Origin of the sequence: Bacillus sp. FSL K6-1145 (assembly GCF_038003425.1) — a bacterium.
GTDB lineage: Bacteria > Bacillota > Bacilli > Bacillales > Bacillaceae > Bacillus > Bacillus pumilus.
In genome coordinates this window covers 922743-1153428 of record NZ_JBBOPC010000001.1, presented here as the reverse complement: position 1 = coordinate 1153428, position 230686 = coordinate 922743, and the positions used below count along the sequence as shown (strand labels likewise).

Sequence of the window (230686 nt, the reverse complement as noted above, 5' to 3'; positions counted from 1 at the left end):
CTTTCATTAAGTTAACGACCTGTGCTTGAATCGACACATCTAATGCAGATATTGGTTCATCGGCAATAATAAAATCTGGCTCAACTGCTAATGCACGGGCAATTCCGATACGCTGCCTTTGACCACCAGAGAATTCATGCGGATATCTGTTTGCATGCCCTTTGTTCAATCCAACGGTTTCAAGCAACTGGTACACACGCTCTTTACGCGCTTGCTTTGTTTTCGCAAGGCCATGAATGTCGATGCCCTCTGCAATGATATCAAGGACTGTCATTCTAGGGTTCAGTGAGGCATATGGATCTTGGAAGATCATCTGCATTTGACGGTTGAACTCAAGCATTTTTTGTCTTGATTTCTTCCCGTGTACATTTTCTCCTTTATAAAGAACCTCGCCATCTGTCGCATCATAAAGTCTAATGATGGATCGGCCCGTAGTGGATTTACCACATCCAGACTCACCTACAAGACCTAGTGTTTCACCTTTGTAAATATCAAATGAAACGCCGTCAACTGCTTTCACCGTTCCTCTTGCTGTATGGAAATGCTGCTTTAAATTTTTGATTTCTAACAATTTTTCTGCCATGCTATTCACCCTCTTTTACTAATACAGGTTTTTCGTAGCTACCTTCTAGTTCACGCATTCTCGCCTTTACAGCAGCAGGCGGTTCAACTTTAGGTGCATTTGGATGAAGTAGCCATGATTTCACATAATGCGTATCTGATACTTTGAACATTGGCGGTTCTTGTTCAAAGTCAATTTTCATTGCATAATCGCTTCGGAGTGCAAATGCATCTCCTTTCGGCGGGTTTGTCAGATCTGGCGGTGTTCCTGGGATTGCAGTCAGCTTTCCTTCAGCTCCGCCATCTGTGTCTAGGCTTGGCATTGATGCCAATAGTCCCCATGTATACGGATGTTGTGGATTGTAGAAAATTTCATCCACAGTTCCTGTCTCAACAATCTGACCTGCATACATAACAGCTACACGATCAGCGACGTTGGCGACAACACCAAGATCATGCGTAATAAAGATAATTGACGTTTCAACCTTTTGCTGAATTTCTTTCATTAATTCTAAAATTTGCGCCTGAATTGTTACATCTAGAGCTGTTGTCGGCTCATCGGCAATCAATAGCTTTGGATCTGCTGCAAGTGCCATCGCAATGACAACCCGTTGTCTCATCCCGCCACTAAATTCGTGTGGGTATTGTTTGATTCTTTTTTCAGGCATTGCAATTCCAACAAGCTCCAGTAATTCAATGGCTCTTTTTTCAGCCGCTTCTTTTGAAATTTGTTCGTGCTTGAACAGCACTTCTGTAATTTGTTTCCCGACCTTCATCGTTGGGTTCAAGGAAGTCATCGGATCTTGGAAGATCATTGAGATGTCTTTTCCTCGAATGTTTTGCATTTGTTTTTCAGTTTTCTTGACAATATCTTGCCCATCAAACAGGATCTGTCCGCGCTTGAAATAACCCGGCGGCATCGGAATTAATCTCATGATGGCCTGTGATGTCACACTTTTACCAGAGCCAGATTCACCTACAATAGCAAGTGTCTCGCCTTTATTTAAGTGGAAGTTCACACCACGAATGGCTTGAACCTCTCCACCATATGTTTTAAATGAGATTGCAAGGTCTTTCACCTCTAGAATACGTTCACGTTCCATCCTAATCACTCCTTATTTACGCAACTTCGGATCTAAAGCGTCTCTTAGTCCGTCTCCAACCACGTTAAAACCAAACATTGTAATACAGATAAATGCGGCTGGGAACCATAATCTCCACGGGTAGTAAGTCATGGCTGGAATTCCGTCAGACGCCATTGTTCCCCAACTAGCTAATGGAGCTGGTACACCAAGCCCTAGATAGCTTAAGAATGCCTCCGTGAAAATAGCCGAAGGAATTGTTAGTGTCATCGTGACAAGAATTGGTCCCATTGAGTTTGGAATCAAGTGTTTAAATAAAAGTCTAGATGTTTTCGCACCTAATGTTTGTGCGGCAAGAACGTACTCTTGGCTCTTCAATTGTAAAACCTGTCCCCGAACAATACGTGCCATGTTAATCCAGCCTACAACTGTCATGGCGAGGATAATCGTTAATAATCCTTTTGGCAGAACAACCATCATTAAAATAACCATTAATAGTGTTGGGATTGCCCATAAAACGTCTGCGATACGCATCATCACTTCGTCCGTACGTCCACCTTTGAATGCAGCAATACTTCCCCAGATAATACCGATGATCACGTCAAGAACAGCTGCTGCAAGACCGATAAAGATCGAAATTCTTGCCCCAACCCATGTACGAACAAACATGTCTCGGCCTAAATCATCCGTACCGAACCAGTGCTCTTTTGAAGGCGGCTGATCTGCATTAAGCAAATCTGTCGTAGAGTAATCATATTTAGAAAACACCGGAACGAAGATCGCCAGCATCACAACAATGAAAATAATTGTAAGCCCAACCATTGCAAGTTTATTTGCACGGAAGCGAAGCATAGCATCCTTCCATAAAGATAGACTAGGTTTAGAAATTTTTTCAGATTCTGCTGCATCAGCCGTCGCCGGCACAAATAAGTCTTTTCTCATCTCTTCCATGTGTTAGACCCCTTTCTTCGCCTTCGTCAGTTTAATTCTAGGATCGATAATACCGTAGAGGATGTCAACGACTAAAATACTGATTAATAGAATAATACTGTAGAAGACTGTGACACCCATGATGACGGTGTAATCACGGTTTGTAATACTTGTGACAAAGTGAGAGCCTAATCCAGGAATGCCAAAAATCTTCTCCACGACAAAACTACCTGTTAAAACTGAAGCAGCCATTGGTCCCATGTAAGTAATGACAGGTAACAATGCGTTTCGAATCGCGTGTTTGATCGTAACAGCTGATTTCGTTAATCCTTTCGCTCTAGCCGTTCTAATGTAGTCACTGTTTAGCACTTCAAGCATACTTGACCGTGAAAGTCTAGCGATAAATGCCATTGGCATGAAGGAAAGTGCAATAGAAGGTAGTACGGTGCTGGCCCAAGACTCCCATCCTGCAACTGGGAAAATCGCTAAAATGCTTGCCTCAGATGCAAATACATATTGAAGTAGCGCCGCTAAAATGAAACTTGGAACTGAGATTCCAAAGATCGTTAAAATAGCAATCGTATAGTCTTGCCACTTGTTATGATAGAGCGCTGCAAGGACCCCAAACAATACACCAAATGCTAACGCGAGGAGAATTGCCTCAATTCCGAGGGTAAAGGAAACGGGGAATCCAGAACCGATTAAGTCATTTACGGTTTGTCCTTTGTATTTAAATGAGGGACCAAAATCTAATTTTGCAACTGAACCTAAGTAGCTTACATATTGAACAAATAAGGGCTTGTCCAACCCGTAGTGCTCGTTTAGGTTTGCTTCAATTTCAGCAGGAAGTTTCTTCTCCCCAGAGAATGGACCACCAGGTGCTGCCTGCATGAGAAAGAAAGTTGCAGTTACAATAACAAACAGTGTGATTAAAATATATATTAATCGCTTACCGATATATTTAAGCAACGGAATTGCACCTCCATGATTTTACAACATTTTCTCTAATCAGCAAGAAAGGTATATGGAGAGACATCCTCCATATACCTTAAGATCCTTGCCGTAGATCTCTTACACTATAATCTTACTTTTCGAAATGAGCCCATTTGTATTGAACATCACCAAGTCCAGATACGACGACACCTTTAAGTTTTGGATCTTGTACCCAAAGCTGAGTGTAGAAGTAGATTGGTGCTATAGGCATATCGTCGATGATGATTTTCTCTGCTTTTTTCAGCATTTCTTCACGCTTCGTTTTATCTGTTTCTTTCGCAGAATCATTCAACAATTGTTGATACTCTTTGTTTTCCCATCCAGTGTCGTTGTTTCCACCGTCTTTATCTTTGTAAAGCTCAAGGAAGTTCACTGGATCGTTGAAGTCACCTAACCAGCCCATACGTCCAATTTGGTAATCTCCACTGTGGATTTTGTCGATGTATACGTTCCACTCAGAGTTATCAAGTTCAACTTTCACACCTAAATCTTTTTTCCACATTTCTTGAATTGCTTGTGCAATCTTTTGGTGAGCTTCATCTGTGTTGTAAGAAAGTTTCAATGCTGGAAGATCAGAAACTGACTTATAACCTAATTCTTTCACACCTTTTTCAAGAAATTCTTTAGCAGTTGCTACATCGTGATCTTTGAAGTAGCCAGTTTTGTTATCAGTAAATCCTTCCATTGTTGGAGGAACGATTGCCATTGCTGGAACTTGTTCACCTTGCGTAATTTTGTCAACAATTGCTTGACGGTTGATTGAGTATGCAAGGGCCTTACGGATGTTTGCATTATTTAAAGGTTTTGATTCTGTGTTGAATTTGTAGTTATAAATACCAGCGATCGTTTGAATTTTAAGACCGCCATCTTTTTTCAATGTTTGTAAAGATTCTGTTGGAAGGTTTCCAGTTGGAGAACCAGCCCAATCAAGCTCACCTTTTTTGAACATGCTAAGCTCAGTGTTTGTGTCTTTGATCATAGACATGTTAATCTTTTTCAATTTCACAGTGTCTTTATCCCAGTATTCATTGTTCTTTTCAAGCGTGATAGAACCGCCATGTTTCCATTTAGAAAGAACGAATGGTCCGTTAGATACGTAGTTTTCACCAGCATTTGTGTACCAGTTTTTATTCTTTTCAGCCACTTTTTTGTTGACTGGCATATACGTATAGAATGCAGTTAGTTCAGTAAAGAACGGTGTTGGGTTCTCTAGCTCAACTACAAGCGTTTTGTCATCTTTTGCTTTAATACCAACATCAGCAACTTTCGCTTTCCCTTTGTTCGCTGCTTCAGCACCTTTAATATAGTAAAGCTGGTAAGCATATTGAGATTCATTTTTAGGATCTAATGCCCATTTCCAAGCATATTCGAAATCTTTAGCTGTGACAGGGTCACCATTAGACCATTTTGCATCACGAAGTGTGAATGTGTATGTTTTACCATCAGCACTTGTTTTGATATCAGAAGCCATTGCATTTTCTGGCTTACCTTCAGCGTTAATTCTTGTTAATCCCTCAAAAGTCTGACGGATGACACTTCCTGAAGTTGAATCATTTGCCAATCCCGGATGTAGAGAAAAAGGCTCAGTGGAGATATTCACATTTAGTGTTGTTTTAGCCTCTCCAGAACTGCTCGTGCTGTCGCCTGATTTGTTTCCGCTGAAACCACAAGCGCTTAATACAAGTGTGAAAATAAGCATTAAAGTAACAACAGACCAACGCTTTTTCAACTGTATTCCCCCTTATAATATGTTTTAGTTCAAAGGTCTCGATAGAAGATGAGATTCAGATTTAAGAAATAGCGTAAAAAAGTCCCTAAATAGCTTACTTTCTATTTCTTTTGTTTTTTCTGAATTTTCACTATGTAAAGAGCCTAGCACAAACGTGTGAACAAATTAATTATAATGAATAGAATAATTTATTGCAATATCAATTTCATATATTTTTAAAAAACGTAAATGGGGATAAAGAGGGATTTTTATAAACTAAAGTCTCAATCACTTCAACAAATTAAAGCGGAAATTGATTAAAATAATTTAACAAATTCAGCAGGAATAATGTTTTATACATATAATTAATCATCCTTTTTTAAAAAATTCTGACAGATAGTTGGTATTTTACCTAAAATTTTAAGTGTCAAACGACATGATGAGAAGGTCACATGAGGGCTTCGTGACTTTTTCATGGTCATCCTTTATAATAGATAGACATAATGTTGCGATGAAAAAGAAGAGTACATATATTCACCATTTACAGAGAGTCTGCGGCTGGTGCGAGCAGATAATGGCATGTATGGAATGGGCTTTGGAGCAGCTAACCGAACACTTTTGAAAGTAAGTAGGCTTAGACGGAGCAGTCTCCGATATCAACGTCTTGAGTGATTTCCATGTGAAATAACAAGGGTGGTACCACGGTTCATTCGTCCCTTTTCTGTTGAAAAGTGACGGGTGGGCCTTTTTATATTGAAGAAAAGAGGTTTTAGTATGACAAAGAAGACAATTTTTTCAGGCATTCAGCCGAGTGGTTCGGTCACATTGGGGAACTATATTGGAGCGATGAAGCAATTTGTCGATTTGCAGCATGATTATCACGGCTATTTTTGTGTAGTCGACCAGCATGCGATTACGGTGAGTCAGGACAGGCTAGCCCTTCGCCAAAATATTAGAAGCTTAGCAGCTCTTTATTTAGCGGTTGGACTTGATCCAGAGAAGGCGACATTGTTTATCCAATCAGAGGTACCTGCTCACGCCCAGGCAGGATGGATGCTGCAATGTGTTGCTTATATTGGGGAATTAGAAAGAATGACCCAATTTAAGGACAAATCCGCTGGTAAGGAAGCGGTTGTTTCAGGACTATTAACGTATCCCCCATTAATGGCTGGCGATATCTTATTATATGGTACTGATTTAGTCCCTGTCGGAGAAGATCAAAAGCAGCATCTTGAATTGACTAGAACGCTTGCTGAACGTTTTAACCGCAAATACAATGACATCTTCACTGTACCTGAAGTGAAGATTCCAAAAGAAGGCGCTCGGATTATGTCTTTAGCAGATCCGGTGAAAAAGATGAGCAAATCCGATCCGAACCAAAAATCGTTCATTACTTTATTAGATGAACCAAAGCAGCTTGAAAAGAAAATCAAAAGTGCTGTGACGGATTCAGAAGGCATCGTTAAGTACGACAAAGAGAACAAGCCTGGGATTGCCAACTTGCTGACGATTTACTCTGTGTTAGGTAACATATCGATTGCAGAGCTTGAGCAAAAGTATGAGGGCAAAGGGTATGGTGAGTTTAAGGGAGATCTTGCGAACGTCGTTGTTGATGCTTTAAAACCAATTCAAGATCGATACTATGAACTCATTGAGTCAGACGAGCTTGATCGCATTCTTGACGAAGGTGCTGAAAAAGCAAACCGCGCAGCAAACAAAATGCTGAAAAAAATGGAGAATGCAATGGGTCTTGGCAGAAAGCGTAAATAAAAAAAGCTTGCAGCACATCACGCTGCAAGCTTTTTCTAATTCACCTTTGATTCGTTTTCCATTTCCCAAAGCTTTTCAAAAAACGGCTGTCCCTTAATCATTTTTTCACAAAATGCTAAATGATTCTCTGACCATCCATCAATGGTTTCATTGTAAAGCATGTTCCAAATCTCTTCGAATGACATTCGTTTGATTTGATTGTACATGCGCGGATTCCATTCCGTATACCAATACGCAATCTCCGCCCTGTTTTGAAGACCTTTTAATTGATCGAGCGCCATAAACATTAGCTGCTTCAGCTGTCTTTCTTTTCTCGTTAATCCGCTGATGTGCTGCGGCGGCAAAGACAAAATGTGATACTCCTTCGCCGACTCAAGACGGTCCTGCGAGAATTCATATTCCTCAGCCTTCACATCCTTCACCATTTCATACACCAATTGCTCCTGCCTTGGGATTAAGCGGCTTTTCCTCACAGGAATGGAATACCCAATCGTATCCACAGCAATAATTCGTATGCCGTCTGTCACCACAAAGCAATATTCTAATTTACGCCGTTCATGATTTTTTCGAATATATGATTTCTCAAAAACAGATTCTAGCAGCGTCTTCGGCAGCTCTGAAAGATCATTCTCTATGTAATCATACAAAGGACTCTGCACCTTGAGTAAAGGTACTTGATCTAACAGCTCCACACTGTCCTCCTTGCGCCACTCATGAAAATGACACACATTGTAGCCATTTTCTTCCCCTTCAAACCAATTCACCCATACGTCATGAAGAAATAACATAACCAATCCCTCACTTTATAAAAACTGTTGTCCACAGTATGGGCAAGGGATAGAGAAATTATTCCAACTTTATTAAACTTCAAGCGGAGCGAATGTGGTTTGCATTTCTTTATTGCGCAGAGTCCCTTTCATCTTGTCATAAAAATGAGGCATTACTTTAACTTTTTAGGATCAAGCGCATCTCTCAGTCCATCTCCTAAGAAATTAAAGCATAAAACGGTCAGCAATATTAGTAAACCTGGGAAGAGCGGATACCACCACGCTTGCACCATAATCGAGAAGTTTTGTGCATCTTGCAGCATGTTGCCCCAGCTCGCTGTTGGCGGCTGTATGCCAAACCCTAGATAGCTCAGTGTTGATTCTGCTAAAATGACGGAACCTACTTTTAATGTAGCTGACACAATAATAGGACCGATACAGTTCGGTAAAATATGCGAAAAGATGATGACATGGTTTTTCGTTCCAATGGTTCTTGCTGCGAGTACGAATTCTCTTGTTCGCAGTGATAAAAATTCACTGCGGATCAGTCTCGCGGTTGTGGTCCATCCGGTCAAAGCAAAGATTAAAATCAATTTATCAATGCCCGGTTTGAAAATAGTAACGAGCGTGATCAAGAGAAAAATGTCAGGAATCGACAACACGACATCCACAAATCTCATTAACAAGGAATCAACAAATCCTTTGAAATACCCCGCTACCGCTCCGACCACAGTGCCAATGGTAATCGCACCGACCACCGAAACGAAACCGACTAATAAAGAGACCCTCGCGCCATAAAGCACCCTTGAGAAAATATCGCGGCCAAACTTGTCAGTTCCCATCAAATGTTCAACACTTGGCGGCTGGAGCCGTTTTAATAAATCTTGCTGCTCTGGTGCGTAAGGGGCAATCACAGGAGCGAAAATGGCTGAAAAGATAATGACCAATAAGATCACGGAGCCGGCAACCGCCAATTTATTTTTGAAAAATTTCTCGCAAAATAAACGCAGCATCGTCTCTGGCTTTGGCGGAAGACCTTCCTTTAATTTGAGATCAACAGGAGGTGTTCCCATATTAGGCTGTGCCAATTGTGCTTCAGCTCCCTTCTAATATTCAATACGCGGATCAACGATCGCATAGAGAATATCCGCAATTAAATTTCCAACCACCACGAGCACTGCGGAAATAACAGTCATCGCCATAATGACCGGATAATCTCTCGAAAAAGCAGAATCAATGAACAGCTTTCCAAGCCCTGGCCAAGTGAAAATTTGTTCCACTACGACTGCACCACCAATAAAGGATGGAATCATCAATCCGAAAATCGTAATGACAGGCATAAGACCGTTTCTTAACCCGTGCTTGAAAATGACTTTGTTTTCTCGAAAGCCTTTCGCTCTTGCGGTCCGAATGTAATCCTGCCTCATGACATCAAGCATACTCGACCTTGTGTACCGGGTGAGCCCTGCCATATCAGCGGTTGCTAAAACAAAGGCTGGTAAAATGATGTGATGAAGCCGGTCAAATACATTAAAATCGGCGTTTAAGGTAGAGACGCCGCCTGTTGGGAACCATCCTAAATTCACAGATAAAACCATTATTAGAATGAGTCCAAACCAAAAGTTCGGAATAGCCAGTCCGATAAAAGATGTAAATGTAATGCCATAGTCTAGCTTTGTATATGGACGTTTTGCCGAAAGAACACCGAATGGGATGGCGATAATCAGGGCGACTAATGTAGAAAAGATCATGAGGATGAGGGTATTTGGCAGCCGGGCAAAAATCAAATCAGCCACAGGCGTTCCCTTTTTAACAATGGAGGTGCCAAAGTCACCTTGAAGCATATTGCCAAGCCATTTCATATACTGCACATATTCAGGGTCGTTCAAGCCGTACTTATCAATAAAAGCTTCCCGGTCTGCCGCACTAATGGTTGGGTCCATCATAAGTGACATCGGATCGCCTGGTGCTGCTTTCATAATGGCGAAGGACAAAATGGTAATCCCAAATAAGATGGGAATGGAAAGCAGTGTCCTTCTAATGATATATGTAACCATATGCACAACTCCTTTTTCATCGGATCGCCATACTGTGATGAAAAAGGGCTAAAATGATCTTTCTTTTAGCCCTCTGTCTTCATTGCAATGTGATATCAGAACCCTTTCAATCTAACTGGTGCTCGGTGAATGAAATCGTGAGCACCAGCACGCCTGACTGACACCGAATGAAAGGGTATATCTTCACGCTAAAAGGAGAGAACTTTCCTCTTCTTTCACTAGCAGCCTACTGTTCAATCCACCATTTCTCGATTTTGTAATACTCATCTTTCGGGTGGTAAGAGTAGCCTTGGAGATTAGATGGCATCGCGCGATGTGAGTTGGCATAATAAAGGAACGTATATGGCTGATCTTCTGCGATCAATTCATAAATTTTTTCATATGCCTTTGAATATTCTTTTCGATCGCTTAAGTTCTTAGCATCCACTAACAGCTTATCGACCTCTTTATTTTTATACCAGATGTTATTCAAGCCTTTTTCTGACTGGCTTGAGTGGAAGATGCTGAATTGATCAGGGAATGTGGCAAGGCTCCAGCCGAGCAGCAGCGCATCATAATCCCACTTAGGCGGTGTCGTCTGCTCAATGAGTGCACTGAATTCCACAATTTGCGGCTTCGCTTCCACACCAATTTCTTTGAGCTGCTGCTGGACAACGACAGCAATGTCTTCACGGACTTTGTTTCCTTGGTTGGTCTTTATAACAAAGGAGAATTTCTTGCCATCCTTATCAAGATAGCCATCTCCATCTGTATCCTCCCAGCCCTCTTCTTTCAGCATCTTTTTCGCTTTTTCTTGATCAAATTCAAACACTGGAACACTTTCATTTTTAGGGTAGTTCCATGACAGCGGACTTTCTGGAATGTTGGCTACTTTGCCGTCTCCATCTAACACTTGATCGACAATCGTTTGGCGGTCAATGGCATGTGTCAGCGCTTGGCGGACCTTTTTACTTTTAAAGAGATCATTTTTCTGGTTCCAGCCAATGTATGAATAATTGAGCCCTAAATCAGATTCAATTTTAATGTTGCTGACTTTTTCAGCCGTTTGCAGCTCTGCTCCCGGTACAGCAAAGAAATCAATGTCACCTGCTGAAAGCTGGGCAATTGCTGCGTTCTGATCAGGAATCGTTTTAATCGTGACGGTATCAAGATATGGACGTCCATCCCAATAATCGTCAAAGGCTTCTAGTTTCACGTAGTCGCCTTCTTTCCACTCGGCAAATTTAAATGGACCTGAACCAATTGGTTTTTTTCGGTTAAATTCATTTTCACCGAGATCTTTTATAGGCACATCACCTAAAATATGCTTAGGCAAAATGCCGTAGCTTCCTAGTGTGACATTATAAAAATAGGGATCTTTTTTATTGAGCTTGAATTCGATTGAGTAATCCCCTGTCTTTTTAACTGAATCTAATACTTCAAATCCTGATCCGCGCTCCCCGTTGTAGTCCTTATTGATCGGAATGCTGTATGTAAACACAACATCATCAGCTGTCAATTCTTCTCCATCATGAAACTTTACGCCTTTTTTAATGGTCACATCAAACTGCTTCCCGTCATCAGATTCTTTAATATCTTCTGCGAGTGATAGCTGAGGGTTCAGCTTTCCGTCCGTTTGAAGTAAAAAGCTGTAGATTCTTTCTTCAATATCAGAGCTAGCCACATCTGTTGAATACAGCGAGTTAAATAATGTTGGTTCTGCAATGGAACCGATGACAAGATCTCCGCCCTGTAAAGGTTTACCGGTGGATTTCTTTTCACTGTCTCCAGAGGTTTTATTTCCACTAGAGCAAGCCGCAAGCATGAGCGTGAAGATCAGCAGTAAACTAATCAATATGGATTTTCTATTTCTACCTTTCATATACAATTCCCCCTATCCTTTTTTAGAAATGACGACAGATGCCGCTTCATCCCCCCTCTCAAAGATGAATTCATCCAAGCCGATTAAGCGTCGTAGAGGTGACAGGCAACGAAGTGGTTTGGTTTTAATTCTTGAAATGCTGGTATTTTTTCTTTACAGATTTGTTTCGCATACGGGCATCTTGTGTGAAATACGCACCCTTTTGGCGGATTTGCAGGACTTGGCAGATCGCCTTGAAGCATGATCCGTTCTCTTTTGATCTGACCTTTTTTACGGGTAACAGGGACAGAAGAAAGCAATGCCTGTGTATATGGATGGAGCGGTTCATCGTACAGGCTGTGCTTATCAGCAAGCTCCATCATTTTGCCGAGATACATCACGCCGACTCGATCACTAATGTGCCTGACCACACTTAAGTCGTGAGAGATAAATAGATAGGTCAGGTCAAATTCCTCCTGAAGTTCCTCCATCAGATTAATCACCTGCGCCTGAATGGATACATCAAGTGCTGAAACCGGCTCATCTGCGATAATCATTTCAGGATTCATGGCAAGCGCACGAGCAATGCCGATTCGCTGCCTCTGCCCGCCAGAAAATTCGTGGGGATAGCGATTTGCAAAGCTTGGATGAAGGCCCACCTTTGATAAAAGCTGTTCTACTTTTTCATTTCTTTCTTTTAAGGAATATAAGTGGTGTGTTTTGTAGGGTTCTTTGATGATGCTTCGAAGTGTTTTTCTAGGGTTGAGTGATGCAAAGGGATCTTGAAAAACCATTTGGATGTTTTTTCGTGTTGATTGTCTTAGCTTTGATTCTGATACACGGGAGATATCTTGCCCTTTAAAAAGGATTTGACCGTCAGTTGGTTCATATAAACGAATCATGGTCCGGCCTAATGTTGATTTACCGCATCCTGATTCCCCCACTATCCCTAACGTTTCACCTTTATAAATCTTCAAATCTATGCCGTCAACAGCTTTGACTGCACCGACTTTCTTCTGAAAGACGCCTGCTTTAATCGGAAAATGTTTTTTGATTTGTTTCAGTTCAAGTATGGTTTCTTTCTCTATTAGATCTGTTGCATGTGGTTGATTTTGAGCAAGGGTCATGTTTGGTCTGCCTCCTCATATAAGAAGCATCTGACGCTTCTGCCATTTTCAAAAGTCCTCAGTTTAGGCAGTTCACCTAGGCAGCGCTCCTTCACTTGCGGGCATCTAGGAGCAAATCGGCAGCCGGCTGGAAGCTGATCCGGTGCAGGGACATTCCCTTTTATTGCTGTTAGCGGCTGTATGTCTCCGTCAATGACAGGAATCGATTCAAGCAGCCCTTTTGTGTAAGGATGCAGCGGCTGATCAAATAATTCTTCGACGGTCCCATTTTCAACAACCTGTCCGCAGTACATGACAATGACTCGATCTGCCACTTCAGACACGACACCTAGATCATGAGTGATGAGGAGAATCGATGTACCAAATGTCGTGCATAAATCTTTCATCAATGTGAGCACCTGGGCTTGAATCGTAACATCTAGGGCAGTTGTCGGTTCATCTGCAATGAGGAGCTTCGGATCACAGCTTAGCGCAATGGCAATCATCACTCTTTGCCGCATGCCGCCTGATAAACGGTGCGGGTAATCTTTGATGATTTGTTCCGGTCTGGAAAAACCAACAAGCTTCAGCAGGTCAATCGCTTTTTTTGTCGCTTCTTTTTTTGAAAGTTTTTTGTGATAGATGAGGATTTCTGTTATTTGTTCCCCGATGGTTAGGACGGGATTAAGTGAGGTCATGGGTTCCTGAAAGATCATCGACACGTCATTACCACGAATGCTGCATAATTCCTTTTCACCATATGTAACGAGATCCTTGCCATCTAGCTTGATGGAACCGTCCATAATTTTTCCACCAGTGCCGTTAATCAAGCCCATAATGGATAAGGACGTAATGCTTTTACCAGATCCAGACTCACCGACTAATGCGACAGTTTCTCCTTTGTTGATACTGAAATCAACGCCATCTACAGCAGGTATCGCTTCTTTTTTTCTAAAAAAATAGGTTTTTAAGTTCTGCACTTCAAGCAGCGTGGTCATGTATTCGCCCCTTTCACCATCAATCAATAGAACAAAATCTAAAAATTTCATCTTTTTCGAATAAAAAGAATTATCAAAATTTATATTTGTATATTATTACATTGTTATGACGAAATCAAGAAGAATTTAGTAAATTTGTAATATGTCTCTTTTTATGTGAATCATTCACTTTATGAGTCTATCGCCTTTAAAAAAGTTTCGGATGGCTCTGCAATCATAGACTCCTCGCTGATTCTGTGTTCGCTGAAATACTTTTTCACGATATAAAACCCAGTGGCGTAACCAAGCATTTTGGGGTAGTTCCCTTTTCCATAAAGGAGGTTCTGTATCAGTCTTTCGTCGTCCTGCACTTTTTGATCAAGATGACTGGATACCCATTTCTGATACATACGCTGAAGCTGCGTTTCGTCATAGAGAGTGGTCCATTTGGCTGTATAGCTTTCTCCGTATCTATGATACACAGCATATTCAGCGAGCCCTTCCATCATGATTGTATCAAGGAATGTAAAATCTTTTTCTTCTTTCGTGAGAAAATGCAACCTACATACATGGTGATATTCATGAGTCAGCAATGTGCCGATACGTTCTTTCGGGGTATTTGGCGACAAAAAGAGAAAGACCTTGTCGTCAAATGCCATGCCGGATTGATAATAAAATTGCTCTCTAATTTCTTTACTGCTCTCATTGACTGGCAAAATAAAGACTGGAATGTCAGGGCCTTTCCACTGCTTTTGCAGCGCCCGGTATTCTTTCATGACGAGCTGGAAGTACCCTTTTTCTTTGAGCTTGTCGATCATGTCTTTGCATGATCGAAAAGAGCGAATCATGCCGTGATGTTGCAGGTGGGAGAGAATAGAGGACCATTCTTTTTCCTCCGCCCCTTTAAAATAAGGAACAAAGCGCGACGCAAGCTCCTGAAATGATGAAGATTGATGAATGAGATATTGTGTATTGACTAGACCCATACTGCTAAACACCTCCATTTTCATCATATGCAAAAAAGCGGCGATCTGATTATAGATCGCCGCCTTCTTAGGAAATATTACGCTTCGTATTTTTTAAAGATAATTGTCGCATTGTGTCCGCCAAAGCCAAGTGAGTTACTTAGAGCCACTTGTACTTCTTTTGAACGTGCTTCATTTGCCACATAATCAAGATCACATTCTTCATCCGGTGTTACAAGGTTAATGGTTGGAGGAATAACGCTGTCTTTAATCGCAAGCACAGAGAAAATAGCTTCTACTCCACCTGCTGCGCCAAGTAAGTGACCTGTCATCGATTTTGTCGAACTGATCGCAAGCTGATTCGCATGCTCTCCGAACACTTCTTTAATCGCCATTGTTTCAAATTTATCATTGTACGGTGTGCTTGTTCCGTGGGCATTGATATAATCAATTTCTTCCACAGACAAACCAGCATCTCGAATCGCTTCTTTCATTGCGCGTACGCCGCCTTCTCCGTTTGGAGCCGGTGCTGTAATATGATACGCATCTCCAGTTGATCCATATCCAACAATTTCTGCATAAATCGTCGCGCCACGTTTTAATGCATGCTCAAGTTCTTCAAGAACGACAATCCCTGCACCCTCACCCATCACAAATCCGTCACGGTTTTTATCAAATGGACGGCTTGCTGTCTCTGGATCAGGATTTGTCGAAAGAGCTTTGTTCGCACAGAAGCCAGCAAACGACATTTTTGTTAACGGCGCTTCTGTTCCGCCTGTGATCATCGCATCTGCATCTCCGCGCTGAATGACTTTAAATGCATCACCAATTGAGTTTGTTCCTGTTGCACATGCTGTTACAGTACAAGAGTTAACCCCTTTTGCGCCAAGTGCAATTGAAATTTGGCCTGTTGCCATATCTGGAATCATCATTGGAACGAAGAACGGGCTTACGCGTCTTGCCCCTTTATTTGAATACACTTCAAACTGCTCTTCAAATGTTTCAAGTCCGCCAATACCAGATCCAACCCATACACCAACACGCGGTGCGATTTCATCTGTGATTTCAAGACGTGAATCTTCTAGCGCCTTTTGAGCAGCAACGACTGCATATTGTGTGAAGCGTGCCATTTTTCGTGCTTCTTTTTTCTCCATGTAATCTTCAATGTTAAAATCTTTTAATTCTGCAGCCACTTTTGCTGTATATTCACTTGAGTCGACACGTGTGATTGGTCCAACTCCTGATACACCTGCTAAAGCATTTTTCCATGTTGATTCTACATCGTTGCCAAGAGGTGTCAAAGCACCCAATCCTGTAACAACTACTCGTTTTTTATCCATTAATTTGTGCACCTCACTCTTTTATCGGCCCCATCGCATAGCGATTGCGCCCCACGTTAATCCGCCACCAAAACCTACCATTACAATCACATCGCCGTCATGAATTTTTCCGGCTTCGATTTCTTCACATAGTGAAATCGGAATGGATGCTGCTGATGTGTTTCCATATTTATGGACTGTCTTCGACATTTTTTCAACTGGCAGCTCTAGGCGTTCGCGGGCTGCTTCCATAATGCGAATATTTGCTTGATGCGGGATCAAGAAGTCAACGTCTTCTTTTGATAGTCCAGCTTTTTCGATGACGTTTACGCTTGACTCGCCCATTTGTCTTACAGCAAATTTAAATACTTCTCGTCCATTCATGATTGTATGATCTTTTTCATCTAAGTACAAGTGCTTACCGCCTCTTCCATCGGCTCCAAGCTCAAATGAGAGAATTCCTTTCCCTTCGCTGACCTCTCCTAACACAGCAGCACCTGCTCCATCTCCAAACAGAACAGCAGTATTGCGGTCATCCCAGTCGGTAATGCGAGAAAGTTTTTCAACGCCAACGACGAGCACGTGCTTGAACGTACCTGATTCGATAAATTGTTTTCCAGTAACAAGCCCATACATAAAGCCAGCACACGCAGCGCTAATATCCATTGCACATGCTTTATGTGCACCGAGCTGCTCTTGAATCATACAAGCGACTGTCGGAAATGATTGATCTGGCGTGACTGTCGCCACAAGAATCATATCGATATCTTCTGCAGCTACATTTGCGTCAGCTAATGCTTTTTTTGCAGCAGCAAGCGCCATATGTGATGTATTGACATCATCAGAAGCAATTCTTCTTTCTTCTATACCTGTTCTAGTACGAATCCATTCGTCAGAAGTTTCAACCATTTTTTCTAAATCAAGATTTGTTAACACTTTTTCAGGTATATAGCGGCCAAGGCCAATAATTCCAGCATTCATTGAATAAGACTCCTTTTACTCATACGAGCATGTGATATTGTGATCTTATATTAGTATCTGGTACTAATTTTAACTTATTTTTTTCTCCTTGGCAATACAAACGTCTAACCTTTCCTCTCACTTTTTTCATAGATTATTGATATACCAATAGTAGAAAGGAGCATTTGATATGGCGCAAAAAGATATTTTTTCGGCTATGATGTTTGGACAGCCGCTTGAAAAGGAGAAAAGCAAGGAAGAAGCAAAGGAGGAACGCGTGGAGACATCTTCAAGTGAAGACTCCATTGACTACATGCATGTCATGAACCAAATTGGGAACATTATGAACTCCATCGATGAGCTGAAGCCTGTGTTTAAAGATGTTGGCCCTATGATTAGTGCCTTCAAGAAAAAATTATCATAAAAAAAAGCCACTATTCTGTGGCTTTTTCTGATTCTGCATCTGCTTTTCCAAGCTCATATGCCTCTTGCATAACAGATGTAAACAATGATAAAAGCGGCTGAAGAGCTTCGGGCTCAAGCTGAATACCTGCTTTATCTAATTCTTCTTTTGCCTGCGGAAAATACTTCATGGCAATTTGTAAAAACTCCATCGATTTTTCGTGCTGCATCATCGTATCCTCACTTTTCATTTGGCAGTTTGCCAGTTTTTTTGTAAGACGCAATATCACTTTCAATGTCTTTCAAAAAAGCACGGTCAATGGTGGAACTAAATTTCCCCATTTCGATCACTCCTTCTTTAAAGTCAAAGGAGTACTCACCTTGTGCATTTAGCTTGCCTTCATTAAATTTCTTCGCAATAATACTATACGCTTTATCCACATGCTGGACTGTGCTTGTTAAGACGGTATGGCTGCCGAGGTTGGATTGATCGGTGACATATCCGATCGCTGATAAATTATCAGCTTTGATTTGTTCAATGACAGGGATATTATAACCATCACCTGCTGGATATACAACATCTACGCCCTGTTTTTCCAATTTTCGATAGAGCTCCACGGCTTTGTCCGCATCATCCCAGTTTTCAACAAACTCGGCAAGCACTTGTACATGTTCATCTTGATATTTTGCACCTTTAATAAAGCCGTCTACTTCGCTTTGCCAATCATATGTAGCAAGAATACCAATCTTTTTTGATTTTGACATATGTGCTGCTGTCATGCCTCCGAAAAAGCCCATCGCTTCACCTTTAAACGTCACATTCGCAACATTATCCGCCTGAGGCTTGTTTCCATTTACCGTGATAAATTGTGTTTTCGGATAATCTTCACTAATGATGTTGAAAATTTCGCTGTATTCACTGCCATGGCCAATAATCAAATTGACTCCTTTTTTGTGAAACTCTTCAATGGCATCAACGATTTTCTCTTTGTCGACCATTCCTTCCTTATAATAAACATCTACACCAAATGTTGATTGAATATTTAATAAGCCTTTATAACCTTTCGTTCCCCAAACTTGATCATTAATTGTATCGGGGACGAGTAAACCCACCTTCTCAATCTGTCCTTTTAAAGGTGCCTGTGAGCAGGCAGATAATAGGAGAAGGAACGAAAAGATCATGACAAGCCGCTGATACTTCATGCCATGTTCAACTCCCTTTGCCACATGCAGGCATGAACCTGTATGTTAAATATAGGTTTATTTTATACTGAAAAAAGATAAGATGGAAGATCATTCTTGCTTTTTGTCGAAAAATGTTGAGTTTTGTCTTTTCCATTCTGCCATCATTTCTTCTGCTTGTTTGTCATCTGTTTGTCTTTCTACCTTCAATTCATGTGTTATTTCCTGTCTTTGTTCAGAGCCTGATGCCCACTTGAACAAATCCCTTGCTACATCTTCTACAAAAAATGCCTCATCACGCTTCGTTCTTTCTTTATCAAGTGTCCATGGTCCAAACATACGAGGTAGAATAACAGCCGGCACATTCTGATTGGATGATTCGTCTTCGTTTTTTTCGTAAAGAACCCGGTACATGCCATGCGCCGCTTTCAAGTCTTCGTATCTTTTATCTGGTTCTTCTGATTGAATAAAGATCAGATCATACGTGTCTTTCCCATCCTGAAGGTCAATGACACGGAAAAGATCATTTCTGCCAAGCCACATCATTCGTTCTTCTAATAACCTCTTTTGCTCTTCTGTTTGCTCATGAGGGCATGTGATATCCATTTGAATGCCCTCTTTCATCATATATTCACACAGCGCTAGGCCAAAAAATTCATCTGCCCCTATGATCAGTCCTGTCTCCATGTTCATGTCCCCTTTTTTAGCTTATCGAATAAAAAGAAGAGCCCTTTCCATGAAGGGCTGTTATCATCCTATTCATCACAATTCTCTTTCATGCGATTTATAAAACTTGTGAATGGATTGAAAGATTCTTCTCGGATGATCAAACATATGCAAGGTGAGATCGATCTGACAATGCTCTGGATTCTTCATGTGCTGATCAATAAAAGGCTTTGCATGCAGTTCATATGCATAGGGTGCACCGTTTAGTCTTTGCCATATGTGAATCGGTACATGAGCAGAATGAACAGGGCAAGCTGGGAGCGGATACGTTTCCGCTTCCTTTTCAGAGCAGCCGTAGCTTTTCGCTAATTCTTTGATTAGCTGTTTATAAAAGAATTTGTGTTCCTTTTCTCTTTCCCGTTGTGCATAGAGATGCAGACATGGATTCACCATCGCAATGGATCTTAGCACTTCTGGCATCTCTTCAGCAAGGCTCATAGCAACGAGTGCACCCATCCCCTCTGCCAGCACATGAATTTCCCGGTTTAATATTTCTTGTTTTAATGTGTGATGAACGAGCTGCTTTGTACTAAAAACAGCATCTTCGCATCCCCAGTGATTCCCATGAAGATGACTATTAAACAATGTATATCCTTCATCCTTTAAGGCAGTTAAAAGCTGGTTTCTTCCATAGTGCTGAAGCCAGAATGATGTATTTTCCTGCACAAAGTGATTTCGGTCACCGAGGATAAGAATGCCAAAGCCATTTGGTTTTTGAGGAAGGTGAATGACGTTCCACTGGGAACCAAGCTGGAAAAACCGTTCGCTTACACCCATATGGCCAGCCTCCTTTCAGTGATTCTGCTTTCTATGATATGAACAACAACTCTTGTAGGAATAAGGAAATCCCCTAATGACAGAAGAATTCTTTTTATTTTTATAGAAGAAGGTCTAAAAATGGTCACATAAAGGCTAAAACAGTCTTTTCCCCTCACTCGTATCTATGGTATGATAATCAATAGATTGTTACATAAAGGACGGTGGGATTATGCATTATATTATCACCCTCATTTGGACTTTTCTGCTGACACATATGGCTGGTTACATCGTTGCTTCGATGAATGGCGCTGCTTATGACTTTACTTTGACTTCTATTCTTGCAGTGGTGTTTACGGTTATTTTATTCATCTTTGCTGAAGTAAGTCCAATGAAAGAAACGGAAAGTTCAACAAAACACTCTTAATACGTAAGAGATGAATGCGAGAAAGAGCTAAAATGATCTTGATTTTAGCTCTTTTCTTTTTGCTTGAAAAGCGGTACGCTAAAACCCCCTGCAGCTACAGGGGGTTTTTTATTGATTACACCTCGACGGTTTCGGACTTCTGTTTGTCTTGAGTCAAATGGCTTTTCGCAAGCCCTGTAAACAGGAAGATCGCGATACCTGATAAAATTTCAAGGACCCCGCCGCCAGCAATGACAGGTCCCGCTCCAAATCTTTCTGCCAGAACGCCTGATACGACAGCTGCAAACGGGAGGAAAACATTTGATGAAGCATTGATCACCGCGTATACTTGCGGCTGATCATCTTGGTCGACAGACGTTTGAATAATGACCATTTCCGGTACATTGATCGCACTAACGGCGGCACCGAATATAAAGGAGGCTAGTAGAACGACTGGCAGCCATGTACTCATCCCTGTGATAAAGAACGCAGCTCCTTCAATCATACCAGCGACAATAAAGAACAAACCAAATCTCTTAATTTTTATCTTCGCCAGAGCAAAGCCCATCATAAACGCGCCGACTGCAGCAACACCTCTTAAAATGGAATACACCATAGAATCGCTTTGCAATGCTTCTGCTACGTATACAGCAGATAGTGCCTGCCACGGAGCTGCAGCGACATTCATTAAAATACAATACAGCGTCAGTGCAAATAAAATGTGATGATTTTTGACGACGAGAAACCCTCTTTTTAAGTTATAAAAATATGTATTCTTTGCTTGTTTTATACCTGCTGCTTTGTCTTCAGCGGTTTTCTTTAATTTAACACCGATAATAAACAGGCCGGATATGATGAATAAGGCAGTGGTGATGAGCAGGGTATCTGCAGGTCCGATTAATTTGACTAAGAGACCAGCGACCATGACTGCTGCAAGTGCGACAATTTCAAAAGAAGATTGCAGGATGGCATTTGCTTTTTGAATCAGATGCTTCGGTACAATCTGCGGTAAAATCGCCACCGAGGCTGGGTTATACGCTGCACCTGTTGCCGATTGAATAACCATTAATGAGATCAATAACCATAATGGCAATAGATGCGAAAAATGCAATAGCGGAATAATGAGTACAATGGTTGCTCGAACGACGTCTGATGCGAACATCCATTTAGACAAATGGTGCTTTTTCATAAGAGGTCCTAGTATTGGGGCTAGCAAAGATGAAGGAAGTACGGTTACTGCTAGGAGAAGTCCTGTACCGAGCGCTCCATCCCCTCTCAAAATCAATAGCCAAAGGACGGATGTAAAAGCAAAACTTTCTCCTGTGTTTTTAATGAGTCTTGATATGAATAATGAGGTGAAGCGTTTATTCCAAACACTTTCACTGAGATTCGTCTTTTCCATCACACAAATCCTTTCAACTAGTTAATCTCACTTACATATTTTACCTTAAATTCTCTTTTATTCATACTATTTATTTGAAAATTTGAACTTAATTGTTTTTTATTATAAAGAAAAAAGAGGCATGACACATGCCTCTAAAGACTTATTCCAGCCGACTCTTAGTCAATTGCTTACGGCTTTCTCTGATAGGTCCAAACACGGTTATGGTTCGAGTTATCCGGAAAGACGTCGCCTGCTTGAAGCTTAATCTTTAAAGGATCTTTCACCATACTGCCGGTTTCACCGATCTCGACATACACACCATTATTTGGTGCTTTATTCCCTGATTTAAACTGATGCTGCTGACCCATTTCCATCCTCCTTTCTCGATGATGTTATTATGTCCCGTGACTTGCCTCTCCAATCCTTTATGCAAAAAGTCCCTGCTCCTACGAGTCAGGGATGCTTTTCATTTATTTGGTTTGTTGATACATGAGCTCTTTGATTAATGCTTTTTGTACATGCAGGCGGTTTTCTGCCTGCTGAAATACTTTTGAGTGCGGTCCATCAATAATGTCTGCTGTCACTTCTTCTCCGCGGTGTGCTGGGAGACAATGAAGAAAAATATAATCTTTTGCTGCATGACGCATTAGTTCATCATTGACTTGATATTCTTTAAATTCAGCAAGGCGTTTCTCTGTTTCTGCTTCCTGCCCCATGCTTGTAAACACATCGGAATAAATGACATCTGCATTTTGGACAGCAGCGACAGGGTCTGTCGTAACGATGACTTCTGCGCCTGATTGTTTTGCAAACTCACGTGCTGTGTCTGTTACTTCTTGAAGTGGTTCATAGCCTTTTGGTGATGCAACTGCAATATCACAGCCTAGCTGCGCACAGCCAACCATCAAGGAGTGAGCCACGTTATTTCCGTCACCGATGTAGGCGACTTTGATTCCTTTTAATGTTCCTTTTGCTTCTTTTATCGTCAATAAATCAGCAAGTGCCTGGCATGGATGGGAGTAGTCAGTCAGTCCATTGATGACAGGAATGGACGCGTATTGTGCCAGCTCCTCGACCTTCTCATGTTCAAAGGTTCGAATCATAATGCCGTCTACATAGCCAGACAGCACCTGCGCTGTATCACTGATCGTTTCTCCTCTGCCGATTTGCAAATCATTTGAGCTGAGGAAGAGCGCATGTCCCCCCAGCTGCGTCATTCCCGCTTCAAACGATACACGGGTTCTAGTTGACGATTTTTCAAAGATCATCGCTAATGTTTTCCCTTTGAATAAATCTTGGTATGGGTTTTGTTTCATTTCTTCCGCTTTTTCAATTAAATAAGCAATGTCATTGATTGAGAAATCTTTTAATGATAAAAAGTCTTTTCCGTATAATGTCGGTTGCACGTCAACTTGACTCATGCCGTCACTTCCTTTTTGTATAATTCTTGGAGCGATACTGGTGATACATCTCCATTTTTTCCTTGCAGGAATGCTTGAACTGTTTCATATTCTGTTAGAACTTGGACGCCATGTGTGAGTGCTTTTACGCGTTGCTCTTTTGCCTCTTCATCCTCGCCTAAATGGATATGAAGGGATTTATCTTCGTTTTGCAGCCAAGTGTCGAAGCTGTCCGTCCAGACGTCAAAGCCTGCATGTTTTGCGTCATCTACCAATTGTTCACTGCCTTTTATAAAGAGGCTACCTTTCTGATGCCAGATCGATGCAAACACTTTTTTCAAGGCGCTTTCGGCGTTTTTGCCTACACACATTCCTTCTCCTGTCGCTTTCATTTCAGGTGTCAGCTTTAAGTCAATATCTTGAATGGCATGTGATGAGAAGACTGGGAATTTGACCGCTGTTCCCCCTTTGTTTTTCGTTACTGGGTTCAGTTCTTCAAGCGTTGCACCAGCTAGTAATTGAGTCGCAAGTGGAATCATGTCAATGCCCATCACCTTGCTGACAACTGGAACGGTCCGGCTCGCCCGCGGATTCACCTCTAGTACAAGCGCCTGATCCCCTTTGATCACAAATTGGATATTCATAATGCCCTTAAACGCTAATTTCTTCGCTATTTGTTCGGACGCAATATGCACCTGCTGTTTGATGTCCTCGCTGATGGAGACACTTGGTAAGATGGCAAAGCTGTCACCTGAATGGACGCCTGCTTTCTCAATATGCTCCACGATCGTTGGGATGAAGGTCGTTTTTCCGTCAGAAATCAGATCCACTTCAACTTCTTTTCCAGTGACATACTCATCAATTAAAATTGGATACGGCAAATGATCTGGCTGATCAAGTAGTGACGTCAAATGCGCTTCTGACTGGACAACAATCATTCCCATTCCGCCAATGACATACGATGGGCGAATTAACACAGGGTAACCGATGCTGTTAGCATGCGTGAGCGCTTCTTCTTTTGAATGAGCTGTATTTCCTTTTGCATGAGGTAGGTTCAGTTCATCAAGAAGCTGATAGAACAGATCACGATCTTCCAGCGCATCTAGCGTGTCAAAGGATGTACCTAACAACGTAATGCCCGCTTTTTCTAAGCCTTCTGCTACATTGATGGCAGTCTGTCCGCCAAATTGAACGATGACGAAATCAATTTGCTCTGCTTCCACAACGTTTAAGATGTGCTCTAATGTAATGGGCTCAAAATATAAACGATCTGCGATTTCATAATCCGTACTGACCGTCTCTGGATTGTTGTTCATCATGATCGTTTCAAAGCCAAGCTTTTGCAAGGTAAGAACGCCATGCACCGCACTATAGTCAAACTCGACTCCTTGCCCAATTCGAATTGGACCAGAGCCAATGATGAGTGCACGCTGTTTTGTTTTCTCTTGATGCTCTCCATCACTTTTTCCAAAGTATGTGGAATAGAAGTAGTTCGTTTTTGCATCAAATTCCGCGGCACATGTGTCGACAATTTTAAATGAAGCCGTAATGCCATATTCTTGACGAAGCTGTCTAATCGCCTCTTCACTATTGCCCGTTAGAAGAGCAATCGTTTCATCAAGGAAGCCCTTTTCCTTTACCTTTTTCAAGGTGTCTTTGGAGAGCGTTCCCTCATGGTTCTTCAATTCCTGTTCGAGCGTGATCATATTGCTGAACACATGTAAGAAGAATAGATCGATTTTCGTCGCTTGATGGATCGCTTCAACCGTTTCCTGTCTTGAAAGAAGCTCCATGACAGCGAAGAAACGTCGATCGTCTGGTGTTTTGACAAGCTCAAATAGTTGTTCAGTCGATTGGTCTTTCAATTCTGGCAGGTGGAAACCCTTTGTTTTGATTTCAAGAGAGGCGACCGCTTTTTGGATGGCTGACTCTAAATTACGGTCAATCGCCATGACTTCGCCAGTCGCCTTCATTTTTGTACCTAATTGACGATCTGCCTGTTTAAATTTATCAAACGGCCAGCGCGGAAATTTCACGACGACATAATCGAGTGCCGGCTCAAAACTAGCATAAGTTGTGCCTGTGAGCGGGTTTTTCAGTTCGTCTAGTGTATAGCCTACCGCAAGCTTTGCTGCCATTTTAGCAATCGGATAGCCCGTCGCTTTTGAGGCAAGAGCAGATGAACGACTAACCCGCGGATTCACCTCAATGACAAAGTATTCTTTACTGAGTGGATCAAGGGCGAATTGGATGTTGCATCCCCCGACTACATCGAGTGCTGAAATGATTTTCAGGCTCGCTGAACGAAGCATTTGATAATCCTGGTCTGTTAATGTTTGCGAAGGTGCAACGACAATTGAGTCTCCTGTATGCACACCAACTGGATCGATATTTTCCATATTACAAACCGTAATACACGTATTTTGACGGTCTCTCATGACCTCATATTCCACTTCTTTAAAGCCCGCGATGCTTTTTTCAACTAAACACTGATGAATCGGGCTCGCTAAAAGGGCTCCTTCAATAAGCGGTTTAAACGCTTCTTCTGTTAAAGCAATTCCGCCGCCCTTTCCGCCAAGTGTGTATGCTGGTCTTAGGATGACTGGGAAACCTACTTCTTTTGCAAATTGAAGGGCATCCTTTGCATTATCCACAATTTCACTATCTGGCACAGGTTCGTTCAACTGCTTCATGAGAGCACGGAATTTCTCTCGATCTTCACCGTTTTCAATTGTTTCAACTGACGTTCCGAGCAGGGTTACCCCGTGCTTTTTCAGCACACCGGCTTTTTCGAGCTCGACAGCAAGGTTTAAAGCGGTCTGTCCGCCAAGGTTGGCTAAAAGACCATCTGGTTTTTCCTTTTCGATGATTCTTTTCACTGAATCAACTGAAAGCGGTTCAAAATAGATTTCATCAGCAAATGATTCGTCTGTCATAATGGTTGCTGGGTTGTTATTCACTAAAATGACTTTGTAGCCCTCTTCTTTTAGGGCCATACATCCTTGTGTTCCTGAGTAATCAAATTCAGCTGCCTGACCAATGATGATTGGACCAGACCCGATGACTAGAATGGTTTGTATGCTTTGATCTTTAGGCATGTGCAACTTCTCTCCTTGCTTGTTTCACTTTCTCAATAAAATCATCGAATACCCATTCACTTTCAGCAGGACCTGGGTGTGCTTCTGGATGAAATTGAACTGACATAATGAGCTTCTCTTTATGAATGAATCCTTCGACAGATCCATCATTAACATGAAGGAATTTCACGTCCACTTCTTTGTCATTCATGCTTTTTTCATTCACCACATAGCTGTGATTCTGACTTGTCATGAAAACACGTTTGGATTCTGTATCTTGTACAGGGTGATTCGCCCCGCGGTGGCCAAATGGAAGCTTATACGTATCCCCGCCAAGTGCAAGAGCGATTAATTGATGACCTAAGCAGATTCCAAGTGTCGGGAAGGTCATCATGATGTCATGAATGGTTTTTAAATATGGCTTCATTGTTTTGGGATCTCCAGGTCCATTCGATAGCAGGACCGCATCTGGCTTAATCTCAAACACCTTTTCCAGCTGTTTGTACGGAATGACGGTTACTTTACAGCCGCGCGCTTCAAGCGAATCTACTATTGATTTTTTAAAGCCAAAATCAATAAGCGCTACATGTTCCTCGCCGCTGCCTTGAGTGTAGATTTCATCGTCTGTCACCTGTGCGATCACATTGTCTTGTTTCATGGCCGGCGGTGTTTCGTTTTCGTCTACACTGATCACAGCGTTCATCGTCCCATTTGCCCGGATGTTTTGCACGACTGCACGTGTATCGGTATGAGTCAGAAGCGGAATGTTCCACTTCTGTAAATAATCTTTTAAGCTAACAGCTGCAAGATGGTGAGAGAAATGATCCGCTGCTTCATACACAACGACAGCTTTCACTTGTGGTTTTTTGCTCTCAAAGTCTTCATGATTAATACCGTAATTTCCGATGAGTGGATATGTGAAAACAATGATTTGTCCCTTATAGGAAGGGTCTGTGAGCACCTCTTGGTAACCTGTCATCCCTGTAAAGAAAACCACTTCACCTGTCATGCCAGCTTCTCCTGTCAGATCTCCTTCAAAAGAGGCTCCATCTTCTAAATTTAAATAACCTTTCATGCTTGTGTCACCCCAAATTGAATAATTAGTAATATAAATGCATTTTTATGCGTTTTGGTGTAAAAAAATTTATACCGTCACTGTTTCATTTGCTAAAACATGAGTCATCGCTTCTATTGCTTGATCTATTTCTGCTTTTTCTACATTCAGCGGAGGCAATAACCGAATCACATTCGGACCAGCTGGAAGTACTAGCAACCCCTGTTCTCTCAGAGCTGTGATATAATCTCCGACTGGCTGATGACATTCAACCCCTGCCATCAATCCTTTTCCGCGTACTTCTTTTACGATATTCAGTTGTTTCAGATCTTGCAGTTTTTCTAGCAGATAAGCGCCTTTTTCTTTGACTTCTGTCAGAAACTCATCTTTGAAAATGACATCGAGTGTTGCATTCACAGCAGCCATGGCAAGCATGTTGCCACCAAAAGTTGTTCCATGTGAACCTGGTGAGAATGCGTCTCCTAAAGCCTTTTTCCCGATGACTGCACCGACTGGGAAGCCATTTCCTAATCCTTTAGCAGAAGAGATAATATCAGGATCAAGTCCCGTCTGTTCGTATGCAAATGCTGTTCCTGTACGTCCAATACCCGTTTGAATCTCATCTACGATCAGAAGTGCTTCATGCTTTTGGCAAAACGCTTGAACAGCTTCTAGAAATTCTGTTGTCGCTGGATTTACGCCACCTTCTCCTTGCACAACCTCAAGCATCACCGCTGCCACATCATCGACTTCACATGCAGCAATAGCGTCTGGGTCATTGAACGGGACATAATGAAAGCCTTCCAGCATGGGACCAAAACCCGTTTTGATTTTATCTTGACCTGTAGCAGCCATACCAGCATACGTGCGCCCATGAAAAGAGTGCAGAAATGTCACGATGTTTGTTTTCCCTGTTGCTTTACGCGCTAATTTGATTGCACCTTCATTTGCCTCAGCTCCGCTATTACAGAAAAACACGAGATCCCCTGAACTATTTGCAGCCAGTTTTTCTGCTGCTTTTTCTTGCAGTCCATTTTCAAATAGATTCGATACATGCCAGACGTGATCAAGCTGTTTCTTGATGGCTTGATTGACCTTTGGGTGATTATGACCGAGATTTGTGACCGCAATGCCTTGTATAAAGTCTAAATATTTTTTCCCATTTGTATCGAATGCCCAAGAACCTGCTGCCTCTTTAATTTCAACATTCCACCGTCCATAAGTTTGAAAGAGATGACTCACAGGACCGCCTCCTTTTCCTTCACAATTCTTGTTCCTTTAAAGGTTTCCCCTGTAAAGATACTGCCTTTGCCATTGACGATCATGACTTCATTCACATCTCCTGATAAAGCACTCAAAGCGGATTGCACTTTTGGAATCATTCCCCCGGAAATAATGCCTTCATCAATGAGCGTGAGAGCTTCTTGTTCGGTGACGACATCTAATAGCTCGCCATTTTTTAAAATGCCTTCCACATCTGTAACAAACATGAGCTTATCAGCTTTCATCGCTCCTGCTACAGCTGATGCTGCTAAATCAGCGTTTACGTTTAACGTTTGGCATTCCTCTGTCATAGACAACGGTGCAATCACAGGAATAAACTGTTTTTCCATTAATGCTTCTGCCATCTCTGGATGCACTTCTTTGATTTCACCAACGTACCCGTACACGTCTTGATTAAGAAAATCAGCGACAAGCATCTGACCATCTTTCCCAGACACGCCGACAGATGAGATATCATGCTTTGCGAGCTCTGACACAAAGTATTTATTGACCGTTCCCGAGAGGACCATTTCGGCTACCTCTAATACCGGCTTCGTTGTTTTGCGCTGCCCGTCAACAAATTCTGTTTTCACTTCTAGTTTTTGCAGCATGCTGGTGATTTCAGGGCCTCCGCCATGGACGATAGCCAGCTTAAATCCAGCAGCTTGAAGTGAGCGGACATTTTCATAAAAGGTATCTGAAAGTTCTCGAATGACACTGCCTCCACACTTGAATACGATCGTTTTATCCATGTCTATCTCCTTCATTATGTGCGATAGCTCGCGTTAATTTTCACATAATCATAGGTAAGGTCACAGCCCCATGCCGCTGCCTGACCATTCCCCTCATTCATTTGAATCAAAATCGTGATCTCATCCTGCTCTAAATACGCTTTTGCTTCCTCTTCTGAGAATGGCTGCGGTTCATTATGTTTAAACAGACATTGTCCACCTAAATACACTTCTACCTCTTGTGGTGTGACGGACGCTGCGCTATGGCCAATCGCTCCAATGATACGCCCCCAGTTGGCGTCGGTGCCGTATACGGCTGTTTTCACTAGACTTGAACCGACGATTTTCTTCGCTATGATGCCGGCTTCTAAATGATTTTTAGCGCCAGCGACTTGCGCTTCAATTAATTTCGTTGCACCTTCTCCGTCTCTTGCAATCTCTTTGGCAAGATCCTCACAAGCTAGCTTTAATCCTTCTTTGAACAATGGCCATTCTGGATGCTCTTCATTTAGCACATCATTTTCTGCCATGCCATTTGCCATCACGAGTACCATATCGTTTGTCGATGTTTCTCCGTCGACAGTAATTTGATTAAAGGTCACATCGGTAATATCACGCAGTGCATTTTGCAGAGCGTCTTGTTCGACATTTGCATCCGTTGTCACGAAGCCAAGCATTGTTGCCATATTTGGATGAATCATACCTGAGCCCTTCGCTGCACCTGAAATGAGAATCTCTTTGCCGTTTATCGTCAGGGTGTATGTTGTGTTTTTAATGACTGTATCTGTCGTTAAGATTGCCTCTTCAAAATGACCATTCCCTGCTTTTGCTTCTTTCAGCTGAGTGATGCCTTTTTTGATTTTCTCCATATCCAGACACTCTCCAATGACACCAGTAGAAGAAACAGCAATGTAATCAGGTTCTACCCCTAACATATTTGCGCAAGCTGCCTGCATTTCGTATGCGTCCTTTAAACCTTGCTCACCGGTACATGCATTGGCGATGGCACTATTGACAATGACCCCTTTTAATTGCCCTGTCTTTTTTAAGCTTTTCTGAGTGACTTGTAGAGGCGCAGCTTGAAAGTGACTTTGTGTGTATACCGCTGCACTCGCTGCCGGCACTTCACTGACGATCAGTCCGAGGTCTTTTTTTGAATAACGTAATCCAATATGAATCCCCTTTGCTTCAAAGCCTTTTGGTGATGATACGTCACCGTCTATTTTAACAATGCTTTTTTCATTCAATTCGATCATGTTTGTTGTCTCCCCTGTTCTTATGGATAGAGAGGTGTCATTGTGAGGCCCGCCTCTTCATCTAAGCCTTTGATGATGTTGAAGTTTTGAACCGCTTGGCCGGCTGCGCCCTTCATGAGATTGTCGATCACAGACACAATCGTGAGTCTGCCTGTACGTTCATCTAAATGAAAGCCAATGTCACAGAAATTACTGCCGTATACTTCCCTTGTTTGCGGATACACCCCGTGATCTCTCACTCTGACAAAATAGGAATCTTCATAAAAGCCTTTCATATGCTTCATCAATTCCTCTTTTGTGATATCTGATTTCAGCTGGGTATACATCGTCGCCATAATCCCCCTTGTCATCGGGACAAGGTGCGTTGAAAATGTGATATTCGCCGTGTGCGGATTCCATTCTCTTAATATTTGCTCTATTTCAGGTGTATGTTGATGTTCATTTACCTTATAAATTTTGAAGTTGTCGTTTAGCTCTGAAAAATGCGTTCCAAGTGAGGCAGATCGTCCTGCACCGGACACTCCTGTTTTTGCATCTATTATGATCATAGATTCATCGATTAGATTCTGTTTCATCAGCGGTGCTAAACCGAGAAGAACTGCGGTAGGGAAGCACCCTGGATTTGCAATAACTTCAGCCTGCTCAATCGTTTCACGATTCAATTCAGATAACCCGTACACAGCTTGTTGAACAGATGCTTGATCAGCTGCCCTTCGTTTATACCAAGCTTCATAGGTTGCACCGTCTTGAATGCGCAAATCACCTGATAAATCAATGATAGGCACTCCTTGGTTCATGAGCTTCGGTGTGAGTTCACTTGATACGCCTGCTGGTGTCGCTAAAAACACAGCATCTGTTTCTCGCACAATGGCAGCAGGATCAATGGCTTTTAATGTTTGATCAGTAATCGTTGTTAGATGCGGATAAGATTGACTGTATAATTGCCCATCACCACTCGATGAATACAATATACATTCATCCACGTGTGGATGTTGCTTGAAGATACGAACTAATTCCGCACCACCGTATCCCGTAGCACCTATAATACCTATTTTCAACGTCAATACACCCTCTTGATCTTTGTGAAATTATTTAACATTATAACATGTATAAAAATTAATTCAATTGTATATTTAATATTTCTTTTCATTTTTTTTCATAAAAAAATCCACATATCTACGTGAGATATGCGGATTTATCTTTCATATTTCATCAAGATGATCATGAGAGCACTGCATAAATATATGATAGAGCTTGCATAAAAAATGAAGTAAACGGTGAAGAAATCTGCAAACAGGCCGCCAAGCATAATTGCTATCGATGAAAAAAGAGCTGTCCAAAAATGATAGCGGCCGACCTCCTTCATTCTTTTATTCTCTGTTGTCAGTTCCGTAACGATGAGTTTTTCCCCGTGCTTTTGAAAGCCGCCTAGTGCACCAAGTACCAGCTGAATCATATACACTTGCGCGACTTCTGTTATATGCGGAAATAGCAGCAAAAGAAATGCCATACCGAACGAATGAATAATCAAAAAGAGCCGCCTATCGGTGGTTTCGGGCAGTTTCCCTAAAAGTAAATGAATAAACGCTCCGCTTAAACCAAACAGGCCATAGGCAAGACCAAACTGAGAGTAGCTTGATCCAACATTTTTAATAAAAAGAATGTAAAAAGGGAAAATCAAACTGCTGGCGAAAAACAGCAGACTTTGTGAGTAGACGAACCATTTCATTGCTTTTGCATTCATTGTGTATTGTACCTTTCATAAAAGTAATTGATAAACCTGCCGTCCGGATCTGCTTGCTTTTTCTTTTGGAAGAACACATCCGTTTTAGGATACGCCTGTTTCATTTGTACCTTCGTTTGATAAGGCATGTACGGTAAGTAATAGCTTCCATGGTGCCGTAGCGTGATATCTGTCATTTGCCGGATGATCCGCTCTGCTTCTGCCTTCTCTTCTTTCTTAAAACCATAATTCACTAAAAGAACAAGGGCAAACATATCTTCTTTCGCATATGAGAGATCCGCTTTTTCATTTTTTTGTACGTAGCGGATCGTGATGTTCATTAAATTCAAATCTTCCTGTTGTAAAAAGTGTCTCATTTCATCGATATACGCACGAAAGCGATCCACTGGGACGAAATATTCCTGCAGTACATCTGTGTCTGACTCATTCTCATAGTCTAAAAAAGCAGAATCTGAGCGCATCACATTATTTCTTGTGATCAGCTGATCATTTTGACTTTGGAAATACTTCTTTTGCAAATTCCATAGCAGATCTTTCCCCATATCAAACCTTCTTGAAAGACCGAGCATAAATTTGAGTGGCATAACGAGTTGATCCTCTTTCAGCTCTTGATATGATTCGATCTCTTGTTGTGAAGTGAGGGAATAATTCGTTACATACATCTCTTTCAAAAAGTTGGTTTTCGATGTTGAGATTCTGGCAAGATGCATGCGTACTTGTTTATTTTGTTTGACATGTTTTTGAAAATAATCAGTGTATTCATCGTAATTTAGAGAGGTTGTCTCCATTTTATATAATTCATCCTTTGTTAAGGAAAGTTCAACATCTAAAATGACACCGAACAAGCCGTACCCTCCAATAACGGCAGTAAATAAATCATCGCCTGGCTTCACTGTGATAATCTCACCATCTGCTTTTAACAGTCTGAAAGAACGAACGGTGTCAATGAGTGATCCGTAGCGAATGTCACGTCCATGTGCGTTTGCACTGAGGGAACCGCCTATCGTAAAGATGTTCTGTGATTGCATGACCTTCACGGCAAGACCATATGGGTTGACATATCTTTGTATATCATCCCATGTAGCGCCGCTTTGGACACGGATGGTTTTCTTTTTTTTATCAAATGCTAAAATTTGGCGGAATTCTGTCATATCGAGCACGATGCCATTTTCATAATACGTGTGGCCGCCCATGCTATGCTGTTTGCCGGCAATGGATATCGGCAGGTTTTTTGCTTTCGCTTCTTCTACTACTTCTTTTAAAGTATCTATTTCTTTACCTTGAACGACTTTCTTTATTTTAACAGGCATGAGATGACTGACATCTGTAAACGCCTCAAGATCTTGTTTTTTGTGTGCTTGCTCCTCACGAATGGTGATTGATGTAAAAAATGCAGCAGCATATCCCATCAAAAGAACAATCCATAACCATTTTCGTTTCATTATAGGTACTCCGTTCTATGAAATTACACCCATTATATCGTACTATTCTCTTCCTCCACCTTATTTTTTCATAAAAAAACCCGGCATGAGTTCAACTCATACCAGGCATTTTCATTTGTGCTTATTGAATACCGAGCGCAATTTTTGCGTATCTTGACATTTTGTCTCGTGTCCAAGGCGGATTCCATACGATGTGAACTTCTGTTTCTTTCACTTCTGGAAGATCACTTAATGCTTTTTTCACTTCATCCACGATAACTGGTGCAAGGGGACACCCCATTGATGTTAAGGTCATCGTGATATCCGCTTTTCCATTCTCATCAAGATCGACATCATAGACAAGTCCAAGGTTGACGATGTCGACATTCAGCTCAGGGTCAATCACCTGTTCTAGGGCGCCTAAAATATTTTCTTTCAATGCTTCATCCATGATATCCACTCCTTTTCCATTAGTATAACGTACTTTTTCTTTTGACTAAACGTTTGTGCTTTTCAGATGTGTCACAAACCAGTCAATCGTTTCAAACATTGCCTGTCTTGAGACCTTATGGCCAGCTTGTCCATCTGTAATAAAACGAATCAGGTGCGGATCTTCTTTATATTGGGTTGCTACTAACTCGTCATAAAGAGCTTTTGCATGCCGATAAGGGACAACTGGATCGTTTTCTGCATGCCAGAATAACAGCGGTCTTTTGTTTAATCGATCTGTTTGCAGCGTTAAATCATAAGGACGCAGCGCGTCTAATTGCTGATGAACCTCTTCGTCTGTAATTTCTTTCATCAACCCTTTGTTCCGCATGTTCATGATTTGTGCTTGTAGGAATGTCGTATATTTCGGACTGCCCATCAAGCTAACTGCCGCTTTAATCCAATCATGCTTGGCGAGTGCACCAAAGGTCGTGATGCCGCCCATGGAAGTACCTGCAACACCGATCAGATCGGCTTCAATCAATTGTTTTTCTTGAAAATATGTTTTGAGTATATCGATTTCATGTATTTCGTTCAGGACAATTTCCCAAAACCTTGACGCCAGTTCCTCTAAGCTGAGGTTTTCTGATCTTACACCATGATAAGCACAGTCAGGCAAAATCACTCTCATGCCTTTTTCCGCCAAATGAAAGGCGAAGTGTAAGTTGTGCTCGCGTGCACTTGTAAATCCGTGTATAAAAAATACAAGCGGCAGCGGTTTGTTTTTATTTTCAGCTTTTACGATATGTAAAAATGGAATATCGCGCGCAATTTGCTCATCAATGGTGATCACAGCCTATGAATCCTCCTTTATCATTCCCGTCTTTGTTTATTTTAACATGTAGACAACAAAGATGTGATAAAGATACACTATAGGTAGAGGCGCCGCAAGAACTGCCTCCTATCACTTACAGATCAAAGGAGATTTTATGGAGACTAAACCTTATCTAATCGCACTTGACCTGGATGGCACGTTATTAAAAGATGATAAAACCATCTCTACACACACACTTGACGTCATTCAAAAAGTGAAAGACAGCGGGCATCATGTCTGTATTTCAACCGGACGGCCATTTCGTTCCAGCTCTCCTTATTATCAGCAATTACAGCTTGATTCACCCATTGTGAATTTTAATGGAGCGTTTGTCCATCATCCTCTTGATGAAAAATGGGGAAGATTTCATACGTCACTTGATCTTCAAGTCGTTAAACAGCTTGTAGACATTAGTGAGGAGTATAAAGTACACAATGTGCTAGCTGAAGTGTTAGACGATTTGTATTTCCATTATCATGATGAGAAGCTCATTGATATATTTAATATGAATGCAAATAAAGTTACTGTTGGAGACCTTCGGGACAACCTTGGAGAGAATGTGACGAGCGTGTTAATTCACGCAAAAGAAGAGGACGTTGGAGCCATTCGAAGCTATTTATCAGATGTTCATGCAGAAGTGATTGATCATAGGCGATGGGCTGCTCCGTGGCACGTGATTGAGATCATTAAAACAGGCATGAACAAGGCCGTTGGACTGCAAAAGATCAGTGATTATTACGGCGTTCCACAGGAGCGGATTGTGGCATTCGGAGATGAAGACAATGATTTAGAAATGCTTGAATTTGCTGGATGCGGTGTGGCTATGGGCAACGGAATTGATGCTGTGAAACGTATTTCAAATGAAGTCACTGATACAAACGAACAAGATGGGATTGCAAAGTTTCTAACGAATTACTTCTCGCTTTAATTTTTCCATTCATACATAGCAGATGGAAGCGGGCATACTACCTTTAGACAGGTTGTCCTGTCAGCTTGTGTAAAGGGGCGAATTCCGAATGGGTAAAAGAAGCAAATCGAAACGCTTTATACAACAAGGTAAAGATTCAGTCAGTCTGCATGATGCACGTTTTCCTTATCGTTCTACGCTTGAAGAAGCTGCGGAGGACAGGGGAAACATGAAGACTGATGCTTCTGGAGGTTCATTGTGAGAAACGAACTTTTTGATCAAGCCAAATCATTTACTGAAGAAGCCCTTACTTCTTCATTTCCATCTGGGTTAGAGCGTCAACAGGCGGTCAAACGAGCCAAAAATGCCGTATCATCTGCATTTGCCAATTCGACAGATGCAGAAAGAAACCAGCTGCATACCTTCCAAGACTTGCTCGATGATCTCTAACATAAAAAAGCTGTCCACACCATTGGACAGCTTTTTCTGATTCTCATGAAGCTGAAAGCACTTATTTCACTTGGAACGTTTTCTTTTCCGTGATTTGCTTCAGCCCTTCTGCTTTTCCTTTAAATGTGACGACCGCTTCATACGTTCCCGGCTTGACACCATTTGACCACGTATCTTGAAAATCATAGGCTTCGCCTTTCTTTAGTACAAATGATTGGATGGCCTGAGTGAACATACGGTCTTTTGAGTAGCGGTATTGTTCATTTCCGTTTTCATCATACACACTGAGTTCGAATTTCTGGCTTGTGTTAAAGGTAAATTCAATATTTCGATCTGATTCATTTTTCAGTGACATGTTAAATTGAACCGAAGAACCTTTCTGGACGGGGTCTACTGTGAGTACAACCGTTTTTTCTCCCATTTGACCTGATACCTCCTTGTTTGGTTCATCCTTTTTTTGTTGTCCACAAGCGGTTAAAATCAATACAACGAGAAGAAGCACCAACCCTTTTTTCATTCGCTACCCACCTTTTAATCTCGTCTGAAAAATCCAAGAATATTAGTTGTTTGCACAATATTTGTAAAGGCTTTTGGATCGACTTCTTTAATAATTTGTTCAAGTTCATACAGCTCATACCTTGTAATGACGATCACCATCATTTCTTTTGGCTCATTGGTAAAAGCTCCCTTTGCAGGTACAGTCGTAATACCTCTGACCATTTTTCCATAAATGGCTTCCTTGATTTCATCAGCCTTCTTCGTCACAATCATCGCGGTCAGCTTCTCATGTCTTGTATGGATGGCATCAATGACCCTTGTGGTCACATACAATGTGACAAGGGTATATAATGCTTTCTCCCAACCTTGTAATAATCCTGCTGTAAAAATGATGATACCATTTAAAATGAAGAAATACGTGCCGACTGGTTTATCCTTCCACTTCGCTAAGATCATGGCTATGATGTCGAGTCCGCCTGTCGATGCCCCAAATTTGAGCGTGATCCCAATCCCTACTGCTGATATCACGCCGCCAAACACAGCATTTAGTAAAATATCATGTGAAACACTCGTTTCTGGTAAGATGCCGAGGAAAATGGTCGTCAGGGCCACACTGATGATGCTGTAAAACGTAAAGGAACGGCCCACTTTCATCCACCCTAAAATGCCGACTGGAATATTTAAAATAAATAATAGAATCCCTGTGGATACATAAAATGGCGCATATTGATCCATTAAGCTAGATAACAGCTGGGCTACCCCTGTAAACCCACTCGCGTATACATCAGCTGGAATTAAGAATAAATTTAGTCCAATCGCATTGAGCAGTGCACCAATGACGACGACAATGAGTTTTTTTGCTTCTCCGATGAACATATTGTCATTCCTCCACTTACCATTCTCTCTATGGTTTTCCCTAAAATTTAGAATTTGAACACGAAAAGTTGATTTCTGTGATATAGTTAGGCTAAAAAGTTGTAAAATATGGCTGATTTTTTTAGAAAGAAGGGATTTTGATGACTGTTCATATCATAGCAGACAGTGCTGCTGATCTGCCTCTTTCTTATTATGATGAACATAACATGACGGTTATTCCGCTCCGTGTATTGCTTGGCGAGCAGGAATTTGAAGATTTGGTCACCATTGAACCAAAACAAGTATTTGATGCGATGAGACAAGGTGCTAGCCCAAAAACGTCACAAGCTTCACCAAACCGAATCAAAGAAGCCTTTGTTTCTCTCGCACAAACCCATACATCTGCAATCTATGTTGCCTTTTCATCAGAGCTTTCTGGTACATATCAAACCGCTGTGATGATGGCAAACGAAGTGAAGGAAGAATACCCTGATTTTGATTTACGAATCATTGATTCTAAATGTGCTTCACTCGGCTATGGGCTTGCTGTCAAACACGCTCAATCACTTGCCATTGACGGAAATACAATACAAGAAATTGAAACGTCTGTAAAGCATTTTTGCGAATCTTTACAACATATTTTTACTGTAGACGATTTATCGTATTTAGCAAGAGGCGGAAGAATTAGTAAAGCGTCCGCATTTGTTGGCGGTTTATTGAGTATTAAGCCCATTTTACACGTCGAGGATGGAAAGCTCATCCCCCTTGAGAAAATCCGCGGACGTAAAAAGCTGTTGAAACGCATTATTGAACTGATGAAAGAACGTGGAACGGATTGGTCAAATCAAACTGTTGGCATTAGTCATGGTGATGATCCTGCACTTGCAGAAGACATGAGACAATTGATTGAAGCCGAATTTCATCCAAAAGAAATTGATATTCAGCTTGTCGGCGCAGCTGTTGGGTCCCATTCAGGCCCAGGTACGCTTGCCATCTTCTTTACAGGCAAACCATCATAAAAAGCACCCTTCCCTGACACATCACGGGAAGGGTGCTTTTCTTATGACTTATGAAAGTTTAAAACGGTGGACGGTTTCATTTAACCTTGCCGTCATACTCATCAGTTCTTCTACCTGTTTGTTCATTTGATGGAAAGATTGCAGCTGTTCATTGGCCGAGGCAGAAATTTCTTCACTGCCAGCTGCTGTTTCTTCTACAACCGCACTAATATTTTCAATCGAGTTGAGTACTTGTCCGCCAAGCTCTGTTGATTGAACAATTTGGTCATTTAAGACCGCCATTTCTCGTTTAATGTGCTGCGCTTTTGTTTCTATATCTTCAAAGGAGTGTGAGGTTTTGTCCATCGCATCCTGCTGTTGAAGTGAAAGCTTGACTCCTTCTTTGACAGTTTGACTAATGGATTGAATGCCTCTTTCAATATGACTGACCATATCAAAGATTTGTCTTGTAGCGTTAGATGATTCGTCGGCTAGCTTACGAATTTCATCTGCTACAACGGCAAAGCCTTTTCCAGCCTCACCTGCTCTTGCCGCTTCAATCGCTGCATTTAGCGAAAGTAAGTTTGTTTGATCCGCAATGTCAGAAACTGTTTTGGCCATAGCCGAGATCCCGCTAGCATATTGCGTGAATTCTCCTGCCGACTGCTCGATTTGCCTTGTGGCATGTGTATTTTTTTCAATCGCCGTTTTGGTTTCTGTTAACGTGTGCTTTCCACTTTCCACTGCTTCTATCGCATCCCCTGTACTTTGGATGACTGTTTGTGAACGTTCGGAATTTTTACGTCCATGCTGATCCATCTTTTCAATCAAGCTAACGCCATGCTGGAGATCCTCTGAAATGGCCTGTGACCCATTTGCCATTTCGTCTGTCGAGACAGATACTTGATTTGCAGATTCCATCAGCTTTTTGTTTTCATCATCTAACTGGATCGAGAATGTCTCTACTTGACTTGAGACATTACTGATTTCTTTAATCAAACTAATCAGTTGATCCGTCATTTGATTAAAGGATTCATTCAAGCCGCCGATTTCATCCTTACGCTGAATGTCCATTCGCTCGACAGCAAGGTTGCCTTCTGCGATCTGCTTCGCTCGGTAGGAAAGTGATTTAATCGGTGTCACGATGGATCTTGTTAATCCAATATTTAAAAAGACAGCAATGACAATCAGTGTGAGGGCTGCGACGAGTGCACTTGTGATGATCCATTGCACATTATCCGCTGTATTCTCTAGATTTTGTTTATATGCTTCTTCTGCTCTTTTATTCATTGTATGGATGTCGTTTAAAACACCATCAATTCTTGCAGCGACCCGTCTTGCATCCGATGCGTTTTTTTCACCAATGGCATTATTTGCTTCCTTGGTCCACGTGTCATATTTTGCATTTAACCTTGTTAATTCATCTTTATTTATATTTCCTGCGTGTTTGTTTAACGTTTGCAGCTGTTTTTTTGCTGTAGAAATACCGGTTTGAACAACCTCTAGCTGTTCATCAGAAAGGGTCATTGAATAATTGGTCATGGTTTGTTCGACGCTTTCAAAGCTTGCCTTCGTTTTTTGAACATTTAATAAGGCTTGAACTTCTGTTTCATTCGATGATTGGATCTTTGTCATACTGACAATGATAAAGGCGATGACGCCAACTGCTAAAAGAAGTGAGACGAGTGAGTTGAGTAAAATTTTGATGCGCAAGCTCATGATGCGTCCCCCTCATCTTTTAGCAATTGCTGCTTCAGTTCATTTACTTTTTTGGTCAATGTTTCAGCATCTTTGAGCACCCGAATTCTTGCCATATCGATTCCGTCATTGTTTAAGTCGTAGATAACATGCCCATTTTTGATTTGATTGCTCTTGACGAGCTGTTCGCTGAATTGATAGACCACTTCATCGACTTTTTTTACCATGGACGAAATCACCGCTTTTTCAGCGGTGTAGTACTGATCACTATCTACACCAATGGCATATTTGCCCTGCGCTTGCGCTTCTTTTAATACACCGACACCTGTATAGCCAGCTGCGGCATATAAAACGTCTGCTTTCTTTTTGATCATGCCTTTGGCTATTTTACTGCCTTTGTCCGCATCACTAAACGTATTAGCATAGGTGGATAAGATCTTGATGTTCGGATTCACTGATTTGGCGCCTTTTTGGAACCCTTTTTCAAAACGATGGATCAACTCCGCATCGACACCGCCAACAAATCCAATGACATCACTTTTCGTTGTCATTGCAGCAAGTGCGCCCGCTAAATAGCTGCCTTGCTCTTCTTTAAACGTCACGGAGGTCACATTTTTCAGCTCAGATACGGCATCGATGAGCAAAAAGTGCTTCTTCGGATATTTCTTTGCGACTTTTTCTAAGTCTTCTTGCATACTAAAGCCTACCCCGATGACGAGATCATTGCCAGATTTTACAAGCTCGGTCAGTCCTTTTTCATATGTATCGGTTTCTGCAATTTCTCTATAATCAAATTCAATACCTAGGTCATCACGTGCTTTTTCTAATCCTTTAAACGATGAATCGTTAAATGATTGATCACCAAGACCATCATCTGTGAGCATAACGCCAATATGCTTCGCATTTGATGCTGGTGGTTCCCCTTGTTGATTGCTGCATGCGGTGAGCACCATAAGCACGGCTACCAACAGAAGCAATGAAATTTTCACTTTCATCCAAACACACACTCCTTTTGTCATCCTTACTCCTTTCTTATCGGATTTGAGAGGCGTTGTTTCAATGATTAAGTGAAGGTTTTTCAGCTTTTTTCATGACTTTTTTCACTAAAAAAACCCATTATTTATCACAAATATAAAAAAAGGGATAAAACCATGATGATTTTATCCCTTTTTCTTCATTTCAGTGTGATATGAAAACCCATGAGGTTAGGGTTCTCTTTCACGCTGCTCATTTTTTCTCGTATGTCCAGCCCTCTTTTTGGTAGACTAGGCCGTTTTTCATCAAATGACCTAATGCTCGTTTAAAGGCTGCCTTGCTCATTTGGAATCGTTCACGGATGTCTTCTGGATCACTTTTGTCTCCATAAGGCATAGCACCATTTCTCGTTCTCATATAGGTTAAAATTTCTTCTGCATCGACAGATAACGCTTCCTGTTTTCTAGGAAGCAGAGAAACGTTCACGGTCCCATCCTCTTTCACTGCAATGACGCGTCCTGTCACGGTCGATCCTAATCTTGGTTCTTCCTTTCGTTCCGTGCGGTGGATAAACCCCCGCACGCCTGTATCTGTCAGCATAAACGAGCCTGTCGCAATTAAGCGATAAATCGTACCAGTGATTTCTTTGTTCATTAAGGTTTCGGGTGCCTCTGTAAACAATTCACTGATCACATCTTCAGTGGCTGGCTTTGCGAACATTCTGCCGTAGCTTGTGACTTTCAGCATACAGTAAAGTTTGTCTCCTTTTTTCGGCCATGCTTCCTCAAAAGGCGGTAGATGTTCTGTTGCAACAAGTGCATCCTTTGAAAGCCCAACATCCACAAATGCGCCCATGTCTTCTAGGACGTCTACGACTTCTACCCAGCCATATGTATGCGCATTGATTGTCGGTATTTTCATCGTCGCAGCTAGTCTTTCTTCATGATCTACGTATAAGTAGACCTCTACTTCATCTTGGTCACCAATATCTTCTGTCATTTCACTGCGGTGCAAGAGGACAGAATCTTCACCATCTGTCAAAAAGTAACCGTATTCCATCTCGTTCTCTATTTGCAAGGTCAGTTGCTCACCTGGTCTCATGTTCTCTTCCTTCCTATCTGCTCATAAAAGAGCGTTCGTTCATCTTTTGATTCACTTTATTCTACTATACTTCTCCTCACATGAACATCTCTAGTTCTGTTAGCTAAAGTGGTCAAACCGAACGCGATTTATACCGCTGCTGGCAGAACTCTTTGACTCATCTCTTTGATAAAGTTTCTTCTTCTCCACGTTGCATGATAAAATAGACGCAATATCTATCCATGGAGGTCATGCGTTATGGCAAAAGAAAGCTCATTTGACATTGTATCAAAGGTTGAACTGCCTGAGGTGCAAAACGCCGTTCAAGCAGCGCTGAAGGAAATTAAAAACCGTTATGATTTTAAAGGAAGTAAAAGTGATATTTCTCTTGAAAAAGAAGAGCTCGTGCTCATCTCTGATGATGACTTTAAGCTGGAGCAGCTAAAAGATGTACTTGTGTCAAAGCTGATCAAACGAAATGTTCCAACTAAAAACATCGACTACGGAAAAACCGAGCATGCCCTTGGCGGAACCGTACGCCAGCGCGCGAAGCTGATCAGCGGAATTGATCAAGACAACGCCAAAAAGATCAATGCACTCATTAAGCAATCCGGCATCAAAGTGAAGTCACAGTTTCAAGATGACCAAGTGCGTGTAACAGGAAAAAATAAAGATGATTTACAAGAGGTTATTTCTCTTATGCGCAAGGCAGATTTACCGATTGACGTTCAATTTATAAATTTTCGATAAATTTCAAATTTTCCATTGATTATTTCCGATTTTTTCGATACAGTGGATGGAAGTTCAATTTATTGACATGTTCATATCGCTTTCTTATCAAGAGAGGCAGAGGGACTGGCCCTGTGAAGCCTCAGCAACCGGTGTAGTAGAAATATATTTTCTATGACCAAGGTGCTAAATCCAGCAAGCAACTGCTTGGAAGATAAGAAGAAGAATTACGATACAGCCAAAAAGTCTTCTTCTTATCAGAAGGCTTTTTTTGTTACATAAAAATAAGGAGGAAACCAATGGGCCTATTACAAGACTTACAAAACCGCGTACTGATTGCTGACGGTGCAATGGGAACACTTTTATACTCTTACGGCATTGACCGCTGCTTTGAAGAATTAAATTTATCGAAAGAAGATGAAGTAAGGCGCGTGCACGAAGCATATGTGCAGGCTGGTGCGGACATCATTCAAACAAATACGTACGGCGCAAATTATATTAAACTATCCCGCTACGGCTTAGAGGAAGAAACAAAGCGCATCAATACAAAGGCGGTACAAATCGCAAAAGCAGCCGCCGGCTCTGCTTATGTCCTTGGAACGATCGGCGGCATTCGAACGTTTAACAAAAATGCCTATACAATTGAAGAAATTAAACGAAGCTTTAGAGAGCAGCTGTACATTCTATTAAATGAGCAGCCCGATGGATTATTGCTAGAAACGTATTATGACATGGAAGAAGCGAAGGCCGTTCTCCAAATTGCACGAAAAGAAACGACTCTCCCGATTGTCATGAACGTCTCCATGCATGAACAAGGTGTGTTGCAGGATGGAACACCGCTCAAGGATGGTTTATCTGAATTGTCCTCTCTTGGCGCAGACGTCGTTGGCATCAACTGCCGGCTTGGCCCTTATCATATGATTCAGGCACTCGAAGGCGTTCCAATTTTAGAAAATTCCCATTTATCAGTCTATCCCAACAGCAGTCTTCCCTCTCTTGAAGAAGGCAGACTCGTCTATGATACAGATAACGATTATTTTCGAAAAAGTGCACTTGAATTTAGAAATCAAGGCGCACGTATTATCGGCGGCTGCTGCGGAACAACGCCTCAGCATATTCACGCAATGGCTGAAGCGGTCAAGGATTTAGCCCCGATCACTGAAAAAGAAGTGAAAGTATTAAAAGAAGAAATCATTTCGATTCAAGATCAGCGGACTGAACCAGGTCTTGATGAGCTCGCTACGAAAAAACGGACGATTATTGTAGAGCTTGATCCGCCGAAGAAGCTGAACTTCGAAAAATTCCTCGTCGCGGCAAATGAGTTAAAGAATGCAGGCATTGATGCCTTGACATTAGCCGATAATTCTCTTGCAACCCCGCGCATTAGCAATGTGGCTTGCGGGGCATTATTGAAACAGCAGCTTGATATGCGTTCACTCGTCCATATCACGTGCCGTGATCGTAATTTGATTGGGCTTCAGTCCCATTTGATGGGTCTCGACACCCTTGGTTTAACTGATATTTTAGCCATTACAGGCGACCCTTCTAAGATTGGAGATTTTCCAGGTGCAACGTCGGTTTATGATTTAACCTCCTTTGATTTGATTCGGCTGATTAAGCAGTTTAACGAAGGTCTTTCTTTCTCAGGGAAGCCGCTTGGCAAAAAGACCAATTTTTCAGTAGCTGGCGCGTTTAATCCAAATGTTCGCCACATTGATAAAGCGGTCAAACGTCTTGAGAAAAAAATCGAATACGGTGCTGATTATTTTATTTCACAGCCTGTTTATTCTGAGGAACAGCTTGTGAAAATTCATGAGGAGAGCCGTCATTTAGATAAGCCGATTTATATTGGCGTTATGCCGTTAACAAGCAGCCGAAATGCGGAGTTTATTCATCATGAAATTCCAGGCATCAAATTATCTGATTCCATTCGTGACATTATGGCCAAGGCTGGTGAGGATAAAGAGAAGCAGCGAGCAGAAGGCTTAGCGATTGCCCGCTCTTTATTAGATACAGCCTGCGAATTGTTTAACGGCATTTATTTAATTACCCCTTTCCTTCGATCAGACTTAACAGCAGAACTAACCACCTACATTCATCAGAAAGAAAAGGAGTCAAACACCCATGTCAACTATCACTGAACAGCTTAAGAAACGCATCCTCGTCCTTGATGGTGCAATGGGGACCATGATTCAAAATGCCAATCTCACAGCAGAAGACTTTGGCGGAGAAGAGTATGAGGGCTGTAACGAGTATTTGAATGTGACAGCCCCTCACACCATCCGCGCGATTCATAGAGAATACCTTGAGGCAAGCGCCGACCTCATTGAAACAAATACGTTCGGGGCTACAAAGCTCGTCCTTGACGAATACGGGCTTGGCCACCTTGCCTATGAACTCAATATACGGGCTGCCCAGCTGGCAAAGGACGAAGCTGACCGTTTCTCCACGCCGGAGCAGCCCCGATTTGTTGTAGGTGCGATGGGTCCCACTACGAAAACATTATCTGTGACAGGCGGCACAACCTTCGATGAGCTCGTCAGAAACTATGAAGAGCAGGCCCGCGCCCTGATTGATGGCAAATGTGATGCCCTTCTTTTAGAAACAAGTCAAGACATGCTGAATGTAAAGGCTGGTTTCAAAGGCATTCAGGAAGCCTTCCAGCAGACAGGTATTGAGTTGCCTCTCATGGTATCAGGTACGATTGAACCGATGGGCACTACCCTCGCTGGTCAGGATATTGAAGCCTTTTATATCTCTCTTGAGCATATGAAACCAATGAGTGTCGGCCTGAACTGTGCGACGGGTCCTGAATTCATGACAGACCATATCCGCACGCTCTCCTCCATCGCCAAGTCAGCGGTTAGCTGCTATCCAAATGCTGGTCTACCAGATGAAGAAGGTCAATATCATGAATCCCCTGCTTCACTTGCTAAAAAAATTTCCGCCTTTGCCAAGGAAGGCTGGTTAAATATTGTTGGCGGCTGCTGCGGAACAACACCTGCACATATACAGGCATTGTCAGATGAAGTACGAACGATTCAGCCGCGTCACATTGCGCATGAATCGTCTCAGCATACCGTCTCAGGAATTGAGCCCCTGATATATGAGGAGTCAATGCGCCCTCTTTTTGTAGGAGAACGAACCAACGTGATTGGTTCACGCAAATTCAAACGACTCATTGCGGAACAAAAGTTTGAAGAAGCGTCAGAAGTTGCTCGTGCACAGGTAAAAAACGGTGCTCACGTGATTGATGTGTGTCTCGCTGATCCAGACCGCGATGAGGCGGCAGACATGGAAGGTTTTTTACAAGAGGCTATGAAAAAAGTCAAAGCCCCATTTGTCATTGATTCAACGGATAAACACGTGATCGAAAAAGCGCTCACATATTCCCAAGGGAAAGCCATCATCAATTCCATTAACCTTGAGGATGGCGAAGAACGCTTCGAAGAAATTCTTCCACTTGTGAAGCTATACGGCGGTGCACTTGTTGTCGGCACGATCGATGAAACAGGGATGGCTGTAACAGCAGAACGAAAGCTGGAGATTGCGGTACGCTCTCATGATCTATTAACGAAGAAATATGGCATTCCCGCAAGTGACATCATTTTTGATCCACTTGTCTTTCCAGTAGGCACTGGAGACGAGCAGTATATTGGCGCTGCCGAAGAAACGATCAAAGGCATCAAAATGATCAAGGAAAACCTGCCTGAGTGCTTGACGATTTTAGGCATCAGCAACGTGTCTTTTGGACTCCCACCTCTTGGGAGAGAAATCTTGAATGCCGTCTACTTGTATCACTGCGTCCAAGCAGGACTTGATTACGCCATCGTGAATACAGAAAAGCTTGAACGCTTCGCTTCCATTCCAAAGGAAGAAATTAAGCTGGCTGAAACACTGCTCTATGAAACAAATGATCAAACCCTTGCTGAATTTACCCAATTTTACCGAGGCAAAAAGAAAACGGAGAAAAAACCAAAGGTCTCCTTATCACTTGATGAAAGGCTAGCACTCTACGTCGTCGAAGGAACAAAAGAAGGACTTATCGATGATTTATCCCTGGCTCTAGAGCAATTTGAATCACCACTTCATATCATCAATGGTCCGTTAATGCAGGGAATGGCTGAGGTTGGACGTCTTTTCAATCAAAACGAACTGATTGTGGCGGAAGTGCTTCAATCAGCAGAGGTCATGAAGGCATCTGTATCGTATCTCGAGCAATATATGGAAAAGCAGCATGCAAACGGAAAAGGTAAGATTCTACTTGCCACTGTAAAAGGAGATGTCCATGATATTGGAAAAAACCTTGTCGACATCATTTTGAGTAATAACGGCTTTCAAGTGGTCGACCTTGGCATCAAGGTGACACCGCAAACATTGATCGAAGCTGTGCAAAAGGAAAAACCAGATATGATTGGGTTATCAGGATTGCTTGTGAAGTCAGCCCAGCAAATGGTACTCACCGCTCAGGATTTACAAAAGGCGAATATTTCCGTGCCCATTTTGGTCGGTGGCGCTGCACTTTCTCGGAAATTTACGAAAATGAAGATTTCGCCTCATTATGACGGACCGGTTCTTTACGCAAAAGATGCGATGGACGGCTTATCTTTAGCCAATGAGTTAAAAGCAAATCCTCTTCAGTTTCAAATTAAGCCCGACGAAGAGCCTGTGGCACCTTTCAAAAAGAAAGAAACAAAGCAGCCACAAGCTGTCATTGAATTACTAGAAAAACGTGCGGCACTCCCTGATGCACCTATTTTCACGCCAGAAAATACGGCACGTCATTATGTAAGGGACATCGACCTGCATCATATTATGCCTTATGTAAATGAACAAATGCTCATTGGCCACCACCTTGGATTAAAAGGAAAGGTGAAAAAGCTGTTGGCCGAACAGCATCCAAAAGCATTGGAATTAAAGCAGCTTGTCACAGATCTTCTAAACGAAGGCAGAGAGAAAAACTGGTTTGCGCCTGCATTTGTCTATCAATTTTATCCTGCCAGTTCAAACGGAAATGATCTGCATATTTATGATCCCAAAGCGCCTGACCGTATCATTGAAACATTCCAATTTCCAAGACAGGAGAAGCTTCCGTACCGCTCCATTTCTGATTATGTGCGGGGAAGCGGTGAAAGGGAGAAAGATTATATTGCCTTATTTGCCGTCACAGCCGGAGCGCGTATACGTGAAGTCGCGCAGCACTTTAAGCAAGAAGGAGATTATTTAAAAATGCATGCAGTTCAAGCTCTTGCGCTTGAGCTTGCAGAAGGATTAGCCGAAAGAACCCACCAAGTGATTCGTGACAAATGGGGCTTCCCTGACCCAGTCGATTTCACAATGGAAAAACGATTCCAAGCGAAATATCAAGGGCAGCGCTATTCCTTTGGTTATCCCGCTTGTCCAAATCTTGAAGACCAAGAAAAGCTGTTCAAGCTGCTTCAGCCTGAAAAAATTGGCATCCATCTAACAGAAGGATTTATGATGGAACCTGAAGCATCTGTTTCAGCGATCGTCGTTTCTCATCCTGAAGCTCGATATTTTAATGTTCATTAATGCAGAACCTCCGAAATTGGAGGCCCTTTTTTGCTGGGAAACTTAGATAAACTTCAATTTTTACACTATACCTTCTTATGGTACGATACACATAGATGAATTCAGCTAAGAAGGAGTTGCGCGTCATGACAAACGTTGTTCAACGAGCATTAACACTCGATGACATACCAGATCTTATCGCATTGTCTCAAGAGGTAGACTGGCCTGATTACAATGCGGAAGAGCTCACATCTCTTTTAACAAATGGATATTTCACAGGTTTTTCAACAGCGGATGGACAAGTCATCTCATGTGCAGGACTTTTCCAATATGATCGAATGGCGTCAATTGGTGCTGTCATTGTATCTGAGACACATCGCGGCTTAGGTCTTGCAAGGAAAATGATTGACACCCTGCTAGATCAATGTGATCAAAGCATTCCTGTCGTTTTAACCGCTACTGTCCAAGGGCGGCCAGTTTACGAAAAAATCGGGTTTCACACGGCTGGTTACATTACGACTTACAAAGCGCAAAACCCAAACCCAGAAGCGCTTCGTGTGTCAGATGACATCCACCTGTCTCCTGCCGATGAATCGCACCTTCCGTGTATTGAAGCACTAGATGAAAAAGGCGCAGGCACAAATCGATCAAGCTTTTTAAAAAGCCGGATGAACCGAGCAGCACGGCGTATCATTGCACAAAATGAACATCACGACACAACTGGCTTTGCGTTTGGCGTTGAAACACCTGCCAATTTAATGATTGGTCCGCTTGCTGCAAATGATGAACTTACAGCTCTCTCGCTGATCCGTTCGCTCATTTCGTCTTATTCGGGTCCAATTCGTTTAGATATGCAGGAGGAAACAGCTGAGCGCCTCCATGAATCACTTGTTGAAGCAGGTTTTACGAAAACAAACAAAGCGCATTTTATGATGATTCGTGGAAAAGAAAAGCTGAACGATCCCGCTCTTCTTTATTTCCTTGCCTCTCAAGCATTTTCGTAATATATAAAAAGCTGTAGACACTTGATGTCTACAGCTTTTCTATTACTTCTCACAGGCGGACGAAAGAACATGCGCGAGTGCATTTGTGACCTTTCCATGCTCTGATGCATGCGGGCGGTCATCTCCATCTCCATACCCATAATCAATCATTCGATTACGATTTAAGCACAGCTTTGTCAGCTTCGGCTGGAATAGATCAAATAGGTCAAAACGGTCCTTCAACTGCGGGAATTGCTTTTGATACTGCTGAATTTCTTCGGCAAGCAAGCGCCAAAGTGTCGCTTCATCTAATAGCTGATGGTTCTCTAACACGTTTGATACGTAACGCAGGTTGCAAATAAACAATCCTGTAAAGATAAACTGCACTAAGCCTTCCGGCGGTTCACTCCGCAGCACTTCTTTTAAATCGTCTCCTAGAGAAGCCAATTCAGGCAGCGGCTGATCACTAATATTCACATCATCGACGAAATCTTTGATCGCCAAACGGTGAGGCTGATGATCTTTTAACACAAGAATCGTATTTTGTCCGTGCGGTGAAAAGACGGTGCCGTATTGATACATAAAGTGCAATAGCGGCGGCATCACCACATGGAAAAATTTCGCCATCCACTCTTTTGCTGAGAGACCTGATTTTTCAATCAGCTGTTTCACATATGGCTCACCTTCATGATCCTCATAGGTGAGTGCCGCAAGTGTAACAGGGGTCTCTCCTTCATCTAAGTACGAGTAAATGCTTTCTCTAAAAATCACACCGAGCATTTCAAGATATTGATACGGCGCACCAGGCAGTTTGCTATAGTAAGGATGATCGACATTAATACTTGCATTCTCACCAGGTAATATCACGCGGCAGACATCAGATAAAAATGAATCTTGATCCGCGATCCCTTTAATATGCGCTGTAATGCGAGGGGCAATGACTGTCCGTTCTGACGGAAGTCCTCGGTACACGAGTGTATTTAAAATGCTCATTGGCAGTTTAATATGATGCTTGCCTTTATTTGAGATGTTCGTAAAGGTTCTGATCGACTGCTGCGGGATATATTGATCCAGTCCCTCTCCTACATACACAATCCGGCGCAACGCCAAATCTTCTGGGAAATGCTGAATAATCATATGTGTCCACTGCCATTTATGAACAGGCATCAAATAATAATCAGCTGCAATCAATCCTTCATCCTTTAGCACGCGGTGAAATTGACGGATCGTGACTTCATCTAACTCTTTGGCAATTACCTGCTCATAGTTTTCATGATCGACTGCATGGAATGTCGCAAGGTCCCGGTGAACAGCAATCCAAGACAGCTGCACACTTTCTTGCCTTTCAGGTGCATAGGCTAGGTAGTCATCATAACTGAACCCAATGCGTCCTTTGTTATACACAATCCAAGGATGGCCTGTCATTTCTCCTTCAATCCATGCATAATCAGTATCTGTCAGTTCATCCGCACGAAGTGCTTTTTTCGACAGCAAATGTACATCTGCTAACAGGGTGTGATGAAGCTCTTTTATAAGGTGTCCTGTTGTGTCAGAAGACATTGGAATGAGCGGCTGAATGTCTAGTAAAAACACAATGGCACTGACATCCTTTGACCATTTTCCGTCTTGACAGCACTCGATTGATTCAGCAATTGTATCAAAACTATCAAACAAACGAGGTTTTGCAAGATAGCGATATTTCTTATGTTCGTGAATGATTAATTCATACTGAGCAATGCCATCCTTTTGATCTAGCTGCACGGGATGAAGCATATCCTCATACATGTATTCAGACAGCATTTTTGCCACCATTCGCTGGTTTGCCTTTTTCCAAGCAGCCGGATTCACCGCTTTTTTCAATTCATCTTGTACACTCATCGCTTCATCCTCCTTAACCTTTGATTTCTTCAAATGTGTTGACGTTCTTATGTGTACCAAATGTCTGGAAGACGTGCTTTTGATAAAGTGGATACACGGTTTGACGAGCAAGTTCATTGATAATCACACTGTTTCGGTAAGCGCCAAGTCCTAAATCTGGAGCGCCAACGCCATGTGTATGAAGCTCTGCATTTTGGACAAAAATATCATTTTCACCCATTGTATTCGTTTTTAAGCGATATTCACGTTCGACTTGGAACCGTCCTTGATCGTCCCATTGAATGTGATGAGAAATTGGATTGATAAACGGGGGCAGTACCGATTGATAGCCCGTCGCCAGTACGACAATATCTGTCTCGTGGGTAAAGGTGTCCTCTTTGACCCATTGCGTGCATGAAAGGGACAAGCCGCGAGCTGTTTCCTCAATCAAGTTGACCTCCGTCATTGCTTGAAGCACTGTGTTCAACTGCTCTCCGCAGGCAGAACGTTCATAAAGCAAATGATAAATATCACGGATCATTGCAGAGCTGATGCCCTTATACAGCAAATCTTGCTGCTTTAACAACGCATCCTTTTTTGTTTGCGGAAGCTCATAAAAGAAATCAATATAATCTGGAGAGAAATATTCAAGGCCAAGGTTTGAATATTCCATTGGGAAAAATCCTTTAGAGCGTGTGAACCAGTGAATATCCTTCGCCTCATCATCTGATAAAATATCATAGAACACTTCTGCCGCACTTTGACCAGAGCCGATCACTGTCACAGATTTCCCTTTGAAACAGCCTTCTTTCTTTCGTTTTAAATAGTCAGCAGAATGAAAAACTTTCTCTCCTAAAGCTGGCTGGAGCGATGCTGGTATCGCCGGCTGTGTACCAATTCCTAAGACGAGATGCTTACTCTCAAACACCTCTACCGTTTGGTCTTTCACATGACGCACATGCACTTCATATCGCTTTTCTCCTGCTTTCTCGATCAATGAGACAGATTCGACGTTCATGCCAAATCGGCAAGAGTCTAACTGGTCTGCGACCCAGCGGCAATAATGACTATATTCCTTGCGCGGGATATGAAAATCTTCTAGAAAGTAAAATGAATACAAACGATTTTGTTCCTGTAAATAGTTAAGAAAGCTATATTTACTTTTCACATCTGCCATACTGACAAGGTCCGCTAAAAAGGGAACTTGCAGTGTCGTCCCCTCAATGAGCATCCCTGGGTGCCAATGAAAGGCTTCACTTCTTTCAAAAAACAAAGCGTCAATTTCATTTACCTCTTCAGATAATGCGGCAAGTCCTAAGTTAAACGGACCAATGCCGATCCCTATTACATCCACTACATTATTTTGCTTGTTGAACCGCGTCATGGTTATACTTCCTTTCGAATCTTTCTCGATCACAAAACATTAAAAGACCTGTTTTATCGGGTAAATTGACTGGTTTTACACGTTCAAATCCGCATTTTTCAAATACATGGATCATTTTTTCATTGCGAATATCCGGCTCAGCGACGACTTTTTCTGTTCGTTTATTCTGCTCAAATTGAAATGCTGTCATGGCCTGAAGCAGAGGGGCTGCAAAACCTTTTCCTACATAATCCGGTTCCCCTATTAATAGATGGATTCCTTGATCATGCGGAGAAGGCTGATAGTAAGATTCAATGACATCACCTTTGACGTTGTATGCCTCAAAATAACTCATTGGCGTCCCATCAATTGTGCCTAAATAAAGGGTTTGATGCGGATCATGAACCGCCTGATAAAAATGCTTTTCAAAAGCAGGGAACGGAATATTCAAATGCCAAAATGGGTGAACATACTCCTCTTGCATCCACCTGTGGACAAGCCGGACATCTCTTTCATATTCAGCGCGAATAAACTTAATACGATCCCTCATCCAATCAGAGCCTCCTTATGTAAAAAGAGCGGATTCAAGACAGCTGTGTAACGAGACTGTGTTTCCAGAGATCCTGTCAGTTCATCCATATCTTCAAACCGTGTCAGCAAATTCGCTTTTGAAGGCAGTTCTTTTGAGCGCAGAAGGCTGTTTGTCAGCTCAGATGCACCGTATGTTTCCTCATGAGCGAGCAATGTGTCTCTCACAAGGGCGAGCAAGTCTTCTTCTTTCGCCAGACCTTCTGTACCAAAGCCGTTAATGAGACCAAATAAATGATTAAAGAAGAAATAATAACGCAGTCTCTCAACAGCTACCTCATCTGCACAAATCGTTTCACTTCTCACGCTCAGGTTTTGGACAAGATTTGCGAGTTTATCCTTTTTCGATTCACTATAGTAGTAGCCTTGGTTGTCACGATAATAGAAGGTGTGCGGGTAACCACCCTTCATTTGCACAACAGCGTTTTGCTGATGGGCTTCCAGTGCAAGACCATACGTTTCAAACAGCCAGAGCATCGGTTCTAACGAAATAGTTAAATATTGCTTAAACCAATCTTGGCTCACAGCCTCCAGTGATCGGCCTTCTGCGTCTGCAAGGTCATGAATGATCCCTGCTAATCGCGATTTTCCACCATACGCATGATCCTGACATAATCCAGCAATTAAGCTTGCCCCTTTTTCACGATGTAAAAATGGATTTTGACGAATGACTACTTCAAAGCCAGATTCCGCCTCTTCTCCTTGAATGGATAAATAGGCGGGATCTTCAATGACCCGGAATCCAGAAAATTTATCGTATAAAGAAACGCCTAATTCTGTTTTTAAAATGCGCGACATCTCTACACCGCGATCCAGTTCCTTTTGTTTATTAACACGTAAGGAGTTTGTAATTTTCACAGGAACAGAGAATTTGAGCATGTAAGCAGAATCCTTTTGATAGACGGTTCTGAAGGATGAGGTCGCTGTGTATTCAGAACCGATCGGTCCTAAATAAGTGAGTTTCCCTTCCTCTATATAACGGTTCACGAACGCTTTCTCCATAACCACCTTCACTTGAAGCGGGTGAATCGGAATGAGCACATATTCTCCGTTTTCTACTAACGTATTCAGTCTCTCTTTTTCTGCTGGTACCTGGCGCAAGAGCTCCTCTAGCATGAGGCTTGCCGCAGACTGTGTAATTGACGAATCCTGAAGCACAATCGAATGATGCGCTTTAAAGTAATGAAGCTGGAAAGCCCCTTTCAGCTCAGGAGAATAGATCGCTTCCTCCTCCTCTGTCATTCCTTGTCTGCTTTTTGGGGTAGGATGCGTTAAATGACCAAGGAGAAGTGACTGCTCAGCCTCAATATACTCAAAATCGGCTTCAGAAAGAGTGGCTCGATCACTTTCTCGCTCCTTTAAGAACCGTTCAATATTTCGGCAGCTTAAAATGATGCGAAGCATGAATTCATCCTCTGCATCTGTACGGCCATATTCAATGAGAAGCTCCTTTGAACATAAAGCAACAAGTGTCGTGTAATCGACGATTGCGCCCTCTTGTTCACTGCCTTGCGGGCGAAAGCGAATCGGAAAATCAAAGAGATGGCGGCCAACAGATGAAACATATCGGATCGGAATCACAAGCTCTAGATCTTGCTTTGCTAGTTTTGCGACGAAGACAAGTGAGCCATCTGATCTCACCTCTTTTTTTGCAGATCGATCGATTCCTGTTTCGCGTAAAAAACAGTTTAAAAAGCTTTGCATGGTTGCATTTTCAGCCATTTGTTTATATTGACTCAACGTAGTACCCTCCCGGATTGAATATGAGCAATCCCGATATCAACGATGTCAGAAAGGATTTCCTCAATATGTGTGATTGTCGTTCTCGGATTTAACAAAGTGAATTTTAAGCATGTTCGGTCATTCACCACTGTTTTTGCAATGACAGCAGTTCCTTTTTTGAATAATGTCCGATGAATGATTTTATTGACGTCATCTGCTTGGTCGTCATCCTTAAATCGGAACACAACTGCATTGATTTCTGGCTCAGGATTGATCACTTCAAGGTCATCATTTCTCTCAATAAGCGCGGCCACATCCTTTGCAAAATGAATGGTATGGTCAATGATTTCTCCAAAGCCTTCTTCTCCAATTAAACGAAGAGAAAGAAGTAATTTCAGAGCATCAAACCGGCGCGTCGTTTGGACAGATTTATTGACGAGATGTAGAATACCATCGAGCTCGTCTTCCTTTGGATTAAGATAATCGGCATGATAATTGATCAAACCAAAATGTCTTTTATCCTTTAGCAAAAATGCCCCGCAGGATATCGGCTGATAAAATTGTTTGTGAAAGTCAATCGTGATTGAATCAGCAAGCTCAATACCGTCTAACTTCTTACGGTAGGTTTCGCTTAATACAAGTGCTCCGCCGTAGGCAGCATCTGCGTGAATCCAAAGACCGTATGGCTTGACGAGGTCATATACCTCTCGAACTGGGTCAATACTGCCAAAATCCGTTGTCCCGCAAGTGGCTACTACCGCAAAAGGCAGCAAGTTCTGCTCCTTCAACTCAGCCAGCTTCTTTTTCAAATCATTGAGGTCCATTCGATGATGCTCATCTGTCTCGACTAGTACGACTGCCTGCTCTCCTAAACCTAACTGGGAGGCAGATTTTTTCACAGTGAAGTGAGCATTCTTCGAGCAAAGGATTCTCATGCGGTGAGATTCACTTGGTAAGCCTTTCTGCTGAACATTCCACTGCCATGTGTTTTCACAAAAGGCATCTCTCGCTAGAAGCAGCCCCATGTAGTTAGATTGGGTTCCACCGCTTGTAAATGTCCCATCTGCTAGGCCGCCATAAGAAAACTTCGCACATAGCCAGTTGAGAATTTCTTCCTCAACCAAAGAAGCAATACCGCTTTGATCAAAGGAATCCATTGATTGGTTAAAGGAACTTACCATCACCTCTGCGGCAAGTGCAGGAATAAGCGGTGGACAATGCAGATGTGCCAAGCATTTAGGATGCGATACATCAATCAAATGCGGCAAAAGATGTTCTTTTATATCTTGAAAGACGGATTCAATGGATTCACCAGACGGTTGAAATCGGAATAGCGATTCGACACTATCCGCTAATTTCCCAGGCAATATTCCACTGTATGGTCCTGTGTCTTTTTGCCATTGATCCAGTAAGCTGTCGATAGATGTATGAAGAGCCGCTTGGAAGGACTCTCTTCCAAGCTGGCTTTGATTGATAAATAATGAATCCACTGAAGCCTTAGTTGATTGCATCGTACACGGCCTCTTTAAAAATAGCGATGATTTTTTCAAGCTGTTCTTCTGTCATAATGAGTGGTGGCAAGAATCGAATAACACTTCCGAAACGGCCTCCTGTCTCCACAATTAAGCCTTTGTCGAAGCAATTCTTTTGAATAAGACTGGCCAGCTCTGGATTCGCTGGATAGCTTCCGTCCACATCCTGTTTCTCATTTGGACCTACTACTTCAACGCCAATCATTAAGCCTCTCCCTCGAACATCACCGAGAGCAGGGACTTGTTTTTGGATGTCTTTTAGATGCGCCTGCATACGATCTCCTAACCGTTCTACATGATCAAGTAGGTTGGTTTCTTTGATAAATTTAAGCGTAGCAGTTCCAGCAGCCATCGCCATTTGATTCCCTCTAAATGTCCCGATGTGTGCACCTGGATTCCATTGATCTAAATCTTGATCATAAATCACAACTGAAAGCGGCAGGCTTCCACCAATGGCTTTTGACAGCACAATAACGTCAGGTACAATTCCTGCATGTTCAAAGGCAAACATCTTCCCTGTTCGGCCGATGCCTGATTGAACCTCATCAATAATGAGCGGAATCCCTTTTTCTTTTGTGATTCTTCTCATTTCTTTCATCCATTCAATCGATGCTGGAATGGAGCCCCCCTCGCCCTGTACTGCTTCAAAGATCATACCTGCTGGCGGAAGAATACCACTTTCAGGATCATTTAATACGCGCTCAATATACGAACTTGAAATGCGGTGCGAATTCTTCCCACCAATTCCAAATGGGCAGCGATATTCATATGGGTAAGGCATAAAATGAACATCAGGTATTAACCCTTGTACTCTTTCCTTTGGAGATAAATTCCCGCTTAATGACATCGTGGCATGTGTCGCACCGTGATACGCACCATGGAAAGATAGAATGCTTCGATTCCCTGTCGCTGTTTTGACTAATTTAATTGCTGCTTCTATGGCGTCACCACCAGTTGGTCCACAAAATTGAATTTTGGCTCTTTTTGCAAACTCTTCTGGCAAGTGAGAAAAAATTTCATTCACAAATTCTTCTTTAATTTCTGAGGTTATGTCCAGCGTATGCAACGGTCTTTTTTCATGAAGCATACGTTCAATTGCATCTATAACAACTGGATGATTGTGACCAAGTGCAAGTGTTCCTGCGCCTGCCAGGCAGTCGTAAAACTCTCTGCCATCCGCATCTGTCACGATCATACCTTCGGCTTTTTGCATGGCTAATGGGAACCGTCTCGGATAAGACCTTGCATTCGATTCTCTTTGACTTTGCTGCTCTAAAAATTGCTGATTTTTAGAAACGGTTTTGATGGACATAATAAAACACTCCTCCAATTGATAAAGATTATCATTTTCATTTACTAGCCTAGAGGATGTGAGATATGAAAGTCAATTGTATTCAAAAAGATGATTCTAAAAGCATATGAATGCTATATTCTCTATTTAACGAGTAATTTCGTGTCATTTTGACAAACCTCTACTGCTATAGGGAGAATAAACGCGTGAGACGAAATAATGTAGAAAAAAATTACAAATCATTCTTCCTGGTTCTTTTGTTCTATTCATGACAAAGCACTTATTTTATATGGGAAAGTGGATGAAAGTGATGTAGAAAAGGAAAAAAAGAAACGTCATTCTATATTGATATAAATGGTTATAATGGTATAATTTCTCTGAAACAAAAGGGAATGGAGAGGGATCTGATGATTTTAACAAAGCATGATCTCCACCACTACTTAGCTCAGGACAAGAAAGCATTAGCCATTAAGCGTAAACGACCTAAGTGGTTTGGGGATGATATATGGAAATATCAAAGGATTTTACGAAAATATGAATACTATTCTAATAGCGGTGCTGAACTTCGCAAATGGTTCTATCGCTATTTACATAAAAAGAAAGGCATGCAGCTTGGCTTTGATATTCCGATTGGTGTCTTCGGTCCCGGTCTTAGAATCAATCATACGGGTCTCTTAATTGTGAACAAACATGCAAAAATCGGGGCATTTTGTGATATTCATCAAGGGGTGAATATTGGTCAGAATCATCATGAAAAAGATGTACCAACCATTGGGGATCATGTATGGATTGGCCCAGGTGCTAAGCTGTTTGGGGATATCTATATTGCAGATCATATTTCCATCGGAGCAAATGCTGTGGTAAACCGTTCCTTTCACGAGGAGAAAATTGTTATTGCAGGTGTGCCAGCGCAAAAGGTAAAAGAAAAAAGCCCTTCATCATGAAGGACCCACCTGATAAAAAAGAATGATACCGATCAAAACAGAGATGAGCAACATGAGGTAAAACAAAATCGTTAAAATAAGAATGGTCCAGCCAAGTCCCTTCCTCTCTGTCTTGATCAAATAAATACCGAGAACGATCGTACTAAATAAGACACCTAAAATGGCCCACAGCCATTTGTCTTTATCATGCTTTGGCGCATCAAACCATAAATAAATGGCAACAGCAAGTGAAACGAATAACCCTGTAAGTCTCACGTTCAAACTCCTCCTTATGTACACGCGTGCTTTCTATTATGCGTTTGAGTATCCGATCATCAGCAATAAGAAGTAAAAGACATAGACTAGAATGAAAATAGAATAGATGATAATGGACACGATCAGAACCGTCCAGCCCAATCCTTTTCTTCCTGTTTTGATCAGGTATATTCCAAATGTAAAGAGCCCGAATAAAAGGCCTAAAATCGCCCACAGCCATTTATTCTTCCCATGTTTAGGCGCATCTACAAATAGGTAAACGGCCACTATAATCGACACAAACCATCCGGTAATCCAGCGCAACTCATTCGTCACCCTTCTTTTTTAGTTTATTCAATCATACGCTACTTTTGTACTAAAAAGAAAAGGAATTATTCAGTTGAATGTTGCAGAAGGCTTTGCCATTCCTCTCTCAGCATCCCGTAACGCATCGAATCATAATACTCTCCTTGGTAGTAACGGACCTTTCGCAGTCTTCCCTCAAGGATAAACCCGCATTTCTCTGCGCACCGCATCATCCGTTCATTTCCCGACCATGTAGTAAGACCAATTCGAGGAATATCAATGTGTGTAAATAACTTATCAGTCCATAGACTTAATGCCTTTGTCCCAACGCCACCGCTCCAAAAGCGCGAATCATAAATGAGAATGCCGCATTCAAGCCACCGTGTACGTTCATTCTCCCAATAATATGACACGGTGCCTTTGATTTCGCCGTCTATTTCAATACCATATAGCTTTGGCGGAATGGATGTATCCTGTAAGTATCGTTTTTTAAAAGCAGCAAGCGGGATTTCGTGTTCATGAAAATATGGGGCGTTCCACTCTCGATAGGACTGGTCTGGTGCTTTGAATCTTAAATGCCATACCAACTCTAAATCAGCTTCGTTTAATGGTCGTATGTTCACAAGCTTTTGTTTTTCCCTTTTCATCTGTTCACGTTCCTTTACTTTGTCGTTCTTTTTGCAAGATGACGGTACTCGATAGGCGTCATGCCTTCGTTTTGCCGAAACAGCTTAGAAAAATAAGTAGGATCATCAATGCCTACGTGATCAGCAATCGCTGCGATTTTATCATTCGTTGAGGCAAGCATGCTTTTGGCTTTTTCGACCTTGAGACGATTGATATATTGGTTTGGCGTGAGTCCATACACCGTCTGCATACACCTTGTCATGTAATCAGGGTGATAGTGCAGCTTCTCTGCAAGCTCCTCCATTTGCAGTTTCTTCATAAAGTGACGCTCAAGATAATGAACCACTTCTGAGGCGACATTCTCCTTTGCACTTGGAATATGAAATGCTTCTTTTTGTAAATGAATGAGCAGTTCTTCAAACTGAAGCTGTTTTTTCAGCGGCAGTTCAGACGCGTCATCATTTAGGGCCCGCATCTGTGCAAGGTGCTTTTCTAATACATTTCTTCCTTTCACTTTTCCTTTACGGGGCAGGCTAAATTCATATGTTGCCGGCTTTTCAAAGGTGGCTTGATTTTGTTTCATATCAAACCAGTGTTCTCTCGGCCGATTCGTCAGCTCATATGGATCAATTGAGAAATGCAGCCACTCATAGTGCGTATCTTCTTCGCATGGCAGGTGTCCGCCATGCGACAAGCCAGGTGAGAGAATGATATATTCTCCTTCTTTTACGTGATGAGCCTTACTGTCCTCTGTGATCCATAGCTGCCCTCTTGTGACATAAAGAAGATCAAACACGGTGAAGGTTCTAGAGATATGTCTTTCTCCTTGATGAAATACGCCTTTGCCTGAAGCGATATAAACCGGGAACGGCGGTACAGTAAATGTAATAAATCGATTCATATTCATCCCCTTATGAAGTCGGATTTCTCCAATAAGTTTCGGTTTCATCTCTTCTTATTATAGTCGATGCAAGGTACACTATAAATCGGATTTATACGAAAGGAGGTTGATTGATGAAACCTCAATCACTGCCAATTCAAAAGATTCAAGCTAGGAGGAAGAAAAACCACCCTTCATTATTTGCATTAACTTGGCCTATTTTTATTGAAATCTCTTTATATATGCTGATGGGAAGCGCGGATACCCTCATGCTCAGCCAATATTCCGATAATAGTGTTGCAGCAGTTGGTGTAAGCAATCAGCTCCTGAATTTATTGATTGTCATGTTCAGCTTCATTACAACTGGAACGACGATTGTGATTGCGCAGCTTTTAGGAGCGAGCCGCAAGCAGGAAGCGACTCAAGTCGCCTATGTCTCACTAGGAACCAATTTCTTGATTAGCTTTGTCATTAGCCTTCTCATGTTTGGATTAGCTGTTCCCATTTTACACCTGATGGGCCTATCAAGTGAGCTCATGCCGGATGCGACTATATTTTTACAAATTGTCGGGCTGCTTTCTTTTATTCAAGCGCTCATTATGACGTATAGTGCTATTTTAAAAAGCTACGGATATACAAGAGATACGATGTATGTCACTATCGGAATGAACTTGTTAAACGTTGCTGGTAACTATTTGGTGATTTTTGGTCCGTTTGGTTTCCCTGTATTAGGTGTCATGGGGGTCGCTTTTTCGACCTCACTCGCTCGATTGATCGGATTAATGGCCATGATCCTCATTGTACGGCGCCGAATTGGATTACGCTTTTCACTGAAGAAGATGTTTCACATCCAGCGGACATATTTAAAAAAGTTGCTGAAAATCGGCATTCCTTCTGCTGGAGAGCAGCTTTCTTATAACGGCTCTCAAATGATCATTACACTGTTTATTACATTCATGGGGACGCAGGCATTAGCTGCAAAGGTTTATACTCAAAATGTCATGATGTTCATTATGCTATTTGGTGCAGCCATTAGCCAAGGGACACAAATTTTAATTGGGCGCCATATTGGGGCGAAGGAATTCGATGCTGCCTATCACAGATGCATGAAAAGCTTATACTGGGCCATTGGCATCTCCCTTCTTTCTTCCACTGCTTTATCTTTATCATCGACGCATTTGCTTGCTTTCTTTACTAGCAACAGCGAGATCATTCAAACCGCCGCCACCCTCCTCCTTTTGACCATTATTTTAGAACCGGGCCGTTCTTTTAATATGGTCATTATTAATTCCTTGCGGGCTGCTGGCGACGCGAAGTTTCCAGTGTATATGGCGATGATTTCAATGTGGGGCATCGGGCTTCCGATCGCTTACTTGTTAGGCATTCAGCTTGAAATGGGCCTCATTGGGATTTGGATTTCTTTTATCGTGGATGAATGGGTAAGAGGCATCTTTATGTATAGGCGGTGGCGTTCAAGAGTTTGGACAGAGCATCGCTTTTCTTCCACATAAAAAGGACTGCGGGTGCAGTCCTTTTTTACGTAATATCTTCTAAAATAAGTTCTTTTTCTTGGTTCGAAATAAATGATCGCTGTGTAAACACGCGGTATTCATTTTCTCTTGTTTTATCTAAAATGGCTTTATAAAAGTGAGCAGCTGCTTTCACTGGTATACGTGAATAGAGCGGGAATTCATGAAGATGGTCAAAAAACTCCTCGTAGTATGCCTCTGCCTCAAAGGCAATGTACTCCCATACGTGCTGAAATGCTTGATTGATAATGCCTCCTTGCAATTCTTGCTCTGTATATCCGAATTGATCCATGACTTGCTTTGGCAAATAAATGCGGTCTCTTTCAGCCTTATCCTCGCCAATGTCACGAAGAATATTGGTCAGCTGCATGGCAATCCCTAATGAAATCGCTGCTTCTTTTAGCTGTTCTTTTTTACGCGGTGCAATAATAGGAAGCAGCATAAGTCCAACGGTACTAGCAACATGGTAGGAATAAATGAGCAGTTCATCTAACGTTTCATATCGGTGCTGCTCTAAATCCATCTCCTGACCTTGGAGCAAGTCACGGAACGGGGCTTCATCCATACGAAACTCTTGAAATGTATGTGCTAGCGCCACCCACATCGGATCATTCCGATCTACCTCACCTTGTAAAAATCGATCAAACGTCTCTCGAAAGGAGGCAAGCTCCTCTTTTGGCGAGGGGGACTCATCTACAATATCATCTGCTCTCCGGCAAAAGGAATACACGGCCCAGACGGCCTGTCTTTTCTTTTTAGGCAGCATGGAAAAGGCACGGTAAAACGTTTTAGAATGGGTTTGAATCGTCTCCTCACACAATTTCAATGCTGTTTGTACATCAACCACTTAGCTTCACTTCCTTTCTGTCATTCAAATCTTTTAACAGCACAGACGCCATCAGCTTCGCACTTTGCATCACGATCGGCACTCCGCCACCAGGATGGATGGAAGCACCTACCGCATAAAGATTATCGGTCTCAGCTGCCTTCACTTGCGGGCGGAACACACCTGATTGAAATAAGTTAGGCGCAAGTCCAAAGCTGCCACCTTCAAACAATCCTTCTCGCAAGGAATCATTTGGTGTTCTGATTTTTTTCCAGACAATCGACTCTCGCAATCTTGGAAAGCCTCTTTTCTCAAGACGATCGACCATTTTCTCTACAAAATCTGTCTCCTCTTCCCAGTTGATATGATCTCCTGAGGGAACGGGAATCAGCATATATAAAACACTACAGCCTTCCGGGGCAAGAGATGGATCAATGATCGATGGATTAAATGTATAAAACGACGGATCTTGAGGGATCGTCTTCGTTTGAAAAACCTCTTTCATATGCTGATCAAAGTGTTCGCCCATAAAGAATTGATGCACAGGCGCATCATGGTACATTTTGTTTAACCCGAGATACACCATTACACAGCCAGAGGACGGCACGTATTTTCGCCGATCTTGTTCGTCTAAACCAAGCTGTTTTAACGCAGCTGGATAATCTCCGTTGATGACAAAGGCATCAGCTGCTATATGGGCGTCACTGACTTTTGCTTTAACCACGCGCTTCCCATCAAACTCTAGCTCCGTGACTTCGACATTTTTTCTCACATGCACACCCATTTTCATGAGCTGCCCTTCCAATATATCTACTAAACTCGCATAGCCGCCTTTTAAATAGTAGATTCCATGTGCGTGCTCACTATATGAAACAAGCGAATATATAGCAGATGCTTCATATGGATTTCCTCCGACATAGAGGGTTTGAAGTGCATATGCATCTCGCAGGCGTTCGTCTGAGAAATACTTTTTCAGGGCACTTTGAACCGTGCGATACGCCTTTAATTTCATTAAAATTTTCATGTTTGCTTTTGTAAAAAATGTACGCTTTTCATGAAATGATTTCTCTAGAAAAGCTTGTTGTCCTTCTTGAAACCGGTCTGTCATTTCTTCCATAAACCTTAGGAATCCTTGATCTTCCTTTGGAAATACACGTCTGATTTCCTCTAGCTGACGAAGTGCATCAGAGTACTTCGTGTAGGAGGTTCCATCTTGAAATTGAATCGTATACAGCGGATCAAGCTGCAAAAGATCAAGAGATGCTTCGTCAATTCCTACCTCATGTAAAATACCTTTTAACATATCTGGAAGTAGGACAATGGTCGGACCTTCATCTACTTTATATCCTTTCTCACGTACAAAAGCAAGCCTTCCGCCAAGTCGCTCATTTTTTTCGACAAGCATGACATCATGTCCCGCTTTTTTTAAATAAAGTGCTGAGATCATCCCGCCAATACCGCCACCTGCAATCAATATATGTTTTGTCATGAGGCGCTCCCCTTTTCTTGTTGCGGCAATGTTTTGTGCGTATGTTTCTCTTTTGAAAGAATCGCATTTGTCGTGATGCGTGCTGATTCTAAAATGGTCGGCAGTCCGCTTCCTGGGTGCGTTCCTCCTCCTACGAGCCAGCAATGATCCAATTCATCAAATTCATTGTGCGGCCTTAGAACCATCATCTGCGTCAGCTGGTGACCAAGGTTAAATGTGGCTCCTTCGTATACGTAAAGGTCTTCCTCCCATTGCTTCGGTGTGATCATCCGTTCGACTTCTATATGCTGCCTTACATTCTTAAAACCGGTTTTTCGCTCCAGTGTATTCAGTACAAGTTCTCTGAATTCATCTTGATGCGCTTCCCAGTCAATGCCGCTTTGATTGTTGGCAACAGGTGCCAATACATAAAGAGCTGACTTTCCTTTTGGCGCAAGTGAGTCATCTGTGACACTAGCATTTTGAATATAAATAGATGGATCATCTGGCAGCTCATATGTTTTCGTAATGCCTTTGACGAATTGCGCATAATCATCGGAAAATACGATGGTATGATGCGGCTCCTCATATATGGTATCTAATCCTAAATAAAGCATAAAGGTGGAGCATGAGAATTTTTTCTTTTTTAATTTTTTCTCGCTATATTTCTTTAAAAGTCCTGGCTCTACAAGCTTTGTCATCACATGTGCAAAGTCTCCATTTACGACAACCTCATCTGCCTGTATTTCTTCCCCAGATTCTAAGCGAATGCCTTTTACCTTCCTGCCTTCTGTCAGCAGTTTTTCGACGCCGGCTGACAGATGAATCGTTGCTCCAGCTTCAACCGCCGCTTTTGCCATCGCTTCTGACAGCTGATTGACCCCGCCCTTCGGATGGAACACACCTGTGTCATGCTCCATAAATGATAGAATGGAGAAAGCACCAGGGCACTCCCACGGTGACATACCTAAATACTTTGATTGAAATGTAAACGCATATTTCACTGATTCATTTGAGAAATAATCTGACAGCACATCATATAAACTCTTATTCAATGAAAGCTGCGGAAGTGCTTTGAGCACCTTTGGACGCAAATAATGATGAAAACGATCCATTTTACTTTGTAAAATAGGTGTAAGCCGATCCATTTTTCGCTTCGTATCGTTCATAAATCGAATATACCCTTCGCCCTCTCCAGTTGCAAAGGCTTCTAACCGTCTATACATTTCATCACGATCTCGTATCATATCTAGCTGATCGTCTTGAAAAATCAATCTATACATTTCTTTTAATTCGATCACATCAATATAGTCATAAAGATTTTTACCAGCAAAGGTGAACAGCTCCTCTGCAATATGAATCATGCTGAGAAAGGTAGGACCCGTATCAAACGTGAAATCACCCAGTTGAAACTTAGCGTTTCGTCCGCCGATAAAGGGCTGCTTTTCGTATACATGAACGTCATGTCCTTTGCTTTGAAGCATCATAGCTGCCGCAAGTCCCCCTGGTCCTGCTCCGATCACAATGATTTTCATTATCCTTTTTCCTCCAAATTAATTCACTTTAAGTTAATTATACAAATTAGAAAGATTAGATCAACTTTCGATGTGCTCTATTCGTCTCATGTTATGTATCAAAAAAAGCCGGCTTCCCTTCAACAAATGTAAGAAAGCCGACCCTTTATTACGCTTCTATATCAATTCGATACGTTTCAAACCAATGATGAATTTGCGCCAGATGAGCGATTAATTGCGGGCCCTTCATGAGCTGGCCATACCAAGGCACTTGAAAGGAAGCTCCTTCCGTTTCAATCAGCTGCTTTAATTGATTCGGATCTAGAAATTCGTGAAGGACAGAATCTTTTTGCGCAAGGCAGTCTGTTAACATCTCTTTTACAGCCTGAGTATAGGCTGGATGATGTGTTTTCGGGTAAGGACTCTTCTTGCGATAAAGCACTTCATTCGGTAAAATTCCCTCTAATGCTTTCCGTAAAACCCCTTTTTCACGATTTCCATGCATTTTCATTTCCCAAGGAATATTCCATACATATTCGACAAGACGATGGTCCGCAAATGGTACACGTACCTCAAGACTCGCCCCCATACTCATTCGGTCTTTTCGATCTAGCAGCGTTGTCATAAACCAGACCATATTTAGGTAAAAAAGTTCTCTCCGGGCTTTATCTACTCCAGTTTCTCCATCTAAAAGAGGCGTTTCAGCCACGGTTTCTTCATATTTGCTTTGTGCATATTCTTTTAGTGACAGCTTCTTTTGCCACGAGTCTTGTAAGAGCTGCGTTCTAGCTTCCGTCGATCTCATCCAAGGAAAACCATTCGTTTCATTTGCCGAATGAAACCAAGGATAGCCTCCAAAAATTTCATCCGCACATTCACCTGACAAACCAACCACAAAGTCCTTTTTAATTTCTCGGCAGAACCAAAGCAAGGAAGAATCAATATCTGCCATACCCGGTAAGTCTCGGACCTCAACCGCTTCCTTTAAATAAGCAGCCAGCTCCTTTTGTCCAATGATGCAGCTGTGATGATTCGTTTGAAACGCCTTGGTCATGTGGTCAATCCATGGACCGTCCGCATTTGGCTGGAATTGACTTGCTTCAAAGAATTGATCATTCCCTTCGTAGTCAACCGAATACGTATGAAGCGGTGCTTTCCCTATTTTCTCAAAGTGCTTAGCGGCAATGGCGGTAATGGCACTCGAATCAACGCCCCCCGATAAAAATGTACAAACAGGCACATCAGAGACGAGCTGCCTTGTGACGGCATCTGTAAAGAGATCCTTGACGTGCTGTGCTGTGTCATCGAGCGAGTCCGTATGCGCCTTGCTTTTGACATTCCAGTATCTCCACACACGCAATCCGTTTTTTGAAAAGGTCAAGGCATGAGCAGGTCTCAGCTCTTTTACCCCTTTAAACACTCCTTGCCCTGGTGTTCTAGACGGTCCTAAACCAAAAATCTCCGATAATCCCTCATGATCGACTTTTGCTTTCATATCAGGGTGAGCAAGAAGCGCTTTGATTTCTGAACCAAATAAAAAGGAATGATGACGTTCTGTATAGAAAAATGGCTTGACGCCGAGCCGGTCTCTCCCTGCAAATAATAATTCACGCTCACTATCCCAAATCGCAAATGCAAAAATACCATTAAAATGGGTCACACACTCTTCCTTCCATTCTGTGTAGGCGTGAAGAAGTACCTCTGTATCAGAATGCCCAAGAAAGCGGTGGCCCCTTTTTAACAATTCTTTTCTTATATCCTCTGTGTTATAAAGCTCTCCATTGTATACAACGGTATAAGCATGGTTTTGATGTGTATATGTCATCGGCTGTTTTCCGCCTTCTACATCTACAACCGCTAATCTTTTATGCCCAAATAGAACGTGCTCACTTTTCCACGTATTTGTATCGTCTGGCCCTCTTTTAGATAATGTATCTGTCATTTGATTGATTACATGGTCCTGTTGGATGAGCTGCTTTTTAAAGTCTGCCCAGCCTGTTATTCCACACATCATCATCAGCTCCCATCCGTTTTTCCTCAAGTGTTCTCATTCAGCCTTTCTTAGTTTATGCATCGTCTCCTTGATAGTTGATTTGTCCTTTTTTCTCGGGCGTATAGGACAAGCATGATTTGGTAAGAAAAGAAAGAGGAAAGGAGCGTCTGCAAATGGAAAAACGAATGAAGCAGCTTGAACGCTGCAGCCGAAGATGGTGCAGCGGGTATTTACTCATTGAAAATGGGCATTGTCTGATTGAAGATGAAGAAGGAGAACTCATGCTGCCAGAAAGTCTTCAAAGTACGATGATCTGTTTGAAGGAAAATGATAGGTGGATAAAAGGAGAACTGCTCGGTTCCATGATCCTTCATGAAAATGGACAGCTGTTAGAAGTACAAGGCGGTGAAGAAATTCAATATACATCATCACTTGCCAAAGGCTTGCTTGACCTTCTCATGTTTGTTTCTGAAAACGTCTTTTATGAAATCACTGCACAGATAGAACAGCTTGGCTTTTCCGTCTATGATTGTGTTTTCTCCTCCTTTTATTCTTTTCAACGAGTTTCTTTCTTTCAGTTTTCGACAGATACACAATCACTTGCCCTTCAATGTCACCACGACTCCGCCGCAGGTCAAATTCGTTTTGAATGGACCACTTCTGACGGTCACCGGTCGGTTTCGCAATTTGAAGGCATATAAAAAGGACAGTGCTTCGTATAAGCAATGTCCTTTTTCTGTTAAAAGATATGAAAACCAATCGGCAGACGTAAACCGAGAAGAATGGTCACAATCGCGAGTACGATAAAACCAATCAATACACCAGTCACCGATTTTCCTTTTTTCTTGCGTACAAGAACCATTTCCATGAAGCCGATCACAAGGATACCGAAAATCATTTTACCGATATACTCGCCACCGAAACCTGGAATCTTCATTCCTGTGCGAACATACAGCTCTACGCCTGTGGCGATAATGATCAAGTACAATAGTCTGACAATCATGTGCACAATTTTAGCACCTTTGTCGTTTTTACCTGCTAGAGCAAAGGCCACGAAGAATAAAATAATTCCTAGCACCCATGCTGTAATATGTAAATGCGTTCCCATCTGTTATTTCCCCCTTTATCAGAACAATTACCTTCTCATCGTACCACGAAATAAGTCGAACACAAAACGACAATCCTGTGTCATCTCACTCTTTATTTGACGCGATTTGATAGCGTCCCAATCGGTTCAATCGTGATGTCGATTCGATCCCCTGAAGCTAAAAATTTTGGCGGTTCAAAGCCTTTGCCAACCCCAGAAGGTGTTCCCGTTGCAATGATGTCACCAGCTTCTAGTGTCATCCCTTTTGAAAGAGTAGACACAATGTTCTCGATGGAGAAAATCATTAATTCTGTACTTGCAGACTGGCGAACCTCTCCGTTAACCTTTGTTTCCACATGGAGCGCGCCGTGATCCTCGATCACAGACTTATGCACAATATAAGGTCCTATCGGGCAAGTTGTATCTAAGCTTTTCCCTATAAAAAATTGTTTGTGTTTTTTCTGTAAATCTCTTGCCGTTACGTCATTTAAAATGGTGTAACCAAATAGATAATCATGGACTTCTTCAGGTGCAATATTCTTCCCTGATTTGCCCATCACGATCGCAAGCTCTCCTTCATAATCCAGTTCACTCGTCACATCTTCATGAAGGAGGATATCCGCTTCATGTCCAACGACTGAAGTAGGTGCCTTTGTAAAGATCATCACATCTTTAGGAATATCGGCTACACTTCCCATCTCCATGACATGATCTTGATAATTCTTTCCAACACACATAATGTTTTTAGCTGGCTTTGGAATCGGCGCATAGAGTTTCACGTCCGACAGCGGATAAACATAAGAACCGCGATCCTCTTCTTTTTTCTCAGCCCAGTCAAGGAGCTGTTTGACATGCTCAACAAACTTGTCCCCCATATGAATACATTCAGCTAAAGAGTTCGGCAGTGTCTCTAGCTCGAATAATTTGGCTTCTGCCTTTTTGACGTCCATGACCCATTCATCATCAATGACTACCCCAATAAACATCCTGCTATGTATCTCACCTGTAAAAAACTTCATGTCTTCCCCTCACAATCTTCATTTCGCTAAGTGGTGATGTCTCATTTTATTTCTCTATGAAATAAAAAAAACCCTTTTTTATCATACTCTCTTTTAAAAAGGGTTTCAAAAAAGATGATCTGATGTTTAGCGGTAGCGGCGATACTCCCACATGTTCCCTTGATCCCATTTGCGATCAACATTTCCTCTGCTGCGGAAATGATGCTTTTTCTTTCCACATCTTTTGCAAGAGTGGCTGCGGCGCGACTTGTGGCTCTTCTTATGATGGGATCTGTGCTTGCTGCGATGTGACTTGCGGCAGCTTTTCTTATGATGCGATCTGCATTTGCTGCGGTGCGACTTGCGGCAGCTTTTCTTATGATGCGATCTGTGTTTGCTGCGACATGACTTTTTCGGTTCGCTCTTTTTGCTTCTGCAAGATTTCTTGCTTTTATTTGACTTTTTACTCTTCATGCTTTTCTTCGAGCGATAACTTTTCTTGGAACGATAGCTTCTGTAGCTTTTTTTACTGTGGCATGATTTACGGCGTCCACCACCGCCAAAGAACCAATGACCGCGACTTGAATGACGAGAACGAGCTGACTTATGCGAACGTCTCGATTCTGGTTCACGATCTAAGTGATGATCACGCCCCTCACTTTTAAGTGAATCCACTGCATGTTCAATATGTGAATGATCAAATGTGCTCACGAACGATTCCCCTCCCAGTCTATACTTTGACAAAACAAACAGATCAAGCTGTTTATCTTCCCTGCTTTATGTTACGAGACTTGGTAGACAAGTGTTCTTGGCGGATGCCCCTTTCTTTTAAAACTCCATGAATACCTAACAAACGGGTACAGGACATTCCTTCATTTTCATATCGTAAAGAAGAGCAAAGGAGGAGGATGAACACATGACCACAGAACCTTTAAAGCAAATGGATATTTGGATTCATCCAAAGGACCTGATTGAATTAAGAAAAGACATATGGAACGACGAACCTGTTGAGGGCATTTTGAAAACTGGCCAGATCAAATCACACATTTATGCTTCATACCGGGGGTCTCATATTAGGAAACTTAAGAAAAAGTCCTATCAAATTGAATATCGAAAGCCAAAGCAAAGACAAGGCGAATCCATCTTTCATTTAAATGCGGAGTACAATGACCCTTCGTTTATCCGAAACAGGCTGTCCTTTTATTTCTTTGAGCAAATGGGCGTGCTAAGCCCTGCAGCGTCTCATGTGTTTCTCACTATAAACGGAAGAAAAGAAGGCATTTATTTAAAAATAGAATCCGTCGATGAGCACTTTTTTCAGAAAAGAGAGCTTTCAGGAGGCGGCATTTATTATGCAGTCGATGACGACGCCAACTTTTCCCTTTTGAGTTCATTTGATAAAAAGCCAAAAAAACACCTTCTCCTCGGGTACGAGAAAAAAACAGGGACTTCTCAACATGATCAGCAGCTAAGTGAATTTATTTACTTTCTCAACACAGCGAAAGATGACATATTTGCAGAAAAGATTGAGCATTACCTAGATGTGACCCAGTATTTCCGCTGGCTCATTGGTGTTGTGTGCACACAAAACTTTGACGGCTTTGTCCATAACTACGCTCTTTATGTGAATGAACAAGGCAGATTCCAAGTGCTTCCTTGGGATTATGATGCGACATGGGGCCGTGACATTCATGGAGAAGAAATGGCGTTTGATTATATTCCAGTAAGCGGCTTTAATACTTTAACTGCTAGATTACTAGATATCCCTTCGTTTAAGAGAGCCTATTACACGCTTTTCCAGCACGTACTCGATACACATTTTTTAGAAGACCGGCTTTGTCCAATTATTGAAAAATGGCATGCTTCTATTGAAAACCGAATCGGAGATGATCCTTATACGAGAAATAGAAAAGACATCCTACAATCAGAACGAGAGGTCATCCGGCAGTATATCAACAAAAGACGACGTTATTTACAGGCTGAAATAAGAAAAGAGAGAGATCGCACGTAAGGACGCTTTCGAATTTTGTCACTTTATTACTCATATTGACGAAACAACTTTTTTTATAGAAAAATAGGGTATACTAACCATATCCTTCTATTTGATAAAAAATGTGAGAGTTGGCGTCCGTTATGATCAATTATGAAATTGAACAAAAAAGATTACATTTAATTGAGACCGCAAAAAAATTCGGGATGAATGCCGAAGAAACCATCAGGTGCAGTCAAGAGCTTGACACACTCTTAAATAAAGGCATCAAATATACCTCGAATGAATGCTCTAAAAAAGGGTAAACCATACACCTCATTCCTCTCATCAAAAGCTTTCAAAAAGACAATCACACATTAAAAGACACATCATAAGCTATGGTGAAACGCCCAAAAACAAAGTGCCTTATTTTTATAAAGGATGTGCACCGCTATGCCGGCTATTGTTGGAGCCTTTAAAGTAAATGCCGTCGGAACGAGCGGAGTCGTTCATGTTGGAGACTGCATCACCATTTCTCCAAATAGTCAGGTTAAAACGTTTGCTGGCGCAGGCAGCTTTAACACTGGTGATCAATTGCGCATTAGCAACTATAAAAGTGTGACCAATACGTACGACAGTGATGTCATTGATCAACCGCTTGTTGGTAACTTGTAAGGAGTGAGAATCCGTTGAACTTCTATATTAATCAAGCGATACAAATTAATTATTTGCGTGTAGAGTCTGTCAGTAACTCCTCTGTGCTGCAAATTGGGAGCGCTGGTTCAATTAAAGCTCTTTCTAATCTGTATAACACGGGCAGCTACGTAGAAGCAGCACCTGCCGCAGCAGGCACTCAAGGAATTGAAGAATCCCAAGGCGCAAGCACAACACCTTTTGTACCGCTTCAGTCACCAACAACTTAAGTTCATCTGCAATCCCCGGAGGTGTATGTCAATGTATGATTATCAAAGCAACGCTTCACAAGTGCATGGCATCATTCAAAAGCAAACTCAACAAATCATGATGCTTGAAAAAAGGCTTAACGAGCTTCAGCAGGAAATGCAAATGATCAAGGATAAACCGACAACGACGATTGAACGGATTGATTATCAATTTGATCAGCTGAAAATCGAGCGGCTGGAAGGTACGCTGAATATCGGGCTCAATCCATCTGATCCAAACAGTGTTCAAAACTTTGAAGTGGGCCAAACAACAACCCCGGGCATTGGAATGATGCAGCAAGAAATGGCTGATCAATTTTTCAATCAAACACGCCAGCTTGTCGACGCATTCTTAAACGAAGAAGCGCCAGAACTTCTTGAAGAGCTGGAGCAGCGATATGAAGGGTCTCTTGATGAAAGCAACAAGCACCACATCATTGAGGACATCCGAAAGCAAATTGACAGCAGAATCAAATACTATGCAGGACAGCTCCCGCACCGGGAAGATATGACTCCGCTGCAGCGTTCAGAGCAAATTGCTGAATATGTGAAGCATGATGTTAAACGAGCGATTGAGCACTTCTTAGCCCATATTCCAAATGAAACGAAAGGAGAGGAAAACGGATGAATTTCACAGTCGTCAACCGCAACATCGAGACCGGAAGCATTAAAGTAGTTGGGGTTTCGTCCTCTTCCCTATTTATCATCGGGGACACAGATCATGTACAATTATCCTCCATTTTTGATACACCGCCAGAATCTTTGATCATTGGCCCGTTTGTTCCTCTGGCACCTCGATAATGATTAAGCGCACATCTCAAGTGAAGTTCTCGAAGGTGAATTCTGTCGGGATTTCGAGTGTCGTTCAAATTGGTGATACACAGGAGCTATGCCCGAAGGTCAAGGTGTTAGCTGTTCAACGGACGCTTAGTTTGTTTTATGGCTATGAAGCAGAAAACTTAAATGCGAAAGAATTTGAAGTATATTTTGAGCCGATTCCATTGATGCTGCCAGAACGATCAGTTAGAACGGCTTTTTACCATGAAAAGCCTGTGATTAAAGTTTCTTCGATACATGTAGAAGGGGTATCATCGTCCTCTGTCTATCAAATCGGCTCTACTTGTAGAATGAATGCCGTTGCGCGAGTGAAGCATATTCGAGAGTTATTTAGCAACGACGAAAGTCCGCCAAACTCACAAGTGGACCTACCTGCGCATATGATGGTGATATGACTTCGAATAAAGGATGTCGATTATGCCAGCAATTGTCGGACCCATTTACATTAACTCTATTTCTGGAGGCGTCGTAAACGTCGGTGACTCATTTTACCTTTCACCTAAAAGTTCGTCAAAATCTGCTTTAGGCTCTGGAGCGGGGAATACCGGAGATTTCTTGATCTTAAATAATGGCATTAGCGCCACCAACTATGTGGATCCTGACTTAAATGATCAGAATATGGTAGGCAATGCATAAAGCAGCTCCTCTACAGTCATTTCATGAGAGGAGCGCTTTTTATGCTTATTTTTTTCTACGTTGTCTCGATTTTTTTGTTTTAACCAGCTTGCTTGCCGGCTGTTTTCGAATCCATTTGATGTACGAAGCAAGCTTTTCATCCTGCCTTAGTGCATCAAGTGTGTTCAAGCGCACGGCTAGCTCCTGGTTTGTAAAGAGGGCATGCACTTGTTTATGGCAGGGGATACACAGGAAGGTAGTCGGTAAAAAAGCCCCACCTTCTTCTCTTGGTGTTAAGTGGTGTTCTGTGAGCAGGACATGTTGTCTTCCGCAGAGCTCACATAATCCAATGGTTTGCTTTGCCACCCTGTCATCACCTCAACATTTACATTAATTCCATTGAGACCGTTGTCCCTTTCCCGCTTGGATCTGCTGGATGAACAATCAGTTTCTTCGGTAGTCTCATTTTCAATTCTTCCACGTGGCTAATAACACCAACTGCTAAATTGTGAGACTGTAGCTTTTCTAATGCGGTAATGACCGTATCAAGCAAGTCTTGATCGAGCGTACCGAATCCTTCATCAAGGAAAAAGAATTGCAGTGGGAATTCACCTCTCAGCTGAATTTGTGCAGAAAGAGCAAGGGCAAGCGCCAGTGATGTCAAGAAGGTTTCCCCGCCGGACAAGCTGGACACAGGACGCCTAACACCGCCATTTGCATCATCTCGCATAACAAAGCCGCCTTCTGAGTCGACCTCAATCGCATATCTTTGTCTCGTCAACATACCTAAGCGGGCGGATGCATCACGACTGACACTTTCCAGCTGTTCTTCTGCTAAAAATTCAACAAACGTATTCCCTTTAAAAACAGTTTGCAGTTTATCAAGGCGATCAATTTCTTCCTGCAGTGCTTCCAATCGTTCGTGAATACTTGCAAAGCGCTGATGATTCTCTTCAATCACACGCAGGTGTTCATGTGCGGACCCACTCATTGCTGTCGCTTCTTCCAATGCTTTTTCAGCTGCAGCTTTTCTGTGCTGAATGTCCGTCCACTGCTTTTCATCCAGTGACTCTTCTTTCAGTAATTCAGAAATTCGCTTTAAGTTTGCGGCACATTCCTTTCTTTTATCCTCAAACTCCTCAATTTCCTGTTTGACCGATTGACGTACTGGCTGTTCCATTGAAACAGACTCAATTTCCTGCGGCATATGAAAAGGAGAAGATTCTGCTTGTTTTTCCCATGCTGCTTCTGCTTCATGTTTTCGCCTGTTCGCCTCTTGAAGCTGACGCTCACTGCTTGAAAAATGACTTTGCGCTTCACTAAACAACTGCTGCGCGTGCTGCAATTGCTTGTACGATTGCTGCTCTTTTTCATTAAGAAGAGAAAGGGTGTGTTCAACCTCTATAAGTTCATCAGAAATAGAGGCAGCTTTTAATGGATATCGGCCTAAATCTGTTTCATATTGTTGGATAAGCTGCTGCTGACTTTCTAACTGATGCGCTAGTTTATCAAGTTCTTTCTCGACATTGTATATCACTGTCTGCAGCTGCTCTTTTGCTAGCTGTTTTTCTTCCAAAAACGTAATGCTTTTCTCAATACGTTCTTTATAGCCTTCCGCTTGTTGGTCCTTTTCATCGATTTGCTTTTGCATTTCTTGTACTTGATTCAATGTAAGATGCGGGAAGGTCTGTTCAAATTGAGTCGTTTGCTCTGAAAGCTCAGCATCAAACTCTTTGATCAGCACCTCTAATTCTTCGATGCGCTGCTGTTCAAAAGTCATTTGCTCTTTTATCTTGCTCATCTCTGCTACTTGATCATGCGTTTCATCCATTAAACGAGCTCGTTTATGTTCAACTTCTTGAGTATCCTGTTTTATGCCTTTCCATTCTTGCACCAGACCCTGCAAAGACTGCGAATTTTGTACCGTTTCTACTGCTGCAGCGACTTCCGCTCCAGGGGCTTTCTGAGATAAGAAAGCGAATTGCTTCACTAATTGATTGGCATGCGTTTCAAGAAGCTGCTTTGCGGCATACATGTCTCTCCCATAATCCTCTGCCTGCTTGAGCTCTTTGTCCATCCGTTGAATGACTTCATCGACTTGTGCCACGGTTTCTTCATGGTCATTGGATTGCAAAGCCTTTGGATCATGATGAATCGACCCACAAACCGGACATGGCTCACCATCTACTAGCTCTGCCGCTAATTCTTTTCTTAATTCTGCCGCCCTTACCGCATCTCGCTGCTTTAATTTTTCGAGTTTCTGTTGTTGTTCTTTTTGACTCCATTCTGTCAGAGCTCGTTCGAGTTCACATACATAAAAATAGAGGTGTTCAATTGCTTGAAACGATTGGTCTATTTTTTCATAATGGTCGTTTTGCTGCTTTTGAAGCTTTTCATATGCTTCTGAAGTCTGTGAGGCTCGCTTGTTGAGCTCCTCCAGCTTTTGCTTTTCCTTTTGAATACTAAGGTTTATTCTTTCAACATTTTCACTTAAACGTAAAGCATCCTGTACACTTTTGCGTTCTTTCACTGAAACTTGTAACTGCTCCAGCTCATTTTTCAGCTGTGTTTGTTTCGTTAGTGCACGCTCTAATAGAGATTGGAGATTCTCCGCTTCTTTCTTCTTTTGAAGGAGCTGCTGCGCTTTTTCATTTTTTTGGCGCTCTATGCTCGTCTTTTCCTGAAAAGCTGCCTCTTTTTTACGTTCAATTTCTTTTAGCTGAATCAGCTGTTCTTTCTTTTGGAGAAGGTCTGGCTCTGTCTCTATTTTCTTTTGCCGGGCTTGCTCATACTCCCGCGCCATTTGATCATAGATCGTTCGTTGATGCAGCAGCTGCTTTTCTGCTTCCTGTTTCTCTTTCGATGCTTGAGAAAGCTGTTTTTCAGCCTTTGTCAATGCATCCGCATAGGGCTTTAGCGTCTCTGCCTGCTCTGCGATATGGAGCTTCGTCTTTTTCTCTTCTATTGATGGTGCCAGTAAATTCAGCTTGTTTTGTTCAGTCTCGTAAGCTTCTTGTTCCTTTTGATACTGCCAGATCGCTTGCGCCTTTGTAAAAGCAGTGAACGCTTCGTCCCGCGCTTGTTTTTTCTCATGAAAAATAGCCTTTGCCTGCTCAGCTACTTCCTTTGCTTTTGCCAGCGCCTCTGGACCAGCTTCTCCTAAACCATTCAGTTCAGCTAGCAGTTCATTTTTTTGCCCATAATGCTTTTGAGCCTTTGCACGCAATCGCTTGACGAGTTGATCTCCATATTTCTCCAAGTTAAACAACCGCTGAAGCATTTGACGTCTGTCTGCCCCTTTGAGGGAGAGAAATTCTGCAAACTTCCCTTGAGGTAAGACAACCGCACGGGTAAAGTCATCAATGGTTAATCCGAGTAGTTCTTCTACTTTACGATTCACCTCACTCGCTTTATCTGCGAGAACTGTCTGCGTATCACCGATTTCAATTAGGCGGCATAATGTCGTTCTGACTTTCATTTCATCCGCTCGTTTGAAAGCACGTTCAACTTTATAAGAAATGTGGTGTTCCTTTTGCAAAGCAAATGTAAAGGAAACCGACAGCTTTTCTTCCGCTTGGTTCAAAATACCATGTGTATTATTTAACGCACGCTCCACTTTGCCATAGAGTGCCAGTGTCATGGCGTCTAATATGGACGACTTTCCACTTCCTGTCGGTCCAAATATGCCAAACACACCCGCATCACATAATGAGCTAAAGTCAATTATTTGTTCTTCTCTGAAGCTATGAAGTCCTTTAATGGTCAGCGTAATCGGCTTCAAGTCGCTTCCTCCTCTTGCATATCATTGGCTAGCTCTAAAAACAGTTTGACTGTTTTTTCATCAGGCAGACCGCCACCTGTCTGGCGCTCATAAAACTTCACGAACCTCTCTTCGATCGAGAGTTTTTCCACTTGCTTTTGCTCTTCTATTTGCTGTAGTTCTTTGAACTTTGGACGAATGTGAACAAACCCACTATGCTGCTTTCGGAGCTGATGAATCTCTTCAATAGAGAGCTGATCTGTTAAATGAATCTCTAGATCAATCCATGCCTGAAGATCCCGTTTTTCATCCAGCCACTCGTACACTTGACTCAGTCCCTCAGTCGCCTTCCATTTCATAAGTGGTTTTCCGCTTGATAGAAACACTTCTTTCCAGCTCGCTTTTTCATTCGGTTTTGCCTCTACAATTGTGACTGATTTGGCGTAACCTGATTCAGAAAAGCTATAAGCAAGAGGTGATCCAGAATAACGAGCAATCGTTTTGGCACGTTTGATCGTTTGCGGCCTGTGCAAATGACCAAGTGCAACATAGCAAGCGGATTCTGGCAGGCTTTCAGCCGCAACAGTATATGCGCCGCCTACTTCAATCGGTCTTTCTGAATCTGTTTGACTCCCCCCTGCCACATAAATGTGGCTTGTTGCCATATTGACCGTATCCGGTTGAAATTGATTACTTAAATGTTGAAACGCTTGTTGAATCTTTAAATTGTAATGATCACGAAGCAATTTCTCTTCAAATGTTTCAGCTAGCACCTCATTTAGTCTCGCCTCAGACGGATAAGCGAGTGCTGCAATGGATAAACGTTCATCCGCAGAAGGAACATCGACACGGATGATGTCATTTGTCGGATATCCAATTAAATGAATCCCTTGATCATTTGTTAAAGGTGATGCGGCTGATAAACGATCCGGATTATCGTGGTTGCCTGAAATGACCACTACCTGGCGTTTTCCTTTATCAGATAAGGCAGATAGACTTTCATAAAAAAGCTGCTCTGCTCTAGCAGGCGGATTCACAGTATCAAAGGCATCACCGGCCATCACAATGACATCAATGTGTTCGTCTTTCACGATTTGATACAGTTCATCTAAAAACTGTGCTTGCTCATCAAGCCGGCTTCGACCTTCAAGGGTTTTCCCTAAATGCCAATCCGCTGTATGCAGAATCCTCATGTGATTCACCTCTCATTCCGATACATTTATAAAGAAATTTCTAAATTTCCATCGAAGAAATAGAGAATTTTCTCCTCTAATGTTCTGTTTGTCAAACGCTCTACAGCTTTTGCATATAAGGCTATTTGGGTATCATAACGCTTTTTCAAGATCGGTTCAGCAGCGTCAACTGTATATCTGCCTTGTACTCTATCAGTTTTATAATCTAGTAAATATAGCTTTCCATCTGTTTCAAATAAACAGTCAATCATCCCCTGAATCAGAACAGGCTCTCCCTCAGTATCAATATGACTGTATACCTCTTTAACAGGTAACACCATACTAAATGACACCTCTCGTTTTACCCAGTCCGCTTTTAGCAGTTTTTGACCAATTGAAGTAGAGAAGAAAGAAGCAATTCCTTCTTGATTAATTGATTGGATCTGCTCATCTGTTAGCAAGTCTCGCTGCTGTAAGGATTCGAGCAGGTGTCCTATACGTGATTCATCATAGGGCTCCTCAGAAGGAAGCGGGATATGCTGCATCACTGTATGCATTGCGGTGCCTTGTTCTGCGGCAGTGAGTGTTTTTTTCTTCATGAAAGCTGGCCGGTCATACAATGTTGCACGAGCTTTTCGAATAGAAGAAGGAACACTGTACTCATCCTGTATTTCTTTCATTCTTTTTATCTCGGAAACAGACTGCTTTGTGCCGACTTGCGAGGCCGCTAGATACGGATATTTCCATGAGAGTCTCTCTGCCACCTTCTCATCAGCATCACCATATCCTTCAACAGGTAGACCATCGATCAATGCTTGTACAATCTCGTCTTGCTCCTTTTTTTCAAGTGACATATCTTCCTTTAAAAGATCAGAAGCTTGCGTAAATGAGATAGTAAATGTAGACGGATGCGAAAGAACAATATCTCCTGTTTCTTCTAAAACAGATGACATCGCTTGATGACGGATAAGGGCAGGGCCAATGAAATCTAAGTATGTTTTCGATTGATACCGTTCAAAATCAGGGAGCAGCCACTCTTCTCCGGTTGCGGCATTTTGCCATTTGCTTAATGCTTTCACCTGATTTTTGACAGAGCCGACCAGAAATAATTTTTCTTTAGCCCTTGTGAGCGCTACATATAGGACCCTTAATTCTTCAGATAATAACTCTTTTCTCATCTTTTTTTTCATCGCCACAAGCGGTAATGTCGCATAACTAATTCTCAGCTCAGGATGGATGTACTTGCTTCCAAAGCCTAGTTCTTTATCAAGTAAATAGGGCTGGTTTAAGTCCATCATATTAAAGTTTCTGCCGAGCCCTGCGGTAAAGACGACTGGAAATTCTAATCCTTTACTGCTATGGATCGTCATCATACGCACAACGTCCTCTGTTTCACTGAACGTTTTTGCTGCACCAAGATCATCCCCACGCTCCTGCATTCTTTCAATAAAACGAAGGAATCGGAATAGCCCTCTAAAGGCAGCTTTTTCGTATTGCTTAGCCCGGTCATAAAGGGCACGAAGATTTGCCTGTCGCTGCTTACCTCCAGGCATTCCGCCAACATAATCAAGATACTGCGTATCACGGTAGACTTCCCAAATTAATTCTGCCACCGAATGATTGATAGAAAAATCACGCCACTTGCGCAGTAATTGGAAAAATCGCTCTAGTTTTTTGCATGTAGGGTGATCAGAATGCGTCACACTCATGAATGCCTTTACAGCATCATAATACGTGCCTTTTTTATCACTCGTTCGAATCAGAGCCAATTCATTTTCGTCTAAATGAACAATAGGTGATCTTAAAACAGCAGCAAGCGGGATATCCTGATATGGATTATCGATGACTTTTAACAATGAAAGAATGACAGACACCTCTGTTGCTTCAAAATAACCAGAGGAAAGATTCGCATATACAGGGATTCCCTGCTTCTTTAATTCCTCCATCATTTGCGGAGCCCAAGGCATAGACCGAAGCAAAATGACAATGTCACGATACTGCAAATTACGGGTCATTTGCTGCTTTGCATCGTACACTTGAAATGGCTGCTCCACTAATTCTTTTATTTTTTTAGCAATGATTCTCGCTTCAAATTGGACGGTCTCGAGCTCTTCTCGCTCTTCGCCGGTTTCTGCTTCCTGCTGATCTAAGTGGACAAGAAGCATTTCTGTCGTTGTATCTTTGCTTTCTGGATAACTCGCTCCAAGCTTTAATTCAGCTTGTTCATCATATTCAATTTCTCCCACTGTTTCCCCCATCAGCTGCTTGAACAAAAAGTTCGTACTATCTAAAACATCTGAACGGCTGCGGAAGTTTTTATTTAAATCGATTCTCTTCCCTGTTTCTTTGCCGTCTGGTTGAAAGTGTTTATATTTGTTTAAAAAGAGCATAGGCTCTGCCAGCCTAAAACGATAAATAGACTGCTTTACATCACCAACCATAAACAGATTGCCCTCTGCAGAATGTTTCCCCTTAGATACAAGCTTTAAAATCGTTTCTTGTACAAGGTTTGTATCCTGGTATTCATCAACGAGCACTTCTTCAAACTGCTGTTGATAGTATTTGGCAGCTTCTGTTTCGATCAAATGTCCTTCTGCATCCTGCTCCGCTAAAATGCGTAAGCAATAGTGCTCTAAATCCGAAAAGTCGACAATTGACTTTTCCTGCTTCGCTCTTTCGAAACGCTCACCAAATTGGATCACAAGCTCTACAAGCGTCTCCACAACTGGCTTCATTTCAGCTAAGCTTTTTAAATGTTGGGCAGGACTGCGCATGAAGTATTCATCTTTTAGTTTTTCTAATTGTTTTTTTGCTTGATTACGTGCATCTGTGGATTTTTCTAAGAGAGCAGGGTCATATTCGTCCCCTTTGCACGTTTTGAGCCTTTTAAAATTGACGTTCGGCAAAAGCTCATAAAGCTTCTCAAAATCATCTTGATGACGGATTAATTCATTGACTTGCTCTAAATCATCTATAAAATTCTCTGCTCTCGGTGCTGGGCCGCCCGGTTCTTTTGATAGCGAAAGAGCTCGTTCAAGCAGCTCCTGGCAGCTCCGGAGAACGAGAGAAAGATCTTCTTTGATATATGGATAAAACGGTAATTCTTCTACTTTTGTTTGAGCATCTACATCATAAAGTGAAAGAAATGCCCGCATCCATTGCTCCGGAGAAGGATGAGATCTCGAAAACTCATAAATTCTCTTCACGAGCCATTGCAAATCTAAGTCGTGACGGTCAGATGTATAACGATCAACCAATTCAAAGAATGATGGCTTTCCAGCCTTATATTCATCCTCAAACAGTTCGTCTAACACTTCATCTCCTAATAATTCTCCTTCTGTTTGGTCAGCCAAACGAAAGCCTGGATCAAGATCAATTTCATAGTAAAAGGTGCGCAAAACCTGCAAGCAAAAGGAGTGCAAGGTTGAAATATTGGCTCGATTCATGAGGGACAGCTGCCTTCTCATATGAAGAGACCCAGGGTTTTTGGCTAATTCTTTTTCAAGTGCTTCTGTGATCCGATGCTTCATCTCTGCCGCAGAAGCATTTGTGAAAGTCACAACGAGCAGACGATCCACATCAACTGGATGTTCAGGCCGGGTCATTTTTCGAATCAGGCGTTCAACCAAAACAGCTGTTTTACCTGACCCTGCCGCCGCCGCAACCAAGATATCTTGTCCTTCTGAAACGATGGCTTCCCACTGGTCATCCGTCCACGTACTGTTATTCGGTTTTGGTATTTGCATACTGATCCCCTTCTTTTTTGATCCGTTCTATCACAACATCATCCTTTTCAGAGGTGAGCACCCTAAAATCATTATCTTCTATTGATTCATCGAATTGGCAAATAGACTTGAATGAACAAAAGCGGCAAGGTGTTTGATCCTTTAATTTATATGGATTAATTGCGACCTCTCCATTTGTAATTCTTTCGCCTGCTTCTTCAAATGTGCGCCGAACGTGTTGTGTGAGTATATGGAAATGATCCTCACTTAAAACTGCCGAATCAGAACGGAAAGACCCATCCTTTTTCAAACCGGCTTGAATGACTTGCGATCTACCTGAATCAAGCGTTTGATCCATTAGCTTTACTGCTTCCACATCTTCAAGCAATAAACCCTTCATTTTAAATTTCTTGAAGATTTCCTGCTCAATTTCATCCTCTGCAAGTGGAATCGGTGCTTGAATGAGCGGATCATGAATATGGAAATATAAAATGCCAGCAGGCGTTGCTTCTACGCCGAGCCACTCTTTCGAATACGTAATGGTTAGGTCTAAGTATGTGAGCATTTGCAAGGCAAGACCATAGTATACTTCTGCTAGGTCAAGACCTTTCTCACTGGATTTGTAATCGACGATTCTTAAAAGCAGCCCTTTTGAACCTTCTGCCTTATCTACCCTGTCAATCCTTCCGACAAGCTCCATCGTGCAGCCATTCTTTAATTGAAAAGTAAACGGCGGCAAAGGCCCTTGACCTCCAAAACCTAACTCAAGCCCTACCGGAGAAAATCCACTCAATTTGGCATGTTCACTTAATATAGAAGAGACTCGAATCAAGATTTTCTGAAGCTTTTCTTTAATATAAGCATGTCGATTAGAGCTTAATAGAATCTCCTTTTGAAGACGCGGAGCAAGCTGTTCGATTGCATGTCTTGAATAGGTGACACAATCTTCCTTCGTTAGGTTTTTCCAATCCTTTTTTTGTTCAACTAGCGTATCTGAAATATGCTTCAAAGCCGAGTGAAACAATTGGCCGATATCGGGTGCTTCCAATTTGTAAAATTGTCGATCCTTTAGTTTTAAACCGTGGGAAGCAAAGTGAGAGAATGCACACGCATTGAACTTCTCCATTCTTGAAACACTGCCCTGAATATGGTCACCGTAAAGCTCTTTTGTGACATTAGGCTTTAATGGCTTCGCTCGATTTGTAAAGAACAAGCTTGACATGATGTTTTTTGATACATCCCGATGAGGAGATGTCATTAAGTAGTTATAGACACTCCACCATACACCGCTGATGGGATATTGATTGAGCCATTGCTGCAGCTGTGAGATGGTATACGACAACGAAACATGCTCATTCGCTACAAATTTTAATTGCTCATCGTCTTCCAGTTGTTCTGGATCTAACACATAAAGAGCCTGTTGATGATTTGGCATAAGCTCTTGGCAATACTTGATGAGTGTCGAAGGCAATAGAGAACGTCCTTCTGCATCAGAAGCCGCATAGGATAGATACAAATGACGGGATGGACTTGATAACGCTTGGTAAATTAAAAATTGCTCATCTAGCAGCCGTTCTTTTCCTGTCTCTGCTAGCTCTGCTCCTGCTCGTTTTAACCATTCTCGGTCATCCTCAGACAATACACTCTCATCAGAGGGACGTGCGGGAATAACGCCATCATTTACACCAATGATAAACGTACACTTCACTTGATACATTCTGGATAAATCCATACTTCCAATAAATACTTGGTCGAGTGAAGGCGGAATCAAAGCGAATTTTAGAGAAGCTAACCCTGTATCTATCATCTGTTGGAATAAGGGAAATGAGAGCTCTTCGTCACCTAGCATGTCAACAAATTCATCCATTAATTGAATCACCGCATCCCATACTTGCCCGTGCTGCATTGCTTCAGCTAATCGACCTGCTTCTTCAGCCTCAAGCCTCGCTTTTTCAAGCTTATCTGGTACTTGTATCTCTTCTAAAAAGACATAGACAGCCTCTACCATGTCCCTTACCTTTTGCGCTTTTTTGAGCCTTTTCTGCAACTGGTAAAGCGGGGGCGCGATCCATTCTTTGACGTCATTTAGCATTTGTTCCATTTCAATTTCTTGATCTGTTTGTCCGAAATCCTCATCTAAAGATTGGAAACGCCTGTAATGAAACCGGGAACCGTTTGTCCAGCGCTCTCCTTTTACACCATAAGCAATGCAATAGTTTTCAAGCTGATCTGCCTGCTCTCTCGCTTTGTTCTTAGTGATTTCAAGCGGAAATAAGAACTCTGTTTTCACGCAGCGAAATACCGATTCATACCGCCAATTTCCTTTTATGACATCCAAGCTCGAACGAATTAATTCAATGAGCGGATGATACTGCATCGATTCATTTCCATCAATAAAAAAAGGAATATCGTAATCTCGAAAAACCTCTTTTAACGTATCTTTATAGTCATCTACATGCCGCGCTACAATCGAGATATCTCGCAGTCTGAGTCCTTTTTCTCTCACTAAATCAAGGATATCTCTCGCTACTCCCTCAATTTCAGCTCGTTTATTTGCACTTTTAGACACTGTGAGATGAGGGGTGTTTTCCTGATATGGCTGAACGGGTCGCTGCTCATATTGGTGTTCTAAATAAGCAAGATCTGGTGTATAAAGGTGCCGATGATTTCTTTCAAAAATATTTTCAGAAATGTCAGCTCCGCACTCTTTAGCAAGCTGATAGAGCTGGAAATACGTTTTACCTGTCATACGAAATAAATCAAGTTCATTTGGCTGCCTATCATGATAGGATCGATCTACGGTGAAAGCCGCAGTTATTTTTGCTGCATGCAGCAAGAGCTGTTCAATGACAAGAAGCTGCTGCGGTGTAAATTGATAAAAACCATCTATATAGATGTATGCTCCTTTTATTTCTTCAGCTGAAGGAATTTGCTGGGAAAGAAGAGTCAAATAGTCTTCTGAGTGCACATATTCATCTTGTAAATGCTGCTCCATCTGCTGATAAAGAACATGGAGATCATGCAATTTTTCGGCTGCCCGTCTTTCTTCTGTATACTCTGAATGCATGCTAGACGCTGAAATCTTCTCAATATCCTCTGGCAGCATACAGTATCTTTTGAATTCAGCCATCGTTTTTTCGATTTGCTCCACAAACCCCGGCTTATCACTCGCTTTTTTGAATACTTTAAACTTGTCTTTCTGCTCTTCAATCACTTTTCTTAAAAGCATTTGAATTCCTGTGCTTGTCACAAATTGCCGATTCGCTCCACCAGTCTGCTGTAAAATCGACCAAGCAAGACGAGTGAAACTAAATACTTTAGCTCTGATCATTCCACCAGCTTCAGACGTTTTCGCAAGCTCATATTCCATTAAAAATGTCATTTGATCCGGGACTAAAAAAATGATTGGCGGACCCAACGGATCAAGCCGAAGCTGTTCTTTGATTTCCTCTAAGATTGCAGTCGTTTTTCCACTCCCCGATCTGCCTGCTAAAAACTGAATCTCCACGTTCCACAACACCTTTCTTATGTACTCATATTCTAGCGAAAATAAAGGTAAATAGCTATTTTCCGATCACGTTCCCATTATCCTTTCTGAAAAAAGACATAGGCACCTTTCCTCACTCTTTTCATATCATAAACCATCATGAACTAAAAGGAGGCTGGCAATATCATGTATTACGGTTACTATGACTACTCGCCTTATGACATGCGCCAAAACACAAGGATCATTTCAGACCTTGAGAAAGCGATCAATGGTGAGTATTCTGCGATCCAATGCTACGAAAAACTTGCCCAAAAGGCAAAAAATCCTGAAGCAAAGAAGATCATTCAAGAAATACGCCAGGATGAAGTCAGACACTATCAACTATTTTCAAAGCTATATTATTCTTTAACAGGGAAAAACCACAAACCAAGCGTAACAGAACCTTGTCCAGACCAATTCAGAGAAGGACTTATGTTTGCCTTTAAAGATGAACAAAAAACGGTCGATTTTTACTTAAGCGTATCAGACTATGTCCGGGATCAAGGAACAAAAGAGCTAATGAAACGTATCGCTCAAGATGAGCAGCAGCATGCTGTATGGTTTTTATATCTTTTAACGCACCATGTATCATAGATAGTCCTATTTTAATAGGAGATCGTATGTTCCGTCAAAAAATGAAATCGATTTTTCGTTCATTCAATCTATTAAAGAAAGCGCTAAATGTAGCAAAGCCTCACATCCCTTCCTTATTTTCAAACGAGAAAATGAGAATTTGACCATTAAAAAAACTCCTCTGCCCAAAATAGCAGAAGGAGTTTTTTCATGATCTTTTAATGAAATTTTGCTTCATTGCTTTGCTGCTGATGCTTGAGTATCCCATCAATTGACAACAGCTTACTGCCGCTAAGAGTCAAATAAAGCGCCATGACGAGCAGCGAAAGTTCAAATTCATAGCCACCAACAAATCCTTTAGAAAAACCAACAGTGATAATCGCTACAGCCATAATTGGTACAAATAATGCTGCGAAAATACGTGTTCCTAGACCTAAAATCAAGGCAATACCACCGACTAGCTCAATTGTCTTCACAATATAGGCCATAAATTCAGGTACACCGATTTGTCCAAAGAATGCTGCTGTGCCTCCCAGCCCTCCTTGATATGCCTGAAGCCCATGTAAAAAGAAAATAATACCTAAAATAACGCGTACAAAAAGTGTTCCTATTTCTTGATTTGTTTTCATATAGTGATTTCCTCCTGTTTTTACACTACACAATGTAATGTTAATAAGTAAAAAAATTAGTAATTAAGGTTGAGCATAATCATTAAGACCACCATCAGAATGGCTGATGTGACGATTGGAATCATTGGTACATTAAAAGGAATATTGTAAGTTGGATTTAAGATTTTTTGTATTCTTAAATTCAATGCCCGATCCCCAAAGGACACCGCAAACTTTGTTTGTTTTTGAAACTGGGTTCTCTTTTTAATCAGCTTCAAAAGGGCCTGCCCTACTCCAAGCTCAGTACCTGTCTTCTGAATGGCATAGTCATCTGCAATCACTTCACGAAAAACAGAGTAGCTTTGTCTCATATGCTTTAACACTGGAATGTACCAAATGACTTTTGTGAGCATTGAGAACATGAAAGCCTTTAAAGGATCATAGCTGTATTTGTGATGCAATTCGTGATGAACTACAGCGTCAATCTCTTCTTCATCCAGCATGTCCATGAGAGCTGTTGATAAATAAACCTTTGGGTGAAGCATCCCCATTGCAAAAGCAAGCGGTTCATGACAATGAAACACGATGATGTCATTAGCATATTTCTCAGATAAAGATTCGGTCGACTGGTGATCGACTGCAAGCATCAGATTTTGCTTGAATTGAATGTACTTTTTGATTTGTTTCGTCATATAAAAAATCGCAAAACCCAATGTGTAGAGGACTAAGGCATCCAGAAAGTATTTTAAAGGAGTGAATCCATAGAATTCGAGCACAGACTGGCATACATGGATCAGGTTATATGCTTGATTCCAGCCAAAAAAGCTTGAAAGCACGTAATACCCCATCTGATGAAAAATGGCTAAACCAATCAATATACCGCCTGAAAACAGCAGACTCGACTTCATTTTATTCATTTTGCTGCTCCTCTTTTTTAGATGCTAGCCGTGCTTCTAGTACTTTGAGTAATTCAGGATCAGCACTTTCAATCGCATCCACCATATGATTCACTGCCAGTGGACCGAAATCATCCATCAATCCTTGTGTAATCCATTTTGTTTGCTCATTTAGAAATTCTTCTTTTGTTAAAATAGGATTATAAATAGATGAGCGCCCTTTTGTTTTTTTCTCCACAATTCCTTTTTCGGTTAAGCGGTTCAGCACAGTCATCACGGTGTTGAAATTAATCGGCTTCTCATCTGACAGCTTTTGCTGGACCTCTTTAATCGGCATATCCTCACCTTCATAAAGGATCTCCATAATTCTTCCCTCTAAAGGACCAAAAAAACGATTCAATCCCTTTTCATTATATTTAAAAGAAGGAATTTTCATGTTATCACCTCACACTATGTAGTGTAGTGTAATTGAAAATGATAGTCAACCGATAACATAAATAGGGGAAAATCGTTGTATATCGACTTTATTTTTGGTAAAAATGATATCTTTCTTTATAAAAATGTACTAATCATTTAGTGATAAGATAATCTTATGAAAATAGTGAAAAAATTCGTATTTTATTTATAGAGACTTTTGTATTATAGTGAAGTTAACAACATTTCACTTGCTGAACAAACATATAGGAAGAAGGTTTACATGTGATGAAACAAGGAAACAGCCTTCGAACCGATCTCATTCTCATTGCGATAAGCGGTTTAGGTGGATTTCTTTTGTCTTTAACAGGTATGTCCATTGGCTGGATGGTAGGTACATTAATCACCGCAGCTTTTATTGCTATGCGCCGCCCCACCCTGTTTCAGCGTAAAGGAACTAGCACCTTACGTATTCACAGCAGATGGCTGCTCCTTGGTCAATTCATTCTCGGAATCGAACTCGGACAGAAAATGAATATGAAGGTCCTTCACATTTTCGCTGAAAATTGGCTCCCTGTGAGTTTCATGCTCGTCTTTTCTATTCTACTGGCGATGCTCTCAGGCTTTGTCTTATGGAAGCTGAGCAAAACAGATATGCTGACAAGCTTTGTCGGAACTGCCCCCGGCGGTTTATCCGCTATGCCGGGCATTGCCCAAGAGGTGGGAGCCAATACAGCTGTTGTGAGTCTTGTGCAAACGATACGTGTATTAATGGTTGTACTCACTATCCCATTTACAGTGTTTTATTTAAATACAAAAAACCAAGCGGATGTGGCTGTAGTTACGCAAGGGAGCGCTTTTTCTTCGGGTGTTTTCACCCTTTCAAACATCTCTTGGACCGCTGCGCTTATTTTAGGTGCCTGGCTCATGTCACGCCTAGCAGTTCGTCTTCATTTCCCAGCTCCTTGGCTGATCGGCAGCATGCTAGGCGTCGCAGCTCTTCAAGTTGGTGCGGGCGCACTCATAGGTTATGATTTGATTCCTTATTGGCCGGCACAAGCGAACATTGCGTCTCAAGTATTTCTAGGTGCAACCATCGGTTCAAAAATGAATAAAGAAATGTTTGTCGGGCTAAAAAACACTCTCATTGTGGCTGTCGTCAGCTCAGCTGGGCTAATTGCTGCGACTGTCCTCAGCTCTATTGCCATCGCTGAGATCACAGGTATCTCTGTCATTACAGCCATTCTTGCTTTTTCGCCTGGCGGTATTGCAGAGATGGCAACAACTGCGGTCACACTGCATGAGGATTCTACCTTTGTTGTGGCTGTACAAGTCGTCAGAATTATTCTCGTCATTGCAATGCTGCCACCGTTTTTCCGCTTCTTACATCACGTATGGGCAAAAAGGCAGCCTGATTATAAAGCCGCAAAATAAAAAGAGACGCTTTGCATGTGCAGAGCGCCTTTTTTTATTCGCTGGTATTTCTTTTAACACCGACAACTTGATCCTTTGAAATGGTGCCAAAATGCCGGCTGTCGAAGCTATGTATTCGGTTATCTCCGACCACAAAGTAATGATTGTTTTTGATTTTATCGTCTCCTGTGATGGCTTTCAGCTGAAAATCCCCTGTCAGAACGTTCCCCATTTTATGTTGTTTCTGCTCTTTTAAATAAGGTTCCTTCTTTTTTTCACCATCGACAAATAACTGATCATCTTCATACTTGATCGTTTCTCCTGGGAGTCCAATGACTCGCTTGATCAAGATTTGATTTTTAGGTCCGTGAAATAACACATAATCAAACCGGCTAATTTTCGTGAGTTTTGGCGAGAACTTATTGATTAATAATTCTGTTCCATCTGTAAAAGTTGGGTCCATACTAACCCCTTCTACTTTGTACGTGACAAACATGAAATTCTTTACTTGGAACAATAAGACGATGCCTGTAATAATCATCAACCATAGCAATGGCTTCTTTTTCATTAAGAGCCTCCTTTGTCCTCACGTTTGCTCATTCGAATGTTTAACCTATTTTCTACTCTCTTTCCAACATACCATAATAGCGCAATAACTAGAACCGCAAAAACACTTCTTAACGGATTCTTAACTAAAGCAGAAAGATCATAACCAATAAAACTAATGATAAAGAGCATGACACACTTGCCAGATAAAGTAGCTAATGAGAATTGCCAAAAGCTAATTCTTGATAAACCCGCTACAACATTGACGGCAGCAGAGGGCGTGAAAGGAAAGCAAAGTAAAATAAATAATGGACCAAACCCCCGCTTTTCCACCCAAAGCATCAATTTTTTAATGGAAGGATGCCTGCTGATAAAGTTGAGCATTCTCATCTGTCCAAATTTTCTGATCAGTAAAAAGACAAGAATAGACCCTGCACTTGCGCCAATCCAGGTCAATAAAAATCCTTCCCAAAGGCCGAATGCATTTGCATTCGCTACAGCAAACGCAACGAGTGGTAAAAACGGAAGAAATGCTTCTATTAAAGGGAGCAATATGGCCACAATCGGTCCAAAGGCCTTGTAGCTCTCAAAAAATGATGTGATATTTTCGTGAGTAAATAGGGAAAGAAATGATGTCAACTTGTTTGACTCCTTCAAGGTTTGTCTACTTTTCATTTTACATGGAAAACATAAAAATATACAAATGAATCCCCCCCTTGAGATTATTTGACTCATTCGGTATAATAAATAAGAACGTGTGTTCTATCAAGAAAGAAAGCAGGCTTGGACATGACGAGACTATCAAGAATACAGCTTCAGATGATGGAACAGGCCATCTTTCTTCCAATGGTCGTCTCCATCCTCAATCGTGATTTGACTCACTTAAAACAACATCAAACATTCAAACTAAATGAACCATACATTCAGCTTGTGACCTCCGCCTTAAAGGAAGCACAGAAAGCACTTTATGAACTAAAGCAGCATTTACGTAAAGAAAAAATGAAGGTACAGCAAATTGAACACGATGAAGGATTTACAACGTATCTATTTATCATGGATGGCTATGAAGAAAAACATAAATACTTTAATCCACGTATACGTCACCGGGTAGAGGAACTGCTGACTCGGTATTTTCTTCATCAAGCGAATTGAATTTGCTTCATTGTCGCGCTTCCCCATTCAAAGCAAAAAGCCTGCCACAGCGGCAGGCTAATGCTTCTTTATGATAATTCAAGCTGTTCTCTCAGCTCTGTTCTCACTTCTTCTAATCCAGCGCCATCTAACTCAAAGTAATACACATTCCCAGGCTGATAATCATGGCCCTTTAGCTGAATGGTATCTACTGATGTCAATGAGCTCAATAACGGGAAAAGACCGATAAACTGCTTCATGGACAGATTGGTTGAAACATTGTCACCAAGTGTATCAATGATGTTGTCATAGGATGGGATCGAAGAAATGGATTTAGATTTTTCAAAGATGGCTTGAAGTGCTTCCATTTGGCGCTTCCCGCGCATAAGGTCACTGTCTGCCTTCCTTGTTCTCACAAAGGCTAATGCTTCTTCACCATTTAACGTATGTGTTCCTGTTTGCACATGAACTTTCCCTTTTGAATCCTTTTCCATTTGTTTTGCGATACCTTCATCTTCAATCGTTACGTCAATTCCGTTTAGCTCATCTACAATGTCTTGAAACGCCTTAAAGTTCCCTGAAATCACATAGTCTACAGGAATGTTCAGCAGGTTTTCGACCGTTTTGACTGACAAATCTGCACTCCCAAACGCATGGGCGTGGGCGATTTTATCATATCCTCTTCCCGGAATATCTACATAAGAATCACGAGGAATACTGAGGAGTTTGATGGTTTTCTCTGTTCGGTTCACAGCCGCCAGTAAGACCGCATCACTTCTTGCTTCGTCTACCGTTTCACCTGGACGGCTGTCAATTCCAAGCAGCAGGACCGAGAAGCTGTCCTTTCCTGGATCAAAAGCTTTCACACGCTTTTGCGAGGTGTCTCCTCTTTCTAATGACACTTGCGCCTTATTCGACGCTTTTGAAATTTTATAGTAAGCATATCCTGTCACAGATATTGCCATCACCATGACAAATGCCATGATAAACAGCACGACTTTCACCCAAGGTCTCAGCCTTCTTTTTGATCTTGTTTTATCCTTCATCCTTTCCGAACCCTCACTCTATCTTAGTCTATCAATGTAGGTTCCACTATAACATATTTTAACGAAAGTTTCCTGCACGCAACATATTTTTATGAATCCACAATTAAAAAAATTTAAAACTCAGATAACTCAATCTTTTAATCTGCCGGTAGTGTTCTTTTTAAATGATTCCGTATAATTAGCATTGTCTACATCCATATCATCGCAGGAGAAAATTCAGAAAAAAGCAGCCTCTAATGTCGGCTGCTTTTTCACCATTATTGAAAACTCACTTGAAATTGTCCCTTCAATTCCTCTTCTGCTTCTTGAAATAACTGCTTTACGCTTTCTGCATACTCGCCAAGAGCGTCCTTGCTCGTGTCAAAATTCACCCATGTCAGCTCTACTGGCAGATTTACTTCTCCTGTCAAACAGTCCCATAGAGCATCGAGATTTTTCCCGTAGTAGTCAGGAAGGTGTAAAACTTTTTTTAGTTGGTCATGAAGCTCTTCTTGCGACCTGCACGACGCGCCGTCCAGCTGCACTTTTTTCATGTCATCTTCCCCTCTCATGCCTTTATTTTAAACGAATGGAAGGCAAAAGAGAAAGCAAGACTCCTCACTTTTGTTTCTGTCTGACACTTGACATCAAAAGGATGAGACAAGCTGCCAAAACGACCAAGAAAAAGACGGTTAACACCATCTGAGTTCCGAACAGATCAGCGAAGAGCCCGACAAAAACACTTGGAAGACCCAGACCTAAATAGGCAAACAAATAAAACCCGGCAACGGCTCTAGCTGCCTCCTTTTTTCCCCGCTCGACAATAAGCTGAAGACCGCCTAAATAAGTAAATCCATAGCAGGCAGTACCCGCAAGCATCGTTCCGGCAAGCACAAGAATGATGGATCCACTATTTGCTCCAAATAGCAAGAGACCGTATCCACATGGAAGACAGATAAATCCGGCAAGGAGCGCTGCTGTGCTATTCATTTTGCGAACAAAAGGCTGCATCAGGACACCTGCCATATTAATCAAAAACAGTGCCGGTCCTACCCATAATTCATATCCATTCAATTTAAGCTGTGCTGGCAAAACCGAAATCACAAGGCCGCACACTGACCACGCGACAGCAATCGCTGCATTCGCTGGCATTGTTCCTTTTGGAAATGTTGGCATGTTCATCATCGGTTTATCTGCATCTCCTTGTACAGGCGGAACGAAAAAGAAGACACCCACGATCGTTAGGATTAAAAAGCCCAGCACAATCCAATAACTAAGCGGCGCAAGCGTCACATACTGAAAAGAAAGAAGTGCCGTAAAAAGAGCACCGCCCCCAAAGCCAACCGAACTGCATAACGCAATAAAAGTTGGAATCCAGCTTGATTTTTCTGGATATAAAGCAATCAAATAAGCAGTGCATGTGCCAACACTCAGGCCAAGCCCCACCCCTTGCAGCAGCCGCGCCAAAAAGAGCATCTGAATGGTAGGATGTACGATCATCAATAAGGTAGCACATAACGAAAAACTAAGTGCGACCAATAAAACCGGTTTGCGTCCAGCCCGGTCAGATATCCCGCCAAGAAAAAGTAAAACTGGAATCAGTCCGAAGACATATGCAGCAAATACAAGGGCTGTAGCCGCCTTTCCGTACCCTGCTTGTTCGGCATACAACGTATAAAGGGGCACCTGCAGATTCACTGCGGTTGTAATCATAAAAAGACCAAATAAAACGAATATAAATGGAATGATGGATAAGTGTGCGGTTTCTTCTTTAGCTGCAGGGATCATTTCACTCTCTCCTCTAGTCATAAGCATATGAGAACAGTGTACACACCTTTTGGCTTACTTCCTATATCCAAAAACGATGCTATTGACCACTCCATATTCCCGTGTCATCATCATGTTATATGTGACAATGAGAGAAGGTGTCCGATGTATATTTATTTAGACCGCTCAAGTACTACCCCGCTCTGGCAGCAAATCGTGACTGGGATCATTCAACAAATTCATTCCAAAAAACTGAACCCCGATGATCAGTTAACACCGACACGCGTATTAGCACAGGAGCTCAATGTATCAAGATCAACTATACAGCTTGCTTATGATGAACTGCTGGCAAGAGGATATGTCAGCACATCTAGAAGAGGCGGTACGAAGGTCATTTCGAGTGATCACTATGCGGCCTCCACTCCCCATCAAGGTGAGCCGCCTTTTCCTCTTCCGGTAAGACCACACTTTCAAGAGGCGGAGAAACAAATGAACCACTGGCTGTCGGCCAATCAATTTCATGAGAAGCTTGATATTGATTTTCGTCATCAGGAACCAGCCATCGATGAACATTTCCAAAACATATGGAAACGCTCGCTCACAAAAGCATTACAGCGATTAGAGATGAAGGATTGGGGCTATTCCTCCCCGCATGGTTTATGGGAAGTACGTTCAGAAATACGCCAATACTTATCAGTAGAACGCGGCATCGATGTAGAAGAAGATCAAATCATGTTAACAGGAGGCACGCAGCAAGCCATTGATTTGATTTCACAGGTATTGCTTAAAAAAGGCGATACAGTAGCTGTTGAAGATCCAGGCTTTCCTGGAGCAAGGCTTTCCTTTATGCATCGTGAAATGAACATTTATCCCGCGCCCGTCGATGAAGAAGGGATCATGGTGAATACATTACCACGAAAAACAAAGCTGATTGCGGTGACGCCCTCCCATCAGCGTCCAACCGGTGTATGTATGAGTGTGAGCAGAAGGCAGCAGCTGCTAAAATTTGCCGTCAGTCATCAGTCATATATACTAGAGGATGATTTTGATGGAGATTATCGTTATCATGGCGGACCGCTTCCTTCCTTATTTTCAGAAGCACCCGACCATGTGATTTATATCTTAAGCTTCTCCAAAGTGCTGGCACCCGGTATCCGCCTTGCTGCCATTATCGGCTCCAAAGCCGTCATAAAAGAGATCGCTTCCTTGCAATCACTCATTCAAAGACAGCTGCCCATTATGGAACAGATCACACTCGCCTCTTTTTTCAGAGAAGGAGAATTTACGCGATATGTCAGGCGAATGAGACAGCTATATAAAAAAAGACAGGCTGCCATGATGGATGCCCTTTTAACACAACAATTTGACAAGCACTTTCATATTTATGGAACAGATACGGGTCTTCATGTCTTTTTGGAAGGAGCGCCAAACTTTGACGAAAAAGGCAGTATTGAGGCAGCAAAAGCAGCAGGTATTGGCATTTATCCATTAAGTCCTTATTGTTTTGAGAGCAATCGAAAGGGATTACTGCTAGGCTTTGCTTGTACGGACGAAAACATGATTCAAGAAGGTGTGCGCCGCTTAAAGCAAATACTTTATATGTAAAAAAGCCTGGAAGTCCGCCTTCCAAGCTTTTTACGTTGATTGCTGAATGCGGCCGACTTCTTCAATAAATGCAGCTGCCCTCTGCAATCCATCTTGTAGATGATGAGTAGCGGAAATAAACAGCTTTTCTTGATCTGGGCGCTTTAATAGCTGCTCCACCTGACCAATTCCTTTTTCAAATGAATGAAGACCTGTCTTTAATTGTTCATCTGCCTTTTGATAAGCGGCTGGAATTTCTTGATGAGCAAGCCCCTTTTGAATCACACGATCAAAGGCTTTCGTCGCCTTTTTCAATTTTTTATTTACTTGGATCTTTCCCTGTCCATCTGAAATAAATTGGTCGGTCATGTTTTCATAAGCTTCATTTAACTCATCCATATAACGCTGAACCCATTGTTCATACGCAGCTTCTTTTGTGTCTTGTTTTGAAGGCGATTGACCTGCTTGCTGACAGGCTGCTAGTAAGGTCACTATCAAGGTGAATAGCAGCAGCAATTGCGATTGTTTTTTCATACAGAGCCTCCATTTCTTATTCCCATTCGTTCATATCGGTCAAAATAGGAGGATCCTTTACCACATACGAACACTTTGCAAGAAATGATTTCTTTTATTGTAACAGACGGCTCGTGTCACTTCTGTGATTTATGAATAATTGCTTGAAAATACGTCTAAGGATCCACATTTCTCTGTCATTTGGTGGACAGTCTACCGATACACACTCAATAGACGACTGGATATATGGATTTGGTTTCAACAAATTCATGTGCATGGTGGATGTTCTCGTGTCATCATAATGATGCCCCAACGAAGTCGCCTTGTCCTGTTGATTTATTGAAGTTTACCTTTACAAGCAATGTCAAGCTCTTCGACTACTTCACCATCTTGGATGAGATAGGCTTTTTCATGAAGATTGACAGCGGGACAAATATGATTTGGAATGATTTGCACCTTCTCACCGATCTGGACAGTCTGACGGAAGCCTTCGTGATAAATGATGGCATGCTCATCAAATACACTGGAAACAAATACATCATCAAAGTCTTTTACCTTGCCTAGTCCCTTTGTTTTCGTCAGCCCTTTTGTACGGGTTTGAGCCGTGAGCCCTTTGGCTCCAACATCTGTAATGACACGAGTATTTGTTGGCTTACTAATCACCGTCGTCAGGACGGCTGCTGCACAATGTGAAAAAGTGCCGATCACATTGGACTGAGAGGCATCCATGAAGATGTATGTGCCTGGGCGGATTTCGGTCACTCCCTTTGGAATATCAAATTGAAATAAGAACGGTGGTGTTGATCCTATGCTCACTACCTCTAGCAGCATGCCTGATTCTTTTGCAATCTGTGCAAATCGAAGCGTTCGATTCACAGCGTCTTCATATAATGTCTGACAATGCGCTTTACTTTCCGCCTTGTATGTATGACCATCATGAGAAAAAATCCCTTTTAAATGAACGAACTCACATGTTTTTATCGCCTGCAAGATTTGACGGAAATCACTCTCTTCAATGACACCAGACCTCTCTTCTCCAACCTCTATCTCAATTAAAACCTCCGCTTTTTTCTCTGCTCCACGAAAGACATCTTCAATTTGATGCACATGCTCTACACAATCTATTCCAAATGAAATGTGTATCGACTCTGCCAGCTTTCGAATTCGCTTCAGCTTTGTCTCACCTACAATTTGATTGGCGATAAAGATATCTGTTAGCCCATGCGCCGCCATCACTTCTGCTTCCCCTACTTTCGCTACAGTAAAGCCAGATGCGCCCATCTCCTCCTGCACCTTCGCAAGACCAGGTGTTTTATGTGTTTTCGTATGAGGACGCAGTTTGACTTGCTGACGGTCCGCATATTGCTGCATAGCAGCTAGATTCTCCATCATCACCTGTTTATCAATTAATAGCGCCGGTGTATCTAGTTCATCATAAGTCATCATCATATCCCCTTTTCTGTCGCTCGTTATATAAAATTTTATACGTTGTACTTAAATTATATAATTTGTTATATAATTTTCAATGTTTTTTTCTTCGAGAAAGTAAGACGATATGCTAAACATAAGGAGTCCAGCGGCTGGGCTGCCGCTGGTTTTAGTTAATATCTGTTCCGAAGCTCCCTTAATATAAAATCGTATACAAGGTTGAGCTGTTGTTCCTTTGGATACAGCATAAATTCTTGTTTTTTAGGAAGACCACCATCAAGGCGATCTTGAAATTTCGTTCGGAGATACGCTGTTCTGTGCACCTGACTCTCAAATGACTTATATGAGACATCGAGTTTGACGGTTTGCTCATTTGTAAAGATGACCACCGTGTCTCCGAGGGATGATTCCTGGAAGGTATGAATGTATTTGTGGGAGATCCAGCCGCACTGAGGACGGTTGGATGAATAGGTTGGGAAGAAATACAGATGATTGGATGAGTCAATCACAATTGGAGGCTTGTGGGATATTCCTGTTACTTCATATGTTCCCGCTTTTCTGCCTGCATAGCTTGAGCCGAAGAATCGGCAGCTGCGTTCAATAATTTGCAGAGGTTTTAATTCAACGTAAAAGCTTGTCTCTCTTTCTATGACTTTTGAATATACTCTTTTTCCTTCTTCAACCGGAAGGATCGCCATTGTTGTTTGATTAATGACGTATGAATCTAAAGGTGTTTCACTAATTCCTGACACTTCATTTCCTCCTGTGTTAATTTTTGGTTATTTTAGATACTATTAATCTATCACCAACATATAAGAAACGACAGGATTTTTTCAAAATTTATTAAAAATCATTTTTTTATCGTATTATTTAGTCCATTCGATCTATCGAAAAGCCTTTTTTAAGATATATCACATTGTGTCGATTGGACAAGAGGTGTCGATTTCGCTCAAAAATAAATTGTCTAAAAATTATAAATTCTTGTTGATTTTTTCTTCGCCAATCCATATACTATAAAAAAGGCATCGGGGGGATTCTTTATGAAAGAGAAAAAAACGTATGCTGAGCTCATGAAGTCCCGCAACACCCAAAAAACCGAAGAAAACGGCGTGACGATTTTAGACATCTATATTCAAATGGTTTTAGATGAGGCGCTTTATAAACAGCGCTTAACCTTCCTTAGAGAAGAGATTGATAAGGCACTGGATCAGCGTGATGAAAAACGATTCAACGACCTGTCAGCTCAATATGCAGAACACTGCTTACATTAATCATGATGATTTTACTTGCGGCAAAGAGGGCAGCAACTCGTCTCTTTACCGCAAGTTTTTTGTTTATCCATTTAAAATGGTTCCGCCATTGACATGCAGGATTTGTCCATTTATATAAGAGGAGTCTTCGCTCGCTAAAAATAAATAGCTCGGCGCAAGCTCTACTGGCTCACCAGGACGCTCCATTGGAACATCTCCGCCAAATTCAGAGACTTCCTTTTCCGTAAAGGTCGATGGAATGAGGGGTGTCCAAATGGGTCCCGGGGCTACCCCATTCACTCTAATCCCTTGCTTAATGAGCGATAAAGATAATGATCTCGTAAATGTCACGACTGCCCCTTTTGTAGATGAATAGTCAATTAAGGTTTCATGACCTTTATAGGCTGTGACAGATGTGGTATTAATGATACTGCTTCCTTTTTTTAAATGAGGAAGTACCGCTTTTGTTAAGTAAAACATGGCAAAAATATTCGTTTGAAATGTTCGAAGAAGCTGATGTGAGGTAATCTGTTCAATGCTTTTTTGCGGATGCTGTTCCCCGGCATTGTTCACCAAAATATCAATGGAACCGAAAGCATCCTTCGTTTTTTTGACGACCTCATTTGAAAACGACTCATCTCCTAAATCACCTGCAATTAAAATGACGCGACCTCCCGCCTTTTCAATATAGTCCTTCGTTTCCTCTGCATCGCGGTGCTCACTCAAATAAACAATGGCGACATTGGCGCCTTCCTTCGCAAATAAGACCGAGACTGCTCTTCCGATCCCGCTGTCCCCACCTGTCACAATGGCTGTTTTCCCTGCTAATTTTTTATTCGGCACCTCTCGATCAAAAACAGGCCTTGGATTCATTTTATATTCAAGACCTGGACGCTCACTTTGATGCTGAGGCGGCAATGTTTTCTTCGGCTGCTTTGTTGACACGTCTGACCACTCCTTCCTTTTATCTTGTTTATTTTTATGTGTTGGCTATTTTTTTATGTATGCCAGACTAGTTTCCTTTCAAATGTATGATTTTCTTCATTGTGGAAAAATTATACACAACAAGTCACTAACTGGAGGCGACAGTATGGAGCAAGAACATAAAGGATTGGAACAGGCAAAATCGTTATGGATAGCGGATAGTCAAAAGCATTCTTTTCCTACAGTAGATGAGGATCTCACAGCAGATGTCATCATTGTTGGTGGTGGTATTACCGGTATCGCTACCGCGTTTGAAATGACAGAACGCGGGCTGGATGTCATCATCATTGATGCTGATCAACTGCTGCAAGGTACGACCGGACATACGACAGCTAAGATTACCTCACAGCACGATGTTTATTACCATGAGCTGATCCAGCAAATTGGTATGCCCAAAGCCCGTTTGTATGTAGAAGCAAATGAGAAAGCAAAAGAGCTAATTCAAGCTCGCGTCCAAAAGTACGACATCGATTGTCAGCTAGAAGTCAAAGATGCGTACCTTTATACAAAGGAAGAAAGCGGTGTAAAAAAATTAAAAAAGGAATTAGATGCCTACAAACAGCTTGGGATTGATCGGGGATGGAAAACAGCGCTTCCTTTTGATGCTGACATCAAGGCTGCCCTAGCAATGACGCAGCAGGCACAGTTCCATCCCCTTCATTATCTCAATGCACTCATTGACCAGCTCCTAGAGCGTGGTGTACGTATTTATGAACAGACAACTGCTGTTGACGTAAAAGAAGGAAACCGCCCTGCTGTCGTCACAAAAGACGACCATCACCTGACAGGCCGCTATATCATATCCTGTTCGCACTTTCCTTTTTATGATGGAAAGGGACTTTATTTCACGCGCATTCACCCAGAGCAATCTTATGTGGTAGCAGCCAAAACAACGAAGCCGCTCCCAGATGGAATGTACTTAGGGATCGACCAGCCTGCTCATTCTTTAAGAACGACAGAATGGCATGGTGAGGAAGTCGTTCTCATCGGAGGAGAAGGTCATAAAACTGGTCAAGGCGGGGATGAATCTGCTCACTATGAAGGACTAGAAAGGTTTGGAGACGCTACCCTTGGAATTGAAGAGGTGCTGTATCGCTGGTCGACACACGATATGGTCACAATGGATCAAATCCCTTACATTGGCCGCCTAACCAAGCACCATCAAAATATCTTCGTTGCGACCGGTTTTAGAAAATGGGGCATGACGACAAGCCACGCGGCAGCTACTCTTATCGGTGATTTGATTGAAGGAAAATCGAATCCATACGAATCCATTTTTACGCCATCAAGACCTGTTTCTGATTCTTTCGTCAAAGATTTCGTTAAAGAAAACAGCAATGTCGCTGCCAAGCTGATCAGTGGTAAATTAAAACGAACCGATCAAACCATTGATGATTTAAAGCCAGGTGAAGGCGGCATTGTATCGTATGAGCATAAAAAATGCGGCGCCTTTAAATCAGAGGATGGGAATATCTTTCTTGTGGATACAACGTGTACTCACCTAGGCTGTGAAGTCGCTTGGAATAATAGCGACCGCACTTGGGATTGCCCATGTCACGGTTCACGTTTCTCCATTACTGGAGAGGTAGTAGAAGGCCCAGCAAAGAAACCACTAAAAAGGTCTTATAAAGAACAGTAAAATTTTACTGATCCCCTTTAAAAAATCCAATATTATCCGATAGATAATATAAAGTCTGATAATTTGTGATGATTATAGGGGGACAAAAACATTGTTATTTAAAAAAGAGACGAAAAGAAAAAACACTGCTTTTTTCACACAGCAGGATGATGGGATAAAACGTATCAACTTTTCTGACAATACGGATATCGCGAAACAAATTAAAATGATAGACCTGACGCAGCATGACCTATTTATTCTAAAACAGCTCAATCCAATTGTTCAGGAGGATATTGCACGTATCGTTGATAAATTTTATAAAAATTTAGAAGTCGAATCTTCCTTGATGCATATCATTCAAGATAATAGTTCTGTCGACCGTTTGAAAAAAACACTCCGCATTCATATTAGTGAAATGTTTGCAGGTGTGGTTGATGAAGCCTATGTGGCAAAACGAATTAAAATTGCGCAAGTTCATTTACGGATTGGCCTCCAGCCTAAGTGGTATATGGCTGCATTCCAGGACCTTCTGCTATCAATTATGGATTTATTTGCTCAGCATATCCAAGATTTCAAAGAATATCAGACAGCAGTCAAAGCGACGACAAAAATCTTAAATTTAGAGCAGCAGCTTGTCCTTGATACATTCCAAAATGAATATTCTAAAATTCGTGATGAAGCAGAACAGCAGCAGCAGGAGCTCCATACAAAAATCACAGAAACATCAAATTCACTTGCTTCTCTCTTCTCAAACACAACAAATGCCGTGGACAAGCTTGTATCAAAATCTGATGAGATGGCAGACATGTCGCAAGCTGGCACGCAAATTTCAGCACAGGTCGAGGAAAAATCGATTGGCGGTAAAAAAGAATTAGAGATTCAACAAACACAAATGAACCAAATTGATGGCAGCATGACAAAGATTGAAACAGAAATTAAGCGTTTAGAAGAAATCGCCAAACAGATTGAACAAATCTTTGGGATTGTCACAGGCATTGCAGAGCAGACGAACTTGTTATCTTTAAATGCTTCCATCGAATCTGCACGAGCAGGCGAACACGGAAAAGGCTTTGCTGTCGTCGCAAACGAGGTTCGTAAATTATCAGAGGACACAAAGAAAACGGTTTCAACCGTATCTGAACTCGTCAACAATACCAATTCACAAATCTCCATTGTGTCTCAGCACATTGGGGACGTGAATTTACTCGTGACAGATAGTAAAGAAAAAATGACTCAAATCAATTCGCTCTTCGATGATATCGTCAGCAGCATGAACTTAAGCAAAAATCAAAATGGAAAAATTGAAATAGACCTTCAAACCTTCCTGAACGAATTGAAGGAAGTCAAACAAACGGTTTCTCAAGTTGCCAACTCAGTCGAATCCTTAACAAGTCTCACAAATCGCTAATCCAGTCTTTTTTCTTCTGCTTTAGTATAATAGAAGAAAAGATAGAAAAGGCGGGATTTGATTGACAACAATTTGCCTAGTCAGGCACGGGGAAACAGATTGGAATGCAGCGAAACGAATTCAAGGACGAACAGATATCCCTTTAAATGATACTGGTAAATGGCAGGCTGAACAAACGGGTCTTTATTTGAAGGATGCCCATTGGGATGTTGTCATTTCCAGTCCACTCACAAGGGCAAAAGAAACAGCACACTTGATTTTAAAACATATAGATGCGCCTCTTGTCATCATGGATGATTTCATTGAGCGTGATTATGGCGATGCTGAAGGCATGTCATTTGAGGAGCGCCAAAAGCTTTTTCCAGATAAACAGTATCCAAATATGGAGCCGCTTGAAGCGATTCAAGATCGAATGGTAGAAGGCATTGAGAAAGTTAGAGCAGCCTATCCGAATCAACAAGTCCTGATCGTGGCACACGGCGCTGCCATCCATGCTTTACTCACCACCTTAGCGGATGAACATCTTGGTCTTGAGAACACGAGGCTCGTCAATGCTTGCTTAAATTATGTGGAATGGAAAGATGGTAAATGGAAGGTGCTTGATTACAACGTGGTCAGCCATTTAACTCAATCCTCTCCTATTTAAAGAACCTGTTATGTAAACAGGTTCTTTTTAAATGACAAAAACAATGATAAAATAGTATTTTTTTATATCGAAATTCGAAATAGATGCTAGACGTTTCTACCTATTTTAAGGCTTTTCGGGTATCGAATATTTCTCCGAAAATGGATCATAAGAAAAAAAGCACATTTCCTTTTTAATAGATAACCGCTGAAATAGTAGAATAAACATATTTTACCATCATTTCCAAGTGACTTAATTCCCCAATTTTCGCTAGGACTTTCACAAAAATTCGGGTCTACTCTTATTTGCCTACTTCCCTTAAACTGAATATACAGAATAGTCAAACGGATCATTCTTATAGACTACGGATGATTATTCTGAAATAAGAAAAAAGGGATGTGGATTGTGCGTGAAAAAGAAAAATGTGATGACAAGTGTTTTATTGGCTGTCCCTCTTCTGTTTTCAGCAGGGTTTGGAGGCTCCATGGCAAATGCCGAGACGGTCTCAAAGTCAGATAGTGAAAAGAGCTATATTGTTGGCTTTAAAGCCTCTGCCACTACAAACAGCTCTAAGAAACAAGCCGTCACTCAAAATGGTGGAAAACTAGAAAAGCAATATCGTCTCATTAATGCCGCACAAGTAAAGATGTCCGAACAAGCCGCAAAAAAACTTGAACATGACCCTAGCATTGCTTACGTAGAAGAAGACCACAAAGCAGAAGCATATGCACAAACCGTCCCTTATGGAATCCCTCAAATCAAAGCTCCAGCTGTACACGCTCAAGGTTATAAAGGGGCTAATGTCAAAGTAGCTGTCCTTGATACGGGCATCCACGCTGCCCACCCTGACTTAAATGTTGCAGGCGGTGCCAGCTTCGTCCCTTCAGAGCCAAATGCCACCCAAGACTTTCAATCACATGGAACTCACGTAGCCGGAACCATTGCTGCCCTTGATAACACAATTGGTGTTCTTGGGGTCGCTCCAAGTGCTTCCCTATATGCTGTTAAAGTATTAGACCGCTATGGCGACGGACAATATAGCTGGATTATTAGCGGTATTGAATGGGCAGTAGCCAATAATATGGATGTCATCAACATGAGCTTAGGCGGACCGAATGGTTCAACAGCGCTTAAAAATGCCGTTGATACAGCGAATAACCGCGGAGTCGTTGTTGTGGCGGCTGCAGGTAACTCAGGTTCCACTGGCTCTACAAGTACAGTTGGCTATCCAGCAAAATATGATTCTACCATTGCCGTTGCCAATGTAAACAGCAACAATGTCAGAAATTCGTCTTCTAGCGCAGGCCCTGAATTAGATGTTTCTGCACCTGGTACTTCTATTTTAAGTACAGTACCAAGCAGTGGATACACATCTTATACTGGAACGTCTATGGCGTCTCCTCATGTAGCAGGAGCAGCAGCGCTTATCCTTTCTAAGTACCCGAATCTATCAACTTCTCAGGTTCGCCAGCGCTTAGAAAACACAGCAACACCGCTTGGTAACTCCTTCTATTACGGAAAAGGGTTAATCAACGTTCAAGCGGCTTCTAACTAAACAATAAAAAAATCCGGCTCATACAGCCGGATTTTTTTATTTATTGCTTCCTCGACGTTTCCTCTTTTTCCGCTGCTTTTTCCATTTCCATGATTCTCTCCATCATAGTTGGGTGCCCGTAGCGGAAGACCTTCACTAAAAGTGGCGGATTCACCTGAGACAGCCCTGATTTTGCAAGTTTTTGAAAAGACGTCACCCCTGCCTCTCCGTCTTTTGTCAGGTTTAGCGCATACTCATCAGCTGCACGTTCTTGATGTCTTGAAACTGCATTTGTAAAAGGTGATGCTGCAAATGACAGCATCGATACAATCATGAGAAGAAGCGGAAGAGCAGCGATGTCGCGCGGCTCCCTCAGCCGAAATAGAACTGCTCCTTTACGATAGAAATAAAAATAGAGACGGTCGATCGCAAAAAATCCCGCAAGTGACAGTACTAGATATCCTGCTAATCCTATATAGACATGCTTCATGACGTAATGTCCCATTTCATGTGCCATGATAAATAAAATTTCGCGATCTTTCAGCTTTTGCAGTGTCGTATCCCATAACACAATACGCTTATTTTCACCAATCCCTGTGACATAAGCATTCATCGTGTTCGTTTTCTCAGACATATTGACCTCATATACATGACCTGCCGGGATATGAGCTTTGTCTGCAAGTGTTAAGATCTTGTTCTCAAGAGCTTGATCCTTTAGTGGATAAAAATTGTTATATAACGGATCAATGACGACCGGCTGTATAAAGAAGAGAAATAGCGTGAATGGAACTGTCAAACACCAGGCATACAGCCACCAGCGCTTTCTTCTTTTTTGAATAAGCCAAAAGAATACAATAGCACATAGGGCAAGAAGCGGATATTGAATCCAGAAATCTAGAATTTGATCTTTCAACCAGCTTACCGTACTTTGAGCAGATACTCCGTAGTGCAAAGACAGCTGATAACCAATCCACTTAATGGGAAGTGAAATCAGCATTGTCAAAAGCGACAGCACAAACACATATACAAGTTTACTTAAAAATGTGAAACGAGCTGCTGCCAGGCTCCAGTCTGCTAATTTTCGTGAAAACCCTGAAATGAGCAGAAGAAAAAAGACATACCAATCTAATGGAATTGTCATGAAAAATAGCAAGTTACGTAATCTCGAGAAATTCTCGCTGATGGCAAGCTCATGGCTTCTCATAAAGGTATGCGGATCTGCACTTGTTCCTTTTACACTGTCAGGAACCGATGCATCTCCAAATAGAAACAAATAAGAATAAATAAAAAGACCGTACAATATGTATGCTACCGTTGCAAGAGCTACCCATTTACGTACTCGCACAGGTCAGCCTCCTTTCCATCCCTCTCTCTATTCTAATCATCCATTATTTTGTTTAGAACCTGTCTCATGTGGCTCCATCATAGCATGCCCTATCTGAAAAAGCTTTCACGAAAAAAATGATTATGCTACTCGAAAATCGGAGATGCTACATATAAAATAGAGAGTTGGAGGATCGAAATGAAGAAAATCCTTGCAGGAGTTGTGATCTTTGGACTTTTACTTATTACCTTCTTTTATGTATTCAGCCGGACGAGCGAAATCTTTGATGAGAATCGAGCTGAAAAATTGCTCCTTTCATCTGAAAACGAGTCCACTTCTTATGAAATAGATGATAAGGACACAGCAGAAGACTTAATAGAAGAATTAAACAAAGGCAAACAAACAAGCAATCATCTCAAGAAAAATTTAAAGAAACCAGATTATATCGCCAAGGTGATGTACGGCCGAACAAACGGCACCACCTTTCAGCTTTGGACAAACCGTTCGCAGGTCGTTTTTTTAGTAGATGGGACTTATTATGAGCTGAATCAAAAACAGTCTAATTCTTTTCAGAAACAGTTAAAAGAAGCCATTCTAAAGGGCTGAAATTTTATTTTATCCCTTTGTCTTCTTATCAGCGTGATAGAACCTTAGCACACTAAGGGAGTCTCTTCATAAGAGACCCCCTTTTCTTATTTACTTTCCTCTGCTTGATACTTTTCCTTTAGTGCTCTTCTTAAAATTTTACCTGTTGTGTTCTTTGGAATATCATCTATGAAATGGATCGTTTGGGGCTGCTTATATTTCGCTAAAAAGCGTGAACAATGTGTGATGATGTCTTCTTGATCGATGTGAGCATGTTTCTTGGGGGAAATGTAACAGACGACAGCCTCTCCGGTGTTCGGATCTGGCACACCGATGACAACGGCTTCTGCTACAGCTTCATGTTGATAAAGCACTTCTTCTACTTCTCTTGGATACACATTATAACCGCCAACAAGAATCATATCCTTTTTCCGATCGACAATATAAATGTATCCTTCTTCATCTCTTCTTGCTAAATCACCGGTGTACAGCCATCCGTCTCTTAGTGCAGCTTCAGTATCTTCTGGCATTTGATAATAGCCTTTCATAATGTTGGGTCCTTTTGCTATGAGCTCTCCGACTTCATTTGGACCGACTTCTTCTCCCAGTTCATTCACAATCTTATTCTTCACATTCATAATGTCGGTCCCGACTGAACCGGGTTTTCTTTTTCCATCAAGAGGATTGAATGCAGTTACTGGGGAAGCCTCTGATAATCCGTAACCCTCCAGCACCGTGACACCAAATTTTTTCTCAAAACCGTGAAGTAAAGCAACAGGCATTGAGGCACCGCCTGATATACAAATCCTCACAGAGGACATTGCTTTCTCATGCCCTTCCTGGCGGTACAAATAGTTATACATAGTTGGAACACCAACAAATAACGTTGGCTTCTCTTTTTCCATCATACGCAAAAGCTCTGATGGGCTGAAATGCGGCAGGACATAGATGGTCGCGCCATGAATCAATGGTGCATTCATACAAACCGTTAAACAAAATACATGGAACATCGGCAATGCAGCAATCACCTTGTCCTTTTCATCAATGGATAGGTACTCAGCAACGTCTCTGGCATTTGAATACAGGTTGAAATGAGTCAGCATCGCACCCTTTGGTTTTCCTGTCGTGCCAGATGTAAATAAAATAACTGCCGTATCGTCCTGATGAATAGATGGATGCACGTTCTCTTTCGCATGACCAGACACAAGCTTTCCAAAGAAGACAAGTTGATCTGATACTTCCTTAAAACTTGATCTGCACGCAGATTCATTTTCTGCACAAATAATCACCCGTTCAATAGACGGAAGCTGTTCATACACTTGCTCGTACACTGGCAGCAGTTGTTCAGGGGCAACAATGCCTTTTACATCACCTGTAATCAGCATATAGCCAATTTCACTAGGCGTGTATGTTGGATTGATTGGTACTACGACAAGCCCGGCTTTTAAAGCACCAAAAAAAGAAATGACAAAATGCGGTGAATTTCCTAAAATAAGCGCGATATGATCCCCGGCTTGAAATCCTTCGCCCACTAATCCATCTGCAAAGCGCTCGATACTTGTCATGAGCTCTCGATAGGTCCACTGATTTCCTTCAAAGATCAGTGCGATATCTTCTCCCTTCGTCATCGCCGTCTGCTCTAGATTTTTGATCAAATCCATTCTCCCACCCCTTACATGTCATCAATGAATGAATAACCATTCATTTTATGGCCAAACATTCCTCCTTTCTATTATAATAGACAATCGAAAAAATCCACAAGATCAAATGTAAATCGCTTTCAATTCTTTCAATCAAAAAAGCACCGCTATCTCTAGCCGTGCTTGTCCCTCTTAATAAATCAAATCAAGAAAATCCTCTTTTGATACATTGCCGAAGTAGTGGCGCATGTCCATATCTTCTAATACGTCGCTGATCGTTTTGCGATCATATTGTTGCCCAATGAGTCTTTTTTCAATATCAGCAATATCCCCTACACCGAAGAAATCACCAAAGATCTTGCAGTCCTGGATCATCCCTTTTTTCACTTCTAATCGAAGATCAATGGAGCCTGCTGAGAATCTTTTAGAATGCTGTAAATTAAATTTCGGTGAACGGCCGTAGTTCCATTCCCATTTTTGATATCGTTCCCGAGAAATCTCGTGAATCTTTTCCCAATCCTTCTCAGTCAACTGATATTGAGGAACATCCCCATTCGTATCGAAAATGTAGCTTAACAGAATTTTTCTAAATTCTTCTGTTGTCATCTTTTGATCCATTAATTCACTAATATTGGCAACCCTGCTCCTAATGGATTTAATGCCTTTTGATTCAATCTTTTCTTTTTTCACATTTAAAGCCGAAACAACATGTTCAATTTCTGAATCAAATAGCAGCGTGCCATGGCTGAAAATACGTCCTCGTGTTGCGAACTGGGCATTTCCAGAAATTTTTCGACCTTCTGCCATGATGTCATTTCTGCCACTTAATTCAGCTTTGACGCCTAGCTTTTCAAGCGCTTGGATGACTGGCTCCGTAAACTTTTTAAAATTATGGAAGCTGTCCCCATCGTCTTTTGTGATAAAGCTGAAGTTTAAGTTTCCTTTGTCATGGTAAACTGCGCCACCACCGGACAGGCGGCGGACAACTTTGATGCCGTTGTCTTCCACATACTTCGTGTTGATTTCTTCTATTGTATTTTGGTTCTTTCCTATAATAATCGACGGCTGGTTAATATAGAACAGCAAGTACGTTTCTTCTGGGTCTAAATATTTTAAGCAATATTCTTCAATTGCCAAATTAATCATTGGATCATAATGTTGTTCGTTATCGATAAACAGCATCTCTATCTTCCTTCCTTGTTCCATCTAAGCCCTGAATGGGCAAGCTGTATATTGCCAGTATATAACGCCTGTGCTTCATTGACTAGGTCTTTATGACGACCAAAATGGGGCAGGTGGGTGATGATCAGTTCCCCGACATTTGCTTCCTTTGCAAGTTTGCCCACCTCTGTACTATTCATATGTCCTGCACTCGATCCATCCTGTCCAGCGTAAAAATTGCTTTCAGCAATCAGTAGATCTGCATCCTTGCTAAATGGGATAAATGCCTCCTGATCACTTGAGTCTGCTGTATACACCACCACAGCATCCCCCGCCTGAATTCTCATCGCATAGCATTCTGCCGGATGAACCGTTTTCAAAAAATCAATTTGAAATGGACCAATTTGAATACCCTCTTCTGGCTGATAAGCCTTTGCCTTAGTATGTACATCATCCGCAAGCCGCCCAAATGCTTCTTGATTACCTGTATGTCCATAGATCGGAAGCGGACCGCTGCTTTTTCCTAAATGATATCCCACTAGCTTCGCATATTGGAGTGGTCCGATATCTGCAATATGATCGTGGTGATAATGAGAAAGGAGAACAGCATCTAGTTCTTCTATATCTATGTATTGCTGCAGTTTGGAAAGAACACCGCTTCCGCAGTCTACAAGTAGACGAAAGCCATCTGATTCAAAAAGATACCCTGACGTCGCTTCACCAGCGGCCGGGAATCCTCCGTAGCATCCAATGACAGTTAATTTCATCGTCATTTTTCCCTCCTTTTCTAAAAATCCCCTTCTTACAATATACCCATTTTTCATGAAAAAAGCATTCTTCTTGCCTATTGTTACAAAACAGATTGACAAATATCAATCTGTTATAATACAATAATAGCAACAAAACGTATTGGAGGATGACAAATGCTAGGAAAAATCACAGAATTTTTTAGAAATTTGCCTTCAAAAAAATGCACAAAATGTGGAAATGATTTAATGGAACAACACGAGTGTTACGGTAATGAATGTGAGGAATGCTCACAAGTAAGTTATCTTAAATAAGGTAATAAATTGAATTAAAAAGCACTTTTTTCCTCCGTCGTCAGTTGGAGTCAAAAGTGCTTTTTATTTTTTCTGAAAAATAGGTAAAAAGGTAAAACCCTTGTCCTAAAAGGGTTTTTTAGTATTTTCATCTGATGAGTTTTAGTTCCGAAGGCACTTTTTATTGACTTGAATCAATAATGGAGGTTCTAAATGTTCATTTTTTCAAACAATTTTGTATTTTCTTAATATAATTTAATCGTGGACGAAACTCTTTAATTTTAGTTATACTTTAATTCATATATTAAAACTTAATATGATGGGAATATTCCTTTAATGAATATGTTAGGGAGGAAATCTATGAAAAAATTAAAATTTGGATTAGCGACACAAATCCTAATCGGTCTTATTCTCGGTGTCGTTGTTGGGGCAATCTTTTTCGGTAACCCAGGCGTTGAGACTTATTTAAAACCAATTGGAGACTTCTTCTTAAGACTCATTAAGATGATTGTTATACCAATTGTCGTATCTAGCTTAATTTTAGGAGTTGCAGGTGCCGGTGATGGTAAAAAGGTAGGGAAGCTTGGTTTTAGAACCATTCTTTATTTTGAAATTATCACAACATTTGCGATTATCCTTGGTCTTGTGCTTGCTAACTTTGTTCAACCTGGTGCAGGCGTTGACTTTGGAAATACGGAAAAACAAGATATTAGCCAGTATGTTGAAACGGAAAAAGAGCAAAGCAGCAAATCAGTTGCTGATACGTTCCTTCATATCGTTCCAACGAACTTCTTCCAATCATTGGCGGAAGGTGATTTGCTTGCGATTATTTTCTTCACTGTGCTATTTGCTCTTGGCGTTTCTGCCATTGGTGAACGCGGCAAACCAGTGCTCGCCTTCTTTGAAGGTGTATCACACGCCATGTTCCATGTCGTCAATGTTGTGATGAAAGCTGCACCATTTGGTGTCTTCGCACTCATTGGCGTGACTGTATCAAAATTTGGTCTTGAATCTCTTATTTCATTAGGTAAGCTTGTAGGTCTTGTTTATTTTGCGCTCGCTCTCTTCCTTATCGTTGTATTCGGAATTATTGGAAAGATGATTGGCGTCAATATTTTCAGATTTCTTGCTTACATGAAAGACGAAATGCTTCTTGCCTTTAGTACATCAAGCTCTGAAACAGTTTTACCAAGAGTCATGGATAAAATGGAGCGCATTGGATGTCCGAAGGGAATTGTTTCTTTTGTTATCCCAATCGGTTATACGTTTAACCTGGACGGCTCCGTCTTGTATCAAGCGATTGCTGCGCTTTTCCTTGCACAGGTATATGGCATTGACCTCACGATCGTCCAGCAGCTCACACTTGTTCTTGTGCTGATGGTGACATCTAAAGGAATGGCTGCCGTTCCTGGTACGTCCTTTGTTGTATTACTCGCCACATTAGGAACGATTGGTGTTCCTGCTGAAGGTCTTGCATTTATTGCAGGTGTGGATCGTATCATGGATATGGCGCGAACAGTTGTTAACTTAACAGGAAATGCACTTGCAGCTGTTGTGATGTCTAAATGGGAAGGGCAATATGACCCTGAAAAAGGACATCGCGTGATGACTGGACAAGATGTACCTGAACCGACACAGCTTTCAAGCTAATGAAAAAGAACCCCGATAAATGGGGTTCTTTTTTTATACTGTGATTAAGGATGATTGCACGTAGTGATAAAGAAGATTCGCTGTATGGACAAGGGAATCTTCATGCGTTCGTTCAAAAGCATGCGAGGAATCGATCCCCGGACCAATCAGTCCATGAATGATATCATGCCCTGCTCGAATCGCTGCTGATGCATCAGAGCCGTAATAAGGGTAAATATCTAAACGGTAATCTATGTTGTTCTCTTCTGCTAATGCAGCTAAATGCTTGCGTAATCCATAATGATAAGGACCGCTTGAGTCCTTCACACAAATAGACACGCTATATTCATCTGTTGATTGACCATCGCCGATCGCTCCCATATCGACAGCAAGATATTCCACCGTTTCTTCGGGAATATTGGAGTTACCTCCGTAGCCAATCTCTTCATTATTGGAAATTAAGAAGTGCGTCGTATGCGGCAGTGTGATATTTTCCTTTTGAATGCGGTGGATGAGTCGTAGCAAAAGCGCTACACTTGCCTTGTCATCAAGGTGTCTTGATTTAATAAAACCTGATGACGTCACTTCCACTCTAGGATCAAATGAGATAAAGTCCCCTACTTGAATCCCAAGTGCTTTGACATCGTCTGCATTTTTCACCTTTTCATCGAGACGAATCTCCATATTTTCTTGGTTTCGTTTTGCTTTTCCTGCATCCGCATAGACATGAACGGACGTTTGATGCATAAGAATAGTACCTGTGTATGTATGACCTGTTGCTGTTTCAATTTCACAATATTCGCCTTCAATTGAGTTATATTGAAAGCCTCCAATGAGTGCAAGACGAAGCCGTCCATTTGATTTAATTTCCTTTACCATTGCACCGAGCGTATCGACATGTGCTGTCAGCATGCGGTGTTCCTTGTCATCAGTTCCTTTAATAGTAGCAATTAAGCCGCCCTTACGATTTCGTTTTGTCTCAATATTTACATCTTGTAAAAAGCGTTCAACAAAGCCGATCACCTTTTCTGTATTCCCTGACGGACTTGGGATCGATACGAGCTTTTGAATTAGCTGAACGGTTTCGTTTACTTCAGTAGTCATTCGGCATTTCCTCCTTTGTGTGAAAGCAATTCCTTCCATTAAAATATATCGCTTCGGGTTCAAGATGTCTAATTTCAAATCAAAAATCCTTCCTCTATCAAGAGAAAGGATTCATTGATTAAGCTTCGTCTTGTTTCATTTTTCTTACGTTCCAAGCAAAGTATGCAGTTGTTGCCGCCATCATGATGATCGCAACTGTACCGAGAATCGCTGCTTGGTGCCATAAATAGCTGTCATCACCGCTTGCAATGATCGTTCTAAATCCATTGATTGTATACGTCATTGGAAGCAGACTATGAATGACTTGGAAGAACTTCGGCACAAGCTCAAGCGGGAATGTACCAGCACTTGCTGCGAGCTGAAGAACTAAGATAATGACGGCAATGAAGCGTCCTGGGTTCCCCATTGTTGTTGCTAGCAGCTGAATAATCGCTAAGAATGTCAGACTGACGACGATCGCAAAGAGATAGAAGCGCCAGAGGCTTTCCACCTCAAGACCAAGCCCAAAGATGAGCATCGTACTTGCAATGACTGCTTGAAGGATACCGACAAGTAGAAGCACGCTATATTTGCTGACAAACCATTCAAACGCATTTCTAGGGCGGCCAGCAGGGTCTTTCATTGGGAATACGACGGTGAGCATTAGAGCCCCAACAAAGAGTCCCATGGATAAAATATAAGGCGTGAGCCCTGTTCCATAATTATCAATCTTCTTCGCTGTATCATTTTCTGTTTTAACTGGGCTAGCAATCATATTGTAATTGTCTTGCCCCGCATCAATTTCTCCTGTTTCATCAGCGGCGCTTTTCAATTTATTGGACAGCTTACCTGTACCGCTCTTTAAATCTCCCAATCCTTTATCAAGCGATTTTGAGCCTTCGGCAAGCTTAGATGTATTGCTTTGGATATTTGTTGAACCACTTTCCAGCTTATTTAACGCTGCGCTCAGCTGGCTTGATCCATTCGCAAGCTTATCCGCACCGCTTTTCGCTGTATCAAGCTTTCCATTTGCTGTTTGCAGGCCATCTTGTAATTGGCCTTGACCTGTTTGAAGCTTCAGTGCACCTTGATACAATTTATTCGTACCAGACGTCATTTGGTCGATCGCATTTTGTATCGCAACTGTAGATGTGTACAGCTGTTCTGTTTTCTCTGGCAGCTGTTTGACTTGCTGCAGCTGCGCTTTTGCAGATGTAACTGCTTGTTGAACCTCACTTGCATCAGGCAGTTCCTGCAAGGCCGCTAAGCTTTGTTCGAGTCCAGACAGATCAGGCAGTTCGATTTTAGGCAGACTGTCAAGCTGATCCATTGCCGCCTTTTTCTCTTCATCTGTCATGGAGCTGTTCTGGATAATGCTTTTTACATTAGCATCTCGATTTGATAGTGCTTCTTTTAATGAAGCAAGTTTTGTACTGAACGTTTTTGCGTCTTCTTTCACCTGATCGAGTTTAGGCGCCATCTTCTCTAAATTCGCTAATTCTGGTGACGACAAGACTTTTTCTACTGCTGCAATTTTTTCCGAAAAGGATTGGGCTTTGTTGTTTAGCTGCTCAATGCCTGCTGTGAATTGCGGCATTTTAGAAGCGAGCTGCTGATGTCCTTCTCGGCTTGTGTTTAATCCTTCGGTTAATGTATCAATTCCTGTACCAAGCTCTCCAAATTTCTGATCAATGGTTTGATAGCCTGTTAGGAGCTGACCAAGCCCACTGTCTAGAGACTGTATGCCTGTGTTCAGTTCACCCATTTTCCCTGCGAACTGATGAACACCTTCGCTATAGGTTAACGTACCTTCAGCCAATTTGGCTAAGTTGTCTTTTAATTTCGTACTGCCATCTTTTGCGCTTTTTGTTCCGTCATCAATTTTCTTCGCGCCATCGCTTGCTTGATCTAATCCTTTTGCAATCGTTTTGAAGTTATCAAAGATGACCTCGGCGTAATTTTTTGTGACTTCTTTTGAAACCGAATCTTTTAATTTGATAATGGCATTATTCGCAATTTGTGACGCCGCATAGTTGGCGCCTGGATTCGTATAATATTTCAGATTCGATTTTTTCGGATGTTTATCTAGCACTGTACTTGCATTTTTCGAGAAATTCTTTGGTATTTCCACCACGAGGTAATAGTCCTCGTTATTTAATCCTTTTATAGCCTTTTCATGACTATCGACAAAGTTCCATTTGAAATTATCGTTTTTCTTTAATTCCTTTACTAAATCATCGCCGACTTGAAGGGTTTTCCCGTCATAATGACTGCCTTCATCCAAGTTGACAACCGCTACAGGCAATTGATCAACTGTACCATAAGGGTCCCAGTATGCTTTTAAAAATACACCACTGTAAATCAGCGGAATAAATAAGACAGCTAAAATCGGGATCAGTAGTTTTTTGCTCGTTACAATGTCCTTCCATTGATTCCGAATTAAATTCATTGCTGTTTTCCTCCCATAGATGAATGACTAAATATAAAATTTGGTCATTTGAACTCAAAAAAATTATGTTGTTGCAGATAGTCCTTTTAAGACATAAAGCTCCAGCGATTCGGCTACCTCTTCTTTTGTTAAAGGCTCGTATCGCTTTTCCCAATCAAAAATCAGTGCAATATATAGTTTCACCATCACAAATGCAGTCAATTCAGGATCACAAGGCTTAATGTCGCCTTTATCCATCGCTTCTTGCACTTTCATTTTGATATAGCGAATGATCATCTGCTCCATTTTTTCGATCATTTCCTTGACCGCTGACGTGCCAAGCTCTGCATTTTCCTGAAAAATCTTAATTGTGAGCTGGTGGTTTTTTCGAAATTCTAAAATTGCAAAGAGTGCTAAGTGAAGGTTTTCAGAGAAACTATTCTTCTCATCAATTGCCTCATCCGCAATTTTCCTCATCTCTAGTAAAAGGGATGTGAAAATTTCATCAAACAACTCTTCTTTGTTTTTGAAAAATGTATAAATGGTTCCTTTTCCGACGTTGGCAAGCTTTGCCACAAGGTCCATTGTGGTCGCTTTATACCCGAATTGAGTAAATGCTTTCGTCGCACCCTCTAAAATCATTTGTCTCCTATCAACACTCATGTTCTCACTCCCGAAATGACTATTTGAACGTTTTGGTCATTAAGTACAGAAAGTAATATACCATATCCTTTTCCCCAGATGCAACAACTTTGTTCACATTTATGATTCCCAACTCTTTTTGAATGATTCGAACATGAAAAACTCCCTTTCCATGACAGAAAAGGGAGTTGTTTTTTATGAAAATAGATACGATACAGCCTCTGAGATGGCGGCTTTTCCTTGATCAATACAATCAGGGATTCCAACACCTTCAAATGCAGCACCTGTGATATAAACACCAGGATATGATTGCTTAAACGTTTCTCGCATGTTCGAAATAGCTTTCTGATGACCGACGTGATATTGCGGCATACTTGTCTTCCAGCGAGTCACTGTCGTCAATTCTGGATCTGCTTTAATATCCATGATTTTCTTTAAATCTTCTAGCACGATGCTGACGATTTGACTGTCTGACTGCTCGACAATCGATTCGTCACCAGCTTTTCCGACATACGCACGCAATAGCGTTTTTCCTTTCGGAGCGGTATGCGGCCACTTTTTGTTTGTCCACGTACAGGCCGTAATAGAGAAATCACTGTTTCTTGAGATAACAAAACCAGTGCCGTCATATTCATTATGAACATCCTCTTCTTTAAAACCGAGTGCTACTGTTGCAACAGAAGTAGAGGTCATGTCATGCAAATACTCTAGCCCTGCTTCTTTAGGAAACATGGAATAAATCGATTGATGCGGCGTCGTGACAATGGCTGAATCGGCAAAAAGCGTTTGACCGCTGTCTAATTGCAAGCCATAGCCTCCATCCGTTTTTTCAATCTGTTTTACTTTTGTCCCTTTATACACCTTTGTCAGCTTGAGCTTACTTTCTACTGCTTCCACAAGCGACTGCAACCCTTGATTGATCGTTTGGAACTGTCCTTGTTTTTTCGCAGTCACCTGCTGCGCTTTCGCATGCTGCTGTGATTTTTTCATCCCAAGAATCAAACTGCGATGCTGCTGTTCTGTTTGATAAAATTGCGGGAAGGTGGACATTAAGCTCAGGCGGTCAATATCCCCTGCATAAATGCCTGATAGAAGCGGTTCAATTAAATTCTCAACGACCTCATCACCCACACGTCTTCTAAAAAATTCACCAAGCGACTGATCTTCGGTCTGCTTGCTTTTTGGCAACACGAAATCCATCGCCGCTCTTGCTTTTCCCGCAACTGAAAAAAGACCAGTTGTAATAAATGGGCTGATTTGAGTTGGAATGCCCATAACAGCACCCTTTGGCATCGGGTGAAGCTTTTCATTGACCAGTACATACGCTTGCCCAGTTTCATTATTGACGAGCTGATCGGACAGACCGACATCTTTCGCAAGCTGCGGCCCACTGACCTTTCTTTCTAAAAATGAATCAGGTCCACGTTCAATGATGTAGCCGTCTTTATATAATGTTTGTATTTTTCCACCTAGCCTAGGGCTCGCTTCAATAAGTGATATTTGAATCGGAAGACCTTTTTCTTCGACTTCCTTTTCCAAATAGAAGGCGGCGGCTAAACCAGTGATGCCACCGCCAATGATGACAAGGTGTTTTTGATTGTCATGCATAGGATCGCCTTCTTTTATATGATTACTTGCTTTCGTCAAGCTTCTTTAATACGACTGTTGCCAGAGCATCAATAAATGCTGGTTTCGCATTTGGCATTTCTGGACGATAGTAGGCTGCACCAATTTCATCTGTCACGACTTTACATTCATAATCGTTGTCGTATAACACTTCAAGATGATCAGCGACAAAACCAACAGGCACATACACGAATGTTTGATAGCCTTTTTGTTCAAATAAGTCCCGCGTTAAGTCTTGTACGTCTGGTCCAAGCCATGGATCCGGCGTATTGCCTTCACTTTGCCAGCCAATTTCATAGTGTTCAATTCCCGCACCTTCTGCAATCATTTTGGCAGATTGTGCGAGCTGATCAGGATATGGATCTCCTGCTGCAATAATTTTTTCAGGAAGGCTGTGTGCAGACACAATAAGTACCGCGGAATCTCTTTCCTCTTGACTCATTGATGCATACGTATCCTTCACTTGCTTCACCCAATAGTCCACAAACTTCGGCTCATCGTACCAGCTTTCAACAGACGTAATCTGTAGATTGCCAAGCTTGTCTGCCTCATCTTGTGCACGTTTGTTATATGATTTCACACTAAAGGTAGAGAAATGCGGCGCTAAAACGATACTCACAGCTTCTGTCATGCCGTCCCTGTGCATGTCAGCAACTGCATCCTCGATGAAAGGCTCGATATGTTTTAAGCCAATGTACACATGAAATTCAATGTCGTCTTGAATGTCATTCAAGTGATCACACAAACCATGTGCCTGCTGCTCTGTAATTTTTGATAAAGGAGAAATACCGCCGATTGCCTTGTAGCGATCCTTTAAATCTTGCAGCATTTCCGGCTCCGGCTTTCTGCCTCTACGAATATGTGTATAATAACGCTCAATGTCTTCTTCTTTATATGGGGTGCCATATGCCATGACAAGAAGCCCCATTTTCTTTTTCTCCACAACCAACACTCCTTCAGATCTATTGAAATAGTTTAGATGGATGATTTTTTATGTGTAGCTGAATAGTCGTGAATAAAATCGGTCAGCTTCTTTAACGTATCTGGTGAAACATCTGGAAATACCCCATGACCTAGGTTAAAGATGAAGTGATCTGATTTCATCCCTTGATCTAATATGTCTTTTGCTCTTTCTTCAATGACTTCCCAAGGAGAAAGTAAGATCGTTGGATCAAGATTTCCTTGTAACGTTTTTGTGAGCCCTTCTTTTCGCGCTTCGTCTACACTCATACGCCAATCAAGTCCAACGACGTCTAGCGGCAGGTCATGCCAATCTTTCACGAGATGGCTTGCACCAACTCCGTACATGATCATTGGTACATTTTCACTCTTCAACTCTGTGAAAATTCGCTGCATGACAGGTTTAATGAATGTCCGGTAGTCTGCTGCATTTAAAGCGCCCACCCATGAGTCGAAGATTTGAAACGCACTGACCCCTGCTTTTACCTGCGCGCGTATGTACGTGATCGTCATATCAGCTAATTTGTTCATGAGCAGCATCCATGTCTCAGGCTCACTGTACATGAGCGCTTTTGTTTTATGATAGTTTTTAGATGGACCGCCTTCAATCATATAGCTAGCCATCGTAAATGGTGCACCAGCAAAACCGATGAGCGGTACATTCAGCTGCTCCTTCGTTAAAAGCTGAATGGTGTCAAGCACATATGGCAGGTCTTCTTCAGGATGAAGTTCCCCAAGACGTTCGATATCTGCTTTTGTCCGAATCGGTGAATCAATGACAGGTCCAATGCCATTTTTAATTTCAACGTCCACTCCAATAGCTGGAAGCGGGGTCATAATATCTTTATATAAAATCGCGGCATCTACACCATATTGTTCTACAGGAAGTCGTGTTACATAAGCACATAGCTCTGGCTGATGCGTAATTTCAAATAGCCCGTACTTTTCTTTAAGGGCACGATATTCAGGCTGTGAGCGTCCTGCCTGCCTCATATACCAAACTGGTACATGGTCTGTTTTTTCCCCTTTGCACGCCTTTAAGAACGTGTCATTAAAAGCCTTCGTTTTTCCCATTACCTTTCATTCCACCTTTCGCCTTACACTCTCTTTGTATAAGGCTCAAACACTGCTTTTACTATACCGCTTTTTCAAGGCACGGTATACTAAACCGGCTCATTGTTCAAAAAATCGCCGAATATTAACGTCCAAAAGCCTCTGGCTTGACATATGGACTGCCTTCTCCTTCTTCTTGCGTTTGGGTATTATATGGAACCACCTTATACTCCGCATCTGAAAACACATTGGCATACGGCATTGTGTAGCTGCCTACGCCTGTCACTGAATCGATCAGCGTCTCGTTCCCATTCCTCTTTTCATAAATACGGTATTCAACCCGTTTATCCTCTTGCTTCTCCCAAGACAGCTCTAATGTAAACAATCCTTTGATTTTAAACGCATAGCGGGCTTCAAATCCTGATAGTCCCTCTAAATGAATTGGCGCTTGAAGTTCTTTAATCCCCTCTGGTTTTTTAAACGTTTCATTCGTTATTTGGGCTGCCGTTAAAATATCCTTAAACAGCTGCACTGGGTATTGACTTCCGCCAGTTAAATAGTGACTGTTATCGGTTTTGTCATACCCCATCCAAATCGCACCCGTTGTACTTGGCGTATAGCCGGCAAACCAAGCATCTTTTGTTGCACCCTTCACACCTGAATATGTGGTTGTGCCAGTTTTACCAGCTAAATCTCCAGCATATGAACCGCTTTGGGCTGTTCCGCCTTTGACGACTTGCTGCAGCATTCTTGTCATATTCCAAGCATTCTGCACGCTAAACACTCGTTCTGGCTTACTGCGATTTTTCTTTACCGTTTCTCCTTCATCATTGGTGATTTTCTGAATGAAGAAAGGCTTTTGATATACGCCTTCGTTTGCAAATGTGTGGAAAGCTCCTGCGATTTGAAGTGGAGAAACCCCTTTTTCTAAACCGCCAAGCGCCATGGCAAGTCCTTGATCCGAAATATCGATTCCCATTTTCTCGAGATATGTTTTTGAAGTATCAATACCTAGCTGGCTTAATGTCCACACCGCTGCTGTATTCTTACTTTTCATGAGGGCCTCCACCATCGTGACCTTGCCTTCATACTGTCCATCGTAATTCTTTGGTGAATAACCGTCATAGCTTTTTTCTTCGTCTTCAAGCAGGGAATAAGGTCGGAATTTTTTCTCCTGCAGCGCAGGTCCATATACCGCGATTGGCTTGAAAACAGATCCAGGCTGTCTAACAGCGGTCACCCTGTTATAACCCCTCGCTTGATATTCTCGTCCTCCAATTGCTGCTTTTACTCCGCCTGACTCATTATCAATAAAGATGGCACTGCTTTCAGGAGAACCGCTTTTTCCCGGGAAATAACGGTTGTTTTTCATCGCATCGTAGGTGACCTTTTGCAGATTCATATCAATCGGAACTGTTATGGTATAACCACCTTGAAGCAATTGTTCATGTGAAATGGCATACTCTGATTCTGCTTCCTTAATGATAAGATCGACATAGCTATCGACCCAAGGCGTTTCTGATTTCTTTTTTAAATGAATGCCTAGTGTTCTCCCTTTTGCTTCTACTGTTTCTGTTGATGATAAATATCCTTGCTCATTCATTAAGTTAAGAATCGTGTCCCGTCTTTGTTTATTTTTATCAGGGTGTAAAACAGGCGAGTAAGTAGACGGCGCCTTTGGCATCGCAGCGAGTGTAGCCCCTTCGCTGACCGTTAAATCTTTCACATCTTTACTAAAGTAATAATTGGCTGCTGCTTGGATACCGTAGACGCCATGACCGAAGTAAAGCTGATTCAAATACATTTCAAGCAGCTTATCCTTTGAATAATCTCTTTCTAAATTAATTGCAATGATGACTTCTTTTGTTTTTCGCAGAAAGGTTTTGTCATTTGTGAGAAAAATATTTTTTGCGAGCTGCTGAGTAATTGTACTGCCGCCCTCTACCTTTCCACCTGCTAATATATCTCGATAAACCGCCCTTGAAATTGACTGCGCATCAATTCCATGATGCTCATAAAACCGCTTGTCCTCGACAGACACAAAGGCTTTTGCTACTTTATCAGGTACATCCTTTATTGACACAGGGTCCCGATTTTCTGAATACATACTTGTGAGTTCTTTTCCATTCCGATCAATGATTTGGGATGAAGCGTGAAATACAAGCTTCTTTTCATCTATGACATAATGTCCTAAAAATAAAATGGTCAGATAGCCAATAAATGAGAGTACGATTGTACTTCCTGCAATGACTAATGGAATGATTATCTTCTTTTTCTTCAAATTAGGTCACCTCATTCCTTTATACGGATAGTATGGGATGTATTGCTTCATAATATGTTTTATGGATTGACTACCAAAGAATTATATATCATTCTTTTGTTATACTATCAAGCGGGAGGCGGTTTAGATGAATGTCTATATAACCTATGGAACAGCAGATTTCTTGCATAAAATCGCAAAGAAACACGATCAGGAAAATCTGCTTTATATGGTAGGAAAAGAACAAGCAGCTCTTTTCCATGAGACGGAGGGCGAGACTGTTTTTAAAGCCCCTCATGCCTATGATGTGATCTATGCGAAAGGTGAGCTAGTCCAACCTGGCTTCGTCACCTTGAATCATATCCCTGTGAAGCTTGAAAGCAGAGCACTGTTTGAATCTACTTTTCAGAAGAAGACGAACATTTCAGAACATCAGCGGGGCTTCCAGGCTCTTCGTGTTTTAAGACCGAAAAAAGATGAAGAAGTGTATTTGATTATGACACTCTGGGCATCAGAGGACTTATTTGAAGACTTTCAAGAATCAGAAGCATTCTTTCAGCCAAACGATGATACTGGCTCCATCTTCTCTCGTCCTGCTTATCTCACATCCTATCATGCCGTTACAGACAATTAATGAAGTGCTGCTTTCAGCACTTCATTTTTTTATGAAAAAAAGCCCAATCGCTGGGCTCTTCATTTTATCGTCGTGATGTCAGCTCGTACCGATGAATGATCGGCTGAAGTACATAGAAATTCAATAGGATCCATCCTAATAAGATCGGCCACTTCAGCATAGGTGAAGCCCCTTTCAATTGAATGAGCATCACCAATAGCGGAATCAAACAGATCATGAAAAAAATCATTTTTGATACAAAGGTTTCTTTGATTTGATGCCGACAGCTTGGACACATCATCATTTTCGTATGTGATAAATGAAACTTTTCAACGAAAGAAAACGCTTTTGAACAATTTGGACAGCTTCCCAATACAATTCCTCCCTTTCTCCGCTTCATAGCACCTTCGACTTTTATGTAAAATGGCCTTTTGATGCGCATACGACATTCTCTTCTGTTGAAAGATTCTAACAATTACCATACAATCAGTAAAAGAGCATGAAGGAGGTTTTCAAGTCAATGACAATATCCACTTTACAAAAAAGCATCAATGAACGTCTTGATGAACATTATGAGGAAATGGTTGAAATTAGACGCCATCTCCACATGAATCCTGAACTTTCTTTCCAGGAAGAAGAAACAGCCGCTTTCATCGCCAGCTACTATGACAGATTACATATACCAACACGTACACAGGTGGGCGGCCATGGTGTACTCGCCTTTATCGAAGGAGCTTCTTCGGGCCCGACGATTGCCCTCAGGGCTGATTTCGATGCGCTTCCTATCCATGATGAAAAGGAAGTGCCTTACAAATCGACAAAGCCCGGTGTGATGCATGCCTGCGGGCACGATGGGCACACAGCGACACTACTTGTCTTAGCGAAAATTTTGAATGAGCACCGTGATCAATTAAAAGGGAAAATCGTCCTCATTCATCAGCATGCAGAAGAATATGCGCCAGGCGGTGCAAAACCAATGATCGAAGACGGCTGCTTAGACGGTGTCGATGTCATATTCGGGACGCATCTTTGGTCTCCAGAGCCTTGTGGCACGGTTCTTTATAAAAGCGGAAACTTTATGGCAGCTGCCGACCGCTTCTCTATCCGAGTTCAGGGGAAAGGCGGACACGGCGCCCAGCCTCACTTAACGAAAGATGCTGTACTTATCGGTTCACAAATCGTCACAAACTTGCAGCAAGTCGTTGCCCGTAAAGTCAATCCAGTTGATTCTGCTGTTGTATCTGTTGGAGGTTTTGTAGCAGAGAATGCTTTTAACGTCATTGCAGATTCTGCAGTTTTGACTGGTACTGCACGGTCCTTTGAAGAAAGTGCACGACACACCATCGAACGAGAAATTGAACAGGTCGTAAAAGGGGTGTGCGACATGCATGATGCCGGCTACACATATGAATATGTGAGAGGATATCCTGCTGTCAAAAATCATCCAAAGCCAACTGAATTTATTGCTGACATCGCAAAACAAACAGATGGTGTCACAGAAGTAAAAGAAGCGGAAACCCAAATGGGCGGAGAAGATTTTGCTTACTACCTTGAGCATGTCCCTGGTACCTTCTTTTACACAGGCGCCATGCCGGAAAACAGTGAAGACGCGTATCCCCATCACCACCCGAAGTTTGATATCAACGAAAAAGCAATGCCTATCGCAGCAAAGGTACTCGCCCGTGCTGTCCTTTCCTATGATGAATAAAAAAAATGCCGCTGGAAAACAGCGGCTCTAGATTAAAGACAAAGGGTTTTAGCCCTTTGTCTTCTTTTCATTCTTTTCAGTGTGATAGAAAACCTTTGCAGTCTAGGAAGGGCGAGCACTGGCGCGGAGCGAATTGAACATTCGTGAGCACCAAGCGCGCAGACCTGACAACGAATGCGAGGGTTTGTCTACACGCTGAAGCCGCTGGCAAACAGCGGCTTTTCTATTTCATTTCTTTCAACACCCGTAAGTGAAACACATGACGAGCGACATCTCCGAGCTGTCCTGTCAGATGATGATTTGCCACACCGCCAACAGCGGCTCCGACAATCGGCATTAATTGAAACAGCTTCACTAGGTCAATGTAATCTCGATACTCCTGCTGAAAGCTGTACCAATCCATTTTCTCACGGCTCGTTTCCCAATCATCTATGATACTCATCATTTTTTGACGATGCGCACTGCCGGAAAAGGCAAGTTGAAATATACAGAGCAAAAAGAGTCTTTCCTCTTTTTGAGACAAATCAAAGCCATAAATACATGCCAGTTCATAAAGACATTTCATCTTGATGCTAAGCAACAGCGGAAAGTCTGCCATACCGAGCAAAATACCACCTGCACCTGTTCCAATTCCTTCGATCGCAGCTGCTTTTTGATAGTACTTCACTTTCTCCTTTGCCAGTTCATTTCGCTCAATGATGGATAATTGCTCATCAATGACCGAAAATGAAGTGAAGTGAGATCCTGATACGGTGGATTCAACCATTGTTTTGACCGCACTTGTGATGACTTGATGAAACCTGGCAGGGATTCGGCGGTTCACCTGCTGCTGAACTCCTTTTGAAAACCGTTCGATCTTTGAAGGTCTTCTTAAAAATCGTGTTTGAAAAAGAATGGCTTCTTCATATAACTCCCGTTCAGCTGCATTCATCCGGTCCCCTCCTTGATGTCATCATACGCTCGCTGTCAGAAACATATCTCTGCTTATCGCATCTTTTTTAATCGACTGAGTACGTAAGGCTTGAAGAGAACAAGCACAAATGCCAGTGAAATCAGAAGGGCAAGTCCACTTCCCTGCCATCCTCCTGCCGGTAGTACTGAACAGCTCAGCAATATCGATTGGATGATGAGCACGTTACGGACGAGAACAAAAAAGCTCCGATCCTTTTCTTGCTGAGCAACAGGATAAAGTGCCTGTAATGAAAGATGGGCAAAGTGCTTCGTTAACGGCACAAGCTGGACACCTGTGATGAACACGGTGAACAAGACAAGCAGCGCGCCCACCCAGCCTGCTGCACCTGTATACAAAATAATCAGCACAAACACGGCAGTTAGCCTAAAAACGAGACCAAAATAGTCATTTGAGCGTACAAACGCCCTCACATACATATAAGAAAAAGTTTTACGCTGGTCATACGGAACAAACTGTAAAAGCCAGTCCATATAAGCTCTTCTTTTCACCTGTTTCTTTAAATGAGGCACATCTGTAAATAAATTGGCCAAACGATAAAAACGCTGTTTTCGTTTTAATTCGTCAGAAATATGCAATTCCCATTGAAAAGGCTGCTTTTTGACTGCATTGGTTAAGTAAACGAGATAGGCACCATAGATGAGATAAAAAACGATTGCGATTGCATAAGATGCCTGTAAAACGGTATAGATTAAAATCATATTCAATAGAAAACGAAGGAATGCATCAAGCCATCTCATCTGTTTTCCTTGAAAATACGTCATTCTCCATTGAATCGCTGTATTCAGACCCTTGATCAAAATCATTTGCGCCAATATAAGCACATACATCTTGATGCCGCCTGAAGACACCGCCGAATAAAGCGGAAGTGCAACAATAGATACGGCAATGAGAGGAAACAGCTGAGAAATGAAGCTAAAGTTAAAAGCTTGTTTTAAATAAGGCTCCATCTTCCCTTCCAAAGGAAGCAAAAACACGAGATCTGCTTCTTTGATCAACGTCCGCACGTAAGAGCTTGTCAGCACCAATGAGAAAACAACTGCCATGACCCAGTAGGAAGGAAAATGAGCTGGAATTTGTTTGAGCCAGTTACTATACCAGCTCGCTCCGCCTGCAAGGAAAAAAATGAGCACAATGACAAGATGATCATTGAACATGTATTTTAAATATTTTCTTGTATCTTGTATGTGTTCCGCTAACCGGGATTTCCAAATGCTTTGCGTCGTTTTACTCATAGCTTTCTTCCTTTGTTAATTCCAAATAAAGATCATCGAGTGTCGCATCTCTCATATTGAACTGTTCTCTCAGCTCTGTCAGTGTTCCTTTCGCTCTAATTTCCCCTTCGTGCAAAATAATAAAGGAATCACAATAGCGTTCAGCTGTCGCCAAGATATGCGTTGACATCAGGACACTAGCGCCGTTTTTCTTTGCAGCATTCATCCGTTCAAGCAGTGCATTAATCGCAAGAGGATCAAGCCCTAAGAACGGTTCATCGATGATATACAGTTCCGGTTCAACAAGAAACGCACACATAATCATGACCTTCTGCTTCATTCCTTTTGAAAAATGAGCAGGGAACCATTTCAAACGTTTCTCCATTCGAAATTCTTTCAGCAATGACGGCAGACGCTCATCTAATTGTTCCTTTGACAGTCCGTAAGCCATCGCTGTCAGCTCTAAATGCTCTTTTAAAGTTAATTCTTCATATAATACAGGTGTTTCTGGAATAAACGTAAATTGCGAACGATACGCCTCTTGATCATCTTGAAGGGTTCGTCCATTCAATTCAATAACACCTTTATGCGGTTTCATGAGTCCGATGATATGGCGAATGGTTGTGCTTTTCCCCGCCCCGTTTAAGCCGATGAGACCGACGATTTGATTTCTTTCTAATTCAAATGAGATATTTTTTAGAACGGGATTCTTCGTATATCCACCCGTTACATCTTTTACAGTGAGAAGGGACATGAATTCGTTCCTTTCTTTCGTTTTTCCTTTATAGTAACAAAAACGAAAGGTAATTTGAAATGTTTACCTATAGACAAGTCAAGAATAAAAAATAGGCATCTTGGTCATCATAATGTATGTAGAAGAAATGAACTTGATGACCAATAAGTAAATGAGGTGTTTGTTAAAGGCAAAGAACCGCATGACAAGTTGGTTTTTCATCTAAAAACCTTAGCTTCTGTTTTGCTTCACTGATTCTTGATTTTTGTGTCCTATACAATATGTATACGACAAACCAAAACGTCAAATGAGGTGTTTACGGCAGAAATAGCAGGCATATGAATTCTTTATTTCAGTAAATAGAGAATTCAAAAGGCATATCGAATGAAAGCATCAGCATTTCTTCTGCAGGAGCAGGATGAGCGACCAAAGGAGTTCGCTTGTCCTGTTTTCTTTTTTGCTCATTTTTGTGATACGATGAAGGAAAATGAATGAGGAGTGACATGACGTGAGCGATTGTATTTTTTGCAAGATCATTGATGGAGACATTCCATGTGCAAAAGTATATGAAGACGAGCATGTATTGGCTTTTCTAGATATTAGCCAAGTAACAAAAGGGCATACCCTTGTAATCCCAAAAATACATAAAGAAAACATCTACGAAATGACACCAGAAGTGTCTAATCACTACTTCCAAGCGATTCCGAAAATTGCAAGAGCCATCAAACAGGAATTTGAACCTATTGGATTAAACCTTTTAAACAACAACGGCGAAAAAGCCGGACAATCTGTGTTCCATTACCATATGCATATCATTCCGCGCTACGGCAAAGGCGATGGCTTTGGTGCCGTATGGAAATCACATCAAGATCAATACACGTCAGAGGATTTAAAAGAGATTTCTTCTGCCATCCACACGCGCCTTACCTCATCTTAATAGATGAGGTTTTTCTCATTTCCACCCCTTTTTATCCCCTTCATTTCTTAATAGTAAGATATTTAAAACGATTCAAATTTTTTGTCCAATTGCTTCAAATTTGTGATAGGATGGTTTTATCTTTTGATCCATTAACGCGAGAAATAGGGAGAGATTGTGATGAAGCGAACGACGAATTTTAATGCTGGTCCGGCGGCACTGCCGCTAGAAGTGCTTGAAAAAGCACAGGAAGAACTTGTTGATTTTAAACAAACTGGGATGTCTGTGATGGAGCTGTCTCATCGCAGCGGTGAATATGAAGAAGTCCACAATAAGGCAAAAGCACTGTTGGTGGAACTGATGGACATTCCTGAAGATTACGAAGTCCTCTTTTTACAGGGCGGAGCTAGCCTTCAATTTGCGATGATTCCGATGAACTTCTTACATGAAGGCGAAACGGCTCATTTCATTCAAACTGGCGCTTGGTCAGAAAAAGCATTATCAGAAGCAAAAGGGTTTGGTGAAACATCTGTGTTTGCTTCAAGTGAAGACGACAACTACTCGTATATTCCAGAAGTAGATGCCTCCGGTTTAACAGATGGCGCTTACTTACACATCACATCAAACAATACGATCTTCGGCACTCAGTGGAAAACGTTCCCTGGTACATCATTACCGCTCATTGCGGATATGTCCAGTGATATTCTCAGCAAAAAAATCGATGTTTCTCAATTTGATCTCATTTATGCTGGGGCACAAAAAAACTTAGGGCCTTCTGGTATCACGATTGTGATCGCGCGCAAACGTTTATTAGAAAAAGAGAAAAGCAGCACACCGAAAATATTAAAATATTCAACACACGCAAAAGCTGGCTCTCTTTATCACACACCACCGACTTTTGCGATTTATATGCTGTCTCTTGTCCTTGAGCATGTTAAACAGGCTGGCGGCGTAGAAGCAGCGGAAAAACGCAATGAACAAAAAGCAGGCATTCTCTATGACACAATTGATCAAAGCGGCGGTTTTTACAAAGGACACGCACGCACTGACAGCCGTTCGCATATGAATGTCACATTTACCCTTCGTGATGATGCGCTCACTGCTTCCTTTGTAGAGAAAGCAAAGCAGGAACAAATGGTTGGACTTGCCGGCCACCGTTCTGTCGGTGGATGCAGAGCATCTATTTACAATGCGGTATCGATTGAAGACTGCCAAAAGCTTGCGGACTTTATGAAAAAGTTCCAGCAAGAAAATGAGTAAAAAAGCTTTTCTATAGAGAAATAAATTTGTTATAATAACGAGAAATATAAAGTGATGACTCTTGCAATAAATGATGAGCCATATTATTGGAGAGTTCTAAGAGCTTAGCAGAGGAGAGCATAGAAATGAAAACAAAAGAATTAGTCATTATGTCATTGCTTGCAGCAATGGGAGCTGTTTTGCATACGATTTTCCCGCCCATCTTTTTCGGAATGAAACCTGATATGATGCTGGTTATGATGTTTTTAAGCATCATCCTTTTCCCAAAGGTACAGCATGTAGTGGTTATTGCCCTCGTAACAGGCGCCATTTCTGCATTAACAACAGGTTTCCCAGGCGGACAAATTCCGAATATGATTGATAAACCAGTAACAGCTTTTATCTTCTTAGCCCTTTTCTTATCTTGCATGAAGATAAAGAACAAAGTAGTGCTAACCGCTGTGTTAACTGCGATTGGAACCATCGTATCCGGCGTGATTTTCCTATCTGCCGCATTACTGATCACTGGACTGCCAGCTGCATTACCGGCACTTCTTGTAGGCGTCGTCCTGCCAGCAGCCGTGATTAATACCATTGCCATGGTATTTGTCTTCCCAATTGCTCAGTCCATTCTCAGACGTGCAAGAATGATAGAAGTTGCTTAACAAATAATCGAACCTCTTCATAATAGATGAAGAGGTTTTTTTCATACTTTTATAAAAGAAAAAGGGTCAGCAGCAAAATGAGGAGCGAAATTCCTGCACCTGCCGCACACACAAGTGCTTTTTGCTTTAATACATGTTTTGGCGGATAAGACCCTGCATATCCCAGCTGTCTTGCATAATGAATAGAACCACCTGTAAAAACGACACCGATACACGTAAAAACGAACAGAAAGACAGACAACCTTCTCCCCTCCCTTTTCTTCAAAAGTATGCTAAAATAAAGCAAGCTATGTATGGAAGTTCAATGAAGCTGATCGTCAGCTCAGAGAGAACATGCGAATGTGTAAAATTTGACTAGAGGTGATTTGAATGGCTAGTGGACGTTCTTTATTAACAGGATTATTTGTAGGCGGTCTCCTCGGAGGTGCGGCAGTGCTCCTGACGACTCCCTCTTCTGGCAGAGATGTGCGCGGAAAGATGAAAGATGGCTATGACAAATTCGAAGATACGCTGACAAGATTAAAAAGAGATGGACAGGCTTTAAAAGAGCAAATTGTTGAAACAGCAAAAGAAAGCGCAGAGGTCATTAAAGAAGTCGGAACTGAATTACAAACATCGATTCAGCAATGGCGTGAAGAAATCAAGCCTCACCAGCAGGACTTGCAAAAGGAAATTCAGGAAATTGAGGAAAAGCTCAAGCAACTGGAGAAAACCTTACAAAACTAATATACTCAAGAAAAAATATTCGTTTACAAAAGTGTGCGGGGTGCGTATCCCGCACTTTTTTTGTTGAAAAAAGGTTATTTTGTCAATGTTTTTCATGAGTTTTAAAAATTCTTGAATTTTCAGCTTTATTAATCTTTATTTTATTGGCATAATAGAATTACAAGAAAAAGAGAAGTAGGTGAAATGGATGAATCATTCGGAAAAGCCTTTCGATGTAAAAGAAGCACTTTTATTCAGTCAAAGAATGGCCCAATTGAGCAAAGCTCTTTGGAAATCCATTGAAAAGGACTGGCAGCAGTGGATCAAACCGTATAACCTAAATATCAATGAACATCATATTTTGTGGATTGCGTATCAATTAAAAGGAGCTTCAATATCAGAAATTGCAAAGTTTGGCGTCATGCATGTATCAACGGCGTTTAACTTCTCCAAGAAACTCGAGGAACGAGGATTTTTAAAATTTTCTAAAAAGTTAAACGATAAACGCAATACGTATATTGAGCTAACGCCAAAAGGCGAAGAGACATTCCATAAACTACTCGAAGATTATGACCCGGCACGAACTGGTATTGTCAAAGGCGCACAGCCGCTTCATGACATTTACGGAAAGTTCCCTGAGATTTTAGAAATGATGTGTATTATCCGAAACATCTATGGTGAGGACTTCATGGAGATTTTTGAGAAATCGTTTTCAAACATTGAGAAGGACTTTTTGGATGAGCGAGGAAAAGTCACGAAAAAACCTGAGGAACTTGAAGACTCAACTGATGCAGCAGAAAAAGCGGCTAATAAAGCAAATCAAATTGTTTAATGATCTTTATAAATTCATTCATTAACGGCTGAAACAGCCCTTGATCACGCAATGCAAATATCGTCTCATGCACATCCAGCTTTTCAATTAACTGTCCTGCAAAAAGCGCAAGCATATCGTCAAACATGACGTAGCCTTGTGCTTTTTGCTTGTCCATTTCCTCTGAAAGCTCAGCACAAATACGCTCAATTTCCTGCGCCTCTTCCTTCGATACCCGCTGCCTGATCAATAATGCATAATATGGATAACGGCTCATATCGGTCGCCGTCAGCAAAAGTTCCATATAATATTCGAGCTGGCTCATTCGTTCCTCAATACTCATGTACGTTCCCTCTTTCTCTTAGTCTTTCTATTCTAGCCGAAATTACTCATTGACGAAAGAGACGAACCTCCCTCTTCTGTCTTTTTTTCTTGAAAAATCCAAAGTTTCCTCTCTTTATTCCATGTGAACACAACATTTTATTTTTTTTCATGAAAACCATTGATTTTTATCCTCAGGAAGAGTAAATTATCTTGAGATATTCAATTAGTTTTTTAAGATTGGAAGGATGAAAAATGAATTGTTGGAAAACCATTAATCTTGAAAAGGATTATGGTTATACAAGACTGCTGATTTCAGCCATAAGTCTTGCTATACTTTTTTTCATTACGGCTTTTTTATGTTTTCAACTGACTCATCCTGAAACGAGACTAAGCAGTCACAACGCACCGCTTTTTGCGATGCTTTTACTTGTGACATTGCTTGTCCACCGCGTGGTTCACTTGATCCCAGTGATGAAAAACAAGAAAAAAATGACGCTATTTAAACGCAATTGCTGGCAGCGTGTACCAAAGAACATCATGCTTTATTCACTTCTCAGTCCATTTTGTGTGATTTCACCGGTTTACTTTGTGTTAGGTGTGGCGTTTCCTATGTATGCACACTATTTTATCATCATCGCAAGTATTCATGCAGGCTATTGTTTGCCTGACTTTTTATTTGCATGGAAACTGCTCAAAGCACCTAAATCCTGCATCATCGATCAAGCCCAAGACGAGTTTGATATTTTAGTTGACCAAACATCCTCATCATGAGGTTTTTAAAGCCAACTTCTATCTTTTTCATAAAAAATTTGGTAATGTAGTATGGGAATAGCATAGAGAGGGGGGATCTCCGATAGTTTTATTTTACTTCATCGTCTTTGCCGCGTTTATTGTGTATTCAATAAACAGGCTTACTAATACATTATGCCTTGTCAGAGAGATTCCTGAAGAACGGCAAGATAAGGTGTTTCGCTTTATCAATGTATCGATACTGATCTTACTGATCTCATCATTTGTTGAAATTACCATATCTATTTAAGATCAAAGCAAAAGCTGCCAGTTTGAGGGCAGCTTTTTGTGTATATTCATTAATTAGCAAATCCAAGATGCACCGATAATGATCAATAAGATGAATAACACGACGACTAGTGCAAAACCGCCAGCGAAGACTTCTCCTCCCATGTAAAAAACACCTCCTGCCAGTTCTTCCTCTGTTCTAAGCTCAGTGTATGCTATAAAATTGAAAACGTTTAGGCACCTGTCATCGTTTGAAAAAAGAACCGCCCGCACGCATGGCAGGACGGCTCCTTTCTGTCACAGCGATTTAATTAATAAAGATATGCTGCACCAACGATGATCAGCAAAATGAATAGCACGACCAATAAAGCAAACCCATTAGAATATCCTGCTCCCATATAATTCAGCCTCCTTTTTGTGATCACTATATGTGTATGTAGCGCGCAAATTTTTGACTAGACGAATGCCCTCCCATTTGCATTTCTTTTTACAGCGTGTCACAATATGTTATGATACAAGCAATGATAAATAAATTGGAAAGATTAGGAGTGTTTTTTGAATGAAAAAAATGGCTTTAGCAGCTGTAACAGCAGTTAGTGTTTTAACTCTTGGCGCATGCAGTAGCGGTGATAAAGATGTCATCGCAACAACAAAATCAGGAGATGTCACAAAAGAAGAGCTTTATACGACTCTTAAGAAACAAGCAGGTGGAGATGCTTTAAATCTACTTGTTCAACAAAAGGTTCTTGCTGACAAATACAAAGTATCTGATAAAGAAATTGATAAGAAAATGGAAGAATATAAAAAGACACTTGGTGAAGATCGTTTAAAACAACTTCAAGATGAATTCGGAAAAGATTACATCAAAGATCAAGTGAAATATGAGCTGCTGACTCAAAAGGCTGCCAAAGCTAACATCAAAATCACTGATAAAGAAGTAAAAGCGTATTACGATGACCTAAAAGGGAAAATCCGCGCAAGCCACATTTTAGTAGCTGATAAGAAAACAGCTGACGAAGTGGAAAAGAAATTAGATAAAGGTGAAAAATGGGATGCTGTTGTGTCTGAATATTCAACTGATACCGCTTCAGCTGCACAAGGCGGCGATGTAGGCTGGTTCGCAAAAGAAGGTCAAATGGACGAGAACTTCAGTAAAGCTGCATTCAAACTAAAAGTGAATGAAATCAGCAAACCAGTGAAATCACAATTCGGCTACCATATCATTAAAAAGACCGAAGAACGCGGTAAATACGATGACATGAAAGCAGACTTGAAAAAAGAACTACTTAATCAAAAACAAGCAGACACAAATGAAATCCAAACGATCTTAAACAAATTGGTGAAAGATGCCGATGTGAAAGTAAAAGATAAAGAACTTGAAAACACATTCAAAGAAAAGTCTCAACAACCCGCACAAAATCAACAACCACAACAAAACCAATAATCACAAAAAATCCCTCTGCCGTGATCGGGCAGAGGGATTTTTATATCACCTGATTAAGCAATCGAGTGATCTTCTTGTGCCGCCGTATCTTGGGATCTTTTCATTTGCTGTCCCTGTCGTCTGCGCTCTCTTTCTTGCTCCATTCGCTCGATAAAAATTTCTCCTTCCTTTTCAATAAAGGATTGATCAATCTCTTGCTCCTCTTTGGCCGTTGTCATTAATTTATACGCACAGAAAATAATGCCAATGATACATGCATACACCCACCATGGAAAAAACAACATTTTTTCATCGCCTCCTTTTTTTCAGAACAGCTCTCTTCCTTTGTGTTACATGCTTATGCGAGAAGAAGACAAGTTATGAAAAAAACGCCCGCATAAGCGGACGTTTTGACATGGTTATTCGTGAAAGGTTGGTTTATAAAATGAACGATTCTCTAGCGCAAAAATACGTTCTGTATATTCTCCTGGCTTCACATGCTCAAGCGCACGATCCATCATATTCATCTTCGCATCTAAATTATCAATATAGTGGAGAATTTCGGCTTCCTTCACCATTGGTGGTTTCGGGCTGCCCCACTCTCCTTTGCCGTGATGACTTAGTACTAAGTGCTGTAGAATCAGAATTTCTTCTGAATCAATGCCAAGCTCTTCAGCAGCTTTCGCAATTTCTGTCACCATAATCGAAATATGACCAATTAAATTGCCTTCCACAGTATAGGTGGTTGAGACTGGGCCTGAAAGCTCTTTGACTTTTCCTAAATCATGAAGAATGATGCCTGAATATAAAAGATCTCGATCTAGTGATGGATATAGATCCACAATTGATTTAGCCAAATGCAGCATAGACACCACGTGATAAGCAAGACCAGAGACAAATTCGTGATGGTTTTTTGTCGCTGCTGGATAGTCAGCGAATTCCTGTCCATATTTTTTCAGCAAATGTCTTGTGACACGCTGTATATTAGGGTTTTTCATATCAAAGATATATTGCATAATCGTATCCATCATATCATGTTTTGGAATAGGAGCTGTTTCGAGAAAATCATCGATTCGAATTTGCTCATTTTCAGCAACAGGGCGTATATTCCTAAGTTTCAGCTGATTCCTCCCGCGATAATGATGAATATCGCCTACTACCTTCACAATGGTTTGTGCGGCATAGGTTTGTTCATCATTCTGCTTCGCATCCCATAGTTTCGCCTCAATATCTCCACTTTGATCTTGAAGAATTAACGTTAAAAATGGTTTGCCATTACTCGCAATCCCTTTAGTAGATGATTTAATTAATAAATGCAGGTCAACTTGTTCGCCGACATCATAGGTCATGATCCCTTTAGCCATTCAATAAAAGCTCCTTCCATGTTTCTGCTCATATAAGTATAACATAAGTCATTATTTGTCAATCATTCAACAACTAAACTCGTAACCTGTCCATCTTCTGCTGCTTGCTTCATATGCTCATGACAGGTGAAATAAAACAGCTGTGTTTCAAAGCGTGTGAGCTCGTCCATCATCTCCAGCACTCTGCCTAGACGAACGTGATCGAAATGAACAAAGCTGTCATCCATCATAAACGGAAGCTGACAATCTTGCTGATGAGACAAAGCAAGCGCAAAACGAATCGCCAGATAGATCTGTTCACACGTTGCCTGTGAAAGCTCCTCAGGACGGAATATTCGTCCATCCATTCTTTTCACCATGAGCAAGTCATCTTCAGGTGAAAATAAAATCGCTTCATAACGATCATTTGTTAACGGTTGAATAAAACTAGAGGCTGTTTGAAGCAATGCAGGCAGCCTTGTTTCTTTATGCTCATTCAATTTTTCTCGTATGACGGAGCGGACAAGCTGAATGGCCGCCCATTTTTTTGCAAGGTGCTTCGCATGCTCCTGCTCTGCGGCAAGCTGATGAGTCAAATCAGACACTGTTCCAGAAGCTTCTATTTGCCGGATTTCCACCGCTAGTTCTGCTAAACGCTTTTCCATATTCTCCGCATTCAATTGAACGTCATGAAGGTGCTGCTTTGCTTCTGCACACTCCTCCTCAAGGAGAGATAGTCCTTTATGAATAATCCATTCCTCCTCATCAAAACAACCGCTTCTATGAAGCTCTTGATTCAGCTGCTGCAGCTCAGAAAGCCGTTTCCGGTATTCTTTCGATAGATGAGAAAGCACTTGGTAATCTTCTTTGGACTCTGCTTCTACTTGACGAAAAAGCTCGTCAGTTTGTTTTTCGTAATATTGAATTTCACCTTCTAGTGTCGAGAGCTGCTGCATCGCATGTTGAATGGATACATGTAATGTCTGGCGTTCTTTTTCTCTTTTCGCCTCATCTTTCAATATCTCTTGAAAGGCTGAAATATTCTCCTGAATAGTTCCTTCCTTATTTTGAAGGAGACTGCTTAACGCTGAAACCTTGCGCTCATAAATCGATTGCTGATCGGAGAGCACATCTATTTCACGCTGAAGCTCCTCATATGCCGCTGTATTCATTTTTAATTGTTTTAGAATATGGAAGGCCTCTACTAGGAAAGAAAGCTCAGACGACAAGCCAAGCTGTCTCTTCTTTTCCTCTACTTGCTGCTGGACAGGCTCTAGCTCTAGCTCCCAGTCTTCATATTGCCGGATGATTCTTTCGTACAGCAGCTCCTTCTGCCTCATAAGTGTTTCAGCTGAAGCTGCCTGCACTTGAAAGGAATCTAAGGCGTCTTCGCCGCTTCTTTGTTTCATAGGGCTCATTTGACTGAATGAGTAAATGACAAAGAAGAGAAAAACAGAAAATCCCGCAAACAAGAGCGTGATCCACCACTCTGTTAAAAAGAATAGAACACACAGAAACACCACATCAAATGCGATCAAGCCTCGGAATAACCACGACCGGGAATGAATCGGTTTCTTTTTCGTTCTTGTCCCCTTCGCATCATCTTCTGTTCCGTGCAGTCTCACTTGCTGTTCCTTTAATCCCTTTAAAGCGGCTTCTGCTTCGTCCAGCTCATGTCTTGCGTGATCAAATCGTTCATCTAACTGTGCCTTTCTGTCCATGAGACGGACGTATTGAGTGACAGTCTCCTTTAATTCCCACTCAAATTCAAGCGAATCGTCGATTTGTTCGAGCTTTATCGGGCGCTCCCACTTTAGCTTTGCTACCGCTTCGTCGATTTTTTGTTTCAATGAATCACGGTTTGCTCGACACCCTGCTATGCGCTTTTTCACAAGCTCAGCATTAGATGCTTCATCTACAACTCGTTTCATCTCCATTAAGGTATCTTTGTCATAGAGCGGTTGAACTTGTACGAGTGAGGTTTGCAAATGTTCTAACTTCTGTTTCAGTGCAGTCAATTGAGCCTTTTTCGGGTGAAGGTGTGATTCTAGTTTATCCAGCTCATGCTCTGTTTCTGCTCTAAAACGTTTGACCCGGTCTGGATAGCTGGCTAATTCCTTTTTCAAGTCCACTTTTTTCTCAATCATGGGATACACTTGAATGGATTCAGTCAGTTTCTGAAGGTGTTCTTCTGCTTGCTTCATTTCATTTTGAAGCTTTTCGATAGTCTCCGTTAATTCAGATTGCTCCCGTTTCTTTTCGGTATAGCTACCTTCTATCAATCTCGCTTGTTTCAGCTGACCTGTTAGCTCTTTTAAATGATCAAGCTGCTGGTTTAATTCAGGCTTGCGACCATTTGGTTTAAACAGCTGCTCCTGCTGCTTTAGCAGCCTGCTATCCATCTTGGTGGCTGCATCTGAGCCAAATAAACTTGAGAAAAGTAGAAATTCGCCTATCTGATCCTGATTTAAGGCTTGGACATTTTGCAGTCCGAACACATCAAATGAATAGATTGATTGATATAATCTGCGATCCGTTCCCTTTAAAAGTGTCTGTAGAAAAGCTTCGTCTTTCACTTCACCATTCGGTAAAAACACCTGTGCTTGACCACCGCGGTCGGATGTTCTCTCAATGTGAATAACGCCTAACTCGTCATCTTGGCAAGTGAGGGAACCGCCATAAAAAGAACCCTGTTTCGTCTTGTACATCTTGTTTTTCGGAAAACCAAATAACATCGATTCAATAAACGTTTTCAATGTCGTTTTCCCCGATTCATTCAGGCCGTAAACTAGCTGAAAACCGTCATCAGAAAAGTGAAAGGTCCGATTTGAAAATTTCCCGAAATGGGCGATATGGAGTGAACGTATTTTCATTGTGCCTCTCCTTTTCTCATAATTGCTTTAGCTGTTCTGTCAGCAGCCTTTGTGCTTCTTCTTTTATATCCACCTCATCCTCTTTTGTGAGAGTTTTGCCTGACTTTCTATAGGTTGGGTGACGCTTGATCGGTGATAGAAGCTCTTCATATGCCTCAAACTGTGAAATTTCAGCAGTGAGTTCCTTTAAAAAAGAATCTTCTGGATAGGCGACATCCTCATTTGTTCGGCAATCAATCGAGATCACCCAAACGAATACATCTTCATCTTCTTCCTGTTCATGAAGAACGATCATGAGCTCCTCAACCAACTCAAGCTGCGTATGCTCAAAGTAAGGTGGTGCCTCACCCGTCAATTCAATTTTCACAAAATGAGGGACGCCATCCTTTTTCAGTTCACTGATTTTGTTATCCACAAGTATCACAAGATCCGTCATATGAACCGTCTCTGTGATGTCTATTGCAAGTGTCTCAAACATCACATCTACACAGCTCATAAATTCCGCTGTCGCAGAATCCTCGGAGAGTTGCACAACGTAACAGCCTTTCTCTCCTGTTTCTTTTATATGTCTGCCCTGCATGTTACCAGGGTAAATAATCAACGGGTCTTCATGCAGAAGGGCTCTCTTATGTATATGTCCAAGCGCCCAATAATCGAAATCTCGGGAAACGAGCTGCTCAAGCTGAAAAGGTGCATACGCGTCATGACCTTCTTGTCCAGCTAATGTACCGTGAAGCATCGCAATGTGAAAGGCAGCATCTGTCGTTTTGACGTAATGTGAGGTCATATTTTCATAGACAGCACGCTCCTTGTAGCTAAATCCATAAATACTTGCGACAAGCTGATCTCCTCTATAGTAGGATTGCTCACTTGGGGTACTGGTTGAAAAAACGTGCACATTCTCAGGCCACTCAATCGGTGTCCATTCACCGCCTAAATGATCATGATTACCATAAATAATAAAGACTTCAATCCCTTGAGTTTGCAGTCTTAGAAACTGATTTCTTAAAAACAGCTGTGCTTTCAGGCTACGGTTGGATTCGTCAAATAAATCTCCACTCAGCAGCACAAAGTCTACTGCTCGAGCAATGGCGAGATCAAACATATTCTTCGCACTTTGAAATGTACTTTCTTTGAGCCGCTTAAAGGGTAAGCTAGGGATATTCGACATTCCTGCAAATGGACTGTCTAAATGTAAATCTGCGGCATGAATAAAGGTGAGCTTAGTCAAACGTCTATCTCCTTGTCCGATACTGTCATTGTCCATATTTTATCATGCCATTTTTGCGAATGCACGTTCTATCACTCTCATTCTAAAAAACACATTTTTAAGGGCTAAAAAAGAGGTTTTATCTTATTCCTTGTTTAATTACATAGACAAGTAGAGGAAAGGAAGATGAGGAATGGAGAAGACATACTTTTTAACTGTATTTGACCCATCGGGTGAGACTTTATTAAATGAAAAAATCACAACGGATAGTGATGAAAAGGCAAAGGAATTAGGTCGCCATCGCTTAATCGAACAGCAATACACGAAGCATTCTCATCGGCTCGTTGATGATGCAGGCAAGCTACTTTTATTTGAACGTTAAAAAAGCCGGCATTCGCCGGCATCACATCCGTTTATACATTCTGGAACACAGGTCGTCTTTTTTCTAAAAAGGCCTGAATGCCTTCCTTATGATCATGACTTTGCCTCAGCCTTGCCTGTGCTGCCCTCTCCTTTTGAAGAACGGCTAATAGCTGTGATTCTGACTGCTGGAAATAGATTAGCTTTGTCTCGATAAATGCTTGAAGCGGCATGTTCATAAACGGCTTCACACATACCTTTTGATACGCATCGACTTCCTCTTGAAACACGCCGTCTGCAAGGCCCAGCTTTAGCGCTTCTTCAGCAGGAAGCTTTTGTCCGCTCCAAATCAATTGTTTCGCGGTTTGTTCACTGACTCTTTTTGTAAGGAAAAAGTGTCCTCCGCCATCTGGTATTAAGCCTACTCCATTAAAATTCATGGCGAGCTTTGCATCTTGATGCATAAACAAGTAGTCACAGCTTAAAGCAAAGCTAAAAGCAAGGCCTGCCGCTGACCCGTGGACAAGAGCAATCGTCACTTTTTTCATACCGGCAAGAGAAAGCGTAATCCCCTCGATCAGATCCATCACACGATGGAAATCTTCTTCATTTTCCTGCTTAAGCATCATGCCAATATCTCCGCCTGCTGAAAATCCTTTTCCCACACCCTTGATCACAACGACTTTTGCACTACTTTCCTCCGCCGCATCACATGCCTCTTTGAATTCAGCAAACATGTCCACATGAAATGAATTGTAAGCATCTGGTCTGTTGAAAACGATTTCAAAAATATCCCCGTCTAGCTGACAATTGATATATGTCATCATGCATCCCCCTTTTCTTTTAAACACACAACTTACTTCCATTTCAACCCGAATAATCCCTTTTCCTCTGCGTAAAAAATTTCAAGATCAGTTGATACCAAAATAAGCATAATTGTTGAAACAAAAAATATATTTTTATATAGTAAATGAGGAAAGAAATTGATGATGAAAGGGGGAGGATGGTTGATAAGGCGTTCCCTATTCATATTGGTTAGTTTCATCGTCATGTTTTCTCCTTTTTCAAATGTCGTTTTTGCTACACAAGCAGAAACGAGCACACCTAGTCTTATTTCTCCATCCATCTCCGATGAAGAAATACACGCTGTGAAAACACCTCTATTTTCAAAAAATATGCCTCTTCTATTCTATTAAAGGACAGATTATCACTGGCTGATTCAAAGGTTTTCCCTCTAAAGCCTGCTCCATCAGCTGCGTTATCGATTGATCTACGTTTTTTGAAAATAAAGTGTGCGATCCCCATTATGTGTCAATCAAATGATCCATACTGATTCATTTTATTTCATCCGTATTACGATATGAAAATCACAACCTATCATATTTGGAGGGATAAAATGAATATGAAAGAAAATGATCTTCCTGGGAGTATTGCGGGCGGACTTGCCGCTACCTTAAAGCCATTTGCTGCATTGTACGTCTTAATCCTTGCGATATTAGGTCCACTAGTGACGAAGGAATCTAAGCGAATTTATCAAATTCTGAACAAAGTGTTCAAATGGCAAACAGAAAAGCCAAAAGTGAAAAAAGAAACGAATCTAATGAAAAAGGGCCTTATGCTTGGGGCCCTTTTTATCTCTTATTCAAATTGCTGAAAGGCTGTTTCTTGCTTAACTGGCGCTTCTTTGACCCCGCGAATGGTTTGAATCACTTTCTGGTTGCGGTAGATGGATAGTTTTAAATTGGTCGCCGCTGTTCCATGAGAGTGATCTAGGTGCGTGAATGTAAAGAAATGATGCGGACGCTTGTCTTTGAACACAAGCCTGAAGTCTTCTGTCACTTTAAAATGCTCTTCACTTTCCCATTCAATTAAAGGTTCATACGCACTAAACCATGCCGGGATATTCGGTGTATACCCTGTAGCCAATACGGCACGATCTACTGTTATATTCTTTTTTTTCTTTAACTGCCACTGCTTTAGGTGTAGCTTCAGGGACTGATTCTCCTCCACCTGTATGGCTTCAAGCTCGGTCATTGGCTGAATAATCACAGATGGCTCTTCGCCTGAAACAGACCGATGATACAATTCCTGATAAATGCGTGAGAGTGTCGATGCATCTATCCCATTTCTTAATCCAGTCAGCCTAGGTAATGTGTTCATTCGTTCTTCATAAGGAAGCGAATGGAAATATTCAACGTACTTTGGTGTAAACAGCTCCTGACCAAGCTCAGCCGTCTCCAGCTCTCTAAATTCACTAGATCGCGTAAACCAAGATAGCTGTTGCCCTTTCTTCTGATGCTGAAGCAGGTCTAAGAAGATTTCGGCTGCACTCTGCCCAGAGCCAATGACCGTCACCGCCTCAGCTTCATGAAGTTCTTTCTGTTGTTCTAAATACCGGCTGCTATGGGCCACATATGGCAGTGCAGCATCAGGCACATCGACAGGAATCATCGGTTTGCTCCCTGTTCCGAGCACGACATGCTTTGCCTGATACTCAGAAAGCGATCCATCCTTCAATCGCCGGACTTTCACAAGATAACCACCTTGGCAGTCCGTCACTTCCTCTACCTTCATGCCAAATTGACAGCTATCTAATTCACCTGCGACCCATGACAAATACTCATTGAATTCTCTTCGCGGAATGTCAAACTGTTCAAATGTATAGAACCGGTGAAGTCTATTTGATTCATGTAAATAATTTAAAAATGTATATCTGCTCCTTGGATTCGCCATCGTCACAAGATCAGCTAAAAAGGAGACTTGTAAATCCGTTCCTTTGATCAGCATACCAGGATGCCAGGCAAATTCAGTCTCCTGTTCAAAAAAACAGCATGAAACATCTTCATACTCCGCTAACAAAGCCGCCAAACCTAAATTGGCAGGCCCAATCCCAATTCCGATCACATCAATCATATGTACACCTGCTTTAACTTTTTATCACTTATATACCCTTTTACAAATGAAAAAAACACTGCGTCACCGCAGTGTTTAAACATGAGGAACAAATAATGACTCAAGAAACTGAATTTTCTCTTCAGTATAGTGTTCATAACGGTCATTATATGATTTTGGATCTTTTGGATTGGCATATTGCGTAATTTTTCCTGAACGTGGATCAATAAACTTACTAGCAGCACCGCATCCAATCCCAATGATTGTCTGCACTTCTTCCATAATAATGATATTATACAAACTTTCCTGTCCATCTAATGAATACCCGACATTTTCAAGGTTTCCTAAGATGTTTTTTTGTCTATATAAATAATAAGGATGATAGTCATGTGCTTTCGTCCAAGCGACCGCTTCATCCATCATACGTGTGATCTCTTCTCGGTCAGCTACTTGATATTTGTCCTTATTGCGCGTCATCTCAGACGCTCTTTTAAAGGAGAGCGTATGCACAGTTAAAGATTCAGGCTTAAGTTCTTCAGTCTGTTGCAAGGAATGCTGGAATTCCTTTAGCCCTTCTCCCGGCAAACCAATAATTAAGTCCATATTAATATTATTCATGCCATACTGTCTTGATAAGTGATACTTTTCAATCGTTTCTTCTACACTATGGTGCCGGCCAATGGCTTTCAGTGTTTCATTCTCATACGATTGTGGATTGATACTAATCCGGTCAATATGATATCGGTTTAGCACCTCTAGCTTATCAGGCGAAATCGTATCAGGACGTCCTGCTTCGACAGTCACTTCCCGTATATGTTTCACATCAGGGAACGAGCGATACATTTCTTCATACAGCAAATCCATTTCTTCTGCAGTGATACTCGTCGGCGTACCTCCGCCAAAATAAACGGTCGTCACTTTGATCCCATGTTCTTTTAGCCAAGTCCCGATTTTTTGCATCTCATAATGAAGACCAAACAAAAACGTTCCCACTCTTCCAGCTTGTCCTTTAATCGCATAAGCAGGAAACGTGCAATAAGCGCATTTTGTTGGGCAGAAAGGAATACCAATATAAATACTTACTTCCTGCTGAAGGTCATACAGGTCAGGAATCGCTTGAAGCTGACGGTCAACAATCTCCTGCATCAAATTGATTTTTTCATCATGAATCAAATAATCACGCTTTAACGCGGCATGCGCATCTTCCTTTGTCATACCTTCTCTCAGCATCTTATGAAGTAATTTTGTAGGACGTATCCCTGTGAGAATACCCCACTTTTGCGTCATTCCTGTGTGCTCCTGAAGCAGATGTAAATAAACAGACAGCACTGTGTTTTTGATTTGCTTCCAGCGCTCCTTGTCATTCAAGCCCTCTGGGACGTCTCGCGAAAAACGACTAGTGATGTCTAATCCAGCGATGTGACCAGATGCCTCCACTATGCCATTTTCTTCTTTCCAGCTAAACTCCATGACTAGTCCATCATGCAATTCATCTGGATCAAACAGCACTTCACTATCTTCTTCAAATAAATTGGCTATATTGACAAGCGGGCGATGAAATCGTTCATCTGACAGCCCTTTAATTAAAATTCGCATCGTATCACCTTTATCTTCAAACTTGTTTCATTTTACAAAATCTATGTAGGAAAAGCAATGACTGGAACAGTTGAAGGCCCTGCCATTTCTTGATTGACAGGGCCTTCGCCTATATTATCGTTTAATATCGAATTGATGTAAGAATCCTTCTCTTTGCTGCATTCTAAAGTATTCTTTGATCATATAAGCGACTCCCTGTTCATCGTGCGAACGTGTCACCCAATCGGCTTTACGCTTAACAGAATGAGGTGCATTTCCCATCGCAACGCCTAAACCAGCCAATTCAAGCATTGCGATGTCATCTGTTCCCTGCCCAATGACCACCGTATCTTCTAAAGTCAAATCTAATGCTGAGGTCAAAAGAGAAAGCCCCGCTTCTTTCGATACGCCTTTGCATACAATATTCATTTTCTCATCACTGATCCGAATAAGATCGACAGATGGAAAAGCTTGTTGAATGGTTCGGTGAATTTCAGGCTGCAGCTCTGCCGTTGAATATACTTCAATCACTGGTGTACTGACCGGTTCATCCATCAGCATATCACTTAGCGATTCAACAAATTGCACGGGATAGAAAATTGGATCAGATGGATGAATCAACGTCTTTCCCATCAGCTGTGACTGCGTTTTTTTCCGGTTGCCAATCGAGAATTTTTCATGCAGCAAGCGAACATTACAATCAAAGCTTTCAAGAATTTGTACAAGATTAAATGTTTTTTCTTCCGTTAGTTTCTTCACATGAAGCGGCTCATCGAGTTTATTCGCGATAAATGCACCACTATGCGTTACAAGGGTTGACGTTGGAATCTTCAACGCCTTGGCAATTTTTTGTGCGGAACGAAAATGCCGGTTGGTGACAAGCGTCACGTAAACCCCTTTTTTCTTCACGTATTCCACAGCTTCTTTTGTAGCGGAATGGATTTTTCCATTGGAACGAAGTAACGTTCCATCTATATTGAGTGCAAGTAATTTTTTTGACACTGAGGCATCCCCCTTCTTGATGACTGTACTTACGATGAGGATATGCCCTAGCTTGGTGCTTTAGAACATGCAGTTGAAAGAGCCCTGTGTGTTATGAATCTTTTGCAAATAAAAAAAGCCTACCCCTAGGCTTTTTTTTATGTATGGTTTGGATGCGTCACAATGAGGTGATGAAGCTCCCCATGATCCCCTTATCTTTCACACACCAAAGCATTGCTTATATCAGATCCCCTTATGCTTTGTGTTTCTCCCAGAAGCGCTTCTCTCTCGTTTGGCTAATCGCCATAAATCCCAAGTGAAACGCACCCAATTGTCCCATGAGAGCGCTCATTTGAAAGCACTTTCAATATAAGTATTATCGCAAAATTTATGAGCTTCGACAACCTTTTTTTGAAAAGTTGGACAGGGAACATGTGAAATAAAAAAAGGGCGAATATCATCGCCCTTTTCATTAATTTTCTTCTGGATTCCCATAAAGCTCTTCAAGAGGCTTCATGATCACTTTATTTAATTCTCCGATGAGAACACTCACACGTTGTTCTGCTTCCATCAACTGCGAGATTTTATCGTGCTGTTGAACAAGTGCCACTGTTTTTTGAGCTTGCTCCACTTCTTCTTGTGTGATCTCTTGACCAGTCATTTGTTTTTGTTGAAGGTTTACTTGAATGTCACGGAAGTTATCGAACATTCTTTTAGAGGATTCATCCGCGTTTACCTCATCATAAAGATTTTTTAAAGTTGAATATTCTTCGCTATGACGCAGTGCTTTTTCAAGGTCATATGCAACATCATAAACATTTACAGACATGTTATGTCTCCTTTCTATCCGTTATCACCGATATGATCGGCGGACACCACTCCACTATAACAAACTATGGCTTTCGTTTCACATATATACAATGAATTCATCAAAATTTCTCTAGTCTGTCTTAAAATAGCGTGACAAAGATTGCTTGGATTGCGCCGATCAATCCGCCTAAAAGACCGCCTAAGAATGTAATCATCTTGAGCTCCTTATTGGAAATACTGACGACAAGCTCTTCCATTTTTTCTAGCGGGAAAAGTTCAATTTGTTCACGAATGATGTCTTCAAATTGCAGCTTTGCAAGCAGATCCTCTAAAACATTTGATGCCGCACTGATCCCCTTTTGAATCAGTACTGGTGCAACGTGTGTTTTAAGATCATCCGCTACAGCACTGACATATGCACCAACTGGTTTGTCTAATATCAGCTTTGTTGAGAAATGAGAAAGCAATTGGTTTTTCACGCTAAACATAAGTTCCTTCACATTCCATCTTTCATCAAGCTCATGTAGAGAGAACTGCTTCACCTTGTCCCATTCTTGAACAAGCAAATCTGATAAAAACCTTTTTGTCTCTGCGTTTCTTAAAAATTTGATGATTTCAGGATGTACCCGATCAATTAAGCTTGAATTTCCTAGAAACATTTGGACCATACTGCCGAGCATTCCTCTTTCTTTTAAGAAATCATCAATCATATTACCGAGTCTTGATTTTCCTTCCTCACTTTCAAAATAATGAATCCCTCTCTTTAAAATATAATCTGCTGCATCTGGAATTTTTGAAGATATTTTGTTTTCCACATCTAGCGGAAGCAATTCAGATAAAGTTTGCTCATTATAATTTTCAAGTAGTGAATTGAGCTTATGATCAGACCACTCATGGATCCATTCATCTGCTTTGACGTCAGCCTGTGATACGCCGAAGCTTTCAAGCAAAGATAGCACTGTTATCTCCATTTCAGCGCCTTTGTCAATATATCGATGGACTGTATGTAAGATTTCTTGCTTTGCCTCCGATGATTCAAATCGCTTTTGAATACCTTCTGGCGTGAGCAAATGCTCCATCACCATGACACCAACCTGCTTGGCTACTTCGTCTCTTCTTTTCGGAATGAGCCCTGGTGTAAAAGGAAGCTGTTTCCCGAATAAGTAATACGGCTTATAAGGGCGAAAAAGCATTTTAATCGCAAGATGGTTTGTTGCTGCTCCAATGACTGCGCCTATCACAATCATAAAGATAAACGTTGTGAATATATTCAAAGTCGTCATCAACCTTTCAAATAACACCCGATGTTTATTGTTTTAACCTATACGTATTATAGTTGTTGTCAAGTTCCCAAGCAAATGAAGCATGCTGCTAGACATATGATCAATCGATCTGTCGTAATGATAAAGGAGCGCAATCTTTATGTAAAATCATGAAAAAGTGTTTTTCTGCTGGTAAAAAAAGAAGTTGAAAAGAAGGTGTTTTTTAATGACATCAACATTAGGTATTGTGACCCTTTCACCGAAGTATGAAGAGGCATTCACACGTGGGCTAGCCAAAGCTGCCCCTGCTTATGGTTTAAAGGTTGTCCGTTTTACACCACTTGATTTAAAGCCGGCTTCAAATTTGATACAAGGTCAAACATATACGAATGGTCATGGATTCGTCGCAGCAGAATTTGAGATTCCTGACTTGATTTACGATCGATGCCTTTACAAGCATGACGCACAATCTAAAAAAGCAAAACCAATCATGGATTGGCTGAAAAAGTATCCGAAAACAGATTTTTTGAATACAGGTATTTCAAATAAAATGATGCTATTCGAGCAGCTCCGCCTTCTCCCTGCTTTACAGCCATATTTACCTGTCTGCTCATTATTAAAAAAGACATCAGACCTTCTCAGCATGTTAAGGAAAGACGGTTATTGTAAAATGCAGCCGCTCTCTCAACACCATGCAGCATCTACTTACTTCATTTTCTTAAAAGACAACACTTTCACTGTTCAGCTAAGTCCCGAGCAAGTCATCACATTTTCGCGTCCATCAGATATAGAGCGCTGGTGTAAAAAATATGTAGGCCGATATTTCCTTCAATTTTTTCAGACGAGTGATGAAAAAGACTTTTTATTCAATGAAATAAGGATTTTCCTGATGAAAGATTCACAAAATCAGTGGAATCGCATAGGAATTCACACAAAATCACCTACAGAAAATAGTCATTTAAGCATTACACAAAAATCAGCAGCCATGATAGGCTTTGATCACTATCTAAACACCTTGCAGCCGCACATCAAAGAACTTCTTTTAGATGATATTGCATCCATTCAAGCATCTCTGCCAGCATATATAGATAAAACCCTTTCCCCTTGCTTTGAATTCGCTGTAGACTTACTCCATACAAGTGAAGGCAGGCTTTTCATATCAAATATAAGATCAAAACCAGGGCGATCCGCTTTTTTAAAAGCTTATCCTGACAAGGAAAATCATTTGATTCGTACCATTCTTGCACATGCCCAATCGATGAAGTCTCAACCGAAGGAGGTATCTTATGAACAAAAATCGCTGCATCATCGCTCCTCATCCCACAAGTGAAAAAACAATTCATCTTCCCGTCCGTTTTAAACAGCAGGAGGCGATCTATTCTCTTGCTTTAGGTTCCCGTTTAATAGATGACTTCACCGTTTCCTATCATCAACATCCGAAGAAAATTTTATTATCAGAAGATCTATATAGAGATTTACGAATTCCTTATCAATCAAAAGTTGATGTGATCGCCATTGATCATACCCTGTTTTTAGGGCCACTGCTTGGTATTTTCACCGCAGGTTTTGAGCAAAGCACGCAGCCACTCGGAACGAGATCAGACTTTTTTATCAAACTGCTGCGCTCTTTCAAACAACATGCCGGTTTTGCCTATCTTTTTGGTACTCATTCTATTGATTGGGATAAAGGAATGGTAGAAGGATTGTTGTACCAACAGCAAACATGGGTTAAAAAACAGATGCCCCTGCCTTCAGTCATTTACGACCGTCTTCCAAGTAGAAAGGCTGCTCAGTCAGCATTCATTCAAGAAACAAAACGCAAACTCACTCAAGACTATGATATTCCTTGGTTCAACCCTCATTTTTTTAACAAATGGGATATTCATGAACAACTGTTAACAGATGAAAAAACATGTCCTTTTCTTCCACATTCCATACAATTGGACCCGGTGGACGCTCTAAATAAAATAGAAACACTCCTCCATCTACATCAGGTCATTTACTTAAAACCGTCAAACGGCAGTCACGGCGACGATATTTATCAATTAAACAAGAAGGCTCATGGAATCATTGTATGCTCAAATCAAGGAAGAGCTGTTCCATATGACTCATTAGAGGATTTCGTGACCAATCTCCGGAAAGATCACGCAGTTCAAGACTTTATGGCTCAACAAGGCATTGCACTTCTTCAAATAGACAATCAACCAATGGATTTCAGAGTCCATACCAATAAAAATAAGTACGGTCATTGGACAGTCACAGCAGCAGCAGCAAAAATTTCTGGCAATCACACCGTCACGACTCACCATTCACATGGTGGCTCGGTGAGAACACTTTATGATGTTTTTCCAGAAAAGAAGAAGCGTTTCAAAATCTTAGAGCAGCTTTCTTATACGGCCATCACGCTTAGTCAGGTAATTGATGAAAAAATGTCCGGTCATATTGGTGAAATCGGTTTTGATTTAGGTATTGATCAGACAGGAGCTATCTGGATGTTTGAAGCCAATTCTCGTCCTGGCCGCGAGGTTTTCCAGCACGTCTCATTGCGAAACTCAGAAAGGCTGATCGGCAAAAGAATCATGGATTACGCATCTTACCTTTCACAAACGACCTCAACAACTACAGACCATACAAACGTCTACTGAATGTTTTTCGTTTTAAAGTGAGGGTGCTATGAAATCTATGCTTTTCCTATGCTCTTTTCATCAGATGAGATACAATAAAATCAAGTTCAAGGTTGTTTCCGTATTGTCGTGTTTATTTATTGTTTCATCAATAAAAGCAAGGAGGCAATAATGATATGATTTCTCATTTTCAATGGAAACCTCTCTTTAAAAAAGCACAATTGCCAGGCTGGAAAATATCCTTTTTTCACAATGGTGCGCACTACGAAGGCATCTACCACAAAACAGGTGATATTGAATGGGGCTCTCAGCTTCCTCCCCATGAAGTCGAACCAACATTAAAAGAAGAAATCCACGAATTAATGCTATTCCATGTCTATGATTAAACTGTTTAAGGAGCTTCGCCATGTTAGAAAAATTAAAGCTTGTTTACGGAGAGCATATCATCAGCTCCCCTACAGATGATCATCAAATTCTTTGGTACCAAACAGACGAAGGCGAATTATTTGGAGTAGACAAATCAAAGCTTACAGCTAGAGAAACACTTCTTCTCAATACTTTCCTTACACCAATTGATCTTTCTCACACAAAGCAGACTGAGGATGAACAAAAATGGTACAGCTATCTTTTTGATAACAAACCACTAACTGTTCAGCACCCCGTCCGTGTATATTATTTTAAAATGTCACATCAAGCAGAACAAAGGCAGCAAATAAAAGAGGCTGTGGTCCACAGCCTCGAACAAACTCATTTCATTTGGACAGGCGCTCATACAGCGATGCTGATTCAAACAAACGCTACATCAGAAAATAGTCAATTAGAGCTGCTATATGATTTGTCTCTAGCCATTACAAGTGACTTTTTAACAGACTCAGTCTTTTTACAAGGACAGCTCCATTTGCCAAATGAACATTTACAGAAGAAATTGTTAAAAGAACAGCAGCTTGTCTTGGGCCATATGCAGCGAGCTAAGCCTAGGTCAGGGATTTGCACAATTTATCAATGTCTACCCTCACTCTTACGTTATGATGAATCCGCCCTCTCTCATGCTATTTCAGATGCTTTTAAAGAGGCGGTCCTTGATCGGGACGTTTACCGTACCCTCATGACTTATATGCAATGTAACTTAAATGCATCTAAGGCAGCAAAAGCTTTATATGTTCACAGAAACAGCCTTCAATATCGAATTGATAAATTTATTGAGCGAACAGGAATTGATATACGACATTTTCCAGAAGCATCTGCCGTCTATTTTATGATGAATCTTCTCGACCTTTCATAACATTCAGTGACATGAGCACCCTGCCCAAAAATGAAAATGAGATGTTGTGCACGTTGTCCATTTACAGACGCTTCCCCATTTTATACACTTTATTTACAAGTAAAGCGCTTTCAATAAGTAAATGGGGAGGTTATCATCTATGGCTGAAATGATGCTCAATCAAATTTATAAAGTGTATGATAACAAGGTAACAGCAGTAGACAACTTTAATCTACATATAGAAGATAAAGAATTTGTTGTGTTTGTTGGTCCATCTGGGTGCGGAAAATCAACAACCCTTCGCATGATTGCAGGACTTGAAGAGATTTCACAAGGGGATTTTCTTTTAGACGGAAAACGGATGAATGATGTAGCACCAAAAGACCGGGATATCGCAATGGTTTTCCAAAACTATGCATTATACCCTCACATGAATGTATACGATAATATGGCTTTTGGATTAAAGCTACGGAAGTTCCCGAAAGCAGAAATTGATGAGCGGGTTCGAAATGCCGCTAAAATATTAGGCCTTGAGCAATATTTAGACAGGAAACCAAAAGCACTGTCTGGAGGTCAAAGACAGCGTGTTGCACTTGGGAGAGCAATTGTGCGTGATGCAAAGGTCTTTCTTTTGGATGAGCCGCTTTCTAATTTAGATGCAAAACTCCGCGTTCAAATGCGTGCTGAAATATCTAAGCTTCATCAGCGTCTGCAAACGACATTTATCTATGTCACACATGACCAGACTGAAGCTATGACAATGGCTACTCGTCTTGTTGTAATGAAAGATGGCTTTATTCAGCAGGTTGGAGCGCCGAAGGATGTATATGAAAATCCAGAGAATGTATTTGTAGGTGGATTCATTGGCTCTCCTGCGATGAATTTTTTTACAGGAAAGCTCTCTGACGGTTCCATTGCAGTTGGAAAAACGCATATACGTGTACCAGAAGGAAAGATGAAGGTATTACGCAGCCAAGGTTATATCGGAAAAGATATCATCCTCGGGATCAGACCAGAAGATTTTCATGATGAACCCGTGTTTATTGAAGCATCTGAGGGCACAAAGATCGATGCCAACGTAGAAGTTGCTGAATTAATGGGAGCAGAAACGATGCTTTACTCTTCTCTCGATGGTCAGTCTTTTATTGCACGTGTTGATTCTCGTACCGATGTTCAGGCCGGACAATCTATACCTCTTGCCATCGATATGAACAAAGCCCACTTCTTTGATTCGGATACGGAGCTCCGCATTCGTTCCGCTGAATAAAGAGATATATGCAGTGCCATCACTCATGATTGAGTGATGGCTTTTTTGCATGTTGAACAACATTTACCATGTACTTTTCTCGTATGTTTTTTTCGGAAATCACCATAATACTTAGTACAAAGAAGTTACTGCATTGGGTTTCGCCAAGTGGCAAATGACTTGATCATTTCGCTGGTGCGATTCCAGCAAACCCAACCATAAAAAATCATATACAAAAAGGAGATTCACATCATGGCTAATTCTAATAGTTCAAATCAATTACTAGTTCCTGGAGCAGAGCAAGCAATCGATCAAATGAAATACGAAATCGCTTCTGAATTTGGCGTTAACCTTGGAGCAGAAACTACAGCTCGTGCTAACGGTTCAGTTGGTGGAGAAATCACAAAACGTCTTGTGTCTTACGCTCAACAACACATGGGTGGAACAAAAGCTTAATTTCATATCTGGATCATAGAAGGCACCTCTTAAGGTGTCTTCTTTTTTTGTTATTCCCCCTCACCAATCTCCTTTCCAGCTCATATCATGGAGTAGAAAGGAGCGGATCTTCATGGACATTATTTCCGGTATGAACTTTGAACTTCTACAATTCGTAGGTATCTCTCTATTATGTGAATATGCTCATAGTATTCGGTCCTTTCATCTTTATAAAAAAAGCATCACATAAAAGTTGTACCATTTTGGGTTCTTTTCACTTATAGTATGTAGTGGAGGGATCGAACAGATGAAAATAGCTCTTTTCGGTGCTCATGGACGTGTAGGACAAGCATTTCTTCGTTTCGTTCAAGTAGATGATCGTTACATCGTTCGTTCATTGATTCGGACAAACCGAGAAGAAATGCTTGCGGGTATGTTTCAAGTCACCGGCAATTCAAGAAATCGAGAAGATGTGCTTGAGACGATCAAAGGAGCAGATATTGTTGTGAGCTGTCTATCGACAGATGGTGATGATACATTATCTGTTTCAATGGAACATATCGTACAAGCCATGAAGCAATCAAATACATCAAGAATTATTACAATAGGTACAGCAGGTATTTTAAAGGCAAGGCAGCAGCCGGAACTTTACCGTTTTGAAACAAATGAATCAAGGCGGACCACTTCCCGAGCAGCTAAGGAACATGCCAAAGTGTTTGAACTCCTTCAATCGACTGATTTAGATTGGACCATTATTTGTCCAACCTATTTACCAGACGGAGAAGTGACACGGTCATATCGCTATGAGAAAGATTTTCTCCCTATAGATGGAAAGAAAATTTCAGTTGAAGATACCGCACACTTTTTATATCAGCAGTTAAATTCGAAGGAATTTGTACATCAACGCGTCGGCATTGCTTACTAATGTCGCATAACGAGTAAAGATCGAGGTCTAAAACGATTTCTCGACTTTTTTATGCAAATAAAAAGAGCCTCATTCATAATGAATAGGCTCTTTTTGTGATTCATCAGCTGTTTGCCACAGCACCTTTTTGCAGTTCGTACATTTGCGCATATAGCCCTTCTTGCTGCATGAGTTGATCATGACTACCCCGCTCGACAATCTCCCCTTTTTCTAAAACCAAAATCATATCGGCTTTCTTAATGGTGGATAATCGGTGAGCAATGACAAAAGTTGTTCGTCCTTCTTTGACGACATCAAGCGCTCGCTGAATGATCGCTTCTGTTTCTGTATCAATATTTGCGGTGGCTTCATCTAAAATTAAGATCGCTGGATCGTACGCTAGTGCACGAGCAAATGAAATTAACTGACGTTCCCCTGAGGAAAGAGTACTTCCCTTTTCAACGACCGGTTCATCAAATCCTTCAGGCAGATGCTTCAATAACTCTACTGCGCCTACTTGTTTTAATGATGCTTCAATCGTTTCTCTTTTAATGTCTTCATTTCCTAAGCTGACATTGGATGCAATCGTTCCGGAAAATAAATACGGGTCTTGAAGGACAATGCCCATTTGTTTCCGCAACGTTTGCCGGGACTGGCGATAAATGCTTTCTCCATCAATGAGAATGTCTCCTTGCTGAATGTCATAAAAACGCAGCAGTAAGTTCATGATCGAGCTTTTCCCAGAACCAGTATGCCCCACAAGTGCAACCGTCTGGCCTTTTTTGGCCTCGAACGTAATGTTCTTTAATACATTTTTCCCTTCATTATAAGCAAAGGTGACATCTTGGAACTGAACGTGTCCTTCCATTTCCTTCTGAACAGGTTCTTCCACTGTTGTTCCTGGCTCATCCAATAATCGGAAAACCCTTTCCGAGGAAACCCGTGCTAATTCCAATCTCGAGAATTGGTTCACAATGCCTGTAATCGGCTGAAATAATCGATTTAAATAATCGACAAACGCATAGAGCACACCAATCGACACAATCCCCGTCGCACTTAAGGACGCACCGCCAAAATACCAAATGAGTGCCACATAGGCTAAATTCCGAAGCAGGTTAACTAAGTTATGCGAAAGAAGTGAATTTAAATGGAGCATCTTTCGCTGATATCGAAAGTGATTGTTGTTCAGCTCATCAAATTCCTCTTTCGTCACTTTTTCATGGCGAAACGCTTGAATAATGGTCATCCCTTGAATGGCTTCATTTAGCTTGGCATTGATGTCACTAATGATCGAACGAATGCGGTGGTTGTACACCGATGCAAACTTTCTGTAGGTCATTGACCATAGGAAAATAATCGGTACCGCCACTAAACAAATGAGTGCCAGCTTCACATTTAATAAAAACATGGCAATATAAATCCCAATCATGTAAATCGCACTCGTCACGAAATTGGCGAGGACTGTCACATATAAATCACGAATGGTTTCTGTGTCATTGGTGATCCTCGCTACGACCTTTCCAGCAGGTAAATTATCAAAATACCGGATAGGCAGTGTTTGAATATGCTCAAATACATCAACCCTCATTTTTTGAATAATTCGGTTGGCTATTCGCTGTAACAGATAATGCTGCGCATATTGAAAGAAAATCGCAATAACGAGAAGCCCTAGATAAAATAGAACAAGCTGCACCAAACCACTGATTTCCGGCTCATAAAAAGAGAAAATTTCCTCTTTCGATAAACGCTGTACTTGATAGGTCTCGCGCTCGTTTCCATTTTCAATGGTAAGCTGATCTCCCGATATCTTTCGGTTTCCATCAAAACGAATCGGCTCATTCACAAAATAGTAACCGAATCCGACCTGCACCACATTGATTTGTTTTCCGGATTCTATATCACTGTCTAATCGATCGCTTCGTATATAGTTATTTCCCTGGTAATAAACGGTTTTGTCTGTTTTTTCATTGACCTCGACATAAGGCTTTTCTACGCCTAAAATATGATCATCAATCATTTTCTTCCCAATAAATGGTCCTGTCAGTTCAGCACCTACTGCAATGATGAGAAAGATCAAGGCAACAGACAGTACTTTCTTATAAAGGAGTGCGTAAGCAAGGAGTCTTCTTCCTGTTGTCATGCCTCATCCCCTCCTTCCAGCTGGTTTGTCAGCTGCTGACGCAGAAATTGTTCTTTGTACCATCCATCTTGCTGAATAAGCTCTTCGTGAGTTCCCTTTTGGACGATGCGTCCTTCTTCCATGACAAGTATGAGATCTGCATGCTCAACAGCTGATAGACGATGAGTCGTAATAAACGTCGTTTTCCCATGACGATTTTGCCTTAAATTTTCTAAAATAGCGGTTTCTGTTTTTGCATCTACCGCAGAAAGCGAGTCATCCAGTATTAAAATGTCGGGATCTATTAATAAAGCGCGTGCAATGGAAATTCGCTGCTTTTGTCCACCTGACAGCGCCACACCTTTTTCTCCGACCATGGTTTCGAGACCCTCAGGCAAAAGACGTAAATCTTTTTCAAAATAAGCATCTTTGATCGCTTGTGCTAATTCATTTTGTTTTGCGTCTCGATGACCAAAACGCATATTCTCTTCTACACTTTTAGAAAAAAGAATATGATCCTGCGGTACGTATCCGATCCATTGAAATAGCTGATCCAATTCGATCTCTTGGATTGGGACTCCTGATAGCAGGATTTGACCATCACCTGTTGGGTACTGGCGCAGAAGCTGTTTTACGATAGTCGTTTTACCGCTTCCTGTTTTGCCTGTAATTCCGATCGTTTGCCCCTTTCGAATCGTAAAGGACACATCAATTAAATTATCTTTAGGGGAAGTTGGATACCTAAATGTCACGCGATCAAACTGAATATCGCCAGGCTCTTGTAACGTTTTTGGCTGAGAAGCGTCTGTGACATCCGGCTTGTAGCTGAGTGTATGATTCAACCGGTCTAACGACGCATTTCCTCTTTGCATAATATTAATCAACTCGCCGATCGCAAACATTGGCCAGATCATCATCCCAAGATAGACGTTAAAAGCGACAAGCTCACCAATGGTTAAATCACTTTGGAATACAAGATAGGCTCCGTAGCCAATTCCTATTAAGTAGCTGACACCGACAAGTAATTTCACTGTCGGCTCAAACAATGAATCAATGACCGCCACTCTCATATTTTTTTGAAATACATCATCAGTCATTTGACGAAAGCGTTCGACGTCTTGTTTCTCCTGTACAAAAGACCGGATGACCCGGACGCCTGCGACTGATTCAAGCACGCGGTCGTTCATATCACCAAATGCATCTTGAGCAACTGTAAAGCGATCATGAATCTTGCTGCCATAATACGCAATCAAAAGCGCCATCAGCGGCATAGGGATAATCGCCATTAAAGTTAATTTCCAGCTAATCGTCAGACCCATCGTAAAAAAGATCATCAGCATATAAGCAGTGGAATCCACCAATGTCAGAACGCCAAAGCCTGTCGTTAAAGCTACAGCATTCAAATCGTTTGTACCTAATGCCATTAAGTTACCTGTTTTTTTCTTTTCATAAAAGGTAGGTGTCATCTTAAGTAAGTGACGCATGAGTTTCCCGCGCATTACACGCTCCATGACATTTGCGCCGCCAAATAACTGATACATCCAAAAATATGTCAGTGTATAGACGACGACACCTAGCAAGCAAAAAATGGCTACATAAAACATCATACTAGATGTTGTAAATTGACCAGAACGAATGTCATCCACTGCCTGCCCAAGGTATCTTGGCGGCAGCATTTCAAGCACATTCACAATGAGCAGGAGCGTAATGGCGATCGTATAACGCCTCCACTCTTGTTTGAAGAACCAGCCTAATTTTGTAAATACTGAAAACATGTTTGTCTCTCCTTTTAAAGCTAGCCGCTTTCTAGATTTTCTTGGCTGTCACCTTGAATTGTTTTTTTGGTTTTTGTCATTTGTCTTGTTTTTGGCATGTTCACATGCTTTCACTCCTCTTCATTTACTTGTTGATCTCCATCCCTTTATTTCGAAATACGAAATGAATACAACAAAAAAAGAGGCAACCAGCTATCTGGTACGCCTCTTTTCGTCATGTAAAAAGGCGCATGTTGACAAATACGCAACATACGCCTTGATTCATCCGATCAATTGGAACATACGAGTCCCTTTTCAATGACCAATGAAGGTGTAATTGTCACGTGAATCAACCCATTCATGCAGTTTGATTTCATTCTTCCAATGTTGCACATGACATTTCCTCCTTTTGGCTCTTGAATCTTTTTTTATCTTATAGTGGCTGTCACCATTTTGTCAATAAATATTTTTCAATAAATGAAATTTTCTAACAAAAAGTTCACCACCTTCATGTGTATCTTTTTCAGATAACGGGTATACCATGAGTGTAAAGACTCCTTTTGAAAGGAATGAGGACATTGTTTCAAGCTGATCGGATGGTCGTTGCGTTTGATGGACATGAAGACAGTAAGAAAGCATTAAAAAAGGCAATCGCTTTAGCCAAAACCTTGAATGCCAAGCTGACCGTTGCCTATGCACATGATGGCAAATCAAGCAGACAGGTGTTTGATGCACCGCGCCCAATGACTGGCGGAGCTTATATCGGCGGCGGCATGGCAGACCTTCAAACACCCCCTGTGTATGTACCTCATGATGAACAGCAAAGTCCCTTAATTTTTGAAGATCATACAGAAGAGGTCGTTGCAGAAGCAAGAATGCTTTTAAATGAGGAGCAGTTTGAAGCTGCGATTGAAATTGTTGAGGGGGAACCAGCGGAAGCGATTATCGAATATGCTGAAGACATATCAGCAGACCTCATCGTCATGGGAGCACGTGACCAAAGCAGATTGAAAAAAATGCTCTTTGGCAGTGTAAGTGAAAAGTTATCATCAAAATCAGATATACCTGTGCTTATTGTAAAATAAAAGAATTACAAAAGGCTGTAAACATTCGTTTACAGCCTCTTTTTATTTATGAAGAAATCGATGCTTCACTTTCCTGTTTAATTTTTTGCTGGAAGCCTTCCTGTACACGCTTTGTTAACTCTCCTGGAACGCCTTCACCTACTGGCTGACCATCAATTTCAACAATCGGAATGACTTCAGCCGTCGTCGAGCTGATGAAGATTTCCTGCGCGCGCAGCAGCTCTTCTTTACTTATACGCGTTTCTCCAACGCTGCATCCCTCTTCTTCACATACTTCAAGAAGCTTTCTACGGGTAATGCCGTTTAGAATAAAATTGTTTGCGGGATGTGTGCGAATCACGCCATCAATGACGGCATATACATTCGAGGAAGTACCCTCTGTCACAAAACCGTCTCTAATCAGAATGGCTTCAAACGCACCAGCTTCAGATGCTTTCTGTTTTTCCATGACGTTATATAAAAGATTTAAGCTTTTAATATCACATCTTAACCAGCGAAGGTCCTCAGATAATATAGCCTTTGCACCAGCTGTCTGCTCATGAACAGGCTTTTTCACCTGGAACGTATATGCTGTGATTTGAGGAGTGAGAGAATTGCCATATTGATGTTTACGAGGTGCGACGCCCCGTGTGACTTGAATATACACACCGCCATCTGTTAATTGGTTATGGGCGACGAGCTGTTTTAACTTTTCTTCCATATCTGATACTGCACCTTGAAGATGAATGCCGATTTCTTTTGCACTCTTGAACAAACGCTCTGTATGCTCTTTTAATGTAAACAAATTCCCATTGTATACACGGATGACCTCATAGACACCGTCACCAAATTGATAGCCTCTGTCTTCAATATCCACATGTGCATCCTTTTTTTCAATGAAATCGTCATTATACAATACTTTCATACGGAATCTCCCCTTCGCTTCGCATTAATGGTTGAATCTGATGCTATCTTAGCGGATAAATGGGTATGTTTCAATGATTATTCAGAATTATTTCACATCATGATAAATGGTCAACTTTCTATTGTAACAAAGATAGACTCATAACCAAAAAGATTCCAATTTTTTAGCATCTTCTATATTCATAGGCTCTTTTTTCCTGTATACTTACTCCATATAAACACGACAAAAAACAGTGAAAAAAGACAGAATCTACTACATGATTCGACAAAAATTTTTGATTTATTGGAGCGATTGTAATGCAACGGGTTACGAAAAAACAGACACCTTCAAACACGATGCTGCTCTCAAAGGCGATTGGTTTAGTGATTCTGTCACTGATCCTCTTTTTTATTTGGGATATATCTAAAACCAATATGCAGGCAGCAGACCAGCCGGCTAAAATGTCTGCGAGCAGTCAATTCCGAGACACAAGCACAAGTCTGAAAGCAAAAGATGATTCTACGAAAACATTAGATGCACATTTTAAGATCAACCCAAACAAACACGTAACGGATCAAACGATCTTTTTAACCTTTGATGATGGTCCGTCAGCGACATCAAACCAGCTTTTAGATGTGCTTAAGGCACATCAAGTAAAGGCCACATTCTTCATGCTTGGACCACAGATCAAAGAACATCCGGCAGCTGTGAAAAGACTTCATCAAGAAGGTCATCAGTTAGGGCTTCATGGGATCACACACGATGTGAAACGCTTTTATCAAAAAAGTGATTCTCCCGTCAATGAGATGAAGGAAGATCAGCGCATTTTGGCTTCTGTCACAGGAGAGTATACACACCTTGTGAGAACACCTTATGGCAGCGCCCCAAATTTAACCGATCAGCAAAAAGCACGTTTAAAACAAAAAGGCTTTATCTACTGGGATTGGACAATTGACAGTCTTGACTGGAAATATAAAAGCTCAAAATATGTACCAGAAGTATTGAATCAGCTGCAAGTGCTAGAGACAAAACATCCAAAGGAACCAAAGATCATCTTAATGCACGATCAGCCAGCGACAGCAAAATACTTAAACAGTTTGCTCACACAGCTAAAAGCAAAGGGCTATACATTTGAAGTCCTAGATGAAACAATGGAGCCGCTGCAGCAATAAAGAAAAACCCGCACCTATTGGATGCGGGTTTTTTGATGATTTATAAAGCTTTCACGAGATCACCAATTCGCTCATGAAAGACAAGATCAAACAGTGGATCGTATTCTGTTTCACTCAAATTCATCATCACCTTGAAGATGGAAGGATTTTGAGCCGCATCTTCAGGAATATACCTTGCTGGCGCTACTTCTAGGGAGGTTCCCATGACGAGCAGAAGGTCCGCTTGCTGAAGTGATTTCTCTACTTGATCAAAATGTTTAACCCTGTCTCCAAAAAGGACAACATCTGTTTTCAGCACTTGCCCACATGTCCGTCCGTCTGAGGAAACCTTTAGACATACAGGCACTTCTTCTTGTAATAAATAAGGCAATTCATATGTCGCTTGGCATGATGGACAAGTAGCTGTTTGAATGGAGCCGTGAAGTTCATATACATGCTGGCTTCCTGCTTTTTTATGCAGGCCATCAATATTTTGGGTAAAAATCTCTACAAGTTTTCCTTGTTTCTCAAGGCTTGCTAAGAAGGTATGCCCGCTATTCGGCTCGTACTCCCCGCTCATTTTCATCTGAAACAATTCCTTGAATTTCGGCCAGAATTGATAAGGGTTTGATAAAAAGTAGGAGCGGCTCATCGCTTCCATGCGAGCGGTGTCTTCAGTCCATAGGCCGCCCGTTGATCTAAAATCGGGAATACCTGATTCCGTGCTCATCCCCGCACCTGAAAGCACCATTATATGTGAAGCCTGCGTTAATTTCTCTCTTAGCACTGCCACCTTTGTTTGATCCACGCATCCTTCCTCCTTTATTCACTCAGCTGTTTTTCACCTTTTTGTTTCATGTAAATGGTCTGTCCAGGGAAGGCAAATTCTACACCTTCTTCATGGAAGATATCCATAATACGGTAGTTAATGTCCTGTTTGATATTCAGGTTTTCAGCCCAGGCCGTCGTGTTTGTGTAAAAGTTAAAAAATAAATTCAAATAACTGTCTGCCAGTACATCGAGATTCACCATGATTGTCTCCTTGTGCACCCCATCATGCTCATAAAGCATTTGTTTGAGACGTTTGATACAATGGTCCAGATTTTCCTTTGGTGTATTGTAGGATACGCGTACGGAAAACGTAATTTGGCGTTTATTCATTCTCGTCCAGTTCGTGATTGGTTCCTTTGAAAGCGTAGAATTCGGAACTGTCACGACAGCTTCAGCAGGTGTTCTAAATTTTGTACTTCGAAATGTAATGTCCTCGACAGTCCCAAGAACACTTGGCGTCTCCACAAAGTCGCCCATTGTAAAAGGCTTCTCTGTAATGATGACGACCCCTCCAAAAAAGTTCGCCACCGTATCCTGTGCAGCAAGCGCAAAGGCTAGACCCCCTAGACCAAGACCTGCCACAAGTCCATTTACATCATAATTAAATTCCTGTGCAATGACACTAATACTTAGTGCAATAATAATGAAACGAAGCACCTTTGATAAAAAGGGCGCTAAAATATCATCCATTTCTAATTCAAATTTCGAATTTACTTTTTGAAATAAGAAAGAAGAAGCTGCTGTTAGATTACAAAGCCCCCATGTCAGCATCAATATAATGGAGGATCTATATAATTTGACGATGACATCCATATGATGCTCAAAGTATGGTGCCTGTCTTAACGCAAAATATAACCCAAGTGCAACAAAAAACAGTCTGGCTGGCTTTTCGAATGCCACAACGATTTGGTTAATGACCTCCGTTTTAGACCGATTGGTCAGCCTAAAGAGAAGATGAAATAAGTACTTCGTAAATACTTTCCGAAGCAATAAAAAAAGCAATAAAATACAAAGGCTAATACCGATTTGGATCGCAACATCTACTGTAAAATATGTATCCATCCATTTTTGTGTAATCATGTTTGTCTCTCTCCTTTAAAACAATCCTCTCTAGTTTATAATATAACCTTCGTTTATGTCCTCTCATAAATGTCTGACCTCTAAATAAAAAGCCTCGGGATCAGTCCCGAGGCATGATGTTCAATTATGAAATTTTGGCTAGAGACATATCGACGGGCAGCAAACTACTTTTTCTTCTGAGCCTGATCAAGGAGAGTCGCTTTAAACATTTCAGCATCCGTTTCGGCCTTAATACGTTCTTCCACTCTAATTCTCCCTTTACCCAATCATCTCGCCTCCTTTTCATCATTATAAAACATCAGAATTTTCAGTCAACATGACGAAAGCACTAATATTTTGGCGAACGCTGACGATTTGGACAAAATTGATCGAAGAAAAATTTGATGTACTTCAGATTTACTCAATCATGGCTTGGGATATTCCTGCAACTTTTTACATTTGTATTCTCATACTTTCTTAGCAATCCGATTCACCATTACATACAGCTCTTCTTTCGTCCATATAGTAAAGAAGGAAAAACGGTAAAGCATTTGATATGATAAGACCAGAACTTAAGTCAGGGAGCTGGAGCATGTGTATATTATTGCGCATAGAGGGTCATCAAGCGCTGCCCCAGAAAATACAATTGCTGCATTTGATTTAGCTGTTCAGCAGGGTGCAGATTATATTGAATTAGATGTACAGCTCACATTGGACCAGCACGTCGTTGTAATCCATGATGATACAGTTGACCGAACGACGAACGGGAACGGCTTAGTCAAAAGCTATACACTCGATCAGTTGAAAAAACTGGACGCAGGAAGCTGGTTTGACCAACAGTACACAAATGAACGAATTCCAACATTACACGAAATTCTTGAAAGATACAGCCAGCGGATCGGGATATTGATCGAGATCAAACACCCAAAACGGCAGATAGGAATTGAAAAGGCAGTTGCCCGCATCGTCAATCGGTTTGCCTATTCTCGTCATATCATGATTCAATCTTTTGACGATCATGCACTGCAAAGAATCAAAGCTTTCGCCCCTTCTCTTCGAACAGCTTTGATTATAAAGCCTAATGCATTTAAACTGACGAAAAGAAAGTTAACGGCATACAGCTCGTTTGCAAATTGTCTTAATATGAAAAAAACGATGATCAATAGATGGTGGATAGACCGCATCCACACATTCGGGATGGATGTGTTTATATGGACTGTGAAAGATCAAAAAACAGCCGATCGGATTAAAAAATATCCCGTTGATGGTGTCGTGACGGATCATCCGCTATTTTTTCTAAAGGAGAAATGATGTAAATGAAAGCGTATCTTGCCGTATTTATTGGTGGACTGATTGGGACACTTTGCAGATATGAACTAAGCCAATCGATTGTCAGCCAAACATTCCCCTATGCAACGCTAATCGAAAACGTGACAGGCAGTCTGCTTCTTGGTTTTTCAACAGGATATTTTATGTTCCAAAAGAGAAAAAAATATCTTGCCGCTTTGATCGGAACAGGATTTTGCGGAGGTTTTACGACAATGTCCACTTTTTCTAAAGAAACGATTCTTTTATTACAGACCGGGCAAATCACTTCAAGTGTGATCTACATCCTGCTCTCAGTCATTGCAGGAGTAGCGGCTGCCTTATGTGGACTAATGCTAGCTCAACGACTCTTTCATCAAAATAAGCAGCAGAGAGAAGGCAGATAAATGATCGTTTTATATACAGCTATTGCCGGCGGGATTGGCAGCGTCCTTCGTTTTTTCATTAGCCAAACGATACAGAAATCTAAGTCTCATGCTCGATTCCCGTACAGTATTATTCTCATCAACTTATTAGGTGCTGCCGGTTTAGGTATACTGACAGGTGCCGTGACTGCTAATCATCCGCTGCTTGTGATCATTGGAACAGGTTTTTTCGGTGGCTTTACAACATTCTCTACGTTTAGTGTAGAGTCTGCGACCATGCTACAGCAGCGGCAAATCGGAAAACTTGCTGTCTACTTATTGACGACAATCATCGGGTCTTTCTGTCTCTTTACTGCGTTCTATCAAATAGGACAACACCTTTTTTAAATATTGGTGATCGCAGCTAAGCTAATGAGCAATTGATCCATAAGCTGGCGCTTCATTAAAAAGAGGGTTTTTTCACTGTAGCCGATTTCCATCGCACACTTGGCCATCCGCCAATCTCGAAAATATTTGTAATCGATGAGCTGCTTCTCTATCTCATCCAACTCTTTTAGTGCTGTTTCAATACAAGCAACGATGAGTTCATACTGATTTTTTTGCTCTTCTAACTTCTTCCGTGTCATGTGATCCAAATGATGCGTACTTCTTTTTTCAAGCTGTCTTTCGATATTTAAAATCGCTGCCTGGTAATTTTTAAAATTCTTCAAATGAAACTCAATTCGTTTCATTGAGGTTTTTTTCTCCGTGATACTGGCTGTTTCATACCAAAGCATATCCATCCCCCTCTATCGAACGTTTGTTCTCATTATAACCCGAACGAACATTCGTAAAAAGAGACTAAATACCTAAAAAAACCTTGAGCTTATTTTTCGCTCAAGGTCATTTCATTTACTAACAGCGGCTCTTTTATATCAAGCCCTGTGCGTGTATTTCCTTTTTCTGATGATGTGACGCCTTTCTTTAGGTCGATCTTTTTCACATAGCGTCCATCCATCTCCAAGACCTTCATCCGAATATCATCAAGATAAATGGATTGTCCTTCTCGGATATCAATATTCTCATTTAAGATTAACCCGCCTATTGTATCAATTTCTTCATCATGATATGACATTTCAATCAAATCTTGAACTTCATCTAATCTGACTTTGCCATCTAAAACATAATGATGATCGGCTCTTTTTTGAATAACCGGCTGCTCATCTTCATCGAATTCATCTCGAATATCTCCAACAATCTCTTCTAAAATATCTTCTGTTGTGACAAGTCCAGACGTTCCGCCATATTCGTCGGTTAAAATCGCCATATGCATTCGATCGCGCTGCATCTTGACAAGAAGCTCTTGAATAGGAATCGTGTCAATGACTTCAATCACTGGATATATATAATCTTGAATCTTCAGTTGATCTTTTTCTCCTTGATACACAAGATCTGCAAAGAGCTGCTTTTTGTTCAGCATGCCGATGACATGGTCTTTATCTCCTGAAAACACAGGAAAGCGTGTATACTTCTCCTGCGTCATGATGGAGAGGATTTCATCCAGCGGCATATCTTCTGGAATGGCACAAATTTCTCTCCGCGGGACCATGATTTCTCTGGCAATTCGATTATCAAAGTCGAAAATTTTGTTCATATAATTATATTCTGATGGGTTGATTTCCCCATTTTTTAAGCTCTCAGATAATAAAATCTTTAATTCCTCTTCAGAATGGGATTGTTCTTTTTCAGACCCCATATCGATGCCCATCATTTTGGTTAGAACACGGGCTGACCCGTTTAACACATAAATGAAAGGGAACATTAGGATATAAAATGCATGCAGCGGGCCTGACAGCCAGAGCGTCATTTTTTCCGCCTTTTGAATCGCCAGTGTTTTTGGTGCAAGCTCACCGACGACTACATGCAAAAAGGTAATAATAGAGAACGCAAGTGTTGCTGAGATCAGGCTGATTGCTGAATCAGGAATGTTTGTCAAACCGAAACCTCGAACCAAAAGTTCTTTTACAGCTGGCTTACCAATCCACCCTAAACCAAGGGATGTCACTGTAATACCGAGCTGACAGGCTGACAAATATTCATCCAGCCTTGATGTCACCTTTTTCGCCACGATGGCCTTTTTAGACCCTTCGGCAACAAGCTGATCAATTCTTGAGCTTCTTGCCTTTACTATGGCAAATTCAGATGCAACAAAGAAAGCTGTTAAAGCAATCAAAACACCGACTATACTCAGATTAACAATATCGTCCATTTAACCTTGCTCTTTCTTAGAAGAACAAGGAGTCACCTCCTGATTGATGATGTTATGTTTTGCAAAACGGTTAACTGATTAAATAAGACTATATTGAGGGCCCCACTTAACCACCTCCGGTTCACGTATAAATCCGCTTCTCTACATATATATGAAACGGTCTTCATTTTATCTTACCATAAATAATCTGAAAATTCCTGTATCACTATGTTAAATTTGACAGGACAATTTAGACTGAGAAATCCCTTTCTCCTCTTCATATCGGCAGGAAATATGAACAATTAACTTGTATTTCAGGCTAGAATTATATTAAACTATTTTCATAAACTATAACGTGACGGTTAGGAGGAGATGTTCAGATGGGGCTGAGAAAAAGTATCGTATTGGTGAACTAGCACAGATTGCACAGGTGACGAAACGTACTGTAGATTATTATACAAATCTAGGGTTGCTTGCGCCTGTTAGATCTTGCTCAAATTATCGTTATTACGATGAACATGCTTTAAAACGATTACAATTAATCGTTCTTTGCAAACAGCAGAGATTGGCTCTTTCTGACATCAAATCCAGATTAGATGAACAATTCCCTTCTCAAAAGGAAGATCCTGATGAACTTGTCCATTTAACATCTGATATCGATCGGATGAACGAGCATATGGACCGCATTTTGGTACGTTGTAAGCAGCTTCAACCAGAACAACGTGAAAAATTAAAAGAGCAGCTTACACCTGAGAAGATGACGGCTGTCCAATCATTTTTACTGCTGTTAAGTTAAAATTTTTACTAAACAGGAGGTGTTACCTTCGTTCTCAAAGTCAGAACGAAGGCCTTAATTGGACATAGTTAATTTACTTATAGTTGCTTTGCTTATAGCTTTAACCGCATTTTTCGTTGCATCAGAGTTTGCGATCATTCGCTTAAGAAGCTCAAGAATTGATCAGTTAATCGCAGAAGGTAATAAAACAGCAGTTGCTGTCAAGCATGTCACAACTCACCTTGATGAGTATCTGTCGGCCTGTCAGCTCGGTATTACCATTACCGCCCTTGGTATTGGTTGGTTAGGGGAAGAAACAATTGCGCACATGCTTGCTCCACTATTTGTAGAGCTGTCCATTCCTCAATCAGCTAGTTCTATTGTCACTTTTATTATTGCGTTTAGTATTATGACGTTTTTACACGTTGTGGTTGGAGAACTTGCACCAAAAACACTCGCCATTCAAAAGGCGGAGCAAGTATCTCTTCTTTTTGCTAGACCGCTCATGATTTTTTACAAAGTGATGTTCCCGTTTATCTGGGTATTAAATGGATCTGCTCGTTTGTTAACAAAAGCGTTCGGTCTTCAGCAAGTTTCTGAGCATGACATGGCGCACTCTGAAGAAGAATTGCGGATTATTTTATCAGAGAGCTATAAAAGCGGCGAAATTAACCAGTCTGAATTCAAATATGTAAATAAAATTTTTGAATTTGATGACCGTCTGGCGAAAGAAATTATGATTCCTCGTACCGAAGTTGTCAGCTTCCCTCATGATATTACCATTGAGGAAATGCTGAAGGTGACCAAGGTAGAGAAATATACACGTTATCCAATTGAAGATGGCGATAAAGATAATATGATTGGTGTTCTGAACATTAAAGAGGTTCTTACTGCATGCATTAGCGGTGAGTGTTCTACAAGTGATACGATCGAAAAGTTTGTCAATCCAATTATTCATGTGATTGAAACCGTTCCTGTACATGATTTATTGCTCAAAATGCAGCGTGAACGTGTACACATGGCGATTTTATCAGATGAATACGGCGGTACAGCTGGTCTTGTGACTGTAGAAGACATCCTTGAAGAAATCGTCGGTGAAATTCGTGATGAATTCGATATGGATGAAATCAACGAAGTGCGTAAACTTGGAGAAGACCATTACATCTTTGATGGAAAGGTTCTAGTGGACCAAGTCAACCTGCTCTTAGGTACGCAGCTTGATAACGAAGAAGTCGATACGATCGGCGGCTGGTTCCTTACTCAGAAATATGAAGTTGAGAAAAATGACACCATTCGTGAGCAAGGCTATGAATTTATCATTAATGAAGTCGATGGACACCATGTGGTATATATCGAGGTCAAAAAGTTAAATGAACAATTAGCAGAAGCCGCTGAAGAAGGCGCTTCTTAAGAAAAAAAACGACCCTTGCCAAAGCAAGCGGTCGTTTTTCTTATGCCTTTTCCATTAATTGAGCTTCAAGTTCTTTAATTCTCGTGTTTAATACTTCCGTCATGGCACCTAATCGTTCTTTTGGCGGCAGATGCTCAAATTCTGACTGCTCAATCGGTTCACCAATAATTAAGCGCATTTTCCCCTTTTTGAAAAGACTTTTCGCATTGGACGGTCCTTTGTACGCTGCTGGAACGATTGGTGCTTTACCGAGCTGTGCAATAGTAACCGCACCTCTTTTTAAAGGTACATCCTCTGTTGTACGTGTTCCGCTTGGAAAAATCCCGACGATCTTTCCCTCTTTTAATAATTTAATGGGCGTTTTAATACTGCTTGGCCCAGGATTCTCTCGATCAACTGGAAAGGCATGAATCTTCTTTAAAAATCCACCGATCCATTTGTTTGCAAACAATTCTTTTTTCGCCATGTAGTGGATCTCAAACGGAAGAATTCCTGCGCCTAATGCAAGAACATCCACAAAACCCTCATGTGTACATGCAATGACAAATCCCCGATCCGTTGGCAGATTCTCTTTTTGATATACTTTGATTCGCCTCGGAGAGTAAATACTACTTTAATGGTATAGCCTGAAAATTTATACATAGTGCACTTCCTTTGTTTGAAGAATGAAGGATTTGTTTCTATTATAACAAATTTTTTATTACCTGGTACTAAAATTTTCATGAAACAGCCAAACCATCACATCATTTTTCTTTCTAAATCATCGTTCTTTCTGTATTCAGGTCTATGGTTTTAGGAGAGAATAGAAGAGGAATTGTGTCCAATTTTGTCGTTTTTTAAGGTTTTTTCCTGATTTGTTCTATTGAAAATGCTTTATAAATGACGCAAATTTCGCTATGATAAGGAGAAATGATTTTGATTCGGCGAAAGAAATGAGTATTGTACGGTATTGAGAAGTTTCGTGCAACTTTATGCCTTTCTTATGCGTGTATAACATAGAGGGGAGAAAAATCAGTGACGATCGATGAAATTTATCAAATGTATATGAACGATGTTTACAGGTTTCTGCTCTCCATGACAAAAGACAAACATTTGGCAGAAGACTTATTGCAGGAAACCTTTATGCGTGCTTATATACATATTCATTCCTACGACCATAGCAAAGTGAAACCTTGGTTATTTCAGGTGGCACGAAATGCTTTTATTGATTATGTCAGGAAACATAAAAAAGAAGTGACCATATCGGATGATCTTATTGGCGGCCTTTTACAAACGTCTGTACAAAGCCCTGCTGAACAGGTTGAAATAAAAGAAGTCCTCAACATGTATTTGGAACAGCTTCCAGATAACTACAAGGAAGCGTTGACATTGTATTATTTAAAAGAACTGAATTACAAGGAAGCATCCAAGGTCATGAATATTACTGAAGCAAATTTTAAAAGTGTTTTATTTCGTGCAAGGCAGCGCCTAAAAGCACTTTACAACAGAGGTGTTAATGATGAATGAAGAGTTTAACAAGCGATGGGAACAATATAATAATGGTGAGATGAACGAGGAAGAAATGATAGCGTTTGAAGAAGAGCTTGAAGAAAACGAAAAACGCTTAAGTCAGGAACTGAACGACTCGGATTGGACCGATTTTTCCATCAGTCCTGAAAAGCAAAAAGCCATCTTGCAATACGGAAAAAGAAAGTCTTATTTACGTATTTCTGTACTTGCTGTCATCTCTACACTTATTATTTTACCGCTTTGTACATTAGGAAGTTATCTATACTACGGCGTTGGCGGAGCAGAGAGCAAAGGGAATCACTTCATGGAAACAGCCGCTGTAACAGTCGCTTTGACGAAACCAAACGTGGCGATTGATATGAAGGATTTAAAAGGCCAAGTCAAGCTTTTTGGAATGAACACCGAATTGAAGCTGCAAAAACAAATTGGCAATAAAACAGAAGCCATTGGCAGTGAGCAAATCGAGATGTTTTTCGATAAATTAAAGCAGCCTACCATCTCATATTATGGTGACAGCGCACGCGATACGGAGGATTTCTTTACCCATCCTTCTACTCAGGCAGATGCATCAAAAAAACAAACACTCACTACTTTAGACAAGCTTCCTGAAGGAACAGTCAGTGAAGTGTATGTCTCCTATGACAAAGCGTATACACCAAAGGACGTTTATTCCTTTGCTAAAAAATATGATATGAAAGTGCTCTGGAATGCGATTAAAACAGAGGATTCATTAAGCGAGAATCAGCGGCCAATTGGCTTTCCTGGGAGAGACTCTGAATTCTTAAAAGAGCTTCAGCACACATCAAAAACAGAGGTAGATCAATTTAAAGATGCCCTTACTTATGTCAATCAGCACCCAACCTGGGCAAAAACGATCTCTGGCAGATCTGAACTGGATCTGTCAAACCGCATACGCTATATCAATCAAAATGGTGTCACGATTTATGGCTCTGTGATCACAGGTCCTTCGAAAGAAATCGAGAAATTCGTGAAGACAAAACGCATTAAAACGGCAAAAGTGAGCGAGGTGGAATTATGGAATTGGTAAGAATTTTTAAAGAGCATAATGTATTTGGCTGGATTTCTGTCGGTACAGCGATATTATCTCTGCTCATGCTGAACCTCGCCATTATCAGTAATGTGACATTTTATTCTTTTCAGATGCTTCCTTTTGCAATGGCCGCAGTTCCATTTGGCATTATTGAACTGTTCATTAAAAAAGGCCGTACGGGCCCTGGGTTCCTTGGTGTCGTTCTGAATATCTTTGTCATTCTTTGTGTCTATGCCATCGTATCGATCGATGTCGATCTTCAATTAGGCTTTTAAGCCGTTCTCAAAATGAAAAGCCCGTGTTACTTGACTAATGCCAAGTCGCACGGGCTTTTTTGAATATCGATTTATGTTCTTAAGTCTACAGCGCAAATAAAAAAGACTGCTTCATCAGCAGTCTCTTAAAATAAATTAGTTTACAAAAGTTTTCGCTCCAAGGTAAATCGGCTTCCAGTAGCTTGAATTCATATCACTGATCGTCACACCATCGGAAGCAGCATGAATAAACTTGTTGTTCCCAATGTAGACACCCATGTGAGACGGACCCGATTTATATGTTGTAAAGAACACAAAATCGCCAACCTTTGGAGAAGATACGCTTTTCATTGATCCCCAAAAACCTTCAGTTGTTTGTCTCGAAATCTTTTTTTGTTTGTTAATGATATACCACATAAACCCGCTGCAATCAAAGCCCTTTGGTGTCGTTCCACCCCATCTATATGGTGTGCCATTGTGCGCTTTAGCATCCGATACAAGCTTAGACGTGTTTAAAGAAGAAGCAGAAACTGTTTTTTCTTTAACAGGTGTTGTCTTCACTTTTTTAGACGATTTTTTGACCTTTAGCTTTTGCCCAATTTTGATCAGGTTTGTTTTGAGTTTATTTAACGATTTCAGCTCTTTTACAGTCATGCCGTACTTTTTGCCGATTTTAGATAATGTATCACCTTTCACAACTTTATGAGTGGCTGTGGCTGACGCCGCTTTTACTTTTGTTGTTGTTTTGGATGTTTTCGTTGTTTTTTTTGCGGCAGTACCATTTACTTTTAACGTTTGTCCAACATAAATCGTGTTAGATTTCAGCTTATTGTCTGATTTAATCTTGCTCACGCTTGTCTTATATTTTTTCGCTAGAACAGAAAGAGAGTCACCTTTTTGAACTTTTACTGATTGTGCTGAGGCAGCTCCGGCAAATAATGTCGTCCCAAGTAAAACTGCACTTGCAGCTGTGATCAATTGTTTTTTCATTTGTTCCTCCTGTATGTATCTATCGAGATCCGAATTTTTATCTACTTACTATTATAAGGATCAAATACCAGAAGAAATAGTCTTGACTTCCTACGACATTATGCTTATTAATTCGGCAAAATTTATTTTTTTTAGGGTTCTTTATATTTCATTTTCATTACACAATCATGACAAAATAAACGCATCTTGTCATGGATAAATGATACATTCATTTCTCTTTTTGGCTCATTCTATGTAAAGCGGGCCTTTACAATTTTAAAGGGAACTTTACGATCCTGTAAATGGGAATCCACAATTCTGCTCTACCATTGTAAACGTAAGAGCGATACATAAACATTGAGGAGGCAAAATGAATGAGTGTGTTGAAAAGCTCGAAAACGAAAATCGCTGCAGTGGCGGCAGCATCTGTGCTATCGATTGGCATTTTTTCAGGAATTGAATTTGGACAGGCTGACAAAGCAGAGGCTAAAAAGAAGCCAAAAAATGACGTACAAAATGTGATCGTGCTGATCGGGGATGGCATGGGAACACCGTATCTTTCAACTTACCGTTCATTTAAGCACAACGGAGACCTTTCAAAGCAAACAGCGTTTGACCCTTACCTTACTGGCATGCATAAAACATACCCTAACGACTCGAAAAGCAATATCACTGATTCTGCCGCAGCTGGTACAGCCATGGCAACTGGTAAAAAGACATACAACAATGCCATTGGTGTAAACAAAAACGGCAAAAAATTAAAAACCGTTTTAGAAGAAGCCAAACGCAAAGGAAAATCGACGGGTCTTGTCGTGACCTCTGAATTAACAAATGCCACCCCTGCTGCGTATGCGGCTCACGATGTATCGAGAAAAAACACAGCAGCCATCGCTGATGATTTCTTCGATGAAAAAATCGGTAAACAGCATACAGTCGATGTCATGCTTGGCGGAGGTCTCGTCGATTTTGTCCGAAAGGATCGTGATTTAACGAAGGAATTTAAGCAAGCCGGATATGATTATGTCACCAATAAAGATGCCTTACAAAAAAACAAAAACCAAAAGGTGTTAGGCATTTTTGCTGATGGCGGTCTTGATAAAGCGATTGATCGTGATAAAAAGACCCCTTCCCTGCAAGACATGACATCCTCAGCCATTAAACAGCTGTCTAAAAACAAAAATGGATTTTTCCTTATGGTCGAAGGCAGTCAAATTGACTGGGCAGGACATGATCATGATATTGTGAGTGCCATGAGTGAAATGAAGGATTTTGAAAAAGCATTTGAAGAAGCGATTCGTTTTGCAAAAAAGGATAAAAATACGTTAGTCATCACCACTGCCGATCATTCAACTGGCGGACTTTCCTTTGGGGCAGACGGCTCAGGTAGCTGGGATTACAAACCGGTAAAAGCAGCGAAAAAGACCCCAGATTTTCTCGCAAACAAAATCGTCAGTGGCATGCCTGTTGAATCAGCGCTGAAACAATATATCGATCTTGATTTCACAACAGAAGAAATGGCCTCTATTCAAAAGGCCGCTGAAACAAAGGATACTGTTAAAATTGATGATGCGATTGAAGAAGTGATCAACGTGAGATCACATACAGGCTGGACCACATCAGGTCATACGGGCGATGAAGTGCCATTCTTTGCGTATGGCCCAACAAGCCAAAAGCTAAAAGGTCTGATGGAAAACACCGATCAAGCAAAACACATTTTCAAGCTGCTGAAAAACCAATAAAACTGACAAAAAAGATGTCTGCTAAGAGACATCTCAGCGTGTAGACAAACCCTCGCATTCGTTGTCAGGTCTGCGCGCCGGTGCTCACGAATGTCAAATTCGCTCCGCAAAAGTAGCTGCCCTTCCTAGACTTCAAAGGTTTTCTATCACGCTGAAAAGAAGACAAAGTGCTAAAATAAAAATCATTTTAGCACTTTGTCAACAAAAAAAGATGTCTGCTAAGAGACATCTTTTTTTGTTTTTTTATGCGAGATATTTTCTATGAACTCCTTTTCCATCATACGAAAACATGACTTCTTTTCCTTCAAGAATGGATTCGATATGCACACTTCTTCCCCATAGCTGATGCAAATATGGGAGTACTTTTTCTAAGTATTTCAGATCTAGTTCAATGCCCTCATACCAATGTTTAATATAGAGTTCATTGTTTTTTAAATAGTCGCCATCCATCACGGTCAAATAAGGAAAGCCGCCATTGACCCTCATGCTGACTAGCTGATCACGAACAGCCTTCCATTCTTTATCGATGACTTTATAATCTCTCCCTTGTTTTTGAAACAAGTACAAATCTTCTCTCATCACAAGGTCTTTTGTTAAGTAATTTCGAATGAAGGAAATATCTGATTCAATCTCCCTTACTTCAAACATTTTGCTGCGGCCCGATCCTTCTGTCACCCCTGCTTTTTTTAATTCTTCACATGGGTTGTCATAGCGCTCTTCGATATCTTCAAAAATCTTCAAACCTAAATAGTAAGGATTGATGCCTGTTTTTGACGGCTGCACCACGCCAGCATTTAATTTGGCAAACTCAATCGATTCATTTGAATCCAAATCAAGCTCTCGCATTATCCGCTGATGCCAATACGATGCCCAGCCTTCATTCATAATCTTTGTTTCTAGCTGAGGCCAAAAATAGAGCATTTCCTCCCTCAGCATCGTGAGGACGTCGCGCTGCCACGGCTCTAACTCCCGGGAGTGCGCCTCAATAAAGAGTAAAATATCTTTTTCCGGCTTTGGCGGAAATGGCTTGGCGATTTTCTTTTTCTCACGTATTTTCGGCTCATCCATTCCCCACAAATCATCATACGGCGTCTGACGCTTTGGTTGGTCATCTTCATATTCTTCTTCATCGCCGATATTCCAGCTTAGTTTTGAACGAACAAGAGACGGATCAATATGCTCCTGAAGAGCCAATACGGCGTCTAAAAAGGATTCAACTTCTTTTGTTCCATGAAGATGCTCATATTCTTTGATCCGCTCTGCCGCAGCTGACATGCTTTCTACCATGTCTCGTTTTGTGTTTTGGAAACGGCAATTATTTTTGAAGAAATCACAGTGTGCCAGTACATGAGCCACAATTAATTTATTCTGAACAAGCGTGTTGTTATCAAGTAGAAAGGCGTAGCAAGGATTTGAATTGATGACCAGCTCATAAATTTTGCTTAATCCTAAATCATAATGAAGCTTCATTTTATGAAATTGTTTCCCGAAGCTCCAGTGGCTGAATCGTGTTGGCATTCCGTATGCACCGAACGTATAAATTATTTCCGCGGGACAGATTTCATACCTCATCGGATAAAAATCTAGACCAAATCCTTCTGCAATTTCTGTAATTTCATCAATGGCTCTTTGTAAAAGACGTTTTTCTGATACGCTCAAGGAAACCATCCCTCCTCATCGGACTTATCCCTACTATATGAGCGTATCTAAAAAAACATGATGTTCCGCCATTCGTTTAGACGACTTCCATTTCTTTTGTGGATTGCCCGCCGAATGACTCGAAATGTATATTCTGTTCTGGAATTCCCAGCTCTTTTAGTATATAAATCATCTCCTGTGTAAACACCGGGGATCCGCATAGATAAAATTGGCCTTTCCCTTCTCCAACCACTGATTGAAGAAATAGACGGTCAATGCGGGAAGCTGCCTTTTCAACAAGCTCACCCTTACCAGACTTCGCAAATTGTTCATTACATAAGATGATGCGGCCATGCGGAGCTGATGCTAGAACGCTTTCAAATTCATTTTCAAAAGCGGTGACATCCTCTAATCGATCTGCATGAATCATTGTAAATGGATGGCTGTTTTGCGCTGCTGTTTTCAATAAACCGATCATTGGCGTGACTCCAGAACCAGCACTAATGAAATAAACAGGCTCTTTTGTGGCTTCTTGCAAGCAGAACATTCCCTGCGGCATACTCACTTGAAGAACGTCTCCTTCTTCCATTTCATCATGCAAAAATGTAGACACATGACCATCGCGCTTCACTGTGATGCGGTAATAAGATGGATGATGGTGATCTGATAAGCTGTATTGTCTGCTACACATATAAGCCTCACCTGGCATATCTGCCTGAACCGTAATATATTGACCTGCTTCAAACATTGGCAGCTCTGATTCATCTTCTGGTACTAAGTAAAAGGAGATCAGCGCTGGAGATTCCTGTACCTTTTTCTTTATCACAAATGGCTTCACATCTGCCCATCCACCTGGTTGCTTTACATTCACCTCCATCATTTCTGCTTCAATCGTGATAAAAATATTTGCAATGATGTCATATGCGGCCTTCCAAGCTAAAAGCGTGTCATCTTTTTCCGTTAAACCAAACACTTCTTTCATCGCTTCAATTAGGTAATATCCGACGATTGGATATTGCTCTTTTTTGACCATCACACTGACATGCTTATGGGCAATCTGTTTGACCGCAGGAAGTAATTCTTCTAATCGATCGATGTGCAGTGCAGCTTGGTATAGTGTCGCAGCAAGCGCCTCTGGCTGACTTCCGTTCATGAGGTTTGTTTGATTAAATTGATTGAGTAGCTCTGGATGCTGACGAATCATATTTTGATAAAAAACAGTCACAAGGTTGGTTCCCTCGCCTTTTAATAGAGGGGCTGATTGTTTAATAGCATTCATTTGATCTATAGATAACATCGTCATTCCTTCTTTCAAAAGATGTATTTTAAATACATCTTTATCGTAACGGATGACAGCTTATAAAAGCAATATTTATAATACATGTTTTAAATGTTGACACATTTAACACTTTCTCGAACAGTTTTTGTCTAAAATGTGTTACGATGATACAAAACTCTATCAGGTTTAGAGGTCGTCAAAATGAAACTAACGAATTATACAGATTTCTCATTAAGAGTACTCATTTATTTAGCATCAAGAGAGAACAATGAACTGTCAAATATTCAACAGATCGCCGATGTTTATGGCATCTCTAAAAATCATCTGACAAAGGTGATTTATCATCTTGGAAAACGCGGCTATGTTGAAACGATCCGTGGAAGAAATGGCGGAATTAGGCTTGGGAAAAGCCCAGAAAGCATTAACATTGGAGAGGTTGTCCGTTATACAGAGGATGATTTAGTCATGGTTGAATGCTTTGATCCAAGGAAAAACAACTGTATCATTTCCCCGATTTGTTCATTAAAGCATGTACTTCATGAAGCACTTACTGCTTACTTGCGCGTTCTTGACCAATACACATTAAAAGACTTAACTCAAAACAAAGATGCTCTTAGAGAGCTCCTCCTTTAGGCGAAAGAATTCTATTCTTTCGTCTTTTTCTTTACCTTCTTGTAATAATAATTAATTTAAAATTATTATAAATAGATATTGACTATCATGTTTGATTCAATATAATTAGGGTATATAGATTGCTAGAAACCATTTTTTTGTTTACAGGAGGAGAAAAGAATGACAAATTCAAATCATAAAAATTTGACAACGAACCAAGGCGTACCTGTTGGCGATAACCAAAACTCAAGAACAGCTGGTCACCGCGGACCTACATTTCTTGATGATTACCATTTGATTGAAAAACTTGCACACTTCGATCGTGAACGTATTCCAGAGCGTGTTGTTCATGCGAGAGGCGCCGGCGCTTATGGTGTGTTTGAAGTTGAAAATAGTATGGAGAAACATACAAAAGCAGCCTTCTTAAGTGAAGAAGGAAAACAGACAGATGTTTTTGTTCGCTTCTCAACAGTTATTCATCCTAAAGGTTCACCTGAAACATTGCGTGATCCGCGCGGCTTTGCTGTCAAATTTTACACAGAAGAAGGCAACTATGATCTAGTTGGTAACAACTTGCCGATCTTCTTTATACGTGATGCATTGAAATTCCCTGATATGGTTCACTCTCTCAAGCCAGATCCTGTAACCAATATCCAAGATCCTGACCGTTATTGGGATTTTATGACCTTAACACCTGAATCCACTCATATGCTCACATGGCTCTTCTCTGATGAAGGAATCCCTGCGAGCTACGCTGAAATGCGCGGTTCTGGTGTGCATACATTTAGATGGGTCAACAAATATGGTGAAACAAAATATGTGAAATATCACTGGAGACCTTCAGAAGGTATTCGTAATTTATCTATGGAAGAAGCAGCAGAAACCCAAGCGAATGATTTCCAGCATGCGACAAGAGACTTATATGACCGCATTGAAAATAGCAACTACCCAGCATGGGACTTATATGTCCAGTTGATGCCGCTTAGCGATTATGATGATCTTGATTATGATCCATGTGATCCAACAAAGACATGGAGCGAAGAAGATTACCCGCTTCAAAAAGTAGGACGCATGACACTGAACCGCAATCCTGAGAACTTCTTTGCTGAAACAGAGCAAGCTGCTTTCACACCAAGTGCACTTGTTCCAGGAATTGAAGCATCTGAAGATAAATTGCTTCAAGGTCGTCTATTCTCTTATCCAGATACGCAGCGTCATCGTCTTGGTGCCAACTATATGCGCATTCCGGTGAACTGTCCTTATGCACCTGTACACAATAATCAGCAGGATGGCTTTATGACAACGACTCGTCCAAGCGGTCATATTAACTATGAACCAAACCGTTACGATGATCAGCCAAAAGAAAATCCTCACTACAAAGAAAGTGAACAAGTTCTTCACGGTGATCGTATGGTGAGACAAAAAATCGAAAAACCAAACGATTTCAAACAAGCTGGGGAAAAATATCGAAGCTATTCAGAAGAAGAGAAACAAGCATTGATCAAAAACCTAACAGCTGACCTGAAAGATGTAAATGACAAAACAAAATTACTTGCGATCTGCAACTTCTATCGTGCAGATGAAGACTACGGACAACGATTAGCCGATTCACTTGGTGTGGATATCCGCTCATACCTTCAAGGAAGCATGAAATAATTGATCCGGAAAGGGCACCTCTAATAAAGAGGTGCTTTTTTTATAACCGGAATACGTTAATACTAATCAAATGACCGGTCACCGGGTGAAAATAGATTTCTGCATGCGCAGCAAAAAGCGTTGAGCCTTCCTTCACGGTGACGCGAAAGACATCCTTTGTCTGATCTTCATTTACTTGTGTACGCCCGATATATTGATAATCGTTTAAAACGGCACCTTCATATTCCTCTTGCAACGCTGTGTACGCAAGTCTTTCCCAATTTTCAACAGGCTGCATCGCTGCATTTGTTGCAGGATGGATCATGAAACTGCCAAACAAAACCATTCCCGCTGCAAAAGGCACCCACCATTTCGGCTGCATGATATCATTGATCTCACTTTCATGTATATTTTGTTTATGTTGTGCTGATCGATCCATTTTCATACATGAAGCATTTATTCAGCCTATAATTCCCGGTACACGATTGATGCGGACACCAACTTTTCCCCTGAAAATGTCGATATGTTCCGAGCAAACTAATGAGGACTTCTCAAGGGAAAGGAGAAGGTTTGATGAATGTGGCGGATTATGATAAAGCACTTTATTATACGCATCGCTCGCAATGGGATAATTTACTTATTCTTATGGTACGTACGCAAGATGACTTGCTCTCTAAACGTATTGAGCATTTCTTACACGCGTATCAATTTAACCGGAACGATGCTGATGTTGAAAAATGTTTATATGGGCTCCTGCAGTACATTGACCATGCTTCAGAGGCCGCTGCTTCTGAAGTTTATTCACAACCGATGTACACATAAAGAAAAAGGCTGATTATCAGCCTTTTTACATACATTTAGCAGTGCGCAGTGATTGGAAGCATAAAGTGGCCTTTTACCCAATCTTGTTTTGTATAAACAAACAGCGCATCCTCGTCATTTGGTGCCTTCACCGAGTGTAAGCCGTCAATTGACGTATCAGGTGTAAAATAGAACATCACTTTTTCCGTCGTTTCATTCACAATATGTGCAACAACTTCCTCTATATTTTGTGGCTCGAGAGAAATGATATCAAAGACATGTATGGTTTCATTTTCTTCATTCATCAGAACAATCGTATCCAACGCTTCAATATAGAAAAGGGCATCCGGCCAAACCAATGTAAAATAAAACATCAATAAGCTGCCATGATGCTTAGCGTCTAATTTCTTTGAGCCCGTTTGGCGTTTTTCTGCGAACTGTTCAAGTAATGGCAGGTCATGTTCCAATGTCAGCTGCTTGAGACGCATGTCCTTTTTTATATGAATGGCGCTTTTGCTGATATCTAGACTAAACTCACTTTCGTGGTACCGTGTAAAGCCGAATTTTGGATAAAAATCCAGTACAGTTTCATTGGCAAAAAGAAAAATCAAATCACAATCATGTTCGTACGTATCCATAATATGCTCCATTAACTTTGTCGCTAATCCTTTATGGCAATAGGCTTGATCCGTCATCACCGTGCCAATTTGAACAGCTCGATACGTTTTTCCATCAATGATCAGTGACATGAGGTATACGGAAGCGTTTGAGATCACTTTCCCGTGATGGACAAAGGAATAAGGAATATATTTTTTATCCCAATACCCTCTTTTGTACCAGTCACTAAAATCCAAATCAAATGTATTGATCGCTAGCTTATTAAAGCTTTCTTTCAATTTTTCATTATGGCGATAATCACTCACTAATTCATATGTCTCCATGCTCATTTCCTCCTTTTATCATTTCACCTTTAGTCAGCCGGTTTATCACCTCCTTCAAAATAAAAAAAAGACTTGATGAGCATATACTCATCAAGTCTTTTATCGTTCTACTTTTAGAAATTAGACTGAACATGCTTCTCTTTTCACGCAAAAGGGCACGTCAAATAAACCAACAACCGTGCTCTTTTTATTCAATTCATTGAACTGAATGTGCGCTTAAAAGTTTTAGCATAACGACTAAATTCCCTTCTATTATAGCAGCTCTTTAGGCTGACTTTTTTGATAATCCACTGCATACAGAGCCGCTTGGGTACGATCTGCCAGCTCTAGTTTTGATAATACATGAGATACGTGCGTTTTGACAGTTTTTTCAGAAATAAACAAGGATGAGGCAATTTCTTTATTGCTTTTCCCCTTTGCAATTTCGAATAAGACATCTCGCTCTCTATTGGTCAGCTCTTTCATTAACTCCCATTTTTGCTCTTTTGGCTCAGTCAAATGCTGCACAAGAAAATTGGTGATATGACTATCTAATTGATAGGTGCCCTTTTGTACGTCAATCATTGTCGTAAGAAGTTTTTCTGGCGCTACATCCTTGAGCTGATAGGCTTTTGCCCCTGCTTGAATGGCGGGAATAACATAATCTTTATCCGCATAACTTGTCAGGATCACAATGCGGGTATCAGGCATTTCCAGCGTCATTTGTTTCGTTGCCTCAATGCCATTCATTACAGGCATCGATAAATCCATGAGAACGATGTCAGGCCGCGTTTGTCTGACAATTTCTAATGCTTCTTCTCCATTAGAAGCCTCACCAACAATTTCGACGTCAGGCTGTGTCTGGAGGAAAAACACAAGCCCTTTTCTCACAATATGATGATCATCTGCAATGACAACTCTCATGACGACCCCTTCCTTTCTTGAGAAAATGGCACCTTCACTTGAATAGTGGTCCCTTTACCGAGCTCAGACTCTATACAAAATGTTCCACCTACTCTTTTGATACGGTCAGACATCCCTTTCAGACCAAGTGAAGGGAGGCTCATTTGCTCGTCATACTGAAACCCTTTACCGTGGTCGATGATTTTCATCTCAAACGTGTCTTTTGATTGTTCCAGCTGGACTTTAACTTCCTCTACTTCCGCATGTTTTTGACAATTATTCAGCGCTTCTTGGCATACCCGAAACAACGTTTCATGCTGAGTATGATCCATCTCCATACAACCTGATAACGATAATGTACAGCGTAATCCTAAAAGTTTTGCATACTCTTGAATCCCTGTTGTGAATCCTTTTTCAAGTCCTCTTGGCCTTAGCTGCCAAATGAGTGACCGCATTTCAACCAGTGCATCTTGTGACAAATGCTGAATAAAATCAATCATTTCCCCTAGATTCTGATCGTTTGTCATTTGACGGGCGGCTTTAGCAGTCAGGCTGACTGAAAATAACATTTGGTTAACGGAATCATGTAAGTCCTGTGCAAGCCGGTTTCTTTCTTCCAAAAGAGCATGCTGATGTTCGTTTTGCACAAGCTTCATCCGTTGAATGGCGGTACCAATTTGAAGCGCAATGCTTTCAAGCAAGTTCAATTCTTCTTGCGTAAATGTGACTTTTCCTTTTGCCGCCACATTCAATAACCCGAACGTACGCTTACATGCTTTAAGGGGAACCGTCGCATGATGTGTAATTCCTTCAGTGTCCCCAAGCTGCTTTTTAACCGCCGTTTCGATGCGTTTACAATTCATAATGTTTGTGGCTGATTGGAGTGAGCCCTTTGTGTATCGATTGATGCAATAGCAATCGTTTTGACACATGAGCTGCTTTTGATGCTTTGCCAGCGCTTCTGGTAAGGAGACCTCTGCCATCAGTTCGTACGAGCCGTCTTTTTCTATAAAATAAATCCATGCGGAATGAAAGCCTGTGACATCCATCAGCATATGGAGCACTTCATGAAGCGTATCTTTTATTTCCAAGCCTTCATTTAGCTTTTCAGCAATTTCTTTTAGCGTTTTTAATGTTTCAACCTTCTCTTGATATTCTCCCATACTGTTTACCCCCGGCATTTGCTGCCTTCTCTTTTCATTACGCTCATTATATCATGAGCATTCTGCCGGTTCTTTCGCTAAAAGGATGATTTTTTCTCATCCTTTTGATGGAGAAAAAGCCATCATGTATTCACACAATGGCCTTGTTTGTTTATTTAGCTGTTTCTTCCACAATTTCATAAACGACTTTCATCACTTCTTCTGACAAATGCTTCAGCTTTTCTTCGCTATCTGTTAACGATGTACCTTTGACAGCAATATAAAATTTCACTTTAGGCTCAGTTCCGGAAGGTCTTAAGCAGAACCACGAACCATCCTCAAGGAAATATTTCAGCACGTTTGATGCTGGAAGGTGAATGGTTTCTTCTTTCTTTTCGGCAATCAGATATCTTTGACTTGATTGGTAATCCTCGATGACAGTGATGCGCTGACCCGCGATAGCAGCTGGCGGATTTGTTCTAAAGGTATGAAGGATCGCTAAAATTTGCTCTGCTCCTTCTTTTCCTTTTAAGGTTAACGACTTTAACCCTTCTCGGTAAAATCCAAACTCCTTGAAAATATCAACTAGCGCATCGTACAAGGACTTGCCTTGTTTTTTATAGAAAGCAGCGACTTCGACAGCTAACAGCGCTGCTTGCACCGCATCTTTATCTCGAGCAAAGTCACCGATCAAATAGCCATAGCTTTCTTCGTACCCGAATTGAAACGTGTATTCTCCGCTCTCTTCGAATTGCTTGATTTTTTCACCGATAAATTTAAAACCAGTAAGCGTGTCAATCGTATGGGCACCAAATGCTGAAGCAACAGCACGCCCAAGCTCACTTGTGACAATCGTTTTCATCACAACGGGACGAGGCGGCAGCTGACCAAGCTTTTGTTTTTCAGACAATAAATAATGGAGCAATAGAGCTCCTGTTTGGTTGCCTGTTAAGACGGTAAACTTTCCATCTTGATCTCTGACCGCAATACCTAGCCTATCCGCATCTGGGTCTGTTGCAATGAGGATATCGGCATTCTGCTTTTCGCCAAGCTCGATCGCATACTCAAATGCTGCATGCTCCTCTGGATTTGGCGATGTCACTGTTGAAAATTGTGGATCTGGTCTTTCCTGTTCAGGTACAACGGTTACATGCTGATAGCCTAAAGCTTGAAGCCCTTTTCGGACAGGCTCGTTGGCCGTACCATGAAGCGGTGTGAAAACGACTTTGACATCGACCTCATCTGCCAGCTCAGGGTGCACACTGATGGTTTTTAATTTTTCAATATAAGCATGATCGATTTCTGCTCCGATCATGTTGATCAGCCCTTGTTGTTTTAACGTTTCTTCTGAATCAACTGAAATCGACAGTTCATTTTCTATTGCATCTACTTCTTGAATGACTTGATCTGCTTGAAGTGGCGGCAGCTGTCCGCCGTCTTCTCCATATACTTTATAGCCATTATATTCTGGTGGATTATGACTTGCTGTTACGACAATCCCAGCAAATGCATTCAGCTCTCGAACAGCAAAGGAAAGCTCCGGTGTTGGACGCAGTTCGTCAAACACGTATGTTTGGATGCCCTGCGAGGCAAGTGTTTTGGCTGCTTCCATCGCAAATTCAGGCGATTTATGGCGTGAATCATATGCAATGGCGACGCCTCTTCTTTTTGCATCCTCTCCATGTTTCGCAATATACGCAGCAAGACCTGCAGATGCTTTACGAACCGTGTACACATTCATTCGGTTCGTACCAGCACCAATCTCCCCGCGCATTCCTCCAGTACCGAACTCAAGGTTTTTGTAGAAACAGTCTTCAAGTGCTTGTTGATTATCTTGATGTGCCTCCAGCCATTCCCTTAGCTCAGTATCCAGGTGCTTCTCATTGATCCATCGCTCATAATTCGTCTTCCAACTCATGGTCGTCCTCCCAGCTCTTATCATCAATAAAATAACCTCTACTGCTATTTTATATGGAATCATCCTTTATGTCATGCTATATCATTGGGAGATGAAGAAAATGCTGAACAAATAAAAAAGCCGATGCATGATCGGCTTTTACTTATTGCTGACAAAGGGCTAAAATGATCTTCATTTTAGTTCTTTGTCTTCCTTTCAGCGTAGTCTGAAAACCCTTGAAGTCTAGAAAGGACGAGCACCGGAGCGGAGCGAATTTGACATTCGTGAGCACCGGCGCACAAGACCTGACAAAGAATGCGAGGGTTTGTCTACACGCTGAAAAGCCGATGCATGATCTGCTTTTCTTTTATTCAGCATCAAGCGGTACAACTGCTTCATGGAATAGTTGATCTAGTTCTGTTTGATGCTTCTGTTTTACTGCTTCATCCCAGCCAAAACGCTCTGCCATATAATCAGCGACAGGCTGTGCATATTTTTTTGCCCAGTTGATATTAAATAGTAGGCTTCCTGTTCTTCTTAAGAAGAAATCGACAGGAGTAACAGCTAATTCTTCTTCGATTGCATAGACAAGCTCTGCGAGTACATACGCTGGAATGTTTCGTTTGTCTGCTTCACCTTGAAGCTGCTCTACACGCTTGAAGAGACTGCTGACGTTTGAGCCATATTTTTCGGCAAGTTTTTGAGCAATCGGTTCTGTTAAACCAACAGATGCACCTTCTGCTGTTTTCGCTTGGACAAAGGAAGCCATATTTTTAGATCCGCCTACATGACCGCCTGAAATTGGCATGTGCTTTGTTTTACATGGTCCAAAGTCTTTGCCTGTTTCTTCTTTTAGTCCATCACGTACAAGATTCACAATATGCTCAGCCATTTTGCGGTAGCCTGTTAATTTACCGCCAGCAATGGTGATTAAGCCTGAAGATGATGTCCATACTTCATCCTTACGAGAAATTTCTGAAGGGTCTTTGCCCTCTTCATGAATGAGTGGACGAAGACCAGCCCAGTTAGATTCAACATCTTTTTCTGTAATATTGAGATCAGGGAACATGTATTGAATCGCATTGATGACATAATCACGATCTGCTTTTGTCATACGCGGATGTTCCAGCTGCTTTTTGTACACTGTATCTGTTGTACCAACGTACGTTTTGCCTTCTCTTGGAATCGCAAAGACCATCCGTTTATCAGGTGTGTCAAAGTAGATCGCTTGTTTTAATGGGAAGACTGATTGGTCGAATACTAAGTGAATACCTTTTGTATGCTGTAAGTGCTTCCCTTCTTTTGAGTGATCCTTGTCTCTTAGTTGATCGACCCACGGACCTGTCGCATTGACGATTTTCTTCGCATATACATCGTATGTTTTCTGCGTCATGACATCTTCAATGACAACACCGACAACTTTGCCTTTATCATAAATAAATTCTTTTACTTTCGCATAGTTGACCGCTTCTGCTCCGAATTTCACAGCCTCTTTCATGACTTCAATTGTGAGGCGTGCATCGTCCGTACGGTATTCAACATAGTAGCCGCCGCCTTTTAAGCCGTCCTTTTTCACAAGCGGTTCTTTTGCAAGTGTTTCCTTCGCGCTCAGCATGCTTCTGCGTTCGCTATGCTTGACGCCAGCTAAAAAGTCATACACTCTAAGCCCAATGGATGTTGAAAACTTACCGAATGTCCCGCCTTTATGCATCGGAAGAAGCATCCATTCTGGTGTTGTTACATGAGGACCGTTTTCGTATACAATGGCACGCTCTTTACCGACCTCTGCGACCATTTTTACTTCAAATTGTTTTAAATAACGAAGTCCACCGTGCACTAGTTTCGTTGAGCGGCTAGATGTACCTGCTGCGAAATCCTGCATTTCTGCAAGACCGACGCGCATTCCGCGTGAAGCCGCATCAAGTGCTGTACCCGCGCCTGTAATACCCCCACCAATGATAAACACATCATATGGTTTTTTTGTCATTTCCTGCAGCATTTGTTCTCTTTCTAAGCTAGAAAAAGTCATCTCTTGTTCCTCCCATGTTGTACGGTAAAGAAAAAGAGACCGCAAACACCCAAAGCGTATTTCTACACTTCGGTGCCTGCGGTCTCTCCAGTTCTCCAACCGTTCTATTAACTTAATTGAAGTATATCATACTTTTGGTTTATTTGAAAGCTTGAGCTGCTTTTACAGCCTTTTTCCACCCGCTATATAACGAGTCACGGCTGCCTTCCTCCATCTTAGGTTCAAAGCGCTTGTCAAGGTTCCACTGTTTTGCAATGTCTGAACGGTCGTTCCAGAAGCCAACTGCTATTCCCGCAAGATAGGCCGCACCGAGTGCCGTCGTTTCATTAATTTCTGGACGCTCTACAGGCACATCCAGTAAATCACTTTGGAAGCCCATTAAGAAATCATTCTTTACAGCTCCGCCATCCACACGCAATGTTTTTAATGAAATATTTGAATCCTTTTCCATCGCATCTAACACATCTTTCGTTTGATAAGCAAGTGATTCTAACGTTGCACGGACAAAGTGCTCTTTAGAAGTACCACGTGTTAACCCGAATACAGCGCCTCTGACATCACTATCCCAGTATGGTGTGCCTAGACCAACGAATGCAGGAACGACGTATACGCCATCTGTTGACTCAACGCGCTCTGCATAAGCTTCGCTGTCTTTCGAGTCTTTAAACATTCTGAGTCCATCACGCAGCCATTGAATCGCTGAGCCAGCAACGAAAATACTTCCTTCTAAAGCATATTCAACTTTGCCGTCAATGCCCCATGCAATCGTCGTTAATAAACCATGATCCGACTTAATGGCTTTTTCCCCTGTATTCATCAACATGAAACATCCTGTACCATATGTGTTCTTCGCCATTCCTTCTTCAAAGCAAGCCTGACCGAATAAAGCAGCCTGCTGATCTCCCGCCGCTCCTGCAATCGGAATATTTCTGCCGAAGAAGTGATAGTCAGTTGTTTCACCATAAATGTGTGAAGATGGTTTCACCTCTGGAAGCATAGAAGCCGGTACGCCAAGGATATCAAGTAATTCTTCATCCCATTTCAGATCGTAAATGTTGAACATTAATGTTCTTGACGCATTGGAGTAATCTGTGACGTGTGATTTACCGCCTGTCATCTTCCAAATAAGCCAAGTATCGATTGTGCCAAACAGTAAGTCGCCATTTTCTGCTTTCTCACGGGCACCTTCAACATTGTCTAAGATCCATTTTACCTTTGTACCTGAGAAATAAGCATCAATAAGAAGACCTGTTTTATTTCTAAACGTTTCATTGTGTCCTTGTTCTTTTAACTCTTCACAAATGCCAGATGTTTGTCTTGACTGCCAAACAATTGCATTGTAAATAGGTGCGCCTGTATGTTTATCCCAAACAACCGCTGTCTCACGTTGGTTCGTAATTCCGATACCAGCGATTTGGTCTGCTTCAATTCCTGATTCAATTAAAGCAGTTGAAATGACCGATAGAACAGAGCTCCAAATTTCATTTGCATTGTGTTCTACCCAGCCTGGGTTCGGAAAATATTGATTAAATTCCTTCTGAGTTGTATGTGCAATTTTGCCTTCTTGATCAAATAAGATCGCTCTTGTGCTTGTTGTCCCTTGATCTAGTGCAAGAATATATTTTTCTTTTGTCATGATGTTTTCCTCCCCTTACATACTTTCATTTACAGCATTTGTTTGGTTTTTCGTAGTGATATAGAGTCCTAACAATACCACAACTAAAATAACGCTTACAATCCAAAAGGCTGGAGTGACGTTCGCTTTAAAGGCTGCATTGTAGAAAACACCGCCAAATGCGCCGCCTAAAATTGGACCAACGACTGGCACCCAAGCATACTTCCAATTCGATGGGCCTTTCCCTGGAATCGGCAAGATCGCATGTGCGATTCTCGGACCTAAATCACGTGCAGGGTTAATTGCATAACCAGTTGTTCCACCTAAAGAAAGACCAATTGCAACAATTAAGAAACCAACAATCAGCGGATTGACTCCGTCTGCAAATTTATTTGCACCAATCGCTAAAATTCCTAGAACCAATACAAATGTACCGATGACTTCACTAAGTACGTTTGCAAAAGTATGCGGAATCGCAGGACCAGTAGAGAATACACCTAGCTTTGCACCTGGATCATCTGTTGCTTTCCAGTGCGGTAAGTAATGTAAAAAGACAATAGTAGCCCCTATTAATGCGCCAAGCATTTGACCAACAATATACATTGGAACATCAGCCCAAGGAAAACTTCCTTCTAACGCAAGCCCAATTGTGAGTGCAGGGTTTAAATGAGCTCCACTAATTCCACCAGTTGCATATGCTGCAATGGCTACTGCAAATCCCCACCCGAAAGCGATTACAATCCAGCCGGATTGATATGCGAGTGATTTCTTTAAATTAACTGCCGCACACACACCGCCTCCAAAAATAATGAGCAGCATTGTACCTACGACTTCTCCCCAAAATGGTGTCATGAAAAATTCCTCCTCTGGTTCAGTTGCCATCCCCTATGAATGTGTAGAAAAGATAAAGAAAAAGATCCACAACAAACATACTTTACATTAGGGTCATTTGTCACCTAGTAAAGCGTTGTTGTGGATCTCCATTTCTCCATCACATGATATTAACTTAGTGCTATAGTATCAGAGGATGAAAACGTTGTCAATAAATATTCACATTTTATCTTTTCACTTTTGGAACGCTTTCCAAAGGGTGGTATTTGAGGTCGTCACTGCTGTAGCCCCTGCTTCAAGCGCTCTTTCTACATCTTCTTTTGTACGGATAAATCCGCCTGCAAAAATCGGGATCCCAGTTCGCTCGCGCACTTCTGTAATTAAATCTGGCACGACGCCCGGCAATACTTCAATAAAATCTGGACGATGTTTCCCGACGAACTCCATGCTTTTTTCCATGGCACTCGTATCAAGTAAAAACATTCGCTGAATGGCATATACCTTTTTTTGCTTGGCTTTTACTATGACAGAAGACCTAGTAGAAATAATTCCTGCTGGCTTCATTTCCTGACAAATAAATTCCGTTCCATACTCATCATGTTTAATCCCGTGAATGAGATCAACATGGACAAACATTTTTTTGTGATGAGCATTTGCCTCATTCATGATTCCCTTAAGCCGGCCTAAATGAACATCAAGTAAAACACCATATGTAAATGGACTTTTTAAAAATTCCTCAAATTGCTTCATATTGCGTACAGCAGGTAAAATGGGTTGATCATGAAAACTCATAAGCCGTCTCCTTCAAAAGTGTATTGAATCAGTCTTCTCCTAACAGTAATTGAAACTCTTCTATTTTTCAATACACCTAGTGTGCCCAATACCGATTTCATCTCACATCATCTTCAGAGAACTAGCTCAAAATGATGGAAAGCAAACTTTTATTCCATAAAAAAAGCAGAGAAGTCTCTCTGCTATAGCTGTGCCATGCTTTCTTTTAAGGTATTGATGATAAATGAGGCGTCATCATCTGTTATATTAAGCGGCGGTGCAAGCTGGGCAACGTTATTATAGCCGGCCACTGTATCCCCATTTTTCCCGATGATTAGTCCGCGTTTTTTACATTCAGCAATCAATTGACCGACGACATGTGGCTCAGCTGGTTTTTTGGATTGTTGATCCTGAACAAGCTCAATGCCAAACAGCAATCCTTTTCCTCTGACATCTCCGACAAAAGGGTGTTCTTTTAACTCTTGCAAACGTTCAAGCATATCCCGGCCGAGCGTCTCGGACCGTTCCACTAGTTGCTCGTTTTCCATAATCTCTAGGTTGGCAAGTGCCACCGCACAGGAAGCAGGGTGACCGCCAAATGTATTCACATGACGCAGCCTGTCATACGTATCTTCTCCTGCATAGGCTTCATAGATTTCTCGTTTCACGCACGTTGCAGAAAGCGGTAAATAACCGCTTGTGATCCCTTTTGCCATGGTGATAATATCCGGCTCTACTTCCTCATGCATAAAACCAAACCGCTTCCCTGTCCGGCCAAATCCGCAGATGACCTCATCTACAATGAGAAGCGCTCCATGGGCTTCACAGATGTCTTTGACCTTCTTCAAATACCCTTTTGGCGGCATTAGGATACCTCCGCCCGTAATGATCGGCTCCATAATGACCCCAGCTATCGTCTCACTTAGTTCCCACGTCATGGCCTGATCTATTGCCATAGCACTTGCCAGATTCTCTTGATCCTCAGGATGACGATACACATCAGGCGGTGCGACATGAATAAAGCCCTGACCTAATGGTTCATATTTATATTTACGCTGCGCTTGACCGGTTGCGGCAAGAGCCGCTGCTGTATTGCCGTGATACGACCGGTACCGGGAGATAAACTTTGTCCTAGTACTTTCTCCTTTTTGCGTATGATATTGTTTGGCCATTTTAAATGCAGCTTCATTGGCTTCAGAGCCGCTGTTAGAAAAGAAGATGACATAGTCCCCGCCAAGCCACTCATTTAGCTTTTCAGCCAGCTGAATCGCCGGCACGTGGCTTTGTGTAAGCGGATAGTAAGGCATTGTCTTTAATTGCTTATACGCCGCTTCTGCAAGCTCTTTCCGGCCATATCCGGCATTTACACACCAAAGGCCTGACATCCCGTCTAAATAACGATTTCCATGAATATCTGTCACCCATGCGCCTTCTGCCTCGTGAATGACCATACTTTCATTTTCCTTGTTTGTTCCTTTCATATGATGCCAGATCAACTGATCATCTTTTGCCTGAAGATTTTGAGCCTGCTCATGTATTTTCATCTTCCCGCCCCCATGTATCCGTTTTCATCATTAAAGAAGCTTAGACCAATTCAGCAGCACATTGCCTCTCCATTCATTATATGGATGAAACGTGAGGCATATGAAACTGGAACCAGGCCGCCCGTAATAGAGAACCAATCCGTTACTTTCATTATAAAAAAGGGGTCAGGCCGATTACATTAGACAGATCGTCAACTGATTGAGCACCAGCATAAGACACTTTTCTTGATGCCTTGGCAAAATGGAGCACACTCTGCTAACGTCGATTTCCTTGCAGGAATTCATAGGCAAGAATCGCAAATTCAAGCGCCTGTCGTTTCGGCGCCTGCATCATATCCTCACCGAGCAAGGCATGCAGTTTATCCAGTCTATGATAGAGGGTTTGCCTAACAATATAGAGCTGGCTTGCGGTTTCTTTTTTAGAACCGTTTGTCTGTAAAAAGATATTTAGCGTTTGATAGAGTCTCCCGCTATTTTGATTATCGTATACAATCACGGGCTCTAAATACTCTTTCACCATACATTCAAGCAGACCGCTTTCCTTCATCATAGGCATGAGACGGAGCATATGTAGATCTTGGTAAAATGGACTTTCCACCCGATGAGGCATCACTTTTTTTAAATGCAGCACTTCTTTGGCTGCTTGAAAGCTTTTTCTCATGTGCTGAAATTTTTCACAATATTGCCCGATACCAAAATTGATCTCGGCCCCTCGGGGCTGCTCCCGGTCATACAATTGTTTGATGTCGTTTGCAGCCTTTTCTGCACGCTCTTTCCAGTCCTCTTTCTTTCTCGTGTTTAATAAAATAAACAAGGTTTGTTCTTGATGCTCATATGCAATCAGATGGAAACCCGCACGCTGAAAAATGGAGCGGCAAGAGACAAGAAAGTAAAGATTCCCTGTGATTTTTTCAATTTGATGATGTTTTTGAAAGAGCAAGACTACGCAGCCAGTTGGCTTTTTCACCCCTTCTGTTTCTTCTAGGTGCTCTATAATCTCTTGTTCTGTATGCTCTTCTTGAAACCATTTTTGCAGCCATTCATTTTCTTTTGTCTTCTTCAGCTCTTCTGTATAAAGCTCTCTTAATGTTTGCTGGGCTAGAGCATTGGCTCCTTTATCCATTACAAGCAGTTCGAATTCAGAGAGCGTGTCCGCTTGATGAATGAGCACAAGATCTGCAAATGTTTGTTTGAGCGCAAGCACTTGTTTTTGTGTCACTTCGTATCCTTTTGGCACGGAAGCAAACTGCAAATAATTCATGACCAGTTCTTCGGTTTGTTTGGAAGAATCACATAAAATAATCGGCTCGCCCTGAACAGGGAGGAGTAAAAGTATCCCCCTTACGTGCTGATACACTTGATCCAAAATATCCATCTGCGGATGCGGGGTCAGCAAAAGCTCATTTAGCTTTGATGACAGTGCTTCTAAATCAGCCATCATTTGATACTGACGCTCGATCATCATCGTATGAAGATGTTGCGTGATGTTGACGAACTTCACTTCTTTTGTAAACAGAATAAGCGGAAAATCTCTCTCTTCTGCATAGGTCAGTAATTCTTCGGGCACTTCGAATCTTAGCGGAACAAATTCAATACACAAGCCGGCTGCCCCTGAATCAATCAGCTGTCGTAAAAACGCTTGAAACACATCCAGTTGATCATGGAAGCCTGCGGCTGTCGTTAATATAAGCTCGCCTCCATTTAATAAATCCTCTACATCAGGCACTTCTAACACATGTATCCATTTGACCTGCCGAAACAATCCTTTTTCCCCTGCTAACACTTTTGCATGCGCAAAATGCTTCGTTTTCAACACGTCACTCACTTGGAAATGAACATCTACATTCATTCATATGTCCCCCTTTGTATGCCGCCTATCCCCTATCCCAGAGGGTGCATGGATAAAATCCATAATAAAACTGGTAATGTCACGATACTTAAGATTGTACTGAGAAATGTCGTGCTTGAGACAAACTCAGGCTTCGTTCGAAATTGTACAGCCATCAGCGTGGTATTTGCTGCTGTCGGCATGGCTGCCACTAAGATCATAATTTGTTTCACCATATCATCTACCGGTAAAATAAGCGTAAAGCCAAATGCAATGAGCGGGGAGATAAACAGCTTCAGCAATACAGCATAAGAAATATTGCGATAATCCACTTGCTTAAAAGAAATCACAGCAAGCTGCATACCTAAAATAAGCATAATCGTCGGAATGGCAGCATTCCCCACAAGCTGAATACCCGTCATCAGCTCTTTAGGTAATGAAAGGTCAATCAGCTGAAATAATAGACCGATGAGTGCCCCATAAGCAACTGGCATACGCAGCACTTTTTTCAAGACGACCTTTCCATCTCCCGCATCCTCTCCACCCTTTGCTGCATAATACATGCCGATTGTACTCATGACAAGCTGCTGCAGTACCATCAACACGATCGCAATATCCAAACCTGCTGCTCCGAAGACAAGAAGCACAACAGGCGTTCCATAGTTTCCATTGTTCATAAAAGCTGACGACAAAATCATGGCGCAATACGTTTCATTCGAATACCCATAAATACGAGATAAAATAAAGACACATAAAATAAGTGCAAGACAAAGTCCGACAACAAAAATGGATAAATACACATAGTCCATCGACACTTTGTTTTGATAAAAGGTTTCAAACGCAAGAAATGGTGACATTAAATATAAAGACATTGATGAGAGCGTATGTATGTCAAAACCAATCGCCTTCTGCCCGATATACCCGATCAGGAATATGCCGAACACTGGCAGTAAGACAAGTAAAAACTCCATGCTGCACCTACTTTTCTTTAGTTGAATTCCAGATTCCTTCTGCTCCTCATTATCATACCATTGATAAACAATAAAAAAGAAGCACCCTTATGAAAGGCCGCTTCTCTCCTCATCCATATAAAACACTTCCCACAAATGACCATCAAGATCCTGAAAGCTCCATCCATACATGAACTCATGATCCTGCTTTTCCTTAAACGGTGAACCGCCTGCTGCCATTGCCTGCTCGACAAGCTCATCGACCTCTTCTCGTGAATGAACGCGCATAGAGATGATCACCTCTGATGCTTTTTTTGCATCCACTAATTGTTTCTCTGAAATGGACTGAAAATGCCTAAGAGATAACAGCATGACGGTGATCGTGTCATCAATGACCAAACAGGCCGCCTGATCATTCGTGAACTGCTGCTCAAATTCAAAACCCAGCTGCTCAAAAAAAGCGATAGATTCCTTCACATGATTTACCGGCAAATTGATATACAGATGTTTAGATTGTCGCCCCATGTTCCTCTCCTTTTTGAACACATAATCTCCTTTCAGTATATTCAGCTTTTTCTTCAGCATCCCTTTGGCAATTGAAAAAAATATGTTATCAAAAAGAAGCGCCTCAACGATAGGCGCTTTTCTTCATTATTTCTTATATTCAATATGGTACACGTCTCTTCTTCGGTCTTTCAGCTGACGTACGGTCCCATCTTGCCTTTGTCTTCTTAAAATTTCTAAATCGACATCACCTACGACAACCATCTCAATGTTTGGATTACACTCTCCTACAATCCCATCTCTTGCAAATTCAAAGTCTGATGGGGCAAATATAGCCGATTGTGCATATTGAACATCCATATTTTCGGTTTGTGGAAGGTTGCCAACTGTTCCAGAGATGACGGTATAAATCTGGTTTTCAACCGCTCTCGCCTGTGCACAGTAACGTACTCTTAAATAGCCTTGGCGGTCTTCTGTACAGAACGGAGTGAAAATAATTTTCGCTCCTTTGTCAGCTGCGATCCGTGCAAGTTCAGGAAATTCAATATCGTAGCAAATTTGGATCGCAATTTTGCCGCAATCCGTATCAAATACCCGGACCTGGTCACCAGCTGAAATCCCCCACCATTTTCTTTCATTCGGCGTGATGTGAAGCTTATATTGCTTTTCAATCGTTCCATCACGTCTAAATAAATAGGCAATATTGTAGATTTTCCCTTCTTCTTCTACAAAGTGGGAACCGCCGATGATATTAATGTTATATTTCACAGAAAGGTCTGTGAACAAATTAATGTAGTCCTCGGTATATTCCGTGATCCGCTGCACGGCAAGACTAGGTGACCGCTCTTCTAAATAAGACATGAGCTGCGTCGTGAAAATTTCTGGGAATACCGCAAAGTCAGCTGATGCATCTGATGCAACATCCACATAATACTCGACCTGATTCATAAATTCTTCAAAGGAGTGAATTTGTTTCATCGCATATTGAATCACACAAATTCGAACAGGGAACGCCGATTTAAAATATCTTTTCGATTGCGGGCGATAATCGACATTGTTCCATTCCATTAACGTCGCATATGTGCTGGATGCTTTATCATCAGGCAAGTAATTCGGATTGATCCGCATGAGACTAAATTCATTTAACAGCTGAAAAGATAAAACGGGATCATAGATTTGGTGAAGCATGACCTGCTCAACATACTGGCGAGGCGTCATTTCCTCTTGGTATTTATGATAGTTCGGAATGCGCCCGCCAATGATGATGCTTTTTAAATTTAATCTTCTTGCCAAGTCTTTTCTTGCTTCATACAAGCGATGTCCAATTTTCATTCGTCGGTATTCAGGACTCACCATGACTTCGATTCCGTACATATTCATCCCATCCGGATTATGGTTTGTGATGTACCCATCATCTGTAATGTCCTGCCACGTGTGGCGATCATCGTATTCATCAAAGTTAATTAATAAACTTGAACAAGAGCCAATGATTTCTCCCTCGAATTCAGCACAAAACTGCCCTTCTGGGAAATGCTCAAGGTGGCTTTCAAGATGCTCTCGTTTCCAAGGATCCATGCCTGGAAAGCATACCTCTTGCAAGGCAATGATCCGGTCAATATCCTCTTCCCGGATATTACGGATCTCCATTCTTTTTTCAAACCGCGTTAAGTCTAGTTTTTCTGCCATGATGTATTTGCCCCCTTACTGATCCTCTTTTTCAAGCTGATGGAATAGCTGGAGCAATTCGATTTCAGCCATGGATTCTAATCTGACATCATATTCTTCAAATTGCAGCGTGCTCGTCACTTTGTTTGGGACGATGACACATTTCATACCTGCCCGTTTGGCAGCTACTGATCCATTTACAGAATCCTCAAATGCCACACAATCTTTTGGCTCTACCCCTAAGCAGTGTGCGGTTTGCAAATAGAGCTCTGGATTTGGTTTCACTTCTTCCACATCATCTGACGTGCGGATACATTCAAAATAGTCGAAAAGACCAATCTGCTTCAGGTGATCAGACACCCATTTATAGTCTGAGCTGGAAGCAAGTCCAATCTTGATCCCCAGCTCCTTTGCTGCTTCTAAATAAGCTTCTACACCAGGTCTTGCTGATTCGTCCTTCATTCTTTTTTGAAAACGAGAACGCCGATCTGCTGTGAGTGTCTCATGATCCAGCGTCTTTCCTAGCTGCTTTTCCAAATATTCAAATGGCTTAAAGCCTGCCTGCGTCCCAATGACCTTGCCCCATACGGAAAGAGGCAGATCTGACTCATGCTCCGCAAACATTTCTTGTAAAACCTCATATTCATGTGTTTCTGTATCTAAAATTAATCCGTCAAAATCAAATATAATCGCCTTTACCAACGAGGCCACTCCTTTTTTTTACAAAAGTCTTAAAGATATACTCAATGCTATCATATCGTGAATAAAATTGACTTTCAAAGATGAATGTCTGCTAAAATGATTATGTATAAAAGGAGCCTGCACCGTTTTGTCAGGCTCCTACCCGTGTTCGGTTCATTCTGCAAGAGATCCAAGCGCTCCGATTCGTGGAGAAATAGGCGATGTTGAAAAAGAGCGGGTTTGGTATTACAGATCTTAAAGGTTTCTCCGTTCCCTTAAAAATAGTATGTGCGAGGGCCCTGTAAGTTAACAAGGAAGTTCACACCATCTTTTACGCATTTTGAAGGTGTCGGCTGGCAAAATCGTCGAGATCAAACGGAAAAGAAAAGCCGCAGGCGTTGACCTGCTCACGGTTTCGCTCGAATAGCTCACGATCTCGTTTGGTGAGATGACGTTTCGGTTTTACAATAATGGTATGTAATAGCTGAAGTCCCGATAAAATACGAAAAGCATCATCCATCGTCCCGTTATATACACCATCAATAAAGGTAAGGGAGCGATCTTTTTGACGCATATCCCGCTGCTGTCCATTGACAGCATGAGAAAGAAGATCTTCAACATCCTTTGATATTTCTTCAATTGCCTGCTCTTGCAGGTCTGTAGCAGCTTTCATTAATCTCACGTGACATCTACCTCTCTGTCGTTATTCTTTATTCAGAATAGCACAGAAAAAAAGGCGTTCGCCAAGGTAAGTGTTTCCTATATATACCCATAGAAAGGAACGGATATCATGATCATAAAAGGACACACGCTCTCACTCAAAGTAGACGAGCAGTATCATCACACTTCACTCAGTCATTTTTTAAAGACAGCCGTCTCTGCATCAAAACCGATTATTCACTTTTGGATGGAGCATCAAAAAGTTCGTTTAAATCAAAAGCCTGCCCATCACGCAGCTAAAGTCAGTCAAGGCGATCAGATCATCATTGATTTATTTGAAACAGAAGAAAGTGATGTGACACCGGAATATGGTGAATTAGAGGTACTCTTTGAAGACGAGCATTTATTAATTGTGCAAAAACCTGCCGGCCGGCCAACTCATCCGAATGAACAAGGACAAACAGGCACACTGGCAAATCTTGTGGCATTCCATTTTCAAGCAAATGGTGAAGAAAAGCGGGTAAGACATATCCACAGGCTTGATCAAGACACGAGCGGCACCGTCATTTTTGCAAAGCATAGATTAGCCCATGCGGCTCTTGATCAAATGCTTTCTAAAAAAACAATCAAACGCACATACATCGCCATCGCAGAGGGACTTTTCAAAAAAAAGAAAGGCACCATCGATGCAGCGATCGGCCGTGACAAACACCATGCAGTCAGACGAAGAATCTCCCCTAATGGGCTAAAAGCTGTGACTCATTTTCAGGTCATGGACATGAATAAACGTCTGCAACTGACAGCCGTTAAACTTCAATTAGAAACGGGTAGAACGCATCAAATTCGTGTCCACCTGAGCAGTCTCGGGCATCCACTAGCTGGGGATACATTATATGACGGAGTTCGTGATTACATCAATAGGTGTGCTCTTCACGCCAAGCAAGTAGACATGAAACATCCTTTTACAGGTGAGCATCTGATCATCGAAGCACCTCTACCACCTGATATGGACCAGCTCATGAGTCAAATCATCCATTAACAAAAGAGCCTGCGTAGGAAAGCAGGCTCTTTTTCTTTATTCAGACACTCTTTTTGCATAAATAATATACCGCTCTGGCGCATTGCCGACGAAATGAAAAGGATAGCATGTGGTTAACACCAGCTCTTCCTTTTCATTCTGCAACGTAATGATGGATGTATCATGCTGATCAACAATTTTCGTATGTGTGATTTCATATATAAATTCACCATACGGCACAGTGATTTTCAGTTGATCTCCAATATCCAGTTCGCCTGTCCGGCGAAACACCGTGTCACGATGGCCAGAAAGGACGATTTGTCCATTTTGATCCGGATAATAACTGCCTTTGTAGTGTCCTACTCCCTTTGCAAGGTCATCCGCATCCGTCCCTTCGACAATGGGAAGGTCTGCTTTTAATTTTGGAATCGTCAGGATGCCAGAGGCTCTCCCCATTTCAGGAGCAAACTGCTTCTTGGACATTCCTTGATCGTCCGCCACGACCTTCTTCGCTTCGTCTAATGATTGGGCTGTTTGAAGATGAGTCGATGCGATTTGCCATATCCCCCAGCCGAGCAGCACAACCCCGGCTGTCATTACAGTCAGTGCAAGCCACTTTTTCATGCTTAAACTCCTTTGCCTGTTACATTTCTCTTAGATGATACGCTCTCTTTAGCTTGCTGCTTTTTCCTCTTGTTTTGCTTTTTGAATTCGTCCTTCTTTTTGATACACAATGGAAGCTCCCTCAAAGCTTTTCACAAAATCGACAGTGGCTTCTAAGTCTTCTGGGCCTGTTTCAGGGTTTTGCCCAAGCCTGCCTATTGGTGCATATTTACTGCCAGTTGCTGTTGCCATGAAGTTATTCACAGTGAGTGTATACGCTTGATCGAGAGCTATTGCTGAACCGTCTGGCAGCTTCAAGTCGACTACTTTATATGTTACAGGATCATAGGAATATGAAAAGCCTGAAATGCTATAATCTGGTCCAAATTGTGGAGAAATTTGTGCTTCTATGATCTCTACTAAGTCTTTTCCCTTGATCTCTAGTTTGACTAAAACGTTGCCAAATGGCTGAATATTAAAGAGATCTCCCCACGTTATCGGCCCTTTTTCAAGGTTTTGTCTAATGCCGCCTCCATTCATCATGGCAAAGTCACTTTTCATTGAATATCTCATACCATCCGCAATCAAATTACCGAGCGGCGTGTCTCCATCATTTGAATAGCCGCCTTCCATTTTGACCCCGGCTTCTCCAACAACCTCACTAATAATCGGCTCCACTTCTTTCCCGTAATGAGCCAAGATGTCTGCTGCTTCCTTGTCCTTTTCTATACCAGCTTGATCTACATACTGGATATTCGCACTCTTTTTGACGATATCCTTCGTTTTACGGTCAAGTGTCACATTGACTTCGCCAATCGCCTTTCCATATTCAAAGGCTTGCACAATTAATTTTCCATTGACCTCTCCATTGACCACTTCATGATTATGCCCTGCAAAGATGACGTCAATTTCATCATCACCTTCTTTGGCAAGCTTTGCACTCTCCCCAGTGATCGTATCCCCATTTTGAGAGGCTGTCATATGAGCTAAAACCGCTATGGCTTTAACACCTTTTTGTTTTAATTCCTTCGTGGCTTCATTCACGGCTTTGACTTCATCTGTAAACTGAATGTCTTTAATCCCTTCTGGCATGACCATTCCTGCGGCTGACTTGGTCACAACGCCGATAAATGCGACTGGGATTCCTTCGACATCGATGATTTCATAAGCCGGTAAAAGCGGTTTGCCAGTATCCTTGTATTCACAGTTCGCACAAACGAGCGGAAAGTTCTGTCCGTCATACCCCTTTGTGCCTTTAGGATGATCTCCGCCATTTAAGATACGCAATAGCTCGTCTACCCCTTCATCGAATTCATGGTTGCCGACCGTGCCGACATCAAAGCCAATGTTCTCCATGAGTTCAACGGTTGGTTCATCTTGCAGAAGAGAAGATATTGGAGAGCTCCCGCCAATCATATCTCCAGCATGGACCGTGATCGTATTTTTGTGCGCTGCTTGTTTTTGCTTCATATAGGCCGCGACATAATCCATCCGCCCGTACATGCCTTTATTGCCATCATCTTTTACATCCAGTTCGTATTCTTGATCAATTTTACCGTGTAAATCATTCATACTTAAAATCGTTAATGGTACTTCGCCCGCATCCTTTTCCGGCTGATAACCAGCCTGTTCTGCTTCTTCTTTGGAAGCAAAAAAGATCCGTTTGTCCACATCGATTTCTTTCCATTTGTCAGGGGACACGTATGTTTTGACAGATGAATCACCAACATAGCGTGTCAGTCCTTTTTTCTGTTCACGTGCTCTAAATTCAAATGGCTGTTCCAGCAGAGGGTCCGCTTCGTTCCATATGCCCAGTCCTTTTTCCTTTGCTTCTTTTACTGCTTTTTGAAACGTATGATAGTCCTGTTCATCTCCAACTGGCCAGATGAAATAAGTAGGGGCATATCCTTTTTTCACAAGCTCTAGATTTGTATTTAACCCTTTTTTGGTTTTTACTTGAGCTAAAAGACGTCCATAGTTATCTTTCGCTTCAGGACCAATCTTTAATGTGACTTGGTCACCGCTCGAAAGTAGTGTTTTTAAATAGTCAGTCGCTTGCTGTCCAAAACGCAATTGGTTTTTGTCTAATTCGCTTTTTGGCTGATGATACGTTTCCGGCGTGTCCATATTCACAAAACGCACCTTTGTTGTACCTAAAACGGGCTTCTTTAGATGTATCGTATCTCCATCCACCACACGGTCAACCGTTGCTTTGTATTCTTTCTTCATCTTTGGCGGCTTTGGCTGGCGTTTCAGCAGGTTGATATCATCCTTATGTCTTGGAAGCACCTGCAACGTATCATATCTGCTTAACACCCCTGTAAACTCGTACCATTTTCCTGTCTTTACTTTATCAATCGCATTCGTATCGACCATCACTCTCAGAGTGGTGCTGTGATATTTTTTATCGATGATCACCACATTGTATCCACCGCCAGCCGGCTGCGCTGGTTTTGCCTCTACATAGCCTTTGACCTTTACTAGTCTTCCTTCATGTTTACCTGCTTGTTCCGTTTCTAGCTGCTTCACAGACACTCGCTTCGCCTTTGGCAAGGTTTGGTTCACAGCATCTATCTTCAGACTGCCTTGATCTGGCACAATTTCAATCAGTCCTTTATAAGACGTTATTTTACCAGTTACTGTCACCTTCATCCCTGCTTTTAGTTCCGGGAAGTGATTGGGCTGAGCTGAATAAACATTGATTCCAGCTGATTTGTCTTGAATGTATGTGGACAGTTTCCCATTGCCTACAGCTGATTGATCTGCTGTCACAATTCCGCTCACTGTCACGGTCTCTCCTATGAGCTGACGGGCTTTTTTGATCTGCACAATCTTTTTTTGTTTCCACACCATTTCTTTCTTTTCAGATGCATTGACCTCGCTCCCTGCGGACATACCAGGCAATAAGGATTGCAAACTAAAGATCACCAAAACCAAACAACAAATCATTCGAATAGATAGCATTCGTTTCATTAGACCTCTCCCCTTTGTGCTTCATCTCTCATAGTGTACAAAGTAAATATTGATGTTGAATGGATTTCATGTAAAACTTGTCTTTTTTAACTCATCGGAAAGGTAATAATCACTCGTGTCCCCTCAAAGTTTTTGCTTTCAAAACGAATGGTGCCGCCATGGCTTTCAATGATTTTAATGGTCATCATTAAACCAAGGCCTGTCCCCTTTTCTTTTGTTGTATAAAATGGTTCACCGAGTTTCCCTATTTCGTCCTCTGGTATTCCCTTTCCTTGGTCTTCAAAGATCAACATCATTTGCTGATCTTTCATGAGAGAGGTCACCTTGATGACGCCTGTCACACCATCCATCGCTTCTATTCCGTTTTTAAGGATGTTTAGGAAGACTTGTTTCAGTTCATTCGGAATGCCTTGAATGTTAGGGAGCGACGGAGACAGCTTTTTCTGAATGGACACGCCTTTTAAGACCGCCTGGGATTCAACGACCATGATCACTTCTTCGAGCAGAAGATTGACATGTACCGGTTCAAATTTCACCGATTTGCTTCTCGAAAGAACGAGGAATTCATTAATAATCGACTCGAGCCGATTAAACTCTGACATCATCACATCTGCATAATCTTTCTGATACTTTTTACTTTGAATCATCAGCTGTAAAAACCCTTTTAATGAGGTCAGCGGGTTCCGTATCTCATGAGCGATGCCTGCTGCAAGCTGCCCTACTGCTGACAGCATCTCTGATTTCATCAGCATCTTCTCTGACTGCTTTTGATTGGTGATATCCTCTGAAATCCGCATGACGGTTGACTGCATTTTGTCAGGGTCATCAATTCGGTGTAAAGAGACTCTCTCCCATCGTTCACGTCCAGATAAATCTTGAAAGTATAGTTCACCTGTCCAGCTGCCCTCTCTTAAACAAACCTTCCATTGTTTCTCTAAATCATCACATTGACATAGCGAATGATAGACAGAAAAAATATCTTTGCCGATCAGGTCATATTCATGCTGCTGGACAAACTGACAGAAACGCTGATTCACGCATTGGATGACACCTTCCTCAGTTGCCACAACAATATGAATATGGCTGTTATCAAGTGCCGTCACCGCTAGATGAAGCGACTGCTTGATTTTCGTTACTTCAGTCATTTTAATCCAGGTCATCACTGCTCCTTCACGTTCTTCATCGTAGATGGGTGTGATGTGAACGGTGAATTGCTCGCCTTCGTTCGTTTCAATTTCACGTTCGATCGCGCGCCTATCCGATATGACGGATTGGATATCATGATAGAGCGTTTCCTGCGTAAGCTTTTTAGCCATCGACTGAAAGGATTGCTGATGTCTGATTTTCGCAGAAGTAAATAAAGAGGCAGCTGTAGGAGTGTAATAGCGTATATTCATGTCCCTGTCCACAAACAGCGTTGCAAGCTCCGGCTTGACAGAGGGTTTGTACAGTTCTTCTCTTGTCACCCTCAAGTTGTTTATGATATTTATATAATGTTCATGTTTTTTCTCAAACTCCTCTAATTGCGTGTGTTTTGCTTTTAATTGAGCCCTTGCCTCCTGCTCCTTTTGTTTGACTTCATTGAGTTCATTTTCCAAATCGACAATACGCTGTTGATAGACTGAATTCTGATCTGACATCCCTATGTCCCTGCCGTTCTTTTGATTTTTTCCTCTCTCATTCATTCGAATGAGAATGACGTAAACTCCCTTAAAACGGCGGTCAAAACTTTTCACGGTAAAATCTGCATATTGCTTGCTGCCTTTTTCCGAAATGAGAACATGTTGAAACACAACCTCTGTCTCGTCTGTCCAAACCTTTTGAAAGGTTTGACTGAGCATCTCTTTCATATAATCTGGTGTCACATATTCACATGATTGATCTGACACTTCTGTATGATCTAAAAAAGAATACGCACCCTTTGATACTGCCAGGATTTTGTCACTATCGTTGATGACCATACATGCATCATAATCCTTGCTTACTTCTTGCATATATTGTTCGGCTCGCGCTTTCAACTCGATATCACGAGCGTCTGGTGTCCAAGGGACATGTGGTTTTGAAACGTTTGAATGGGTGTAAATGTTCCATTTTTCATTGAACAAATGAAACAAACGAGGGATATTGGGTACAGTTTCATTTGGCCCTAATATCAACATCCCTTGATCTTTTAAAGCATATTGGAATCGGGACAATACTCGTTTTTGCACTTCAGGCTGGAAGTACATCAGAACATTTCGGCAACTGATAAAATCGAGGTGGATAAAAGGTGAATCGATCAATAAATTGTGAGGTGCAAAGACAATATGTTTTCTAAGCGACTGCTTCACAATAAAAGCGTCACCTTTCCTTTCGAAATATCGCGCCCGCCATTTTTCCGGCATCCTTGCCATAGACTCTACTGAGTAAAGACCTTTACTAGCTGTTTGAATGGCTTTCCGGTTGATATCTGTTGCAAATACTTGAAGTTCAATGGTCACTTGTCTTCGCTTCATTTCTTCTAAAAATAAGATCGTAAAAGAATACGCTTCCTCTCCTGTCGAACATCCTGCAATCCAAATACGGCATCGAGATTTCCCGTTTTTCACCGCATTTTCAATGATCGACGGAATGATCTGATGTTCACATACATGAAAAGCCTCCATATCTCTAAAAAAAGATGTCATGCCGCTTAGAAGCTGAGCGTGCAGAAGGTCAAGCTCATCTGGTTCTCTTTCTAATAAGTAGTCGTACTCTGCTAACAATGAAATCCGTTTTTTTGCAACATTCATTCGTTTTTGAATGACAGATAGCAGCCTTTTCTTTTGATAGGTTGAAAAAGCAATGCCTTTATACATTTCAAGACGTTCAATAATTCTCAGTAAAACAGGATCTGCCTCATCGAGATGCGGGACGTTGATGATATTTGCGATATATGCCGCAAGGGTTGAAGGGTCTTTGAATGTTTGTTGATACAAAGTGTCAAAACCACTTTCTTCCTCACTGCACGATAAAACTGTACCGCCCTGCTCAACCAACTGAAGCAAGCCACTTCCCACGCAATGACCTTTTTGAAAGAAAATCGCATATGCCTCCTCCTTTTGAACGCTGGCAAGAGACTGAAAAAGCAAGTCCACAGAGCAAGCCATGCACGCCGGCAGCTGCTCTGATAGGTGCAGCCGCTGATCTTCTGTTAACGTCACTACCGCATGCTGTGGACAAAAATAAATCGTCTTCTTCATGACTTTCTCACCATGTTTAATCGTTTTTGCCCGGTAGCCAATCGGTAAAACAAGTGCTTCCAAATCAGTTATACAATCGCCTGTCACATGATTTTGTACAACAATAAAAGAGGCATTTAGTTCATGTGGAAATGATTGAAAAAAAGCCTCAAGATGATGCTGTTCAAACGGCGAAACACCGATGCCAATCACTGGTGCCTGCACATGTTCGTCTTCTATCAAACGATTAATGATTTTGTCCTGCATCTGGTACCCCCATGTTCATTCGTCTGATACTTTTTTTCGACAAAAAGGAAGAAAACCCTCTAATTGTAAATAATGTTTTTTGCATGAAAGAAGGAAAACTTCCTCACATTAAAACAGAATGTATAAACAATAGGAGGAATCTCTATGCAAAACGATCAGCAGACAAACGTTCAAGGAAATGTCCAGCAGCCCCAATTCAATCATGGCGGCCATGAGTTATTTGATTTACATGAAGTATTAGCAGGGACCATTAATATTTTGGATCAATACATGATCTTTCGCCAATTCATCCAAGATCCCGCATTATCCGACATTTTAGATCGACAATATCAATTTGTATTGTCACAGTATAATGTCACGGTAGATTGTTTTTCTACTGGTCAAAAGCCTAGTGAAGAAACATCTACGTATATGATGAAAGAACAAACAGAGGTGACATACGGAATAAAACCATCTCAGCCTAAGAAGCCAAATCAATCGTTACAGGATGTAAAGGACTCGGGAATTACAGGGCATATGCTAGGTCTCGTGAAATCACATGCTGGATTACTTTCAATGACTGCACTAGAGGTAACAAACCCTGTGGTGCGACGTGTGCTTGCAGCGCAAATTCCGAACTTTATTGAAATGGCGTATGAAATTTTCTTATATCAAAATAAACATAGCTATTATCAAGTTCCGCAGCTTACAGCTCAAGATATGCAGGCGATGACGTCTACATTTGCCCCAATGAAGGGCCAAGTTCAAATGCCGCCAAACAAAGCCAATCAGCAAAAACCGCTTCATTAAACAAAAAACGGCCGACCTATATCCTCAGGTCAGCCGTTTTTTCTTTGATAACTCAGTTTAAATTGCTCTTCAAAATCTGCCAAACGTTGTCCTGTCGCTTGTTCAAAACCTCTATCAAAACGGCCAGTCTTCGCCGTTTCCTCCATAATCTCATGTATGACGCCTCGTCCATAAAGCTGCACGAGCTCATAAATCATATAGTAGCTTTGCACATAAACATCTGTCTCATACGTCATCCGGGAGTCCTGCCAATCTTGATCGGAATGAAGAGATTGAAAGGGAATGACGTCGAACCGTTCAGACGTGGCATTTAACACGTCATAGGCCGTCCATTCTGCTGTTCCCTCATGGAACCAAAGGGGAAAGATCACCGGAGACACTTCGTAAGAATGAACTTTTTCATAGAAAACAAAGTGAGCATATTCATGAATCAATAACGTGTTGAAAAAGTATAAAGGGAGTGTCTCTTTCTTCAATAATGCTTCCCGCTTATCTGGATATAACCCTATCATTTGATCATGATCGGAGTAAAAACCTGTAATATGCTTAATTCCTGCAAATTGCTCGATTGTCTCTTTATCATCAAAATAAATAATGTCTAAAGGTTTGTCAGTTTCAAAATGAAATACTGACGCTGTCCTCTTCTTTGCCTGATCCATGGCCTCAATTGTTAAATCAACAAAAGCGTCCTCTTCCTCTGCATAGTATATTCTAATATGTTCATAGACTTGCTTATTGAGTCCCTCCGTTAAAATCGTTTTAGGAGAAGACTGCTGCTCTAAATATTGTCCTGTCAGCTGAAACGCAACATAAATCAAGTATGCGGTGAAAGCATAAAAAATGAGACCTGCTGCTATCATTCCGCCTACAAGCTTTTTATGAATCAATGACGGCTTGGCTTTCATTTGCTCCCCACCTGAATTCATCCTGCAGCCTCTTTCTCTTTCTATGAAGAAACAAAGATCAACAAGAGGTGATATATTTTTTACTTTATGCAGTCAGGTGCGCAAGGTGCGGTTCCAAACAAAAAAGCCGCATATGACATACGGCTTTTGTCGTAGTTATTTTGATTCAGGGAAGACACGTCTGACCGTTTCAGTAAATTCATCGAAAAATCCTGAGATGGGCTCTCCGCTTCTAATACGTTTTCCGTACCCTTCCATACGATCGACAAAGTCTGGATTCGCAGATACATACACATTGTCAATTTGTTGATCCGTTGATTTGACTTTATCAGAAATTTTCTTTTTCAAATCTTCTGTTACATTACCGCTTTTATCGCCTTCAAGCATAACGGCAACAAATGCATTCTTTCCTGTAACAAGTACGTTCGCTGTTTTTACTTCAGACATGTTGGCTACTAGCTCTGACGCTTTATCTGCCACTTTGACCTTCTGAGGTGTTTGAACATCTGGCTGATCCTGCCTCATGTTGTCATTCTTATATGTGACATTTTCATACTGTCGTTTCATTGTTCCTCTTCGCTCATCGCCCTGGTTGTTCATACCACATCCAGTGGTGATCAATGCTGGAACGAGTAGTAAAGATAGCATCCATTTCTTATTCATCATTTATTCCCTCCTTTTGCTCTTAGGTTTTTCATCCAGTCGGCTTTTTATGCATACATCCTCTCTTTCAGCGAATTGAATTCATAATTCAGCTTTGTTTGGTCATCCTAAACATGATGAAGAAGAATCATCACGATCAAATGGAGGGATTCGTTTGTTTAAAAAAAGAAAAGGCATGAGCACTGGCGCAATGATCGCAGCATCTACAGCCATCATTGCATTATTTTCCCCAGTTTTACGAAGAAGACTGAAAAGCATGACGCAAATGAATATGTCTTCAATGATGAAGGGAAAAGATCAACAGCACCATGAATCGTCTCGACAAGAGTCACACGCACAGAAAGAATCAAAGAGCACTGCGGAAATCGGACAAATGATGAAGCAGGCATTCACTGCTGTACAGCCAAATCATACGAATCAGCACCAATCGACATCAAGAAACCATCAGCCAAGAGAATCTTATGCACAGTCTCTTCATATTGATGAAAGTGTCATGAATGTGATGGATGATGAATCAATCCAGCAAGTGATCAATGACATCGAGCACAAATAAGAAAACAGGAGCCTTTATGAATAGAGGCTCCTGTTTATTCTCCTGAAAAATGTTCTTTCATCATCACAGAGAAGAAAGGTAAAAAGGTGATTTCAACTGTTGTGATAAAATCGCCATAAGCTTCCACTATGATTAAAAGCTCTTTTTCGTATTGCTCGTCTTGATTCTCAAATCGAAATGTCAGGCTTTGATATTCAATAGGCATCCCTTTCTCGAACCTTTCATCTGGCTCCGTTTCAAAAAAAGAAAGCCAGTCCGTTTCATCTGGGAAGCGTTTTCCTCGCATATGTTTCGATCCCCTTATAAGTGAAATTTTTATTAATTATCCTTTTTCCCCTTTTCTTTTGCAACAAATTTTAGTAATTTTAAAAAGGTGATTTAATTTTGCTAAGAGACCTCTTTATTAATTTAACAATTCTTGTCACTTTTCATTATCTATTTCTGCTTGTGTTTAAAGAGAATTTTCTTAAGAAAGAAGATACCCTGCTCAGACAACTATTCAAAGGCATTCTTTCTGGGTTACTCGGTGTCCTCTTAATGTTCTTCTCTATCAAAGCAGGACCAGCCATCATCGATTTAAGACATATCCCCCTTATTTTAACGGCCTTTTATGGAGGCATCGCCCAAACCATCATTGCAGCCTGTGTTGTAATCATTGGTCGATTATTAATCGAAGCCAACGTCGCTTCTTTCATCAATATTTTTTCCATGATGATCATCGCAACAGCTTCTTTTTTAATTGCTGAGCGCCATATGAATCAAGTTATGAAAATGCTTTTGTCCATTACGTTAGGTAATGTCATTGCCACAAGCCTGTTTATCATGATCGTGCATGAGACATCATTTGAACTGCATTTTGCTTATTGGATGTTCTCATATGTTGCAGGACTGTTTAACTTTTACGTCATTGAGCATCAAACAAAAGCATATCAGCTGTTAAATTTGTATAAATTCCAAGCTCATTATGACTTTTTAACAGGTGTTTTAAATAAGCGGAAGTTCGATGAGGTCTTAAATGATGCTTTTTCGATGAAATTTAAGCAGCCTATCCATCAAATATCCCTTATTTACTTAGACATCGATTACTTCAAATCCATCAATGACCAATATGGACATCATGAGGGAGATATGGTTTTAAAAGAAATCGGAAAAAGGCTGATGAAAAACACAAGAAGCTCAGATTATATTGGCCGAATTGGCGGTGAGGAATTTGCCGTCCTTCTACCCAATTGTACAGTTGAAAAAACATGGCAGATTGCAGAACGCTTACGAAGAAAAATAGCAGATCAGCCGATTTATTTACAAAATGGCATGTCCATTCATATTACAGTATCACTTGGGTGTGCGTATTTCCCCGGGACAAGTCCAAATATCAAGCAATTACCGATTATAGCTGACCAAGAGCTCTATAAAGCGAAGCAGTCTGGCCGAAATCAAGTGAGCTTCTCAGGGAGAAAAAGAGGCCAATGAACATAGGCTTTTTCCTCAATTTGTTAGCGCTAATTATTTTTAAAAAAGTTTTTGGATAACAGTTGTTTTTTCCCGCAAACACTGGTAAAGTAAAGGTAATTATTTTTGTTCGTATCATCTTTAAGAAGAAAGTTTTGAAAGAGTTTTCGTCTTTGAAGTTTGTGTAAGAGCAAGAATAGTGAATTTAAGCGTTAAGATCGCTTTAGGAGGAAATTTCATGTTAGAAGGTAAAGTAAAATGGTTCAACTCTGAAAAAGGTTTCGGATTCATCGAAGTAGAAGGTCAAGACGATGTATTCGTTCACTTCTCTGCTATCCAAGGCGAAGGCTTCAAAACTTTAGAAGAAGGTCAAGCAGTTTCTTTCGAAATCGTTGAAGGTAACCGTGGACCACAAGCTGCTAACGTTAACAAAGCGTAATTTAAGAGCATCTGCTCTTTAGCACTTTATAGAATGAAGGAAAACCGCCCGGCTTCTGCCGGCGGTTTTTTTGTGCTATAAAAAAAGAGAACCTGACGAGAGGTTCTCTTTTTTATTTGTCGTTCTGCTTTAGCTTCTGCAAAGCAGAACGATACATATCATCATTCATTTTAGTTTCTGGCTCTTCTTCTTTGACAGGTGGTTCTGGCTGCTTAAACTTTTGAAGCGCCTGTCTATAGAAATCATCACCAGACACTCGTTCATCCGTTTGAGAAGGCGTTGACGCTTCCTCTTCTACTTCAGGCTCTACAGGTCTCGCCGCAACTTCTGACTCGCTACGGGGCACGTCAGGCTGATTGGGCACATCTTCATTGATCTCTTTCTTCTCGACCGAAGCGTGTCTGACATTGAATGTTACTAATCCGATAATGACTAGAACAGCAGCTACTAACGCTACAATAATCGTCGCCAAAAGAACCCTCTCCTTATCGCTTAAATGACGCAGTGACTGATGCTACACGTCTTCCTAATGCTTTCCCGAGTTCAATGCCTTCTGTCGAAATCACTTCATCAGAATCAATCGGACATGTCACACCTGCTCCATAGTAAGAGCCGTATAAAGCATTTTCTGGCACATTTCCAGGAAGACCAACGACAAGCATCCCTTGGTGGAACATTGGTGTAATCAAATTATGCATCGTCATTTCTAAACCGCCGTGCGTTGTAGCAGTTGTACAGAAAACGGCACCGACTTTATCGATTAGTTTTCCCTCTGCCCATAGGTAGCCAAGACGGTCAATCCATGTCTTTAATCCAGCACTAATGGTCCCAAAGTGACCAGGGCAGCCCCAAATGATCGCATCCATTTGATCCAGCTTGCGAATATCCGCATCTTTCACGTGATCAACGAATACTTCAGCCTGCTCTGTTTCACCTGCGCCTGCTGCAATTGCTTCTGCCAGTGCTTTTGTATGGTTACCTTCACTATCGTATACGACATAAATTTTCATGTACGGTCCCTCCACACTTATCTTGCATCTTGGTTTGCTTCCTTAGGTGCTGGAAGCAGTGTTATTTCTTGTTTTTTATGCTGCTGATCTTTTCGCTTTTTATCCTTACGTACATCACGCAGGAACAAGCTAAGAATGACACCAGCGGCACAGAATAACGTTACCCACATGTAAGCATCATTGATACCCATTACGTTTGAATCAACCTGTGCTTTCGTAAAGAGCTGGGTGGATACATATTTTTGAGCAGCTTCAGCTGTCATGCCCATATGATGCATCACATTCGACACAGCCGCCTGGAATGAATTCATAAAGAATGGGTCCGCTGTATTTGTTTGATCCGCCATATTGGAATAATGGAATGTTGTCCGATTCGTATAAATCGTTGTGATCAAACTCGTACCGATCGAACCGCTTATTTGTCTTAATGTATTAGACATCGCTGTACCATGGCTGTTTAAGTGCTGTGGTAATTGGTTCATCCCAGCTGTCATCACCGGCATCATAAGGAGTGACATACCGAATGCACGCACTGCATACATGAGTACAATGTGACTATATGATGTATCAATGGTCAGCCTTGTAAACTCGAATGTGGTGACAACGGTAATGAGCATCCCCACAATCGCAAGCGGACGAGGTCCAAATTTATCAAACAAAATCCCTGAAATCGGGGACATAATCAGCATCGCAAGTGCCCCCGGAAGCATTAATAGCCCGGATTGCAATGCCGTAAATCCAACGAGGTTCTGCAGATAAATCGGAAGTAAGAACATCCCAGTGTATAAGGCAACTGTAATAATAATATTAATAACACTTGATAATGAGAAAATGCTGTATTTAAACACACGGAAATCAAGCATCGGATTATCAACTTTCAGCTGTTGGAAAATAAAGAGAATGATCGCAATCGCACCAACAATAATCGTCGATAAGACGATCGGATCTGTCCAGCCATCACTTCCGGCTTCACTCACTCCGTATAGAAGCGAAGCAAAACCAACGATGGAAAGAATCGCACCAAGGCCGTCCAGCTTGATCTTTTTAGGCTCTACAATATTTCTAAACATAAAGAAAGCCGCGATAATGACAATTGCTCCGATTGGAACAAGTCCATAAAACATAATACGCCAAGAATAATGTTCAATAATGTAACCAGATAATGTTGGTCCTACCGCTGGAGCAAACATCATTGCAAGACCGAAAATCCCCATTCCTTTCCCTCTGTTTTCAGGAGGGAAAATAAAAAGGATTGTTGTCATCACAAGCGGCTGCAGGATACCGCCGCCGATTGCCTGAATCAAACGACCGATAAGCATCGTTGAAAAGTTCGGCGCAATCCCGCAAATAAAGGTCCCTAGTGTAAACGAGATCATGGCAACTAAGAATAAGCTGCGCTGTCCAAAGCGTGTGATTAAAAACGCAGATAACGGAATCAGCACACCGTTGACAAGCATATAACCTGTTGTAAGCCACTGAATCGTCGTTGCACTCACATTAAATTCAGTCATTAAATGGGGCATGGCTACGTTCAGAAGTGTTTGGTTCAAAATCGCTACGAACAAGCCGGCCATTAAAATGATCAGTAAAGACAAGGAGCCTGCTCCCTGTTTTGTTGCTGCAGGTTGATTTGCCATCTCAGACAACCTCCTTTCATTTTTTGATATCAATCATCATTAAGATGAAATTTTGACAGAAGCATTCATACCAGGAAGTACTTTGTCTGATGGATTTTTAATTGAAATTTTCACTGCTACTTTTTGTGTCACTTTTGTATAGTTACCACTTGAATTTGTTGCTGGCAGCATGCTGAATGTTGAGTTTGTCGCATAACCAATTTGTTCAACTGTTCCTTCAAATGTTGTATCAGGATCACCATCTACGACGATGTCAACTTTGTCGCCTTTTTCAATGTTTTTAATATCTGTTTCTTTGATATTCGCTGTGATGTAAAGCTTGCTTAAATCAATCGTTTCACCAAGAACTGTACCAGGCTGCACTTGTTGATTGTTTTGTACTTCTTTTTTGACTAATGTGCCATCAGCCACTGATTTAATGTTTGTTTTTGTTTCTCCTTCAACTTTTGCAACTGTGCTGTCTTTTTGCACTTCGTCACCTTCATTGATATCCCAGCCTTTGATTTGTCCAGCTGCTGGTGCTGTGATTTGATACATGTCACCTGTCACTTTCGCCTCGTCAGTTTTGACAAAATTTGTGCTTTCGTAGTAGTAATAAGCACCTCCGGCAATAATGGCAAGAATTACAATAAGGCCAATAATGTTCGTTAGCAATAAACGCCCTCTGTTCATGTTTTGTTTCTCCTTTCATGTATAAAAATATAGTGTCATCTGCTTTAGCAAACTTAGAATGCCCATCATCTGACAGAATATGAAGCAAGCTCATAAAACTGTTATATCTCCTTCATCTTCCCCGCATGAATAATGGTGTGCAGCCCATTTATACTTATTGTTCACTCATGAGCAAAGAGTAGAAAAAGAAGAAAAGACGATCGGCATCTTTTTTGAAAAACTTATATTTAACAAGATTAAATATTAATAAATGAAAATTGAAATGTCAAAGAGAAAGTTTTACTTTTTTTCTGGTGATCCCTTCCTTCTCCATACAAAAAACCCTTCAGCCCTTATGCTGAAAGGTTTTTTCAAATGTGCTATTTACGAAAGAACTTCTTCCTGCTGAAAAAATTTTTTTAGGGCGAGAAAAACATCTGATTTTTGCTTCAAAATATAATGCTTAAATTTCTCATCCTGTATATGCTTATATGCTGACATTAATGTAGAATGCCGGTTGTATTGATTCACTTCACCATAACAGAATAAATTGGCTTTTTTCATAATTTCAGAAACAAGCTTTACGCACCGTGCATTGTCTGAGGTCAAATTGTCTCCATCAGAAAAATGAAAAGGATAAATATTATATCGCGATGGCGGATAACGTTCGTCTATGAGCTCTAGTGCTTTTCGATAGACAGAGGAGCAAATCGTCCCCCCGCTCTCGCCGCGCGAGAAGAAATGCTCTTCATCTACAACCTTCGCCTCTGTATGATGGGCAATAAATTCAATATCGACCGTCTCATACTTTGTCCGTAAGAAACGTGTCATCCAAAAGAAAAAACTTCTCGCCATATATTTTTCCCAAAGTCCCATACTTCCGCTCGTATCCATCATTGCCAAAACGACGGCTTTCGACTCTGGTTTGGTCACTTCATTCCACGTCTTATATTTGATATCCTCTGGGTAGATTGGATAAAAGGAAGGACTGCCTGTCATTGCATTTCGTTTAAATGCTGAGAGCATCGTTCGTTTTTTATGAATATTCCCTGTTAACCCGGTTTTGCGAATATCGTTAAACTCAATTTGCTCGACAATAATGTCGTCAAGCTCCTTTTGTTTAAGGTTTGGTAGCTCTAATTCCCGAAACAGCGCTTCCTCAAGATCCATTAATGAGACCTCTGCTTCGTAATAATCCTCTCCAGCCTGATCTCCTGCGCTCTGCCCCTTTCCTTGCCCTTGCTTACTGTCTGATCCATCACGTGCGACAATATCGCCTACCTCGCTATCTCCATCACCTTGACCCACATGCTTATTTTTATCGTAGTTGTACCGAATTTTATATTCATCTAACGAACGAATTGGAATTTTCACAACATCTTTTCCGTTAGACATGATAATGCTTTCTTCTGTGACAAGATCCGGCAAATTGTTTTTAATCGCTTCTTTGACCTTTTTCTGATGACGCTGCTGGTCGTCATAGCCTTTTCGATGGAGGGACCAGTCTTCCTGAGATACAATAAACTGACTTTTTTCTTGCCGGGACATCCATCCCCCTCCTCACCTGTTTGCACAATTCTTATAACCACCGATTCCTTTATCTTATGCTGCTCGTCACCCAAGTTGACGGTCATTTCTAAAAAAGACATTACCGGTGCAGGTGCGCCAATAATGCCTCCTTCCTTTATTAACGATTAAGAAGACTGCCTACATATTTTAAAAGTTCATTTGCACTTGTTGAATTATAGCCATGTTCATCAATTAATCTAGCCACTACTTCATTCACTTTCTTCAGCTGCTGTTCATCCGGTGTCTTCGTTGACGTCGTGATTTTCACCACATCTTTTAAATCAGCAAACAGCTTCTTCTGAATCGCCTCACGCAATCTCTCATGAGAATTATAATCAAAGCGTTTGCCCTTTCTCGCATAAGCCGAAATACGAATCAGAATTTCTTCTCTAAATGCCTTTTTCGCATTTTCAGAAATTCCGATCTGCTCTTCAATTGAACGCATAAGCTTTTCATCAGGATTCATTTCTTCACCGGTTAACGGATCACGCAGCTTGTTTTTGTTGCAATATGCCTCGACATTATCTAAGTAATTATCCATCAGTGTTTTCGCAGACTCCTCATAGGAATACACAAATGCCTTTTGTACTTCCTTCTTGGCAATATCGTCGTACTCTTTTCGCGCAACAGAAATAAAATTCAAATAGCGCTCCCGGTCCTCGCTTGAGATAGACGGATGCTGATCGAGTCCTTCTTTTAACGAACGAAGAACATCCAGCGCATTGATCGACTCCATATTCTTCCGGATAATAGTGGAGGAAATGCGGTTAATCACATATCGCGGATCAATTCCGCTCATCCCTTCATCATGAAATTCCTTTTTCATCTCATCAATATCAGCAGATTGGAAGCCTTCGACACTTTCTCCGTCATACAGACGCATTTTTTTCACCAAATCAATATCAGAACGCTTCGGCTCTTTGAGTCTTGTCAAAATGGAGAACATCGCTGCTACTTTCAGCGTATGCGGGGCAATATGCACATCAGAAACATCACTTTCTGAAATCATTTTATGATAAATGCGTTCCTCCTCTGTCACCTTCAAGTTATAAGGAATCGGCATCACAATAATTCTTGAATGCAAGGCCTCGTTCTTTTTATTTGAAATAAACGACCGGTACTCGGTTTCATTCGTATGAGCAACGATCAATTCATCTGCACTAATCAAGGCAAAACGGCCTGCTTTAAAATTTCCTTCCTGCGTTAATGACAGAAGATGCCATAGAAACTTCTCATCACACTTTAACATCTCCTGAAACTCCATCATCCCTCGGTTTGCTTTATTGAGTTCTCCATCAAAGCGGTAGGCCCTTGGATCTGACTCTGATCCAAATTCAGCAATGGTTGAAAAATCGATGCTTCCTGTTAAATCAGCAATGTCCTGAGATTTCGGATCAGACGGACTAAAGGTACCAATACCGGTCCGTTTATCCTCTGAGAAGAAGATCCGTTCAACCCTTACATCCTCAATTCGTCCGCCATATTCCTCTTCCAGCCTCATCATATTCAGAGGGGACAAATTCCCCTGCACACGAATGCCATACTCTCTATAAAAATCCTCCCGCAGATTTTGCGGAATAAGATGAAGCGGATCTTCATGCATCGGGCAGCCTTTGATCGCATAGACTGCGCCATGATCTGTCAGTGAATATTCCTCTAGTCCTCTTTTCAGCCTAGTAACAAGCGTAGATTTCCCCCCGCTCACTGGTCCCATCAATAACAAAATACGCTTCCTCACATCGAGGCGCTTGGCAGCAGGGTGAAAATATTCCTCCACTAATCTTTCCAATGATTCCTCTAATCCAAAAAGCTCCTGATCAAAAAATTTGTACGTTCTGACCCCATTCTCCTCTTCAATCCCGCTGTCTTTAATCATATGATAAACGCGAGAATGAGCAGATTGAGCGACAAGTGGATTTTCCTTTATAATGTCTAAATACTCGCCAAATGTGCCTTCCCATTTAAGACGCTGCTCTTCTTCTCTGTGCTGTTCAATTTTCTTTAAAATATCCATATGAACCTCCTCTTTCAAGATTGAAGCAAGTAATCAGATACTGTTTTACAATCTATGCGGAGGCGTCCTATTACATGCTTTCGTTCTTCAAAATGACGAATTGGCAAACTGAATTGACAACCATCAGCAAGACCCTTCATAATAAAGGAAAAACAGGAGAAAAATGATCTTCTTCTCCTGCTTTTCAAGGCGAACTTCACATCATATGAAACAGGCAGCGATAGAAACAAAGGGATAAGGGGGAGCTTATATGAGAACGGTCATTATGATGGGCGTCATCATTACGTTTTTAGTATCCATTTTCACAGCTGGCTACGAAGGCAAGCCTGGTAAATGAAAAAAAGGATGTTCCATGAGCGGAACATCCTTTTTTCATTTAGTTCGTTGTTTTTAGCACCTGCTTATTCACTGTGCTTCGATTTTTTCAATATGTCAAAAAATAGACTGAACAAATCATATTTTGTTCCTTATCTCATATAAAAAAAGCCGAGATTGGTATCCCAGCTTTCTTCTTGACCTTATATCAGATCTCGATATTGCTGCTGTCGAAGTGCCTCATACACAAGAATTGCTGCCGTATTCGATAGATTCAGAGAACGAACATGTTCTGTCATCGGTAAACGAAGGCAGCGGTCCATATTCCGCTCGATCAAATCTTTCGGCAATCCACTTGTCTCTCTGCCAAAAACGAAGAAGTAATCTTCATCTAACTGAGAGTAATCAAATGTCGTATGCGGCTTTTGGCCAAATTTTGTGATATAGAAGAATTGTCCCTTCGGATGAGCCTCAAACAATTCATCAAGCGAGTCATGATAGACGACATTGGCATATTTCCAATAATCGAGTCCTGCACGCTTCAGCATTTTATCATCTGTCGAAAAACCAAGCGGACGAATCAGATGAAGGGTTGTATTTGTTGCTGCACATGTACGCGCAATATTTCCAGTATTAGCTGGAATCTCTGGTTGATATAAAACGACATGAAGTCCCAAAAAAGTTCACCTCTAATTTTCTTTTCCGCTCAACATTATACCATTAACTATCCTTCGCGGCATCGTCCAAAATGTGAAAAAACGTATAACGAATAGCTGGTGTATAGGCGGTCGAATCCTCATACGACCAATAACGCATTCGGCTGTCATATGTCTGAGCATTCACAAGAGGCATTCCGCCTTTATCGTGATCGACGACAATGGTTGTATGATTATACCTACCATCTCCCTCAAAATCGTAGCAAATGACATCACCAATTTGAAGCTCCTGCGCTTCCTTGAGTTTCTTTGCTCTTAAACCCGCTTTCGAATTCGCTAAATAATTTTTCATCGAATGAGCCACCGTCCAGCTATAGCTCCACGTGTGCGGCCGCACCCACCAGCCAGATCCGCGGTTCGGATACCCTCTCGTTGGCGCATTCCCTGCCTTCAAGCATTGTGAAATAAAATTTGTGCAGTTATCTTCGAAGTTTTTATAGGCGGGATTTCGTTTATTCCAGTACGTCTCCGCATATTGTACGGCTGCCCGCCGGTCATAGTGAAAGGCTCTCCCAAACTGTTCTTCTGTCTGAAAGCGCTCATCCACCTGCTCTTCCATTTGCCGCTTTTCTAACATTATCCGATCTTTCACAAGCATGTCGTTGTAAAGGAACGCTTCTCTTTTTTCTACTTGTTCCTCTAAATAAAAAGAATCGTCTACATCCTTGCATACATAAGTGAGATGAGCAAGATACTGCACATGCTGAGCCCCATCATCCTGAATCGTTGAATCTAGGAGTGTTGCTTTCGCCTTCGCCTTGACAATCTCCACCTGTCTTCTAGCAAAAAGCTCTTTTTTCCGTTCGACTGCTTCCACATCAGACATGAGCTGCGGCTGTTTGATTGCACTTCCATTTAATAAATAACCAAGCCTGTCTTCTAATGTTTGCTCTAATAATTGTTTCACACAGACACCACCAAACTTTTTTTAAAATCTCTGTTTGGTTCATTCTATGTTCACAGAGATGTTATTTAGTATTTAAAGGTGTCTGTAAAAACTCAATCCCTTTGATGATTTCTTGCTTCGCTTCCTCATCACTTTCCCGCTCAAGGGCTTTTTCCAGCTCTGGGAGCAGCTGCTCATCGCCAATTTTCCCTATTGCCCAAGCAGCCGTGCCTCGAATAACAGGCCTTGGATCCTTGTGCATCAAATCAATCAACACGGGTAAGGCAGATGTATCTTTAAAGTGAGCAAGTGCCAAAATCGCATTTCGCTGAATTGGCTTTTTCCCCCGCCATGAACCTGAAACATGACCGTATTTTTCCTTAAACTCACGATTACTGATCGTAAGAAGCGGCTTTAAGAGCGGCTTCGCAATTTCAGGGTCCGGCTCCATTTCAGGATGCAGGTGAAAGTCCTTCCCTTTATTGATCGGGCAGACAATTTGGCACGTATCACACCCATATAAACGATTTCCTATTTTCGAACGAAACTCGTCAGGCAAAAATCCTTTCGTTTGCGTTAAAAAGGAAATACACCGCTGGGAATTCAGCTGTCCTGGATTTACAAGTGCACCAGTTGGACACGAATCAACACATTTATTACACGTTCCGCACTGGTCTTCAATTTTTTCATCCGGTTCAAATGGGACATTTGTGATCATTTCAGCCAAATACACGTAAGACCCAAACTCTGGCGTGATAATCATACAGTTCTTCGCACTAAAACCTATGCCAGCACGTTCCGCTACTGCACGATCGGACAGCTCCCCTGTATCCACCATTGATTTTGTTCGTATATCGACATGTTTGCTTCGCAAGAATTCCTCGAGCATATCGAGCTTTTTTTTCAGCACAACATGATAGTCTGTTCCCCAAGAAGCACGGCAAAAGATCCCTCTTCTTGCATCCTTTGTACTTCGAGGAGCATCTTTCATTTTGGAAGGATACGCGAGCGCTATCGCAACAATTGATTTGGCCTTCGCAAGCAGCAAAGAAGGGTTTGTTCGTTTTTCGATATCAGGCTCTTCAAAGCCTGACAAATACCCTAACGATTCATGTAAGATGAGGCGGTCTTTTAATGAATCAAATGTATCAGCACTTGCAAATCGGATTTTATCGACACCAATTTCTTTCGCATATTGAATCAATTCTTCTTTTAATTCTCCAACATGAATCACCTTGCAAACCTCCTTTCTTTGTTTCTTCTGTTGTTTTCAGTATAATACGAGTGTATCATGACCGATTGGAGTGAGTCACTGTGAAGATACATATGGAAATATCTCATCCTGACAACCCGTCTATCCATGTTGGACAGATTGAATATTCGCATATTGAAGTTGGCACATCCCCTCAAATGTTAAAAGGCCGGCTCCGCCTGTTTCAAGAATCTTTATTCTTTGAATACGAAGATAAAGTCTTAGAAGAAGTACCAGCAATCAAAGAATGGACGGACCTTTTAAAAGACGTTCCTTTCCTGCCAATTCTTGCTGATATCCAAAAGGAACAATTTATTGACTCGACCAATTCCGTACAGGATTTGTCGATCTTTTTCTCTTTAAAATATTTCTTGCCTATCCTGACATTCGATGCTGATCGCATAGAAGAGCCGCTTTCACTAGCAAAACATGAGAGTGGTTACATTGAATGGCAGGACAACGCAGGACTTAAGGGATTATTTTCTCAACCAAGTAAAGCACACATTTCTCAAGACACAAAAAACATTGTGCAAATCATTCTGTTTCCGCCATCTATTTCCCGGGAAAAGAGTGAAGCTCTCATCCAATCCTTGACGAAGATGTTTGTACAAATACATGGTGGAGAAAGTAAATATGAATTTATTGAAAAAGCACTGTAGCTTGACAGTGCTTTTTCACATTATACTGACATAATAAAAAACGCAACACTTCGTTTATCTAAGAAACGAAATACTGCGTTATTAACAAAAATTATGTATTGGAGCGGGTGATGAGAATCGAACTCACGACATCAGCTTGGAAGGCTGAGGTTTTACCACTAAACTACACCCGCATCAATTTTTCAAAAGCAACGTCATCGCGTTGACCTTTATTATGTTACAACTTCCTAAACAATTCGTCAAGAGAATATGAAGATTTTTCGTCAAAAAACTTCATATTCTCCGTATATATTACGATAATTATTTATCGAGCTGGATATAAAATAAGTAGGCATGTGACTTATTCTTCAGCGCTTGCTTAGGATTTTTCTCAATCTCTTCAAGTATCGGTGAATTTCCGTCTTTCCCCATTGCCGCTGTATACGCAATCAGTGCCTTTCCTCCAGAAGAGACTTTGACAGTTTCAGATTGTGCAGAAAAAACATAGTCACTTACTTTGAACGGAAAGCTTGCTGTTGCTTTCGTCATTCCCTCGTTCTTGTTGTCTGACCACATACTAAATTGTGATTCATATGTATCTTTCTCATGCCTTAATTGTAAGAGCACATTCATCGTTTGGTCGGTTCCATCCTGATGTAAAGTAAAGGTGGCAGATGACGCTTCCTTATTAGCTAATCGGCCATTTTTATAATGACTCCCGCTAAACGTAATACTCTTATCCTTCTTCGTTAATCCTTTTATTGTTAAAGCCACCATTTCATTAGTGGTTGATGCTTCTAGTAAGTTTTTTTCTTTTTTTGTCAGTTTCATTTGTTCGATGGTTACTTGCTTCTTAGTAGCAGACTCCGTGTTTATTGTAGATACCGTCTTCTCGGTTTGCGTGGTTTCTTCGGCCTTCTCACCGCATCCTGCTAATAGAAAAACAGTGAATATAAGAACACTCCATTTTTTTAACATTGAGATCCCCTTTGATGTTTTTTATTTTCTATTATACTAAAATTTGGTTGAACATACAAAAAAAGATTAGGAGAATTCTCCTAACCTTTCGCTTTTTTCTGCTTAATGGCTGATAAGATAGCCACAATGAGAAAACTCGCGACAAAAATCACAATCATATAAATAAAAAAGTTTGGCTTGATTTGAAAAGTAAATGCGGATGAACCTTCCATCTCAAAAGCGAGACTGTTAAATAATAAAGCATCATTCGTTTTTGATTGAAATAAATGATAGAATAATATGCCGATTGTCAGCATCGGAAAGCCTAAAAACCCCAGAAAACCACCAACAATAGCACCTTGTTTCATCGCCTGTACGTTCATGATCGTTGTCCTCCCATTCCCCCAAGCAATAGCTGCTTCATAACGGATTTACCATCCCCCATAAATGGAAGAAGATAGAGTAATTGAATAAAATACGTGATTGAAAAAATAAAGAAACCTGTTGAAATTGGATTTTCTTTTAGACATAATACGGTCACAATGATCCCTGCTGCTCCGATCACACCTGGGACAAGCGGCCCAAGCAGGGTAATCCATACCTGCTTTTTCTGAAACGGATCTAATACGGGTCTCACAAATTTCACAGACATCATATCACTTGCAAAAAAACCTTGTGGACCATCCCGTCCCGCAAATTTCCGATGCGTATAGCCGTGTGCTGCCTCATGTAAGGCCGTTCCCGTAATTAATCCAAAATAAATAATTGTAAAATAAATCGCAATGGCTGCAATCGACCGGTCAGGAATGAATAAAAAAGCGATTCCTGCCATGACCATAAATAGCATCCAGAAAAAGATGATTTTACGCGTCACCATGAGTAATGCTGTCCCAAAAATATGAAGGAACGAGTGACCAGTGCAATCAAATCGTTCCTTCATTTTCACTTGATACTGCTTGAAAAATTGACAGCAGGCTGTCACAATCCGATATGGTGATTGATAATGAATAGACAGTAAGTGGTGCTGATTCAACCCCATTATCAGTTGATAAAAGTCACGAGAAATCACAGACTCATCGACCTGAAACAAATCGGCGAGCTCTGCGGTAATACTCGCTTCTGTCCTTTTGCCATCTACTTTCGTTAACATATGATAGGCACTTTCATTAATCGGGAGTGTGCTTCCATACTGCGTATCCGTGAGATGCCTCTTTTGTAAGGTCACATACGGCGCAAGTGCCGGTACCCGCTCAATCTTTAGCTTATTGTTAAGAAGTTGAATCATGTGAATACCTCCATGAAAAACCTTTGTATATGGCAAAGATGAGCAGACCTTCAAATGCAGCTACAAGCAGCCACTGAAGTGTTTGACTCGACTCCCCTATGACATAGTTTCCAATAAAAACAATCGGAATCATGAGTAAAATAAGTGCTCCAAATGAAAAAATGCCTGTGTAAGGATTGTTCCGATCAAGCGGAAGTAAAATACCTACCACATAAAAGAGCGCAGTGGCATTGCATAAGACAGCGGCCCCAATCAATACGTTCCAAACCTGATCAGGAAGCGTCAGCGTTGTCAGCATGAAGATTGCAATTTGCAGTACACCAACAAGCAAAAGCCCGATAAACTTATACAGAGCCACTTCCCACGATCTTAGACCAAATGTTTTGTACATCCCCAGCATTCGTTTATCATTGCCAAATGAATTGAAGGCGGTTAATCCAGCAAGAGCGCAGAGAACAAAAAATGCTTCTTCTTCAAAACGGAATCCAAATTGATAACGGACGAATAAGATCACAATGAGGAGAATGAGAAAGTTTAAAATGTTTTCTTCATTTCGCACCTGTGATTTCATTTCCTTTACAATAAGTGACCATTTTTTTGAAGAAGAGAACGGCAGTTTGTTTAAGAAGGTTAACGCTTTTTTCTCTGCCATAATCGGCATCATCGCAAGGGAAAGAAATGCACCGCTCGCCGATAAAAGGATAAACAGAATCAAAATTGCATAGTTTACCCCTTCAGGAGACATTCCTTGAGCCGCTAAGAAAAACGGTGCTGTAAAATACATCAAATGATAATCAAACTGTATATATGATTGCTGAATTTGACTGATATCAAAATGCGTCATTCCATACGCTACAACCAGTGCTAATAGAACAAAGATCGCTGCAAATTTTTGCAACGGTAATTTTAATTTCAGAATGACCAAATACGTCATATTATAAATGAGTTGCAAAAGCATTAAGACAAAAAGCGATTGCAAAATCACCATCAAAAAGAACGTAAAGATAAAGAAAATGCCTATTCCCTGTGCAATAAAATTAGGTAAAAGCAGAATACCGATAAAAAATAAAACAAGTCCTGCCACCACTGTCACCATCGGAATAAAGTATCCAAGGCTTTTCTGAAAGGTAGAAAGAGGGAACCAGCTGAGCTGCATAGAAAAACGGTCTTGCTCAGGCGTTCTGACCTTGATCAAAATGAATAACAGGCTAGTAAAGATGGATGCATTGATCGCCATTGACACAACGAGTAATCCTAGTGAACGTTCATCGCCATTTAAGAAAGCCTTCATAAAGACACCCGTAAAACTGTATCCGATGATGGCGCCCATTGTGATGGCAAATAAAAAGAATAAGATCACAATGATCCGCTTCGTCTGAGTATCAAAGAGCTTATACATCTCCTGCTGCCACATTTTAAGCATCATTCTAGAAATGATTAATGATTTCATCAAAATGTGCACCCCTATCACTTAACATTGAAGCTTTCAGAAACACCTGTTCCAATGTGCTTGATTGATACTTCTCTTTTAAGGCTGAGACCGTTCCTTCATCCATTTTATTTCCCTTAGAAATAATGGCGATTTTGTGGCACAGCTCTTCCGCTGAAAGCATATCATGCGTTGAAAGCAAGATCGCACCATGGTGCTCGGCATAACGCTTCATCAGTTTCTTTGTGTTTATAACCGCTTCAATATCAAGTCCTCTAAAGGGCTCATCCATGATCACCAATTGACTATCAAGCATAAAGGCGGCAATCAGCTGTGTCTTTTTTTTCATACCATGTGAATAGGTTTCAATCGGTCTTGATAAAGCCGAGTCCATATCAAACAGTTCAATTAGTTGATTTCTTCTATGAATTGTTTTACATTCATACATAGAAGAAACAAAATCTAAATATTCAGCCCCAGTCAATGCTTCAGGGAGCAGCAGATCATCTGGAACATAGGCTACTTGTTTTTTAAAGGATGGTTCGTCATTTGTGACATCCTGCAACAGAATCGTTCCTTCTGTATGCTTAATGATGCCGAGTATACAGTTAATCATCGTTGTTTTACCAGAACCATTCGGTCCAGCAACAGCAACGATTTGATGAGGGTCGATTTTTAAATGAAAATCATTGACAGCAGTCACGTTATTTTTATACGTCTTGGTTAATTTCTCGATCGTAAACATATAACCTCCAAGTGTCTGCATATTCTTTAAAAACAGATCAGGCTAAACCGCCCGCCACAGACGGTTTAGCCTTGGTGTCATTTCATAGAAGTAAAAAGATGAATCCTAAGTATAGCTACTTACATTCAATTTGGACTTTTAAGCCACTTTCCCACTGAACGGCTCCTGTAAAGCTACCCTTGCCGTTTGCTAAACACCAAACTGCTGCTCCTAGAACAACTGTTGCTCCCAATCCAAGAAGGACAGCAACAAATACTAAGAACCAAGCTTGGTCCATAATAGCAGGTTCCATAGTGGAATAGTCAACTTGCGGCGCTGCATAAGTCATACTTTTCACCTCCCAGCTTATGATGATCGTATCATAGGCTCTACTCTCCAAACATCAACAGAAGATCCCATTTTTGACCGAACATACCTTCGGATAAAATGTGACTTTTTATTCAATTCTTCACTTTTAAGTGCAAGACCCCTATCTTATTAGCTAGATTTTTTCACTCCTTAAGAACCACAAAACCCATATAATGGCAATTAAACCATCTTTTTTCTTCTTTTTTTGAAATAGTCCATTTTTATCAATCCCTTTATATATTCTTTCTTTTTTGTGAAATAGAAAGAATTCCCCCGATATATCAGATAAAAAGGTCCTAATTATATGTCGTTAACACACCATTTATGAAATATTTACTGATAATTCCGATAAAAGAGTGAGTCTATTTCCCTTCTTCTCTTGTCACTTAAAATATGTATATACAAGAAAGTCCATTGGGAAAAAAGCCCTTTCTTTTCTTGAGTAACATCCAACATATGATTCGCTTCTTTTTATGAAAAAACAACTTACAGCATAGACATTCCCATGATTTCACTAGTTGGCAATGATTGATTGCTTTCAAAAAAACTGATCCGTACTCTCTAATGCAACAATCCCTCTTTTCATCTAGCGTATCCACACCCTTCCTCATTGAAATTAAAAAAGCCCATCAACTTTATTTATTATTTTTTCAGATTTATCTAAAAAATGATTGACCAAGCTCGAAACAAGATTTATAGTCTTATTAAATATTTCTTATCAAAGTAGTTGGTTTTATCTAACAAAAGGAGGATACACACATGTCAGAAGAACGTCCATTCCGTTTAGAAACAAAAGCCATTCACGCAGGTCAGGAGCTTGATTCAGCAACCTATTCAAGAGCCGTGCCTATTTACCAAACAAGCTCTTTCGGTTTTAGAGATAGTGAGCATGCGGCGAATTTATTCGGACTGCAGGAACCCGGAAATATTTATTCTCGCATTATGAACCCCACAAATGACGTCTTTGAAAAACGGATCGCCGAGCTTGAGGGCGGCATTGGTGCACTTGCTGTCTCTTCTGGACAAGCAGCGACCACTTATTCTATTTTAAATATTGCAGGAGCTGGTGACGAAATTGTATCCTCCAGCAGCCTTTATGGAGGCACCTACAATCTGTTTGCTCATACGCTTAAAAAGCTCGGCATTACAGTGAAATTTGTCGATTCATCCAACCTTGAAGAACTCGAAGCAGCGATTACAGACAAAACGAAGGCAGTGTATGCAGAGAGTATTGGGAATCCTAAAGGCGACATTCTACATATTGAAGCCATCTCAGCCATTGCACACAAGCACCACATTCCGCTTATTGTGGACAATACGCTCGCAAGCCCATATTTATTAAGACCGATTGAGTTTGGCGCAGACATTGTCGTCCATTCTGCTACAAAATTCATTGGCGGTCATGGTACATCAATTGGCGGTGTCATTGTCGATAGCGGCAAGTTTCCTTGGGCCGACAGTGATAAGTTCAAAGGGCTGACTGAACCAGATCCAAGTTATCACGGCCTGACGTATACCGAAGCAATTGGAGAAGCGGCTTATATCACAAAAGCACGTGTGCAGCTCTTACGGGATTTAGGAGCAGCCTTGTCACCTTTCAACTCATTTTTACTTCTGCAAGGCCTAGAAACTTTGCATCTGCGTCTCGAGCGACATAGTGAAAATGCGTTAAAAACAGCGCAATTCTTACAAGATCACCCTCTTGTAGATTGGGTAAGCTATCCTGGCCTTGAAAGCCATGAATCTTATGAGCTTGCTCAAACCTATTTACCAAAAGGACAAGGCGCCATTCTCACATTCGGTATTAAAGGTGGACGAGAAGCAGGTAAAAAGCTTATTGATTCAGTTAAACTTTTCTCACATCTCGCAAATGTGGGCGATTCTAAATCATTGATCATTCATCCTGCCAGCACAACGCATCAGCAATTAAGTGAAGCAGAACAAAAAGCGA

220 protein-coding genes, 1 tRNA gene, 3 pseudogenes, 1 riboswitch and 1 other annotated feature (2 of these 226 only partly in view) are annotated in these 230686 nt (G+C 41.3%); of the genes and pseudogenes, 75 read left to right on the top strand and 149 right to left on the bottom strand.

Features of this window, described 5'->3' with window-relative positions:
* From MHH41_RS05600 to MHH41_RS05580, 5 genes are all read right to left on the bottom strand, one after another.
* Positions 1 to 583, bottom strand: partial view of an ABC transporter ATP-binding protein gene (locus tag MHH41_RS05600; protein WP_106035866.1) — the 5' portion only. It extends 338 nt beyond the left edge of the window; only the first 583 of its 921 coding nucleotides appear in the window; it begins with the start codon at positions 581 to 583; its stop codon lies beyond the left edge, outside the window.
* A gap of 1 nt (position 584) precedes the next feature.
* On the bottom strand, positions 585 to 1664 hold the full coding sequence (locus tag MHH41_RS05595) for an ABC transporter ATP-binding protein (protein WP_003211577.1): 1080 nt from the start codon (positions 1662 to 1664) through the stop codon (positions 585 to 587).
* Between the two features lie 12 nt (positions 1665 to 1676).
* Positions 1677 to 2594, bottom strand: coding sequence for an ABC transporter permease (locus MHH41_RS05590; RefSeq protein WP_050945283.1), 918 nt, complete (start codon positions 2592 to 2594; stop codon positions 1677 to 1679).
* Positions 2595 to 2597: 3 nt separating this feature from the next.
* Positions 2598 to 3542: an ABC transporter permease gene (locus tag MHH41_RS05585; RefSeq protein ID WP_050945284.1), complete on the bottom strand. Its 945-nt coding sequence runs from the start codon at positions 3540 to 3542 to the stop codon at positions 2598 to 2600.
* Positions 3543 to 3657: 115 nt separating this feature from the next.
* Positions 3658 to 5295 carry a peptide ABC transporter substrate-binding protein gene (locus MHH41_RS05580; RefSeq protein ID WP_050945285.1) on the bottom strand — a complete coding sequence of 546 codons (1638 nt, stop codon included), beginning with the start codon at positions 5293 to 5295 and terminating at the stop codon, positions 3658 to 3660.
* A 481-nt stretch (positions 5296 to 5776) separates the two neighbouring features.
* Positions 5777 to 5995, top strand: a binding site (T-box leader).
* A gap of 53 nt (positions 5996 to 6048) precedes the next feature.
* Between MHH41_RS05580 and trpS the strand changes: the two genes are divergently transcribed.
* Positions 6049 to 7044 (top strand): tryptophan--tRNA ligase, encoded by a 996-nt coding sequence (trpS, locus tag MHH41_RS05575; protein ID WP_003212181.1) that lies wholly within the window; start codon positions 6049 to 6051, stop codon positions 7042 to 7044.
* Between the two features lie 35 nt (positions 7045 to 7079).
* Here the strand turns inward: trpS and MHH41_RS05570 are convergent, their stop codons facing one another.
* The 9 genes from MHH41_RS05570 to MHH41_RS05530 all read right to left on the bottom strand — a co-directional run bounded on the left by MHH41_RS05570 (position 7080) and on the right by MHH41_RS05530 (position 17056).
* Positions 7080 to 7832 (bottom strand): YjbA family protein, encoded by a 753-nt coding sequence (locus tag MHH41_RS05570; RefSeq protein WP_050945290.1) that lies wholly within the window; start codon positions 7830 to 7832, stop codon positions 7080 to 7082.
* A gap of 152 nt (positions 7833 to 7984) precedes the next feature.
* The gene (gene opp4C, locus MHH41_RS05565) at positions 7985 to 8884 is read right to left on the bottom strand and encodes an oligopeptide ABC transporter permease (RefSeq protein WP_003212337.1); all 900 of its coding nucleotides are present in this window, start codon (positions 8882 to 8884) and stop codon (positions 7985 to 7987) included.
* A gap of 33 nt (positions 8885 to 8917) precedes the next feature.
* Positions 8918 to 9868 carry an ABC transporter permease gene (locus MHH41_RS05560; protein WP_050945293.1) on the bottom strand — a complete coding sequence of 317 codons (951 nt, stop codon included), beginning with the start codon at positions 9866 to 9868 and terminating at the stop codon, positions 8918 to 8920.
* Between the two features lie 226 nt (positions 9869 to 10094).
* Positions 10095 to 11729 carry a peptide-binding protein gene (locus tag MHH41_RS05555; protein WP_340865870.1) on the bottom strand — a complete coding sequence of 545 codons (1635 nt, stop codon included), beginning with the start codon at positions 11727 to 11729 and terminating at the stop codon, positions 10095 to 10097.
* Positions 11730 to 11812: 83 nt separating this feature from the next.
* Complete coding sequence (locus MHH41_RS05550; RefSeq protein WP_050945297.1) at positions 11813 to 12835, bottom strand: ABC transporter ATP-binding protein; 1023 nt, start codon at positions 12833 to 12835, stop codon at positions 11813 to 11815.
* The gene (locus tag MHH41_RS05545; RefSeq protein WP_050945298.1) at positions 12832 to 13812 is read right to left on the bottom strand and encodes an ABC transporter ATP-binding protein; all 981 of its coding nucleotides are present in this window, start codon (positions 13810 to 13812) and stop codon (positions 12832 to 12834) included. The genes MHH41_RS05550 and MHH41_RS05545 overlap by 4 nt, the downstream gene beginning before the upstream one ends.
* A 170-nt stretch (positions 13813 to 13982) precedes the next feature.
* Complete coding sequence (locus MHH41_RS05540; protein WP_050945299.1) at positions 13983 to 14777, bottom strand: DUF2268 domain-containing protein; 795 nt, start codon at positions 14775 to 14777, stop codon at positions 13983 to 13985.
* A gap of 77 nt (positions 14778 to 14854) precedes the next feature.
* The gene (fabF, locus tag MHH41_RS05535; protein WP_003211631.1) at positions 14855 to 16096 is read right to left on the bottom strand and encodes a beta-ketoacyl-ACP synthase II; all 1242 of its coding nucleotides are present in this window, start codon (positions 16094 to 16096) and stop codon (positions 14855 to 14857) included.
* A gap of 21 nt (positions 16097 to 16117) precedes the next feature.
* Positions 16118 to 17056 carry a beta-ketoacyl-ACP synthase III gene (locus MHH41_RS05530; RefSeq protein WP_003212296.1) on the bottom strand — a complete coding sequence of 313 codons (939 nt, stop codon included), beginning with the start codon at positions 17054 to 17056 and terminating at the stop codon, positions 16118 to 16120.
* A 169-nt stretch (positions 17057 to 17225) separates the two neighbouring features.
* On the opposite strand from MHH41_RS05530, the gene MHH41_RS05525 reads away from it, so the two are divergent.
* Positions 17226 to 17459, top strand: coding sequence for a hypothetical protein (locus tag MHH41_RS05525; protein ID WP_226805013.1), 234 nt, complete (start codon positions 17226 to 17228; stop codon positions 17457 to 17459).
* 10 nt (positions 17460 to 17469) lie between these two features.
* Here MHH41_RS05525 and MHH41_RS05520 read toward each other — a convergent pair whose 3' ends face one another.
* The 4 genes from MHH41_RS05520 to MHH41_RS05505 all read right to left on the bottom strand — a co-directional run bounded on the left by MHH41_RS05520 (position 17470) and on the right by MHH41_RS05505 (position 20122).
* Complete coding sequence (locus tag MHH41_RS05520; protein ID WP_003211983.1) at positions 17470 to 17667, bottom strand: ComZ family protein; 198 nt, start codon at positions 17665 to 17667, stop codon at positions 17470 to 17472.
* Positions 17668 to 17677: 10 nt separating this feature from the next.
* Positions 17678 to 18640: a BMP family ABC transporter substrate-binding protein gene (locus tag MHH41_RS05515; protein WP_050945301.1), complete on the bottom strand. Its 963-nt coding sequence runs from the start codon at positions 18638 to 18640 to the stop codon at positions 17678 to 17680.
* Positions 18641 to 18730: 90 nt separating this feature from the next.
* Positions 18731 to 19306 (bottom strand): nad binding enzyme, encoded by a 576-nt coding sequence (locus MHH41_RS05510; RefSeq protein WP_226805011.1) that lies wholly within the window; start codon positions 19304 to 19306, stop codon positions 18731 to 18733.
* 75 nt (positions 19307 to 19381) lie between these two features.
* On the bottom strand, positions 19382 to 20122 hold the full coding sequence (locus tag MHH41_RS05505; RefSeq protein WP_003211061.1) for a hypothetical protein: 741 nt from the start codon (positions 20120 to 20122) through the stop codon (positions 19382 to 19384).
* A 211-nt stretch (positions 20123 to 20333) separates the two neighbouring features.
* On the opposite strand from MHH41_RS05505, the gene MHH41_RS05500 reads away from it, so the two are divergent.
* Entirely contained in the window at positions 20334 to 20528 is a 195-nt protein-coding gene (locus MHH41_RS05500; RefSeq protein ID WP_003211779.1) for a YjzD family protein, read from the top strand.
* Between the two features lie 115 nt (positions 20529 to 20643).
* Here the strand turns inward: MHH41_RS05500 and MHH41_RS05495 are convergent, their stop codons facing one another.
* The 13 genes from MHH41_RS05495 to MHH41_RS05435 all read right to left on the bottom strand — a co-directional run bounded on the left by MHH41_RS05495 (position 20644) and on the right by MHH41_RS05435 (position 35119).
* A complete protein-coding gene (locus MHH41_RS05495) occupies positions 20644 to 21909 on the bottom strand; it encodes an MFS transporter (protein WP_253622731.1) in 1266 nt (421 codons plus the stop codon).
* A 170-nt stretch (positions 21910 to 22079) separates the two neighbouring features.
* Positions 22080 to 22259 (bottom strand): YjzC family protein, encoded by a 180-nt coding sequence (locus MHH41_RS05490; protein WP_003211282.1) that lies wholly within the window; start codon positions 22257 to 22259, stop codon positions 22080 to 22082.
* A 102-nt stretch (positions 22260 to 22361) separates the two neighbouring features.
* The gene (gene argF / locus MHH41_RS05485) at positions 22362 to 23312 is read right to left on the bottom strand and encodes an ornithine carbamoyltransferase (RefSeq protein WP_050945307.1); all 951 of its coding nucleotides are present in this window, start codon (positions 23310 to 23312) and stop codon (positions 22362 to 22364) included.
* Positions 23309 to 26389 (bottom strand): carbamoyl phosphate synthase large subunit, encoded by a 3081-nt coding sequence (locus MHH41_RS05480; protein ID WP_050945310.1) that lies wholly within the window; start codon positions 26387 to 26389, stop codon positions 23309 to 23311. Before MHH41_RS05480 ends, argF begins: the two co-directional genes overlap by 4 nt.
* A complete protein-coding gene (locus tag MHH41_RS05475) occupies positions 26382 to 27443 on the bottom strand; it encodes a carbamoyl phosphate synthase small subunit (protein ID WP_340865863.1) in 1062 nt (353 codons plus the stop codon). The genes MHH41_RS05480 and MHH41_RS05475 overlap by 8 nt, the downstream gene beginning before the upstream one ends.
* A 69-nt stretch (positions 27444 to 27512) precedes the next feature.
* Positions 27513 to 28664, bottom strand: coding sequence for an acetylornithine transaminase (locus MHH41_RS05470; protein ID WP_003211045.1), 1152 nt, complete (start codon positions 28662 to 28664; stop codon positions 27513 to 27515).
* Positions 28661 to 29437, bottom strand: coding sequence for an acetylglutamate kinase (gene argB, locus MHH41_RS05465; RefSeq protein WP_106029954.1), 777 nt, complete (start codon positions 29435 to 29437; stop codon positions 28661 to 28663). Before argB ends, MHH41_RS05470 begins: the two co-directional genes overlap by 4 nt.
* 14 nt (positions 29438 to 29451) lie before the next feature.
* Positions 29452 to 30672 carry a bifunctional ornithine acetyltransferase/N-acetylglutamate synthase gene (gene argJ, locus MHH41_RS05460; protein WP_310023427.1) on the bottom strand — a complete coding sequence of 407 codons (1221 nt, stop codon included), beginning with the start codon at positions 30670 to 30672 and terminating at the stop codon, positions 29452 to 29454.
* Positions 30673 to 30692: 20 nt separating this feature from the next.
* Positions 30693 to 31730, bottom strand: coding sequence for an N-acetyl-gamma-glutamyl-phosphate reductase (argC, locus tag MHH41_RS05455; RefSeq protein WP_034620058.1), 1038 nt, complete (start codon positions 31728 to 31730; stop codon positions 30693 to 30695).
* Positions 31731 to 31867: 137 nt separating this feature from the next.
* Positions 31868 to 32416: an MFS transporter gene (locus tag MHH41_RS05450; RefSeq protein ID WP_253622735.1), complete on the bottom strand. Its 549-nt coding sequence runs from the start codon at positions 32414 to 32416 to the stop codon at positions 31868 to 31870.
* The gene (locus MHH41_RS05445; RefSeq protein ID WP_050945317.1) at positions 32413 to 33858 is read right to left on the bottom strand and encodes an FAD-binding oxidoreductase; all 1446 of its coding nucleotides are present in this window, start codon (positions 33856 to 33858) and stop codon (positions 32413 to 32415) included. Before MHH41_RS05445 ends, MHH41_RS05450 begins: the two co-directional genes overlap by 4 nt.
* Before the next feature lie 121 nt (positions 33859 to 33979).
* Complete coding sequence (locus tag MHH41_RS05440) at positions 33980 to 34288, bottom strand: metal-sulfur cluster assembly factor (RefSeq protein ID WP_003211530.1); 309 nt, start codon at positions 34286 to 34288, stop codon at positions 33980 to 33982.
* 45 nt (positions 34289 to 34333) lie between these two features.
* The gene (locus MHH41_RS05435) at positions 34334 to 35119 is read right to left on the bottom strand and encodes an alpha/beta fold hydrolase (protein ID WP_212046084.1); all 786 of its coding nucleotides are present in this window, start codon (positions 35117 to 35119) and stop codon (positions 34334 to 34336) included.
* A gap of 136 nt (positions 35120 to 35255) precedes the next feature.
* Between MHH41_RS05435 and MHH41_RS05430 the strand changes: the two genes are divergently transcribed.
* The 3 genes from MHH41_RS05430 to MHH41_RS05420 all read left to right on the top strand — a co-directional run bounded on the left by MHH41_RS05430 (position 35256) and on the right by MHH41_RS05420 (position 36497).
* Positions 35256 to 36068, top strand: a complete 813-nt coding sequence (locus MHH41_RS05430) for a Cof-type HAD-IIB family hydrolase (RefSeq protein WP_050945320.1) — start codon at positions 35256 to 35258, stop codon at positions 36066 to 36068.
* 88 nt (positions 36069 to 36156) lie between these two features.
* Positions 36157 to 36309, top strand: a complete 153-nt coding sequence (locus tag MHH41_RS05425; RefSeq protein WP_008348539.1) for a hypothetical protein — start codon at positions 36157 to 36159, stop codon at positions 36307 to 36309.
* On the top strand, positions 36306 to 36497 hold the full coding sequence (locus MHH41_RS05420) for a DUF3813 domain-containing protein (RefSeq protein WP_003211719.1): 192 nt from the start codon (positions 36306 to 36308) through the stop codon (positions 36495 to 36497). Before MHH41_RS05425 ends, MHH41_RS05420 begins: the two co-directional genes overlap by 4 nt.
* 61 nt (positions 36498 to 36558) lie before the next feature.
* Here MHH41_RS05420 and MHH41_RS05415 read toward each other — a convergent pair whose 3' ends face one another.
* The gene (locus MHH41_RS05415; RefSeq protein ID WP_340865860.1) at positions 36559 to 37014 is read right to left on the bottom strand and encodes a BsuPI-related putative proteinase inhibitor; all 456 of its coding nucleotides are present in this window, start codon (positions 37012 to 37014) and stop codon (positions 36559 to 36561) included.
* A 14-nt stretch (positions 37015 to 37028) separates the two neighbouring features.
* Entirely contained in the window at positions 37029 to 37871 is an 843-nt protein-coding gene (locus MHH41_RS05410; RefSeq protein ID WP_003211320.1) for a YitT family protein, read from the bottom strand.
* Between the two features lie 140 nt (positions 37872 to 38011).
* On the opposite strand from MHH41_RS05410, the gene MHH41_RS05405 reads away from it, so the two are divergent.
* Positions 38012 to 38869 carry a DegV family protein gene (locus MHH41_RS05405; RefSeq protein WP_340865859.1) on the top strand — a complete coding sequence of 286 codons (858 nt, stop codon included), beginning with the start codon at positions 38012 to 38014 and terminating at the stop codon, positions 38867 to 38869.
* A gap of 48 nt (positions 38870 to 38917) precedes the next feature.
* On the opposite strand, the gene MHH41_RS05400 is transcribed toward MHH41_RS05405, so the two are convergent.
* From MHH41_RS05400 to MHH41_RS05390, 3 genes are all read right to left on the bottom strand, one after another.
* Entirely contained in the window at positions 38918 to 40567 is a 1650-nt protein-coding gene (locus MHH41_RS05400; RefSeq protein ID WP_050945323.1) for a methyl-accepting chemotaxis protein, read from the bottom strand.
* Positions 40564 to 41541 (bottom strand): BMP family lipoprotein, encoded by a 978-nt coding sequence (locus MHH41_RS05395; protein ID WP_340865858.1) that lies wholly within the window; start codon positions 41539 to 41541, stop codon positions 40564 to 40566. The genes MHH41_RS05400 and MHH41_RS05395 overlap by 4 nt, the downstream gene beginning before the upstream one ends.
* Before the next feature lie 232 nt (positions 41542 to 41773).
* Positions 41774 to 42622 (bottom strand): CvfB family protein, encoded by an 849-nt coding sequence (locus MHH41_RS05390; protein ID WP_003212403.1) that lies wholly within the window; start codon positions 42620 to 42622, stop codon positions 41774 to 41776.
* 237 nt (positions 42623 to 42859) lie between these two features.
* Between MHH41_RS05390 and MHH41_RS05385 the strand changes: the two genes are divergently transcribed.
* The 4 genes from MHH41_RS05385 to MHH41_RS05370 all read left to right on the top strand — a co-directional run bounded on the left by MHH41_RS05385 (position 42860) and on the right by MHH41_RS05370 (position 49866).
* Positions 42860 to 43351 (top strand): YajQ family cyclic di-GMP-binding protein, encoded by a 492-nt coding sequence (locus tag MHH41_RS05385; protein WP_003211707.1) that lies wholly within the window; start codon positions 42860 to 42862, stop codon positions 43349 to 43351.
* A gap of 81 nt (positions 43352 to 43432) precedes the next feature.
* Positions 43433 to 43551: riboswitch (SAM riboswitch) on the top strand.
* A gap of 78 nt (positions 43552 to 43629) precedes the next feature.
* Positions 43630 to 45471, top strand: a complete 1842-nt coding sequence (locus MHH41_RS05380) for a bifunctional homocysteine S-methyltransferase/methylenetetrahydrofolate reductase (RefSeq protein WP_253622738.1) — start codon at positions 43630 to 43632, stop codon at positions 45469 to 45471.
* Complete coding sequence (gene metH, locus MHH41_RS05375; RefSeq protein ID WP_340865857.1) at positions 45455 to 48883, top strand: methionine synthase; 3429 nt, start codon at positions 45455 to 45457, stop codon at positions 48881 to 48883. The genes MHH41_RS05380 and metH overlap by 17 nt, the downstream gene beginning before the upstream one ends.
* Before the next feature lie 125 nt (positions 48884 to 49008).
* A complete protein-coding gene (locus MHH41_RS05370) occupies positions 49009 to 49866 on the top strand; it encodes a GNAT family N-acetyltransferase (protein ID WP_340865856.1) in 858 nt (285 codons plus the stop codon).
* 42 nt (positions 49867 to 49908) lie between these two features.
* Here MHH41_RS05370 and MHH41_RS05365 read toward each other — a convergent pair whose 3' ends face one another.
* The 6 genes from MHH41_RS05365 to MHH41_RS05340 are packed head-to-tail and all read right to left on the bottom strand — an operon-like array spanning position 49909 to position 58219.
* Positions 49909 to 51723 (bottom strand): IucA/IucC family protein, encoded by a 1815-nt coding sequence (locus tag MHH41_RS05365; protein ID WP_340865855.1) that lies wholly within the window; start codon positions 51721 to 51723, stop codon positions 49909 to 49911.
* Positions 51724 to 51736: 13 nt separating this feature from the next.
* Positions 51737 to 53086: a lysine N(6)-hydroxylase/L-ornithine N(5)-oxygenase family protein gene (locus MHH41_RS05360; RefSeq protein ID WP_050945330.1), complete on the bottom strand. Its 1350-nt coding sequence runs from the start codon at positions 53084 to 53086 to the stop codon at positions 51737 to 51739.
* Positions 53061 to 53615, bottom strand: coding sequence for a GNAT family N-acetyltransferase (locus tag MHH41_RS05355; RefSeq protein ID WP_284906215.1), 555 nt, complete (start codon positions 53613 to 53615; stop codon positions 53061 to 53063). Before MHH41_RS05355 ends, MHH41_RS05360 begins: the two co-directional genes overlap by 26 nt.
* Complete coding sequence (locus MHH41_RS05350; protein ID WP_340865853.1) at positions 53612 to 55393, bottom strand: IucA/IucC family protein; 1782 nt, start codon at positions 55391 to 55393, stop codon at positions 53612 to 53614. Before MHH41_RS05350 ends, MHH41_RS05355 begins: the two co-directional genes overlap by 4 nt.
* On the bottom strand, positions 55390 to 56886 hold the full coding sequence (locus MHH41_RS05345) for a pyridoxal phosphate-dependent decarboxylase family protein (protein WP_340865851.1): 1497 nt from the start codon (positions 56884 to 56886) through the stop codon (positions 55390 to 55392). The genes MHH41_RS05350 and MHH41_RS05345 overlap by 4 nt, the downstream gene beginning before the upstream one ends.
* The gene (locus MHH41_RS05340; protein ID WP_340865850.1) at positions 56873 to 58219 is read right to left on the bottom strand and encodes an aspartate aminotransferase family protein; all 1347 of its coding nucleotides are present in this window, start codon (positions 58217 to 58219) and stop codon (positions 56873 to 56875) included. Before MHH41_RS05340 ends, MHH41_RS05345 begins: the two co-directional genes overlap by 14 nt.
* A gap of 386 nt (positions 58220 to 58605) precedes the next feature.
* Between MHH41_RS05340 and MHH41_RS05335 the strand changes: the two genes are divergently transcribed.
* Entirely contained in the window at positions 58606 to 59142 is a 537-nt protein-coding gene (locus MHH41_RS05335; protein ID WP_034620007.1) for a serine O-acetyltransferase, read from the top strand.
* Here MHH41_RS05335 and MHH41_RS05330 read toward each other — a convergent pair.
* The 4 genes from MHH41_RS05330 to MHH41_RS05315 form a co-directional block, all read right to left on the bottom strand.
* On the bottom strand, positions 59137 to 59397 hold the full coding sequence (locus MHH41_RS05330) for a hypothetical protein (protein WP_080984794.1): 261 nt from the start codon (positions 59395 to 59397) through the stop codon (positions 59137 to 59139). The genes MHH41_RS05335 and MHH41_RS05330 overlap by 6 nt on opposite strands.
* 36 nt (positions 59398 to 59433) lie before the next feature.
* Positions 59434 to 59700 (bottom strand): hypothetical protein, encoded by a 267-nt coding sequence (locus tag MHH41_RS05325; protein ID WP_003212235.1) that lies wholly within the window; start codon positions 59698 to 59700, stop codon positions 59434 to 59436.
* A 68-nt stretch (positions 59701 to 59768) separates the two neighbouring features.
* Positions 59769 to 60329 carry a GNAT family N-acetyltransferase gene (locus MHH41_RS05320; RefSeq protein WP_003211119.1) on the bottom strand — a complete coding sequence of 187 codons (561 nt, stop codon included), beginning with the start codon at positions 60327 to 60329 and terminating at the stop codon, positions 59769 to 59771.
* Between the two features lie 14 nt (positions 60330 to 60343).
* Positions 60344 to 61210, bottom strand: coding sequence for an AraC family transcriptional regulator (locus tag MHH41_RS05315; protein WP_251191006.1), 867 nt, complete (start codon positions 61208 to 61210; stop codon positions 60344 to 60346).
* Positions 61211 to 61323: 113 nt separating this feature from the next.
* On the opposite strand from MHH41_RS05315, the gene MHH41_RS05310 reads away from it, so the two are divergent.
* Positions 61324 to 62700 carry an MATE family efflux transporter gene (locus MHH41_RS05310; RefSeq protein WP_340865844.1) on the top strand — a complete coding sequence of 459 codons (1377 nt, stop codon included), beginning with the start codon at positions 61324 to 61326 and terminating at the stop codon, positions 62698 to 62700.
* Between the two features lie 25 nt (positions 62701 to 62725).
* Here the strand turns inward: MHH41_RS05310 and MHH41_RS05305 are convergent, their stop codons facing one another.
* From MHH41_RS05305 to asnB, 4 genes are all read right to left on the bottom strand, one after another.
* On the bottom strand, positions 62726 to 63565 hold the full coding sequence (locus MHH41_RS05305; protein WP_340865843.1) for a phytoene/squalene synthase family protein: 840 nt from the start codon (positions 63563 to 63565) through the stop codon (positions 62726 to 62728).
* Positions 63558 to 65033 (bottom strand): phytoene desaturase family protein, encoded by a 1476-nt coding sequence (locus MHH41_RS05300; protein WP_340865841.1) that lies wholly within the window; start codon positions 65031 to 65033, stop codon positions 63558 to 63560. Before MHH41_RS05300 ends, MHH41_RS05305 begins: the two co-directional genes overlap by 8 nt.
* On the bottom strand, positions 65030 to 66547 hold the full coding sequence (locus MHH41_RS05295) for a phytoene desaturase family protein (protein ID WP_137054812.1): 1518 nt from the start codon (positions 66545 to 66547) through the stop codon (positions 65030 to 65032). Before MHH41_RS05295 ends, MHH41_RS05300 begins: the two co-directional genes overlap by 4 nt.
* A 148-nt stretch (positions 66548 to 66695) precedes the next feature.
* Positions 66696 to 68537 (bottom strand): asparagine synthase (glutamine-hydrolyzing), encoded by a 1842-nt coding sequence (gene asnB, locus MHH41_RS05290; RefSeq protein ID WP_106029939.1) that lies wholly within the window; start codon positions 68535 to 68537, stop codon positions 66696 to 66698.
* A 155-nt stretch (positions 68538 to 68692) separates the two neighbouring features.
* On the opposite strand from asnB, the gene MHH41_RS05285 reads away from it, so the two are divergent.
* Positions 68693 to 69220 carry a DUF2777 family protein gene (locus MHH41_RS05285; protein ID WP_340865838.1) on the top strand — a complete coding sequence of 176 codons (528 nt, stop codon included), beginning with the start codon at positions 68693 to 68695 and terminating at the stop codon, positions 69218 to 69220.
* A 38-nt stretch (positions 69221 to 69258) separates the two neighbouring features.
* Here the strand turns inward: MHH41_RS05285 and MHH41_RS05280 are convergent, their stop codons facing one another.
* The 3 genes from MHH41_RS05280 to cotG all read right to left on the bottom strand — a co-directional run bounded on the left by MHH41_RS05280 (position 69259) and on the right by cotG (position 71315).
* Entirely contained in the window at positions 69259 to 69627 is a 369-nt protein-coding gene (locus tag MHH41_RS05280) for a YisL family protein (RefSeq protein WP_003212021.1), read from the bottom strand.
* A 92-nt stretch (positions 69628 to 69719) separates the two neighbouring features.
* Positions 69720 to 70625 (bottom strand): fumarylacetoacetate hydrolase family protein, encoded by a 906-nt coding sequence (locus MHH41_RS05275; RefSeq protein WP_310427153.1) that lies wholly within the window; start codon positions 70623 to 70625, stop codon positions 69720 to 69722.
* A gap of 126 nt (positions 70626 to 70751) precedes the next feature.
* Positions 70752 to 71315, bottom strand: coding sequence for a spore coat protein CotG (gene cotG / locus MHH41_RS05270; protein WP_340865837.1), 564 nt, complete (start codon positions 71313 to 71315; stop codon positions 70752 to 70754).
* A 205-nt stretch (positions 71316 to 71520) separates the two neighbouring features.
* Here cotG and MHH41_RS05265 point away from each other — a divergent pair, with 205 nt between their 5' ends.
* The 8 genes from MHH41_RS05265 (at position 71521) to MHH41_RS05230 (ending at position 74987) form a co-directional block, all read left to right on the top strand.
* On the top strand, positions 71521 to 72615 hold the full coding sequence (locus MHH41_RS05265; RefSeq protein WP_340865834.1) for a CotH kinase family protein: 1095 nt from the start codon (positions 71521 to 71523) through the stop codon (positions 72613 to 72615).
* Positions 72616 to 72737: 122 nt separating this feature from the next.
* Positions 72738 to 72899, top strand: a complete 162-nt coding sequence (locus MHH41_RS05260; protein ID WP_012009503.1) for an aspartyl-phosphate phosphatase Spo0E family protein — start codon at positions 72738 to 72740, stop codon at positions 72897 to 72899.
* A 127-nt stretch (positions 72900 to 73026) separates the two neighbouring features.
* A complete protein-coding gene (locus MHH41_RS05255; RefSeq protein WP_003211745.1) occupies positions 73027 to 73248 on the top strand; it encodes a spore germination protein in 222 nt (73 codons plus the stop codon).
* 14 nt (positions 73249 to 73262) lie between these two features.
* Complete coding sequence (locus tag MHH41_RS05250) at positions 73263 to 73496, top strand: spore germination protein GerPB (protein ID WP_034663458.1); 234 nt, start codon at positions 73263 to 73265, stop codon at positions 73494 to 73496.
* Between the two features lie 31 nt (positions 73497 to 73527).
* Positions 73528 to 74142 (top strand): spore germination protein GerPC, encoded by a 615-nt coding sequence (locus MHH41_RS05245; RefSeq protein ID WP_066031066.1) that lies wholly within the window; start codon positions 73528 to 73530, stop codon positions 74140 to 74142.
* Entirely contained in the window at positions 74139 to 74315 is a 177-nt protein-coding gene (locus MHH41_RS05240; protein WP_003210893.1) for a germination protein GerPD, read from the top strand. Before MHH41_RS05245 ends, MHH41_RS05240 begins: the two co-directional genes overlap by 4 nt.
* Positions 74315 to 74746: a spore germination protein GerPE gene (locus MHH41_RS05235; RefSeq protein WP_050945359.1), complete on the top strand. Its 432-nt coding sequence runs from the start codon at positions 74315 to 74317 to the stop codon at positions 74744 to 74746. The genes MHH41_RS05240 and MHH41_RS05235 overlap by 1 nt, the downstream gene beginning before the upstream one ends.
* Positions 74747 to 74768: 22 nt before the next feature.
* The gene (locus tag MHH41_RS05230; RefSeq protein ID WP_003211468.1) at positions 74769 to 74987 is read left to right on the top strand and encodes a spore germination protein; all 219 of its coding nucleotides are present in this window, start codon (positions 74769 to 74771) and stop codon (positions 74985 to 74987) included.
* Positions 74988 to 75032: 45 nt separating this feature from the next.
* On the opposite strand, the gene MHH41_RS05225 is transcribed toward MHH41_RS05230, so the two are convergent.
* From MHH41_RS05225 to addB, 5 genes are read right to left on the bottom strand one after another with little or no spacing between them, the layout of a single operon-like run.
* A complete protein-coding gene (locus MHH41_RS05225) occupies positions 75033 to 75332 on the bottom strand; it encodes an HNH endonuclease (RefSeq protein ID WP_113386916.1) in 300 nt (99 codons plus the stop codon).
* A gap of 19 nt (positions 75333 to 75351) precedes the next feature.
* On the bottom strand, positions 75352 to 78747 hold the full coding sequence (locus tag MHH41_RS05220; protein WP_340865829.1) for an SMC family ATPase: 3396 nt from the start codon (positions 78745 to 78747) through the stop codon (positions 75352 to 75354).
* Entirely contained in the window at positions 78744 to 79919 is a 1176-nt protein-coding gene (sbcD, locus tag MHH41_RS05215) for an exonuclease subunit SbcD (RefSeq protein ID WP_044139868.1), read from the bottom strand. The genes MHH41_RS05220 and sbcD overlap by 4 nt, the downstream gene beginning before the upstream one ends.
* Positions 79920 to 79945: 26 nt before the next feature.
* Entirely contained in the window at positions 79946 to 83644 is a 3699-nt protein-coding gene (gene addA / locus MHH41_RS05210) for a helicase-exonuclease AddAB subunit AddA (protein ID WP_340865826.1), read from the bottom strand.
* Entirely contained in the window at positions 83622 to 87131 is a 3510-nt protein-coding gene (gene addB, locus MHH41_RS05205; RefSeq protein WP_340865825.1) for a helicase-exonuclease AddAB subunit AddB, read from the bottom strand. The genes addA and addB overlap by 23 nt, the downstream gene beginning before the upstream one ends.
* 165 nt (positions 87132 to 87296) lie before the next feature.
* Between addB and MHH41_RS05200 the strand changes: the two genes are divergently transcribed.
* Positions 87297 to 87743, top strand: a complete 447-nt coding sequence (locus tag MHH41_RS05200; RefSeq protein WP_003211961.1) for a ferritin-like domain-containing protein — start codon at positions 87297 to 87299, stop codon at positions 87741 to 87743.
* 197 nt (positions 87744 to 87940) lie between these two features.
* Here MHH41_RS05200 and MHH41_RS05195 read toward each other — a convergent pair whose 3' ends face one another.
* The 3 genes from MHH41_RS05195 to MHH41_RS05185 are packed head-to-tail and all read right to left on the bottom strand — an operon-like array spanning position 87941 to position 89662.
* Complete coding sequence (locus MHH41_RS05195) at positions 87941 to 88351, bottom strand: DoxX family protein (RefSeq protein ID WP_003211332.1); 411 nt, start codon at positions 88349 to 88351, stop codon at positions 87941 to 87943.
* Positions 88352 to 88407: 56 nt separating this feature from the next.
* Positions 88408 to 89247 carry a M56 family metallopeptidase gene (locus MHH41_RS05190; protein WP_340865822.1) on the bottom strand — a complete coding sequence of 280 codons (840 nt, stop codon included), beginning with the start codon at positions 89245 to 89247 and terminating at the stop codon, positions 88408 to 88410.
* Entirely contained in the window at positions 89240 to 89662 is a 423-nt protein-coding gene (locus MHH41_RS05185; protein WP_003210872.1) for a BlaI/MecI/CopY family transcriptional regulator, read from the bottom strand. Before MHH41_RS05185 ends, MHH41_RS05190 begins: the two co-directional genes overlap by 8 nt.
* A gap of 266 nt (positions 89663 to 89928) precedes the next feature.
* On the opposite strand from MHH41_RS05185, the gene MHH41_RS05180 reads away from it, so the two are divergent.
* The gene (locus MHH41_RS05180; protein ID WP_003211629.1) at positions 89929 to 91074 is read left to right on the top strand and encodes an AbrB family transcriptional regulator; all 1146 of its coding nucleotides are present in this window, start codon (positions 89929 to 89931) and stop codon (positions 91072 to 91074) included.
* 34 nt (positions 91075 to 91108) lie between these two features.
* On the opposite strand, the gene lepB is transcribed toward MHH41_RS05180, so the two are convergent.
* Complete coding sequence (lepB, locus tag MHH41_RS05175) at positions 91109 to 91621, bottom strand: signal peptidase I (RefSeq protein WP_041815362.1); 513 nt, start codon at positions 91619 to 91621, stop codon at positions 91109 to 91111.
* Positions 91621 to 92238, bottom strand: coding sequence for a TVP38/TMEM64 family protein (locus MHH41_RS05170; protein WP_080772985.1), 618 nt, complete (start codon positions 92236 to 92238; stop codon positions 91621 to 91623). Before MHH41_RS05170 ends, lepB begins: the two co-directional genes overlap by 1 nt.
* A gap of 150 nt (positions 92239 to 92388) precedes the next feature.
* Between MHH41_RS05170 and MHH41_RS05165 the strand changes: the two genes are divergently transcribed.
* Complete coding sequence (locus MHH41_RS05165) at positions 92389 to 92751, top strand: hypothetical protein (protein ID WP_003210969.1); 363 nt, start codon at positions 92389 to 92391, stop codon at positions 92749 to 92751.
* A gap of 68 nt (positions 92752 to 92819) precedes the next feature.
* On the opposite strand, the gene MHH41_RS05160 is transcribed toward MHH41_RS05165, so the two are convergent.
* The 3 genes from MHH41_RS05160 to MHH41_RS05150 form a co-directional block, all read right to left on the bottom strand.
* Positions 92820 to 93776, bottom strand: coding sequence for an LCP family protein (locus tag MHH41_RS05160; protein WP_335365292.1), 957 nt, complete (start codon positions 93774 to 93776; stop codon positions 92820 to 92822).
* Between the two features lie 257 nt (positions 93777 to 94033).
* Positions 94034 to 94309, bottom strand: a complete 276-nt coding sequence (locus tag MHH41_RS05155) for a barstar family protein (RefSeq protein WP_106032325.1) — start codon at positions 94307 to 94309, stop codon at positions 94034 to 94036.
* Positions 94310 to 94373: 64 nt separating this feature from the next.
* Complete coding sequence (locus tag MHH41_RS05150; protein WP_340865819.1) at positions 94374 to 95543, bottom strand: MFS transporter; 1170 nt, start codon at positions 95541 to 95543, stop codon at positions 94374 to 94376.
* A 144-nt stretch (positions 95544 to 95687) separates the two neighbouring features.
* On the opposite strand from MHH41_RS05150, the gene pdxR reads away from it, so the two are divergent.
* Complete coding sequence (gene pdxR, locus MHH41_RS05145) at positions 95688 to 97127, top strand: MocR-like pyridoxine biosynthesis transcription factor PdxR (RefSeq protein ID WP_340865818.1); 1440 nt, start codon at positions 95688 to 95690, stop codon at positions 97125 to 97127.
* Positions 97128 to 97157: 30 nt separating this feature from the next.
* Here the strand turns inward: pdxR and MHH41_RS05140 are convergent, their stop codons facing one another.
* The 3 genes from MHH41_RS05140 to MHH41_RS05130 form a co-directional block, all read right to left on the bottom strand.
* The gene (locus MHH41_RS05140; RefSeq protein ID WP_003211388.1) at positions 97158 to 97640 is read right to left on the bottom strand and encodes a hypothetical protein; all 483 of its coding nucleotides are present in this window, start codon (positions 97638 to 97640) and stop codon (positions 97158 to 97160) included.
* A 315-nt stretch (positions 97641 to 97955) separates the two neighbouring features.
* Positions 97956 to 99062, bottom strand: coding sequence for a D-TA family PLP-dependent enzyme (locus tag MHH41_RS05135; protein WP_050945377.1), 1107 nt, complete (start codon positions 99060 to 99062; stop codon positions 97956 to 97958).
* Between the two features lie 158 nt (positions 99063 to 99220).
* Positions 99221 to 99799, bottom strand: a complete 579-nt coding sequence (locus tag MHH41_RS05130; protein ID WP_003212419.1) for a competence protein ComK — start codon at positions 99797 to 99799, stop codon at positions 99221 to 99223.
* A 288-nt stretch (positions 99800 to 100087) separates the two neighbouring features.
* On the opposite strand from MHH41_RS05130, the gene MHH41_RS05125 reads away from it, so the two are divergent.
* Complete coding sequence (locus MHH41_RS05125) at positions 100088 to 100318, top strand: IDEAL domain-containing protein (protein WP_003210924.1); 231 nt, start codon at positions 100088 to 100090, stop codon at positions 100316 to 100318.
* A gap of 63 nt (positions 100319 to 100381) precedes the next feature.
* Here MHH41_RS05125 and MHH41_RS05120 read toward each other — a convergent pair whose 3' ends face one another.
* A complete protein-coding gene (locus tag MHH41_RS05120) occupies positions 100382 to 101242 on the bottom strand; it encodes an SDR family oxidoreductase (protein WP_340865817.1) in 861 nt (286 codons plus the stop codon).
* A 145-nt stretch (positions 101243 to 101387) separates the two neighbouring features.
* Here MHH41_RS05120 and MHH41_RS05115 point away from each other — a divergent pair, with 145 nt between their 5' ends.
* From MHH41_RS05115 to MHH41_RS05100, 5 genes and pseudogenes are all read left to right on the top strand, one after another.
* Positions 101388 to 102920, top strand: coding sequence for an FAD-dependent oxidoreductase (locus MHH41_RS05115; RefSeq protein ID WP_003211807.1), 1533 nt, complete (start codon positions 101388 to 101390; stop codon positions 102918 to 102920).
* A 91-nt stretch (positions 102921 to 103011) separates the two neighbouring features.
* Positions 103012 to 103551, top strand: a pseudogene (locus MHH41_RS18800) (protoglobin family protein); the annotation flags it as partial.
* Between the two features lie 144 nt (positions 103552 to 103695).
* Complete coding sequence (locus MHH41_RS18795) at positions 103696 to 104307, top strand: methyl-accepting chemotaxis protein (protein WP_438264050.1); 612 nt, start codon at positions 103696 to 103698, stop codon at positions 104305 to 104307.
* Between the two features lie 61 nt (positions 104308 to 104368).
* The gene (locus MHH41_RS05105; RefSeq protein WP_251191019.1) at positions 104369 to 104953 is read left to right on the top strand and encodes a histidine phosphatase family protein; all 585 of its coding nucleotides are present in this window, start codon (positions 104369 to 104371) and stop codon (positions 104951 to 104953) included.
* A gap of 388 nt (positions 104954 to 105341) precedes the next feature.
* Positions 105342 to 106487, top strand: a complete 1146-nt coding sequence (locus MHH41_RS05100) for a serine alkaline protease SapB (RefSeq protein WP_034620013.1) — start codon at positions 105342 to 105344, stop codon at positions 106485 to 106487.
* Between the two features lie 40 nt (positions 106488 to 106527).
* Here MHH41_RS05100 and MHH41_RS05095 read toward each other — a convergent pair whose 3' ends face one another.
* A complete protein-coding gene (locus MHH41_RS05095; protein WP_321999195.1) occupies positions 106528 to 107811 on the bottom strand; it encodes a M48 family metallopeptidase in 1284 nt (427 codons plus the stop codon).
* 177 nt (positions 107812 to 107988) lie between these two features.
* On the opposite strand from MHH41_RS05095, the gene MHH41_RS05090 reads away from it, so the two are divergent.
* On the top strand, positions 107989 to 108396 hold the full coding sequence (locus MHH41_RS05090; RefSeq protein WP_003211259.1) for a hypothetical protein: 408 nt from the start codon (positions 107989 to 107991) through the stop codon (positions 108394 to 108396).
* An 86-nt stretch (positions 108397 to 108482) separates the two neighbouring features.
* Here the strand turns inward: MHH41_RS05090 and MHH41_RS05085 are convergent, their stop codons facing one another.
* The 3 genes from MHH41_RS05085 to MHH41_RS05075 all read right to left on the bottom strand — a co-directional run bounded on the left by MHH41_RS05085 (position 108483) and on the right by MHH41_RS05075 (position 111943).
* Complete coding sequence (locus MHH41_RS05085; protein WP_050945383.1) at positions 108483 to 110036, bottom strand: fatty acid--CoA ligase family protein; 1554 nt, start codon at positions 110034 to 110036, stop codon at positions 108483 to 108485.
* A gap of 171 nt (positions 110037 to 110207) precedes the next feature.
* The gene (locus MHH41_RS05080; protein WP_050945384.1) at positions 110208 to 111197 is read right to left on the bottom strand and encodes a lipoate--protein ligase; all 990 of its coding nucleotides are present in this window, start codon (positions 111195 to 111197) and stop codon (positions 110208 to 110210) included.
* Between the two features lie 2 nt (positions 111198 to 111199).
* Positions 111200 to 111943, bottom strand: a complete 744-nt coding sequence (locus tag MHH41_RS05075) for an MBL fold metallo-hydrolase (RefSeq protein WP_050945473.1) — start codon at positions 111941 to 111943, stop codon at positions 111200 to 111202.
* A gap of 156 nt (positions 111944 to 112099) precedes the next feature.
* On the opposite strand from MHH41_RS05075, the gene yhfH reads away from it, so the two are divergent.
* A complete protein-coding gene (yhfH, locus tag MHH41_RS05070; protein WP_008359029.1) occupies positions 112100 to 112237 on the top strand; it encodes a protein YhfH in 138 nt (45 codons plus the stop codon).
* Between the two features lie 339 nt (positions 112238 to 112576).
* On the top strand, positions 112577 to 113866 hold the full coding sequence (locus tag MHH41_RS05065) for a cation:dicarboxylate symporter family transporter (protein ID WP_003211494.1): 1290 nt from the start codon (positions 112577 to 112579) through the stop codon (positions 113864 to 113866).
* Positions 113867 to 113899: 33 nt separating this feature from the next.
* On the opposite strand, the gene MHH41_RS05060 is transcribed toward MHH41_RS05065, so the two are convergent.
* The 7 genes from MHH41_RS05060 to MHH41_RS05030 all read right to left on the bottom strand — a co-directional run bounded on the left by MHH41_RS05060 (position 113900) and on the right by MHH41_RS05030 (position 123918).
* Positions 113900 to 114949 carry a M42 family metallopeptidase gene (locus tag MHH41_RS05060; protein ID WP_003212389.1) on the bottom strand — a complete coding sequence of 350 codons (1050 nt, stop codon included), beginning with the start codon at positions 114947 to 114949 and terminating at the stop codon, positions 113900 to 113902.
* A gap of 118 nt (positions 114950 to 115067) precedes the next feature.
* Positions 115068 to 117377 (bottom strand): YhgE/Pip domain-containing protein, encoded by a 2310-nt coding sequence (locus tag MHH41_RS05055; protein ID WP_321999200.1) that lies wholly within the window; start codon positions 117375 to 117377, stop codon positions 115068 to 115070.
* A 63-nt stretch (positions 117378 to 117440) separates the two neighbouring features.
* Complete coding sequence (locus MHH41_RS05050) at positions 117441 to 118019, bottom strand: TetR/AcrR family transcriptional regulator (protein WP_212046108.1); 579 nt, start codon at positions 118017 to 118019, stop codon at positions 117441 to 117443.
* A 174-nt stretch (positions 118020 to 118193) separates the two neighbouring features.
* Positions 118194 to 119606 carry a protoporphyrinogen oxidase gene (gene hemY, locus MHH41_RS05045; RefSeq protein ID WP_050945386.1) on the bottom strand — a complete coding sequence of 471 codons (1413 nt, stop codon included), beginning with the start codon at positions 119604 to 119606 and terminating at the stop codon, positions 118194 to 118196.
* Positions 119607 to 119628: 22 nt separating this feature from the next.
* Complete coding sequence (hemH, locus tag MHH41_RS05040; protein WP_253622763.1) at positions 119629 to 120567, bottom strand: ferrochelatase; 939 nt, start codon at positions 120565 to 120567, stop codon at positions 119629 to 119631.
* A 32-nt stretch (positions 120568 to 120599) separates the two neighbouring features.
* A complete protein-coding gene (gene hemE, locus MHH41_RS05035; protein ID WP_003211982.1) occupies positions 120600 to 121658 on the bottom strand; it encodes a uroporphyrinogen decarboxylase in 1059 nt (352 codons plus the stop codon).
* A 124-nt stretch (positions 121659 to 121782) separates the two neighbouring features.
* Positions 121783 to 123918, bottom strand: coding sequence for a transglycosylase domain-containing protein (locus tag MHH41_RS05030; RefSeq protein WP_340865811.1), 2136 nt, complete (start codon positions 123916 to 123918; stop codon positions 121783 to 121785).
* 127 nt (positions 123919 to 124045) lie between these two features.
* Here MHH41_RS05030 and MHH41_RS05025 point away from each other — a divergent pair, with 127 nt between their 5' ends.
* Positions 124046 to 124531, top strand: coding sequence for an antibiotic biosynthesis monooxygenase family protein (locus tag MHH41_RS05025; RefSeq protein ID WP_050945389.1), 486 nt, complete (start codon positions 124046 to 124048; stop codon positions 124529 to 124531).
* 64 nt (positions 124532 to 124595) lie between these two features.
* Here the strand turns inward: MHH41_RS05025 and MHH41_RS05020 are convergent, their stop codons facing one another.
* Complete coding sequence (locus MHH41_RS05020; protein ID WP_223251208.1) at positions 124596 to 124883, bottom strand: hypothetical protein; 288 nt, start codon at positions 124881 to 124883, stop codon at positions 124596 to 124598.
* A 147-nt stretch (positions 124884 to 125030) separates the two neighbouring features.
* On the opposite strand from MHH41_RS05020, the gene MHH41_RS05015 reads away from it, so the two are divergent.
* Positions 125031 to 126218 carry a M20 family metallopeptidase gene (locus tag MHH41_RS05015; RefSeq protein WP_268458965.1) on the top strand — a complete coding sequence of 396 codons (1188 nt, stop codon included), beginning with the start codon at positions 125031 to 125033 and terminating at the stop codon, positions 126216 to 126218.
* 223 nt (positions 126219 to 126441) lie between these two features.
* On the opposite strand, the gene MHH41_RS05010 is transcribed toward MHH41_RS05015, so the two are convergent.
* The 3 genes from MHH41_RS05010 to MHH41_RS05000 are packed head-to-tail and all read right to left on the bottom strand — an operon-like array spanning position 126442 to position 129156.
* Entirely contained in the window at positions 126442 to 127149 is a 708-nt protein-coding gene (locus MHH41_RS05010; protein WP_050945391.1) for an EcsC family protein, read from the bottom strand.
* Positions 127150 to 127202: 53 nt separating this feature from the next.
* On the bottom strand, positions 127203 to 128423 hold the full coding sequence (locus MHH41_RS05005; RefSeq protein ID WP_050945392.1) for an ABC transporter permease: 1221 nt from the start codon (positions 128421 to 128423) through the stop codon (positions 127203 to 127205).
* Positions 128416 to 129156 (bottom strand): ABC transporter ATP-binding protein, encoded by a 741-nt coding sequence (locus MHH41_RS05000; protein ID WP_003212171.1) that lies wholly within the window; start codon positions 129154 to 129156, stop codon positions 128416 to 128418. Before MHH41_RS05000 ends, MHH41_RS05005 begins: the two co-directional genes overlap by 8 nt.
* Positions 129157 to 129643: 487 nt before the next feature.
* Between MHH41_RS05000 and MHH41_RS04995 the strand changes: the two genes are divergently transcribed.
* The 3 genes from MHH41_RS04995 (at position 129644) to MHH41_RS04985 (ending at position 131955) form a co-directional block, all read left to right on the top strand.
* Complete coding sequence (locus tag MHH41_RS04995; protein WP_003212458.1) at positions 129644 to 130072, top strand: HIT family protein; 429 nt, start codon at positions 129644 to 129646, stop codon at positions 130070 to 130072.
* Between the two features lie 159 nt (positions 130073 to 130231).
* Positions 130232 to 131311: a 3-phosphoserine/phosphohydroxythreonine transaminase gene (serC, locus tag MHH41_RS04990; protein ID WP_003210828.1), complete on the top strand. Its 1080-nt coding sequence runs from the start codon at positions 130232 to 130234 to the stop codon at positions 131309 to 131311.
* 125 nt (positions 131312 to 131436) lie between these two features.
* The gene (locus tag MHH41_RS04985) at positions 131437 to 131955 is read left to right on the top strand and encodes a tryptophan transporter (RefSeq protein WP_003212065.1); all 519 of its coding nucleotides are present in this window, start codon (positions 131437 to 131439) and stop codon (positions 131953 to 131955) included.
* 49 nt (positions 131956 to 132004) lie between these two features.
* Here the strand turns inward: MHH41_RS04985 and MHH41_RS04980 are convergent, their stop codons facing one another.
* The gene (locus MHH41_RS04980; RefSeq protein ID WP_003211362.1) at positions 132005 to 132196 is read right to left on the bottom strand and encodes a hypothetical protein; all 192 of its coding nucleotides are present in this window, start codon (positions 132194 to 132196) and stop codon (positions 132005 to 132007) included.
* A gap of 128 nt (positions 132197 to 132324) precedes the next feature.
* On the opposite strand from MHH41_RS04980, the gene MHH41_RS04975 reads away from it, so the two are divergent.
* Both MHH41_RS04975 and MHH41_RS04970 read left to right on the top strand, forming a co-directional pair.
* A complete protein-coding gene (locus MHH41_RS04975) occupies positions 132325 to 132681 on the top strand; it encodes a YtxH domain-containing protein (protein WP_007497160.1) in 357 nt (118 codons plus the stop codon).
* 187 nt (positions 132682 to 132868) lie between these two features.
* Positions 132869 to 133492, top strand: coding sequence for an HTH-type transcriptional regulator Hpr (locus MHH41_RS04970; RefSeq protein WP_251191027.1), 624 nt, complete (start codon positions 132869 to 132871; stop codon positions 133490 to 133492).
* Here the strand turns inward: MHH41_RS04970 and MHH41_RS04965 are convergent.
* Positions 133467 to 133814, bottom strand: coding sequence for a YhaI family protein (locus tag MHH41_RS04965; protein WP_050945394.1), 348 nt, complete (start codon positions 133812 to 133814; stop codon positions 133467 to 133469). The genes MHH41_RS04970 and MHH41_RS04965 overlap by 26 nt on opposite strands.
* A 233-nt stretch (positions 133815 to 134047) precedes the next feature.
* Between MHH41_RS04965 and MHH41_RS04960 the strand changes: the two genes are divergently transcribed.
* Together MHH41_RS04960 and MHH41_RS04955 are read left to right on the top strand one after the other, a co-directional pair.
* Complete coding sequence (locus MHH41_RS04960) at positions 134048 to 134566, top strand: DUF3267 domain-containing protein (RefSeq protein WP_003210901.1); 519 nt, start codon at positions 134048 to 134050, stop codon at positions 134564 to 134566.
* 82 nt (positions 134567 to 134648) lie between these two features.
* The gene (locus MHH41_RS04955; protein WP_072368131.1) at positions 134649 to 134834 is read left to right on the top strand and encodes a hypothetical protein; all 186 of its coding nucleotides are present in this window, start codon (positions 134649 to 134651) and stop codon (positions 134832 to 134834) included.
* 53 nt (positions 134835 to 134887) lie between these two features.
* Here the strand turns inward: MHH41_RS04955 and MHH41_RS04950 are convergent, their stop codons facing one another.
* Together MHH41_RS04950 and MHH41_RS04945 are read right to left on the bottom strand one after the other, a co-directional pair.
* Positions 134888 to 134977: a YjcZ family sporulation protein gene (locus tag MHH41_RS04950; protein WP_017360317.1), complete on the bottom strand. Its 90-nt coding sequence runs from the start codon at positions 134975 to 134977 to the stop codon at positions 134888 to 134890.
* Between the two features lie 146 nt (positions 134978 to 135123).
* Complete coding sequence (locus MHH41_RS04945) at positions 135124 to 135210, bottom strand: YjcZ family sporulation protein (RefSeq protein ID WP_008361129.1); 87 nt, start codon at positions 135208 to 135210, stop codon at positions 135124 to 135126.
* A gap of 161 nt (positions 135211 to 135371) precedes the next feature.
* Between MHH41_RS04945 and MHH41_RS04940 the strand changes: the two genes are divergently transcribed.
* Positions 135372 to 136256 carry a peptidylprolyl isomerase gene (locus tag MHH41_RS04940; RefSeq protein WP_003211354.1) on the top strand — a complete coding sequence of 295 codons (885 nt, stop codon included), beginning with the start codon at positions 135372 to 135374 and terminating at the stop codon, positions 136254 to 136256.
* A 53-nt stretch (positions 136257 to 136309) separates the two neighbouring features.
* Here the strand turns inward: MHH41_RS04940 and MHH41_RS04935 are convergent, their stop codons facing one another.
* The 4 genes from MHH41_RS04935 to MHH41_RS04920 form a co-directional block, all read right to left on the bottom strand.
* A complete protein-coding gene (locus MHH41_RS04935; protein WP_003211592.1) occupies positions 136310 to 136540 on the bottom strand; it encodes a sporulation YhaL family protein in 231 nt (76 codons plus the stop codon).
* Positions 136541 to 136654: 114 nt separating this feature from the next.
* The gene (yhaM, locus tag MHH41_RS04930) at positions 136655 to 137599 is read right to left on the bottom strand and encodes a 3'-5' exoribonuclease YhaM (RefSeq protein ID WP_003211952.1); all 945 of its coding nucleotides are present in this window, start codon (positions 137597 to 137599) and stop codon (positions 136655 to 136657) included.
* Between the two features lie 62 nt (positions 137600 to 137661).
* Positions 137662 to 140451 (bottom strand): ATP-binding protein, encoded by a 2790-nt coding sequence (locus tag MHH41_RS04925; protein ID WP_050945395.1) that lies wholly within the window; start codon positions 140449 to 140451, stop codon positions 137662 to 137664.
* Between the two features lie 16 nt (positions 140452 to 140467).
* Positions 140468 to 141682, bottom strand: a complete 1215-nt coding sequence (locus tag MHH41_RS04920) for a metallophosphoesterase family protein (RefSeq protein ID WP_050945396.1) — start codon at positions 141680 to 141682, stop codon at positions 140468 to 140470.
* Between the two features lie 172 nt (positions 141683 to 141854).
* Between MHH41_RS04920 and MHH41_RS04915 the strand changes: the two genes are divergently transcribed.
* On the top strand, positions 141855 to 142043 hold the full coding sequence (locus MHH41_RS04915) for a YhzD family protein (RefSeq protein ID WP_003210963.1): 189 nt from the start codon (positions 141855 to 141857) through the stop codon (positions 142041 to 142043).
* Between the two features lie 31 nt (positions 142044 to 142074).
* On the opposite strand, the gene MHH41_RS04910 is transcribed toward MHH41_RS04915, so the two are convergent.
* Positions 142075 to 142848, bottom strand: a complete 774-nt coding sequence (locus tag MHH41_RS04910) for an enoyl-CoA hydratase (protein ID WP_080984796.1) — start codon at positions 142846 to 142848, stop codon at positions 142075 to 142077.
* A 602-nt stretch (positions 142849 to 143450) separates the two neighbouring features.
* Here MHH41_RS04910 and MHH41_RS04905 point away from each other — a divergent pair.
* A pseudogene (locus MHH41_RS04905) lies at positions 143451 to 143675 on the top strand (hypothetical protein); the annotation flags it as partial.
* Here MHH41_RS04905 and MHH41_RS04900 read toward each other — a convergent pair.
* The 5 genes from MHH41_RS04900 to MHH41_RS04880 form a co-directional block, all read right to left on the bottom strand.
* Entirely contained in the window at positions 143660 to 144934 is a 1275-nt protein-coding gene (locus tag MHH41_RS04900) for a lysine N(6)-hydroxylase/L-ornithine N(5)-oxygenase family protein (protein WP_050945400.1), read from the bottom strand. The pseudogene MHH41_RS04905 and the gene MHH41_RS04900 sit on opposite strands and share 16 nt — an antisense overlap.
* Positions 144935 to 145009: 75 nt before the next feature.
* Positions 145010 to 146509, bottom strand: coding sequence for a coproporphyrinogen III oxidase (locus MHH41_RS04895; RefSeq protein WP_003212230.1), 1500 nt, complete (start codon positions 146507 to 146509; stop codon positions 145010 to 145012).
* A gap of 114 nt (positions 146510 to 146623) precedes the next feature.
* On the bottom strand, positions 146624 to 147490 hold the full coding sequence (locus MHH41_RS04890; protein ID WP_050945401.1) for a Cof-type HAD-IIB family hydrolase: 867 nt from the start codon (positions 147488 to 147490) through the stop codon (positions 146624 to 146626).
* Between the two features lie 451 nt (positions 147491 to 147941).
* On the bottom strand, positions 147942 to 148298 hold the full coding sequence (locus MHH41_RS04885) for a YlbF family regulator (protein ID WP_003211109.1): 357 nt from the start codon (positions 148296 to 148298) through the stop codon (positions 147942 to 147944).
* Positions 148299 to 148419: 121 nt separating this feature from the next.
* Positions 148420 to 149553, bottom strand: coding sequence for a DUF445 domain-containing protein (locus tag MHH41_RS04880; RefSeq protein ID WP_050945402.1), 1134 nt, complete (start codon positions 149551 to 149553; stop codon positions 148420 to 148422).
* 214 nt (positions 149554 to 149767) lie between these two features.
* Between MHH41_RS04880 and MHH41_RS04875 the strand changes: the two genes are divergently transcribed.
* The 7 genes from MHH41_RS04875 (at position 149768) to MHH41_RS04845 (ending at position 156032) form a co-directional block, all read left to right on the top strand.
* On the top strand, positions 149768 to 150871 hold the full coding sequence (locus MHH41_RS04875) for a YheC/YheD family protein (protein WP_050945403.1): 1104 nt from the start codon (positions 149768 to 149770) through the stop codon (positions 150869 to 150871).
* Entirely contained in the window at positions 150828 to 152186 is a 1359-nt protein-coding gene (locus MHH41_RS04870; protein ID WP_050945404.1) for a YheC/YheD family endospore coat-associated protein, read from the top strand. The genes MHH41_RS04875 and MHH41_RS04870 overlap by 44 nt, the downstream gene beginning before the upstream one ends.
* 155 nt (positions 152187 to 152341) lie before the next feature.
* A complete protein-coding gene (locus tag MHH41_RS04865) occupies positions 152342 to 152551 on the top strand; it encodes a YheE family protein (RefSeq protein WP_003211787.1) in 210 nt (69 codons plus the stop codon).
* 20 nt (positions 152552 to 152571) lie between these two features.
* Positions 152572 to 153447, top strand: a complete 876-nt coding sequence (locus MHH41_RS04860) for a helix-turn-helix domain-containing protein (protein WP_050945405.1) — start codon at positions 152572 to 152574, stop codon at positions 153445 to 153447.
* Between the two features lie 139 nt (positions 153448 to 153586).
* A complete protein-coding gene (locus MHH41_RS04855) occupies positions 153587 to 154693 on the top strand; it encodes an ABC transporter ATP-binding protein (RefSeq protein WP_050945406.1) in 1107 nt (368 codons plus the stop codon).
* A gap of 231 nt (positions 154694 to 154924) precedes the next feature.
* Complete coding sequence (locus MHH41_RS04850; RefSeq protein WP_003210761.1) at positions 154925 to 155128, top strand: alpha/beta-type small acid-soluble spore protein; 204 nt, start codon at positions 154925 to 154927, stop codon at positions 155126 to 155128.
* 286 nt (positions 155129 to 155414) lie between these two features.
* Positions 155415 to 156032: an NAD(P)-dependent oxidoreductase gene (locus MHH41_RS04845; protein WP_050945407.1), complete on the top strand. Its 618-nt coding sequence runs from the start codon at positions 155415 to 155417 to the stop codon at positions 156030 to 156032.
* Positions 156033 to 156135: 103 nt separating this feature from the next.
* Here the strand turns inward: MHH41_RS04845 and MHH41_RS04840 are convergent, their stop codons facing one another.
* Together MHH41_RS04840 and MHH41_RS04835 are read right to left on the bottom strand one after the other, a co-directional pair.
* Positions 156136 to 158151: an ABC transporter ATP-binding protein gene (locus MHH41_RS04840; RefSeq protein ID WP_050945408.1), complete on the bottom strand. Its 2016-nt coding sequence runs from the start codon at positions 158149 to 158151 to the stop codon at positions 156136 to 156138.
* Positions 158148 to 159905, bottom strand: a complete 1758-nt coding sequence (locus tag MHH41_RS04835; RefSeq protein WP_050945409.1) for an ABC transporter ATP-binding protein — start codon at positions 159903 to 159905, stop codon at positions 158148 to 158150. The genes MHH41_RS04840 and MHH41_RS04835 overlap by 4 nt, the downstream gene beginning before the upstream one ends.
* Before the next feature lie 557 nt (positions 159906 to 160462).
* Between MHH41_RS04835 and MHH41_RS04830 the strand changes: the two genes are divergently transcribed.
* Positions 160463 to 160969, top strand: coding sequence for a universal stress protein (locus tag MHH41_RS04830; protein WP_003210990.1), 507 nt, complete (start codon positions 160463 to 160465; stop codon positions 160967 to 160969).
* Between the two features lie 46 nt (positions 160970 to 161015).
* Here the strand turns inward: MHH41_RS04830 and dat are convergent, their stop codons facing one another.
* Complete coding sequence (gene dat, locus MHH41_RS04825; protein ID WP_050945410.1) at positions 161016 to 161873, bottom strand: D-amino-acid transaminase; 858 nt, start codon at positions 161871 to 161873, stop codon at positions 161016 to 161018.
* A gap of 296 nt (positions 161874 to 162169) precedes the next feature.
* On the opposite strand from dat, the gene MHH41_RS04820 reads away from it, so the two are divergent.
* The gene (locus MHH41_RS04820) at positions 162170 to 163024 is read left to right on the top strand and encodes a polysaccharide deacetylase family protein (protein ID WP_003211425.1); all 855 of its coding nucleotides are present in this window, start codon (positions 162170 to 162172) and stop codon (positions 163022 to 163024) included.
* A gap of 40 nt (positions 163025 to 163064) precedes the next feature.
* On the opposite strand, the gene MHH41_RS04815 is transcribed toward MHH41_RS04820, so the two are convergent.
* The 3 genes from MHH41_RS04815 to MHH41_RS04805 form a co-directional block, all read right to left on the bottom strand.
* Positions 163065 to 163796 carry an NAD-dependent protein deacylase gene (locus tag MHH41_RS04815; protein WP_371475034.1) on the bottom strand — a complete coding sequence of 244 codons (732 nt, stop codon included), beginning with the start codon at positions 163794 to 163796 and terminating at the stop codon, positions 163065 to 163067.
* Positions 163797 to 163825: 29 nt separating this feature from the next.
* On the bottom strand, positions 163826 to 164914 hold the full coding sequence (locus tag MHH41_RS04810; protein WP_050945412.1) for a mechanosensitive ion channel family protein: 1089 nt from the start codon (positions 164912 to 164914) through the stop codon (positions 163826 to 163828).
* 164 nt (positions 164915 to 165078) lie between these two features.
* Positions 165079 to 165180, bottom strand: a complete 102-nt coding sequence (locus MHH41_RS04805) for a YhdX family protein (RefSeq protein ID WP_017360338.1) — start codon at positions 165178 to 165180, stop codon at positions 165079 to 165081.
* A 307-nt stretch (positions 165181 to 165487) separates the two neighbouring features.
* On the opposite strand from MHH41_RS04805, the gene MHH41_RS04800 reads away from it, so the two are divergent.
* From MHH41_RS04800 to crcB (MHH41_RS04790), 3 genes are read left to right on the top strand one after another with little or no spacing between them, the layout of a single operon-like run.
* Positions 165488 to 166204 carry a glycerophosphodiester phosphodiesterase gene (locus tag MHH41_RS04800; RefSeq protein WP_050945413.1) on the top strand — a complete coding sequence of 239 codons (717 nt, stop codon included), beginning with the start codon at positions 165488 to 165490 and terminating at the stop codon, positions 166202 to 166204.
* 5 nt (positions 166205 to 166209) lie between these two features.
* Entirely contained in the window at positions 166210 to 166605 is a 396-nt protein-coding gene (crcB, locus tag MHH41_RS04795) for a fluoride efflux transporter CrcB (protein WP_212046118.1), read from the top strand.
* Positions 166606 to 166971 (top strand): fluoride efflux transporter CrcB, encoded by a 366-nt coding sequence (crcB, locus tag MHH41_RS04790; RefSeq protein ID WP_251191039.1) that lies wholly within the window; start codon positions 166606 to 166608, stop codon positions 166969 to 166971. It begins immediately after the preceding gene.
* On the opposite strand, the gene MHH41_RS04785 is transcribed toward crcB (MHH41_RS04790), so the two are convergent.
* Together MHH41_RS04785 and MHH41_RS04780 are read right to left on the bottom strand one after the other, a co-directional pair.
* Positions 166968 to 167360, bottom strand: a complete 393-nt coding sequence (locus tag MHH41_RS04785) for a hypothetical protein (RefSeq protein WP_050945415.1) — start codon at positions 167358 to 167360, stop codon at positions 166968 to 166970. The two genes, crcB (MHH41_RS04790) and MHH41_RS04785, sit on opposite strands and share 4 nt — an antisense overlap.
* A gap of 89 nt (positions 167361 to 167449) precedes the next feature.
* Positions 167450 to 168832, bottom strand: coding sequence for a hemolysin family protein (locus MHH41_RS04780; RefSeq protein WP_003210868.1), 1383 nt, complete (start codon positions 168830 to 168832; stop codon positions 167450 to 167452).
* A 334-nt stretch (positions 168833 to 169166) separates the two neighbouring features.
* Here MHH41_RS04780 and MHH41_RS04775 point away from each other — a divergent pair, with 334 nt between their 5' ends.
* Together MHH41_RS04775 and MHH41_RS04770 are read left to right on the top strand one after the other, a co-directional pair.
* Positions 169167 to 169607, top strand: coding sequence for a MerR family transcriptional regulator (locus tag MHH41_RS04775; RefSeq protein WP_034620022.1), 441 nt, complete (start codon positions 169167 to 169169; stop codon positions 169605 to 169607).
* 58 nt (positions 169608 to 169665) lie between these two features.
* On the top strand, positions 169666 to 170997 hold the full coding sequence (locus MHH41_RS04770) for a hemolysin family protein (protein WP_034620023.1): 1332 nt from the start codon (positions 169666 to 169668) through the stop codon (positions 170995 to 170997).
* 40 nt (positions 170998 to 171037) lie between these two features.
* Here the strand turns inward: MHH41_RS04770 and MHH41_RS04765 are convergent.
* Positions 171038 to 171639: pseudogene (locus MHH41_RS04765) on the bottom strand (lysophospholipid acyltransferase family protein).
* A gap of 372 nt (positions 171640 to 172011) precedes the next feature.
* Between MHH41_RS04765 and MHH41_RS04760 the strand changes: the two are divergent.
* Genes MHH41_RS04760 through MHH41_RS04750 form a run of 3 tightly spaced genes read left to right on the top strand, consistent with a single transcriptional unit; the run spans position 172012 to position 173832 of the window.
* A complete protein-coding gene (locus tag MHH41_RS04760) occupies positions 172012 to 172503 on the top strand; it encodes a sigma-70 family RNA polymerase sigma factor (protein ID WP_003211938.1) in 492 nt (163 codons plus the stop codon).
* Complete coding sequence (locus MHH41_RS04755) at positions 172496 to 173554, top strand: anti-sigma factor (protein ID WP_003212471.1); 1059 nt, start codon at positions 172496 to 172498, stop codon at positions 173552 to 173554. The genes MHH41_RS04760 and MHH41_RS04755 overlap by 8 nt, the downstream gene beginning before the upstream one ends.
* A complete protein-coding gene (locus MHH41_RS04750; protein ID WP_003212420.1) occupies positions 173542 to 173832 on the top strand; it encodes a hypothetical protein in 291 nt (96 codons plus the stop codon). The genes MHH41_RS04755 and MHH41_RS04750 overlap by 13 nt, the downstream gene beginning before the upstream one ends.
* A gap of 135 nt (positions 173833 to 173967) precedes the next feature.
* Here MHH41_RS04750 and MHH41_RS04745 read toward each other — a convergent pair whose 3' ends face one another.
* Positions 173968 to 174801 carry a C40 family peptidase gene (locus tag MHH41_RS04745; RefSeq protein ID WP_050945418.1) on the bottom strand — a complete coding sequence of 278 codons (834 nt, stop codon included), beginning with the start codon at positions 174799 to 174801 and terminating at the stop codon, positions 173968 to 173970.
* A 353-nt stretch (positions 174802 to 175154) separates the two neighbouring features.
* Here MHH41_RS04745 and MHH41_RS04740 point away from each other — a divergent pair, with 353 nt between their 5' ends.
* Entirely contained in the window at positions 175155 to 176519 is a 1365-nt protein-coding gene (locus tag MHH41_RS04740; RefSeq protein WP_321999223.1) for an alkaline phosphatase, read from the top strand.
* Between the two features lie 243 nt (positions 176520 to 176762).
* Here MHH41_RS04740 and MHH41_RS04735 read toward each other — a convergent pair whose 3' ends face one another.
* Positions 176763 to 178187 carry a SpoVR family protein gene (locus MHH41_RS04735; protein ID WP_373466169.1) on the bottom strand — a complete coding sequence of 475 codons (1425 nt, stop codon included), beginning with the start codon at positions 178185 to 178187 and terminating at the stop codon, positions 176763 to 176765.
* Between the two features lie 67 nt (positions 178188 to 178254).
* Positions 178255 to 179454, bottom strand: coding sequence for a globin domain-containing protein (locus MHH41_RS04730; protein ID WP_340865792.1), 1200 nt, complete (start codon positions 179452 to 179454; stop codon positions 178255 to 178257).
* 183 nt (positions 179455 to 179637) lie between these two features.
* On the opposite strand from MHH41_RS04730, the gene MHH41_RS04725 reads away from it, so the two are divergent.
* Entirely contained in the window at positions 179638 to 180069 is a 432-nt protein-coding gene (locus MHH41_RS04725; protein ID WP_340865791.1) for an Rrf2 family transcriptional regulator, read from the top strand.
* A gap of 159 nt (positions 180070 to 180228) precedes the next feature.
* Positions 180229 to 181704, top strand: coding sequence for a catalase (locus MHH41_RS04720; RefSeq protein ID WP_106029901.1), 1476 nt, complete (start codon positions 180229 to 180231; stop codon positions 181702 to 181704).
* A gap of 40 nt (positions 181705 to 181744) precedes the next feature.
* Here MHH41_RS04720 and MHH41_RS04715 read toward each other — a convergent pair whose 3' ends face one another.
* Positions 181745 to 182128, bottom strand: coding sequence for a YqzG/YhdC family protein (locus MHH41_RS04715; protein WP_050945424.1), 384 nt, complete (start codon positions 182126 to 182128; stop codon positions 181745 to 181747).
* 128 nt (positions 182129 to 182256) lie between these two features.
* Between MHH41_RS04715 and MHH41_RS04710 the strand changes: the two genes are divergently transcribed.
* A complete protein-coding gene (locus tag MHH41_RS04710; protein ID WP_024426598.1) occupies positions 182257 to 182505 on the top strand; it encodes a YhdB family protein in 249 nt (82 codons plus the stop codon).
* Positions 182506 to 182540: 35 nt separating this feature from the next.
* Here the strand turns inward: MHH41_RS04710 and MHH41_RS04705 are convergent, their stop codons facing one another.
* From MHH41_RS04705 to MHH41_RS04635, 15 genes are all read right to left on the bottom strand, one after another.
* Positions 182541 to 183425: a GNAT family N-acetyltransferase gene (locus MHH41_RS04705; protein WP_340865790.1), complete on the bottom strand. Its 885-nt coding sequence runs from the start codon at positions 183423 to 183425 to the stop codon at positions 182541 to 182543.
* Between the two features lie 252 nt (positions 183426 to 183677).
* Positions 183678 to 184328, bottom strand: coding sequence for a response regulator transcription factor (locus MHH41_RS04700; RefSeq protein WP_340865789.1), 651 nt, complete (start codon positions 184326 to 184328; stop codon positions 183678 to 183680).
* Complete coding sequence (locus MHH41_RS04695) at positions 184325 to 185470, bottom strand: GAF domain-containing sensor histidine kinase (RefSeq protein ID WP_327840199.1); 1146 nt, start codon at positions 185468 to 185470, stop codon at positions 184325 to 184327. Before MHH41_RS04695 ends, MHH41_RS04700 begins: the two co-directional genes overlap by 4 nt.
* A 151-nt stretch (positions 185471 to 185621) precedes the next feature.
* Complete coding sequence (locus MHH41_RS04690; RefSeq protein WP_340865788.1) at positions 185622 to 187367, bottom strand: phospho-sugar mutase; 1746 nt, start codon at positions 187365 to 187367, stop codon at positions 185622 to 185624.
* Positions 187368 to 187713: 346 nt separating this feature from the next.
* Entirely contained in the window at positions 187714 to 189375 is a 1662-nt protein-coding gene (gene glpD, locus MHH41_RS04685; protein WP_113386892.1) for a glycerol-3-phosphate dehydrogenase, read from the bottom strand.
* A gap of 139 nt (positions 189376 to 189514) precedes the next feature.
* Positions 189515 to 191011: a glycerol kinase GlpK gene (gene glpK, locus MHH41_RS04680; protein ID WP_003212099.1), complete on the bottom strand. Its 1497-nt coding sequence runs from the start codon at positions 191009 to 191011 to the stop codon at positions 189515 to 189517.
* A 15-nt stretch (positions 191012 to 191026) separates the two neighbouring features.
* Positions 191027 to 191842 (bottom strand): MIP/aquaporin family protein, encoded by an 816-nt coding sequence (locus MHH41_RS04675; protein ID WP_003211784.1) that lies wholly within the window; start codon positions 191840 to 191842, stop codon positions 191027 to 191029.
* Between the two features lie 213 nt (positions 191843 to 192055).
* Complete coding sequence (locus MHH41_RS04670) at positions 192056 to 192613, bottom strand: glycerol-3-phosphate responsive antiterminator (protein ID WP_003212480.1); 558 nt, start codon at positions 192611 to 192613, stop codon at positions 192056 to 192058.
* A 182-nt stretch (positions 192614 to 192795) separates the two neighbouring features.
* Entirely contained in the window at positions 192796 to 194136 is a 1341-nt protein-coding gene (locus MHH41_RS04665) for an aspartate aminotransferase family protein (RefSeq protein ID WP_340865787.1), read from the bottom strand.
* Positions 194137 to 194392: 256 nt separating this feature from the next.
* Positions 194393 to 195985, bottom strand: a complete 1593-nt coding sequence (locus MHH41_RS04660) for a PucR family transcriptional regulator (RefSeq protein WP_003212045.1) — start codon at positions 195983 to 195985, stop codon at positions 194393 to 194395.
* 32 nt (positions 195986 to 196017) lie between these two features.
* On the bottom strand, positions 196018 to 196935 hold the full coding sequence (locus tag MHH41_RS04655) for an AEC family transporter (protein ID WP_003212117.1): 918 nt from the start codon (positions 196933 to 196935) through the stop codon (positions 196018 to 196020).
* Between the two features lie 87 nt (positions 196936 to 197022).
* Complete coding sequence (locus MHH41_RS04650; RefSeq protein ID WP_050945474.1) at positions 197023 to 197439, bottom strand: VOC family protein; 417 nt, start codon at positions 197437 to 197439, stop codon at positions 197023 to 197025.
* 126 nt (positions 197440 to 197565) lie between these two features.
* Entirely contained in the window at positions 197566 to 199104 is a 1539-nt protein-coding gene (locus MHH41_RS04645; protein ID WP_106032291.1) for a bifunctional GNAT family N-acetyltransferase/carbon-nitrogen hydrolase family protein, read from the bottom strand.
* Between the two features lie 15 nt (positions 199105 to 199119).
* Entirely contained in the window at positions 199120 to 199785 is a 666-nt protein-coding gene (locus MHH41_RS04640) for an HAD family hydrolase (protein ID WP_050945434.1), read from the bottom strand.
* A 310-nt stretch (positions 199786 to 200095) separates the two neighbouring features.
* Positions 200096 to 200446 (bottom strand): DUF5365 family protein, encoded by a 351-nt coding sequence (locus tag MHH41_RS04635; protein ID WP_003212251.1) that lies wholly within the window; start codon positions 200444 to 200446, stop codon positions 200096 to 200098.
* Positions 200447 to 200554: 108 nt separating this feature from the next.
* On the opposite strand from MHH41_RS04635, the gene MHH41_RS04630 reads away from it, so the two are divergent.
* Positions 200555 to 201463 carry an RluA family pseudouridine synthase gene (locus tag MHH41_RS04630; RefSeq protein WP_137054859.1) on the top strand — a complete coding sequence of 303 codons (909 nt, stop codon included), beginning with the start codon at positions 200555 to 200557 and terminating at the stop codon, positions 201461 to 201463.
* 36 nt (positions 201464 to 201499) lie between these two features.
* On the opposite strand, the gene MHH41_RS04625 is transcribed toward MHH41_RS04630, so the two are convergent.
* From MHH41_RS04625 to MHH41_RS04615, 3 genes are all read right to left on the bottom strand, one after another.
* Positions 201500 to 202066, bottom strand: coding sequence for a class D sortase (locus MHH41_RS04625; protein ID WP_309216301.1), 567 nt, complete (start codon positions 202064 to 202066; stop codon positions 201500 to 201502).
* Positions 202067 to 202114: 48 nt separating this feature from the next.
* On the bottom strand, positions 202115 to 205018 hold the full coding sequence (locus MHH41_RS04620; protein WP_340865785.1) for a 5'-nucleotidase C-terminal domain-containing protein: 2904 nt from the start codon (positions 205016 to 205018) through the stop codon (positions 202115 to 202117).
* Between the two features lie 86 nt (positions 205019 to 205104).
* A complete protein-coding gene (locus tag MHH41_RS04615) occupies positions 205105 to 208485 on the bottom strand; it encodes a CheR family methyltransferase (protein ID WP_050945438.1) in 3381 nt (1126 codons plus the stop codon).
* Positions 208486 to 208629: 144 nt separating this feature from the next.
* Between MHH41_RS04615 and MHH41_RS04610 the strand changes: the two genes are divergently transcribed.
* Positions 208630 to 209274, top strand: a complete 645-nt coding sequence (locus MHH41_RS04610; RefSeq protein WP_106032286.1) for a spore coat protein — start codon at positions 208630 to 208632, stop codon at positions 209272 to 209274.
* Between the two features lie 29 nt (positions 209275 to 209303).
* Here the strand turns inward: MHH41_RS04610 and MHH41_RS04605 are convergent, their stop codons facing one another.
* Both MHH41_RS04605 and MHH41_RS04600 read right to left on the bottom strand, forming a co-directional pair.
* Positions 209304 to 210179 (bottom strand): hypothetical protein, encoded by an 876-nt coding sequence (locus MHH41_RS04605; protein ID WP_137054882.1) that lies wholly within the window; start codon positions 210177 to 210179, stop codon positions 209304 to 209306.
* A gap of 156 nt (positions 210180 to 210335) precedes the next feature.
* A complete protein-coding gene (locus MHH41_RS04600; RefSeq protein ID WP_003211812.1) occupies positions 210336 to 210845 on the bottom strand; it encodes a YhcN/YlaJ family sporulation lipoprotein in 510 nt (169 codons plus the stop codon).
* Positions 210846 to 210996: 151 nt separating this feature from the next.
* Here MHH41_RS04600 and MHH41_RS04595 point away from each other — a divergent pair, with 151 nt between their 5' ends.
* Positions 210997 to 211395 carry a spore coat protein gene (locus MHH41_RS04595; RefSeq protein ID WP_340865784.1) on the top strand — a complete coding sequence of 133 codons (399 nt, stop codon included), beginning with the start codon at positions 210997 to 210999 and terminating at the stop codon, positions 211393 to 211395.
* Positions 211396 to 211429: 34 nt separating this feature from the next.
* On the opposite strand, the gene MHH41_RS04590 is transcribed toward MHH41_RS04595, so the two are convergent.
* Positions 211430 to 211681, bottom strand: a complete 252-nt coding sequence (locus tag MHH41_RS04590) for a hypothetical protein (RefSeq protein WP_339161617.1) — start codon at positions 211679 to 211681, stop codon at positions 211430 to 211432.
* A gap of 98 nt (positions 211682 to 211779) precedes the next feature.
* Here MHH41_RS04590 and MHH41_RS04585 point away from each other — a divergent pair, with 98 nt between their 5' ends.
* Together MHH41_RS04585 and cspB are read left to right on the top strand one after the other, a co-directional pair.
* Positions 211780 to 212865, top strand: coding sequence for a GGDEF domain-containing protein (locus tag MHH41_RS04585; protein ID WP_003211754.1), 1086 nt, complete (start codon positions 211780 to 211782; stop codon positions 212863 to 212865).
* A gap of 217 nt (positions 212866 to 213082) precedes the next feature.
* Positions 213083 to 213283: a cold shock-like protein CspB gene (gene cspB, locus MHH41_RS04580; protein WP_003212277.1), complete on the top strand. Its 201-nt coding sequence runs from the start codon at positions 213083 to 213085 to the stop codon at positions 213281 to 213283.
* A gap of 112 nt (positions 213284 to 213395) precedes the next feature.
* On the opposite strand, the gene MHH41_RS04575 is transcribed toward cspB, so the two are convergent.
* The 9 genes from MHH41_RS04575 to queG form a co-directional block, all read right to left on the bottom strand.
* On the bottom strand, positions 213396 to 213755 hold the full coding sequence (locus MHH41_RS04575; RefSeq protein ID WP_340865783.1) for a hypothetical protein: 360 nt from the start codon (positions 213753 to 213755) through the stop codon (positions 213396 to 213398).
* Between the two features lie 13 nt (positions 213756 to 213768).
* Positions 213769 to 214293: a flavodoxin family protein gene (locus MHH41_RS04570; protein WP_003210946.1), complete on the bottom strand. Its 525-nt coding sequence runs from the start codon at positions 214291 to 214293 to the stop codon at positions 213769 to 213771.
* 17 nt (positions 214294 to 214310) lie between these two features.
* Positions 214311 to 215930, bottom strand: coding sequence for a DHA2 family efflux MFS transporter permease subunit (locus tag MHH41_RS04565; protein ID WP_050945441.1), 1620 nt, complete (start codon positions 215928 to 215930; stop codon positions 214311 to 214313).
* A 39-nt stretch (positions 215931 to 215969) separates the two neighbouring features.
* Entirely contained in the window at positions 215970 to 216602 is a 633-nt protein-coding gene (locus MHH41_RS04560) for an HlyD family efflux transporter periplasmic adaptor subunit (protein ID WP_003211200.1), read from the bottom strand.
* Positions 216603 to 216965: 363 nt separating this feature from the next.
* Complete coding sequence (yhbH, locus tag MHH41_RS04555; protein ID WP_003211440.1) at positions 216966 to 218129, bottom strand: sporulation protein YhbH; 1164 nt, start codon at positions 218127 to 218129, stop codon at positions 216966 to 216968.
* A gap of 139 nt (positions 218130 to 218268) precedes the next feature.
* Positions 218269 to 220164, bottom strand: coding sequence for a PrkA family serine protein kinase (locus MHH41_RS04550; protein ID WP_003211752.1), 1896 nt, complete (start codon positions 220162 to 220164; stop codon positions 218269 to 218271).
* A 518-nt stretch (positions 220165 to 220682) separates the two neighbouring features.
* Positions 220683 to 221156 (bottom strand): tRNA (uridine(34)/cytosine(34)/5-carboxymethylaminomethyluridine(34)-2'-O)-methyltransferase TrmL, encoded by a 474-nt coding sequence (trmL, locus tag MHH41_RS04545; protein WP_003211950.1) that lies wholly within the window; start codon positions 221154 to 221156, stop codon positions 220683 to 220685.
* A 43-nt stretch (positions 221157 to 221199) separates the two neighbouring features.
* Entirely contained in the window at positions 221200 to 222102 is a 903-nt protein-coding gene (locus tag MHH41_RS04540) for an amidase domain-containing protein (RefSeq protein WP_137054864.1), read from the bottom strand.
* 61 nt (positions 222103 to 222163) lie between these two features.
* Complete coding sequence (gene queG / locus MHH41_RS04535) at positions 222164 to 223312, bottom strand: tRNA epoxyqueuosine(34) reductase QueG (protein WP_340866664.1); 1149 nt, start codon at positions 223310 to 223312, stop codon at positions 222164 to 222166.
* A gap of 83 nt (positions 223313 to 223395) precedes the next feature.
* Here queG and MHH41_RS04530 point away from each other — a divergent pair, with 83 nt between their 5' ends.
* On the top strand, positions 223396 to 223992 hold the full coding sequence (locus MHH41_RS04530) for a hypothetical protein (protein WP_226804835.1): 597 nt from the start codon (positions 223396 to 223398) through the stop codon (positions 223990 to 223992).
* 99 nt (positions 223993 to 224091) lie between these two features.
* On the opposite strand, the gene MHH41_RS04525 is transcribed toward MHH41_RS04530, so the two are convergent.
* The 7 genes from MHH41_RS04525 to MHH41_RS04495 all read right to left on the bottom strand — a co-directional run bounded on the left by MHH41_RS04525 (position 224092) and on the right by MHH41_RS04495 (position 228715).
* A tRNA-Gly gene (locus tag MHH41_RS04525) sits at positions 224092 to 224165 on the bottom strand.
* A gap of 127 nt (positions 224166 to 224292) precedes the next feature.
* The gene (locus MHH41_RS04520; RefSeq protein ID WP_340865782.1) at positions 224293 to 224949 is read right to left on the bottom strand and encodes a hypothetical protein; all 657 of its coding nucleotides are present in this window, start codon (positions 224947 to 224949) and stop codon (positions 224293 to 224295) included.
* 80 nt (positions 224950 to 225029) lie between these two features.
* The gene (locus MHH41_RS04515) at positions 225030 to 225311 is read right to left on the bottom strand and encodes a hypothetical protein (protein WP_340865780.1); all 282 of its coding nucleotides are present in this window, start codon (positions 225309 to 225311) and stop codon (positions 225030 to 225032) included.
* Positions 225308 to 226213, bottom strand: a complete 906-nt coding sequence (locus MHH41_RS04510) for a PqqD family protein (RefSeq protein WP_340865779.1) — start codon at positions 226211 to 226213, stop codon at positions 225308 to 225310. The genes MHH41_RS04515 and MHH41_RS04510 overlap by 4 nt, the downstream gene beginning before the upstream one ends.
* The gene (locus MHH41_RS04505) at positions 226197 to 227663 is read right to left on the bottom strand and encodes a hypothetical protein (RefSeq protein WP_340865777.1); all 1467 of its coding nucleotides are present in this window, start codon (positions 227661 to 227663) and stop codon (positions 226197 to 226199) included. The genes MHH41_RS04510 and MHH41_RS04505 overlap by 17 nt, the downstream gene beginning before the upstream one ends.
* Positions 227641 to 228387 carry an ABC transporter ATP-binding protein gene (locus MHH41_RS04500; protein WP_050945447.1) on the bottom strand — a complete coding sequence of 249 codons (747 nt, stop codon included), beginning with the start codon at positions 228385 to 228387 and terminating at the stop codon, positions 227641 to 227643. Before MHH41_RS04500 ends, MHH41_RS04505 begins: the two co-directional genes overlap by 23 nt.
* Before the next feature lie 115 nt (positions 228388 to 228502).
* Positions 228503 to 228715 (bottom strand): hypothetical protein, encoded by a 213-nt coding sequence (locus MHH41_RS04495; RefSeq protein ID WP_003211695.1) that lies wholly within the window; start codon positions 228713 to 228715, stop codon positions 228503 to 228505.
* A gap of 779 nt (positions 228716 to 229494) precedes the next feature.
* On the opposite strand from MHH41_RS04495, the gene MHH41_RS04490 reads away from it, so the two are divergent.
* A protein-coding gene (locus MHH41_RS04490) for a homocysteine synthase (RefSeq protein WP_003211883.1) crosses the window boundary here: on the top strand, positions 229495 to 230686 show its 5' portion. Its footprint extends 104 nt past the window's final position; the window shows 1192 of its 1296 coding nt (coding positions 1-1192); it begins with the start codon at positions 229495 to 229497; its stop codon lies beyond the right edge, outside the window.

Bases quoted from the DNA above. Each gene is read 5' to 3' on its own strand.
- MHH41_RS04710 (WP_024426598.1), top strand. From the start codon at position 182,257: ATGAATGTGGCGGATTATGATAAAGCACTTTATTATACGCATCGCTCG.
- MHH41_RS05395 (WP_340865858.1), bottom strand. From the start codon at position 41,541: ATGAAAGTGAAAATTTCATTGCTTCTGTTGGTAGCCGTGCTTATGGTG.
- addA (WP_340865826.1), bottom strand. From the start codon at position 83,644: ATGCAAATACCAAAACCGAATAACAGTACGTGGACGGATGACCAGTGG.
- MHH41_RS04900 (WP_050945400.1), bottom strand. From the start codon at position 144,934: ATGATTGATGTGATCGGAATTGGGATTGGGCCTGCCAATTTAGGTTTG.
- MHH41_RS05400 (WP_050945323.1), bottom strand. From the start codon at position 40,567: ATGAGCTTGCGCATCAAAATTTTACTCAACTCACTCGTCTCACTTCTT.
- MHH41_RS05050 (WP_212046108.1), bottom strand. From the start codon at position 118,019: ATGAGTGTTGATAGGAGACAAATGATTTTAGAGGGTGCGACGAAAGCA.
- MHH41_RS05125 (WP_003210924.1), top strand. From the start codon at position 100,088: ATGAAAGAGAAAAAAACGTATGCTGAGCTCATGAAGTCCCGCAACACC.
- MHH41_RS04630 (WP_137054859.1), top strand. From the start codon at position 200,555: ATGATCATAAAAGGACACACGCTCTCACTCAAAGTAGACGAGCAGTAT.
- trpS (WP_003212181.1), top strand. From the start codon at position 6,049: ATGACAAAGAAGACAATTTTTTCAGGCATTCAGCCGAGTGGTTCGGTC.
- MHH41_RS04660 (WP_003212045.1), bottom strand. From the start codon at position 195,985: ATGAATGTAGATGTTCATTTCCAAGTGAGTGACGTGTTGAAAACGAAG.
- MHH41_RS05380 (WP_253622738.1), top strand. From the start codon at position 43,630: ATGGGCCTATTACAAGACTTACAAAACCGCGTACTGATTGCTGACGGT.
- MHH41_RS04605 (WP_137054882.1), bottom strand. From the start codon at position 210,179: ATGAAAGCCAAGCCGTCATTGATTCATAAAAAGCTTGTAGGCGGAATG.
- MHH41_RS05075 (WP_050945473.1), bottom strand. From the start codon at position 111,943: ATGAAATTAACTGTCATTGGATGCTACGGAGGATTCCCGGCCGCTGGT.
- MHH41_RS04560 (WP_003211200.1), bottom strand. From the start codon at position 216,602: ATGAACAGAGGGCGTTTATTGCTAACGAACATTATTGGCCTTATTGTA.
- MHH41_RS05140 (WP_003211388.1), bottom strand. From the start codon at position 97,640: ATGAAAAAACAATCGCAATTGCTGCTGCTATTCACCTTGATAGTGACC.
- MHH41_RS04855 (WP_050945406.1), top strand. From the start codon at position 153,587: ATGGCTGAAATGATGCTCAATCAAATTTATAAAGTGTATGATAACAAG.
- MHH41_RS04510 (WP_340865779.1), bottom strand. From the start codon at position 226,213: ATGATTCAACTTCTTAACAATAAGCTAAAGATTGAGCGGGTACCGGCA.
- MHH41_RS04715 (WP_050945424.1), bottom strand. From the start codon at position 182,128: ATGAAAATGGATCGATCAGCACAACATAAACAAAATATACATGAAAGT.
- MHH41_RS05080 (WP_050945384.1), bottom strand. From the start codon at position 111,197: ATGCTGTTTATCGATAACGAACAACATTATGATCCAATGATTAATTTG.
- MHH41_RS04505 (WP_340865777.1), bottom strand. From the start codon at position 227,663: ATGAAATCATTAATCATTTCTAGAATGATGCTTAAAATGTGGCAGCAG.
- argB (WP_106029954.1), bottom strand. From the start codon at position 29,437: ATGGATAAAACGATCGTATTCAAGTGTGGAGGCAGTGTCATTCGAGAA.
- MHH41_RS04985 (WP_003212065.1), top strand. From the start codon at position 131,437: ATGAAAACAAAAGAATTAGTCATTATGTCATTGCTTGCAGCAATGGGA.
- MHH41_RS04625 (WP_309216301.1), bottom strand. From the start codon at position 202,066: ATGAAAAAGTGGCTTGCACTGACTGTAATGACAGCCGGGGTTGTGCTG.
- MHH41_RS05025 (WP_050945389.1), top strand. From the start codon at position 124,046: ATGAATGTCTATATAACCTATGGAACAGCAGATTTCTTGCATAAAATC.
- MHH41_RS05015 (WP_268458965.1), top strand. From the start codon at position 125,031: ATGACAATATCCACTTTACAAAAAAGCATCAATGAACGTCTTGATGAA.
- MHH41_RS04750 (WP_003212420.1), top strand. From the start codon at position 173,542: ATGGAATTGGTAAGAATTTTTAAAGAGCATAATGTATTTGGCTGGATT.
- MHH41_RS04885 (WP_003211109.1), bottom strand. From the start codon at position 148,298: ATGTCTGTAAATGTTTATGATGTTGCATATGACCTTGAAAAAGCACTG.
- MHH41_RS05060 (WP_003212389.1), bottom strand. From the start codon at position 114,949: ATGACTACTGAAGTAAACGAAACCGTTCAGCTAATTCAAAAGCTCGTA.
- opp4C (WP_003212337.1), bottom strand. From the start codon at position 8,884: ATGGGAACACCTCCTGTTGATCTCAAATTAAAGGAAGGTCTTCCGCCA.
- MHH41_RS04785 (WP_050945415.1), bottom strand. From the start codon at position 167,360: ATGCTTTGGTATGAAACAGCCAGTATCACGGAGAAAAAAACCTCAATG.
- glpD (WP_113386892.1), bottom strand. From the start codon at position 189,375: ATGACTTTTTCTAGCTTAGAAAGAGAACAAATGCTGCAGGAAATGACA.
- MHH41_RS05200 (WP_003211961.1), top strand. From the start codon at position 87,297: ATGTATTACGGTTACTATGACTACTCGCCTTATGACATGCGCCAAAAC.
- MHH41_RS05000 (WP_003212171.1), bottom strand. From the start codon at position 129,156: ATGTCCCTTCTCACTGTAAAAGATGTAACGGGTGGATATACGAAGAAT.
- MHH41_RS05415 (WP_340865860.1), bottom strand. From the start codon at position 37,014: ATGAAAAAAGGGTTGGTGCTTCTTCTCGTTGTATTGATTTTAACCGCT.
- MHH41_RS04895 (WP_003212230.1), bottom strand. From the start codon at position 146,509: ATGCGAATTTTAATTAAAGGGCTGTCAGATGAACGATTTCATCGCCCG.
- MHH41_RS04935 (WP_003211592.1), bottom strand. From the start codon at position 136,540: ATGTTGTTTTTTCCATGGTGGGTGTATGCATGTATCATTGGCATTATT.
- MHH41_RS05285 (WP_340865838.1), top strand. From the start codon at position 68,693: ATGGAAAAACGAATGAAGCAGCTTGAACGCTGCAGCCGAAGATGGTGC.
- MHH41_RS05505 (WP_003211061.1), bottom strand. From the start codon at position 20,122: ATGGGTGTAAGCGAACGGTTTTTCCAGCTTGGTTCCCAGTGGAACGTC.
- MHH41_RS04620 (WP_340865785.1), bottom strand. From the start codon at position 205,018: ATGAAACGAATGCTATCTATTCGAATGATTTGTTGTTTGGTTTTGGTG.
- MHH41_RS04515 (WP_340865780.1), bottom strand. From the start codon at position 225,311: ATGAACGTACAGGCGATGAAACAAGGTGCTATTGTTGGTGGTTTTCTG.
- MHH41_RS05365 (WP_340865855.1), bottom strand. From the start codon at position 51,723: ATGAGTGTACAAGATGAATTGAAAAAAGCGGTGAATCCGGCTGCTTGG.
- MHH41_RS05545 (WP_050945298.1), bottom strand. From the start codon at position 13,812: ATGACCACGCTGCTTGAAGTGCAGAACTTAAAAACCTATTTTTTTAGA.
- MHH41_RS04860 (WP_050945405.1), top strand. From the start codon at position 152,572: ATGTTAGAAAAATTAAAGCTTGTTTACGGAGAGCATATCATCAGCTCC.
- yhaM (WP_003211952.1), bottom strand. From the start codon at position 137,599: ATGGCTAAAGGGATCATGACCTATGATGTCGGCGAACAAGTTGACCTG.
- MHH41_RS04745 (WP_050945418.1), bottom strand. From the start codon at position 174,801: ATGAAAAAACAATTGATCACAGCTGCAAGTGCAGTTTTACTTGGGACG.
- MHH41_RS04940 (WP_003211354.1), top strand. From the start codon at position 135,372: ATGAAAAAAATGGCTTTAGCAGCTGTAACAGCAGTTAGTGTTTTAACT.
- MHH41_RS05245 (WP_066031066.1), top strand. From the start codon at position 73,528: ATGTATGATTATCAAAGCAACGCTTCACAAGTGCATGGCATCATTCAA.
- MHH41_RS05235 (WP_050945359.1), top strand. From the start codon at position 74,315: ATGATTAAGCGCACATCTCAAGTGAAGTTCTCGAAGGTGAATTCTGTC.
- MHH41_RS05055 (WP_321999200.1), bottom strand. From the start codon at position 117,377: ATGAATTTAATTCGGAATCAATGGAAGGACATTGTAACGAGCAAAAAA.
- MHH41_RS04945 (WP_008361129.1), bottom strand. From the start codon at position 135,210: ATGGGAGCAGGATATTCTAATGGGTTTGCTTTATTGGTCGTGCTATTC.
- MHH41_RS04550 (WP_003211752.1), bottom strand. From the start codon at position 220,164: ATGGATATTTTAAAGAAAATTGAACAGCACAGAGAAGAAGAGCAGCGT.
- MHH41_RS04725 (WP_340865791.1), top strand. From the start codon at position 179,638: ATGAAACTAACGAATTATACAGATTTCTCATTAAGAGTACTCATTTAT.
- argJ (WP_310023427.1), bottom strand. From the start codon at position 30,672: ATGATCGAATTGAATGAAAAAAGCATTGTTAAAATAGACGGTGACGTA.
- MHH41_RS04600 (WP_003211812.1), bottom strand. From the start codon at position 210,845: ATGATGAATAAGAAATGGATGCTATCTTTACTACTCGTTCCAGCATTG.
- MHH41_RS05355 (WP_284906215.1), bottom strand. From the start codon at position 53,615: ATGAGGGATCGTATTAAGTTTATTCGCGCTGAATATGAAAGAGATGTC.
- MHH41_RS05195 (WP_003211332.1), bottom strand. From the start codon at position 88,351: ATGAAAACAAATCAAGAAATAGGAACACTTTTTGTACGCGTTATTTTA.
- MHH41_RS04970 (WP_251191027.1), top strand. From the start codon at position 132,869: ATGAATCATTCGGAAAAGCCTTTCGATGTAAAAGAAGCACTTTTATTC.
- MHH41_RS04910 (WP_080984796.1), bottom strand. From the start codon at position 142,848: ATGATGACATATATCAATTGTCAGCTAGACGGGGATATTTTTGAAATC.
- MHH41_RS05410 (WP_003211320.1), bottom strand. From the start codon at position 37,871: ATGTTCATCGGAGAAGCAAAAAAACTCATTGTCGTCGTCATTGGTGCA.
- serC (WP_003210828.1), top strand. From the start codon at position 130,232: ATGAAGCGAACGACGAATTTTAATGCTGGTCCGGCGGCACTGCCGCTA.
- MHH41_RS05340 (WP_340865850.1), bottom strand. From the start codon at position 58,219: ATGTCCATCAAAACCGTTTCTAAAAATCAGCAATTTTTAGAGCAGCAA.
- MHH41_RS05520 (WP_003211983.1), bottom strand. From the start codon at position 17,667: ATGCAGCACGAAAAATCGATGGAGTTTTTACAAATTGCCATGAAGTAT.
- MHH41_RS05430 (WP_050945320.1), top strand. From the start codon at position 35,256: ATGGAGACTAAACCTTATCTAATCGCACTTGACCTGGATGGCACGTTA.
- MHH41_RS04915 (WP_003210963.1), top strand. From the start codon at position 141,855: ATGGAGAAGACATACTTTTTAACTGTATTTGACCCATCGGGTGAGACT.
- yhfH (WP_008359029.1), top strand. From the start codon at position 112,100: ATGCTAGGAAAAATCACAGAATTTTTTAGAAATTTGCCTTCAAAAAAA.
- MHH41_RS05570 (WP_050945290.1), bottom strand. From the start codon at position 7,832: ATGTTATTTCTTCATGACGTATGGGTGAATTGGTTTGAAGGGGAAGAA.
- MHH41_RS05475 (WP_340865863.1), bottom strand. From the start codon at position 27,443: ATGAAAGGTTATTTAAATTTAGAAGATGGAGCCTCTTTTGAAGGAGAT.
- MHH41_RS04740 (WP_321999223.1), top strand. From the start codon at position 175,155: ATGAGTGTGTTGAAAAGCTCGAAAACGAAAATCGCTGCAGTGGCGGCA.
- MHH41_RS05540 (WP_050945299.1), bottom strand. From the start codon at position 14,777: ATGGGTCTAGTCAATACACAATATCTCATTCATCAATCTTCATCATTT.
- MHH41_RS04975 (WP_007497160.1), top strand. From the start codon at position 132,325: ATGGCTAGTGGACGTTCTTTATTAACAGGATTATTTGTAGGCGGTCTC.
- MHH41_RS04960 (WP_003210901.1), top strand. From the start codon at position 134,048: ATGAATTGTTGGAAAACCATTAATCTTGAAAAGGATTATGGTTATACA.
- MHH41_RS04950 (WP_017360317.1), bottom strand. From the start codon at position 134,977: ATGGGAGGAGAAGTCTTCGCTGGCGGTTTTGCACTAGTCGTCGTGTTA.
- MHH41_RS04720 (WP_106029901.1), top strand. From the start codon at position 180,229: ATGACAAATTCAAATCATAAAAATTTGACAACGAACCAAGGCGTACCT.
- hemY (WP_050945386.1), bottom strand. From the start codon at position 119,606: ATGCATGACAATCAAAAACACCTTGTCATCATTGGCGGTGGCATCACT.
- MHH41_RS05115 (WP_003211807.1), top strand. From the start codon at position 101,388: ATGGAGCAAGAACATAAAGGATTGGAACAGGCAAAATCGTTATGGATA.
- MHH41_RS04590 (WP_339161617.1), bottom strand. From the start codon at position 211,681: ATGCGAGGAAAACGCTTCCCAGATGAAACGGACTGGCTTTCTTTTTTT.
- metH (WP_340865857.1), top strand. From the start codon at position 45,455: ATGTCAACTATCACTGAACAGCTTAAGAAACGCATCCTCGTCCTTGAT.
- MHH41_RS05065 (WP_003211494.1), top strand. From the start codon at position 112,577: ATGAAAAAATTAAAATTTGGATTAGCGACACAAATCCTAATCGGTCTT.
- MHH41_RS04810 (WP_050945412.1), bottom strand. From the start codon at position 164,914: ATGATTACACAAAAATGGATGGATACATATTTTACAGTAGATGTTGCG.
- MHH41_RS04875 (WP_050945403.1), top strand. From the start codon at position 149,768: ATGACATCAACATTAGGTATTGTGACCCTTTCACCGAAGTATGAAGAG.
- MHH41_RS05150 (WP_340865819.1), bottom strand. From the start codon at position 95,543: ATGATCCCTGCAGCTAAAGAAGAAACCGCACACTTATCCATCATTCCA.
- MHH41_RS04500 (WP_050945447.1), bottom strand. From the start codon at position 228,387: ATGTTTACGATCGAGAAATTAACCAAGACGTATAAAAATAACGTGACT.
- MHH41_RS05160 (WP_335365292.1), bottom strand. From the start codon at position 93,776: ATGAAGGATAAAACAAGATCAAAAAGAAGGCTGAGACCTTGGGTGAAA.
- cspB (WP_003212277.1), top strand. From the start codon at position 213,083: ATGTTAGAAGGTAAAGTAAAATGGTTCAACTCTGAAAAAGGTTTCGGA.
- MHH41_RS05180 (WP_003211629.1), top strand. From the start codon at position 89,929: ATGAAACAAGGAAACAGCCTTCGAACCGATCTCATTCTCATTGCGATA.
- MHH41_RS04520 (WP_340865782.1), bottom strand. From the start codon at position 224,949: ATGTTAAAAAAATGGAGTGTTCTTATATTCACTGTTTTTCTATTAGCA.
- lepB (WP_041815362.1), bottom strand. From the start codon at position 91,621: ATGAAAAAGAAGCCATTGCTATGGTTGATGATTATTACAGGCATCGTC.
- dat (WP_050945410.1), bottom strand. From the start codon at position 161,873: ATGAAAGTATTGTATAATGACGATTTCATTGAAAAAAAGGATGCACAT.
- MHH41_RS04965 (WP_050945394.1), bottom strand. From the start codon at position 133,814: ATGAGTATTGAGGAACGAATGAGCCAGCTCGAATATTATATGGAACTT.
- MHH41_RS04565 (WP_050945441.1), bottom strand. From the start codon at position 215,930: ATGGCAAATCAACCTGCAGCAACAAAACAGGGAGCAGGCTCCTTGTCT.
- MHH41_RS04650 (WP_050945474.1), bottom strand. From the start codon at position 197,439: ATGGGGCGACAATCTAAACATCTGTATATCAATTTGCCGGTAAATCAT.
- MHH41_RS04700 (WP_340865789.1), bottom strand. From the start codon at position 184,328: ATGAGAGTTGTCATTGCAGATGATCATCATATTGTGAGAAAAGGGCTT.
- MHH41_RS05425 (WP_008348539.1), top strand. From the start codon at position 36,157: ATGGGTAAAAGAAGCAAATCGAAACGCTTTATACAACAAGGTAAAGAT.
- MHH41_RS05550 (WP_050945297.1), bottom strand. From the start codon at position 12,835: ATGACCCTTGCTCAAAATCAACCACATGCAACAGATCTAATAGAGAAA.
- MHH41_RS05230 (WP_003211468.1), top strand. From the start codon at position 74,769: ATGCCAGCAATTGTCGGACCCATTTACATTAACTCTATTTCTGGAGGC.
- yhbH (WP_003211440.1), bottom strand. From the start codon at position 218,129: ATGTCCCGGCAAGAAAAAAGTCAGTTTATTGTATCTCAGGAAGACTGG.
- MHH41_RS05405 (WP_340865859.1), top strand. From the start codon at position 38,012: ATGACTGTTCATATCATAGCAGACAGTGCTGCTGATCTGCCTCTTTCT.
- MHH41_RS04755 (WP_003212471.1), top strand. From the start codon at position 172,496: ATGAATGAAGAGTTTAACAAGCGATGGGAACAATATAATAATGGTGAG.
- MHH41_RS05530 (WP_003212296.1), bottom strand. From the start codon at position 17,056: ATGAATGCTGGAATTATTGGCCTTGGCCGCTATATACCTGAAAAAGTG.
- MHH41_RS05265 (WP_340865834.1), top strand. From the start codon at position 71,521: ATGACCACAGAACCTTTAAAGCAAATGGATATTTGGATTCATCCAAAG.
- MHH41_RS05480 (WP_050945310.1), bottom strand. From the start codon at position 26,389: ATGCCTAAAGATCAAAGCATACAAACCATTCTAGTCATCGGGTCTGGT.
- MHH41_RS05595 (WP_003211577.1), bottom strand. From the start codon at position 1,664: ATGGAACGTGAACGTATTCTAGAGGTGAAAGACCTTGCAATCTCATTT.
- MHH41_RS05135 (WP_050945377.1), bottom strand. From the start codon at position 99,062: ATGACTTATGATGAACTAGATACACCGGCGCTATTAATTGATAAACAG.
- MHH41_RS04645 (WP_106032291.1), bottom strand. From the start codon at position 199,104: ATGGCAGAAAAACTAGACTTAACGCGGTTTGAAAAAAGAATGGAGATC.
- MHH41_RS04865 (WP_003211787.1), top strand. From the start codon at position 152,342: ATGATTTCTCATTTTCAATGGAAACCTCTCTTTAAAAAAGCACAATTG.
- MHH41_RS05240 (WP_003210893.1), top strand. From the start codon at position 74,139: ATGAATTTCACAGTCGTCAACCGCAACATCGAGACCGGAAGCATTAAA.
- MHH41_RS05190 (WP_340865822.1), bottom strand. From the start codon at position 89,247: ATGAATAAAATGAAGTCGAGTCTGCTGTTTTCAGGCGGTATATTGATT.
- MHH41_RS05185 (WP_003210872.1), bottom strand. From the start codon at position 89,662: ATGAAAATTCCTTCTTTTAAATATAATGAAAAGGGATTGAATCGTTTT.
- crcB (WP_212046118.1), top strand. From the start codon at position 166,210: ATGAAAGCGTATCTTGCCGTATTTATTGGTGGACTGATTGGGACACTT.
- MHH41_RS05490 (WP_003211282.1), bottom strand. From the start codon at position 22,259: ATGGGTCAGCAGCATCAGTTTAAATCAGGGAATAAAGCACCAAATAAT.
- MHH41_RS04615 (WP_050945438.1), bottom strand. From the start codon at position 208,485: ATGCAGGACAAAATCATTAATCGTTTGATAGAAGACGAACATGTGCAG.
- fabF (WP_003211631.1), bottom strand. From the start codon at position 16,096: ATGGATAAAAAACGAGTAGTTGTTACAGGATTGGGTGCTTTGACACCT.
- MHH41_RS04730 (WP_340865792.1), bottom strand. From the start codon at position 179,454: ATGTTATCTATAGATCAAATGAATGCTATTAAACAATCAGCCCCTCTA.
- MHH41_RS05450 (WP_253622735.1), bottom strand. From the start codon at position 32,416: ATGAATGCAAAAGCAATGAAATGGTTCGTCTACTCACAAAGTCTGCTG.
- MHH41_RS05295 (WP_137054812.1), bottom strand. From the start codon at position 66,547: ATGAAAATCATTGTGATCGGAGCAGGACCAGGGGGACTTGCGGCAGCT.
- MHH41_RS05275 (WP_310427153.1), bottom strand. From the start codon at position 70,625: ATGAAGTTTTTTACAGGTGAGATACATAGCAGGATGTTTATTGGGGTA.
- MHH41_RS05560 (WP_050945293.1), bottom strand. From the start codon at position 9,868: ATGGTTACATATATCATTAGAAGGACACTGCTTTCCATTCCCATCTTA.
- MHH41_RS05495 (WP_253622731.1), bottom strand. From the start codon at position 21,909: ATGGAAAAGACGAATCTCAGTGAAAGTGTTTGGAATAAACGCTTCACC.
- crcB (WP_251191039.1), top strand. From the start codon at position 166,606: ATGATCGTTTTATATACAGCTATTGCCGGCGGGATTGGCAGCGTCCTT.
- MHH41_RS04695 (WP_327840199.1), bottom strand. From the start codon at position 185,470: ATGGGAGAATATCAAGAGAAGGTTGAAACATTAAAAACGCTAAAAGAA.
- MHH41_RS05345 (WP_340865851.1), bottom strand. From the start codon at position 56,886: ATGCAATCAACTAAGGCTTCAGTGGATTCATTATTTATCAATCAAAGC.
- MHH41_RS04690 (WP_340865788.1), bottom strand. From the start codon at position 187,367: ATGAGTTGGAAGACGAATTATGAGCGATGGATCAATGAGAAGCACCTG.
- MHH41_RS05315 (WP_251191006.1), bottom strand. From the start codon at position 61,210: ATGAATCGATTTATTACATTTACTGTACCGCCGTTCCCGGTTTATATC.
- MHH41_RS05445 (WP_050945317.1), bottom strand. From the start codon at position 33,858: ATGAAACGAAAATGGTTATGGATTGTTCTTTTGATGGGATATGCTGCT.
- MHH41_RS05390 (WP_003212403.1), bottom strand. From the start codon at position 42,622: ATGAGACCAGGTGAGCAACTGACCTTGCAAATAGAGAACGAGATGGAA.
- MHH41_RS05320 (WP_003211119.1), bottom strand. From the start codon at position 60,329: ATGAAAAGGGAAAAACAAAAGCTTGTGAACATACGACCATTAAACGAA.
- MHH41_RS05385 (WP_003211707.1), top strand. From the start codon at position 42,860: ATGGCAAAAGAAAGCTCATTTGACATTGTATCAAAGGTTGAACTGCCT.
- MHH41_RS04655 (WP_003212117.1), bottom strand. From the start codon at position 196,935: ATGGAGTTTTTACTTGTCTTACTGCCAGTGTTCGGCATATTCCTGATC.
- MHH41_RS05555 (WP_340865870.1), bottom strand. From the start codon at position 11,729: ATGAAAGGTAGAAATAGAAAATCCATATTGATTAGTTTACTGCTGATC.
- MHH41_RS04870 (WP_050945404.1), top strand. From the start codon at position 150,828: ATGAACAAAAATCGCTGCATCATCGCTCCTCATCCCACAAGTGAAAAA.
- MHH41_RS18795 (WP_438264050.1), top strand. From the start codon at position 103,696: ATGGCAGACATGTCGCAAGCTGGCACGCAAATTTCAGCACAGGTCGAG.
- MHH41_RS05310 (WP_340865844.1), top strand. From the start codon at position 61,324: ATGAAACCTCAATCACTGCCAATTCAAAAGATTCAAGCTAGGAGGAAG.
- MHH41_RS04925 (WP_050945395.1), bottom strand. From the start codon at position 140,451: ATGAAAATACGTTCACTCCATATCGCCCATTTCGGGAAATTTTCAAAT.
- argF (WP_050945307.1), bottom strand. From the start codon at position 23,312: ATGAGTCAAGTTGACGTGCAACCGACATTATACGGAAAAGACTTTTTA.
- MHH41_RS05255 (WP_003211745.1), top strand. From the start codon at position 73,027: ATGCCGGCTATTGTTGGAGCCTTTAAAGTAAATGCCGTCGGAACGAGC.
- MHH41_RS05010 (WP_050945391.1), bottom strand. From the start codon at position 127,149: ATGAATGCAGCTGAACGGGAGTTATATGAAGAAGCCATTCTTTTTCAA.
- MHH41_RS04570 (WP_003210946.1), bottom strand. From the start codon at position 214,293: ATGAAAATTTATGTCGTATACGATAGTGAAGGTAACCATACAAAAGCA.
- MHH41_RS05515 (WP_050945301.1), bottom strand. From the start codon at position 18,640: ATGAAGTATCAGCGGCTTGTCATGATCTTTTCGTTCCTTCTCCTATTA.
- asnB (WP_106029939.1), bottom strand. From the start codon at position 68,537: ATGTGTGGAATAACAGGCTGGGCAGACTTTAAAAAGCAGCTCATCCAA.
- MHH41_RS04675 (WP_003211784.1), bottom strand. From the start codon at position 191,842: ATGACACCATTTTGGGGAGAAGTCGTAGGTACAATGCTGCTCATTATT.
- MHH41_RS04840 (WP_050945408.1), bottom strand. From the start codon at position 158,151: ATGACAACAGGAAGAAGACTCCTTGCTTACGCACTCCTTTATAAGAAA.
- glpK (WP_003212099.1), bottom strand. From the start codon at position 191,011: ATGACAAAAGAAAAATATATTCTTGCACTAGATCAAGGGACAACAAGC.
- pdxR (WP_340865818.1), top strand. From the start codon at position 95,688: ATGTATATTTATTTAGACCGCTCAAGTACTACCCCGCTCTGGCAGCAA.
- MHH41_RS05300 (WP_340865841.1), bottom strand. From the start codon at position 65,033: ATGACAAAACATATATTGATTGCAGGTGGCGGTATTGGCGGGATGATC.
- MHH41_RS05165 (WP_003210969.1), top strand. From the start codon at position 92,389: ATGACGAGACTATCAAGAATACAGCTTCAGATGATGGAACAGGCCATC.
- hemE (WP_003211982.1), bottom strand. From the start codon at position 121,658: ATGGGAAAAACGAAGGCTTTTAATGACACGTTCTTAAAGGCGTGCAAA.
- MHH41_RS05370 (WP_340865856.1), top strand. From the start codon at position 49,009: ATGACAAACGTTGTTCAACGAGCATTAACACTCGATGACATACCAGAT.
- MHH41_RS05525 (WP_226805013.1), top strand. From the start codon at position 17,226: ATGGCGCAAAAAGATATTTTTTCGGCTATGATGTTTGGACAGCCGCTT.
- MHH41_RS05085 (WP_050945383.1), bottom strand. From the start codon at position 110,036: ATGGATTTGATCAAAAATCTAGAGCAGACGGCGATGACGAAGGGAGAA.
- MHH41_RS04850 (WP_003210761.1), top strand. From the start codon at position 154,925: ATGGCTAATTCTAATAGTTCAAATCAATTACTAGTTCCTGGAGCAGAG.
- MHH41_RS05360 (WP_050945330.1), bottom strand. From the start codon at position 53,086: ATGACGCGGTTCAACAAGCAAAATAATGTAGTGGATGTAATAGGGATC.
- MHH41_RS04735 (WP_373466169.1), bottom strand. From the start codon at position 178,187: ATGGTTTCCTTGAGCGTATCAGAAAAACGTCTTTTACAAAGAGCCATT.
- MHH41_RS04610 (WP_106032286.1), top strand. From the start codon at position 208,630: ATGCAAAACGATCAGCAGACAAACGTTCAAGGAAATGTCCAGCAGCCC.
- MHH41_RS05280 (WP_003212021.1), bottom strand. From the start codon at position 69,627: ATGGGAACGCATTTACATATTACAGCATGGGTGCTAGGAATTATTTTA.
- MHH41_RS04835 (WP_050945409.1), bottom strand. From the start codon at position 159,905: ATGTTTTCAGTATTTACAAAATTAGGCTGGTTCTTCAAACAAGAGTGG.
- MHH41_RS05260 (WP_012009503.1), top strand. From the start codon at position 72,738: ATGATCAATTATGAAATTGAACAAAAAAGATTACATTTAATTGAGACC.
- MHH41_RS05005 (WP_050945392.1), bottom strand. From the start codon at position 128,423: ATGAGTAAAACGACGCAAAGCATTTGGAAATCCCGGTTAGCGGAACAC.
- MHH41_RS05440 (WP_003211530.1), bottom strand. From the start codon at position 34,288: ATGGATGAAGCATTGAAAGAAAATATTTTAGGCGCCCTAGAACAGGTG.
- MHH41_RS04780 (WP_003210868.1), bottom strand. From the start codon at position 168,832: ATGGACGATATTGTTAATCTGAGTATAGTCGGTGTTTTGATTGCTTTA.
- MHH41_RS05500 (WP_003211779.1), top strand. From the start codon at position 20,334: ATGCATTATATTATCACCCTCATTTGGACTTTTCTGCTGACACATATG.
- MHH41_RS05590 (WP_050945283.1), bottom strand. From the start codon at position 2,594: ATGGAAGAGATGAGAAAAGACTTATTTGTGCCGGCGACGGCTGATGCA.
- MHH41_RS04670 (WP_003212480.1), bottom strand. From the start codon at position 192,613: ATGAGTTTTCATGATCAACCCATTTTACCTGCTGTACGCAATATGAAG.
- MHH41_RS04665 (WP_340865787.1), bottom strand. From the start codon at position 194,136: ATGAAAATACATGAGCAGGCTCAAAATCTTCAGGCAAAAGATGATCAG.
- MHH41_RS04845 (WP_050945407.1), top strand. From the start codon at position 155,415: ATGAAAATAGCTCTTTTCGGTGCTCATGGACGTGTAGGACAAGCATTT.
- sbcD (WP_044139868.1), bottom strand. From the start codon at position 79,919: ATGAGGATTCTGCATACAGCGGATTGGCATTTAGGGAAAACCCTTGAA.
- MHH41_RS04820 (WP_003211425.1), top strand. From the start codon at position 162,170: ATGCAACGGGTTACGAAAAAACAGACACCTTCAAACACGATGCTGCTC.
- MHH41_RS05510 (WP_226805011.1), bottom strand. From the start codon at position 19,306: ATGGAGACAGGACTGATCATAGGGGCAGATGAATTTTTTGGCCTAGCG.
- MHH41_RS04495 (WP_003211695.1), bottom strand. From the start codon at position 228,715: ATGACTTATGCAGCGCCGCAAGTTGACTATTCCACTATGGAACCTGCT.
- MHH41_RS04705 (WP_340865790.1), bottom strand. From the start codon at position 183,425: ATGGAGACATATGAATTAGTGAGTGATTATCGCCATAATGAAAAATTG.
- MHH41_RS05090 (WP_003211259.1), top strand. From the start codon at position 107,989: ATGAAGAAAATCCTTGCAGGAGTTGTGATCTTTGGACTTTTACTTATT.
- MHH41_RS05335 (WP_034620007.1), top strand. From the start codon at position 58,606: ATGATTTTAACAAAGCATGATCTCCACCACTACTTAGCTCAGGACAAG.
- MHH41_RS05155 (WP_106032325.1), bottom strand. From the start codon at position 94,309: ATGAAAAAAGTGCAGCTGGACGGCGCGTCGTGCAGGTCGCAAGAAGAG.